The sequence below is a fragment of the Enterobacter sp. SES19 genome (assembly GCF_011765665.1).
Classification (GTDB): domain Bacteria; phylum Pseudomonadota; class Gammaproteobacteria; order Enterobacterales; family Enterobacteriaceae; genus Enterobacter; species Enterobacter pseudoroggenkampii.
In genome coordinates this window covers 3,083,627-3,314,312 of sequence record NZ_CP050320.1, presented here as the reverse complement: position 1 = coordinate 3,314,312, position 230,686 = coordinate 3,083,627, and the positions used below count along the sequence as shown (strand labels likewise).

Genomic DNA, 230,686 nt, shown 5'->3' with positions numbered 1-230,686 from the left:
GCGACAGGCGTTTGTCACCGTAGCCACCCGCGCTGATTTTTTCCAGCAGACGAGAGACGCTCTCAGGCGTGAACTTCTTGCCTTTCTGTAGCGCAGCAAGCGCTTTTGGCAGATCGGTCGGTGCGCCCTGTTTCAGCACAATCCCTTCGATGTCCAGATCCAGGACCGCGCTCAGGATCGCCGGGTTGTTGTTCATGGTCAGAACAATGATCGAGATATCCGGGAAGTGACGTTTAATATATTTGATGAGCGTGATTCCATCACCGTACTTGTCTCCAGGCATGGAGAGATCGGTAATGAGCACGTGTGCATCAAGCTTTGGGAGGTTATTGATCAGTGCTGTAGAGTCTTCAAATTCACCGACTACATTCACCCACTCGATCTGTTCAAGTGATTTGCGAATACCGAACAGTACAATCGGATGGTCATCGGCAATAATTACGTTCATATTGTTCATGTATAAGGCTACCTTGCTACAGCAAGCTTTTGACGTAGGCGTCAATGTCGCTGATGTATTTTTCAATGCCAGAGGCATCTTTCTCACGAATTAGATGTTCCAGCGTTTCACATAACTGCTTGCCGGGAACCAGATTAAGCATGGCAAACACCCCTTTAAGCCGGTGTGCTGTCTGTGCCAGCGCTGCAAAATCATTCGCAGCGGACTCAGTATACAACCGCTTAACATCATCTGGTACTGTATCAACAAAGAGTGAATAGTATCCGCTGGCGTGAAGCTCGGCATTTTCATTGCCGCCTAACGGGGATTCCGCTATCTCTTCCTGCGCCAGCTGCTCTTCTATTAGTTGTAGTACAGCTTCCTGCATCGCATTGCTTATATTAAAGTTGACGCGCAGTTGGCCAGGGCCGATTTTCCGCACGCCTGACTCATCATCGCTTAAAAGCAAGCCGGAGGCAGTAAGATTAGACGGATTATCAGTTAAAAACAGATCAAATTCTTGACTTGCAAGTCTTTCATCCGGCGTGATGCAGGCCGCACCCCAGTTTTCTAACTGGCGAACGACAATATTGCGGATCTCGTTCGAGGTCACATCAACCATCACCACGACATCATCCAGCAGACGTTCTTCATCTTCTTCCTGCGGATTGGCCGCCATTTTCACGTGCAGAGAATAACGGGTGCCGAGGGATTCACGGGCTTTGATATTCAGATGGCCGCCGAGCTTACGCGCCAGCTGATCGCACAGCCAGAAGGTCAGGGCATTGGCCTTGCCGTAGCGATCGCTTTGCGTGTCATTCAGGAACGGGAAGTGCAGATTATCAATTTCACTCGTGGTGACGCCTTCCCCGGTGTCCAGGATGCGGAACGTCAGGCGGTCTTCTGCTGACTCCTCAGTGCCAACTTCGAGGGTGATCTTGCCAATCTGCGTGGTGGTCACAGCGTACTGAATAATCATCAGCAGAATACGCCGCAGCGCTTCACGATCGCCGTGGCGTTCGTCATTCGCAGGGAGATTGTTATTGATCAGCAGCTGCAACCCTTTGCGCTTAATGACGGGCAGCACTTCCGGCACCACTTCATCGATCAGTTCCTGAATGGAGAAGAGGGTTGGGGTTCCCTTCCAGAAATCATTCTCCAGCATGTTCGCCAGCTGGATCTCATCAACCATTCTGACCAGCGAATCGGCCTGGCAGGCAAGCTGGTGGCTTTCAGCGGTGTTTAACGCCGCCGCCTGGGTCGCCAGCGTTTTTAACGGCTGCTTGAAGGCATCGCCAATGTTCTGCATGAATGCGGCGCGCCCCTGCTGGTTTTTCTCATACAGTCTTTGTGCCTGCTTGAGCTTTTTATTGACCAGCACTTCGCGATCCTGGTCGCGAATAATGAAGATTTGCGTGCGGGGAGCCACCTGGCTGCGGAACTGACGGATTTCGTACAGTTCATTGTTGATGGTGGCCTGAATCACTCCCTGATGCTGATCCGCCATGGTGGTGATGTTCTGCAGGTTAAGATGCGGCAGCAGATGGTCGGCAATTTTGTTGCTCATCACCGTACGATTCGCCTCCTGGTCGTGAACTAAGACCCCAAGCGGCAGCACGGAAACAATCTCTTCATTCAGTGCACGCAATACGCGCAGCTCATTGCTGGTGCCGGCCGGAACCGCAGAGGCGTCGCTCTGACGACCCGACTGGAAACGGAAGGTGCTGTAGCCAAACAGCGCCAGCGCCAGCAGACCGATATTTAACAGCAGAGGCAGCAGGATATTTTGCAGGGTATCGAGCAACAGCGTGCCAAACGGCACCTGCCACACCAGACGCATACCGGTTGAATTCAATGATGAGGCAATTTCGATTTTCGAGCCGTTAAAGGAGATCGATACGCTCTCTGCGGCCTCTTTGTCAGACGCCGCCCGCATGTTCTGGGTGCTGCTGTCGGGCTCCAGACGGAAGCTGTCGAGCGGCATGTCCGGCGGGATTAAATCATTAATCGGTAAATCGAAGGCCACCACCGTCGCCAGGTGTCCTGGCTGGTTGAACGTGGTGCGCAGGGTAAAATAATGACCGTTTTGCCAGGCCAGACGACGCAGGGAAGAGAAGCTCTCACGTTCATCAAGGGCATTCGCCTGCTGCAGCATCTCTGCCCGGCGGGAATCGACGATGCTGCCCACGGTGGTCTCTTTAAACCCGGAAGAGAGATCTTTTAATGGCAGCGTGGAGATCAGGATCATGCTGTTGTCCTGACCGTTCAGATAGTACATCGACCATGGCACCGTTTCGGCACCCCAGAGAGTATCCAGATAGGTCGAAATACGCTGCGTCATCTCAAGCGTCGCGCTGTCGTGAGAGCCAAAAATAAGCGCCTCGGTCTTACGCTGCGGTTTTTCGAGATAGTAGACATCCTGCTTAAGCCGTGTCTCCTGAAGTCCATCTCCGGACGAGGAGGCCGGGGCGGCCGCGATATTGTCGTAAATCTGCCAGGTGGCGTAGCGCCAGGTATCGATGCGCTTATGCACGGCATGGGTGATATCGACGACCTGATAGCTCTTATCCTTCAGCCAGGCGTTAACCGCGCTTTGTACCATCACCCCCATGGTCACTAACAGCACAACGATCAGAAGAAGAAAGAAACGGGTGATGCTCCCGGGAAGGAGGGAAAATTTGCTCGGGGCGGTAGTTTCAGTCTGACTCATTGATATCTTTAACCCGTCATGGTCATGCTCTGTGGCGATAGGGCAGTATAAAGGGTAATAACTGAATTTCCAGCGCCACTGCCCGGGAAGAGTCGACTTTTTCAACGGACAATATCGGCGGCAGGTGGCGCACTAAACATGTACAAACACGCCGTGCGCGTACAAATAATAAGTGCGCTTAGCCAGCAAATAGCACGAATTAACAAGAAATTAAGTTTTACATCAATATTTCGCCAGCGAAGGATAGCGGTGAGGATTTAGTTAATAGTCGTTACAGTTTCGGTGCGGTAGCACAAAAAATCAGAAGTTACGTAAAGAAAGGTAAAAAAAAACCGAATGCGAAGCATTCGGCTCAATTAGGGATAAACAGACATTCAAAACTGAATGACGGTAATAAATAAAGTTAATGATGATAGCGAGAGATATTTTAGAGATTAGGCGCGATCTTGTTTTGTCATTCAGTGCTGTAACGATTTTTATTATAACTAGTTGATTTTTATGTGTGTTATTTTTCTTTTGATTATAAGTGCTAAATTTCTAAGCTATTTGTGCTTTGTAAAAGTTCCTTGATATTTACATTTTGAAACATGTTCATAGATAAATGAAACATCTTCAAAGTTTTCGTATCATATTCGCATTGGATTATTCTGTGATTTTGCGGAGAATGAAATTGCCGACTGGTTAATGAGGGTTAACCAGTAAGCAGTGGCAATTATAAGGCATATAACAGAGGGTTAATAAAATGAAAGTTAAAGTACTGTCCCTCCTGGTACCAGCACTCCTGGTGGCAGGCGCAGCAAATGCGGCCGAAATTTATAACAAAGATGGCAACAAATTAGATCTGTACGGTAAAGTTGATGGTCTGCACTATTTCTCTGACGACAAGGGTAACGACGGCGACAAGACCTATATGCGTCTTGGCTTCAAAGGCGAAACTCAGGTTAACGATCAGCTGACCGGTTACGGCCAGTGGGAATACCAGATTCAGGGCAACACCACTGAAGGTGACAATCAGTCCTGGACGCGTGTGGCGTTCGCGGGTCTGAAATTCGCTGAGGCGGGTTCTTTCGATTACGGTCGTAACTACGGCGTAATCTACGACGTAACTTCCTGGACTGACGTTCTGCCAGAATTTGGCGGCGATACCTACGGCGCTGACAACTTCCTGCAGCAACGTGCTAACGGCGTCGCGACCTACCGTAACCAGGACTTCTTTGGTCTGGTGGACGGCCTGAACTTTGCTCTGCAGTATCAGGGCAAAAACGGCAGCGTAGAGGGTGAAAACACTAACGGTCGCAGCCTGCTGAACCAGAACGGCGACGGCTACGGTGCATCCGTGACCTATAACCTGGGCGAAGGCTTCAGCGTGGGTGGTGCGATGTCCTCCTCCAAACGTACCGCCGACCAGAATGCAGCTGGCGTATACGGTAATGGCGATCACGCAGAAGTCTATTCTGGTGGCCTGAAATACGATGCCAACAACATCTATCTGGCAGCGCAGTACTCTCAGACCTACAACGCAACCCGTTTCGGTACTTCTAACGGCAGCAACCCGACTACCGCTTACGGCTTCGCTAACAAAGCGCAGAACTTCGAAGTGGTTGCTCAGTACCAGTTCGACTTCGGTCTGCGTCCATCCATCGCTTACCTGCAGTCTAAAGGCAAAGACATCGAAGGTTACGGCGATCAGGATCTGCTGAAATATGTTGATGTGGGTGCGACTTACTACTTCAACAAAAACATGTCCACCTATGTTGATTACAAAATCAACCTGGTTGATGAAAATGAATTTACCCGTCAGGCGGGTATCGGTACTGACGATATCGTCGCGCTGGGCCTGGTTTACCAGTTCTAATCGCGTCATCGTGTGACGTAAGGGGCCTGATGGCCCCTTTTTTGTGCCTCTCTGATTCTCACAACTCACCCGTTTTGGTGTACTCTTGCCGCCCTGGCATGAGGATAATAATGAATGGACATGACTTTTTTACGCGCCAGCTTTCTGGCTATGCTTTTTTTCCTGACCGCGTGTAACGATCCCACACCCGTGGCGAAAACCGACGCACCCGCCGCGACGGTGCTCGAAGGCAAAACGATGGGGACCTTCTGGCGCGTCAGCGTGATGAACCTCGATAAAACACGCACAGACGAACTTCGCGGCAAAATCCAGTCGCAGCTGGACGCCGACGATCAGCTGCTGTCGACCTATAAAAATGACTCGGCGCTGATGCGCTTTAACCTCTCAACCAGCACCTCCCTGTGGCCAGTGAGCGAGGCGATGGCCGATATCGTGACCGAGGCAATGCGCGTGGGTTACAAAACCAACGGGGCGATGGATGTGACCGTCGGACCGCTGGTAAACCTCTGGGGATTTGGTCCGAATAAACAGCCGGTGAAGACGCCCGAACAGGCTGCCATTGATGACGCCCGCGCCCGAACAGGGCTACAGCATCTGACGGTGATCAACCAGTACGGTCAGCAGTACCTGCAAAAAGATATCCCCGATCTGTTTGTCGATCTGTCGACGGTCGGGGAAGGCTATGCGGCGGATCATCTTGCTGCGCTGATGGCCCAGGAAGGAATTTCCCGTTATCTGGTCTCGGTGGGCGGCGCGTTGGTCAGCCGGGGTATGAACGCCAGCGATAAGCCGTGGCGCGTAGCGATTCAAAAACCAACCGATCGGCAAAATGCCGTGCAGGCGATAGTGGATATCAACGGACATGGCATCAGCACCTCCGGAAGCTATCGTAACTATTACGAGCTTGAGGGGAAGCGTATTTCGCACGTTATCGATCCGCAGACCGGGCGCCCCATCACGCATAACCTGGTCTCGGTGACGGTCATTGCCCCCACCGCGCTGGAAGCGGATGCCTGGGATACCGGATTAATGGTTCTCGGCCCGGAAAAAGCCAAAGAGGTGGTTCGTCAGGAAGGGCTGGCGGTTTATATGATCACCAAAGAGGGCGACGGGTTCAAAACCTGGAGCTCGCCGCAGTTCAACAGTTTCCTGGTCAGCGACAAAAATTAAAAAGCAAGGTTGCGGGTTTTTTATCAGTGGCGCTCAGGCACGCTCTATGTATGCTTGTAAGAGGAGCCGATAATGAGAAACTCAACCTTTATTACCGATGAGGATCGCTGGCAGGCCGTGCTGGCCCGCGATCCGATCGCTGACGATCAGTTTGTCTTCGCCGTGCAGACCACGGGTATTTTCTGCCGCCCGTCATGCCGTGCCCGCCACGCGCTGCGTAAAAATGTCCGCTTTTATCCTGATGCCCATCATGCCGTACAGGCAGGCTTTCGTCCGTGCAAGCGCTGCATGCCGGACAAACTCGATCCGCAGGCGCAGAAGCTGGCGAAAGTGGAACAGGCCTGCCGTCTTCTGGAGCAGGATCCTGCGCTAACCCTGGAGGGGTTGGCGCAGAAGGTTGCCATGAGTCCTTTCCATTTCCACCGTCTGTTTAAGGCCGTGACCGGCATGACGCCAAAAGCCTGGCAGCAGGCGGCGCGGGGCCAACGCCTGCGCGCCGCGCTTGCGCAGGGAGACAAAATTACCGACGCCGTGCTGGCGGCGGGGTTTCCCGACAGCAGCAGCTATTATCGTAAAGCCAACGATGCGCTGGGCATGACGGCGAAGCAGTACCGTAAAGGAGAGGTGGCCGTGCGGTATGCCATCGATGACTGTTCGTTAGGACGCTGTCTGGTCGCCGAAAGCGAGCGGGGGATCTGCGCGATTCTGCTGGGTGACACCGATGCGGAAGTCACCGCAGAGCTTGCCACGCAATTTCCAAAAGCTACGCACGCGCCGCTGGACGACGCCTTTGTGCAGCGGATCCACCAGGTGATTGCCAGTATTGATAACCGCGATATACCGCTTGCACTGCCGCTGGATATTCGCGGAACCACGTTCCAGCAGCGCGTCTGGCAGGCCCTTCGCAACATTCCCAGCGGCGAAACGGCAAGTTACCAGCAGGTGGCGCAGGCGATTGGCCAGCCCAGTGCGGTACGCGCCGTAGCAGGCGCCTGTGCGGCAAACACGCTGGCGATTGTGATCCCCTGTCATCGGGTGGTTCGTAATGACGGTGCGCTGTCGGGCTACCGCTGGGGGACGGCGCGAAAAGCGCTATTACTGAAACGTGAGGCGAAACGCCAGGAGGGATAATGCTCGATCTTTTTGCGGATGCTGAACCCTGGCAGGAGCCGCTTGCGCCGGGGGCAGCGATCCTGCGCCGCTTTGCACTCTCCCGTGCGGCGGCGCTGCTTGCCGGTATCGACGAGGTGACGGCGGTTTCGCCGTTTCGCCATATGGTGACGCCGGGCGGCTACACCATGTCGGTGGCCATGGCCAACTGCGGGGAACTGGGCTGGGCGACGAACGAGCGGGGCTATCTGTATGCCCCGCACGACCCCACGACCGGCCAGCCGTGGCCCCCGATGCCTGCCGTTTTTCAGGCTCTCTGCCACGAGGCTGCCGTGGCGGCGGATTATCCTGACTTTCGCCCTGATGCCTGTCTGATTAACCGCTACGCCGTCGGTGCGAAGCTCTCGCTGCATCAGGACAAGGATGAGCCCGATCTGCGCGCGCCTATCGTCTCTGTATCGTTAGGTCTGCCCGCCGTCTTCCAGTTCGGGGGATTACGCCGCAACGATCCGCTCAAACGCATCATGCTGGAACATGGCGATGTGGTGGTGTGGGGCAGGGAATCTCGGCTTTATTATCACGGCATTCAGCCGCTGAAACCCGGGATCCACCCCCTCACGGGCGAGTACCGTTATAACCTGACCTTCCGTCAGGCGGGGATGCGTAAACAAAAATAAGAATTATTCTTGATGTACGCGCCTGGCAGTTTACACTGCTGGCTGATTTTTATTGTCCGGATTGCCTGCATGCAACTACTTCTCCTTGTCTGGCGTCAGTATCGCTGGCCCTTCATTGCCGTAATGGCATTAAGCCTTGCCAGCGCCGCGCTGGGTATTGGCCTGATCGCGTTCATTAACGTGCGGTTGATTGAAATGGTCGACACCTCGCTCTCCGTATTGCCGGAGTTTCTCGGTCTGCTGCTCCTGTTGATGGCGGTTACGCTCGGTTCCCAGCTTGCGCTGACCGCGCTTGGGCACCATTTCGTTTTCCGTTTGCGCAGTGAGTTTATCAAGCGGATCCTGGACACCCAGATAGAGCGCGTTGAGCAGCTCGGGAGCGCTTCCCTGCTGGCGGGGCTGACCAGCGACGTGCGCGCCATTACCATCGCGTTCGTTCGTCTGCCGGAGCTGGTGCAGGGGATCATTCTGACCTTTGGATCGGCCGCTTATCTCGCCTGGCTCTCCAGCAAAATGCTGGCGGTGACCGCGCTGTGGATTGCCATCACCATCTGGGGCGGCTTTGTGCTGGTGTCGCGCGTCTACAAACACATGGCGGTGCTGCGTGAAACCGAAGATAAGCTCTATAACGATTACCAGACGGTACTGGAAGGGCGCAAAGAGCTCACCCTGAACCGCGAGCGCGCCGAGTATATCTTTAACCATCTCTATATCCCGGACGCGCGCGAATATCGTCATCATATTATTCGCGCCGATACCTTCCACCTGAGTGCGGTGAACTGGTCAAACATCATGATGCTGGGTGCCATTGGCCTGGTATTCTGGATGGCGAACAGCCTGGGCTGGGCGGACACCAACGTCGCGGCAACCTACTCGCTGACGCTGCTGTTTTTGCGCACGCCGCTGCTCTCGGCGGTCGGCGCGTTGCCCACCTTGCTGAGTGCGCAGGTGGCCTTTAATAAGCTCAAAAAATTCGATCTCGCGCCGTTTAAGGCCGAATTTCCGCGCCCGCAGGCCTTCCCGAACTGGCAGACGCTGGAGCTGCGTAACGTCACGTTCCGCTATCAGGACAGCGCCTTCTCCGTGGGGCCAGTCAACCTGACAATCCGTCGCGGCGAGCTGCTGTTCCTGATCGGCGGCAACGGCAGCGGTAAATCGACGCTGGCGATGCTGCTTACCGGGCTTTATCAGCCGCAGTCGGGCGAGATTTTGCTGGATGGCAGAGCGTTGAGCGCGGAGAAACCCGAGGATTACCGCAAGCTTTTCTCGGCGGTGTTCACCGACGTCTGGCTGTTCGATCGGCTGCTGGGTCCGGAAGGGCAGCAGGCCAATCCTGCGCTGGTGGAAAAATGGCTGGCGCAGCTGCAGATGTCGCACAAGCTGGAGTTACAGGACGGGAAGATCCTCAATCTGAAGCTTTCCAAAGGGCAGAAAAAGCGCGTGGCGCTGCTGCTGGCGCTGGCGGAAGAGCGTGACATCATTCTGCTGGATGAGTGGGCGGCGGATCAGGACCCGCACTTCCGCCGCGAGTTTTATCAGGTGCTGCTGCCGCTGATGCAGGAGATGGGCAAAACCATTTTCGCCATCAGCCATGACGATCACTACTTCATTCATGCTGACCGCCTGCTGGAGATGCGCGACGGCAGGCTCAGCGAGCTGACCGGTGAAGAGCGCGATGCAGCCTCGCGTGACGCGGTGGCGCGTACGGCCTGAAGCCCTCACCCTAACCCTCTCCCTGTAGGAGAGGGGATAGATCGTAGCCGTAATGCCGATTTTTTCTCCATCCCGCCCCGTTGTTTATTCTTATTTACATATCCTCGCGCTATGCTTAATACCAACTTATTTCATGGATTTATGATTGATGTCGGTATTAAAGAAAAACAGCGCCAGACAGCGTGACCAGGAACGTGCGCGACTGATCTGGCTTCTCACGACCGATAAAGCGGTCACCTCTACGCTATTAGGCAAACTGACCCTGGCTGAGCAATATGATGTCGGCACTTTAGCCGACGATATTGCTGAGGTAGGTGCGCTGGTTGCTCACTTACCCCCGCCGGATCTGGCGGATACCCTGGAAGCGCTTCCCTCGGAAGAACGTCACGCCCTGTGGCGGCTGGTGCAGGATCACGAGCGCGGACAGGTGCTGCTTGAGGCCTCAGAAAACGTCTGGGACGACCTGATCGACGAGATGAGCGACCGGGATATTCTCGACGCTCTGCAAACCCTGGATATCGACGAGCAGATTTACCTGGTTCAGCACCTGCCGCGAAACCTGACCGGCCGTCTGCTGGCGTCACTGCCTGCCGATGAACGCGCGCGCGTGCGTCAGGTGATGCACTACGAGAAAAACAGCGTCGGCGCGATTATGGAGTTCGGCGTGATCACGGTGCGTCCGGACGTGACGCTCGGCACCGTGCAGCGCTATCTGCGTCGCCTGGGCAAAATGCCGGATAACACCGATAAGCTGTTTGTCACCTCCCGGGATAAAACCCTGCTCGGCGAGCTGGAGCTGAAAACCATCCTGCTCAACAGCACCCAGCGGAAGGTGAGCGAGGTGATGGAAAACGAGCCGATGGTCTTCTCCCCGGAGGACGATGCGGAGAAAGCGGCGCGTACCTTCGAACGTGACGACCTCGTGAGTGCCGCCGTCGTGGACTCCGTCGGCAAACTGATGGGGCGTCTGACCATCGACGAGATCGTTGACGTCGTTTATGAAGAAACCGACAACGACCTGCGTGCGCTGGGGGGGATCAGTGCGGGAGATGACGTCCATGCCTCCGTCGGCAAGGCGGTGAAAACGCGCTGGGCGTGGCTGGCCATTAACCTGTGTACCGCGTTTATCGCCTCCCGCGTGATTGACGGTTTCGAACACACCATTTCGCAGCTGGTGGCGCTGGCCTCGCTGATGCCGATTGTGGCCGGAATAGGCGGGAATACTGGCAATCAGACTATCACGATGATCGTTCGCGCGCTGGCGCTGGAGAATATTCAGCCCGGCAACTTCGCCTTTCTGATCTTCAGAGAGATGGGGGTGGCGCTGATCAACGGCCTGGTCTGGGGCGGGATTATGGGGGGCATCACCTGGTGGTTGTATGACGATATGGCGCTGGGTGGGGTGATGATGCTGGCGATGGTGCTGAACCTGCTGGTGGCATCGATGATGGGCGTTATTATCCCGTTGACCATGACCAAACTGGGTCGCGACCCCGCGGTGGGGTCGAGCGTGATGATCACCGCCATCACCGATACCGGCGGTTTCTTTATTTTTCTTGGGCTGGCGACGATTTTTCTGCTTTAAGCCGACGCTTAATGCGGGCGGGAAGCAGCACCATGACGATAATCCCGCCCAGCACGCCAATCGCCAGATTGCCGGTTGATACCGTGGCGGCAACGGTCACCAGCATGACGACCGTTTCTGCAATCGGAGCCGTTTTCAGCGTGGCCGGCTGAAGGCTGTGCCAGCTGAAGGTTTTGACGGCGACGATCGCCATAATGCCCGCCAGCACCGCCATCGGGATGTTGGCCATCACGTCGCTGAGCGCCGTCACCAGGATCAGCAGCACGATGCCCGCAGCGAAGGTTGAAATGCGGCTTCGGCCTTTTCCCATCTCCACGTTAACGATGGTTTGTCCGATCATCGCGCAGCCCGCAATACCACCGTAAAATCCGGCCAGGATATTGCCGACGCCTAATCCAATGCTTTCGCGGCGTTTACTTGACGGCGTCGCGGTCAGCTCATCCACCAGCTTTGCGGTCAGCAGGGATTCCAGCAGGCCGACAAACGCGATGCTCAACGCGCACGGCCAGATTATGCTCAGCGTCTGGAGATTGAGAGGGACCAGAAGTTCACTAAGACCCGGCAAGCCGCCGCTCATGGCGCCTTCATCGCCCACGGTCGGCAGGCTTTGCCCGGTTGAAACGGTAAACAAGGTTAACAGCACAATCGCAATCAGTGGGGAAGGGATGCTTTTGATATAGCGCGGCACCCACAGCACGATCAGTACCGTCAGCACGAACAGGCCCACAATCAGCGGGCTTCGGCTCCAGAAATGGGGAACCTGCGCAAAGAAAATCAATATCCCGAGGGCGTTAACAAACCCGGTCATGACCGACTGGGGAATAAAGCGCATCAGCCTTGCCATGCCCAGCACGCCAAACAGAATCTGAATCACGCCAGCCATGAGCACGGCGGGAAGAATGTACTGTACGCCGTGCTGATGCACCATGGGCCCAATAACCAGCGCCACGGAACCGGCCGCGGCCGTGACCATCGCCGGGCGACCGCCCAGTACGGACAGGGCAAGACAGAGCACCACGGAAGCGATCAGGCTGACCTTCGGGTCAACGCCCGCCACCACGGAAAATGAGATGACCTCGGGGATCAGCGCCAGGGCGGTAATCACGCCCGCCAGCGTTTCACGCGTCAGCTGCTTAGGGGAACGCAGCACGCTGGCGACACGGTTTTCGGGAGATAAAGGAGAATGGGGTAGGGACATAACGTTTCGCTGGTTAGGGCAGGCTTCCGTGCGCGCGATCACAAAACGCAACATACTAGCCCGTTAAACCGCCCTTTACCAGACGCTTCGATAATTCCTCACAAACAATCCATCATTAAATTTCACAATTACAATAATTTCGTAACCTTTAAACAATATTTAAAAGTTGTTACCGTGCCCCCGCAGCTTTTTTCACCTGCAATTTCCACGCATCAAGCACTTTTACACTAAGGCATAAATTATGAAAAAAATGACTGCCATGCTCTTTTCTCTGGCCGTGGGGCTTAACACCGTCTCCATGGCGGCGAAAGCTGACGCACCAAAAGAGCAGGAAACGGACGTCCTTTTAATCGGTGGCGGTATCATGAGCGCCACGCTGGGAACCTATCTGCAAGAACTGCAGCCGGACTGGTCAATGACCATGGTCGAGCGCCTTGATGGCGTGGCGCAGGAGAGTTCGAACGGCTGGAACAACGCCGGTACCGGCCATTCGGCACTCATGGAACTGAACTATACGCCGCAGAAAAAGGACGGTTCCATTAGTATCGAGAAAGCGGTAGAGATCAACGAGGCGTTCCAGGTTTCTCGTCAGTTCTGGTCTCACCAGGTCAACAGCGGCGTGCTGCACGACCCGCACTCCTTTATCAATACCGTACCGCACATGAGCTTTGTGTGGGGCGAGCAGAACGTCAACTTCCTGCGCGCGCGCTACGCCGCACTGCAGCAGAGCACGCTGTTCCGCGGGATGAAATACTCTGAAGATCACGCGCAGATTAAAGAGTGGGCTCCGCTGGTCATGGAAGGTCGTGACCCGAACCAGAAAGTGGCGGCGACCCGTACCGAAATTGGTACCGACGTCAACTACGGTGAAATTACCCGTCAGCTGGTGACGTCTCTGAAGAAAAAAGAGAACTTCAACCTGCAGCTCAGCACCGAAGTGCGCGGTTTCAAGCGCAACGCGGATAACAGCTGGAGCGTGACCGTTGCCGATCTGAAAAACAACGAAGCCGAGCACGTCATCAAGGCGAAGTTTGTCTTTATCGGTGCGGGCGGCGCGGCGCTGAAGCTGCTGCAGGAGTCCGGTATTCCGGAAGCTGACGACTACGCGGGCTTCCCGGTGGGCGGTCAGTTCCTGGTGTCCGATAACCCGGAAGTGGTGAACCGTCATCTGGCAAAAGTGTACGGTCAGGCCTCTGTTGGCGCACCGCCGATGTCTGTTCCGCACATCGACACCCGTATGCTTGACGGCAAACGCGTGGTGCTGTTTGGGCCGTTCGCGACCTTCTCCACGAAGTTCCTGAAAAATGGTTCCCTGTGGGACCTGCTCAGCGCAACCACCACCTCTAACGTCAAGCCGATGATGGACGTGGGTCTGGATAACTTCGACCTGGTGAAATACCTGATTAGCCAGGTGATGCTCTCTGACGACGATCGTTTCGAGGCGCTGAAAGAGTACTATCCGCAGGCGAAGAAAGAAGACTGGCGTCTGTGGCAGGCGGGTCAGCGCGTACAGATCATCAAGCGCGATCCGAAAGAGGGTGGCGTGCTGCGTCTGGGCACCGAAGTGGTAAGCGATAAGGACGGCACCATCGCCGCGCTGCTGGGTGCGTCACCGGGTGCGTCTACCGCTGCGCCAATCATGCTGCACCTGATGGAAAAAGTGTTTAAAGATAAAGTCGCCAGCCCGGAATGGCAGGCGAAGCTGAAAACCATTATTCCATCCTATGGCACGAAGCTGAACGGCAACGTGAGCGCGACGGAGCAGGAGCTGGAATACACCAGCCGCGTACTGCAGCTGCAGTACATCAAACCGCAGGCTGCGGATGCTGCGCCAAAAGCGGAGCTGAAGCCTCAGCCGGAAAACAAACCGGTTGCGGATATCGCGCTGTAAGGTAAAAAAGCCGGGTGGCGCTGACGCCTACCCGGCCTATGTTCGGTGTTGTTTTATAGGTCGGGTTAGGCGAAGCCGCCACCCGACTTTTAACGTACTACCGCTTGTCCGACAGTCTCTTCTGCCTTCCACACGCGATACTTCACTTCCACGTTTTCAGGCGTATAGACCACGATCGGCAACTTGCTGTTGTAGCGCAGCAGGCTATTGTCGCCCAGATACGCTGTCACAAATTTCTTCTCTTTCTTGCCATCCGGGCAGGCCATCATGGTGGAGACCGGCGAGGTGACTTTATCAAAGACGTAGTAGTCGTAACCCCAGCCTTCCAGGGTTTTGCTTTCCAGCTGACCGCCCAGGCGATGCTGGTTGCAGTCCACTTCCAGCGTCTTGCCAATTAACAGCTCCACTTTGAAATTCGCTTCATCCTGCTGTGCCGGCAGCTGAATCACCTGACGCTTCATCCCTTTATCCGCTTTCGGATACGGGGCGACTTTTTCCAGCGGCTGCTCTTTAGGTGTTTCGCTGGCGAAAGCACTGGTGCTGACACACGCGGCGGCGATGAGTGCGATGGCAAATTTAGGTGCGTTTTTCATTGTCATTCCTTTATGTCAAAACGATCCTGCACAGGTTAACATATCAATTATGAATGATTGGTGTTATTTACTTACATTTTCAATATGAATAGCGTAATAAACCACATATTTGCCATTTAGGTAGATGTTTGTCCTGGCGTGGAGTCCGGCAGGCGTTTGTGTTATTTTAGATCCTCTATAATGTTATTCATCTGTAAAAGGGAAGAGAGATGGTTCGAGCAAAACTGAAAACGCCTGAAGGCCGCAAGTTCCTCCTGGCGCTGCTGGTCGTGTTTATGATTGCTGCCGCATGCGTGGGGCGGGCCACCATTGTTGGCGTCATCGAACAGTACAACATTCCTCTCTCTGCCTGGACAACCAGCATGTATGTCCTGCAATCGGCGATGATCTTCGTCTACAGTCTGGTGTTCACCGTTCTGCTGGCCATCCCGCTGGGCATTTTCTTCCTGGGCGGACGTGAGAAGCACTAAGCCTTCACCTCAGATAATGAAGCCAGCCTGCGGGCTGGCTTTTTTTATATCAGATGATTTTTATTCGCATTTCCAGGATATTCTGTTTCGAACAAGACTGTTCGACATAAAGCAGGAGATGCGCAATGTTATCCCGGTTTGCAACGCTCAGCCGGATCCCGAAAGGAGTCTGGGTTGTGGGCGGCGTCAGTATGCTGATGGATATCTCTTCGGAGATCATTCATAGCCTGCTGCCGTTGTTTATGGTTACGACGCTGGGAGCCAGCGTGATTTTCATTGGTTTGATTGAAGGCCTGGCTGAGGCCACGGCGCTGTTTATCAAGGTGTTTTCCGGCGCCATCAGTGACTATCTGGGCAAGCGTAAAGGGCTGGCTGTTCTGGGCTACGGTCTTGGCGCGTTGAGTAAACCGCTGTTTGCTATTGCCTCTTCCTCCGGCATGATCCTTGGGGCTCGCTTAATCGACCGGGTGGGGAAGGGGATCCGGGGAGCGCCGCGCGATGCGCTGGTCGCTGACGTTACGCCGCCGGAACTCCGCGGCGCGGCCTTTGGTTTGCGTCAGTCGATGGACACCATTGGCGCATTTCTCGGGCCGTTGCTGGCCGTAGGCTTAATGCTGCTGTGGGACGATGATTTTCGTACCATTTTCTGGATCGCGGTGATCCCCGGCGTGCTCGCCGTGGCGCTGCTTTTCTTCGGCCTGCATGAGCCTAAAACCCCTGTCGAGCATAAACGAACGAACCCTATCAAAAAAGAGAACCTCAGGCGCCTCGGGAAAGGCTGCTGGTGGGTTATTGGTCTGGGGGCCATCTTCACGCTCGCACGTTTCAGTGAAGCATTTCTTGTGCTTCGCGCTCAGCAGTCGGGTGTGCCGCTGGCGCTGATCCCGCTGGTGATGGTGGCCATGAATCTGCTCTATTTCCTCTCTGCCTATCCGTTTGGCAAGTTATCTGACGGGATGTGCCACACCCGATTACTGCAGTTTGGGCTGGTGATGCTGATTGGAGCAGATGTTGTGTTGGCGCTGAGCACCCACTGGGCTGGAATGCTTCTGGGCGTTGCGCTTTGGGGAGTGCATATGGGGATGACGCAGGGGCTGCTGGCGGCAATGATTGCGAAAACTGCGCCTGCGGATTTGCGCGGTACCGCCTACGGCATTTTTAGTCTGGTCAGCGGCGTGGGATTGTTAGTCGCCAGCCTGGGGGCAGGAGCCATCTGGGAGACGTTTGGCGCAGAATATACGTTCTATGCCGGAGCGGTGATTTGTTTGGTTACGCTGGTGTACCTGCGCAAAACCCCGGACGAGGCGAAATAAAAAAACCAGCCATAAGAGGCTGGTTTTCAATGTGATTTTGGTCGGCACGAGAGGATTTGAACCTCCGACCCCCGACACCCCATGACGGTGCGCTACCAGGCTGCGCTACGTGCCGACGCATGAAAAGAATACTACTCGATTCCGTTTTGAATGCAAGGGAATCCGTCGCTAACTGGTTTATTATTAATCAGTTAGCGATGAAGCGCTTCTCATCCGTCAGAACCTGCAGCAGCAGGCTCAGCTGCGGCTTCTGGTCTTTCAGTCGTTCACCCTGCAGGTTATACGTCTGATAATTCCCGTTGTTGTTCAGCACCAGCGTCAGCTTCGGCGTAGTCACCACCAGCGTATTATTACCCGCAGCCGTGACCCAGTTATGGCGGCGCGCGGCGCTGAAGAGATCCTGGCCCTGCGAATACTCGTTTGCTGGCGTGCTGACGTGCAGCAGGCGTTGCATCAGGGTGGTCATCACATCTTTATGCTCGGTAAGCATATTGATGCGCTGCGCCGGGGTGCCCGGCCAGTGGATCACCAGCGGAACCTGCAGGTTCGGGCGTGACCAGCTCATACTCTTCGTCTCGTCACCTAACGGGACGCCATGGCCTGCGGTCACGATCACCACGGTGTTATCAAGCTTGCCGGACTCACGTAGCGCGTCAAGCACGCGACCAATCTGCGCATCAACATCACCCGCCGCGCGGCCGTAGCGGCGCGCAAAATCACTCTTATTGCTGTTTGCAAGCGTTGTGCCGTTAAAGGCAACCCATGAGAACCAGCGGTTATCTTCCTGGGCGTAGCGCTGCAGCCAGTTTATCCATTGGCTGGCGGTCTGCGCATCAGACTGATTTTGTGCCGTCGGCAGTGAGAAATCAGACAGCAGCGCCTGGCGGTAGAGCGGGCTGTTAAAGCCATCGGATGAGAACAACCCTAACTGATAGCCCTGCTGATTCAGCCCGGTGATCAGCGCCGCAGGTGTGCGGGTAGACAGTACGCCGTCCATATAGCCGGCTGAAATGCCATAGAAGAGGCCAAAGATGCCCGCGTCGGTTGTGTTACCGGAGCTCATATGCTGAGTAAACGAGACGTTTTGACTCGCGAAATTGGCCAGCGCAGGCATCTGCTTCTCGTAACGGGAATAGTTCAGTCCATCGACGGTGATAAGCAGGACGTTTTGGCCTCGTCCCATATCGCGGTAGCTCAGGTCGCTCAGAGGATACTGCACGCTGACGGCTTCCGGGTTACCCTGCTCGATAAGACGGCGCTGATATTCCTGCGCATCAAGCAGGCCATGTTTTTCGAGGAAGCGACGGGCCGTCATCGGATATGAGAGCGGCAGGTTCGCGCGCTGCATGGTAATAGGGCGATAGAAGTTCGCATCCGCCCAGATATACATGATGTGCGAACTGATAAAGGAGACGAAGAAGAGCGCGGCGACGGGCTTCGCGTAGTGGCGTCGCCGGGTCAGGCTACGCAGTTTTTGCCAGCTCCAGGTGGCAAACAGCATCTCAATCAACAGGATCACCGGGACGCTGATAAACATCAGTTGCCAGTCACGGGCCGTTTCGTTCTGGTCGGGGTTAATCACCAGTTCCCAGACGATGGGGTTGAGATGCAGGTGGAAGCGGGTGAACACTTCACTGTCGATAAGCAGCAGCGTCATCCCCACCGTCGCAAGGATGGCGGACAAGAATCGCATCAGACGCTGCGACATGACGATAAACGTCAGGGGGAACAGGATCAGCAGATAGGTGGCGAAAACCAAAAAGCTAAAGTGACCGACAACGCTTATCCAGGAGTAGATACGCCCGGTGAGCGTTGTTGGCCAGTCTGCGACAAACAGATAACGACAGCCAATGACCGTCGCCAGCAGAATGTTGAACAGGGCAAACCAGTGCCCCCAGCTGACCATCTGGGAGACTTTTTCACGGTAGCGCTGACGATTCGTCACCATAAACTGTTGTTCGTATCCCTTAATGGGCCGGGTCGTTGCTGACGGACGACTGTAAAGCCTGGGCGAAAGATTTTGCGATCGCCTGACGCTGAGCCGGAGCAACGCTGGTGTTAATCAGGTTGGTGACCATATTTCCCAAAACCATCAGGGAGAGATCGGTCGGCGTTTTATGTTTTTCCAGTACGTTGACCAGCTCACTGAGCAGTTGTTCAACGTGTTCATCACTGTAGCGGGAATGTTGTGGCATAAATCAAAATCAGTTTGTTGATGAAAGGGCAACATATTACCGTAGCAACAGCTTTTTTTCCCCTTTTTTATCTGTTGTTGCACACATGTCCTGGTGGTGGTTGAATACCGCCCGGTCTAAAAGGAGAGTTTATCATGAGTCTGGAAATCAACCAGATTGCCTTGCACCAGCTTATCAAGCGTGATGAGCAAACCCTTGAAGTGGTGCTGCGCGATTCGTTACTGGAACCCACTGCGACCGTTGTGGAGATGATGGCAGAGCTGCATCGCGTCTACAGCGCCAAAAATAAAGCCTATGGGCTGTTCAGCGAAGAGAGTGAACTGGCCGATAGCCTGCGCCTGCAGCGCCAGGGTGAAGAGGATTTTCTGGCCTTTAGCCGCGCCGCAACCGGGCGTCTGCGCGACGAGCTGGCGAAATATCCGTTCGCCGACGGCGGGATCGTGCTGTTCTGCCACTACCGCTATCTGGCGGTCGAGTATTTGCTGGTTACCGTACTGAATAACTTAAGCAGCATGCGCGTGAATGAGCAGCTGGACATCAGCTCGACGCATTATCTGGATATCAACCATGCGGATATCGTGGCGCGTATTGATTTGACCGAATGGGAAACCAACCCGGAGTCGACCCGCTACCTGACATTCCTGAAGGGGCGCGTGGGCCGCAAAGTGGCGGATTTCTTTATGGACTTCCTCGGTGCCAGTGAAGGGCTTAACGCCAAAGCGCAGAACAAAGGGCTGCTCCAGGCGGTTGACGATTTCACAGCAGAAGCGCAGCTCGATAAATCCGAGCGCCAGACGGTGCGCCAGCAGGTTTACAGCTACTGCAACGAACAGCTGCAGGCAGGGGAAGAGATTGAGCTGGAGTCGCTGTCAAAAGAGCTGGCAGGCGTCAGCGAAGTCAGCTTCCAGGAATTTACCGCAGAAAAGGGCTATGAGCTTGAAGAGAGCTTCCCGGCGGATCGCAGCACGCTGCGCCAGTTAACCAAGTTTGCCGGCAGCGGCGGCGGGTTAACCATCAACTTTGATGCGATGCTGCTGGGGGAACGTATCTTCTGGGATCCGGCCACCGATACGCTGACCATTAAGGGGACGCCGCCGAATCTGCGCGATCAGCTTCAGCGCCGCACCTCGGGCGGTAAATAGCAGGCACAAAAAACCCCGCAGAAGCGGGGTTTTTTTCGACAGGTTTGCGATTACGCGCGAACGAAGTCGATGTGAGTCAGTTTTGGCTTGAACGCGTGACGCTGAACAGCCTGAACTTTCACTTTTTCTTCTTTACCGCCAACAACGATGGTCAGAACTTCGCTGTAGAATTCAGCTTTGGTCTGCAGGTTCCACAGTTTGTCGTGATCCAGTTCGATTGCAACTGGAGCAGCTTCGCCACCGTAAACGATAGCCGGGAACTTGTTAGCGGTACGCAGGCGGCGGCTCGCACCCTTACCCTGCACGTTACGTACTTCTGCTTCGATAGTAAACATTGATTTCTCTCTGTATTTAAAACCCTACTACAGGCGACCCAGCAGCAGGTGAGTGTTCTGCCTCACGGATGTGAAGCGGGCGGCATTTTATACTCAAATGCCCTTCACATCAATGAAAAGTCCCGTTACCCGCGCAATTCGTTGGCGCGACGGAAGCGACCTTCGTAGTCAAAGAGTTTCTCGCGCACCTGCCAGAACTGGCCTTTCTTACGGGCGACCACAAAATCCGGATGGCGCAACAGCACCTGCTGGCGCACGATATCGGCCACGGTGATCCAGCGCAGGGGCACGCCCGGGGTGCGGGTGTGCGGGCGGATAAACAGCTGTTCGAAGGCCGTTCGCTGAGCAGGCGTCTGGACCCGGAAGCGCTCGCTGACGTCCGCCCCGTCTTCGTCGTAATAGGTGATTTTCAACCATTCGCCTTTTTCATCGGCGCCGGGCTGCAACGCCATGCCGGAACAGCGCAGTACCAGCGCATCTTTCAGCTTTAATGCTGCTTTCAGCATGTCGTCCGGGTCAACCAGCACCGTGTCACATTCCCGACAGCGGCGAGCGGCAATGTCGTTTTCGGCGTTGCACTGCGGGCAGTTTTTAAAGCGGAAACGAAAATCGCACTGCTCGCGATGCCCGTCATCATCTTCAAACCAGCCCTGACAGCGGCGGCCAAAATGTTCGATCAGCGTGCCGTCGGCGGTGGTTTTGCCCCAGAAGGTGTTGGCAAACCCGCAGGCAGGGCAAAAGACCTGCACGGGCACGTTGTCGCTTTTTCCTTTTGGCGAGCCGACCTCAGGCGTATAGAGATCGTGCGGGTTACCGGCATAATCCAGAATCAGGCAGTCGGTTTTCCCCGGGGCCAGACGCAGGCCGCGGCCAACAATTTGCTGATACAGACTCACCGATTCGGTCGGGCGTAAAATGGCGATCAGGTCGACGTGCGGGGCGTCAAAGCCGGTGGTCAATACCGACACGTTAACCAGATAGCGGAACCGCTGGGCCTTAAACGCGTCGATCAGGCTGTCGCGCTCCGGGCCGGGCGTCTCGCCGGTGATGAGCGCCGCGTCGCCGGAGGGCAGTAACCCGGTGATTTCCCGCGCGTGCTCAACGGTGGCGGCAAAGATCATCACCCCTTTGCGCGTCTGCGCAAACTCCTCTATCTGGCTGATGATGTGCGGCGTAATACGTTTCTGCTTTTTCAGCTCCTGATTAAGATCCGCTTCGCTGAATAACCCGTTGCTCTGCGCCTGCAGACGGCTGAAATCGTACTGCACCACCGGCATATCCAGCCGTTCAGGCGGCGTCAGGTAGCCATGTTTAATCATGTAGCGCAGCGGAAGCTCGTAAATGCAGTCGCTAAACAGGGCCTTGTCATCGCCGCGCACCATGCCGTGATAATGGTAGCGATAGATCCAGCCTTTCCCCAGGCGAAACGGGGTCGCCGTCAGGCCCAGCAGGCGCAGGTGAGGGTTCACCGCTTTCAGGTGTGACAGGATTTGCTGATACTGGCTGTCGTCGTCATCGCTGATGCGGTGACATTCGTCGACAATCAGCAGCGAAAATTCGCTGCGAAACAGATCCAGATTGCGGGCCACCGACTGCACGCTGCCAAACACCACTTTGCCGTGGCTCTCTTTACGCTTTAGCCCGGCGGCGAAAATGTCGGCTTCCAGCCCAAGTGCACAATACTTGGCATGGTTTTGCGCGACGAGCTCTTTAACGTGCGCCAGTACCAGCACGCGACCGCGGGCCAGACGCGCCAGCTCGGCAATGACCAGGCTTTTGCCTGCGCCGGTCGGGAGCACAATCACCGCCGGCTCGCGATGTTTACGGAACCAGGCGAGGGTGGCGTCAACGGCTTCCTGCTGATAGGGACGAAGTGTAAAAGTCATGGGGTCTCGGTTTCGTTATTCCGCACATAGTATGCCACGAAACTTTTTCCCTTGAGTGGCGCAACCAGACCATTATACTGAACCGTTCCAGACTGCTTCTTTTTTCGGACCTGTTGTCCGACTTCCTGCACCATTAAGGCTAAAAAGATTTCATGCGACTTGATAAGTTTATCGCTCAGCAACTCGGCGTAAGCCGCGCTATTGCCGGGCGCGAAATTCGCGCCAGCCGCGTTACCGTGGATGGCGACATTGTGAGAGACAGCGCGTTCAAACTGCAACCTGACCATCAGGTGGAGTATGACGGCAATCCGCTGACCCAGCAGCACGGTCCGCGCTACTTCATGCTCAATAAGCCGGAAGGCTACGTCTGCTCAACGGACGATCCGGATCACCCGACGGTGCTCTATTTCCTCGACGAACCGGTGGCGCACAAGCTGCATGCCGCAGGCCGCCTCGATATCGACACCACCGGTCTGGTGCTGATGACCGACGACGGGCAGTGGTCGCACCGCATCACCTCTCCACGACACCACTGCGAGAAAACCTACCTCGTGACGCTGGAGTCTCCGGTGTCGGATGACACGGCAGAGCACTTCGCGAAAGGCGTTCAGCTGCATAATGAAAAAGATCTGACCAAACCCGCCGTGCTTGAGGTGATCACGCCGACCGAAGTCCGTCTGACCATCAGCGAGGGGCGCTACCATCAGGTGAAACGTATGTTTGCCGCGGTGGGGAACCACGTTGTTGGCCTGCATCGTGAGCGGATTGGTGCGATCGAACTCGATCCCGAGCTGGCGCCAGGCGAATATCGCCCGTTAACGGAAGAAGAGATCGCCAGCGTCGGTCTGCCTTCGCACTAATTTCAGGAGAACTCTGTGACCACCAGGCCACACTCGTCGTTCAAAATCGTCTTCATTCTTGGCCTGCTGGCCATGCTGATGCCGCTGTCTATTGATATGTACCTGCCTGCGCTGCCGGTGATTTCTGCACAGTTTGGCGTCCCGGCGGGCAGCGCGCAGATGACGCTCAGCACCTATATTCTCGGCTTTGCCCTCGGCCAGCTGTTTTATGGCCCGATGGCGGACAGCCTTGGACGCAAGCCCGTCATTCTGGGCGGGACGCTGGTCTTTGCGGCCGCTGCGGTTGCCTGTGCGCTGGCGCAGACCATCGATCATCTGATTGTCATGCGCTTCTTCCACGGTCTGGCGGCGGCAGCGGCAAGCGTGGTGATTAACGCCCTGATGCGCGATATCTACCCGAAGGAAGAGTTCTCCCGCATGATGTCCTTCGTGATGCTGGTGACGACGATTGCGCCGCTGGTGGCACCCATGGCCGGTGGTGCGGTGCTGGTGTGGTTTAGCTGGCATGTGATTTTCTGGATCCTGGCCCTGGCCGCGCTGCTGGCCTCCGCGATGATTTTCTTCTTTATTGATGAAACGCTTCCCGTCGAGCGCCGGCAGAAATTCCACATCCGAACCACCATCGGCAACTTTGCCTCGCTGTTTCGCCACAAGCGCGTGCTCAGCTATATGCTGGCAAGCGGGTTCAGCTTCGCCGGGATGTTCTCCTTCCTGAGCGCCGGGCCGTTTGTCTACATCGAGCTGAACCACGTTTCCCCGCAGCACTTCGGCTATTACTTTGCCCTGAACATTGTCTTCCTGTTCATCATGACCATCATCAACAGCCGCTTTGTCCGGCGGGTGGGGGCGCTGAACATGTTCCGCGCCGGGCTGTGGATACAGTTTGTGATGGCGATCTGGCTGGTGGTGAGCGCGTTTCTGGGCGTGGGCTTCTGGGCGCTGGTGGTCGGCGTGGCGGCTTTTGTCGGCTGCGTGTCGATGGTGTCATCCAATGCGATGGCGGTGATCCTGGATGAGTTCCCGCACATGGCGGGGACCGCATCATCTCTGGCAGGGACGTTCCGCTTCGGCATCGGCGCTATCGTTGGCGCGTTGCTTTCGATGGCCACCTTTACGACGGCATGGCCCATGCTGTGGGCGATGGCTTTTTGCGCAACCAGCTCGATACTCTTCTATCTTTACGCCAGTCGACCGCGAAAAGCGGCCCACTAAAACACAGAGAAGGCCCGGCAGGGCCTTTTTTGTTGATGCATATCAACCAAACCCTCGTTCGTTTATTCCGTGTTTGTTTATTTTATGTAAAATCTATTTGTGTAAAAAGTCACATCATTGTATTCAAAAAGGTTGAGTTAGATCGCAGAAACGGGTACATATAGCGCCGACGCGAGCCTGGAAACGGATAAAAAAGCGCTGAATAGTGCAGGCTGGCGATGATGTGTTACTATAAATGTAAATAAATTGTGAAGTAAATTTTGCTTCCGGGGAACGAACGTGAATACATTACAACTCTCCATTGTCCATCGCTTGCCCCAGAGCTATCGCTGGTCGGCGGGTTTTGCAGGTTCGAAAGTTGAACCGATTCCGCAAAACGTCGCGGGCTCCGAAAATTGTCTGGTGGCACTCAAGCTGTTGAGCCCGAGCGACGAAAATGCATGGCGGGTGATGGAGCGTCTCAGTCAGGCCCTGACGGATATCGAAGTGGACAGCTCCGTCCTGGAGTGTGAAGGTGAGCCATGCCTGTTTGTGAAAAGCCAGGACGAGTTTGCCGCCACCTGCCGTCTGAAGAATTTTGGCGTTGCCATTGCTGAACCTTTCTCCGGCCAGTACCCGTTCTGACCGCTAGTCTGCCGACAACAGCTGGCGCGTGTAGCGCTGCGTTGGCGCGCTAAATACGCGCTGGCACTCACCCTGCTCGACCACTTCTCCCTGTCGCAACACTATCACCTGATGACATAGCGCCCGCACCACCTGTAGATCGTGGCTGATAAAGATATAGGCCAGCCGGTGCTTTTCCTGAAGCCCTTTCAGCAGGGCCAGGATCTGCGCCTGAACGGTTCTGTCCAGCGACGACGTCGGTTCATCCAGAATAATCAGCTCCGGTTTCAGGATCAGCGCGCGGGCAATGGCGATACGCTGGCGCTGCCCACCGGAAAATTCCGCAGGGTAGCGGTGGCGCGTCTCGGGATCTAGACCCACTTCAGCCATGACCCGCATGACCTCCTGCTCGCGCTGCTGCGCGCTCAGGCCGGGCTGATGCACGCGCAGACCCTCTTCGATAATCTGTAACACGCTGAGCCGCGGGTTAAGCGAGGAGTTAGGATCCTGAAACACCACCTGCATGCGGGGCCGCACGGGCAGCATCTGACGGCGGTTCCAGCGGTGCAGCGGCATATCGTCAAACAGGATCTCGCCCTGGGAGGCGATCAGGCGCAGCAGCGCCAGACCGGTGGTGCTTTTACCCGAGCCGGATTCGCCCACCAGCCCCAGGGATTCTCCCGGGCGCAGCGAGAAGCGGATGTTTTTCAGCACCGGGTTGCGATCGACAATGCGTCGCAGAATACCTTTACGGATCGGGAACGAGACGGACAGATCCTCAACGCGCAGCAGCGGCGTGCTGTCCGCATCGAGAGGAACCGGGTCGCCGGAGGGTTCGCTGTCGAGCAACCGCTGCGTATAGGGGTGCTGCGGTGCGCTCAGCAGCGTTGACGCGGTATTCTGTTCAACACAGCGTCCGTTTTGCATCACCGCGACGCTGTCGGCCAGCTTTCTCACAATGCTCAGGTTATGCGTAATAAACAGCAGGCTCATGTTCAGCTCGTCACGCAGTTCCCGCAGCAGCGTCAGTATTTGCGCCTGTACCGTTACGTCCAGCGCCGTTGTGGGCTCGTCGGCAATCAACAGTTCGGGGCGCGTGAGCAGGGCCATGGCGATCATCACGCGCTGGCGTTCGCCGCCGGAGAGCTGGTGCGGAAAATCATTCAGCCGTTTGGCCGCGTTGCGTATGCCTGTTCGCTCCAGACAGTCCAGAATTTCTCCGCGTGCGGCCTCTTTGCGCATCCCCCGGTGCAGGGAGAGCACTTCATAGAGCTGTTTCTCCAGGCTGTGCAGCGGGTTGAGGGAAACCATCGGCTCCTGGAAGATCATGGCGATTTTGTTGCCGCGAATGCCGCGCAGGGTCTGTTCATCGGCGTGCAGCAGCGAACGGCCGTGAAACAGAATATCCCCATGCGGATAGCTCACCGGCGGAGAAGGCAGCAGCCGCAGGATGGAGAGCGCCGAAACGCTCTTGCAAGAACCTGACTCGCCCACCAGGGCCAGCGTTTCCCCGGGCTGGATCTGCAGCGACAGGTCGGTGACCACGGTGCGCGTCTCGCCCTGCGTTGAAAAAGCAATCGACAGGTTATCAATACTCAGAAGAGGCTGGGTCATTTTATACCGCCTTGTTCGGATCGAAGGCATCGCGCACGGCTTCGCCAATGAAAATCAGCAGCGACAGCAGCACGGCCACGGAAAGAAAGGCGGCGATGCCTAACCACGGTGCCTGCAGGTTGTTTTTACCCTGCAGCAGCAGTTCGCCGAGCGACGGGGAACCCAGCGGTAGCCCGAAACCAAGAAAATCCAGCGAGGTGAGGGTGGTGATGGAGCTGCACAGAATAAACGGCAGGAAGGTGAGCGTTGCTACCACCGCGTTGGGCAGCATATGGCGGAAGATGATCCCGCGGTCGCTCACGCCAAGCGCCTGCGCGGCGCGAATATAGTCGAAATTGCGGGTGCGCAGAAACTCGGCCCTTACCACACCGACCAGCGCCATCCAGCCGAACAGGACGGTGATGCCTAATAGCCACCAGAAGTTGGGCTGTACGACGCTGGAAAGCAGGATGATCAGAAACAGCGTCGGCATGCCTGACCAGACTTCAATAATCCGCTGGCCCCACAGGTCAATTTTCCCGCCGTAGTAGCCCTGAACGGCACCCGCCACGACGCCCATGACGCTTGAGAAGATCGTCAGCATCAGCCCAAAGAGAAGCGAGATTCGCGTGCCGTACAGGATGCGGGCCAGCACGTCGCCGCCGTTCGCATCGGTTCCCAGCCAGTTTTGCGCGGAGGGCGGGGAAGGGAAGGGGGTCGTGGTGGCGAAGTTAATGCTGTTTGCGCCAAAGCGCACCGGTGCCCAGAGCGCCCAGCCGTGCCTGTCGATTTGATCGCGAAGCCACGGATCCTGATATTCAGCCGGGGTCGCAAACGGGCCGCCAAAGTCGCTTTCGGTGTAGCTGGCGATAACCGGCACATACCAGCGGTCGTTAAAATGCACCAGCAGCGGTTTGTCGTTGGCGATCAGTTCCGAACACATGCTTAAGGCAAACAGCACGGCAAAAATCCACAGCGACCAGTAGCCGCGGCGGTTGTGGCGAAAACGGGCCCAGCGGGCCTGATTGACGGGGCTTAAACGCGGCATCAGCGGCCCTCAAAATCGATTCGGGGATCGACCAGCGTATAGCTGATATCACTGATGATATTCAGCAGCAGGCCAATCAGGGTGAAAATATAGAGTGTGCCAAACATCACCGGATAATCGCGCGACACGGTAGCCTCATAGCCCAGCAGTCCCAGGCCGTTGAGCGAAAACATCACCTCTATCAGCAGCGAGCCGGTAAAAAACATGCCGATGAACGTGGCCGGAAATCCGGCGATCACCAGCAGCATGGCGTTGCGAAACACGTGTTTCCACATGATCTGCTTCTCGCTCACGCCCTTGGCGCGGGCCGTGACGACGTACTGTTTACGAATTTCATCGAGAAAGGCGTTTTTGGTCAACATGGTCAGGGCCGCAAACCCGCCGATGACCGTGGCCAGCACCGGGAGCGTGATATGCCAGAGGTAGTCGGTGATTTTCTGATACCACGGCAGGGAGCTGAAATCGGCGGAGACCAGCCCCCGCAGCGGGAAGAGGTCGAAATAGCTTCCCCCGGCAAAAAAGACGATCAGCAGGACGGCAAACAGAAACGCCGGGATGGCATAGCCGATGATAATGAACGTGCTGCTCCAGATATCGAACCGGCTGCCGTTGTACACCGCTTTGCGGATCCCGAGCGGAATAGAGACCAGATAGATAATCAGCGTTCCCCACAGCCCCAGCGTGATCGAAACCGGCAGGCTTTGCTTGATCAGCGTCAGCACTGACGCACTGCGAAACAGGCTATCGCCAAAATCGAAGCGGATGTAATCCCAGAGCATTTTGAAATAGCGCTCGTGAATCGGTTTGTCAAAGCCGTAGCGGTGGGTGATCTCGGCGATCACTTCCGGATCCAGCCCGCGTCCGCCGCGGTAGTGGCTTTCACTGATATTCCCTACGCCGGTTCGCGCATGGCTGGCGCCCATCCCTTCACCGCCGCTGCCGGGCATGCCGCCGCTGTTACCAAATTCAATGGCGGCAATGGCCTGATCGACCGGCCCACCGGGGGCGATTTGCACGATAAAAAAGTTAATCGTGATGATGGCCCACAGGGTGGGGATGACCAGCAGCAGACGGCGGAGAAGATAGGCACCCATGATAATTCCTTATCGCCGCTCAGCGGGAAGTCTGGCGGCTTTGTTAACGTCATACCACCAGGTATCAAAGCCCAGGGAGTAGACAGGGCGCACGGCAGGCACGGAGAACTTATCCCAGCGCGCAAGGCGATCTTCGCCCATATACCACATCGGCAGCATGTAGTAGTTCCAGGTTAAGACCCTGTCGAGGGCGCGTCCGAGCGGCAGGAGCTTTTCTTTATCCCCCTGCGCCGCCACGATTTTCGCAATCAGCGCGTCAATCGCCGGGCTTTTTACCCCCGGCGCGTTGTACGAGGAGTCGATGTAGCTGGAGGCCCAGGAGATTTGCAGGTCCGAGCTGGGCCACGGCTGGGCGGGCCACAGGCGCTGCATCATGTCGTAATCACGGCTGCGCATGCGGCTGGTGATCTGCGCGTTATCCACCTGGCGAATGTTCATGGTCACGCCCAGCCGCTCAAGATTGTGCTTAAACGGCAGCACCCACTGATCGTTGCCTCCGGACGAGAGCAGCAGCTCAAAGCTGAGCGGCTTACCCGTTTTGGCATCCACACGCTTTTGATTTTTCAGGTGCCAGCCCGCGTCATCCAGCAGCTTGCTGGCCTTCAGCAGGTTGTCACGGTCGTAGCCGTCACCCTTCGACGCGGGCGGCTGAAACACGGTGGTGAACACCTGCGGCGGAACCTCCGCTTTTAGCGGTGCCAGCAGAACCAGCTCGTCGGCTTTCGGGTAATCGCGCGCGGCGTACTCGGTATTCTGAAAATAGCTGTTGGCGCGACTGTAGGCACCGTAAAACAGCGCTTTGTTCATCCACTCAAAATCAAAGGCCAGGGAGATGGCTTCCCGCACCCGGCGGTCATTAAATACCGGACGCTGAATATTAAACGCCAGCCAGCGGGTGTCCTGGGCAGACTCATTTTTGTGCTCGTCTTTGACGATATAGCCTTTTGCGAAATTTTTGCCGATATAGCGGGTCGCCCAGTTTTTGGCGCTGCTCTCGACGCGCAAATCGAAGGCCCCGGCTTTGAACGCTTCAAACGCCACGTTATCGTCGAGGTAGTAATCATAGCGAAGGGTGTCGAAGTTCCAGCGTCCGCGGTTTACCGGTAGATTGGCCGCCCAGTAGTCTTTGACGCGGGAATAGACGACATATTGCCCCATGCGCCAGTCGGTAATGCGGTAAGGGCCGCCAGCCAGTGGGGGAGTCGAAAGGGGATCGCTCAGCTTATGACTTTTCCAGAACGATTCAGGCATTACCGGCAGCGAGAAGAGGCTCAGCATGTTCTCTTTGTTGGGTTCGCTCAGCTCGATGCGCACGGTGAGCGGCGCAATGGCTCTGACGGACGCGCCCTTATATACGATGCGGAACTGGGGCACGCCTTCGGTCATGAATTTATGGAAGGTGAACGCAACGTCGCTGGCTTTAACCGGTGTGCCATCGTGAAAACGTGCCCGCGGGTTCAGCGAGATTTCCGCCCAGGCGAAGTTATCGGCGTAACGCACGTTCTCGGCAATCAGCGGATAGTAGCTGCCGGGTTCATCGTCAGACGTGACAAAGAGCGTATCGTAAAGCGATTCCGTCCGCGCCGCCGCCACGCCGCGCAGGGCGAAGCGGTTGAAGTTGTCGAAGGTTCCCGTGGCGGAAAGCGTCACCTTACCGCCCTTCGGCGCGGCAGGGTTGACGTAATCGAAGTGCGTAAAATTGACTGCGTATTTTGGCTCGCCAATCACCGCGAAGGCGATATTTTCTTTGATGGCTTGCGCCTGGCTGGACAGGCTGGTGAATGCCAACATCAGCAACATAAAGCGCATAAGCATCTCGCGGCGGCTCCCTCTTTTACAGACCGGCTCGGTTAAGCTGAATAATAAGTGACGTCGCGGACAATGTGAAATTAATCGCCCTCGGGCGAAATATCAGGACGCCATTCGCGGAACTGCGCCAGCGGCATCGGACGGCTAATCCAGTATCCCTGCAGGAAGTTAACGCCATGTTCGCGCAGCCAGGCCGCCTGTTCCGGCGTCTCTACCCCTTCGGCGACGGTCGACATATTCAGTCGTCTTGCCAGCGTCAGAACGGCATCCAGCACCGGCGACGTCACGGTCTCAGTACCGATCGCATTAACAAAACCACGGTCTATTTTGAGGTAGTCCATGGTGAAATGCTCAAGGTAAATCAGCGCGCTGTGGCCGGTTCCAAAATCATCAATGGCGATTTCAAACCCTTCGTTATGCAGCCATTCGAAGAGGCTGTTGGCTTCCCGATGATTCAGCATGTCGCGTTCGGTAATTTCCAGCACGATCTGGAAATAATCCGGCGGCAGTAGCGCTTTGAAGGTGCGCATATCGTCCTTGAAGCTTTCCGCATGCAGATGCCCCGGCGCAATGTTAATGCCCACCTTGGCACCCGGGGGTAACAGCGTTTGTAACACGGGTGCATCGTGAATGATAAGGTCAAAGAGATGCAGCGTCAGTGGGACAATCAGCTTCTGCGCTTCGGCAAAATTGATAAACGCGTCAGGCGGAATTTCCCCCATTGTCGGGTGCTTCCAGCGCATCAGCACTTCAAGCCCGGTCATTTTGAGCGATTTGGCATCAACGACGGGTTGATAAACCACGTAAAACTGGCCGCGCTTAATGGCGCTTAAAATCTCTTTACCCGGGTTGAGCCGAATGCTGAGGATGTAGTAGTTAAGCGAACCGGCACAAATGCCGCATACCAGCCCGAAGAACACGGCGTAGAGAATTTCATCGCTGGTCCATGCGTCCGCATACAGGTTGATGGTCAGGGGGACGTCTTTCAGCGTCGCCGTGCGGACCGGGATGTCATGTAATTCGTGCGCATGAACCAGGGTACTGGACTGGGTCGACAATGCGTTATCGCCGATGATGATGGCTATACCCGCGAACTCGTCCTGGCGCTCCGTGTAGAGCAGGTAAGGCGTCAGATTAATATTCACTGAGGTGAACACTCCGCCGCCCTTTACTAATGGGTTGCGGTACCAGATCGCAATTGCAGGTTCATCAGGCAGCATGGGGGTACCCGGGAGCAGCGCCATATCGATCGGTTTATCGATATTCAGCTCAGGTATCAGCGTCTCCATCGGGACATTCATCGGGCCTGTGGCGGAAGAGCAGAACGCCATTTTGTCCCTGACCAGCAGGAAGGCGCGAACGTTAATGCTGAAGGCTGCGCGAGAGGTGAGTTCCTGATTAACGTCGTGGCACGTGTTCAGCGTGAGGGGCTGGAGAACATTGACCGCTTTTTTTAAATCGTCGAAATAGCTCCCCATATAGGCGCTTACATCATTCACCAGAGTGTCGAATTTGACTTCCCGCTTGTGGTAACTCCAGGAAAATTGCAGGGAACCCAGGAGCAGGGCGGTGATGAGACCCGTGATAATACTGAGGATCAGTATCTTACGATTACTGGAGAAGTAGCGGGTGAGCATAGACGTCGTGATTCCTGAAATGCCGCTGGATGTATTCAGTGTAATGGGCAAAAAAAAACACTGCCGAAGCAGTGCTTTTTTTCATCATATCGTCAGCCAAGGGATAACCAACGATACAATAGTCATATTAACTGCGGGTCAGTACGCGGCGTGCTTCGTTGTAGCGCTTCTTCCAGTACGGTTCATTCATGCTGGAAATGGTCACACCGCTGCTGGTGGAGGCATGTACGAACTGGTCGTTACCAATGTAGATGCCAACATGTCGACCTGTAGAACCGGCACGGAACAGGACTAGATCACCAGTGCGCAGTTTGGTACGTGAAATCGACTTGCCCATCTCCTGCTGTTCATAGGTTGAACGCGGAAGATCTAACCCAAATTGCTCACGGAACGTACGCTGTACAAAACCGGAACAATCAATACCTGTTTTCGTGCTGCCGCCAAGACGATAACGCACGCCTTTCCAGTCAGCATACTGGTCCATAATGCGGGACTTCACGTCCAGATTACGTACCATATTTTCAAATTCATCCTGAGAGGCTTGCAGTGAAGAGGAATCTTCCATTCCCACAACACGCGTCTCAGGATGCATATTCTTTGCGGTGTTCGATGTACTACATGCAGATAACAGTACCGCGACTGCTATCGCCGGGATCCCCCGTAAGATATATCTCAGAAACGGTTGAGATTTGACCATTTTGTTTATTATCCCTTGAAGTCCTTAACGACAAATATCGTTATAAAAATGCCAAACGTGACGAGACTAATTATCTGTTCACATTGAGACAATTCTTTCTGGTCACATTTGTGGCGTAGCGCACAAAATTATTCACCATCGAAATAATTATCCCTATGGGGCAAAACGAGTTCGAGATTAACCGATTGCCAGGGGTATTGCGAGTAAAAAAAGCCTTTTTTTTATAAGAAAATGTGATACAGAAAGTAAAAATCCGTAATTGCTTAAAATGCGGTCAGATCCGAGGCTTTATCGCGCAATTGCTTCATTTTTATCATGAATGTGATGACAAGAATATGACACTGGGAAAAGATCGTGGCGGGAAGGCTATCAGGGATCATGTCGATCCCTGATAGCTCACGTTAATTTAGGTTAGTTATTTGTTCAATTATTGTTGCGTTTTACCGGGAAGGTAACGATCGAACAGCGCTATTATCCTGTCGCTCAGTGGGGTCATCAAACACCACGGCAGCGCAATCAGCGCCACGGAGAGCGAACCGACGGCAATATCGGTGAACCAGTGAGCGCCAATCATTACGCGCGGGAAGGCAAAAACCACAAAAATAATCAGGGCTATGGCAAACGCTTTTCTGCCGAAATAGCGAAGCATAATTGCGGAAAAAATAAGCAGCATCATGCCGTGATCGCCGGGGAAACTGTCCTTCGACGCATCTTTTGTTGGAATATGCAGCAGTTCACTCACGCGATAAATATCGGTGAAAAATAGCGTTGGGCTGGAGCGCTTAACCGGAATAATCGCGGTGGCCAGCTGGTTAATGACGACGGCAAATAGCAGCATCACCAGACCGATAATCAGAATACGCCGACGCCCGGCTTTGTCCTCTTTCAGCCAGAAAGAGAGCATCAGGCAGCCCATCGCCAGCAGCGAGAAGCCGTCGAAGGCGCGGTTGTTGGTAATTGCTACCAGCCACAGGAACGCGTTGCTCTTCACCAGCTCCTGGTTGAAGAAGTGGAAAATGGCAGAATCCAGCGGGAACCAGAAACCATGATCCGCCGGGATATACCAGGAGAAGAAAAGCGCCAGACCGGCGACATTAAGCAGTAATATCAGGGGAAATCGAGTTGTCATAACGTTCTGTATAGTGTGAAAACAGGGGCAACGTTAGCCGCCTGAACTTAAACGAATCCTCAACAGGCTGGACTGGAGGGCATTCCAGTCGGCGTTAACCGCACTAATTAACTCTATACGGCTGTCAGGCGGCGCCACATTTTGCGTTTCAATAAAGAAATCGTCGCCCTGACGGTTGATTCGCACCAGCCCGTCTGGCGTGCGCATGATCCCTTTCACGCGATCGACGGGCGCAAGTCGGGCCCACTCGAGGATCCCGATGGTGTCGAAAACGGTTTCAGCATCAAAAATCCACCCGCAGGCCTGATATCCCTGACCGCTGTTCAGGTTACGGCGCCAGCGCTGGTGCTCCGGCAGACTCAGGGCTGCCAGACCCTGCTTAACCGGATGACTGTGCGCATGCTCCGCGCTGGCGGGCAACGCGGTGAGGTTCAGACGTGGAAGGTCAAGCAGGGCGCTATCAATATTTCCCTGGGTGGCCTGCACCCGTGTGCGATTGCCGCCGAAATGCTGCCACCACGACTCCAGCGCGGCCTGGCTTTCAGCCGTGGCGCGATCGGCTTTATTCGCGACAATAACGTCAGCCGAGGCGAGCTGATCGCGGAAGTTCTCATTGGCCAGCGACTTGTCATCCAGAAGCTGACGCGGATCGAGCAGGCACAGGGTGGCGCGCAGATCGATCCACGGCTCGTAAACCGGGGCGGTCAGTAAATCGAGGATCTGCTTCGGGTGACCCAGCCCGGTGGGTTCAATCAGCAGGCGATCAGGTTTGCCCTGACGCAGCAGGGTATTGAGCCCGACCTGCATCGGCAGGCCATTGACGCAGCACATGCACCCGCCGGGGATCTCTTTAATCATTGCGCCGCTGGATGACAGCAGCGCGCCGTCAATACCCACCTCGCCAAATTCATTGACCAGCACGGCCCATTTCTCGGCCGGATCTTTATTTGCCAGCAGGTGGAGAATTGAGGTGGTTTTACCGCTGCCGAGAAAACCGGTAATGAGGTTGGTTTTGGTCACGTGCGCTCCGGATGAGAATGGTGATGCTATAACACTATTCTCTATCCTGGCGAAAAACGGGCCCTGTGAGAAGGGGAAGGGCGAACGGAGGCCTCATCCGTTCGCATTAAGCGCAATAATCGTTAAAGATTTAACGTTTCGATAACAGCCTGACGTGCGCCGTGGCGGGTTATGCGCTCATAGGCCTGGCTGACAGCCTCCACAAAAACGCGATTATGCGCAAGATCGTGACCGAAGACCTCACTCAGCCCCAGCAGCGCGTGGACGCGGTTGGCGTCGCTGCTGGCATTGACCATCGTGCGAATCTTATCGTTGAGGGGATCGCGCACGTCAATCGCGTTGCCATGATCGTCGGTGCCGCTGACGTAGCGTATCCAGCCAGCCACGCCCAGGGCCAGCAGCGACCACGGCGTATTTCGCTCAAGATGAACGCGGATCCCGTCCAGCATTCTCTGGGGCAGCTTCTGGCTACCGTCCATCGCGATTTGCCAGGTCCGATGCTGGAGGGCCGGGTTGGCAAAGCGTTCGATCAGGCTATCGGCGTATGCCGTGAGGTCGACATCCTTGATGCGCAACGTGGGGGCCTGCTCGTCCAGCATCAGCCGACGGGCTGCTTCACGGAACGCAGCGTCCTCCATGCATTCATTTATATGGGCGTAGCCCGCGAGGTACCCCAGATACGCCAGGAAAGAGTGGCTGCCGTTGAGCATGCGTAATTTCATCTGCTCCCACGGCAGCACATCCTGCACCATCTGGACACCCGCCACTTCCCACTCGGGACGCCCGGCGACAAAATTATCTTCTACGACCCACTGAATGAACGGCTCGCAGCTGATGGCGCACGGATCTTCCACGCCGAGCGCGTCGGTGATTTCCGCCAGCGAGGCCTCCGTTGCGGCGGGCACAATCCTGTCGACCATCGTCCCCGGGAAACTCACGTGGCTATCAATCCATTCAGATAACCCTGCGGAACGTTTTTGCGCCATGCCCAGCACCGCGTTTTTCACCACGTGCCCGTTGTCAGGGATATTGTCGCAGGACAGCACGGTAAACGCAGGCAAGCCGCGCTCGCGGCGGCGGTGGAGGGCTTCGACCAGGATCCCTGGGGCCGAATGTGGCCCGGAGGGGTTTTCAAGGTCGTGGACGATCCGGGGGTTATTCAGATCGAGTTTTCCGGTCGCGGGATCGATGCAATAGCCTTTTTCCGTGATGGTGAGCGAGACAATCGCAACCTGAGGCTCGCAAAATTTCTCAATAATGGCGGGCAGGGAGTCCAGCTTTGCGTTCAGGCATTCATGGACGGCACCGACGATAATGGCCTCATTTCCTTCAGCCCCTTTTTCCAGCACGGTGAACAGATGATCCTGCGCGCGCAGCTGGCTCATCAGCACATCGCCGCTGAAAAGGCTAATCTCACAAATTCCCCAGTCGCCACCTTTTTCATTCAGCACCCGATTTGTTAACAATGCCTGGTGCGCACGGTGAAACGCACCAAAGCCAAAGTGAACGATGCGGGAGCGTAATTGCGTGCGATCGTAGCGGGGTTGCTGCACCCGGGCAGGAAGGGCAGTGGAGGCAATTGTCTTCATGAGGTACACACCTGATTAACCATTAATTAACAATGCCAGTGTAAAGTTATATGACAGCAAATAAAATTGGTGAGCCGTAAATATCCCCGTTCTGTGAGTTTGATCAATCAATGTGTGGCGGTGTATTGACCCTTCACGGCAAACATGTATGGTAGTCGTCATTGCAGTAGCACATATTGGTATAACAACTTAAGAGGGTGAGGCAATGGAACAAACCTGGCGTTGGTACGGGCCGAACGATCCGGTTTCTCTTGATGATGTGCGTCAGGCTGGCGCAATGGGTGTCGTCACGGCGCTGCATCATATTCCTAACGGTCAGGTCTGGCCGGTAGAGGAAATACAGACGCGTCAGGCGCTGCTGGCGGAGAAGGGATTAACCTGGTCTGTGGTAGAAAGCATTCCGGTTCATGAAGATATCAAAACCCATTCAGGGGAGTACCAGACCTGGATTGCTAACTACCAGCAGAGTATTCGCAACCTGGCGACCTGCGGCATTGATACGGTCTGCTATAACTTCATGCCTATCCTCGACTGGACGCGAACCGACCTTGAATATCAGATGCCGGACGGCTCGAAAGCGCTGCGTTTCGATCAGATTGCCTTTGCGGCATTCGAACTGCACATTCTGAAACGCCCTGGCGCCGAAGCGGATTACACTGCGGAAGAGCAGCAGCAGGCGCGCGCGTGGTTTAACGCCGCCAGCGATGCAGACATCGAAAAGCTGACCCGTAATATTATTGCGGGCCTGCCCGGGGCTGAAGAAGGGTATACGCTGGATCAGTTCCGCGCGCGCCTGGCGGAATACGGCGATATTGATAAGCAGCAGCTGCGTGAAAACATGGCGTATTTCCTGCGCGCTATCGTGCCGGTTGCGGAAGAAGTAGGGGTTCGCCTGGCCGTGCATCCGGACGATCCACCGCGTCCTATCCTCGGCCTGCCGCGTATCGTGTCTACGATTGAAGATATGCAGTGGCTGAAAGAGACGGTAAACAGCATTTACAACGGCTTTACCATGTGTACCGGCTCCTACGGCGTGCGTGCGGATAACGACCTGGTGCGGATGATTGAAACCTTCGGCGATCGTATCCACTTCACGCATCTGCGTGCGACCTGCCGCGAAGAGAATCCAAAAACCTTCCACGAGGCGGCGCACCTGGGCGGCGATGTGAATATGGTGGCGGTGGTAGACGCCATTCTGGCGGAAGAGGCGCGTCGTAAGCAGGCGGGCGATGTGCGTCCTATCCCGTTCCGTCCGGATCACGGTCACCAGATGCTGGACGATCTGCGTAAGAAAACCAACCCGGGCTATTCGGCGATTGGCCGTCTTAAAGGCATGGCGGAAGTGCGCGGCGTTGAGCTGGCGCTGAAGATGACGAAGTATCCGGAACTTCTGTAACCGGAGTTGCCGGGTGGCGGCTTCGCCTTACCCGGCCTACAAAAACACAAAAACCGGCTTCAGGGCCGGTTTTTTTCGTGGGTCGGGTAAGCGTAGCGCCACCCGACAAACGCCGCAATCAGTCAGCGCGACCCATATAGCGTTTTTCTTCGATATGGATGCGGATCTTCTCGCCAGCAGAGAGGTATTCCGGTACCTGCACAACCAGGCCGGTCGTCAGGGTAGCCGGTTTGTTGCGCGCACTTGCGGACGCGCCTTTGATGCCAGGCGCCGTTTCAACGATTTCCAGATCGACGGTCTGAGGCAGTTCCAGCGCCAGCAGCACGCCGTCCCAGGTCAGAACCTGCATGTCAGGCATGCCGCCTTCAGGGATAAACAGCAGCTCTTCTTCAATCTGATCTTTGGTGAAGATGTACGGGGTGTAATCTTCTTTATCCATGAACACATATTCGTTGCCGTCGATGTAGGAGAAATCAACATAGCGACGGGTCAGGGTCACGGTATCGACGATATCGTCACCTTTAAAGCGCTCTTCCACTTTCAGGCCGGTACGCACATCGGCGAAACGCATTTTGTACAGCGTTGCTGCACCACGGGCGCTCGGGGCCTGAATGTCGATATCTTTCACAATCAGCAGTTTGCCGTTGTAATTCAGCACCATACCTTTCTTAATTTCGTTCGCTCTTGGCATTGCAGTAATCCTGTTTACGGGAGGTAAAAAATATCGCGCCAAATTACTCGCGCACGGCCTTTCAGGCAAGAGGAATTCGTGGCTTTTGCTATCAATACGCAAAAGGTGTTACTGTGCGCGCGATGCCCGACTCGCGGGCGATCGTCAGCGAAAGAGAGCATTTATGGATTGCCGTCCCGATTGTGGCGCGTGCTGTACTGCACCGTCCATTTCAAGCCCCATTCCAGGAATGCCCGAGGGCAAGCCTGCCAATACCCGCTGCGTTCAGCTCTCGGAAACCAACCTGTGCATGATCTTTGGCTCACCGTTGCGCCCGAAAGTCTGCTCCGGGCTTCAGCCCGCTGCCGAAATGTGCGGCAGCACGCGAGAGCAGGCGATGACGTACCTTCTTGAACTTGAAACGCTCACTGCGCCTTAAACATCTTTAATTCTCGCCAGGCAGGCCATCGTCAGCGTACACATCACCAGCGCAATCCAGAACACCTTGTGATAGTTCCAGATTTCGGCCACGACGCCGGCCATTGAGCCCGCGATAATCCAGCCCACGCGGGTGGTATTAGTATAAAGGGTGGTGGCTGAGCCTGCCTGACCCGGCATCAGATCCTGGAAATAGAGCATGCCTATCCCGGCGAGAATGCCAATATAGATGGCGTTCAGCAGCTGTAACGCCAGCAACAGCCCAGGCGTATGTACCGTCAGCATACCGATATAAAACAGCAGACCGGCGACAGCGGCGATGCGCATTAAAAACCGCTTTCCGAAGCGCTTAGCGTAATAGCCCGCGATGAGCATCGTCGGGATCTCAAGCCCGGCCGCGGTGCCCATCATGATGCCCGCCAGCTTCTCCGACAGGTGCAGTTCATTAATAATAAACAGCGGCATATTGATGATATACAGGCTGTTGGTGCCCCACATCATAGTGCAGATAACAAACAGGAGCAGGGCATCGCGGCGGTTACGGCGCGGCGCTTCCACTACGCCCGTTGCCACTTTGGGCTCTTTGCGCATGGACGGCAGGAAGAACCACACCAGCGCGCCGCACGCCACAAACGCAACGGCCGCACTCAGGTACATCACCGTAAAACCAAAACCCATCGCCAGCGCGTAGGCCAGCGGCGGACCAATCACCCATGCCAGCGATACCTGCGCACGCAGGACAGAGCTGAACATCACCGCTTCACGTCCGGTATGGTCCGCGTGTTCGCGGGCAAGGGCGAACAGCTGAGGGTTTGCCGTTGAGCCAAAGCTGCTCAGAAATACCCCGACGAAGAGCAGAATGAAATAGTTGCGGTTCCAGGCAAACAGAACGCAGGCCATGACCCCCAGCAGGCAGCAGAAAACGATCAGGCTTTTACGATCGCCTTTTCTGTCGGATCGCCCCGCCAGAAACTGGCTGACCAGGATGCCGATGATGGCGCTTCCGGTAAAAAAGAAGCCGACCATTGCCGGGCGGACGTGAACCTCGTTTGTCAGGAATAAGCTCAATGTCGGCGTCTGTAACGCGCCGGCAATGCCCGTGAAGAAGGCAACAACGAGGAATGCCGCAGAGGTCAAATCAAAGGGCTTCGGCGAGACCGCCGCAGGGGTGTTATGCATGTTTTATAATTAGCGAGTAGCAGAGAGGGGCGGAGTTTACGCCGTCAGCTAAAAAATAAACAGTGGGTGCGGTCAATGATGCCACGAAAAATCAAAATGGCATTTCAACTTACCTCTCACCCGGCTGACCTTAGCTGAAACTGGCTTGCTGAACTTCAGCAAAATTCAGCTGAACGAAGAAGAAATGTGCTGTATCTCTAAATTCTGAGATCGGAAATACGAGTTTACTTGCAAGACATTGCAGAAAGCGCAAGACTTTTTGAAACGTTTCAGCGCTATCTTGTTTTAACAAACGGAGCAGGCTAGCGCATTTTTTCTCATTAAAGCTGAAACGATTCAAGTTCAGCAGGAGTGGAGAACCATGTTCCAGTTATCTGTTCAGGATATCCACCCGGGCGCTCAGGCCGGGGATAAAGAAGAGGCTATTCGCCAGGTTGCCGCTGCGCTTGTGCAGGCGGGTAACGTCGCGGACGGTTATGTCAACGGCATGCTGGCGCGCGAGCAGCAGACCTCAACCTTCCTCGGCAATGGCATTGCCATTCCGCACGGCACAACCGATACCCGCGATCAGGTGTTGAAAACCGGCGTTAAGGTTTATCAATTCCCGCAGGGCGTGCTCTGGGGCGACGGTCAGGTGGCCTATGTGGCTATCGGTATCGCGGCCAGCAGCGACGAACACCTAGGCTTGCTGCGTCAGCTGACGCATGTCCTGAGCGATGACGATGTGGCTGAACAGCTTAAGTCCGCAACCACAGCTGAAGAGCTGCGTGCGTTGCTGATGGGCGAAAAACAGAGCGAAGCGCTGAAACTGGATAATGAAACGCTGACGCTGGATGTGGTTGCCTCCGATCTGGTGACGCTGCAGGCGCTGAACGCGGGCCGTCTGAAAGAAGCCGGCGCGGCGGATGCCACGTTTGTGACGCGCGTGATTAACGATAAGCCGTTGAATCTGGGTCAGGGTATCTGGCTGAACGACAGTGCTGAAGGCAACCTGCGCAGCGCTATCGCCGTGAGCCGCGCGGCCAATGCGTTTGACGTAGAAGGCGAGCCTGCAGCCATGCTGGTGACCGTGGCGATGAACGATGAACAGCCGGTTTCCGTGCTGAAGCGTCTGGGCGAACTGCTGCTGAACAACAAAGCTGAAAAACTGCTGAACGCTGATGCCTCCACCGTGCTGGCACTGCTGACCAGTGATGATGCGCCGACTGAAGACGTGCAGACCGCTGAGTTCGTGGTACGTAACGAGCACGGCCTGCATGCCCGTCCGGGCACCATGCTGGTGAATACCATTAAACAATTCGAGAGTGAGATCACCGTGGCGAATCTTGATGGCACGGGCAAACCGGCCAACGGCCGTAGTCTGATGAAAGTTGTCGCGCTGGGCGTGAAGAAAGGGCACCGTCTGCGTTTCACCGCACAGGGTGCTGATGCTGAACAGGCGCTGAAAGCGATTGGCGATGCCATCGCGGCGGGTCTGGGGGAGGGCGCATAATGAGCAGACGTGTTGCGACTATTACGCTGAACCCGGCTTATGACCTGGTAGGATTTTGCCCGGAAATTGAGCGCGGCGAAGTCAACCTCGTGCGTACCACTGGCCTGCATGCTGCGGGTAAAGGGATTAACGTCGCGAAAGTGCTCAAGGATCTCGGTATCGACGTCACCGTAGGTGGATTCCTCGGTAAAGATAACCAGGATGGTTTCCAGCAGCTGTTCAGCGAGCTGGGCATTGCCAACCGTTTTCAGGTTGTTCAGGGCCGTACCCGTATCAACGTTAAGCTGACGGAGAAAGACGGTGAAGTGACTGACCTGAACTTCTCTGGCTTCGAAGTGACGCCGTCAGACTGGGAGCGTTTTGTGAACGATTCTCTGACCTGGCTCGGTCAGTTTGACATGGTCTGCGTCAGCGGCAGCCTGCCGTCCGGCGTGAGCCCGGAAGCGTTTACCGACTGGATGACGCGCCTGCGCAGCCAGTGCCCGTGCATCATTTTTGACAGCAGCCGCGATGCGCTGGTTGCGGGCCTGAAAGCCTCGCCGTGGCTGGTGAAGCCGAATCGCCGCGAGCTGGAGATCTGGGCGGGTCGTAAGCTGCCAGAATTAAAAGATGTGATTGACGCTGCCCATGCGCTGCGCGAGCAGGGTATCGCTCACGTAGTGATCTCGCTTGGTGCAGAAGGCGCGTTGTGGGTTAACGCGTCTGGCGAATGGATCGCCAAACCGCCGTCAATGGAAGTTGTGAGTACCGTTGGCGCAGGGGATTCCATGGTTGGCGGCCTGATTTATGGTCTGCTGATGCGTGAATCCAGTGAACATACTTTACGTCTTGCCACTGCCGTTGCTGCCCTGGCCGTCAGCCAGAGCAATGTCGGTATTACCGATCGTACCCAGTTAGCCGCGATGATGGCGCGCGTTGACTTAAAACCTTTTAACTAACAGCAGGAGAGGAATAATGAAAACGCTGCTGATCATTGACTCCGGTCTCGGACAGGCTCGCGCCTATATGGCGAAGACCTTGCTGGGCGCGGCGGCACAAAAAGCACATCTGGAGATTATCGATAATCCAGGCGATGCAGAACTGGCCATTGTACTGGGCGACAAAATCCCGGCTGACAGTGCGCTGAACGGCAAAAAAGTGTGGCTGGGCGATATTAATCGCGCGGTGGCACACCCGGAACTCTTCCTTAGCGAAGCGAAAGGTCACGCGTCTGTCTACAGCGCGCCTGTCGCAGCGGCACCGGCTGCGGCCACGGGTCCGAAACGCATTGTTGCGGTGACGGCCTGCCCGACGGGGGTGGCTCACACCTTTATGGCGGCTGAAGCCATTGAAACCGAAGCGAAAAAACGCGGCTGGTGGGTAAAAGTTGAAACGCGTGGCTCCGTCGGTGCCGGCAACGCTATCACCCCAGAAGAAGTGGCTGAGGCCGATCTGGTGATCGTGGCGGCGGATATCGAAGTGGACCTGGCGAAATTTGCCGGTAAGCCAATGTACCGTACATCTACCGGCCTGGCGCTGAAAAAGACCGCGCAGGAGTTTGATAAAGCGCTGGTAGAAGCGAAGCCGTATCAGGCAACCGGCGTGCGTCAAACCGCGACAGAAGGTAAGAAAGAGTCTGCGGGCGCCTATCGCCATCTGTTGACCGGCGTGTCTTACATGCTGCCGATGGTGGTGGCGGGTGGTCTGTGTATCGCTCTCTCGTTCGCGTTTGGTATCACCGCGTTTAAAGAGCAAGGCACGCTGGCCGCTGCGCTGATGCAGATCGGCGGTGGCTCAGCCTTTGCTCTGATGGTGCCGGTACTGGCGGGCTTTATTGCCTTCTCCATCGCTGACCGTCCTGGCCTGACGCCGGGCCTTATCGGCGGTATGCTGGCCGTGAGCACGGGTTCCGGCTTTATCGGCGGGATTATCGCGGGCTTCCTGGCCGGTTACGTCGCGAAGCTCATCAGCTCGAAGCTCAAGCTGCCGCAGAGTATGGAAGCGCTGAAACCGATCCTGATCATCCCGCTGATTTCCAGCCTGGTGGTCGGTCTGGCGATGATTTACCTGATTGGTAAGCCGGTTGCGGGCATCCTGGCGGGTCTGACCCACTGGCTGCAAACCATGGGTACCGCAAACGCGGTTCTGCTGGGTGCAATCCTCGGCGGCATGATGTGTACCGACATGGGTGGTCCGGTGAACAAAGCGGCGTACGCCTTTGGTGTTGGCCTGCTGAGTACCCAGACCTACGCGCCAATGGCAGCCATCATGGCGGCAGGTATGGTGCCTCCTCTGGCGCTCGGCCTGGCGACGATTATTGCCCGTCGTAAGTTCGATAAAGCGCAGCAGGAAGGCGGCAAAGCGGCGCTGGTGCTGGGTCTGTGCTTCATCACCGAAGGGGCAATTCCGTTCGCGGCCCGTGACCCAATGCGTGTACTGCCTTGCTGTATCGCGGGTGGCGCGGTAACGGGGGCAATCTCCATGGCGATTGGTGCGAAGCTGATGGCACCACACGGCGGTCTGTTCGTGCTGCTGATCCCTGGCGCTATCACGCCGGTGCTGGGCTACCTGCTGGCGATTGTTGCCGGTACGCTGGTGGCGGGTCTCTCTTACGCAGTGCTGAAACGTCCGGAAGCGGAAGTCGTGGCAAAAGCAGCGTAAGCGATAAACAACAAAAAAGCCGGGTTGCATTACGCACCCGGCTTTTTTTATGCCGCCTGTTCAGCGGTTTGCTGTGCCTTCAGCCAGGCAATCTCTTCTGCCCAGATATCCGGATTGATGGTTTCCAGCACCATCGGAATACCGTCGAAGCGGGCGTCCTGCATAATAAAGCGAAACGCATCGTGGCCGATGTTGCCTTCGCCGAGGCTGTGGTGGCGGTCAACGCGGCTGCCAAAGGCGCTTTTCGCATCGTTTAAGTGCATGCCGCGCAGGTACTTAAAGCCCACAATGCGCTCGAACTCATCAAACGTGTTTTTCGTTGCCTCGGTTGTGCGCAGGTCATAGCCGGCGGCGAACGCGTGGCAGGTATCAATGCACACGCCAACGCGGGATTTATCCTCCACGCCGTCGATAATCGCCGCCAGATGTTCGAACCTGAAGCCGAGGTTGCTGCCCTGACCGGCGGTATTCTCAATCACCGCGGTGACGCCTTTGGTCTTGTCCAGGGTGATGTTGATGGACTCGGCAATGCGCGCCAGGCAGGCATCTTCGTCGATCTGCATCAGATGGCTGCCCGGATGGAAGTTCAGCAGCGTCAGCCCCAGCTGTTCGCAGCGCTGTACTTCATCAAGAAACGCCTCGCGGGATTTTTCCAGCGCCTCTTCAACCGGGTGACCGAGGTTGATCAGGTAGCTGTCGTGGGGAAGGATTTGGCCTGGCCCGTAGTGGTACTTCTCACAGGCAGCTTTGAAATCATCAATCACTTCAGCGGTGAGCGCTGCGGCGCGCCACTGGCGCTGGTTTTTGGTGAACAGGGCGAAAGCGGTCGCCTCGATTTCGGCGGCGCGAATGGCGGCATTCGCAAGGCCACCTGCAGCGCTGACGTGCGCTCCAACATATTTCATATAAAAACTCCTGCTAACCCGAAACGCTTATGATAGCGGGTTAGCAGGAGAAGGACGAGATGGTTTATGCCATCAGGCTGTGCACCGCGAGGTTAATGGCACCGCCGCCGACAATCAGCCAGATGAAGAGCACCAGCGCCATCAGCAGCGGTTTCGCGCCGGCTTTTTTCAGCGCGCTGACGTGTGTGGTGACGCCCAGCGCCGCCATCGCCATCGCCAGCAGGACCGTATCCAGCGTCACCAGCATATCCACCATCGCTTTTGGCAGCAGGTGGAAAGAGTTGAAGACAGCGACCACGATGAACAGGATCGCAAACCACGGAATGGTGATTTTGCTTTTCTCGCTGCCGCCTGCCGGAGCAAGCTGTTTAACCCTCGCCGCGAGGAAAAGCAGGAACGGGGCCAGCATCATCACGCGCAGCATTTTGGCGATGACCGCCGCGTTTTCCGCTTCCGGGTTAATGGCATGTCCTGCCGCCACCACCTGGGCCACTTCGTGCATGGTCGAACCGATATAGATGCCGTAGGTTTCCGGGCTAAACCAGTGCGCCACCAGCGGATACATGGCCGGATAGAGGAAGATCGCCAGCGTACCGAAGATCACCACTGTCGCCACCGCCACGGTTACCTTGCTGGCTTCGGCTTTAACGACGGGCTCCGTTGCCAGCACCGCCGCGGCTCCACAGATACTGCTCCCGGCACCGATCAGCCAGCTGGTTTGCTTATCCAGGCCAAAGACTTTCTGGCCGATAAAGCAGGCCAGCAAAAAGGTGCTGGTCAGGGTCAGGACGTCGATGGCGATTCCGCTCACGCCCACATCCGCAATCTGCGAAAAGGTGAGGCGGAAGCCGTAAAGGATGATCCCGAGACGCAGCAGGTGCTGTTTGGCAAAGATCACGCCGCCGTCGCAGGATTTCCAGATATGTGGGTAAACGGTGTTACCCACGACCATGCCGAGCAAAATGGCGAGCGTCAGCGCGCTGAATCCTGCGCCTGCGATAGCCGGGATGCTGCCGCCCCAAAGCGCGACGGCGGTCACTGCGGCGCTGAGCGCAAGACCCGGCACGAAGTGCCACACTGTACGATGATGTTGTAAGGTGATTTCTGACATAACCTTCTCCTTTGTCTGGCTAAAGGTTACGGCGCTCTGGCTTAAAAATAAAATTGATTATATACTTATAATCAATCTATATAAGTGGTAAGCAACCATGCACATTACATTGCGTCAGCTGGAAGTGTTTGCCGAGGTGCTGAAAAGCGGCTCGACGACCCAGGCGTCACAAATGCTGGCGCTCTCGCAGTCTGCGGTCAGCGCGGCGTTGACCGATCTTGAAGGACAGCTGGGCGTTCAGCTTTTCGACAGGGTAGGGAAGCGGCTTGTGGTGAACGAGCACGGCCGTCTTCTTTATCCGCGCGCGCTGGCGCTGCTGGAGCAGGCTATCGAAATCGAGCAGCTGTTCCGCGAAGACAACGGTGCGATCCGCGTCTATGCCAGCAGCACCATCGGGAACTACATCCTGCCGGAAGTGATTGCCCGCTACCGCCGGGATTTCCCCACCCTGCCGCTGGAGATGAGCGTGGGCAATAGCCAGGACGTCATCAACGCGGTGATCGATTTCCGCGTGGATATTGGTCTCATCGAAGGACCCTGCCATAACGTCGATATCATTGCCGAGCCCTGGCTGGAAGATGAGCTGGTGGTGTTTGCGTCCCCGGCCTCGTCGTTATTGCAGGGCGAGGTGACGCTGGAGCGCCTGGCGCAGGCGCAGTGGATCCTGCGCGAACAGGGCTCCGGCACGCGTGAAATTGTCGATTATCTGCTGCTTTCCCATCTGCCGCATTTCCAGTTAGGGATGGAGCTGGGGAACTCTGAGGCCATCAAGCACGCGGTGCGTCATGGCCTGGGGATCAGCTGTCTTTCCCGGCGCGTCATTGCCGAACAGCTTGAAACGGGGTCGCTGGTTGAAATCCCGGTTCCATTGCCGAAGCTGGTGCGTACGCTGTGGTGCATTCATCATCGTCAGAAACACCTTTCCAGCTCGCTGCAGCGTTTTCTGCGCTATTGCGAGATGTAATCTTCCCCTCATCCTGCCCTCTCCCCAAAGGGGAGAGGGAAAAATTATGCTTTACTTATAATCCTGGCCGAGTCATGAAGCTCTCTTATAACTGAGTATTTCTGCCGGAAGGAACGCGGATCGTCTGCTACAATCGCGCCTCATTTATTAAATGGACAGCATTTTCATATGGTTTCAGAAATTAAAACCACAGAAGCGCCCACGCTACGTCGTGAACTCAAGGCGCGTCACCTGACGATGATCGCCATTGGAGGCTCAATCGGTACAGGTCTTTTCGTTGCCTCTGGCGCAACGATTTCGGCAGCCGGCCCGGGTGGGGCACTTTTCTCTTATATCCTGATTGGCCTGATGGTGTACTTCCTGATGACCAGTCTCGGCGAACTGGCCGCGTACATGCCGGTATCCGGTTCGTTTTCGACCTACGGTCAAAAATACGTTGAAGAAGGCTTTGGCTTCGCGCTGGGCTGGAACTACTGGTACAACTGGGCGGTCACTATCGCCGTTGACCTCGTCGCCGCGCAACTGGTAATGAACTGGTGGTTCCCGGATACGCCGGGCTGGATCTGGAGCGCCCTGTTCCTGGCCGTCATCTTCCTGCTGAACTACATCTCCGTGCGCGGTTTTGGCGAAGCGGAATACTGGTTCTCTTTGATCAAAGTGGCAACCGTCATCATCTTTATCGTCGTCGGTGTGGCGATGATCGTTGGTATTTTCAAAGGCGCAGAACCTGCGGGCTGGAGTAACTGGACAACAGGCGATGCGCCGTTTGCCGGTGGACTGTCGGCGATGATTGGCGTGGCGATGATTGTCGGTTTCTCCTTCCAGGGGACCGAGCTGATTGGTATCGCTGCCGGTGAGTCAGAGAACCCTGAGAAAAATATTCCGCGCGCGGTTCGTCAGGTCTTCTGGCGTATCCTGCTGTTCTACGTGTTCGCGATCCTCATTATCAGCCTGATCATTCCGTACACCGATCCAAGCCTGCTGCGTAATGACGTTAAAGATATTAGCGTCAGTCCGTTCACGCTGGTCTTCCAGCACGCCGGTCTGCTTTCTGCTGCGGCAGTGATGAACGCCGTTATCCTGACCGCTGTGCTTTCAGCCGGTAACTCCGGGATGTACGCGTCCACCCGTATGCTCTACACGCTGGCATGCGACGGTAAAGCCCCGCGTATCTTCGCGAAGCTGTCCCGTGGCGGGGTACCGCGTAACGCGCTGTATGCCACCACGGTGATTGCCGGTCTGTGCTTCCTGACCTCTATGTTTGGCAACCAGACGGTGTACCTGTGGCTGCTTAACACGTCCGGAATGACGGGCTTTATTGCCTGGCTGGGGATTGCCATTAGCCACTACCGTTTCCGCCGTGGCTTCGTCAAACAGGGTCACGATATTAACTCGCTGCCGTATCGCTCCGGCTTCTTCCCGCTGGGTCCCATTTTCGCCTTCATTCTGTGCCTGATCATTACGCTTGGACAGAACTATGAAGCGTTCCTGGCGGACACCATTGACTGGGGCGCTGTCACGGCGACCTACATTGGTATTCCGCTGTTCCTCGTCATCTGGTTTGGTTACAAGCTGACGAAAGGAACAAAATTCGTTCGCTACAGTGAAATGGAATTCCCGGAACGATTTAAACAATAACCGCACTTCCTCTCTATTAGCCCGCTCGTTTGAGCGGGCTTTTTTATTGCCGCATCCTGAAACAAAGATATATTTCTTAACAATTCAATTGATAATAATTATCGTTTGCTTTATCGTTATCAAAAATAAGCGTGCTACCGACCCACCGGAGATGTGGGCGGCAGGGAAGACGCTGTGAGCAATGATGATTTGATTGAGTTGTATTTACCTCATGGAGATATGGAATGTTTAGGTTGAATCCCTTCGTCAGGGGAGGACTTTGCGCGTCCGCAATGTCCCTGGCCCTGCCTGTTATCGCAGCGGAATCCGGCGACACAATGGTTGTCACGGCCTCCGCGACCGAGCAAAACCTGAAAGACGCACCGGCAAGCATCAGCGTCATCACCCAGGAAGATTTGCAGCGCAAACCCGTTCAGAATCTGAAAGATGTGTTACGGGAGGTGCCGGGCGTGCAGCTCACGAGCGAAGGGGACAACCGTAAAGGGGTAAGTATTCGTGGACTGGACAGCAGCTATACGCTGATCCTGATCGACGGCAAGCGCGTCAATTCCCGTAACGCAGTGTTCCGCCATAATGATTTCGACCTCAACTGGGTGCCGGTTGACGCCATCGAACGCATCGAAGTGGTGCGCGGACCGATGTCTTCTCTTTACGGCTCCGATGCGCTGGGCGGCGTGGTGAACATTATCACCAAGAAAATCGGTCAGAAATGGACGGGTACACTGAGCGCCGATTCCACGGTTCAGGAACATCGCGACCGTGGAGATACCTATAACGGTCAGTTCTATACCAGCGGGCCGCTGGTGGACGGCCTGCTGGGGCTGAAAGCCTACGGTAGCCTCGCGAAGCGTGAGAAAGACGGTCAGCAGAAGTCCTCTACCACGGCGAGCGGTGAAACGCCGCGCATTGAGGGCTTCACCAGCCGCGATGCGAATGTGGAGTTCGCCTGGACGCCGTCTGAAAATCATGACTTTACGGCGGGCTACGGTTTCGACCGTCAGGACCGTGACTCGGATTCCCTCGACAAAAACCGCCTTGAACGTCAGAACTACTCTCTCAGCCACAACGGCCGCTGGGGCGTCGGCAACAGCGAGCTGAAGGTTTACGGCGAAAAGGTAGATAACAAAAACCCGGGCAACAGCAATCCGATCACCTCCGAGAGCAACGCGGTGGACGGAAAATACGTGCTGCCGCTGGGCGAAATCAACCAGATGATGACCTTCGGCGGCGAATGGCGTCACGATAAGCTGAAGGATCCGGTCAACCTGACGGGCGGTTCCAGCAGCAGTACGTCGACAAGCCAGTATGCCCTGTTCCTTGAAGATGAGTGGCGTCTCTTTGAACCTCTGGCGCTGACCACCGGTATCCGTATGGACGACCATGATACCTACGGCGACCACTGGAGCCCGCGCGCCTATCTGGTCTACAACGCGACCGATACCGTAACGGTGAAAGGGGGCTGGGCGACCGCGTTTAAAGCGCCGTCTCTGCTGCAGCTGAGCCCGGACTGGGTCACCGGCTCGTGTCGCGGTGCCTGTGAGATTGTCGGTAACCCGGATCTGAAACCGGAGACCAGCGAGAGCTTCGAGTTCGGTCTGTACTACAGCGGGGAAGAGGGCTGGTTAGAGGGCGTGCAGGCCAGCGTGACCACCTTCCAGAATAATGTCGATGACCGCATCAGCATCAGCCGTACGGCCAATGCGAAGCAGGCGCAGAGCTACCCTAACTACGTTGGCCTGAATGCGGACGGTGAACCGATATTCCGCTACTACAACGTCAACAAGGCGCGCATCCGCGGGGTGGAGACCGAGCTGAAATTCCCGCTGGCGGACGACTGGAAAGTGACGCTGAACTACACCTACAACGACGGTCGTGATATCAGCAACGGCGGCAACAAGCCGTTGTCCGATCTGCCGTTCCACACCGCCAACGGGACCGTTGACTGGAAGGCGACGCAGGACTGGTCGTTCTATGTTCAGGGCAACTACACCGGTGAGAAACGCGCCCTGACCAGCAGTGACCCAACGCCGGGTGGCTATGTTATCTGGAATACCGGCGCCGCGTGGCAGGCGACGAAAAGCGTGAAGCTGCGTGCGGGCGTGCAGAACCTGCTGGACAAAGATCTGAGCCGCGACGATTACAGCTACACGGAAGATGGCCGTCGCTACTTTGTCGGTGTGGATTATAAGTTCTGATGGGGTAATGTGCCGGGTGGCGGCTGCGCCTTACCCGGCCTACATAAGGGCACAGGCCTGTAGGCCCGGTAAGCGAAGCGCCACCGGGCAAAACAGGCAGCGCTTATGCAAATAAATGCTCCGCATGGAAGCGGAGATGATCCTCAATAAAGGACGCAATGAAGTAATAGCTGTGATCGTATCCCGGCTGAATGCGCAGCGTCAGCGGCCAGTCCTTCTGGCGTGCCGCTTCTGCCAGCACCGCAGGCTGTAGCTGTCCGGCGAGGAACTGGTCCGCATCACCCTGATCGATAAGGGTGGGAATCGCCGCTTCCGCTTTGCTGGCCAGCATTAGCGCACAGCTGTCCCATTCCTGCCAATTCGCTTCATCTTCCCCCAGATAGTTCGCGAAGGCTTTCTGCCCCCACGGCACCTGAGTAGGGTTCACAATTGGCGCAAATGCCGACACGCTGACGTATTTTCCTGGATTTTTCAGCGCCATGATGAGCGCGCCGTGTCCGCCCATTGAGTGGCCGCTGATGGCGCAGCGGTCGCTTACCGCAAACCCGGATTGAATCAGGGCGGGCAGCTCATCGCGAAGGTAATCATACATGCGGTAGTGGCGCGCCCAGGGCTGCTCGGTCGCATTGAGATAAAACCCGGCGCCTTTGCCCAGGTCGTATCCGGCATCGTCGGCCACATCATCGCCACGCGGGCTGGTGTCTGGCATCACCAGCGCAATGCCCAGCTCGGCGGCAATACGCTGCGCGCCCGCTTTGGTGGTGAAGTTTTCGTCATTGCAGGTCAGACCTGACAGCCAGAACAGAACCGGCGGATTTTCCGTCGGGGGCAGGAAAATGCTGAACGTCATCGCACAGTTCAGGACGGTGGAGTCATGCCGCCAGCGCTGCTGTCGACCTTCAAAACAACGGTGCTCTTCGAGCAGTTCCATGCAGGGCTCCTTAATGAGAATGCGTATTCATAAAAACCATAATACAGCCTTTTCATTGGCCTGTGAGTAACTTTCACTTTCGCCAGAGGGCGAGATGCTGCATCATAAATTTACTTTTCTTTAACAATTGGAGCGGTCATGGCGCTGCGTATTGCGCTCAGTGGGTTTGTCGTGCTGGTGGTGGCGATGGGGATAGGGCGCTTTGCCTTTACGCCCCAGGTGCCGCTGATGATTGCTGCCGGACAGCTTACGCTGACCAGCGCGGGTCTGGTGGCGGCGATGAATTATCTGGGCTATCTGGTGGGCGCGTGGGATGCGATGCGTGCGCACCGCTTCGTTGAAACGCGCCTCTGGCTTGGCATCACCGGCGCGGTGGCGCTGACGCTGCTCTCCGCGGCGGCGGATAATGCCGTCGTGCACGGCCTGCTGCGTTTTGTCATCGGCTGCATGAGCGGCTGGTCTATGGTACTCATTGCCGCCTGGACCAACGAACGGCTGGGGCAGCTCGGTAAACCGGGCCTGAGCGCTGCGGTGTTTGCCGGACCGGGGGCGGGCATCGCCCTGAGCGGGCTGCTCGCCGTCTATATCCAGGCGAAATCCCTGTCGGCCGGGGCGGCATGGCAAATCTACGGCGTGCTGGCGCTGGTGCTGATTGCCCTGGTGGCGCGCTACCTGCCGCGATCCGGGCAGCTCCATCGACCCGGCACCGCGCCGGAGCCGCTGCTGCTGACGGCGGATTTAAAGCGCCTGGTCTGGAGCTACAGCCTGGCCGGGTTTGGCTATATCCTCCCGGCGACCTTCCTGTCGCAAATGGCGGCGGTGCGTTTTCCCGGCAGCATGTTTGCCCAGTTTGTCTGGCCGATTTTTGGTCTCGCCGCCGTGGTGGGCATTGCGCTAAGTATTCTTTTACGCCACACCTCAACGGCTAACCGCAGGCTGGCTATCGTGCTGTGGTTACAGGGGGCGGGCGTGCTGGCGGCCTGGCTGCTGCCGGGGATTGGCGGTTTGCTGACGGGCGGGCTGCTGGTGGGAGGCGGCTTTTTGTGTGCCGTGCAGCTCTCTCTTTTATACGGTCGCGAGCTGGCGCCAAACCACACGCGCTATATGGCCGGCCTGCTCACCACCGGGTATGCGATAGGGCAATTGATTGGCCCGATGACCTCGGCGTTATCAACCTGGCTTACCCACCGGCTGGAGCCCGCGCTGGGGCTGGCGGGCGTGGCGCTGTTCGTCGGCGGAGTCCTGGTCTGGAATCGTCACGCTGAAAGGCAACAGCAATTGCAATAATTATCGTCGTGAATACTGGATTATGTGCGCCGCCTCACGCACAATGAACGCATACTTTTGCCACAACGAGGGCAAAAGACGCCACACCTGCAGGAGAACAAAATGTCATCACTCAGTAAAGAAGCTGCCCTGGTCCACGAAGCCCTGGTTGCGCGCGGTCTTGAAACGCCACTGCGTCCGCCCGTACAGGATTTGGACAATGAAACCCGCAAGCGTCTGATTGCCGGTCATATGACCGATATCATGGAGCTGCTGAATCTCGATCTGAGTGACGACAGTCTGATGGAGACGCCGCACCGCATCGCGAAAATGTACGTCGACGAAATTTTCTCGGGTCTGGATTACGCCAACTTCCCGAAAATCACCGTCATTGAAAACAAGATGAAAGTGGATGAGATGGTGACGGTCCGCGATATCACGCTGACCAGCACCTGCGAACACCATTTCGTGACCATCGACGGTAAAGCGACCGTGGCGTATATCCCCAAAGATACGGTGATTGGCCTGTCGAAGATCAACCGCATCGTGCAGTTCTTTGCTCAGCGTCCGCAGGTGCAGGAGCGCCTGACCCAGCAGATCCTGACCGCGCTGCAAACGCTGCTCGGCACCAATAACGTGGCCGTCTCTATCGACGCGGTTCACTACTGCGTGAAGGCGCGTGGCGTGCGCGATGCCACCAGTGCGACCACCACAACCTCGCTGGGCGGTCTGTTTAAATCGAGCCAGAATACCCGCCAGGAGTTCCTGCGCGCCGTACGTCACCACAACTAAGTCTTACAGGGCAGGGACCATGGAGCGAAACGTCACGCTCGATTTTGTTCGCGGCGTCGCCATTCTCGGTATCCTGCTGCTTAATATCACCGCCTTCGGTTTGCCGAAGGCGGCTTATCTCAATCCTGCATGGTATGGCGACATCACCCGCAGTGATGCCTGGACGTGGGCGATCCTCGATCTCTTTGCGCAGGTCAAATTCCTCACGCTCTTTGCCCTGCTGTTTGGCGCAGGCCTGCAGCTTCTCCTCAAACGCGGTACGCGCTGGATCCAGTCGCGCCTGACGCTGCTGGTTATCCTCGGCTTTATTCACGGCCTGTTCTTCTGGGACGGCGATATTCTTCTCGCGTATGGGTTAGTCGGGCTCATCTGCTGGCGTCTGATTCGCGATGCGCACAGCGTTAAAAGCCTGTTTAACACCGGCGTGATGCTCTATGTCATGGGGCTTGCTGTACTACTGCTGCTGGGGATGATCTCCGGAGAGGCGACTAACCGTGCCTGGATCCCGGATGCCGCTAACCTGCAGTACGAGCAGTTCTGGAAGCTGAAAGGCGGTACGGAAGCAATAAGCAACCGCGCGGATATGCTGGGGGACAACCTCCTTGCGCTGGGGGCGCAATACGGCTGGCAGCTGGCGGGCATGATGCTGATGGGCGCGTCACTGATGCGCACCGGCTGGCTGAAAGGCGAATTCAGCCTGCGTCACTATCGGCGAACGGGTGTGGGGCTGGTGCTGCTGGGCGTGCTGATTAACCTCCCGGCGGTCATTACGCAGTGGCACATCCACTGGGATTACCGCTGGTGCGCGTTCCTGCTCCAGGTGCCGCGCGAACTGAGCGCACCGTTCCAGACCATCGGCTACGCGGCGCTGATCTATGGCTTCTGGCCAACGCTTTCCCGCCTGTGGATCGTCAGCGCTATCGCCTGCGTGGGCCGTATGGCGTTGAGCAACTACCTACTGCAAACGCTTCTCTGCACCACGCTTTTCTATCGCTTTGGCCTGTTTATGAAATTCGACCGCCTCACGCTGCTGGCGTTTGTTATCCCGGTCTGGGTGGTTAACCTGGCGTTTTCTGTTCTCTGGCTACGTTATTTCCGCCAGGGACCGCTGGAGTGGGTGTGGCGTCAGTTAACCGCACATGCTTCAGGGGTATCATTGAAAAACACATCCAGATAACGATCTGGATCACAATCATTAACAAAACGGATGTAAGCGTTTTCATGAGTGTGAGCTTCTTCACGTAGTCCCCTTTCTCTCGCTGCCAAAATAGCCACCTTGCTAAACACAGGGGGTGTCTGTGAGTTGCTGCAATCCTTTGAAGGATGGTGAATATGATCACCATTCGTGACGTCGCCCGTCAGGCGGGCGTTTCTGTGGCTACCGTCTCGCGCGTGCTGAACAACAGCGCGCTGGTCAGCCCTGAAACCCGTGAAACCGTAATGAAAGCCGTGACCCAGCTCGGGTACCGGCCAAATGCCAATGCGCAGGCGCTTGCGACGCAGGTCAGCGACACCATCGGCGTGGTGGTGATGGATGTATCAGATGCCTTTTTCGGCGCGCTGGTGAAAGCGGTCGACGTGGTCGCCCAGCAGCATCAGAAATACGTCCTGATCGGCAACAGCTATCATGAGGCGGAAAAAGAGCGCCATGCCATCGAAGTGCTGATTCGCCAGCGCTGTAACGCCTTGATTGTCCACTCAAAAGCCTTGAGCGATGAAGAGCTAACCGGCTTTATGGATCAGATCCCGGGCATGGTGCTGATTAACCGTATCGTCCCCGGCTATGCCCATCGCTGCGTCGGGCTGGATAACGTCAGCGGTGCCATGATGGCCACGAAAATGCTCATTAACAACGGGCATCAGCGGATCGGTTATCTGGCCTCCAGTCATCAGATTGAAGATGACGACCTGCGGCGCGAAGGGTGGCAAAACGCCCTGAAAGAGCACGGCATTATGCCATCCGAAAGCTGGGTGGGAACCGGTACGCCGGACATGCAGGGCGGTGAAGCGGCGATGGTGGAGCTGCTGGGCCGCAACCTGCAGCTGTCTGCGGTGTTTGCCTATAACGACAGCATGGCGGCAGGGGCCCTGACTGCGCTGAAGGATAACGGCATTGCGGTGCCACAGCATTTATCACTCATTGGCTTTGATGATATTCCGATTGCCCGTTACACCGACCCGCAGCTGACAACGGTGCGCTACCCCATTGCCTCTATGGCGAAACTGGCGACTGAGCTGGCGTTACAGGGGGCGGCAGGGCTGCTGGATCCGGGCGCAACGCACTGTTTCATGCCGACTTTAGTGCGCCGCCACTCCGTCGCGGCCAGGCAAACTGTGGTTCCGATCACTAACTGATTACATGAGGTGATGTAACCGTTTTCAATCTGTGAGTAAATTCACAGTATCTTAACAAGGCGCTGACTATGATGTCAGCGTTTTAGGAGCTGAAACGCTATGTAACGGTGATTATTCACTTTCACTATAGCCAACGTGCCGCAAACAACGAATAAAACGCATTTCTGGAGCGTTACCGAACACGGAAGATAGAAATTTTATAAGTGAACTTCGGCTGTCAGTAACGTTTTATTAACACCTGCCCGCCGATCGTTATTCACAAGAACTACCCTGCATAAAAAAACCGGAGATACCATGAATAAGAAGGTGTTGACCCTGTCTGCTGTAATGGCAAGCATGCTTTTTGGTGCAGCAGCGCACGCTGCGGATACCCGTATTGGTGTGACCATCTATAAATACGACGACAACTTCATGTCTGTTGTGCGTAAAGCGATTGAGAAAGATGCGAAAGCAGCGCCAGACGTTCAGCTGCTGATGAACGACTCCCAGAACGACCAGTCCAAACAGAACGATCAGATCGACGTTCTGCTGGCGAAAGGCGTGAAAGCCCTGGCCATCAACCTGGTTGACCCGGCTGCAGCAGGCACGGTTATTGAAAAAGCGCGCGGCCAGAACGTGCCGATCGTCTTCTTCAACAAAGAACCTTCCCGTAAGGCGCTGGATAGCTACGATAAAGCGTATTACGTCGGTACCGACTCCAAAGAGTCCGGTATTATTCAGGGCGATCTGATCGCCAAACACTGGGCGGCGAACCCGAACTGGGACCTGAACAAAGACGGTCAGATTCAGTTCGTGCTGCTGAAAGGCGAACCAGGCCACCCGGATGCTGAAGCGCGTACCACCTACGTTATCAAAGAGCTGAACGACAAGGGCCTGAAAACCCAGCAGCTGGCGTTAGATACCGCGATGTGGGATACCGCTCAGGCGAAAGATAAGATGGACGCGTGGCTGTCCGGCCCTAACGCGAACAAAATCGAAGTGGTTATCGCCAACAACGATGCGATGGCAATGGGTGCGGTTGAAGCGCTGAAAGCGCACAACAAATCGTCCATCCCGGTATTCGGTGTGGATGCGCTGCCAGAAGCGCTGGCGCTGGTTAAATCCGGTGCGATGGCCGGTACCGTGCTGAACGATGCCAACAACCAGGCGAAAGCGACCTTCGATCTGGCGAAAAACCTGGCCGATGGCAAAGGTGCGGCAGACGGCACCAACTGGAAAATTGACAACAAAATCGTTCGCGTACCTTACGTGGGCGTAGACCAGTCCAACCTGGCTGAGTTTATCGGTAAATAAGTAAGCGGTACTGTCTCCACTGGGCGCAATTCGTTGCGCCCTTTTATAACGCGATATGCGAGGCCAACAAGGTATAATTATGGTCAGCACAACAACTCAGTCATCCGGTGAATACCTGTTGGAAATGAGCGGTATCAACAAGTCATTTCCCGGCGTTAAGGCACTCGATAATGTTAATTTAAAAGTGCGTCCTCACTCTATTCATGCCTTAATGGGGGAGAACGGTGCGGGTAAATCAACATTATTAAAATGTCTTTTTGGGATCTATCAAAAAGATTCTGGCAGCATTCTTTTTCAGGGGAAAGAGATCGATTTCCATTCAGCGAAAGAAGCACTGGAAAACGGTATCTCGATGGTTCACCAGGAATTAAACTTGGTGCTGCAGCGTTCAGTCATGGATAACATGTGGTTGGGGCGTTATCCCACCAAAGGTGTCTTTGTCGATCAGGACAAAATGTATCGCGACACCAAAGCGATTTTCGACGAGCTGGATATTGATATCGATCCGCGCGCCCGCGTGGGAACATTATCCGTCTCCCAGATGCAGATGATCGAAATCGCCAAAGCGTTCTCCTATGATGCGAAAATCGTCATCATGGACGAACCGACATCGTCATTAACGGAAAAAGAGGTTAATCACCTTTTTACCATTATTCGCAAGCTGAAAGAGCGCGGCTGCGGCATTGTGTATATCTCCCACAAAATGGAAGAGATCTTCCAGCTGTGCGATGAGATCACCATCCTGCGCGACGGCCAGTGGATTGCCACGCAGCCGCTGGAAGGGCTGGACATGGACAAGATCATCGCCATGATGGTCGGCCGTTCCCTGAACCAGCGCTTCCCGGACAAAGAAAACAAGCCGGGTGAAGTGATTCTGGAAGTGCGCAATCTGACCTCGTTACGTCAGCCGTCTATCCGCGATGTCTCCTTCGACCTGCACAAGGGAGAGATCCTGGGGATTGCCGGGCTGGTGGGGGCAAAGCGTACCGATATCGTGGAAACCCTGTTTGGCATTCGTGAGAAAGCCGAAGGCACCATTACGCTGCACGGTAAGAAAATCAATAACCACAACGCCAACGAAGCCATTAATAATGGTTTTGCGCTGGTGACGGAAGAGCGTCGTTCGACCGGTATTTATGCCTATCTGGATATTAACTTTAACTCGTTAATTTCTAACATTCGCAATTACAAAAACAAAGTCGGGCTGCTGGATAACTCCCGCATGAAGAGCGATACCCAATGGGTGATTGACTCCATGCGCGTGAAAACGCCAGGCCACCGCACCCAAATTGGTTCGCTGTCAGGCGGTAACCAGCAGAAAGTTATTATCGGCCGCTGGTTATTAACTCAGCCAGAAATTCTAATGCTGGATGAACCGACCCGCGGTATTGACGTCGGCGCGAAGTTTGAAATTTATCAGCTGATTGCCGAGCTGGCGAAAAAGAATAAAGGGATCATTATTATTTCTTCCGAAATGCCGGAATTGTTAGGGATCACGGACCGTATTCTGGTTATGAGCAATGGTCTCGTCGCCGGTATTGTTGACACCAAAACGACAACGCAAAACGAAATTTTGCGTCTTGCGTCTTTGCACCTTTAAGATCAGGGGCTCCTCATGAGTGCGTTAAATAAAAAAAGTTTTCTCACTTACCTGAAAGAAGGCGGTATTTACGTTGTTCTTTTAGTACTGCTGGCTATCATTATTTTCCAGGACCCTACGTTCTTAAGCCTGCTGAACCTGAGTAACATTCTGACCCAGTCCTCCGTGCGTATTATCATTGCGCTGGGCGTAGCGGGCCTGATCGTGACCCAGGGGACGGACCTTTCTGCCGGTCGTCAGGTGGGTCTGGCGGCGGTTATCGCGGCAACCCTGCTGCAGTCGATGGAAAACGCCAACAAGGTCTTCCCGGAAATGGCCACTATGCCGATTTTCGTGGTGATCCTGATTGTCTGCGCCATCGGCGCGGTGATTGGTCTGATCAACGGTATCATCATCGCCTACCTGAACGTGACGCCATTTATCACCACCCTGGGTACGATGATCATCGTTTACGGTATCAACTCCCTGTATTACGACTTTGTCGGTGCTTCACCCATCTCGGGCTTTGACAGCGGCTTCTCGACCTTTACGCAAGGGTTTATTGCGCTGGGCAGCTTCCGCCTGTCGTATATCACCTTCTATGCGCTGATTGCGGTGGCCTTCGTCTGGATCCTGTGGAACAAAACGCGCTTTGGCAAAAACATCTTCGCTATCGGCGGTAACCCGGAAGCGGCGAAAGTGTCCGGCGTAAACGTTGCCCTGAACCTGCTCATCATCTATGCCCTGTCCGGGGTGTTCTATGCCTTCGGCGGGATGCTGGAAGCCGGCCGTATCGGCTCTGCAACCAACAACCTTGGCTTCATGTACGAGCTGGATGCGATTGCAGCCTGCGTGGTGGGCGGCGTCTCCTTCAGCGGCGGTGTGGGTACCGTACTGGGCGTGGTGACCGGTGTGATCATCTTCACCGTCATCAACTACGGGTTGACCTATATCGGCGTGAACCCGTACTGGCAGTACATCATCAAAGGCGCCATCATTATCTTCGCGGTTGCGCTGGATTCACTGAAGTACGCGCGTAAGAAATAATCGTCTCTCGCGATACCCGGCCCGCTCACCGAGCGGGCTTTTTTTATGCCTTATGCCAGCTGTGACTCCTCTCGGGTCACAATGCGTTCAAACCAGTCGAGTTCAGAGAGCTTGCAGGCGATCCACTGTTCGGAAAAGGCGTCGCCCAGGCTGTCGGTGAGGTACTGACAGCGGGCAAAAGTCTCAATCGCCTCCTGCTGAAACAGCGGCAGTTCAGGTTGATCGTGCTGCGGTTCGGGCAACTCCTCCTCGTCGATATTTTCCAGCCCGTACAGCATGCCGGTCAGAATAGTAGCAGCCACCAGATACGGATTGGCGTCAGCCCCGGCCAGCCGGTACTCGATACGACGGTTGTGGTCTTCCGAGCAGGGAATACGCAAAGCGGCGGAGCGGGTGTTATAGCCCCAGGAGTTAAATACGGGTTCCGTCAGGTTTTTACGCAGGCGACGAAACGCGTTGACGCCTGGCGCAAGAATGGCGATAGAGGCGGGCATCAGCGCCAGCTGGCCCGCGATGCACAAACGCACCATGCTGTTCAGCGCGTTAACCGGGGAAGCAAAGACGTTTTCGCCGCGGCTGTCGTTGAGGCTGAAATGGAAGTGCAAGCCGCTGCCGGAAAGTTCGCTGAAGGGCTTGGCCATAAAGTTGGCCTGCAGGCCGTGCTTTTCGGCAACGTATCGGGTCAGGCGACGCAGCGCCAGCACGTTATCGCAGACCTCAACGACGCGATGGCTGTGCTTCAGGTTTAATTCGTACTGACCGGACTCGGCTTCCGCTACGACCCCTGACAGCGGGATGTGCTGCAGGTGCGCCAGCTGTTCCAGTTCGTCAAACAGCGCGGCATGCGCCGACGAGGTATCCATATGAAAACAGCCCTGATTTTGCGGATCCCGATCGTCATGCCCCGTCAGATAGAACTCGATTTCCGGGGCAATCACCGGGAAAAGGCCGTGCCGGTGGAAGCGGGCCAGTACGTTCTGCAGTATCACGCGCGGCTCAAGCGGGCAGGGACTATCGTCGCTGTCTTTCATCGTCAGCAGGATCTGCGCGTTGTGCTGCGGATCTTGTGGACAGGGACGCAGGGAGCCGGCGACCGGAACGCAGAGTCGGTCCGGTTCATCATGAAGCGGGGCGGCGATTTTTCCCTTCTGATCCATCGAGTAGACCGAAAGGGGAAAGTAACAGCCTTTTTCCAGACTCAGCATGCTCTCCACCGACAGACGCTTGCCACGCATCGTGCCGTTGATATCGTTCAGGTAAACGTCTACATGTTTCGTCTGCGGGTAACGTTCCAGGTAATCGGCTACTTCCACTGAAATGTTGTGCTGCAGGGCGTCAATTTTTTCATCAAGCCAGAGACCGGAATTGAGTGCGCCAGGAAGTGATAAACCGGGAAGGTTAAAATACGGACGGAGACTTTTGAGGAAAAACGCATTCATTATCGAGTTCATAGTCATTCTTCAATGAAGCCGTAGCGGCAGTGAACTCAGCTTAAAAGAGCCGACGTAAAGGGGAGATAAAAAGCGCCAGGCCCGGCGTAAAGAAAGTATAAAGGGGTGCTGTTATTTCTCTTTTTTCTGCATATCGAGCAGCTGCTCGGGCGTGACGGCCGGGTAACCCTGGGCGTCTTCCGGCACTTCGTGCATCGCCGGAATCGGCACCAGCGGGCCTAAAAAGCGCGGTTCGCGTTTGAAGATATACAGATCGGCCAGGGCACCAAAGCGGGCACCGAACTCGCGGACGCGCACGCTCAGCATATCTTTTGGCGACGGCACCGCATAGCACTGTGCCTGAATGCCCATGTGCAGCGCGATAAACAGTGCGCGTTCGCAGTGGAAGCGCTGGGTGATGATGATGAAGTCGTTGGTGTCGAAGACTTTGCGCGTGCGCACGATGGAGTCCAGGGTGCGGAACCCGGCGTAGTCGAGCACGATATCGGCAGGATCCACGCCTGCGGCAATCAGGTCCTTACGCATCGTCACCGGTTCATTGTAGCTTTGCAGCGCGTTATCCCCGCTCAGCAGCAGGTAGTTCACCTTGCCGCTGTTGTAGGCGTTCAGCGCGCCCTGAATGCGGTAACGGTAATACTGGTTGATGACGCCGGTGCGGTAATACTTGGCGGTACCGAGCACCACGCCAACCTGACGATAGGGCAGGTCCTGCAGGTCGTCAAAGATGTAGGGGGCGGTTTTCCAGCTCATCCAGCGGTCGAGACCGAGCACGATCAACAGCAGTATGCCGACCAGGACAGACAGGCTGTAAAAAACGCGCTTTAACATGCAGATGGCTCGTGCGTGGATGAAATTTAACTCAGGCTACTTTACCCGCCTGGTTAGCGCAAGAAACAGCGACTCAACTGAGGGGTTTTTCAGCAAACTGGCGGGCATTTCTGCCCGCCGGAAGGATTACGCCAGCAGTACGCGGTCAATTGTCGTACAGCCTAACGCTTTGAGCGTTGCGGCGGTGGCATCCCACTGGATCAGCGGCGCATCGGCAATCTCGGCCAGAATGGCGCGCTGAATGTCCGGATAGTCATAGCCGTTCAGGCTCAGCAGGTTAAGTGCGCCCTGCAGCGGCGGCAGCGTTGGGTTAAACGCGGCGTTTTCCGCATAGCTGCCGGTGAAGATTCGGCCATCGCGGCACTGCAGCGCCACGCCGCTCGGGGACTTGCTGTACGGCGTGTGGCTCTTGTTGGCGGCGGTAATCGCCGCCTGGCTCAGGTCATCGCCGGACAGGGCGAAACCGTGGTTCTGCTCGTCCATCAGCAGGGTTTTGATCTCCAGATCTTTCGGGCCAAACGCGTCAGGCAGATAATCCCCCAGCGTGTGCGGCGCGCGGCCTGGCAGATTGATGCGCAGCTGCAGCCCGCTGTTCAGCTCGTTCATAAACTGACGGCAGTGGCCGCAGGGGGTGTAGTTAACGGTAATGGCGCTCAGGGCTTTTTCACCGCGCAGCCAGGCGTGGCTGATAGCGCTCTGCTCGGCGTGAACGGTCTGCTGCATGGTTGCGCCCAGGAACTCCATGTTGCCGCCGAAGTACCAGGTGCCGCTGACGCCGCGCGCAATGGCCCCGACGTTAAAGTGGGAGAGATCGGCCCGCGCGCAGGCAGCAGCCAGAGGAAGCAGTGCGAAAGCCAGCGCGTCTTCGTCCAGTCCCGTTGCCTGTTTCAGCATCGTGACCTGCTCCGCGGTCAGCAGGGCGGGGAAGTGCGCATCTGCCAGAACGGGAGCAAGGGCTGACTGCAAATTCTCTGCAAGCTGGGCGAAAGCAGCTTGAAAACGTGGGTGCATGGCGTTTGCCTCATAAAGGTTAATGGATCGGTAGTTTACGGAGCCGTCAGGGCTTTATATGTGATCCACTTCTCATTATGTATGCAACTTATGAAATCAAAATGAAATTTGCGCGACGCATCGCAAATTTTAGCCCATCACTGCCAGAATAAGCGGGAAAATGAACGGGGCCAGCAGAGAGGTAATAATCCCGCAGATCACCAGCGCTAGGGAGCTAAATGCCCCTTCCTGATAATCCAGCTCCGCGCAGCGGGCCGTGCCCAGCGCGTGCGAGGCGGTGCCCATCGACAGCCCCCGAGCCGCCTTAGTATGAATACGCATCGCGTTTAGCAGAGTGTGGCCAAACACCGCGCCGAGAATACCGACGAAAATGACGCACATCGCGCTGATGGCCGGAATACCGCCGAGGCTGCCCCCAACCGCCATCGCGATAGGCGTGGTCACCGATTTAGGTAGGATTGACGCCGCAATCTGTGGGGAAGCGCCCATCAGCAGCGCCACCGACGTGCCGGTGATCATCGCCACCAGGCTACCCACAAAACAGATGGTAATGATGGATTTCCAGCGGGCGCGGATCTGGTGCAGCTGCTCATATAAAGGAAACGCCAGCGCCACGACGGCGGGTTGCAGCAGGTCGTTTAAGATTTTGCTGCCGGCAAAGTAGCGTTCGTAAGGAATGCCGGTGAGCAGCAGGAACGGGATAATCACCACCATCGCCACCAGCAGGGGGTTCAGCAAGGGCATTTTGAAACGCGCGGCAAGCTTACGTGCGGCGAAAAAGACTGCAAGGGTGAGCGGCAGGGACCACCAGATATTGTCCATCATTTTTTTGTTTTCTCCCCAATCACGTTACGTTCGCCATGCACCAGATGTGAACTCCAGCTCACCACCAGGAAAACCACCAGCGTACTGACCGCGCAGGAGACCACAATCGGGCCGAACTGGGCTTTGAGCAAATCAAAATACTGCATGACCCCGACGCCGATAGGCACGAAAAGCAGCGCCATATAGCGAATGAGGACGAAGCAGCCGGGGTTGACCCACTTTGCGGGCAGGATTTGCAGCGCCAGCAACACGAAGAGGATCAGCATGCCGATAATGCTGCCGGGGATGGTGATGGGCAGCAGCGACGCGATGAAAATCCCGGCATACAGGCAGGCGTAAATCAGGGCGAATGCGCGCAGATATTGCCAGATAATGTTCAATGATTTGCTCATGGTGATAGTCCTTGCTGAAACGCATTCATCATACAATTAAACCTAAAAATGTGCCATGGATCACATCATGAATTTTGAGCATACCAGACATTCCGGAATGGAACGTCCGGTATCACCATAACGGTGCAGGCTACAGTTTAGAGGAAAGGGATTGCGCTGGCGAAACGGCGTGCCAGAGAAGGTATCAGCGACAGGCTGTCAGTTTATCGAGAAAAGAAAACAGCACCTGATTCATTTCGCGATAATCATGCGAGCGGAGTTTTTCCGCCGTTTCGACAAAACGGAATTCACCCGCGCGGCGGAGGTCACTCTGCGAATGCTCAATCAGCAACTCTACCACCTCCGGCGTCAGCTCCATATGGCACTGGAAACCGTAAACCCGTTCGCTGTATTGCACGATCTGGCGGGGACAGCCCTCGCTGTAAGCCAGAACCTTAGCCTGCGGCGTCAACCCAGGCATATCGTTATGCCAGTGACCGACGTTCAGCACGCTGCCAAAGTCCTCAAACAGCGGGTTCGCCTTGCCTGCATCTGTGAGCCTGACGGGAAATTTGCCGATCTCTTTTTCCGGGCTATGACAAAACGCTGCACCCAGCGCTTCACCGATAAGCTGCGAGCCCAGACAAACGCCTATCACCGTTTTACCTGCCTCTATCGCGCGGCTGATGAGTGCCTTTTCCGCCTGCGCATCAAACCAGGGGCATTCCTCACGCGTGGTGGCGGGTGACTGCGGGCCTCCCATGATGATAAGCAGGTCTGTGTTCCCCAGTTCTTCAGGTAACGAATCGCCCTGATACACTCTGGTGTAGCTCAGACTGCAGCCGCGACTTTTCCCCCAGATTTCATAGGCGCCTGGTGCCTCGAAATGTTCATGAATAATAAAATGGATGTGCATTGCGTCTCTCTCTGGTTACGTGTACAAGCAGCATCATAAGAGGAAGGGGAGAATGTGAAATGCCAACCGTTATCGATAAAACGCCAATTCACGACGATGCTATCGGATGGTCAAGAGGGGCAATTCGCTATACGCGCGGCGAAGTCGATCCGCCTCACCAGCATTCGCAGGGGCAACTTTTGTTTGCCATCAAAGGGGTCATGCTGGTCGAAACCGGCAGCAAACGCTGGGTCATACCGCCACAGCGCGCGCTGTGGATCCCTCCCTTTCAGGAGCATACCTACAGCGTGTTATCCACAACGGAGCTGCGCGCGGTCTGGTTTAGCCCGGCGCTGATAGCGCAATGTGAGCCTTTTATGCGGAAAGACGAGGTTCATGTGATTATGGCAACAGCGTTGTTCAAAGAACTGATTGCCGGGCTGTTCAGCGCGGAATACCGGCCAGCCAGTCAGCGCAGCATGGCCGTTTTGCTGCTCGATATCCTCAGTGAAGCTCAGCAAATCTCAGCCGAATTACCGATGCCCGTGGATGAGCGCTTACATCGCATTGCCTGTGACATCATTGCCAACAATCTCTGGGATCTTTCTCTGGAAAGGCTGGCGGAACGGGCCACGATGTCTGAACGCACGTTTTCACGCGCGTTTATCAACGATACCGGCTTTAGCTTCCGGGCCTGGCGACAGCGTGCCAGGATTTGTGCCTCGCTGGACCTGCTCGCAAACGGATACCCGGTTAAGCAGGTGGCCTGGATGCTGGGGTTTTCCGGCCCGGCGGCATTTGCGGCGGCGTTTCGCGCCATTGTTGGGGCAACGCCGGGTGACTTTCTGCCTGAACAGAAGCGCTTCCCAGCGATATAGAGAGCGGCTACTATAGCGCGTCTTTTTTCACAGGTACTGCTATGCGTGTTTTACTGGCCCCAATGGAAGGCGTGCTCGACTCCCTCGTGCGCGAGCTTCTGACCGAGGTGAACGATTACGATCTCTGCGTGACGGAGTTTCTGCGCGTGGTCGATATGCTGTTGCCGGTAAAATCCTTCTTCCGACTGTGTCCCGAGCTGCACAACCAGAGCCGAACCTCTTCCGGCACGCTGGTGCGTATTCAGCTGCTCGGCCAGTATCCGGAATGGCTGGCGGAAAACGCCGCCCGCGCGGTTGAGCTGGGCTCTTACGGGGTGGATCTCAACTGCGGCTGCCCGTCGAAGCTGGTCAACGGCAGCGGCGGCGGGGCGACCTTGCTGAAAGATCCTGAGCTGATTTACCGCGGCGCGAAAGCCATGCGCGAGGCCGTGCCTTCGCATTTGCCGGTGACGGTTAAGGTGCGCCTTGGGTGGGACAGCGACGCGCGGCAGTTTGAAATCGCCGATGCGGTGCAGCAGGCCGGGGCCACCGAGCTGGTGGTGCATGGCCGTACCAAAGAAGATGGCTACAAAGCCGATCGCATTAACTGGCAGGCGATCGGTGAGATCCGCAAACGCCTCACCATTCCGGTGATCGCCAACGGCGAAATCTGGGACTACGAGAGCGCGCAGGCCTGTCTGCATGCCACCGGCTGCGATGCGGTCATGATTGGCCGCGGCGCACTGAATGTGCCGAACCTCAGCCGGGTGGTGAAATATAACGAACCGCGTATGCCCTGGGCAGACGTCGTCACGCTGCTGCAAAAATACAGTCGTCTGGAAAAGCAGGGGGACACCGGTTTGTATCACGTCGCGCGAATTAAGCAGTGGCTGAGTTATTTACGTAAAGAGTACGATGAAGCGCTGGGGTTATTTCAGGAGATTCGTACATTACAGACGTCCTCTGATATTGCACGGGTTATTCAGTCAAAGTAATTTATTCATTTGGTGAATAATTTTCTGATTATGTAAATGTATAACAATTTACGGATTGCCACGCATTACTAAAAAAATAAATAGTATCAAGCGTATTTTTCGCCTTTATTTTTTGAGTATATGGCGTAATGAAACGTTCTCTTATTTTATCTCTGAGTGTCCCCTTTGCATTAATTCTGGCAGCCTGCGCACCTGAACATTCCACCGTCTCTCCGCTAAATACACAACCGGCCGCCAAGTCTGTGAATACCTCATTGCATTATACCGACTGGCCGAAAAATGCGTGGTGGAAGGCGTATAACGATCCCCAGCTTAACGGGCTTATTGCAAAAGCATTAAGCGATGCGCCGGATATGCAGATTGCCCGTCAGCGGATTACGCTTGCCGAAGCTCAGGCCAAAGCGGCTATGGCTGCCGACGGTCCGCAAATTGATTTTTCCGCCGAGGCTGAACGTCAGAAAATGTCCGCCGAAGGGCTGATGGGGCCCTTTGCCATTACCGACCCGGCGGCAGGGACCACCGGGCCGTGGTACACCAACGGCACCTTTGGCCTGACCGCAGGCTGGGATCTCGATCTGTGGGGTAAAAATCGCGCGCAGGTCGAAGCCCGGATTGGCAAAGTGAATGCGCAAAAAGCGGAGCTGGAGCAGACCCGACAGCTGCTGGCCGGCAGCGTGGCGCGGCTCTACTGGGAGTGGCAAACTCAGGCCGCCGCGGGGGAGGTTCTCGCGCAGATCAAACATGAGCAGGACAATATTATCGGTGCCGATCGCGAGCTGTACCAGCACGGCATCACCTCCTCGGTGGAGGGTGTCGAAACGGATATCAACGCCAGCAAAACCGAAGAGCAGCTGGCCGAGGTCAACGGGAAGATGAAAGCCATAGAGGCGCGTCTGGTCGCGTTGACGAACTCCTCCTCCGTGAAGCTTACGCGGCACGCCTTGCCGACGGTGGAAGCCTCGTTACCGTCGACGCTCGGATATGAACTGCTGGCACGCCGTCCGGATCTTCAGGAGGCGCACTGGTATATCGAAGCCTCCATGAGCGAGGTAGAGGCCGCCAGAGCGGCGTTCTATCCTGACGTGAACCTGATGGCGTTCTTACAGCAGGATGCCCTCCACCTGAGCGATCTGTTCCGTTCATCCGCGCAGCAGATGGGCGTCACCGCCGGGCTGACGCTGCCAATTTTTGACAGCGGCAGGCTGAACGCCAGCCTGGATATCGCTCAGGCGCAGAACAACCTTTCGGTAGCCAACTACAACAAAGCGGTGGTGGAGGCCGTCAATCAGGTGGCACGCACCGCCAGCGAAGTCGAAACGCTGATGGCGAAGAACGGCCAACAGCAGCAGGTTGAAAAAGATGCGGCACGGGTTGTGGCGCTGGCACAGGCGCGTTTCAGCGCGGGGATTATTGCGGGCTCCCGTGTCAGTGAAGCCAGAATACCGGCCCTCAAAGAGCACCTCGAAGGCGTGCTGCTGAAGGGGCAATATGTCGACGCTACCCTGCAGCTGACCTCGGCGCTGGGCGGTGGCTATCATCATGGCTAAAAAAGGCCATTATCTATACTTACCTCTTTGCAGTTTTTCAGGAGGTGAGTATGACCAGAGTAGCGATTGTTACCGCATCGGATTCCGGGATTGGGAAAACCGCGGCCCTGATGCTGGCTGAGCGCGGGTTTGATATTGGCGTCACCTGGCACTCGGATGAGAAAGGGGCGCTGGAAACCTGCCGCGAAGTCGAAGCGCAGGGGCAGCGCGCGGAGGCTATCCATCTTGATTTAAGCACGCTGCCGGAAGGCGCTGAGGCTATTGAAACGCTGATTGCGCGTTTTGGTCGGCTGGACGTGCTGGTCAATAATGCCGGGGCGATGACCAAAGCGCCGTTCCTCGAGATGCCGTTTGACGACTGGCGGAATATTTTCACCGTCGACGTGGACGGCGCGTTTCTCTGTTCACAAATTGCCGCAAGGCAGATGGTGAAGCAGGGGAAAGGGGGGCGGATTGTGAACATCACCTCGGTGCATGAGCACACTCCGCTTCCGGAGGCCAGCGCCTATACGGCGGCGAAACACGCGCTCGGCGGGTTAACCAAATCCATGGCGATGGAGCTGGTTAAGCACAATATTCTGGTGAACGCCGTCGCACCGGGTGCCATTGCCACGCCGATGAATGACATGGACGACAGCGAAGTGAAGGACGGTTCAATGCCGGAAATCCCGCTGGCAAGGCCGGGCCATACCAAAGAGATTGCCAGCCTGGTCGCGTGGCTGTGCGACAGCGACGCCAGCTACACGACGGGGCAATCGTTTATCGTCGACGGGGGCTTTATGCTGGCGAACCCGCAGTTTAAGCCGGAGGGGTAGGTTCCCCTCTCCCTGTGAGAGAGGGTGTTTTTAGTTCCCTCTCCCTGTGGGAGAGGGTTAGGGTGAGGGCATCAGGCCGCACTCACTCCTCATCCCGCCTCTTTTCCCGTTGCTTCAGCCACAGTCGAACCCCAATCACCGCCACGACCACCAGAATCAGCCACGCCCAGTGCTTGAGGTGCTGGTCGAGATTATGCAGCCAGGGCGCAATCACTTCGCCCCCCACATAACCGAGCGTCGTAAAGATCAGCGCCCAGGCAATCGCACCCACAATATTGAGCGGCAGGAAAATTTTTGGTGGCAGATGGCTGGCACCAATGAGTATCGGCCCGATAATGCGAAAGCCATACATAAAGCGCGTGCCAATGACGAACAGATAGGGGTGGCGTTGAATGAGCCGCTGAGCGCGGCGAATTTTCTTCTGATGCTTTGTGAAACGCTTAAGCAGCGTTGGCCCGAAGCGCAGCCCGAGAAAGTAGAGCAGCTGATCGCCAATCATCCCCCCCAGCGCAACCGCGGCGACGACCAGCGGGAATTTCAGCAATCCCTGATGCGCGGCGACGCCGCCTAACAGGGTGATGGTTTCGCCTTCTGCCACGCTACCGATGACCAGCGCGGCATAGCCATATTGTTCAATGAGTGCGTTAATATCCATTACGTAACTGTTATCTCCCTCTGTGTACCTCGTTTAATCATATACCCCATGAATCAACAGCGGGGAAATCAACGGAAATTTCCCACTGTACATAAAATAATCTAAAGCCTGCATTATACTTAAGGTATCGCTGACGGGCCGACAACAAGGGGGCGCTATGAACCATGTCTGGGGACTTTTCTCCCATCCCGATCGTGAAATGCATGTCATTAAAAGTGAGAACGAAACGGTCTCGCATCATTACACGCATCACGTGCTGCTGATGGCTGCGGTGCCGGTAATATGCGCTTTTATCGGAACGACACAAATCGGCTGGAACTTCGGTGATGGCACCGTGGTTCAGCTTTCCTGGTTTACCGGACTCTATCTGGCCATCGTCTTTTATGGTCTGATGCTGGCGGGTGTGGCGGTCATGGGGCGAGTCATTCACTGGATGGCGCGTAACTACCCGCAACGTCCATCGCTGGCGCACTGTATGGTCTTTGCCGGATATGTCGCGACCCCGCTGTTCTTAAGCGGTATTGTTGCGCTCTATCCACTGGTCTGGCTGTGCGCGCTGATCGGTACCATTGCCCTCTTTTACACCGGGTATCTGCTGTATCTGGGGGTTCCAACCTTCCTGAATATCAATAAAGAAGAAGGCCTGAGTTTTTCCAGTTCAACACTCGCTATCGGGGTGCTGGTGCTGGAGGCGTTACTGGCGCTGACGGTGATCCTTTGGGGTTATGGATACCGTCTCTTCTGAGTTCACTGCATTGCTGGCGTAAATGCCAGCAATGCAGCATCTGTTCACGATTATCCTCTGGCGACAACGCCCGCTGACGGCTATGATGCCGAAGCCAGCCTGTGTTTATCCGTTGATACAGGCGGTGTACGTCATGACGTGCGTGAATAATTATCAGAAGTCTCACCATGCTGAAATTCCGAGTCTCTTTACTTAGCCTGGCGCTGTTGCTGGGTGCGTCCGCTGCCGTGCCGGCCGTCGCCAAAACGCCCGCGGTGACCGCTGCCGCTGCCCAACCGCAAATTGCTTCAGGCAGCGCGATGATTGTCGATCTCAACACCAATAAGGTGATCTACGCCAGCCATCCGGACCTGGTGCGCCCGATCGCCTCGATTACCAAATTAATGACCGCGATGGTGGTGCTTGATGCCCATCTGCCGCTGGACGAAAAGCTCAAAGTGGATATCAGCCACACGCCGGAGATGAAAGGGATCTACTCCCGCGTGCGGCTGAACAGTGAAATCAGCCGTAAAAATATGCTGCTGCTGGCGCTGATGTCGTCAGAAAACCGCGCGGCGGCGAGCCTGGCGCACCACTATCCGGGCGGCTACGACGCGTTTATCCGCGCGATGAACGCCAAAGCCAAATCGCTGGGGATGAACAATACGCATTATGTTGAACCGACGGGTCTGTCGATCAGCAATGTCTCCACGGCCCGCGATCTGACGAAACTGCTGATTGCCAGCAAACAGTACCCGCTGATTGGTCAGCTCAGTACCACCCGTGAAGAGATGGCGACCTTTGCGAACCCGGCCTATACGCTGCCGTTCCGCAATACTAACCATCTGGTTTACCGCGATAACTGGAATATTCAGTTAACGAAAACCGGTTTTACCAATGCGGCAGGGCACTGTCTGGTGATGCGCACGGTGTTTAACGGTAAGCCGGTGGCGCTGGTGGTGATGGATGCCTTCGGCAAATACACGCACTTTGCGGATGCGAGCCGCCTGCGTACCTGGATTGAAACAGGAAAAGTGCAGCCCGTTCCGGCCGCCGCATTGACGTATAAAAAGCAGAAAGCGGAGCAGATGGCGACGGCGCAGAACGACTGAGCCGTCTGTCAGCGCCGGGGGGCGGCTTCGCCTTACCCGGCCTACAAAGCCTGCGCGCGCTGATGCCCTCATCCCGACCCTTTCCCACAGGGAGAGGGAGTAAACACTAAAAACGGTAACCCAGGTTACCGTTTTGCGTTTATTCCGGCAGCGTCCAGTCACCGTCGTTGAGCGGGCGCTGCATAATTACCGTATCCCGCCAGTCGCCTTTCTTATAGCCCACGCTGCGCAGCTGACCGACAATCACGAAGCCGTGCTTTTTATGCAGGCGTAACGAACCGGCATTATTATTGCCATCTCCCACCACGGCAATCATCTGCCGCCACGGACCTTGTTCGCAGCGTTCAATTAGCGCAGACATTAACGCCGTGCCAAAACCGCGCCCGGTGATGCTGGCATCCACGTAAATCGACTCTTCCAGGGTATAGCGGTAGGCGTGTCGCGGACGGTAAGGCGTGGCGTAGCAGTAGCCCACCACGATGCCGCGATACAGCGCGATAAGCCACGGTAAACCATTCTCAGCCACGCTTTTCATTCGATGACGCATTTCGTCGATAGTGGGGGGGACTTCTTCAAATGACGCGCGCCCGTGAAGCACATGCCAGGCATAGATCGCGGCGATGGCATGCACATCATCGGGAAGGGCATCGCGCACTTCCAGTTCGGTCTCGGATAAAACATCAATAGCCGACATGATGAGCCTGCTCCTCGTTATAGAAAGCCGGAGAAACGTTTCTCCGGCGTCAGACAGTTACTCTATTACGATTAAGGAGCGCTTAACAATCTCTCAAATTTGGCTGTAGGAATTAATCAGACGCTTGCGTTATGCGCTGCTCCGCGTCCGCGCTTTCTTTCCAGTATTTCTTCCGCGTTGTTTTACCGATGCCGGGATTCATGCTGTTTGTAGGGTCATTCTCGCGATAAAACTGCTTAAGTGCGTCGGGGGCTTTATAAAGATGTCCGACGTTATGTTCCGCAGGATATTGTGCGCCACGTTCACGCAGAAGGGCGAGCATCTGCTCCTTCAGTTCGTGTGCATCGACCCCTTTTTTGACGATGTAATCCTGATGGAAGACATAACACATAAAGTGGCCGTAATAGAGCTTATGCACCAGCTTGCTGTCGATTTCCGGCGGCAGGTGTTCAAACCACTCGGTATCGTTACGCCGCAGAGCGATATCCAGCGCCAGAATATCTTCCACCTCTTCGGAATGCACCGCCTGGTAACGGATGGCGGCACCCGCAGCAGCGAAGCGGTGCAGGAAGGCTTTGCTGCCTTCTTCCGGCGTGCATGCAAAGAAATCACCCTCAGCGGTTTTGAAAAATTCAGTCAGCCAGGACTGCGCTTCGGCGATCCCGTCTCCGGCCATTTTCAGCAGCAGGTGGTGTTCGTACCTGTCGCGCCAGGTTTTCATTCGCTCCGGTAAATGCGCCGGGAAAACGTTGCCCAGCTTCTGCATAAAGCGGTCGGTGAAGTGGGGTTTGAACAGCGACACTTTCTCCAGCATCGCGTCGGTGCGGCCCTTCATGGTGAAGAAGAACGGCATTTTGTCGGTGCCCAGCTTGTCGATCATCAGGAACGTGTCTTTGCCGTAACGCTCGGCGATGTCGTAAATGTCCCGGTGCATGTACTCGCCCGCCACCGGCAGGTGGGTGAATTCACCCAGAATATGACGGCGGATCTCGGTCAGAACCTCAGGCTGATTGGTACCAATGTAAAATACCTGCTGCTTTTTCTCTGCCGGGAAGGTATCCAGGCGCACGGCAAAAACGGCAAGCTTCCCGGCGCAGCCGGAGGATTCAAACAGGCGGTCCGGGTCGGCGTTGTAGCGCGCTGGTGTATCGGCGTCGATATCCCGCACGCGGGTCACGTAGTCGTGATCGTGCGCGTGGCGGCCGTCGTGCTGCACGTCTTCGTCCTTCACGCGATCGTCGTCGAGCTTGCTGAGGATCTGTTCCGGCGTCACGCCGAGATCGATCCCCAGATGGTTGACCAGCGTCAGCTTGCCGTTTTCGTCAATACGGGCAAACAGCGACATCTCGGTATAGGCCGGGCCGCGCTGCACCAGCGAGCCGCCGGAGTTGTTGCAGATCCCACCGACCACCGAGGCGCCAATACAGGAGGAGCCAATCACCGAGTGCGGCTCACGACCCAGCGGCTTAAGCGCTTTTTCCAGGGAATAGAGCGTGGTGCCGGGGAACGCGAGCACCTGCTCGCCTTTGTCCAGCAGGTGCAGCTTGTCGAGGCGCAGGGTGCTGATAATCACGATGTCGCGATCGTAATCGTTGCCGTTCGGCGTGGAGCCTTCGGTCAGGCCGGTATTGGCGGCCTGCATTAAAATGATCTTGTCGGCGGCGACGCAGGCGCTCAGCACGCGCCACAGCTCCAGCAGCGTGCCGGGGAAGACAACCGCCAGCGCCTCGCCCTGGCCGGAGCGGAAACCCTTACGGTAGCGGGCGGTTTTGGCCGGGTCGGTAAGCAGGTGAGAGGAGCCAACCAGGCGCGACAGTTCGTTAATAAAAGCCGTGTTATCGTTTGTTCGAACAGAAGACATCTTCCACTCCTTGTGGTGGGGCAAATTTCTCGCTGTAAAGCATAGCGCGATTAACTGTTAAGCGGTCGAGTATTCACGAGAAAAATCAGAGAATAACCCTGCAACGTTCTGAGGGTTTGTGGCACACTGCGCTTTTCGCACGGTATGGCCGAGATCGTCCGGCGGTTATTGATGAGAGAGTAAAACGACATGAAATGGCTATGTTCTGTAGGTGTCGCCGTAAGCCTGGCGCTGCAACCTGCGCTGGCAGAGGATTTGTTTGGCAATCACCCGCTCACGCCTGAAGCACGGGATGCGTTTGTCACGGAATTGCTCAAGAAAATGACGGTCGATGAGAAAATCGGCCAGCTGCGTCTTATCAGCGTCGGCCCGGATAACCCGAAAGAGGCCATCCGGGCGATGATCAAAGACGGGCAGGTAGGGGCCATCTTTAATACCGTCACCCGCCAGGATATCCGCAAGATGCAGGACCAGGTGATGGATCTCAGCCGCCTGAAAATTCCTCTGTTCTTTGCCTATGACGTGGTGCACGGCCAGCGTACCGTCTTCCCGATTAGCCTCGGCTTAGCGTCTTCCTTTAACCTCGACGCGGTGAAAACCGTCGGGCGCGTGTCGGCTTATGAAGCGGCGGACGACGGCCTGAACATGACCTGGGCACCTATGGTGGACGTCTCGCGCGATCCGCGCTGGGGCCGCGGCTCGGAAGGCTTTGGTGAAGATACGTATTTAACCTCCACGATGGGCAAAACCATGGTGGAAGCGATGCAGGGCAAAAGCCCGGCGGACCGCTACTCGGTGATGACCAGCGTCAAACACTTCGCAGCCTATGGCGCAGTGGAAGGCGGTAAAGAGTACAACACCGTCGACATGAGCCCGCAGCGCCTGTTTAACGACTATATGCCGCCGTACAAGGCAGGGCTGGATGCGGGCAGCGGCGCGGTGATGGTGGCGCTGAACTCCCTGAACGGCACGCCGGCGACGTCCGATTCCTGGCTGCTGAAAGACGTGCTGCGCGACCAGTGGGGCTTTAAAGGCATCACCGTTTCTGACCACGGCGCGATTAAAGAGCTGATCAAGCACGGTACCGCTTCCGACCCGGAAGACGCGGTGCGCGTGGCGCTCAAGTCCGGCATCAACATGAGCATGAGCGATGAGTATTACAGCAAATACCTGCCGGGGCTGGTGAAGAGCGGCAAGGTCACGATGGCGGAGCTGGACGATGCCGCGCGCCACGTGCTGAACGTGAAATACGACATGGGGCTGTTTAACGATCCGTACAGTCACCTGGGCCCGAAAGAGTCTGATCCGGCAGATACCAACGCCGAAAGCCGTCTGCACCGTAAAGAAGCGCGTGACGTGGCGCGCGAAAGCCTGGTGCTGCTGAAAAACCGCCTCGACACGCTGCCGCTGAAAAAATCCGGCACCATTGCCGTGGTGGGCCCGCTGGCCGACAGCAAGCGCGACGTGATGGGCAGCTGGTCTGCCGCAGGCGTGGCTGACCAGTCGGTGACCGTGCTGACCGGTATCAAGAGTGCCGTGGGTGATAACGCCAAGGTGATGTACGCCAAAGGGGCGAACGTCACCAACGATAAAGACATCGTGACCTTCCTCAACCAGTATGAGGAAGCTGTGAAGGTCGATCCGCGCACGCCGAAGGAGATGATTGACGAGGCGGTGAACGCCGCGAAGCAGTCTGACGTCGTTGTCGCGGTCGTGGGGGAAGCGCAGGGTATGGCGCACGAAGCCTCCAGCCGGACCGATATCACCATTCCGCAGAGCCAGCGCGATCTGATCGCCGCCCTGAAAGCCACCGGCAAGCCGCTGGTGCTGGTGCTGATGAACGGTCGTCCGCTGGCGCTGGTGAAAGAAGACCAGCAGGCTGACGCCATTCTGGAAACCTGGTTCGCCGGTACCGAAGGCGGTAACGCCATCGCCGACGTTCTGTTTGGCGATTACAACCCGTCGGGCAAGCTGCCGATGTCCTTCCCGCGCTCCGTCGGGCAAATCCCGGTCTACTACAGCCACCTGAACACCGGTCGCCCGTACAACGCCGACAAGCCGAACAAGTACACCTCTCGTTACTTCGACGAAGCTAACGGCCCGCTGTATCCGTTTGGTTACGGCCTGAGCTACACCACCTTCAAGGTTTCTGACGTGAAAATGTCAGCGCCTACGATGAAGCGTGACGGCAAAGTCACCGCCAGCGTTGAGGTGACCAACACCGGCAAGCGCGAAGGGGCAACGGTGATTCAGATGTACGTTCAGGATGTCACCGCGTCGATGAGCCGTCCCGTGAAGCAGCTGCGCGGCTTTGAGAAGGTCAACCTGAAGCCAGGCGAAACCCAAACTATCAGCTTCCCGATCGACGTGGATGCGCTGAAGTTCTGGAACCAGCAGATGAAATATGACGCGGAACCGGGCAAGTTTAACGTCTTTATCGGCGTGGACTCCGCCCGCGTGAATAAAGGTGAGTTCGAACTGCTGTAACCTGTCCCTCCTTTGCCTCCCCCCGTCCTGCGGGGGAGGCGTCTTACCTTATGCTAAAAAGGCATTTTGACGGTTAATTCTGCCGTTTTAAGCTACGCTTTTCTCTCAAGCCTCTGAAAAAGGCAGCAAAATAAATGAGGATAGTAGAATGACGATTGCAAAGGGGATGTTGGGATCTGCGGTGCTGCTGGCGGCGCTAAGTCTGCCGCTACAGGCGGCGGAGCCGGTAAAAGTGGGCTCAAAGATCGATACCGAAGGGGCGCTGCTCGGCAATATTATTTTGCAGGTGCTGGACAGCCACGGCGTGAAAACCGTCAATAAAGTTCAGCTCGGCACCACGCCCGTCGTGCGCGGCGCGATCACCTCCGGCGAGCTGGATATCTACCCGGAATACACCGGCAACGGCGCGTTCTTCTTCAAACAAGAAAACGATCCGGCATGGAAAAACGCTAACGCCGGGTATGAGAAAGTCAAAAAGCTCGACGCGGAACAGAACAAACTGGTCTGGCTGACCCCAGCCCCGGCCAACAACACCTGGACTATCGCCGTGCGCAAGGACGTGGCGGAGAAAGGCAAGCTCACCTCGCTTGCGGATCTCAGCCGCTACCTGAAAGAGAAGGGCGATTTCAAGCTCGCGGCCTCTGCGGAGTTTATCGAGCGTCCTGATGCGCTCCCGGCGTTCGAAAAAGCCTACGACTTCAAGCTCGACCAGGCGCAGCTGCTCTCTCTGGCGGGCGGGGATACCGCGGTGACCATCAAAGCGGCGGCGCAGCAAACCTCTGGCGTTAACGCGGCCATGGCCTACGGCACCGACGGCCCGGTGGCGGCGCTCGGCCTGCAAACCCTGACCGATCCTAAAGGCGTACAGCCGATTTACGCCCCGACCCCGGTCGTGCGTGAGGCGGTGCTGAAAGCCTATCCGGAGATTGCCGACTGGCTCAAACCGGTCTTCGAAAAACTGGATGAAAAAACGCTGCAACAGCTGAATGCCAGCATTGCCGTCGAGGGGCTGGATGCCAAAAAAGTGGCCGCCGACTTCCTGAAACAACAAGGGCTTGTGAAGTAACGGGAAAGGGCTGTGCCAATAAAATGTCATAACCGCGTCCTGCTGCTGCTGGCCTGCGTGGCCATCGCGGCGGTCGCGCTGCCGTTTGTCAACGTAGCCCCAAACCGTCTGATGTCGGGGGAGGGCAAAGCACTCTGGCAGGTCTGGTCTTTCACGCCGGGGTGGCTGGCGGCGGCGCTGGCCGCGTGGGTTGCGCTATCGTTCTGGCAAGGGCGCACGGCGCAGTGGCTGACGCTGCTCCTCGCTGAAGGGCTGTTTATCATTCTGTTCTGGAGTGGCGGGCTGGCGGCGACGCACATGGCGTCGGCAGAAAGTCCGCTGGCGAGAACCACGGTGGGTAGCGGCCTCTGGCTGTGGCTGGCGCTCTGTCTGCTGGTCAGCAGCGATGCCATTCGTCGACTCATCTCCAGCGCCGTCTGGCGCTGGGTGCTCAACGCGCAGATATGGTGCATTCCCTTGTTCCTGCTGTTCAGCGGGGAACTGAACAATCTCTCGCTGTTAAAAGAGTACGCCAACCGCCAGGAGGTGTTTGATGATGCCCTGGCACAACACCTGACGATCCTCTTCGGCACGCTCTTTCCGGCGCTGCTGCTCGGGATCCCCCTGGGCATGTGGTGTTACCGCCATCCTTCACGCCAGGGCGGGGTCTTTGCCGTGCTCAACGTGATCCAGACCATTCCTTCCGTTGCGCTGTTTGGCCTGCTGATTGCGCCGCTGGCCGGGCTGGTGAAGTCATTTCCGGTGCTGGGAACGCTCGGCATAGCCGGAACGGGGTTAACGCCCGCCCTTATCGCGCTGGTGCTGTACGCCCTGCTGCCGCTGGTGCGCGGCGTGGTCGCGGGCCTGGGCCAGGTCGCACCTGACGTGCTGGAAAGCGCCCATGCGATGGGCATGAGCGCGCGGCAGTGTTTCTGGAAAATTCAGCTCCCGCTGGCGCTGCCCCTGCTGCTGCGCAGCCTGCGGGTGGTAACGGTACAGACCGTCGGCATGGCGGTGATTGCGGCGCTGATTGGTGCGGGCGGCTTTGGCGCCCTGGTGTTCCAGGGGCTGCTAAGCAGTGCGCTCGATCTGGTGTTATTGGGCGTGGTTCCGACGATTGCGCTGGCGGTTGTCGTCGACGCGCTGTTTGCCTTATGGCTCGCGCTGCTCAGGAGAAGAGCCAATGATTGAATTTCACGATGTCAGTAAAACGTTTGCCGGTCGCCCGGCGGCGAGCCACCTGAACCTGAACTTTGCCGAGGGGGCGTTTTCCGTGCTGATTGGCACCTCAGGCTCGGGAAAATCCACCACCCTGAAGATGATCAACCGTCTGGTTGAGCACGACAGCGGGCTGATCCGCTTTGCCGGAGAAGAGATCCGCAGCCTGCCGGTGCTGGAGCTGCGCCGTCGGATGGGCTATGCCATTCAGTCTATCGGCCTGTTTCCACACTGGACGGTGGCGCAGAACATCGCCACCGTGCTGCAGCTGGAAAAATGGTCGCGGGCAAAAATTGCCGATCGGGTGGATGAGCTGATGTCTTTGCTGGGGCTCGAGCCCGCGCTGCGCGACCGCTATCCGCACCAGCTTTCCGGAGGCCAGCAGCAGCGCGTGGGCGTGGCGCGCGCGCTGGCGGCCAACCCGCAGGTGCTGCTGATGGATGAACCCTTTGGCGCGCTGGATCCGGTCACGCGCGGGGCGCTGCAGGCGGAGATGACCCGCATTCACCGCATTCTCGGACGCACGATCGTTCTCGTGACGCACGATATTGATGAAGCCCTGCGCCTGGCTGACCATCTGGTGCTGATGGATCATGGCGAAGTGGTGCAGCAGGGCTCGCCGCTTGAGCTATTAACCTGGCCGAAGAACGACTTTGTGCGCGAGTTTTTTGGCCGCAGCGAACTGGGCGTCAGGCTGCTCTCCCTGCGAACGGTCAGCGACTATATGCGTCGGGATGCGGTGTCGGTGAGCGGCGAACCGCTGCAGGCGCAGATGAGCCTGCGGGATGCCCTGTCCGCGTTTGTCGCGCGCCAGTGCGAGGTATTGCCCGTCTCGGACGCTCGCGGGACGCCGTGCGGAACCTTACATTTTCGCGATCTGCTGGCCGGGGAGGTGACGCGTGAAGGCACTGCGTGATCCGCTCCTCTGGCTGGTAGCGCTCTTTGTCGCCTTGCTGTTTCTGATGCCTCACAGCGCGGCGCTGTTTAACGCCCTTTTTCCCGGGCTGCCGCGGCCGGTCTATCAGCAGGAGAGCTTTATTAATCTCGCCCTTGCGCATCTCTGGCTGGTGGCGCTCTCAAGCGCCATCGCGGTTGTGCTGGGGGTAGGGGCAGGCATCGCGGTCACGCGTCCTGCGGGCCGGGAGTTTCGTCCGCTGGTAGAGACGATAGCGGCCATTGGACAGACGTTTCCGCCGGTGGCGGTGCTTGCGATAGCGGTTCCGGTGATGGGCTTTGGCCAGCAGCCTGCCATTATTGCGCTGATTTTATATGGCGTACTGCCGGTTCTGCAGGGCACGCTGGCGGGCCTCGCGGCGGTACCGGCGTCGGTGCAGAGCGTGGCTGAAGGGATGGGGATGAGTCGCGGCCAGCGGCTGCGTAAGGTTGAACTGCCGCTTGCGGCACCGGTTATCATTGCCGGGATCCGCACGTCGGTCATCATTAACATTGGGACGGCGACCATTGCGTCTACGGTTGGTGCCAATACGCTGGGAACGCCGATTATTATCGGCCTGAGCGGGTTTAATACGGCTTATATAGTGCAGGGAGCGGTGCTGGTCGCGCTGGCGGCAATCGTCGTCGATCGCCTTTTTGAGCGGCTCGCGCTATACCTCAGCCGACACCGCCGCGAACAATAAACGAGTATCCTGCCAGCATCACGCCGCCGATACCGCTTACGGCCATCAGGACAAAAAGGGTAATAATGGCCAGTTTGGTTGCCTTCATCATGTGCTCCTGTTGTTAACGGAACAATTATACGGTGAAGCGCAGCTGTTAATGAACCATTAAATGCCGTTATGGCTCATCCGGACCAAGGGAATAAACCGGGTAACCATTCTCACGCCATTCCGTCAGCAGCTGTTGCTGCGTGGCGGACGGCACTTCGCCACACCAGACCAGCAGGGTCTGGCCCTCAAAAAACTCAGGCTTAAGCTGCGCCAGCGAATGCGCCAGGACATCTACGCGCCAGCCCTTCTGGGTGGCAATCCACGCTTCCAGCCACAGGCGGGTGGTATCGTGCACGTTCCAGCCGACCACCAGCGCATCTTTTCCGGCTTTGTTCTTCGCCGAGGCAAGGCAGACGGCGATGTAGTTGATCAGCACCCCGTCGAGCATGCTGAGCAGCGCCTGCAGGGTGGACTGCTGGCACTGCAGGCGTCGACGGAGCGGAATGAAAAGATGGTTGATCAGCGTCTGTGCCGGATAATCGCGGCCTTGCTCTTTTATCCATGCGCGCAGGCGCTGCAGGTTGCCCGCCTGCAGGAGTCGCAGCAGGGTTTCCTGTTGTTCGCGCCAGAGGTGCTGCGTGTCCGGGTCGTCGTGGCTCAGCAGGGACTTCACCTTGCCGACCTGCACCCCGTTGTCGATCCAGCTTTTAATTTCGCGAATGCGGTCGATATCGGCTTCATTGAAAAGGCGATGCCCACCGTCGGTCCTCTGCGGTTTGAGTAATCCATACCGTCGCTGCCACGCCCGTAGGGTAACGGGATTGATATCACAAAGGAGTGCCACTTCACCTATTGTGTAAAGCGCCATATTCGCCCCCTGGCTTACGCGTCCCCAGCTTAACTGTAGACTCACTTTGGCGAACCAGGAAAGATTGATTGATTTTTGAACAAACAATGCGAAGCATGCGCGATATTCAGAAAAAGGTGTGATAACGGACACGATTTTGCGCTTTTTTGGAATGCTTCAAAGAAAGTAAACCCGCATCAGTGTATGTTACGCGTTTTTAGCGTGTGCGGTTTTGAGTATGTACGAGTTTAATCTGGTGCTGCTGTTGCTTCAGCAGATGTGCGTGTTTCTTGTCATTGCCTGGCTGATGAGCAAAACGCGCCTGTTTATCCCGCTGATGCAGGTCACCGTACGTCTGCCGCATAAGCTGCTCTGCTACGTCACCTTCTCTATTTTCTGCATCATGGGGACTTATTTTGGTCTCCATATCGAAGACTCTATTGCCAATACGCGCGCTATCGGCGCGGTGATGGGCGGGCTGCTGGGCGGTCCCGTCGTCGGTGGCCTTGTCGGTTTAACCGGGGGGCTGCATCGCTATTCCATGGGCGGGATGACGGCGCTCAGCTGCATGATCTCCACGATCGTGGAAGGTCTGCTCGGCGGGCTGGTGCATAGTTACATGATCAAACGCGGCCGCCCGGATAAAGTCTTCAGCCCGCTCACCGCCGGTGCCATTACCTTTGTAGCCGAAATGGCGCAGATGGCGATCATTCTGCTCATTGCCCGTCCGTTTGAGGATGCGCTGCACCTGGTCAGCAGCATTGCCGCTCCGATGATGGTGACCAATACCGTGGGCGCGGCGCTGTTTATGCGCATTCTGCTCGACAAGCGCGCCATGTTTGAGAAGTACACCTCGGCCTTTTCCGCGACGGCGCTGAAGGTCGCCGCCTCGACCGAAGGGATCCTGCGCCAGGGCTTTAACGAAGAGAACAGCATGAAGGTCGCCCAGGTGCTCTACAAGGAGCTGGATATCGGCGCGGTGGCTATCACCGATCGCGAGCGGCTGCTGGCCTTTACCGGCACCGGGGACGATCACCATCTGCCGGGTAAACCCATCTCCTCAGCCTACACGCTGCGCGCCATTGAAACCGGTGAGGTGGTGTACGCCGACGGTAACGAGGTGCCTTATCGCTGTTCGCTGCATCCGCAGTGCAAGCTGGGCTCCACGCTGGTGATTCCGCTGCGCGGCGAGAATCAGCGGGTGATGGGCACCATCAAGCTGTATGAGGCGAAAAACCGTCTGTTCAGCTCCATCAACCGCACGCTGGGGGAGGGGATCGCCCAGCTGCTGTCCGCGCAAATTCTGGCCGGGCAGTATGAACGGCAGAAAGCGCTGCTGACGCAGTCCGAAATTAAGCTGCTGCATGCCCAGGTCAATCCGCATTTCCTGTTCAACGCCCTCAACACGCTCAAAGCGGTGATCCGCCGCGACAGCGATCAGGCCGCGCAGCTGGTGCAGTTTCTGTCGACCTTCTTCCGCAAGAACCTGAAACGGCCGTCTGAGATTGTGACCCTCGCCGATGAGATTGAGCACGTGAATGCCTATCTGCAGATTGAGCAGGCGCGTTTCCAGTCGCGCCTGCAGGTGTCGCTCTCCGTGCCGGATGAGCTGGCGTATCAGCATCTTCCGGCCTTTACCCTGCAGCCGATTGTGGAAAACGCCATTAAGCACGGCACGTCGCAGCTGCTGGGAACGGGGGAGATAACCATTACCGCCAGCCGTTTTAATCACCATCTGGTGCTGGATATTGAAGACAATGCCGGGCTTTACCAGCCTTCCGCCTCCGGCGGTCTGGGGATGAGCCTGGTGGATAAACGCCTGCGCGCCCATTTTGGCGACGACTGTGGCATTACCGTCGCCTGTGAGCCAGACCGATTTACCCGTATTACCGTACGACTGCCGCTGGAGGAAAACGCATGTTAAGAGTGCTGATTGTGGATGACGAGCCGCTGGCACGGGAAAACCTGCGCGTTCTGCTGCAGGAGCAACCGGATATTGAGATTGTGGGGGAGTGCGCGAACGCCATTGAGGCCATCGGCGCGGTGCACAAACTGCGCCCGGACGTGCTGTTCCTCGATATTCAGATGCCCCGCATCAGCGGACTGGAGATGGTCGGCATGCTCGACCCGGAACATCGTCCCTACATCGTGTTTCTGACGGCGTTTGATGAATATGCCGTTAAGGCTTTTGAGGAGCACGCGTTTGACTATCTGCTCAAGCCGATTGAAGAGAAGCGGCTGGAAAAAACGCTCACCCGTTTACGTCAGGAGCGCATCGTACAGGACGTCACGCTGCTGCCGGAAAACCAGCAGCCGCTGAAGTTCATCCCCTGCACCGGGCACAGCCGGATCTATCTTCTTCAGATGGATGATGTGGCCTTTGTCAGCAGCCGCCTGAGCGGGGTGTTTGTCACCAGCGCGGAAGGGAATGAAGGGTTTACCGAGCTGACCCTGCGCACGCTGGAGAGCCGCACGCCGCTGATTCGCTGCCACCGCCAGTATCTGGTGAACATGGCGCACCTGAAGGAGATCCGCCTGGAAGATAACGGCCAGGCCGAGCTGGTGCTGCGTGCCGGGCAAACGGTGCCCGTCAGCCGTCGCTACCTGAAGAGTTTGAAAGAGGCGATTGGGCTGTAAAGCTGGTACACTGCGCGCCATTGCATCATCGACATTCGAAGGCTCTATGCTAAGTAACGATATTCTTCGTAGCCTGCGCTACACCCTGAAAGCGAACAATAACGACATGGTGCGCATTCTTGCGCTGTCCGACATGGAATCCACGTCTGCGAGTTTTGACACGTGGATGACCAAAGAAGACGAAGAGGGATTTGTCCGCTGCCCTGACATCATTCTGTCGGGTTTCCTGAACGGCCTGATTTACGATAAGCGTGGCAAAGATCCGGCCGCGCCAGAGCTGGCGCTTGAGCGTCGCGTGAACAATAACACGGTGCTGAAAAAGCTGCGCATCGCCTTCTCGCTGAAAACGGACGATATCGTGGCGATCATGACTGAGCAAAAATTCCGCGTATCCGTGCCGGAAGTCACCGCCATGATGCGCGCGCCGGATCATAAAAACTACCGCGAGTGCGGCGATCAGTTTCTGCGTAATTTCCTGCGCGGGTTAACTCACCGGGTGCATCACCCGAAGGCGTGATTGCAGAATGGGTGTGGCCTGATGCCCTCACCCCGACCCTCTCCCACAGGGAGAGGGAGAAAACAAAATGCCATAAAAAAGCCGGAGATAATCTCCGGCTTTTTTGTTATTTCACCTGCTGACCCGGCTTCGCGCCTTCGTCTGGGCTTAACAGGAAGATATCTTTCCCGCCAGGGCCTGCGGCCATCACCATCCCCTCAGAGATGCCGAAGCGCATTTTGCGCGGCGCCAGGTTCGCCACCATCACGGTCTGACGACCGATCAGCACCTGCGGGTCCGGATAGGCAGAACGGATGCCGGAGAAGACGTTGCGCTTCTCGCCGCCGAGATCCAGCGTCAGGCGCAGCAGCTTGTCAGAGCCGTCCACGAATTCCGCGTTCTCGATCAGCGCCACGCGCAGGTCGACTTTGGCGAAATCATCAAAGGTAATGGTTTCCTGAATCGGATCGTCCGCCAGCGGGCCGGTAACCGGTGCCGCAGCCGCCTTCACCTCTTCTTTAGACGCTTCTACCAGGGCTTCAACCTGCTTCATCTCGATGCGGTTGTACAGCGCCTTGAAGGTGTTGACCTTGTGGCCGAGCAGCGGCTGCTGGATTGCATCCCAGGTCAGTTCGGTGTTCAGGAACGCTTCAGCACGGGCTGCCAGCTGCGGCAGAACCGGCTTCAGCCAGGTCATCAGCACGCGGAACATGTTCAGACCCATGGTGCAGATCGCCTGCAGGTCAGCGTCGCGGCCTTCCTGTTTCGCGACCACCCACGGGGCCTGCTCGTCCACATATCGGTTGGCAACATCGGCCAGCGCCATGATTTCACGAATCGCTTTACCGAATTCACGGCTTTCCCAGGCTTCACCAACCGCAGCGGCGGCATCGGTGAAGGTTTTATACAGCTCAGGATCGGCCAGTTCAGCAGAAAGCACGCCGTCAAAACGCTTCGCGATAAAGCCCGCGTTACGGGACGCCAGGTTGACGACCTTGTTGACGATGTCCGCGTTCACGCGCTGCACGAAATCTTCCAGGTTCAGGTCGATATCGTCGATGCGGGAAGAGAGCTTCGCGGTGTAGTAGTAGCGCAGGCTGTCCGCGTCGAAGTGGTTCAGCCAGGTGCTGGCCTTGATGAACGTCCCGCGGGACTTGGACATCTTCGCGCCGTTCACCGTTACGTAGCCGTGTACGAACAGGTTGGTTGGCTTGCGGAAGTTGCTGCCTTCCAGCATCGCCGGCCAGAACAGGCTGTGGAAGTAAACGATGTCTTTACCGATGAAGTGGTACAGCTCGGCAGTGGAATCTTTCTTCCAGTATTCGTCGAAGCTGACGGTATCGCCACGCTTGTCGCACAGGTTCTTGAAGGAGCCCATGTAGCCGATTGGCGCGTCCAGCCAGACGTAGAAGTATTTGCCCGGCGCGTTCGGGATTTCAAATCCGAAGTACGGCGCATCGCGGGAGATATCCCACTGCTGCAGGCCGGATTCGAACCACTCCTGCATTTTATTCGCCACCTGCTCCTGCAGCGCGCCGCTGCGGGTCCACGCCTGCAGCATTTCGCTGAAGGACGGCAGATCGAAGAAGAAGTGCTCGGAGTCACGCATCACCGGCGTGGCGCCGGATACCACGGATTTCGGCTCGATAAGCTCGGTCGGGCTGTAGGTCGCGCCGCACACTTCGCAGTTATCGCCGTACTGGTCCGGGGATTTACATTTCGGACAGGTGCCTTTGACGAAACGGTCCGGCAGGAACATGCCTTTTTCCGGATCGTACAGCTGAGAGATGGTGCGGTTTTTAATAAAACCGTTCTCTTTCAGACGGGTGTAGATCAGCTCCGACAGCTCGCGGTTTTCGTCGCTGTGCGTGGAGTGATAGTTGTCATAGCTGATGTCAAAGCCAGCAAAATCAGTCTGATGCTCCTGACTCATTTCGGCAATCATCTGCTCCGGGGAAATCCCCAGCTGCTGCGCTTTCAGCATGATCGGCGTGCCGTGGGCATCGTCCGCACAGATGAAGTTAACCTCGTGGCCGCGCATTCGCTGGTAACGGACCCAGACATCAGCCTGGATATGCTCCAGCATGTGGCCGAGGTGGATTGAGCCGTTGGCGTACGGCAGTGCGCACGTTACCAGAATTTTCTTCGCGACTTGAGTCATAGTAGGCATTACTTCTTTTAACTGTGAAAAGGGTTTTTGATATTACCAAAAGGGGCATTATTAAGTAAGCACAAACCACGGCCTTTCAGGTAAACTTGTTCATCTAAGGTCTTATTCACAAGAACAAAGGAGTCGGGATGAGTTCTCAATCCCAGGCCAAATCACCGGAAGCCTTACGAGCAATGGTCGCCGGGACGCTGGCTAACTTTCAGCATCCAACCCTGAAGCACAATCTCACTACGCTGAAAGCGTTACACCACGTCGCCTGGCTGGACGACACGCTGCACATTGAGCTGCAGATGCCGTTCGTCTGGACCAGCGCCTTTGACGCGCTGAAAGAGCAGACCAGCTCTGAGCTGCTGCGCATGACCGGCGCGAAGGCGATCGACTGGAAGCTGAGCCACAGCATCGCCACGCTGAAGCGCGTGAAAAACCAGCCTGGCGTGAACGGCGTGAAAAACATCATTGCCGTCAGCTCGGGCAAGGGCGGGGTGGGGAAATCTTCTACCGCCGTTAACCTGGCGCTCGCGCTGGCAGCGGAAGGGGCAAAGGTCGGTATTCTGGATGCCGACATCTACGGTCCGTCTATTCCGAACATGCTGGGCGCGGAAAACCAGCGCCCAACCTCGCCGGACGGCACCCACATGGCGCCAATCATGGCCCACGGTCTGGCGACCAACTCCATCGGTTACCTGGTGACTGACGATAACGCCATGGTCTGGCGCGGCCCGATGGCCAGCAAGGCGCTGCTGCAGATGCTGCAGGAGACGATGTGGCCGGATCTGGATTATCTGGTGCTGGACATGCCGCCGGGCACCGGTGACATTCAGCTGACGCTGGCGCAGAACATTCCGGTGACGGGAGCCGTTGTGGTGACCACGCCGCAGGATATTGCGCTGATCGACGCCAAAAAAGGCATCGTGATGTTCGAGAAGGTGGAAGTGCCGGTGCTCGGTATCGTCGAGAACATGAGCATGCACATCTGCAGCAACTGCGGCCACCACGAACCTATCTTCGGCACGGGTGGCGCAGAAAAACTGGCCGCGAAGTATCACACCCAACTGCTGGGACAGATGCCGCTTCACATTACCCTGCGCGAAGATCTGGATAGCGGCAAGCCGACGGTGGTCAGCCGTCCGGACAGCGAATTTGCAGAAATGTATCGCCAGCTGGCGGGACGCGTTGCGGCGCAGCTTTACTGGCAGGGCGAAGTCATCCCAGGGGAAATCGCGTTCCGCGCGGTGTAATTCCTCTTCGCTTAGTGCCGGGTGGCGGCTTCGCCTTACCCGGCCTACGAAATACGGTTTTGTAGGTCAGGTAAGCGAAGCGCCACCTGACTTTACCCAAGCCGATAATGCATCAGATAGTATTCTCCCTCCGGAGAATCCCCCGTCGCCTCAATGTGCCAGCCGTGCCGCTGGTAAAACGCGACAGCCCGCGCATTCTTCACCAGACACTTAAGCGAACCCGTACTGGTAAACGTCTTCTGAACCTGTTCCAGGAGCATACGCCCGACCCCATGGCTTTGATACTGCGGGTCGACAAACAGGTTGTGCAGGAAATTATCGTTCGTCCAGACGGAGGCAAAACCCAGGCGACGGCCGTTCTGCGTGGCAACCCAAATCACTTCGTCACGGGTGGCCGCGTCAAAGTCTTCAAGCTGCCAGTCTGAACTGTCCAGCCATGGCCAGGCCTCACGCCGGGCGTGGAGGAAGAGCGTGCGCAGGAAAGGGCGATCGCTTTCCTGCCAGGGGCGGATCAGGATGGTATTAGCGGTGATAGAAAATATCTCCGTTATAGGCTTTGTAGATTTTGCCATCCGCATCGCCAATCAGCACGTAGTTCTCGCCCATGTAGGTCCAGTGGGTTCCGGCATCCGGAGCCGGCAGGTTACGCAACTGGTACTGTTTGATGGTGTACTCCGGCGTTTGATACTGAGCCGGCGCCGTGTCGCCAATCTTGAATTTCGTGAAGTCAGCGATGAACTCTTGTTCTTCGTAAGCGCTGATGCCTGATGCTGCTGGTGCTGCGTTAGCCACGCTTGCCAGGGTCATCACGACACCCAGAAGCAGCCATTTACACTTAGCCATTTTTTCTCCAGTTAACCTGTTTTTACTTTTTGCTTTTGCACGTCAACAATACGGCAACCTGACTATTTTATGTATCAGACTATGGCTTGTTCCAGGAAAAATGTAACAAAACTGAACATAACCCGGGGATCGTTTTCCGCTAGGAGCACGACACTTCTTTACAGCATGACGCAAACTCGCCCGCTATGATGACCTCCGGTTAAATTGAGAGGTCACAATGGATAACCGCAAAATCAGTCGACTGCGCCGCTGGGCGCGGGAAGGGATCATACTCGTTCTGCTGACGCTGGCCGTGGTATGGGGTGTTGATCAGTACCGAAAACCGACGCTCCCCGCCAGTTTTAGTGCAACGCCGATGCAGAGCATCGACGGCAACGTTCACGATATTGCGGCGCTCAGCCAGGATCGTCCGCTGCTGATCTACGTCTGGGCCACCTGGTGCAGCATATGCCGTTACACGACGCCTGCGGTTAATCAACTGGCAGAAGAGGGCGGGAACGTGGTGAGTATCGCCATGCGTTCTGGTGACAACGCAAAGCTTGAGCGCTGGGTTGATAAGAAACAGCTAAAAATGCCGGTGATTAACGATGCAAACGGTGCTTTGTCGCAGCAGTGGCAGGTGAGCGTCACGCCAACGCTGGTGGTTGTGTCGAAGGGGAACGTGGTCAGTACCACGACGGGCTGGACGAGCTACTGGGGATTAAAATTAAGGATGTGGTGGGCAGGCGTATAAAAATAACCCCTCTCCCGGCGGAAGAGGGGTGTTGTATTACTTAGCCAGAACTTCCTGCGCGGTGCGCTCAACCAGAGACAGCAGGATTTTAATATCTTCCAGCGTCACGGTTGGGTTCAGCAGCGTCAGCTTCAGGCAGGTCACGCCGTTATGCTCGGTCACACCGACGTTTGCACGGCCGGATTCCAGCAGCGCGTCACCAATTTTCTGGTTCAGCAGGGCGATACCCGCTTCATCCGTCTGCACCTGTCCGCGGAAGCGGAACAGAACGCTTGCCAGCTGCGGCTGCATAACCAGCTCCAGCGCAGGCTGCGCTTTCACGTAGGCCGCAACCTGCTGTGCCAGGGTCACGCCGTGATCGATGATCGCCGCGTATTGCTCCTGACCCAGCGCTTCCAGGCTCATCCACAGCTTCAGCGCGTCAAAACGACGGGTGGTTTGCAGAGATTTGGAAACCAGATTAGGCACGCCGGCTTCTTCGTCGAACTCAGAGTTCAGGTAAGCCGCCTGATAGCGCATCAGCTCATAGTGGCGTGCTTCTTTCAGCAGGAACGCGCCGCAGCTGATGGTCTGGAAGAACTGCTTGTGGAAGTCCAGGGTGACGGAATCCACCAGCTCGATGCCGTCCAGGTAGTGACGATACTGCTCAGACATCAGCAGCGCGCCGCCCCAGGCCGCATCAACGTGTACCCAGATGTTCTGCTTCGCCGCCAGCTCTGCAATCGCACGCAGCGGGTCGATAGCACCGGCATCGGTGGTACCTGCCGTCGCGACGATGGCCAGAATCTGCTCGCCGTTCGCATTGCACTGTTCGATTTTCGCCGCCAGATCGGTCAGATCCATGCGGGAGAATTCGTCCGTTTTCACCTGCACCACGGACTGGTAGCCCAGGCCCATCAGCGCCATGTTTTTCTGCACGGAGAAGTGCGCGTTTTCGGAGCACAGCACGCGAATTTTGCGCAGATCGCCAACCAGACCGTCCTGCTGAACGGAATGACCCTGACGCGCGAAGAACGCATCGCGCGCCAGCATCAGGCCCATCAGGTTGCTCTGAGTCCCGCCGCTGGTGAAAACACCTGCGTCGCCGGCCTGATAACCCACGCGGGTACGCAGCCACTCGATCAGTTTGATCTCAATGATGGTTGCGGACGGGCTTTGATCCCAGGAGTCCATACTCTGGTTAGTGGCGTTGATCAGCACTTCCGCCGCCTGGCTTACGACCAGGCTTGGGCAGTGCAGGTGCGCCACACACTGCGGGTGATGAACGGACAGGCTGTCTTTCAGGAAGAACTCCACGGCGCGTTCAATCGCCGCTTCGTTGCCCAGCCCTTTCGGGTTGAAATCCAGCTTAATACGGTCGCGCAGTTCCGCGACCGTTTTGCCCTGGTACATCTCAGGCTGTTTTAGCCACTGCATCACAGCCTGAGTGCTTTGTTCAATCGCCTGCTGGTAAGCTTCAATGCTCTGCGCAGAGGAGAACAAAATTGGGTTTGAATCAGACATCGTAATCAACAACTCCGGTTACGCCGGGCGAACGCCCGCAGCAAGCAGTGCCTGCTCAAATTTATCCAGGAAGATTTTCAGCTCTTCGTCACTGATCAGCAGAGACGGCAGCAGACGCAGAACGATACCGTTACGGCCACCGCGCTCCAGAATCAGACCGGCTTCGAAGCACTTCTTCTGAATCAGTGCAGACAGCTCGCCGTCGCCCGGGAAGCAGCCCATGTGATCAGCGGCTTCGTTAGGCTTAACGATCTCAATACCGATCATCATGCCCAGACCGCGCACGTGGCCGATGACCGGATAGCGTTTCGCCATCTCTTTCAGCTGGCCTTTCAGCCATTCGCCCTGTGCAGCCACTTTGCCTGCGATGTTCTGGTCTTTCAGGATTTTCAGCGTCGTCAGACCGGTTGCCATCGCCAGCTGGTTGCCGCGGAAGGTACCGGTGTGGTGACCTGGCGCCCACGCATCGAACTGCTTTTTGATACCGAGTACGGCCAGCGGCAGACCGCCACCCACTGCTTTAGACATCACGATGATGTCTGGCTCAATGCCAGCGTGTTCGAAGGCGAAGAATTTACCGGTACGGGCAAAGCCAGCCTGAACTTCGTCGAGGATCAGCAGAATGCCGTGTTCCTGAGTCACTTTACGGATGCGCTGCAGCCACTCAGCCGGAGCCGGGTTCACGCCGCCTTCGCCCTGAACCGCTTCCAGGATCACCGCAGCAGGCTTACGCACGCCGCTTTCAACGTCGTTGATCAGGTTATCGAAGTAGTACGTCAGCGCTTTCACGCCCGCTTCACCACCGATACCCAGCGGGCAACGGTATTCGTGCGGGTAAGGCATGAACTGCACTTCTGGCATCATACCGTCAACCGCTTCTTTCGGAGACAGGTTGCCGGTCACGGACAGCGCGCCGTGGGTCATACCGTGGTAACCACCAGAGAAGCTGATGATACCGCTACGACCGGTCACTTTTTTCGCGAGCTTCAGCGCCGCTTCAACGGCGTCAGCACCGGATGGACCGGTGAACTGCAGGCAGTACTCTTTGCCCTGACCAGGCAGCAGAGAGAGCAGGTATTCAGAAAACGCGTCTTTCAGAGGCGTCGTCAGATCCAGTGTATGTAACGGCAAGCCGCTGGTAATGACATTTTGGATGCTTTTCAGCACATCAGGATGGTTATGGCCAAGCGCAAGGGTCCCTGCGCCTGCTAAACAGTCAAGGTATTCTTTATTATCTGCATCGGTGATCCACACGCCTTCTGCTTTAGTGATGGCTAAAGGCAGTTTGCGCGGATAACTCCTGACGTTAGATTCAAACTCGGCCTGACGGGCCAGATAGGTTTCGTTGCTTTTGTGGGCATCTACGGTGTCAATACGGACTTTATCCGTCATCATATCACTCCTACAACCGCCGCTTCGTTATGAGCCACGATTGAATAAAAAGTTAAAAAACAGATGGGGGCCTGAAAAAAACGCCGCCAATATAGAGCCTTTTGCCACGGGGCTCAATGGTTAATTTGTTTACTGTTTTGTGACACGGGGCTGTAACGAGGAAATATCCCCATTTTTAAAATGAAAATTGCATTTTATGCCAAATAAAAACAGCGCGTTACAGGCCGTTTACCCGGTGTGTAAAGTCACAGAAAAGAGTGTGACAAATCGTGCCATCGAACGGCATAAAAGGAGGGGGACGCTTCCTGTTTCTGAGTCTTGGGCAAAAAACGGCGGTTACGTTGCATGCGCAACGGAATCACGCGGTAAAAAAGGACTTTCTACGCGCGTGGTTTCCTGATGTTCTTCACCATTAATAATATGCAGGGCGCTCAGGCGACCAATTTCATAGTGTGGCAGTTGAACCGTCGTGAGAGGAGGCAGGAACAGCTCCCCAATGCCCACCATATTGTCATAGCCGATAACGGCGATATCTTCCGGTATGCGAAGCCCTTGCCCCAGTAGCGTCTGATAGACCATAAACGCGATACGATCGTTGCCGCAGATAACCGCGTCGAACCGGGGAATGCCATTCTGCATGTGCGCCAGCAATACTGACGGAATGTCGCGATAGTGCTCATCGCCGAGTGCCATATAGCTGTGCGCCAGGCCGTCCGGATCGAGCCCCACTTCACGGCATGCACGTTCCAGCCCCTGACGACGTCGGGTTGTGGCCAGATGCCCCTTAGGCAAATGCAGGCAGAGAGGGCGTCGATAACCCTCCGCGAGTAACGCCCGCACGGCGGTATATTGCCCCTGTTCATCATCGGGAATATAGCTGGCGACCTTTTCGCCGTCACTTTCGCAGTTGGCCAGCACGCAGGGAAGGGTGAGGAGTTTGGCCGGGAGAGGAACCTGACGTAACCCCATGGTGGTGTAGATAATTCCGTCAGGCCGATGAGAAAGGAGAAGGTCGACAATGGCGTCCGGGTTGTCATCGGTAAACATATTCATCACGAAGCTGTTCCAGCCGTGCATTCTGGCCGTCTCTTCAATCGACAGCGTGATCTCCACCGAGAAAGGCGTCGTCACCGTATCGAGCGCCAGTACGCCTATGGTTTTCGGCGAGGCATGCGCGCCGCGAATTTTCTTGGCGGAAAGATCGGGCACGTAGCTGGTCTGCTCGATAGCCAGTTGAACGCGCGCCAGCGTTTCCGGCTTAAGGCGCTCCGGGCTGTTCAGCGCACGTGAGACCGTCATCAGCGATACGTTAGCCAGCTTTGCGACGTCCTTCAGGGAAGCCATTTTCTTACTCCGTTAATGCTCTGTGTGAAAGGGTATACAACTAAGTCGCTGATGTAAAAGGAAGGCTGATGCACATGCCTGGTCAGGCTTACCTCCGTGATGAATGTTTGATCGCGATCTCATTCTCTTAATGTTAACGTTAACTTTCGTGATTAACATCTTAAATCTTCACCAAACAGCATGAGAAAGAAATTATGTTAACGTTACCATTGCGTCATTACTCCAACATGAGAATGTCATGATGAAAACGCATCACTCTCACAGCTACCCTTTATTAAGCGCACTACTCTTTTTCTTTTTTGTCACCTGGTCATCTTCCGGCTCGCTACTCTCCATCTGGCTTCATCAGGAAGTGGGCCTAAAAGCGGGGGATACCGGCATTATCTATGCCGTGCTGTCCGTCTCCGCGCTGTGCGCGCAAATCTGCTACGGCTTCATTCAGGACAAGCTCGGCCTGCGAAAAAACCTGCTCTGGTTTCTGACCTGTCTGCTCATTCTTTCCGGTCCGGCCTTCCTGCTGTTTGGTTATCTGCTGCAAATTAACGTGTTACTCGGCAGTATTTTCGGCGGGGTTTATATCGGGCTGACGTTTAACGGCGGAATAGGGGTCCTGGAGTCCTATACCGAGCGCGTGGCTCGCCAGAGCCAGTTTGAGTTTGGCAAGGCGAGGATGTGGGGATCGCTGGGCTGGGCAGTGGCAACTTTTTTTGCAGGACTCCTGTTCAACATTAATCCGAAGCTGAACTTCGCGGTGGCGAGCTGCGCCGGGCTGGTGTTTTTTGTGTTGCTGGCACGCCTCCGGGTCTCTTCCGCGCCGCACGCCATGCAGGAGGCGGTGTCCGGCGGTAAGGTCACGCTGGAGGATGCATTGCGCCTGCTGACGCTGCCGCGCTTCTGGGCGCTGGTATTTTTTGTTATCGGCACCTGTATTTATGGCGTCTATGACCAGCAGTTCCCGGTCTATTTCTCCTCACAGTTCCCGACGCTGCAGGAAGGAAACGCAATGTATGGCTATCTCAACTCCTTCCAGGTCTTCCTGGAGGCGGCGGGCATGTTTTGCGCCCCGTGGCTGGTGAATCGCCTCGGTGCGAAAAACGGCCTGATTTTCGCCGGAATGGTGATGGCGATGCGTATGGTGGCATCGGGTCTGGTTGAGGGGCCGGTATTGATCTCCATTACCAAGCTATTGCACGCGGTTGAGCTGCCCGTTTTGCTGGTCTCCATCTTCAAATACAACAGCCTGCATTTTGATAAACGACTCTCTTCCACCCTCTATCTGGTGGGCTTTGCCTGTACAAGCTCGGTGATTGCCTCGGTGCTGTCGCCGCTGGCAGGTTACAGCTATGAGAAATACGGCTTTGCCCAGTCCTATCTCATCATGGGGCTACTGGTCTTCAGCACCACGTTTATCTCCATCTTCCTGTTGCGCTCGGGTAAGTCCTCTTCTGACCCGCTTATGCCGCAACCTTCCACCATCTGATCAAAGAGTAGAGAAATGACGTATTCCATTACGAAAGCAGAACAGGAAATTCAGTCCAGACGCGAAGGGCTCAACCTGCGCTGGTATCCCCGTTACCACCTCGCTGCGCGTGCTGGCTGGATGAACGACCCGAATGGCCTGGTCTGGTTTGATGGCTGGTATCACGCCTTTTATCAGCACCATCCGTATTCGACCCAATGGGGTCCGATGCACTGGGGCCATGCGCGCAGCAAAGATTTAGTTCACTGGGAGCATCTCCCGGTTGCGCTGGCTCCGGAAGGACCAGACGACAAGGACGGCTGTTTTTCTGGCTCAGCCGTGGTGGATGGCGACACGCTGGCGCTGATCTACACCGGCCACAAATTCCACGGCGATCCCGGCGATGAGGCTAATCTCTACCAGGTTCAGTGCCTGGCAACCAGCCGTGACGGCATCCACTTTGTGCGGCACGGGACCGTCATTGACACACCGCCTGGACTGCATCACTTCCGCGATCCGAAAGTATGGCGTGAAGGGGAGTGGTGGTACATGGTCGTTGGCGCGCGAGAGGGTGATACGGGCCAGGTGCGTGCGTACCTGTCTGCCGATCTGCGAGAGTGGCAGGACAGGGGCGTGCTCGCGGTGGCTGAAAAAGAGATGGGTTATATGTGGGAATGTCCGGACTTTTTCACCCTTAATGGTAAACGCGTGCTGATGTTCTCTCCTCAGGGGCTGGCGGCGGACGGATTCAAAAACCGTAATCTTTTCCAGAGCGGGTATCTGGTAGGTGAATGGCAGCCCGGCCAGCCCTTTGTGCGTGAAGGTGAATTTGTAGAGATGGATTACGGGCATGATTTCTATGCGCCGCAAAGTTTCCTGACGCCCGACGGCCGCCGCATTGTTATCGGCTGGCTGGACATGTGGGAATCACCTCTGCCGGAACAGGAGGATGGCTGGGCAGGCATGCTCTCCTTACCTCGCGAGCTGACGCTGAGTGCGGATAATCATCTGCAAATGCATCCAGCCAGAGAAGTTGAAACCCTGCGCGGGGCGTGGTTCCCCTGGCCGATAACTACGCTTAATAACCAGCAGATGACGCTGGTGGAACACTGCGATGCGATGGAGGTCACTCTGCAATGGGATTGCGCGAACAGCAGCGCGGAGCAATACGGCATTCGTCTCGGCGACGGGCTACGCATCTATGTTGATGTCCAGATGCAGCGCCTGGTGCTGGAGCGTCACTATCCGCAGTATGGCCTGTGCGGTACCCGAAGCGTCGCGCTTAACCTGAACGACATGCTGAACCTGCGCCTTTTCTTTGATAGCTCGTCTGTGGAGGTGTTTATTAATGAGGGGGAAGCGTGCCTCAGCAGCCGTATTTATCCTGATGCAGACGGCCGCGAGCTGGCGTTGTTTGCCTGGGCGGGGGGAGCGTCGCTTATTCATGGCGGGGCATGGCAATTAGAATAAAAGGGCTTATGACATTTCTGACCCTTTGCATGGAGTGAGACCGGCAAATAAAAAAGGCGACCGCAGTCGCCTGATTTATTTTAGCGAACCCTTCTTTTACTGCTTCATTTGCATCAATCATCATATAATCCTCAAGAATAATTGAAAAAAACGCCCATCTGTTAAGGGCGGCTTTAGCAATACACTAAAGACTGACAATCACGAATCAAATATAATTTGTTGTTTAGCCCCTTTTAAGTCAGGGGAATCTCATTTTTTAAGCTGCGAATTAACGATTTTTTCATTTTCAACAGTCAGCAAAAGCGTATAGCCTTGTTTCTTCCATACCCCATTATTAGGCTTCCAGCCATTAGCAAGAAGATATTCAGCACTATCAGAGATAGGTTTATTCATTACATGATCAGCTTCCTTAGTGATGTTATTCACTTTAGGTGCTTTTGTATTGCATTGCCCCGCAGCATCCATCACTTGTGTACAGCCTTTAGGTAAACCATGCGCAGATTGTGCTTTCTGTACTGGATAGAGCGCTTGCGCATTTTCCATTGCTTGCTTTTCAGCTGAAGCGTTTATCGTTGCCTGCCTGTTTTGTTCTGCAATGTAACAAGCATCACGGCTAATACCTTGAGCTTCACAATCTGCCATGCGTTGAGCCTGTGAAGTACAACCCGCTAACGCAGAAACAGACAAAGCTACTATCATCAACTTGTTCATATGTCCTACACCGTTATTTAAATAAAGAGAATCGTTAAGCGTGTATCTATAAGAATAGCTTCTTTCATAATCTCACCCATTCAACATACATTAGCCCCATAAAGAAACCTGTGGCCACTAATGCTAATGCCACTATAGTGGAGAATAAAATATATTTTGTCATGTTCGCTATCATCAGAATAATCAAATTAAGCCAGTTAGCCATAAGTCATAGGGTGAGTTTGTAGTGATATCGTTGGTTAACTGGCTTGTTATTTAAAACTCTTAATAAAAGCCTCTAACGAAGAGGCGTGGGTTAAAAACTTTATTTAGAAACCGAAAGCTACACCAGCCCCGTAAGTAGCGCCGCCGAAGGAACCCGCACCAACAGAAGCTTTAGTTACGATGTGATCGGTAACACGAGCAGAGATTCCTATAGCAACAGCACCTTGAGAGTCATAACCGCCAGCACCAGCACCGATAGCGAAAGTCTGAGAGTCTGTTACCTGCGGGATGTTGCTCATAGCGGCCACAGAAGCAACACCAACAGCAGCACGTTTACGGTTGTTATCTACATCATCCTTAAGGTTCTGGAAGTTGTTATTACTTTCATTTTCTAACGCTGTAATACGTTCTTCATGGTTCTTCAGTTGTGCGCTGTGATTCTGAATAGTGGTTTCTTGTGCTTGTTGACGCGACTGAACGTTAGCGACAGCAGCTTTATTAGCAGCGGCTACTGTTTGTGCATCAACAGCTAAAGATTGCGCATAAGCGCCCGTATTTATTGCCTGAGTCGCTTTGTCAGAAGCATCTTGCAGGGCTTGATCTTGTCTATCCTGATCTGCTTTGAATGTATTTGAATCTACTTTAGTAGTAAGTGCGTTTGTGTTTGCATCAGCTTTAGCGTTTGCATTAATCGCAGAGGTTAAAGATGTGTTAGCCGTATTTGGAGCAGGAATTGTTGTAGCTACCGGAGTTTGGCTATCTACTACAGTGATTGTTAATTTCTGAACCCCGCCCTGAACCCCGATAGGATCATTACGGCTAATTATCTGTTGTACAGGAGCCTGAATAATAGCTTTTGGCGGTATAGTTGGAGTGTACATTAAGTTAGTTTGTACTGTTGGGATTTTGCTCGGAACATTGTAAGGCTGTGCAACTGGTATAGGTTGTTTGTTAGGAATCTGCTGAATAGGGAGACTTATTTTAGGTGGCACATTATAAGGTTGAATTGTTGGTTGTTTAACCGGAACGTTGTAAGCCTGTGGCTGTGGTGGAACAACCGGAGTTTTCTGTACTGGTAAAATAGCTTGAGGGGCTACCAAAGGAGTAGGAGTGTTATTTACCAACATTTTGGGTGGTACGTTATATGGTAATGGCGTAGGCTCTTTAACGGGGATGTTATTAGCTAACGGTACAGGGGCTTTCGTCGGAACGTTGTAAGCCATAGGGACAGGAATTTTATTAGGGGTGCTATTGGTCAACAAAGGAGGTACTTTGTTAGGTATGCTATGTGGTAATGGAGAAGGTACACCCTGATTAATAGGTGTAGGAATTTGTTGTTTAACTATAGGAATAGCAACAGGCGTAGCTACAGGAACCTTCTGAACCAAAGGAGGAGTTTTAATTATTGGCTTTGGTGGTTCAACAATCAAAGACTGCTTAGTTGGAGTAGTTATAATACTGTTAGCATTTGTAGTGTTAGCTGGTGCTGCAATCAAACCAGGCTCATTTAAAGTTGTTTTAGTATTAGTTACAGCAGTGTTACCAGAAACTACTACGGGTATATTAGCAGCTAAATTTACTTGTGCAGGTTTAGAAGGGGTTAACGTGCTCATAGATACAGGTGGAGTGATCCCTCCAATCTGTGTTACATAGATTAATTTACCTTGCGCCTGATCATAATAGCTATTGCTTACGAGTGTGTTATTAGCATCATTCAATGTGTTGCTTGCTATTACATTGTCACGAATCCACGGGGCATATTTTACAATGTCTGGATGTGAATTAAAGTAAGAGTTGGCAGCAGCAAGATCAGCACCAGTTAAAGAAGCTTCAGCTACACCAGTAGACACAACACTAAACATAAAAACAGCGATAGCTGATTTATTTAAAGACTTCATTTGAAAGCTCTCATCAATGCAAGAAAAAATTAAAGTAAGGGTGCTATCCGGGCAGGAAGATATAACCTCCTGTTATATCTGGATTAAACCTTGGTGAGTCTCAAAATTTAAGTTTGATAACTTATTTCGCAACGTGCAGTAACTATCTATGAATGTGTAATTTTGATTATTGATCTAGATCATGGATAGCATTTATCGCTAAACAGGTCTGCTGTAATATGAAAGGTATTATCTTAATAAATACAATTAGATAAGATTTATGACGTTCTGGATCTCAGAACATGAGAAAATTTCAATGCATAAGGTATGCTTAAGCATTTAACTATAAAATCATGCTAAATGTGTAAAACAGTTAATTCAAATTTATAGATTTTCCTACATTCTTTGCTTTTGAATCCTTTTTGTGTTTTGAATGAAAGTGGGTATTCAACTAAAGATTTTCTCTGTAGTTACTCACTAAAAATAAATGTGTTGAAAACTTATACGAAGTTGTATCTTGCTTGAATTGCTATATCTAAGTAAGAAGGTTGTTATACGAAATGGAGAGTTTAGAAGAGGGGGCATGATAGCCCCATATTTAGAGTGGGTTATGCTAAGCTTGTCTCTTTTCATTCCAGGCATCGGAATGCAAGATATTGCCATCTTTATAAAGGTGAGTGATCTTTTCATAAGCTAAAGACACATCTTCCATATGGCCTGTACCCGTAGCCGTTCGGGTATCATGCATCACAGGGCTAAAGCTAACTACTTTCACATTTTCTAGTGTAATGGTGTAGTAAATTTCCTCTTGCCCGCTGTAGTTGATACGATAGAAATTAAACTCAGCGCTTTTAAGAGTTTGCCCCGTTGCAACTGCTTTAAACAGATAGGGTGATGAACTATCAATCTCTTTAGTGAAATTGAATGAGCAATGTTGTCGGCTTCCTGTCACTTTACCTGTTAAATTGTCTGTAGGAATGATCACGCTATGCTGTAAGCTACGTAGTTCTATGCTTCCATCACGTCCATGAACGTCACAAGACCCCATGATCTGAGATCCACCATCATCTTTTAAAATCAAATGTACTGGTACAGCCATTTTTAACGCTCCTTGCTGTTAGTCGTATAACCATCTTCCTGCTTTAGCCGATTCTGCAAACATCCTTACAGTAAGAGGTTTTGAGATTTGCTTTACTGGTTTATCAGTAAACCATCTTCTAAAGAACCACGTTCTAAACCACGGATAATATTTCTGATAATTCATTGCTGACATGTCAACATTAAAAAATCTGTCGTATTTATTAATGCAATAAATTAAATCATCATCGTCTGCATAATCTTGAAGAATATCATCAAGCTCTAACGGTATCAGCTTTCCTGTGAATGTACCTGACACAGGTAACTCTTTACGGAATAGCTCTAAAACTTCCTGATCTGTTACCATATGCGATCTTTCTCGTGTGCGATTGTGTTGTAGTCACGAACGGTTTTATAAACGATTTGACTAATATCGCTCGCTACTATAGCCCAACCAACAACAGGTAATCCACGCCCCACAAAAGCGCCCAGGTTAGTAACATATTTAGGCTTAAGTGTTGTTATGCTCGCTTCTGTAAGAGTTGGAAGTCTTACAGGTAATTCAGTGTTAAGAAGGTGGCGAAGGTATTTTGATGCTATTGACGTACCCGCTGTGGTTCCGTAAGGTTTACCTCTTGTTTTTAATAATGGCAGACCCAGAATAATACAGCTCATTGAAATAACATCTTTAATTCCGCCAAATTGATCATTAACTCTATCCAGTAAAATCCAAAAAAATAACTCTCCTGCAGTGATATTGCATACGCCACGATAGAAATATGTTCCATTTAATTCTTCAACTGTATCCATCAGTAACCCTTTAGTTTCAGGTAACATGTTGATTAATCGTACTGCGTGCAAGTACAAAGGGGAAGCTGTTTTTATGAAAAAGCACTTAAAATCAAAGTGCTGTTGGCTAAATGATAAAGGTTATGTGTGCAGGCTATACATTGAGACAGTCGGATACCAGTGAATTATATAAGGGAAAGAGAAGGGAATTCATTAGCTACTGCTCAATACCATCTATTAAAATGTTAATTATTTTCTTTTCTGTGAAGGATCTTTTAGTCGTTTAATTAAAAAGACAGAGAGTAATTGGGTGTCGTTGTTCTTTCTGAGTATTCGAAGTCTTTCGCTCCTGCCTTGCGTGAAGAATCATTATCCGAAAGAGTGTGCTTGCTTGAGCAAGCAACTTCCCCTAATCTGGCAAAAAGTAAGCTAATGCTTACCAAATGACTCGGGGTGCCCTTCTTCGTTGAAGGCTGAGAAATACCCGTATTACCTGATCTGGATAATGCCAGCGTAGGGAAGTCAGATGCCTTCCCGGTATCGCTTCTTCACGCAAGGCAGGAGCGAACCCATGCAGCCTGACCTGCTCGATTTACACGTTTTACACCACTTCCGAACCCGTTCTCCACTGACCCATTGTATGACCAACGATGTTGTACAGACCTTTACGGCCAACGTTTTGCTGGCGCTTGGCGCATCACCGGCGATGGTGATCGAGGCCGAAGAGGCCGAGCAGTTTGCCGCGATAGCCGATGCGCTGCTGGTTAACGTTGGCACGCTGACCGCGCCGCGCGCCCAGTCGATGCGTCGGGCAATAGAAAGCGCGGTGGCGGCAGGCAAACCCTGGACGCTGGACCCGGTTGCCGTTGGCGCGATCGCGTTCCGCACCCGTTTTTGCCATCAAATTCTTGCCCTGAAACCGGCGGCCATTCGCGGCAATGCCTCTGAAATCCTTGCTCTTGCCGGGATTAGCGCCGGCGGGCGCGGCGTCGATACGACCGATACCGCCGCCAGCGCGGTGCCTGCTGCCCAGGCGCTGGCCCGGCAGATCAATACGATTGTGGTGGTCACCGGCGAGGTGGACTACATCACGGACGGGCAACGTACCCGAACGGTTACGGGCGGTGACCCGCTGATGACGCGCGTGGTGGGCACCGGGTGCGCGCTTTCTGCCGTTGTGGCGGCGAGCTGCTCGCTGCCGGGTGACCGGCTGGATAACATCGCTGCCGCCTGCGGATGGATGAAACGAGCCGGAACGGTCGCGGTTGTGCAGTCGCGTGGCCCGGGCAGTTTTGCCAGCGCGTTCCTGGATGCGCTCTACACGCTGGAGGAACAGGCATGAAGCGAATTAACGCCCTGACCATTGCCGGCACCGATCCCAGCGGCGGCGCGGGTATCCAGGCTGACCTGAAAACTTTCTCAGCCCTTGGCGCGTACGGCTGCTCGGTCATCACCGCGCTGGTGGCGCAAAACACGCGCGGCGTGCAGTCGGTCTACCGTATCGAGCCGGATTTTGTTGCCGCGCAGCTGGATTCAGTGTTCAGCGACGTGCGCATCGATACCACCAAAATCGGCATGCTGGCCGAAACGGATATCGTTGAAGCGGTGGCCGAGCGGCTTAAACGCTATCAGGTACAAAACGTGGTGCTGGATACGGTGATGCTGGCGAAAAGCGGCGATCCGCTGCTCTCCGCCTCTGCCGTGGAAACGCTGCGCAAAAAGCTGCTGCCACAGGTGGCGCTCATCACGCCCAATCTGCCGGAAGCCGCCGCGCTGTTGGGCACATCGCACGCGCAAACGGAACGCGAGATGAAAGCGCAGGGGAACGCGCTGCTGGCGATGGGCTGCGGGGCGGTGCTGATGAAGGGTGGGCATCTGGATGACGCGGAAAGCCCGGACTGGCTCTTCACCCGCGACGGCGAAGTGCGCTTTACCGCGCCGCGCGTGCACACCAAAAATACCCACGGCACAGGCTGTACGCTCTCGGCCGCGCTGGCGGCGCTGCGTCCCCGGCATGAAGGCTGGGCCGAAACGGTGCGCGAAGCGAAATCCTGGCTATCGGCGGCGCTGGCAAAAGCCGATACTCTGGAAGTCGGTCACGGTATTGGGCCGGTTCATCATTTTCATGCATGGTGGTAAGCCAGTATACTGGCAGAAAACACCACGCCTGAGAAAACAGAGATGGAACAAGCGCATACCCGGTTAATCGCTCAACTGAATGAACGGATCGCCGCGCCCGATAACACGCCGCTGTACCTGAAGTTTGCCGAAACGGTAAAAAACGCGGTGCGCAGCGGCATGCTGGAGCACGGGAATATTTTGCCCGGCGAGCGCGATCTGAGCCAGTTAACCGGGGTGTCGCGCATTACCGTGCGAAAAGCGATGCAGGCGCTGGAGGAAGAGGGCGTGGTGACGCGTTCCCGTGGCTATGGCACGCAAATCAACAACATCTTTGAATATTCGCTTAAAGAGGCGCGCGGCTTTTCCCAGCAGGTGGTGCTTCGCGGTCAAAAGCCCAATACGCTATGGGTCAACAAGCGGGTGGTGAAGTGCCCGGAAGAGGTGGCAAACCACCTGTCGATTCTTCCGGACAGCGAGGTCTTTTTGCTCAAGCGCATTCGCTATGTGGATGACGATGCGGTGTCGATTGAAGAGTCCTGGGTGCCGGTTGGGCTCATTCCCGATCCGGATGCGATTGGTATTTCGCTGTACGACTACTTCCGCAGTCAGAATATTTTCCCGCAGCGCACCCGTTCACGGGTCAGCGCCCGTATGCCGGACAGCGAGTTTCAGGCGCACATTAAGATGGACGAAAAAATACCGGTGCTGGTGATCAAGCAGGTCGCGCTTGACCAGCAGCACCGGCCGATTGAGTACAGCATCAGCTACTGTCGCAGCGATCTATACGTCTTTGTGTGCGAGGAGTAATTCGTCGCGAGTCGGGGCGCAGTCTCCGCCTCGGTGGCTGACTACCCAGGACGCCACGGCATTCCCCAGCAGAACGGCGTCTGCCAGCGACCATCCCGCCGCCAGCCCGGCAAGCGTGCCGCCCGCGTGGCTGTCGCCAGCGCCAATGGTGTCCACAACCGTCGCCGGGAACGCCGGAACAACGCCCGAGGTCTTACCGTCATACCACGCGGCGCCGTCTTTATCATGCCGCACAATCAGCGCGGCACCGAAACGCAGCGGCCACTCCGCACCCAGATCTTCAGCCGCGACACCCAGTCGCTCGGCTGCGATCTCCGCTTCCTGACGATTAAGCGACACAATCGGCCTGCAGGCCATAATCCGCGCCATCAGCGCGTCGGGAATATCCGCGATGCGGGGACCGAAATCGATAAAGACCGTCACGTCCGGTAACCCCTCCAGCCAGCGTGTCAGCAGCTCGCCGCTGGGCGAGGCCAGCTGATAGCCGGACAAATAGACCAGGCTGTTCGACGGGATATTAAGCACATCAAGCCAGCGCTGCTGCCACTGGTTCTCCACGCCGCTAAAGGACATAAAGGTGCGCTCGCCGTCTGGCTCCACCAGCGCGAGGCACCAGCCGTTATCGCCGGTTTCGGCCTCAATGGCGCTGTGCAGATCCTGCTTCGCCATGGCGTTGCGAATGATGTCCGCCCACACGCCGTGGCCGACGGGCAGGGCGTTTTGCGCCGTAATGCCGAGCCGTTTCAGGGCGATGGCAATGTTCAGCGCGCAGCCGCCGATATTCACCCCCTGCTGTTTGAGCTCGATATCGCACCCGCGCCAGGGCAGGGCGTAGGCGTCGGCGATGACGTCAATCACCGCTGCGCCCAGCACCGTCACCGGGCGCGTGGCGTGCAGATTGTCGAGACGTTGGGCAAATGCATTCATACGCCCTCCCTTTGCTCCCTGAAGTGCAGCAGTTTCTCGCAATAGTGGCCGAAATCGAGCCGGTTGGCGGCGTCGAGTTCGGCTTTGAGCGCCGGGTCAATCGCCTGCACGCCGTGGAGCGCACCGCAGATGGCCGTCGCCATCGCGCCAATGGTGTCGGTATCGCCGCCCAGATTGGCGCATAAAATGGCGCAGCGGTTTGGGTCGGTTCCCGCCAGTTCGACCATCGCAATAGCTGCCGGAACGGACTCAATGGTGCTGGTTCCGGCCCCCACGAGCTGGTACACCTGCTCGCTGGCGGACTCAATACCGTTGGCTTCCCGCACGGTCTTAAGGGCCAGCTCAATACGCGCCGCCAGCGACGCGCTGAAGGTGGTGGTTTTCGCCTCCTGCGCATAGCGGGCAATACCCGGCAGGGCATCGACGATGTTCTGCCAGCTTTCGCCGTCGATGGCACGGGAAACCGCCCAGGCAATCACCACCGCGCCGGCAATGGCGAGATCGGATTTATGGGTCGGGCTGGAGGCCTGCGCCACCTGCTCAACAAAGTGTTCCAGACGCGTGGCCGGAAGCAGGCAGCCCAGCGGGGAGGCGCGCATCGCCGCCCCGTTGGTCACGCCGTTGTTTTCCAGTTCGCTAACCGGTTTCCCGTCGCGAATCGCGTTAAGCGCGATTTTGGAGGTCGGGCCGAGCACGTTCTTATTGAACGCGTCGAAGTCGAGCGCCCAGCGCAGAATATGCTTGCCGATAACGTCCGGGTTAATCTCCCCGTCGCACTCGACGATCGCGTCCGCCAGGCACAGCGCCATTGAGGTATCGTCGGTGAACTCTGCCTGTTTGAAATAGCAGGCCGCATTATTCTCTGCCGGGCCGGGTAAAAAGCGGTCGATCCAGCCAAAGTGGGCCTTGACGCGCTTTCTCGGCCACAGCTCCGACGGCATGCCCATCGCATCCCCTAACGCCTGCCCGTAAAGGGCCCCGAGAACACGTTCTTGTTTCATTTAACTTCCCCTTGTGTCAGCGCGGCATCGCCATCAACCACCTCAATTGCGGTGATCTCTTTATCCGATTCGCGGAAAAACAGCATAAACAGCACGGCAATCACGGCAATCATGATTGCACCAAACGCCCACATTCCGGCCTAGTTGAAGGTCAGCCCATTCACCGGCTCTTTGTATGCGAACATTTTTTCCATCATCACGCCTCCCAGGCGGTAACCCAGCAGGCTACCAAAGCCCTGGCAGCACAGCGTAATCAGGCCCTGTGCGGCGGTTCGCATGTGCACCGGCGCTTTTTTATCCACGTAGATATACGCGGTAACGTAGTAGAAGTCGTAGCTCACGCCGTGCAGCAGAATGCCGAGGAACAGCAGGGCGTAGGTAAAGTACTGTTCCGCACCGCCGTAAACGAAGAATCCGTAGCGGATAGCGGCCGTGATCAGACCCAGTAGTAAGACCTTCTTAATACCAAAGCGTTTGGTAAAGAACGGCAGCGCCAGCATAAAGAAGATTTCGGAGAACTGGCCGAGCGTCATCCAGCCGGTGGCGTTTTTCATCCCCACTTCGGTGAGATAGCCGTTAGCGAAGATGTAGTAGAAGGCCAGCGGCATGGCGAACAGGAACGAGCAGAAGAAGAACACCAGGAAGTTTTTGTCGCGCAGCAGGATCAGCGCGTCCAGCCCCAGCATCACCTTGAAGTCCAGCTTGCCGGTGCTCTTCGGCGGGGTGTTCGGCAGGAACAGGGCAAACACGCCGAGCAGGGCTGAGCTGGCTGCGGTCATCAGCAGCGGAATATTGGTATCGGAAATATCGCTGTAGCCCAGCATCTGCGGCAGGAATCCGCACGCCAGCCCGGAGGCGATCCAGCCGATGGTGCCCATCACGCGGATGCGCGGGAAATCGGCCTCGACGTCATCCACGTTGGCGAAGGCAATGCTGTTGGTCAGCGCGATGGTCGGCATATAGGTCAGGGAGTAAACCAGCAGCAGCGGGAAGAAGGTGCTGAACTGGGTTTGCTGTGCGGCGAAGTACATCAGAATGGCGCCGGCGAACATCAGCACCGCCAGCACTTTCTGTGCGGCGAAGAAGCGGTCCGTCAGCGAGCCGACCAGAATCGGTGAGAGGATAGCGGCAATGGCGGTACAGGCGTAAGACCAGCCAATTTCCCCGGCGGTAAAACCGCTTTTGCTCAGCCACAGCCACAGCGGCACAAACCACGCGCCCCAGATAAACCATTCAACAAACATCATGAATGACAGTTGGACTTTCGTTTTCATTTTTTAATCCTGCATGTCAGAGAGGGTACGCCTTTAACATACCACTTAATAATACCTTTTAAATACCTTTGCGGCGATTGTTTGATCAATGTAACAGTTTTGTTGTACACGAATCGAGCCAGCAGATTGTGCTGAAAAAAAATGCAAAGGGTGGAAAATCTGTTAAGTCGGTACCAGGCTTAGTCTGCCCATAAAAGATGGGACTGGATAAACACACACCGACACGACGTCGGACTTACGGGAGTATCACATGACTGATATTGCGCAGTTGCTTGGCAAAGACGCCGACAGCCTTTTACAGCATCGTTGTATGACCATTCCAGCCGACCAGCTGTATCTGCCTGGTCATGACTACGTTGATCGCGTGATGATCGATAACAACCGTCCGCCTTCGGTCCTGCGAAATATGCAGACGCTCTACAACACCGGACGGCTCGGCGGCACCGGCTATCTCTCTATTCTGCCGGTAGACCAGGGCGTTGAGCACTCGGCGGGTGCCTCTTTCGCGGCGAATCCGCTCTACTTCGATCCGAAGAACATTGTTGAGCTGGCGATTGAAGCGGGCTGTAACTGTGTAGCCTCCACCTACGGCGTGCTGGCTTCGGTTTCGCGTCGCTATGCCCACCGCATTCCGTTCCTTGTGAAGCTCAACCACAACGAAACTCTGAGCTACCCTACCGAATATGACCAGACCCTCTACGCCAGCGTCGAGCAGGCGTTCAATATGGGGGCGGTGGCGGTAGGGGCGACCATCTATTTCGGTTCTGAGCAGTCTCGTCGTCAGATTGAAGAGATCTCCGCGGCGTTTGAACGCGCGCACGAGTTGGGCATGGTCACCGTACTGTGGGCGTATCTGCGCAACAATGCGTTCAAGAAAGACGGCGTGGATTACCACGTGTCGGCCGACCTGACCGGGCAGGCGAACCACCTGGCGGCGACCATCGGCGCAGATATTGTGAAGCAGAAAATGGCCGAGAATAACGGCGGCTATAAAGCGGTGAACTTTGGCTATACCGATGACCGCGTATACAGCAAGCTGACCAGCGATAACCCGATCGATCTGGTGCGCTACCAGCTGGCGAACTGCTACATGGGCCGTGCGGGGCTGATTAACTCCGGCGGCGCGGCGGGCGGTGATACCGACCTGTCAGACGCGGTGCGTACGGCGGTTATCAACAAACGCGCGGGCGGCATGGGGCTGATCCTTGGCCGTAAGGCGTTTAAGAAATCGATGGCCGACGGCGTGAAGCTGATCAATGCGGTGCAGGACGTCTATCTGGATAGCAAAGTCACGATTGCCTGACGCCTCCATCTCCCTCTCCCTGTGGGAGAGGGTTGGGGTGAGGGCATCACCGCGCATCGTGTGAAACATCAGCGCAAAAGCACACAGTCCGGCGGCAGCCGACACTGCAGCGCGCCGGGCAACACCTCAATGCGGAACTGTTTTCCGCTCAGCGGCTCTCCATCGAGGTTAAACGTCATCCCGTGCGGCGCATTCACCTCAAACCATGCGGATTTACCGTCAATGATATTCGGACTCTCTTCCGGCTGCGTCAGCGTGGTAAACAGCGCGGGCAGCAGACCGTCGCCCGTAAAAATACGCAGCTGTAGCTGGCCGTCATTGATCAGCGCCTCCGGGCAGAGCTGCTGCCCGCCGCCTGCCTGGCGACCATTGCCAATGCCAATCACCAGCGCGTCACCCTGCCACTGAAAATCCTCGCCGCGAATTTCGCAGCGGTCAGGCTTGAGGGTGTCCATGCGCATCAGGCCGTGGATGAGATACGACACGCCGCCCAGCGCCGCCTTCAGCTTTTCCGGCGTTTCGCTGGTGATGCGCGTGCCAAACCCGCCGGTCGCCATATTGATAAAGCAGGTTTTATCATTCACCTGCGCAATATCCACAGCGGTGGCCTTGCCGAGGATCGCCAGCTGGAGCGCCTTCTCTAACTCCTCGGGGATCCCTGCGCTGGTGGCAAAATCATTGGCGGTGCCGAGCGGTAAAATGCCCATCACTGGGCGGTTTGCCGGGGGCAGGTCGATCAGCGCTGACGCGATCTCATTGATGGTGCCATCGCCGCCGCCGGAAATGATGGTGTTGACGCCAAGCCCGAGGGCTTCATTGATATAGCGTGCCGCGTCGCCTTTTTCCCAGGTTACCCTTACGTGGATGCGCGCGCCGTCGTCACGCAAACCCTGAATTGCCTGACGCAGCAGATCGTTGCCCGCACTTTTGCCATTGAGAATCAATAAACTGTCTTGATAGGTTGCCATCCGCGCTGCTCCCTTTTTTAGCGTTAGTAAGAGTGTATAGCAGAGAGGAAAAAAGCGGGTAAGAACAGGATGAAAGGAAAAAAATAAGGCTGCGGAAAGGGGATTTATCCCCCTTCGTGGCGTTTACCTTTTATACGCTGGTCCCTCAATTGACGCTTGCTGTCAACGTTTGAGCCCTGCCATTTGCCTGTTCTCAATTTTCAACTGTTTACGCCACACCCGATTATGTAGCGTTAGCGCAATTGAACGGTAAAAGACTGACGTATTCATCCACACGATATTCAGGCCGAAAAATCCCAGTCCTAATAGTGAGGTTATTTGCGGTGTGTAATTCTCTACAGAGCCAAATAAAAGCGAAATCCACGTCCAGATAAAATAAACGATGCTCATCAAGCCAGTCAGTGTAATGATAGAAATATGCAGTTTATATCCCGTTAAGGAACCTCTGGCCGTTAAAAACATCGTGCTCATTACAATCATGCAATACACCACTGCTGCAAGGAATACTCCCATCATTACCTTAAATTCAGGTAAGTCGAGCAGGCGAAATAGCAACATCCAGACAGAAACTTGTAGCATAGCGTAGCAAAAAATAGTGAGTAAGGTACTTATTGCTAAGGGAATACCTGTCATATGTACACCCACAGGAACACCGAACTGACCTTTTAAGCGATCTTTCAATGATTCAAGCCGTTGGCAATCGTTAGTCGCCATTTCACCTGTTATCACAGTACTTAATGCAAGGCTCTTTTTGATGTAATTTATCATGTCCGGGTCAATAACTTCCTGTAAACGAAAAAGACTGAATCAAACCAAAAACGTATTTACCAGATTGTGTAATATTCTGAGGATTCCGGATTGTACCCGAGACAGCACTGCCAACAAATGCTGAGGAGTTTGAAATAGCATTCAACAGCTCTCGCTGTAAGAGCAGCTGCAGCGCTTCCGAGGGGTAACGTTTAGGGTAAATGCCAGCTTTCATCGCTGCTTTAACCCCTGAATTAGAGATCCCGGGATTTCGGATACGAATGATTTCCTCAGTTAACCGCGTGCGGTCTGCCCGGCTCATTTTTTGTAATAACGAGAGTAAACTTTCAGACGTTGAGCGATTAAGTAGGCGGTAGGTTAATACAGCGCTTTTTAGACCCGCAGCAGCCCCGGCAAGTGAAATCGCATCAAGAGCAGTATTGGTTGCGGTATACCACTCCTGGGAATCCATCCACGCAACATAGTCATTATGATTCATGGCAATAAGTGACAAGCGGCCAAGCCCGTTTGCACACTGAATTCCTGTTGCTACACCACCAGCGACAATCACAGCGGCAACAGCGCCGGAAGAACCTGCGGTGAGAGGAATGGCCATACCTGCGCCTGCAGCAAGTACGACAGTGAGAATGGCAGCTCCGCAAGAAATCGCCGTAGAACCTATTTCAGTCGCTAATGAAGGTGACTGAATCGTCGTCGTCGTTGCCTGGAGAGGATTACTTGATGAGGCGTTTACTTTAGTGATGACGACATGACTCACCGAGCTTTCGTTTGGCGTCGCAATCCGTCTTGAGGGTCTCACTAACCACTGACGCGCACCGTCTGAGTAGATGATCCCAACCTGGCTAAAGTTACGGCTACAGTCCAGCTGATTGGCAAGGGCGGTGAAATTAATATCGCCCCCGGAGGCTAGACCCAGACTGCGGGCGAGTTCGTAATCCGGAATATCCTTTGAAATCTGACCAGGAAACGTCATGTTGTCTCTCCGTCCATGTGAAATCGTATAACGCTGAGAAATAAAGAGTAAAGGGCATGTAATGGAGGGGAGTTAGGAATGATCCGAATAACACGCCATCCTGCCAGAACCAATGAAAATTGTGATGGATATCTTATACCCGCCCGATTTTCGTAAAAGATATTCCAGCAGACGCTGCTGCGAATCAACACCCTTCATTTGGTGGGGCGGGGCAATTTCATTCTGACTAAGTGGACTGAATTGTACAAAAAATAAGCCCGCGTAAGGGAGATTACGCAGGCTAAGGAGGTGGTTCCTGGTACAGCTAGCATTTATGGGTTATGTTTTTCAGCGGAGGGATAATACCCGTATTGAACGAAGCGGTATGTGATCCGATTCTAAGAATTATCCCAGCGCGAAAAAATTTCCCTGATTGACTATTTGCCGTGTGGGTTTCGGGTGCTTTCACCGTTGAAGTTACGCATCAGCAGGGCGAACTTCAGCTCCACCTCTTCCGGAACCGGAAGCCAGACGGTATGACCGTCGCCCGGTGCCACCTCAATCATTTCACCTTTACCGTTTTCCAGATGCTCCAGCGTGAAGTTCATGTTGCCCTGCGGGGTCATCAGCTCCAGGCTGTCGCCTTTGGTAAACTTGTTTTTTACCGCGACGGCCGCCAGCGCGCCTTTGCGCTCGCCGGTGAAGTCACCGACAAACTGCTGGCGCTCGGATACGGAGTAGCCATGCTCGTAGTTCTGGTAGTCGTCGTGAGTATGACGGCGCAGGAAGCCTTCGGTATAGCCGCGATGCGCCAGGCCTTCCAGGGTTTCCAGCAGGCTGGAATCGAACGGTTTACCGGCCGCCGCATCGTCGATGGCTTTGCGGTATACCTGCGCGGTACGCGCGCAGTAGTAATAGGATTTGGTGCGGCCTTCAATCTTCAGGGAGTGCACGCCCATCTGGGTCAGACGCTCGACGTGGGCGATGGCGCGCAGATCTTTCGAGTTCATGATGTAGGTGCCGTGCTCGTCTTCAAAGGCGGTCATGTACTCGCCCGGACGTTTGGCTTCTTCAATCATAAACACGCTGTCGGTTGGCGCGCCGATGCCCAGCGTTGGCTCGACGTTAGTCACCGGGATCGGCTCGTGCTTGTGAACGATGTTGCCGATGTCATCTTCTTTGCCTTCCTGGACGTTGTATTCCCAGCGGCAGGCGTTGGTGCAGGTGCCCTGGTTCGGGTCGCGCTTGTTGATATACCCGGAGAGCAGGCAGCGGCCAGAGTAGGCCATGCACAGCGCACCGTGGACGAAGATTTCGATTTCCATATCCGGCACCTGGGTGCGGATCTCTTCGATCTCTTCAAGGGACAATTCGCGAGACAGAATGACGCGGGTCAGCCCCATCTGCTTCCAGAACTTGACCGTCGCCCAGTTGACGGCATTAGCCTGTACGGAGAGGTGAATATCCATCTCCGGGAAATTCTCCCGAACCAGCATGATTAAACCCGGGTCCGACATGATCAGCGCGTCCGGCCCCATATCCACAACGGGCTTCAGGTCGCGAATGAACGTTTTCAGCTTGGCGTTGTGCGGCGCGATGTTGACCACCACGTAGAATTTCTTGCCCAGGGCATGCGCTTCGTTGATGCCGAGCTGCAGGTTCTCGTGGTTGAATTCGTTGTTACGTACGCGCAGCGAATAGCGAGGCTGGCCCGCGTAGACAGCATCGGCCCCATAGGCGAAAGCGTAACGCATATTTTGCAGCGTTCCCGCCGGGGAAAGGAGTTCCGGTTTAAACATGTTTGTTCTCGTTCTGATGACAGGTCAGATCCGCGGCACCTGGTGCAGCGGTAAGGGGAGATCCCCCACTTTAAGGGCGGGCATTGTAGCGCTGCGGGGCGGGGAGGTAAAGCGCCGGGTCGCGTCACCGCTCTCCCGGCGCGCGTCGTGCTGTCAGGTGTTGTCTTTTACCGTCTGAGTAGACCCGTTAGTTTTGACCGAGGCGATACCCTTATCACGCGACTGTTCCGTTGCATAAAGCTGGCTGCTGCCAATCACCTGATGATTGCCTGCCTTGAGATTGAAATGGAACTTACCGTTAGAGGCCGTTTTCTTCTCATAGCGCTCGTCCAGGGGGCTGTTCGTGCGTACGGAGGCAATGCCGTTTTCGGCGGCACTTTTACTGGTGTAAAGCTCGCTGGTAAGAACGATCTCTCCGTTTCCAGCCTTCAACACAAACCTGAACTGACCATCACTGCTTTTACTTAATTCGAACCAACCAGACATAGGAACTCCTTGATCGAAAGTAAAATGAGAGGCACCAGTTATCAGTAAGCGAACCGGTAAAAAGAGTATGGTTGATTCCTGAATTGATTCCAGAAAAGAAAAACCCGCCTTAGGGCGGGTTTCAGCGTCGAAAGGTCACGCAATCCTGCACGCATCCGCTTCCCAGCGATACCCCACGCCATACACCGCGCGGATAAAAGACTGCTCGGCGTCCAGCGCCTCCAGCTTGCGGCGCAGGTTTTTGATATGGCTGTCGATGGTGCGGTCGGTCACCACGCGGTAATCGTCATACAGGTGGTTCAGCAGCTGTTCGCGGGAGAAGACTTTTCCCGGCTCGTGGGAGAGGGTTTTCAGCAGGCGGAACTCCGCAGGCGTCAGGTCCAGCAGCTTGCTGCGCCAGCTCGCCTGGAAGCGGCTTTCGTCGACAATCAGCGGGCTTTCGGCGTCCAGCACCTGAAGCTCGCGCTGCGGCCTGCAGCGGCGCAGAATGGTTTTTACGCGGGCGACCACCTCGCGCGGGCTGTAGGGCTTGCAGATGTAGTCGTCCGCGCCGATTTCGAGCCCCAGCAGGCGGTCAATCTCTTCAATTTTGGCGGTGACCATGACGATCGGCACGTCGGAGAAGCGACGAATTTCCCGGCACAGGGTCAGTCCGTCAACGCCCGGCAGCATTAAATCCAGAAGGATCAGATCCGGCGGGGTCTGGCGCACGTATGGCAGCACCTGGTCGCCGTGGCCGATCAGCGACGGGGCGTAGCTGGCCGCGCGTAAATAGTCGATCAGCAGCTGTCCCAGCTTGGGTTCGTCTTCCACAATCAAAATGCGCGGCGTGTTTTCGTCAATCGGTAACTCGGTCATACTTCTCTCGATAAATCCCGTTCCAGAGGTAACTCTACTGTAATGCTAACCCCGCCAAAAGGCGAATGGGCGGCGCGGATTGTGCCATTATGCGCCTCGACGATGTTAACGCAAATCGCCAGCCCCAGACCCGAACCGCCGCTGGCGCGGTTGCGGGAACTTTCGGTACGGTAGAAACGTTCAAACAGTTTTTCCAGCTGCGCGTCCTGCACGCCCGGGGCGGAATCGGCGAAGGTGAGGGCAAAACGCCCGTTTTCCTGCCTGCCGGAGATATGCAGCCCCCCGCCGCTGTCGGTGTAGCGCAGACTGTTTTCCAGCAGATTGTTGAACAGCTGCATCAGCCGGTCCTTGTCGCCAAACACCACCGCGCTGTCCGGCAGGGAGAGGTCAATCTTCAGGTCGCGGCTGGCAAACCGCTCGCGGAAGGCGCCGCTGATCACTTCCAGAATGTTAATCACATCCACCGGCGCTTTCTGGTAGGCCAGCGCGCCTTCGTCGGACATGGAGAGCTGGTGGAGGTCATCCACCAGCTTGGTGAGCGTGCCCACCTCTGCCTGCAGAGAGGCCACCGATTCGGGCGTAAACTGGCGCACGCCGTCCTGAATGGCCTCCAGCTCGCCGCGCAGCACCGCCAGTGGCGTGCGCAGCTCGTGGGAAATATCGGCCATAAAGTCGCGGCGCATCTGCTGGTTCTTCTCCAGCGTGCTGGCGAGCTGGTTAAAGTCCTGTGCCAGCTTGCCCAGTTCGTCCTGGCTGCGGGTATCGACTCGGGTGGTGAAATCCCCGGCGGCCAGCTTGTGCGTGCCTTCCACCAGGCGTTTCACCGGGGCGAGCAGACCGCGCGCCAGCGGGAAGGTGGCGAGCGCGGCGAGCAGGGTGGAGAGGGCGACAATCAGCCAGCTTGTGCGACGCTGCTGGCGATCAAAGTTGATGTCGGTGTTGCGCGTCAGGCGCTCCACCGGGGAGGCGATCACCCAGCCAACGGTGGCGTTATTCACTTTAATCGCACGACGGGTGCCGTCCGGCGGTATCGGCGCACGCGGCCCAACCAGGGGGCGCATATCCTGGTCAATCACCCAGAACTGGGTGCGCCAGCCGTGCGGCGGCATGCCCGGACCCGGACGATCGTCGCCGGTATCGTGCTCCAGCGAGCGCAGGATCTGGAAAATAAAGCGGTCGTTATTGCGCAGAAAACGCCAGTTGCCGTGCTGGGCGTACTGTTCACTCAGCGCATCGCTTAAGCCCTGCAAACGCTGCTCATTGCCATGCTTAATGTAATCAATAAAGCCGCGCTCGAAGCTGACCCGCACCGCCCAGTGCATGGTGATCAGCAGGACGATACAGGTGGCAAATATCGCCACAAAGAGCTTGCCGGTAATGCCCGGACGCCAGAATTTCATGAGCCACTCCTTTTGCCGCGCCTGATGACGACGTTCTTGCTGGTATCATCCGGCACGCGGGCGAAGATGAAAGCGGGCAGGGCGATGATGACCGCCATGCTGAGATAGGTATACAAAAAGACCTGATGCGCCACCGGCGTGTCGACGCTGAGGTGGTGCTGGCCGTACATGCCGAGCAGTAACCCCGCGATAGTCACGCCCACGCTCATGGAGAGCTGCATGATCATCGACAGCAGGCTGTTGCCGCTGCTCGCCAGATCGTCCGGCAGGTCTTTCAGCGTCAGGGTATTCATCGACGAGAAGCGCATGGAGTTGACGATCCCCTGGCAGAACAGCACCAGCGGCAGGACGTAGTACCAGCCCATCAGCGCCACGGACATAAACAGCAGGCTGACCAGCGCCAGCCCCAGCGTGGCGGTTACCAGCACGTGACGGTAGCCAAAGCGGTTCACCACCTGTACCACGATGCGCTTCATTCCCATGCTGCCGAGCACCATCGGGATCATCATCAGGCCAGCGTGGAACGGCGAAAATCCCATCCCGATTTGCAGGAAAACGGGCGTCATAAACGGCAGCATGCCGCTGCCGACGCGCCCGGCGAAGCTGCCGAACAGGCCAAGGCGATAGGTAGGGTTTTTAAACAAGTTCAGGCTGAACAGCGCCTTATCGTTACCTCTGGCATGCCACAGGTACCACAGTATGGCGGTAACGCCGAGCGCGATCAGGAGCCCGAGCGTCAGGGGCGAAATGCCCAGACCTTTTTGCCCGTCCAGCGCCAGGGTAAGCGTGGCCATGCCCGCCGCCAGCAGGATAAAGCCAAAGAAATCAAAGCGCCGCGTCTGCATTTTGTAGTTCGGCATCAGCGTCAGGGTGGCGATGGCGCCGATGATGCCAACAGGAAGATTGATTAAGAAGATCCAGTGCCAGGAGGCGTACTCCACCAGAATGCCGCCGAGCGCCGGGCCCAGCAGCGGCCCCACCTGGCCGGGCAGAGTGACAAAGGTCATCGCGGCCATGTACTGCTCACGCGGCACAATCTTCATCACCGTTAACCGCCCGACGGGCACCATCATCGCCCCGCCGATGCCCTGCAGCACGCGCGCCATGACCAGCTGGTCGAGGGTATTGGCCTGGGCGCAAAACAGCGAGCCGGTGGTAAACAGCACGATGGCGGTAAAGAAGATATTCCGCACGCCGACCTTATCGGCCAGCCAGCCGCTGGCGGGCAGCATCACGGCAACCGTCAGCACGTAGGAGACAATCACCATGTGCATATGCAGCGGACTCTCCCCCAGGCTTTTCGCCATGGAGGGGAGGGCGGTGTTGACGATGGTCGTATCCAGCGACTGCATAAAGAAGCCGAAGGCGACTATCCATAATTGCCAGCGAACGTTGCTGGGAAGCTCAGTCATTTACCCGTTTACCGTTTCTCTGTTTTTACGCGAAAAGCGCAGCCGCAGGCGGTCGAAGAACAGATAGACCACCGGCGTGGTGTACAGCGTCAGCAGCTGGCTCATGACCAGGCCGCCGACAATGGTGATCCCCAGCGGCTGGCGCAGCTCCGAGCCGTCGCCGCCCGAGATCACCAGCGGCAGCGCGCCAAACAGCGCCGCCAGAGTGGTCATCATAATCGGACGAAAGCGCAGCAGGCAGGCCTGGAAGATGGCCTCTTCCGGCGAGAGATTGCCGTTGCGCTGGGCATCCAGCGCGAAGTCCACCATCATGATGGCGTTTTTCTTCACGATGCCGATTAATAGCATGATCCCGATGAGCGCGATAAGGCTGAACGGCGCGCCGAACAGCTCCAGCGCCAGCAGCGCCCCCACGCCCGCCGACGGCAGCGTCGAAAGGATGGTTAGCGGGTGCACGTAGCTCTCATACAGCACGCCCAGCACAATATAAACCGTAGCGATGGCGGCCAGAATCAAAATCACCTGCGAGTTCATCGTCTCCTGGAACACCTGCGCGGTCCCGGCAAAGCTGCCGCGCACGGTGGACGGCACGCCAAGCTGGGTCATCGCGCGGTTGATCGCGTCGCTGGCCTCCGAAAGTGATGAGCCAACTGGCAGGTTAAACGAGATGGTCGACGCCGCCGACAGCCCCTGATGGTTCACCGACAGCGGCGCGTTGGCAGGCTGCCAGCTGGCGAAATAGGAGAGCGGAATCGCCTTGCCGTCGTTGTTAATCACAAACATCTTGTCCAGGGCGCTGATGTCCTGGGTATAGCGAGGGTCAACTTCCATCACAACCTTGTACTGGTTCATCGGCTGGTAGATGGTGGAGATCTCGCGCTGGCCGAAGGCGTTGTTCAGCAGGCTGTTGGCGGCTTCAACGTTGATGCCCAGCCGCGACATGGTTTCACGGTCGTAGGTCAGGGCCATCTCGGCGCCGTTGTCCTGCTGATCGGAGTTGACGTCCGCCAGCTCCGGCAGGGCGGCCAGCGCCTTGCGGATCTTCGGCTCCCACTCGCGCAGGGCGGCTAAATCGTCCGAGAGCAACGTGTACTGATAGCTGGCGTTCGCCTGACGGCCGCCGACGCGGATATCCTGAACGGCCATCAAAAACAGGTTGGCCCCCGGCTCTTTGGCGAGCTTCACCCGCAGGCGGTCAATCACCTGCTGGGCGGTTTCGTTGCGCTCGCCGCGCGGTTTCAGGGTAATAAACATCATCCCGCTGTTAACGCGTGACCCGCCGGTAAAGCCGGTCACGTTATCCACGGCTTTGTCTTCACGAATGATCTTCATAAAGTCCTGCAGCTTGCCGCGCATGGCCTGGAACGAAATGCTCTGGTCCGCCTGAATCCCGCCCATCAGCACGCCGGTGTCCTGCTCCGGGAAGAAGGTTTTCGGGATGGTGATGTACATCCAGACGTTGAGCACGATGGTGCCGATCAGCACCAGACCTACCAGCCGCGTATGGTTCAGCACCCACTTCAGCGATTTGCCGTAGCCTTCCTGCATCGCCATCAGGAAACGTCCAAAGCCTTTGCGGCGCGGCTGCGAGTGCGGTTTGCTGCGCTTGAGCATCCAGCCGCACATCATTGGCGTCAGCGTTAAGGAGATAACCAGCGAAATGCCGATGGCGACGGAGAGGGTGACGGCAAACTCGCGCAGCAGCCGGCCCGGCAGCCCGCCCATCAGCAGCAGCGGCAGGAATACCGCCACCAGAGACAGGCTCATGGAGAGCACCGTAAAGCCCACCTCGCGCGTGCCCTGCAGGGCAGCCTGCAGCGGCTTCACGCCCGCTTCCAGATGGCGGGAAATGTTCTCCAGCACCACGATGGCGTCATCCACTACGAAGCCCGTCGCAATCGTCAGGGCCATCAGCGACAGGTTGTTAAGGCTAAAGCCGCACAGGTACATGGCGGCAAAGGTACCGATCAGCGATACCGGCACGGCCACCGCCGGGATCAGCGTCGCGCGGCCGGATCGCAGGAACAGGAAGACCACCAGGATCACCAGCGCGACGGAGATCACCAGCGTTTGCTCCACCTCTTCCAGCGAGGCGCGAATGGTCGGGGAGCGATCCTGGGCAATTTGCAGATCGATTGCTGCCGGGATGGTCTGCTGCAGGTCCGGAAGACGGGCGCGAATGCTGTTCACTGTCTCGATAATGTTCGCTTCCGGCAGCTTGCGGATCATCAGCAGAATCGCCGGCTTGGCGTTGGTCATCCCGGCGTTGCGCACGTCCTGCACCGAGTCGGTGACGCTGGCCACGTCGCTTAAGCGCACCGCGGCGCCGTTGTTATAGTGGATGATGAGCGGCTGGTATTCCGCGGCGGTTTTCAGCTCGTCGTTAGTGTGGATCTGCCAGCGGTGGCTGTTGTCCTCAATCGCCCCCTGCGGTTTACGCACGTTGGCGTTGCTGATGGCGGAGCGCACGTCGTCCAGCGACACGCCCTGGTTGAATAACGCCTGCGGGTTTAACCCTACGCGCACGGCGGGCAGGGAGCTCCCGCCGACGCTCACGTCACCGACGCCGTTAATTTGTGAGATTGTCTGCGCCAGCTGGGTAGACGCAAAGTCATACAGCTGCCCCTGCGAGTACGTATCCGAGGTCAGCGTCAGGATCATGATCGGCGCGTCGGACGGGTTGGCCTTGCGGTAGGTTGGGCGGCTCGGCATCCCGCTCGGCAGCAGGCTCTGTGCGGCGTTAATGGCCGCCTGCACGTCGCGCGCCGCGCCGTTGATATCCCGGTCGAAGCTGAACTCCAGAATAATGCGCGTGCTGCCCAGCGAGCTGCTGGAGGTCATCTCGTTGACCCCCGCAATCCGCCCGAGCGAACGCTCCAGCGGCGTGGCAACGGACGAGGCCATGGTTTCCGGCGAGGCGCCCGGCAGCGAGGCGCTGACCATGATCACCGGGAAATCCACCTGAGGCAGCGGCGCCACCGGCAGCAGCCGGAAGCCCAGAACGCCGCAGAGGGTAATGGCGAGCGAGATGAGAATCGTCGCCACCGGGCGATAAATGAAGAGGGCGAAAAACTTCACTTATGCCTCCTCTTCACGTTTCGGGAAGCGGCTTTTGGTCCACAGCGCCAGGCGGTCAAACAGCAGGTAGATCACCGGCGTAGTAAAGAGCGTCAGCACCTGGCTCACCAGCAGACCGCCGACCATGCCGATACCCAGCGGACGGCGCAGCTCCGCGCCGACGCCGGTGCTGAGCATCAGCGGCAGCGCGCCGAGCAGGGCGGCCAGCGTGGTCATCAGGATAGGGCGAAAACGCAGCAGGCAGGCCTGGAAAATCGCATCACGCGGCGACATGCCCTGCTCGCGCTCGGCGGCCAGGGCAAAGTCGATCATCATGATGGCGTTTTTCTTCACGATCCCGATAAGCAGGATGATGCCGATGATGGCAATCACGTCCAGCTCGCTGCCCGCCAGCATTAATGCCAGCAGCGCCCCCACGCCCGCCGTCGGCAGGGTAGAGAGGATGGTGATCGGATGGATAAAGCTTTCGTACAGCACGCCGAGCACGATGTACATCGCCACGACCGCCGCGACGATCAGCCAGATGGTGTTGCCCAGCGCAGCCTGGAACGCCAGGGTGCTGCCCTGGAACTGGGTCTGAATGTCGGACGGGAAGCTGAGCTCTTTTTCAGCCGCCTGAATGGCCTCCACCGCTTCGCCGAGAGAGTAATTGTCCGGCACGTTGAAGGAGATGGTGGTGGACGGGAACTGATCCAGATGGTTGATCGACAGCGGGGTATAGCGCTCTTCCACCGTGGCGATAGCGCTCAGCGGCACAATGCCGCCGTCTTTGCTGGTCAGGCGCACCGAGTCCAGCCCCGCCAGGCCGGGCGTGTTCTCCGTATTGTGCTCCAGCACCACGCGGTACTGGTTGGCCTGGGTGTAGATGGTGGAGATCAGGCGCTGACCGAAGGCGTTGTACAGGGCGTTGTCCACGTCTGCCATGGTAATACCGAGGCGGCTGGCGGTATCGCGGTTGACGTTCACGTACGCCGCCAGCCCTTTGTCCTGCCAGTCGCTGCTGACGTCGGAGAGCTGTGGCAGGGTGTTAAGCTTGTTCACCAGCTGCGGTACCCAGGTGCTGAGGGCATCCAGCGTGGTGGCCTGCAGCGTGAACTGGTACTGCGTGCGGCTGACCTGGGTATCGATGGTCAAATCCTGAATCGGCTGCAGGTAAAGCTCAACGCCCGGCACGCGGGCCACGGCGCTTTGCAGCCGCTCAATGACGGCGTTGACGCGATCGTCGCGCTCATCCAGCGGCTTAAGGTTGATCTGCAGACGCGCGCTGTTGAGAGACGGGTTAGTACCGTCGACGCCGACGTAGGAGGTCAGGCTCTCTACCGCCGGATCTTTCATAACAATCTCAGACACCTGCTGCTGGCGCTGCGCCATATTGGCGAAGGAGACCGACTGCGGGGCCTGAAGCGTGCCCTGAATAATGCCGTTGTCCTGGATCGGGAAGAAGCCTTTCGGGATAAAAATCCACAGCATCACGCTGAGCGCCAGCGTGCCGAGCGCCACGCCGAGCGTCGCCCACGGATGGTTAAGGACTTTCGCCAGCACGCGACCGTAGGCGGCAATAATGCGCTCGAACATGCGCTCGGAGGCGCGAGAGAAGCGGTTTTGCTTGCGCAGGGACTCGTGGCTCAGCATGCGGGCGCACATCATCGGCGTCAGGGTCAGCGACACCACGGCGGAGATCAAAATGGCGACCGCCAGCGTCACGGCAAATTCGCGGAACAGCCGCCCGACGATATCGCCCATAAACAGCAGCGGGATCAGCACCGCAATCAGCGAGAAGGTCAGCGAGATAATGGTAAAGCCGATTTCGCCCGCGCCCTTCAGCGCGGCGGCCAGCGGTTTTTCGCCTTTCTCGATATAGCGCGAGATGTTCTCGATGACCACGATAGCGTCATCCACGACGAACCCGGTGGCGATGGTGAGCGCCATCAGCGTCAGGTTGTTGATCGAAAAATCGAGGAACACCATCACCGCAAAGGTGCCGACCAGCGAGAGCGGCACGGCGACGGCGGGAATAATGGTTGCCGGAACGTTGCGCAGGAACAGATAAATGATCATCACCACCAGCGCAATCGCCAGCATCAGCTCAAACTGGGTGTCGGTGACCGACGCACGAATGTTGGTGGTGCGGTCGGAAAGCACCTTCACGCTGACCGATTTCGGCAGGCTTTCGATCAGCTGCGGCAGCATGGTGTGGATGCTGTCGGCGGTTTCGATAATGTTCGCCCCCGGCTGGCGCTGCACGTTCATCACGATCGCCTGCTGTTTGTTGGCCCAGGCGCCGAGCCAGCTGTTTTCGGCACCTTGTTCTACAGTGGCGATGTCTCCCAGACGAACCGGCGCACCGTTCTGGTAGGCGATAATCAGCTGACGATATTCGTCGGCGGACTGCATCTGATCGTTGGCAGAGAGCGTCACGGCGCGGGTTGGGCCGTCCAGCGAGCCCTTCGCCGAGTTGACGTTCGCGTTGCTGATGGCGCTGCGGATGGTTTCGCTGGTGAGCCCCAGCGCGGCGATGGCCTGTGCGTTCAGCTTGACGCGCACTGCCGGGCGCTGGCCGCCCGCCAGGGTGACGAGGCCGACGCCGGAGACCTGTGAAATCTTCTGCGCCACGCGCGTTTCGACCATATCTTCGACCTGGGTCATCGGCATGGCGGAGGAGGTGACGGCAAGCGTCATGATCGGCGGATCCGCCGGGTTCACCTTGCTGTAGACCGGCGGGTTAGGCAGGTCCGACGGCAGCAGGTTGGTGGCGGCGTTGATGGCGGCCTGTACCTCCTGCTCAGCGACGTCCAGCGACAGCGTCAGCTGGAACTGCAGCGTCACGACGGACGCCCCGCCTGAACTCTGGGAGGACATCTGTTTTAGCCCCGACATTTGGCCGAACTGGCGCTCCAGCGGGGCGGTAATGGCGGACGTCACCACGTCCGGGCTGGCGCCTGGATACAGCGTCACCACCTGAATGGTGGGGTAATCAACTTCCGGCAGCGCCGACACGGGCAGGAAGCGATAGCCGATAATCCCGGCGAGCAGGATCGCCACCATCAGCAGCGTGGTGGCGACTGGACGGAGGATAAACAGGCGTGACGGCCCGCCTGTAGAGCCTGGGGGCATAACCTGCATCAGGATTTCTCTCCCTGTTTCGCAGGTTCAACCACTTCCACTTTGGCCCCTTCGGTCAGACGGTCAATGCCGTCGGTAACCACGCGGTCGCCTGCGGAAAGGCCAGCGCTGATAACCACCGTCTGGCTGTCCTGAATACCGGTTTTCACCAGGTGTTTGCTGACCTTATTGTCGCTGTTAAGCACCCAGACGAAGTTGCCTTCGTTACCCATCTGCAGCGCAGCGGTGGGGATCACCACCGCGTTTTCTTCGGTGGCGACCAGCATGCGCGCGTTGACAAACTGGTTCGGGAAGAGGGCATCGTCCTGGTTATTAAAGCGCGCCTTCAGCTTGATGGTGCCGGTGGTGGTGTCGATCTGGTTATCCAGACTGAGCAGAGAGCCTTCGCTCAGCTTCTGCTTGTTGGTGCGGTCCCAGGCTTCCACCACCAGGCCTTTACCGGCTTTTTGCGCCTGCACCACCGTCGCAATGTCGCTTTCCGGCAGGGTAAAGACTAAATCAATCGGGTGGGTCTGGGTGATCACCACGATGCCCGTGGTGTCGCCGCTGGAGATTTGGTTGCCGATATCGACCTGTTTCAGGCCCACGCGTCCGTCAATCGGCGCGGTGATGCGGCTCCAGTCCAGTTGCAGCTGGGCGCTGGCTACCGCGGCTTCGTCGGCTTTGATGGTGCCCTGCGTTTCGCTGACCAGCGACTGCTGGGTATCCAGCTCCTGACGAGACACGAGGTTGGTTTTCACCAGCTGCTGGTAGCGGGCCAGATCGCGACGGGCGTTGGCGAGGGTCGCGTTGTCTTTCGCGAGCTGCCCCTGCGCCTGGGCGAGGGCGACCTTAAACTGGCTCGGGTCGATTTCGGCCAGCAGATCGCCCGCTTTAACCTGCTGTCCTTCCTGGAAGTGAATAGCCATCAGTTGGCCGTCGACGCGGCTGCGCACCGTGGCGGTGTTGGCGGCGGTAATGGTCCCGAGACCTGTGAGATAGCGAGGAACGGCTTTATTCACCGCCGTCGCCGCCTGGACCGGCGCCAGCGCGCCGCCGCGCATGCCGTGGCGCCCTCCGCCTGTTGGGCGCTGAGCCTGGCTGGTGGCACCAGCGGGTGCGGCGGAATTCGCGGATTGACTGTGCCAGTACCAGGCGGCGGCAAGGACCACCACAATGATGCCAGCGGCGATTGCCCAGCGGGATTTATTACTGCCTTTCATCGTTATACGTTCTCATCCTGAAGACTTCGGGGAATGATACTAGTTTAGTCAGGCAACACAGCGGAAAAATGGAGGAAATATGGAAGACTGTCAGGAATGGTCTGAATGGAGGTAAACGCAAAACGGCAACATCCGTTGCCGTTTTGGGTGTTTTCTCCCTCTCCCTGTGGGAGAGGGCCGGGGTGAGGGCACCAGACCGCACCGCAACAACGCTAGCTAAACATCACCTGCGCCCAGCGTGCCAGCCCTGCGGTAACGGAGCCAAAGTCATCTCCACCCGCAATCGGAATACCCGGCAGCTGTTCCGCCAGCGCTTTTTTAATCAGCGGCGAACGGGCGCTACCCCCGGTCAGGTAGATAACGTCCGGCTTCTCTTTGCCGTTTTCCAGCGCCAGCTGCACCTGTTCCAGAATGCGCTGCAGCGGCTGCGCGAGCGCCGCCTCCAGCCCGTCCTGCGAAATGGCGGTTGCCAGTTCGTCGCTGATAAACGGCAGGGAGACCGCATGTTCAGCGCGATCGGACAGGGCGATTTTGCTCTCTTCCGCGGTACGCACCACGCGGTAGCTCAGACGCTGGCGCCACACTTTATAGAGCAGGGCGACTTTTTCACCGTCCTGCGCATCACGCACCAGATCGTTCAGGAAGCGGCCGTTGGCGGTGCTGTAAAAATCACTTTGCGCAGGCACATCGTTGATGGCAATCGCGTTCCACCACGGCAGGATCGGCAGGGCGATGCCTTTTTCCGTTTGGCCGCCCATGCCGAGCAGCGGCATCAGGCTCTTAAATGCCAGCGCGATATCAAGATCGTTACCGCCTACGCGGCAGCCGCTATGCCCGAGCAGGCTGTTTTCACGATCGCGACGGTTATGCCACTGCGGGCCCATTAGCAGCAGCGAGCAGTCCGTCGTGCCCCCGCCGATGTCCACGACTAATACGCGTTTTTCTTCAGTCAGTGTGGCTTCAAAGTCCAGCCCCGCGGCAACCGGCTCATACTGAAACACCACGTCGCGGAAGCCCGCGCGGTGCGCCGCACGCTCAAGGATCCCCTGCGCCTGCTGGTTGGCCTCGTCGCCGCCCAGCCCCTGGAAGTTGATCGGACGGCCAATCACCGCCTGGGTAATCGCATTGGAGACCTGCGTCTGCGCCTGATGACGAATATGCAGCATCATCGCGCACACCAGGTCTTCGAACAGCGCGACCTGCTGCGGCTTCAGGCCGCTGGCACCGAGGAAGGATTTTGGTGACTTAACGAAGTAGACCTCTTCCGGGTCTTCAATGTAATGCCCGAGCGAAGAGAGACCGAACTGCACGCTGGACGGCGTAACGTCGATGTCTTCCTCGCGGTTAAAGCTGACCGCCCGGCGCAGCAGCGCCTGGGTCTCCGCCGCCGTGGCCGGAACCTGATGGTGACGAAACAGCCATTCGCTCACCGCTTCACGCGTCGGTGCGCAGAGCATAGACGGCAGCAGCGGGCTCTCTTTTTCCATTTTCAGGAGCCGTGGCTGCCCGTTTTGCATAATCGCAACCGAGCAGTTTGCCGTACCGTAGTCAAATCCAATAAACACGATGAATCCCCATGCCGGTGAGAAGGGGCGAGACTTTAACGAAATGTCTGCATGGCGACAACAGGAATATGAAAGCAAGGCAATACAGTGTCTTTCCGTTTATGCTGATAACACTAAAAAAGGAGTAACGATGTATACCCTCACCTGGCTTCCCCCTTATGACTGGCAGTGGATGTTTGGCTTTCTTGGCGCGCGTGCGGTAACGGGCATTGAAACCGTCACACACGACTACTACGAGCGCAGTTTTGCCTGCGAAGGACATCAGGGGATATTTCGCGTGACGCCGGATATCGCAACACACACGCTGACCGTGACCCTCAGCCCGGGGTTAATTCCGGTTGCGCAGACGTGCCTTGAACGCATCGAACGCCTGTTCGATCTTGCCTGCAATCCGCAGCACATCACGGATACGCTGGGCGATCTCGGTGCTGCCCGGCCGGGCTTACGTTTGCCGGGAGCGATGGATGCGTACGAGCAGGGCGTCCGGGCGATTCTCGGACAGCTGGTGAGCGTTGCGATGGCGGCGAAGCTGGCGTCGCGCGTGGTGGCGTTATGCGGCGAACCCGTGGCCGATTGCCCGGGCTATCTCTGCTTCCCCACGCCGCAGGCGCTGGCGGCAGCGGATCCGCTGGCGCTGAAAGCGTTAGGTATGCCGGTAAAGCGTGCGGAGTCGCTGATTCATCTGGCGCAGTCGGTCATCGACGGGACGTTTCCGCTTTTCCCACCCGCGAACATAGAGGAGGGGATGAAGGCGCTACAGCAGCGGCCGGGTATAGGGCGCTGGACGGCAAATTATCTGGCCCTGCGCGGCTGGCAGGCGAAAGATGTATTTCTTCCGGATGATTACCTGATTAAACAACGCTTTGCCGGGATGACGCCCGCGCAAATTCGTCGTTATGCCGAGCGCTGGCAGCCGTGGCGCTCTTACGCGCTGCTGCACATCTGGTACACCGACGGCTGGGCGCCGTCAGTTGATGGCGAAATAGCTGGTGTTGAGCAGTAGATCCAGCGGCTGCGGCTCGGCGATGGTGTCACCAAAGATAAAATCAATGCCGATGCCGGAGAGCGTATCCATCATGATGGGCTGGTTGCAGGGGCCCGCGATGGTTTTCATTCCCAGACGCTGGGCGTGGCCCTGCACAATGGTCACCATCATCTCATCCATTAGATTGCCATACACGTTGCTTACCACCTCAGCGTCCAGCATCAGATAGTCGGCCATATTCGCGGTCAGGTGGGTAAAGACGTTCATGTCGCGTCCCACCTGGCTGAAGATCACGCGGCAGCCCGCCTGGCGAAGCTTTTGCAGACTCCGCTGCAGGTTCTTATCCGGGCTGCACACCACATCGGCAGAGATAACCAGATGTAGCAGACGACCCGGCATGGGGCTTTTATCCAGCAGGTCTAGAAGCTCATCGACCAGCGTCACGCTGGCTAAACCGGCCTCAGAAAGCGGCAGTGCCACACCCATGCCTTTACTGGCGATCTGGGCGGCATAGGTGCGGAAAAACTCGCTAAAAATACGTCTGTCGAGGGCGTGCAAAAGCTCAGGTTCCGCCAGGCCCGAGCGGAAAGCATGCTCTTCCTGGACTTCGCCCTGACTGGTCCACAGGCGTAACGACAGCAGCCAGAAATTACTGCTTTCCGGGATGCGCGGGGAGGCGACGCTGCGGGCAATTATCATCAGGTGATTGTCTTTAATCATGTGCCACTGTTCATCAAGCGACATCATGCTGCGCGTGTGGTGATCCCGCTCCTGCTGGGGTTCGTAAACCGTCACCATGCCGCGCCCGCTGTTTTTTGAGGCATAACAGGCAATATCCGCCTGCGACATGATCTCCGACGCCTGATGGTTATTTTCATCAATCAGCGTGATGCCGGCGCTGGCGCCGATCCGGTGCAGGCGGCCTTCCCACATAAAGTGATAGTCATTGATCGTGTGGATCAGGCGACCGGCAATATAGCGCGCGCTTTCAATATTGCAGTCCGGTAACAGTAAGCCGAACTCGTCCCCGCCCAGACGCGCCAGCACGTCGCTGGAGCGGAGCATGGTCAACATCAGGGAAGAGAGTTCCCGCAGCAGGGCATCGCCCGCCGCGTGGCCTGCCGTATCGTTGACGGCTTTGAAGCGATCGAGATCGATAAAGACCAGGGCATGACGCTGGCGCGTTTCGCGAACGGTCTGCAGGAGGCGTTTGAGATGATTTTCGAAGCTGACCCGGTTTGCCAGATGGGTCAGGGCATCGTGGGAGGCGCTATAGCTGAGCTGGCGCAGCATTTTGCGCGACTCGGTCACGTCCTGAATCACGATAACCGAGCCAATATTCTGCCCATCCAGCGTGCTGAGCGGCGTAATGCTGTAATGAATATCGAAATTTCCACCGGTACGGCAGTTCAGCACCACGTCCTGATCGATATCGGAACGGGACATATCGCCGCTGTGAATATTCTCCATCAGCGGCCCTTTTTCACCAAAGGTGATGTGCAACACCTTCAGGATCGGCTGGCCGATAGCCTCGGTCTGCAGCCAGCCGCTCATTTTCTCTGCCACCGGGTTCATAAAGGTGACGTTCATGTTGATATCGGTACACAGTACCGCTTCACCGATGGAATCGAGGGTGATGTGCAGACGCTCTTTTTCCTGGAAGAGGGCTTCGTTGAGCTGCTTAACCTCGGTCATGTCCATGTTGATGCCGAGCAGCCGTTCGACCTCACCCTGCTTATTAAGCACCCGGTTCGCCAGGGAGCGAATATGGCGCACGCCTTCCTTCACGCGGATGCGAAATTCCAGCTTAAACGGCAGACGGGAAATCAGAGAGTCCCGCAGCACCTTCTCTGCGTGGGCGCGATCTTCCGGCAGCATCGTGTCATGCCAGAGCTGCCAGGTGGGCTTGATGTGCGGCGGGATTTCATACAGCTCAAACATCCGCTTGTCCCAGCTGATAATGTCTGGCTCCAGATCCCACTCCCAGATGCCGATGCCGCCCGCTTCGTTAGCAAGCGTAATGCGCTCCATCAGGCGCTTATTGACCCATTCGGTCTGCTTCAGGTCGTTAATGTCTTCAATCTGGGCGATAAAATAGAGCGGCGAGCCGTCGGCATGACGCACGACGGAGACGGCAAGCAGCGCCCAGACCACTTCCCCGTCGCGGGTGTAATAGCGCTTCTCGAGTGTATAGGTATTGATGTCGCCGTTGACCAGCTGTTCAAGCTGTTCCAGGTCGGTGTGCAGATCTTCCGGCCAGGTGAGCTGCTGGAAGGTCAGCGACTGGAGCTCAGTCTGGCTGTAGCCGAGGAAATTGCACAGCGCCTTGTTAGCCTGAAGCCATTTGCCCTCAATGCTGACCAGCGCCATACCGATGGCCGAATACTCCATCGCATTGCGGAAGCGCTCCTCGCTTTCGGTGATGTGTTTGCGCTCGGCGCGGAAGGCGTACATCACCATGGTCATCACGTTAGCGGGCAGGAGCAGCATCAGGAACGGCAGCCAGGGGGCGTTCAGCATCGGCCCGGCGTGCTGCGTGGTCAGCGCCAGAGGGTTACGGGCAATCATCAGCGACACAACCATTACGGTGACCAGAAACACCATGAACGCTTCCATCCGTGGCAGGCGCACGGCGCTCCACATCAGCAGAACAATCACGCAAGTGAAAGGCCACGGCAGCCAGGTGATGGCTGCCCAACTGAGGGCTAACGTTACGGCCAGCGTGGTCAGCGTTTCCAGCAGCAATCTCGGGTCACGGTGGCGCAGCAGATAATGGGGTTTAAACAGCAGGCCCAGCGGCACCAGCGCCAGCGCGCCAATGGCTTCTGACAACACCCAGACGAAGAAATTGCGCAGGGGTTCAGGGCCGGGTGCCAGCAGAGACACCAGAATACCGCCCACCAGCGGCGGAACCAGCGCGCTGCCGATGGCCACGCGGATCCAGTCGTTCAGATTCTGCAGCGGGTTGTACCACGGGAGCCATTTGCGCAGAAACAGCGCGCCGATAGCGGCCTCAATGACGTTGATAGAAGGGTAGATGAAGCTGACCGACCCCCATGAAAACAGCATCCACGAGGCCAGAACATTGCCGAACGAACAGGCCAGGGCGATTCCCGGCCACATTTTTCCCGCATGGCGGTAAAACGCCACCATCATAATGGCGGTGGGGAACCAGAGCGGGGCCAGCAGGGTACCGAAGCGGGTGAGCTCCAGCGAAAATAAGGTAAAGATAAAGGTGACCAGGCCCAGACAGACAAGTCGTATTAGAGGATGTGGGGTGGTAACCAAAACCCGCTGGTATTGTTTATTCATTACCGCTTTATCCAGAGACGCCATGCCGTCAGGGAAGATGTCCGAACGCGTGAATTTGATAATTTGGTTTATGCTAGTACAAACAATTTACAATTCATATGGTGACCGCTCAGAATTTGACACCATAGACTTATTAAATACTTACTCCGTTAAAAAAAACGATTAAACGCTGAAAAAACGTTCATTTAAATTTCACTCAGGGAATAAAACGTCACTTTTCGGCCAGTCTCGCAGAACCTGTGCATTCGACTGGTATCACGCCCGCGAAATCCCTATAATTGCCGCGTTTGACGCTCCGGCGTCGTCCTTCCTTAACATCCAGGTTAATCAGGTCGCTAAATTTATGACTGATAAGTCTCATCAGTGCGTCATTATAGGCATCGCCGGCGCATCGGCTTCAGGTAAAAGTCTAATTGCCAGTACGCTTTATCGCGAACTGCGTGAACAAGTAGGTGATGAGCATATCGGCGTCATTCCCGAAGACAGCTATTACAAAGATCAATCCCATCTGTCGATGGAAGAACGCGTCAAAACCAACTATGACCACCCCAATGCGATGGATCACAGCCTGCTGTTCCAGCATTTAGAAGCGCTTAAGAGCGGCCAGGCGATTGAGCTGCCCGTTTACAGCTACGTAGAACACACCCGCACTCAGGAAACCATCCGCATTGAGCCGAAAAAGGTCATTATCCTTGAAGGCATCCTGCTGCTGACCGACGCCCGCCTGCGTGAATCCATGAACTTCTCGATTTTCGTTGATACCCCGCTGGATATCTGCCTGATGCGCCGCATCAAGCGCGACGTGAATGAACGTGGGCGTTCGATGGACTCCGTTATGGCGCAATACCAGAAAACGGTCCGCCCGATGTTCCTGCAGTTTATTGAGCCATCCAAACAATACGCCGATATCATCGTGCCGCGCGGGGGTAAAAACCGCATTGCTATTGATATCTTAAAAGCGAAAATCAGCCAGTTTTTTGAATAAGCCGCGTGAATTGTGTACCGTTCAGAGATAACCTGGTTTTACCCTGAGCGCTTACCGCTTCAGGGTACGATGCATGAAAGGAGAAAGTGCCATGCGTCTTTGTGATCGCGATATAGAAGCCTGGCTGGATGAAGGCCGTTTGTCTATTACCCCACGTCCACCAGTTGAGCGTATCAATGGCGTGACCGTTGATGTACGGTTAGGTAATAAATTCCGCACCTTTAGCGGCCATACCGCACCGTTCATTGACCTTAGCGGGCCGAAGGACGAAGTCAGCGCCGCGCTCGATCGCGTGATGAGTGACGAAATCGTTATCGACGAGGGCGAAGCCTTTTATCTGCACCCAGGTGAACTGGCCCTGGCGGTGACGTTTGAATCCGTCACCCTGCCTCCTGACCTGGTCGGCTGGCTTGATGGCCGTTCTTCGCTGGCACGACTGGGACTGATGGTCCACGTGACCGCGCACCGTATCGATCCAGGCTGGTCGGGGCGTATCGTACTGGAGTTCTTCAACGCCGGTAAATTGCCGCTGGCGCTGCGCCCGGGGATGATGATCGGCGCGTTGAGCTTTGAACCGCTGTCAGGCCCGGCAGATCGTCCTTATAACCGTCGGCAGGACGCAAAATATCGCGACCAGCAGGGCGCGGTTGCCAGCCGTATTGATAAAGACTGATCGTTAGCCCATTGAGGATGCCATGAGAAGAGTTCTGACAACGCTGATGATTTTGCTGGTGGTGCTGGTGGCCGGCCTTTCGGCGTTGGTTCTGCTGGTTAACCCCAACGATTTCCGCGCTTACATGGTGCGGCAGGTCGAGGCACGCAGTGGTTATCAACTGAAGCTTGACGGGCCGCTGCGCTGGCACGTCTGGCCGCAGCTCAGCATTCTCTCTGGCCGCATGTCGCTTACGGCACCGGGGGCGTCCCAGCCGCTGGTCTCTGCAGACAACATGCGCCTTGATGTGGCGCTGTTCCCGCTCATTTCCCATCAGCTGCAGGTTAAACAGGTGATGCTGAAAGGCGCGGTGATTCAGCTCACCCCGCAATCCGAAGCCGTGCGCGATGCAAATGCGCCGGTTGCGCCGCGCGAAAATACCCTGCCTGATGAGCCGTCTGATACAGGCTGGTCCTTTGATATCGGCAAGCTGAAAGTGGCCGATAGCGTGTTGGTTTTCCAGCATGAGCACCAGGAGCAGGTGACCGTTCGCAACATTAACCTGCAGATGGAACAGGACGATCACCATCTTGCGTCGGTGGCGTTTAGCGGGCGCGTGAATCGCGATCAGCGTGATTTGACCCTGTCGCTGAATGCCAGCGTCAATGCCTCAGACTATCCGCACCAGCTCACCGCTGACATTCAGCAACTGGACTGGCAGCTGACGGGGGCCGATCTTCCCACTCAGGGGATCACCGGGCAGGGAACGCTGCAGGCCGTCTGGCGCGAAGAACAAAAGCAGCTGGAGCTGGATAATCTCAACCTGCAGGCAAATGACAGTAGCCTGAAGGGGCAGGCGAGCGTTACGCTCGAAGAGAAGCCGAAGTGGGTGCTGAATCTGCAGTTTGACAAGCTCAATCTGGAAAACCTGCTGCCGCCGCTGCCAGCCAGCGCCACCGACAGCGATGCCACGCAGACGGGGCAAAGCCAGGCACCGGTATCGCGTCCGGTTATCTCGTCTAATCTTGATCAACCTGACTATAACGCCCTGCGCGGATTCACGGCGGATATTCTGCTGAAAGCCAATAGCCTGCGCTGGCGCGGTATTGATTTTACCGACGTGAGCAGCCAGATGTTTAACCATAACGGTTTGCTGGTGATCTCCGAACTGAGCGGTAAGATGGGCGCAGGGAACCTCTCGCTGCCCGGCACGCTGGATGTCCGTAAAGACGTTGCCAGCGCGGAATTCCAGCCGCGTCTCGACAACGTTGAGATAGGTACCATCCTGAAAGCGTTTAACTACCCGATATCCCTGACGGGTCAGTTGACGCTAGCGGGTGACTTCTCAGGCACGAAAATTGATGCCGATGCTTTCCGCCGCGAGTGGCAGGGGCAGGCGCATCTTGATCTGAAAAACTCCCGTATGGAAGGGCTTAACTTCCAGCAGCTGGTGCAGCAGGCGGTTGAGCGCAGCAGCGATGTGAAAGCGCAGGATAACTATGACAGCGCCACGCGCTTCGACAGCTTCACCGCGGACCTGACGCTGGACAACGGACAACTTTCTCTCGACGGAATGCAGGGCACCTCTTCACTGTTATCAATGACGGGTGACGGTAAGCTGGATCTGGTGAAAGAGACGGCGGACACGCGCTTTAACGTGCGGGTACTTTCCGGCTGGCAGGGTGAGAGCAAGCTCATCGACTTCCTGAAAGAGACGCCGGTCCCGCTGACCGTATATGGCAAATGGCAGGCCCTGAATTACAGCCTGCAGGTGGATCAGATCCTGCGTAAGCATCTGCAGGATGAAGCGAAACGTCGGCTTAGCGGCTGGGCGGATCGTAATAAAGATTCGCAGGACGGCAAGGATGTGAAGAAACTGCTGGATAAGCTGTGATGCCTGTTGCGCCGGGTGGCGGCTTCGCCTTACCCGGCCTACAAAAAACGAACATCGTAGGCCGGGTAAGCGGAGCGCCACCCGGCTTTTTTATACCTCAAAATCCAGTTCTTCCTCATCCCGCAGCGGAATGAGCTGAACCTTCTGCACGCGATGGTTTTCAATCTGCAGGGTTTTCAGCAGATAGTCGCCCACCTGAACCTCTTCCCCCGGCTGCGGGATACGCTGCAAATACTCCATCAGCAGACCGGCAATGGTGTGATATTCCCGCTTTTCATCCAGCGGCAGCGGGACATATTGCACCAGATCTTCCAGCGGCATATGGCCGTTAGCCGTCCACGAACCGTCTGCGTTTTTCTGAATGTCGTGGCGGGCATCAATCTCATCCACCTCGTTTGGCAGATTACCGGCGATGGTTTCCATTACGTCGCTGAGCGTGACCAGTCCTTCCACCGAACCAAACTCATCCACCACAAAGGCAAAGTGCGTGCGCGCGTTACGGAATTGCTCAAGGGCGGAGAGCAGCGGTAGCCCCTCCGGGAAGACCAGCGGCTGGCGTACCAGGATGCGGAGATTGAGCGGCTCGCCGTGCAGCTGCTGCTGGAGCAGGTCAATAACGTGCACCACGCCCAGCAGCTCCTCTTCCTCTTCACCGCCGGTCACCACCACGCGGGTGTGCTGGTTTTTATCCAGCAGGGCGCGAATGTGCTCTTCCGGTGCCGTCAGGTCGATATGTTCAATGTCATGTCGTGAGGTCATGATGCTGCTGACCGTCCGCTGGTTCAGATTGAGCACCCGCTCGATCATCCGCCGTTCCTGCGGATCAAAGATCAGCCCGTCGCTGTGGTCGGCCAGCATGGCTGAGGATTCGGCGTCCAGCTCCGCATCCTCTTTCTTACCGCTTAACAGGCGCATAACCGTGTCTGCCGTACGCTGGCGCAGGGTCTGATTCGCGGACAGGAAGCGGCGGCGGTTAAATATCGCCAGCTGGTTAAGCGCTTCAATCATGACGGAGAACCCGATGGCGGCATACAGGTAGCCTTTCGGAATATGGAAGCCAAAACCGTCGGCCACCAGGCTAAAGCCAATCATCAGCAGGAAGCTCAGACAGAGGATGACGATTGTCGGGTGACTGTTCACAAACCGTGTGAGCGCCTTGCTGGCCATCACCATCAGGGTGATGGCGATAATCACCGCGGCCATCATCACCGCAAGGTGGTCCACCATCCCGACGGCGGTGATCACCGAGTCCAGGGAGAAGACCGCATCCAGCACCACGATCTGCGCTACCACCGGCCAGAATTTCGCCCCGCGGCGCTGGGTTGGGTTCTCGCTGTCTTTGCCTTCCAGCCGCTCGTTGAGTTCCACGGTGGCTTTGAACAGCAGGAACAACCCGCCGAAGAGCATGATGAGATCGCGTGCGCTAAAACTCAGACCGTGAATGGAGAACAGTGGCTGAGTGAGCGTGACCAGCCAGGAGATAGAGGCCAGCAGCAGCAACCGCATCACCATCGCCAGCAGCAGACCCGTCACGCGCGCGCGGTCGCGCTGGGAAGGGGGCAGTTTTTCAGCGAGGATGGCGATAAAGACCAGATTATCAATCCCGAGCACTAACTCGATGACGACCAGCGTAACCAGCCCGGCCCAGATTGAGGGATCGGCAATCCATTCCATAGTAATAGTAATACCTTCTGTTATATGACGAATGTCACACTTCGATCATGGATAAAGCTGGGGGAAATTGCAATGCCGGGCTGAGATTTCTCTTAATACGAGGGGTAAAAAAGAGAGCATTCTCAACAGGGTGTAAATAAGCGAAATACGTATATTTAATTACAAAGAAAGCATTTTAGGATATATCGCAGATAATGGTTTTTAGTCTCTTTTTGTCAATATAAAGAAATTCCTAAAAGGTCAAAAATTTGCTCTTAATATTAATCTTAAAAACTGATATTAGGACAGTTGTCTCCTTGCCTGCTATTAGGTTAGCTGCAACAATTCTCCCAGCATCAAATGTTAAATCTCGGTGTTGCTATTAATGTTCGGTCTTCAGGGGTGGTTATTCATTATCCGTCTGGTTTCTCAAGCGGCTGATATATTTCCAGAAGACCTTGCTCAAGAGGGTGTCTATCCATAACACATTGTTTAGTCAGTGGATTGGTAACTGAAAGCCAAGGGCGGTAGCGTGCCTGAAAGCGTGTGAATCAGCCCCGATTATTCTGTCAATAGCCAATGGATGAATAAGCTTTTTTTAGGACTGATGCCAGTTATATTTCTATTTGATTAACTGCATGCTGAAACCCAATACGACTCGAGCTTATTTAAATTGCACAGGGTAATTACTCTGCCAAAGTGATAAATAATCAATGATGAAATCCAAAATGAAATTGATGCCATTATTGGTGTCTGTGACCTTGATGAGTGGTTGCACGGTCTTTCCCGGCAGCAATATGTCAACAATGGGTAAGGATGTGATCAAGCAACAGGATGCCGATTTTGATCTCGACAAAATGGTGAATGTTTATCCACTTACGCCTCGTCTGGTCGAACAATTACGTCCACGTCCGAATGTTGCCCAGCCGAATATGTCGCTGGACCAGGAAATTGCGTCCTACCAGTACCGCGTGGGGCCGGGTGACGTGATCAACGTGACCGTCTGGGACCACCCGGAACTGACCACGCCAGCGGGCCAGTACCGCAGCTCAAGCGACACCGGTAACTGGGTGCAGTCAGATGGCACCATGTTCTATCCCTACATTGGTAAAGTCCATGTTGCAGGGAAAACGCTTGCCGAGATCCGTAGTGATATTACCGGCCGCTTAGCGCAGTACATCGCCGATCCGCAGGTGGACGTTAATATCGCCGCATTCCGCTCGCAAAAAGCCTATATCTCCGGCCAGGTGAACAAATCCGGCCAGCAGGCCATCACCAACGTTCCCCTGACCGTACTGGATGCCATTAACGCCGCGGGCGGGTTAACCGACGGCGCCGACTGGCGCAACGTGGTGCTCACCCACAACGGGAAGGAGCAGCGCATTTCGCTGCAGGCGCTGATGCAAAACGGTGATCTGACCCAGAACCGTCTGCTCTATCCGGGCGACATTCTCTACGTGCCGCGCAATGACGATCTGAAAGTCTTCGTGATGGGTGAAGTGAAGAAACAGAGCACCCTCAAAATGGACTTCAGCGGTATGACCCTGACCGAAGCGCTGGGCAATGCTGAAGGTATCGATCTGACGACCTCTAACGCGACCGGTATCTTCGTGATCCGTCCGCTTAAAGGTGAGGGCAGTGCGAAAGGCAAGATTGCCAACATCTACCAGCTGGATATGTCCGATGCGACCTCTCTGGTGATGGCGACGGAGTTCCGTCTTCAGCCATACGATGTGGTGTACGTCACCACTGCGCCGGTTGCCCGCTGGAACCGTCTGATCAACCAGTTGCTGCCAACCATCAGTGGCGTTCGCTACATGACGGATACGGCGCGCGACATTCATACCTGGTAATCCGCGATGTTTAACAAAATTCTGGTGGTATGCGTGGGGAACATTTGCCGTTCCCCCACGGCTGAACGGCTGTTGAAACACTACCAGCCCGAACTGACCGTTGATTCGGCAGGGCTGGGTGCACTGGTCGGTAAAGGTGCCGATGAGCGCGCTACGAGCGTGGCGCGGGATCATCACCTCTCTCTCGACGGCCACGTGGCCCGCCAGGTCACTGGCCGCATGTGCCGGGAGTATGACCTGATCCTGACGATGGAAAAACGCCATATTCATGCGCTGTGCGAGATCGCTCCGGAGATGCGCGGCAAGGTGATGCTGTTTGGTCACTGGGACAATGAACGTGAAATCCCCGATCCGTATCGCAAAAGCCATGAGGCCTTTGAGGCGGTTTACACCTTACTTGACCAGTCTGCCCAACAGTGGGCGCAGGCACTGAAAGTTCAGCAGGGATAACAATGACAGAAAAAACAAGACCTTCTGCCGCCCCGATTTCGGGCAGTGATGAAATTGATATTGGGCGCCTGGTCGGCACTGTTGTAGAGGCAAAGTGGTGGGTGCTTGGCATTACCGCCGTATTTGCCGCGGCGGCCGTCGTCTACACGCTGTTCGCCACCCCTATCTACAGCGCCGACGCGCTGGTGCAGATCGAGCAGAATACCGGCAACTCGCTGGTGCAGGACATCGGTTCCGCGCTGGCGAACAAGCCGCCGGCATCCGACGCCGAAATTCAGCTCATCCAGTCACGTCTGGTGCTGGGTAAAACGGTTCACGACCTCGGGCTCGATATCTCCGTCACCAAAAATACCTTCCCGGTCTTTGGTGCCGGCTGGGATCGTCTGATGGGGCGAAGCAACGACACGGTGAAAGTGACTGACTTCGTGCTGCCGAAAGGGGCTGCCGATCAGACGTTTACCCTGACGGTGCTTGGTCCGAAACAGTACCAGCTAACCAGCGACGCAGGTTTTAGCGCGCGCGGTGAAGTAGGGCAGATGCTGACCAAAGACGGCGTCAGCATGATGGTCAGCGCGATCAACGCCCAGGAGGGCGGTGAATTCACCGTCACCAAATTCTCCACGCTGGGGATGATCAACAATCTGCAGAACAACCTGACCGTCACCGAAAACGGTAAGGACACCGGCGTGCTGAGCATGACCTTTACCGGTGAAGATAAGGATCAGATCCGCGACATCCTGAACAGCATTACCCGCAACTATCTTGAGCAGAACGTTGAGCGTAAATCGGCGGAAGCGGCGAAAAGCCTGGCCTTCCTTGCGAAACAGCTCCCGGAAGTACGCGGCCGTCTGGATGATGCCGAGAACAAGCTGAACGCCTACCGTCAGGATAAAGACTCCGTTGACCTGCCGCTGGAAGCGAAATCGGTCCTCGATTCGATGGTTAACATTGATGCGCAGCTCAACGAGCTGACCTTCAAAGAGGCGGAGATTTCCAAGCTTTATACCAAACGTCACCCGGCCTACCGCACGCTGCTGGAGAAACGCCGTACGCTGGAAGAAGAGAAAGCGAAGCTCAATGACCGCGTGACCGCGATGCCGAAAACGCAGCAGGAGATCGTGCGTCTGACCCGCGACGTGGAGTCCGGACAGCAGGTTTACATGCAGCTGCTGAACAAGCAGCAGGAGCTGAAAATCACCGAAGCCAGTACCGTGGGTGACGTGCGCATCGTCGACCCGGCTATTACCCAGCCTGGCGTACTGAAGCCGAAGAAAGCGCTGATCATTCTCGGCAGCATTATTCTCGGCCTGATGCTCTCCATCGTGGGCGTGCTGTTGCGTTCCCTGTTCAACCGCGGTATCGAAAGCCCGCAGGTGCTGGAAGAGAGCGGTATCAACGTCTATGCCAGCATTCCGCTGTCTGAGTGGCAAAAATCCCGTGACAGTGTCAAAACCATCAAGGGCGTTAAGCGTTACAAACAGAGCCAGCTGCTGGCGGTGGGTAACCCGACCGACCTCGCTATCGAAGCGATCCGTAGCCTGCGTACCAGTCTGCACTTCGCCATGATGCAGGCCAAAAACAACGTCCTGATGTTAACCGGCGTTAGCCCGTCAATCGGTAAAACCTTCGTCTGCGCCAACCTGGCGGCGGTGGTCAGCCAGACCAACAAGCGCGTGCTGCTGATCGACTGCGATATGCGCAAGGGCTATACCCACGAACTGCTGGGCACCAACAACGTTAACGGCCTGTCGGAAATCCTGCTCGGCAAAGGCGACATTAGCCAGAGCGCGAAACCAACAACGGTGCCGAAATTTGACCTGATCCCACGCGGTCAGGTGCCGCCTAACCCGTCCGAGCTGCTGATGAGCGAACGCTTCACCGAGCTGGTGGAGTGGGCGAGCAAAAACTACGACCTGGTGCTGATCGATACGCCGCCAATTCTGGCCGTGACCGACGCGGCCGTTGTTGGCCGCCATGCGGGTACCACGCTGATGGTAGCGCGTTACGCGGTGAACACCCTGAAAGAGGTGGAAACCAGCCTGAGCCGCTTCGAGCAGAACGGCATTGAGGTGAAAGGGGTGATCCTGAACTCCATCTTCCGCCGCGCGACCGGGTACCAGGATTACGGGTATTACGAGTACGAATATAAGTCTGACAGTAAATAAAAAAACACACCCCACACCCCTCACCCTAACCCTCTCCCCAAAGGGGAGAGGGGACTGTTCGGTGCTGGATTTGGGGGACGAACGTAATGATAACCACTGGCTGCCTTTCACCCTCTCCCCTTTGGGGAGAGGGCCGGGGTGAGGGGAAAAAATGACCACACAACGCCCTTTAGTTTCAATCTATATGCCGACATGGAATCGTCAGCAGCTGGCGATCCGCGCAATCAAGTCGGTGTTACGTCAGGATTACGATAACTGGGAGCTGATCATCGTTGATGACTGCTCTTCCTCGTATGAACAGCTGCAAAAGTTTGTGACTGACCTCAACGACCCGCGGGTGGTCTATACGCATAACGCCATTAACTCCGGCGCATGTGCGGTGCGTAATCAGGCGATTATGCAGGCCAAAGGGCAGTATCTGACCGGTATCGACGACGATGACGAATGGACGCCGAACCGTCTGTCTATCTTCCTGTCGCATAAAGAACAGCTGGTTACGCACGCTTTTCTGTATGCCAACGACTATGTCTGCCAGGGCGAAGTTTACTCGCAGCCCGCCAGCCTGCCGCTGTATCCGAAATCACCTTATTCTCGCCGCCTGTTCTACAAGCGCAACATTATTGGTAACCAGGTCTTCACCTGGGCGTGGCGTTTCAAAGAGTGCCTGTTCGATACCGAACTCAAGGCCGCGCAGGATTACGATATCTTCCTGCGCATGGTGGTGGAATACGGTGAACCGTGGAAAGTGGAAGAGGCCACGCAGATCCTGCACATCAACCACGGGGAGATGCAAATCACCTCCTCGCCGAAAAAGTTCTCCGGCTACTTCCATTTTTACCGCAAGCATAAGGACAAGTTTGACCGTGCCAGCCGCAAATATCAGCTCTTTACCCTCTATCAGATCCGCAATAAGCGCATGAACTGGCGCACGCTGCTGACGCTGCTTTCCGTGCGTAACGGCAAGCGCCTGGCTGACGGGCTTCGGGGGAAATAATGTTTCTGGAAGATTGCCGCGCTAACAGCTGGAGCCTGCGTCCGTGCTGCATGGTTCTGGCGTACCGCATCGCGCACTTTTGCTCGGTGTGGCGTAAGAAAAACGTCCTGAACAACATCTGGGCGGCACCCGTGCTGGTGCTGTATCGCATCATCACCGAATGCTTTTTTGGCTATGAAATCCAGGCCGCTGCCACCATTGGCCGCCGCTTTACCATCCACCACGGCTATGCGGTGGTGATCAACAAGTTCGTGGTCGCCGGGGATGATTTCACCATTCGTCATGCGGTCACCATTGGCAACCGTGGGCCTGACAGCCTGGCCTGCCCGGTCATCGGCAATAACGTCGAGCTGGGGGCGAACGTGGTGATCATCGGTGACATCACGATTGGTAATAACGTCACGATTGGTGCTGGCAGCGTGGTGCTGGACAGCATTCCGGATAACGCGCTGGTGGTGGGAGAAAAAGCCCGCGTGAAGGTGATTAAATGAACATTCTGCAATTTAACGTACGCCTCGCAGAAGGCGGAGCGGCAGGCGTGGCCCTGGATCTGCACCAGCGCGCGCTGCAAAAAGGACTTCAGTCGCGTTTTATTTATGGCTACGGCAAAGGCGGCAAGAAAAGCGTCAGCCACGATAACTTCCCGCAGGTGCACAAGCACACGCCGCGTCTGACCTCGATTGCCAACATCGCGCTGTTCCGCCTGTTTAACCGCGATCTGTTTGGCAACCTGAACAATCTTTACCGCACGGTGACCCGCACCACGGGCCCGGTTGTGCTGCATTTTCACGTGCTGCACAGCTACTGGCTGAATCTGGAAGAGGTGGTGGCGTTTTGTCAGAAGGTGCAGGCCCACAAGCCCGACACCCGCTTTGTCTGGACGCTGCACGATCACTGGAGCGTAACCGGGCGCTGCGCGTTTACCGACGGTTGCGAAGGCTGGAAAGATAACTGCCAGAAGTGCCCGACGTTAAGCAACTATCCGCCGGTGAAGGTGGATCGCGCGCATCAGCTGGTGGCCGGAAAGCGTCAGCTGTTCCGCGACATGCTCTCGCTCGGCTGTACGTTTATCTCTCCAAGCCAGCACGTGGCCGATGCCTTCAACAGCCTGTACGGGGCAGGGCGCTGTCAGATTATCAACAACGGCATCGACGTGGCGACGGAAGCCATTCTTGCGGAGCTGACCCCGGTGGCGGAAACCGCAGGCAAACCGAAAATCGCTATAGTAGCGCATGACCTGCGCTACGACGGTAAAACCAACCAGCAGCTGGTGCGCGACATGATGGCGCTGGGGGACAAGATAGAGCTTCATACCTTCGGCAAGTTTTCACCGTTCGAAGGGGCCAACGTGGTGAACCACGGGTTTGAGACCGACAAGCGCAAGCTGATGAGCGCGCTGAATGAAATGGACGCGCTGGTGTTCAGCTCCCGCGTGGATAACTACCCGCTGATCCTCTGCGAAGCGCTCTCAATCGGCGTGCCGGCGATTGCCACCCACAGCGATGCGGCGCGTGAAGTGCTGGAAAAATCCGGCGGGAAAACCTTCACGGAGCAGGAGGTCCTGCCCCTGGTACAGCTGCCGAAGGCGCAGATTGCTGAGATCGTTTTTGGCACTGACCTGGAATCGTTCCGCAACCGCAGCCGCAAGGCCTACAGTGGACAACAGATGCTGGAGGAGTATGTCTCGTTCTATCAGAGTCTGTAGTTATCTGCTGCTGCCGCTGATCTACCTGCTGGTCAACGTCAAAATTGCCCAGCTCGGCGAAAGCTTCCCGATAACCATCGTGACCTTCTTGCCCGTTCTGCTTCTGCTGTATGTCGATAAAATCAACCTGAAGAAGCTGATGATTGCCTTAGGGCTGGGCACGGGACTGACGCTGTTTAACTACATCTTTGGCCAGTCGCTGGATGCCAGTAAATACGTTACGTCAACCATGCTGTTTGTTTATATCGTCATTATTATCGGTATGGTCTGGAGTATTCGGTTTAAAACTATTTCTCCACACAATTATCGGAAAATCCTTAGGTTCTTTTATATTGCCGTTGCGTTAATTGTTATGCTTGCCGCACTGGAGATGGCGCAAATTATTCTGACCGGTGGCAGCAGCCTGATGGAGATAATTTCGAAATATCTCATTTACAGTAACAGCTATGTATTGAACTTCATCAAGTTTGGCGGGAAGCGTACTACAGCCCTCTATTTTGAACCGGCGTTTTTCGCTCTGGCGTTAATCTCAATTTGGCTCAGCATCAAACAGTTTGGTATCAAAACGCCTAAGACCGATGCTATGATTCTTGCAGGAATTGTTCTGTCTGGATCGTTCTCAGGGGTAATGACATTTATCCTGTTTTACCTGCTGGAGTGGGCGTTCCAGTACCTGAACAAAGATGCGATTAAGAAAAAACTGCCGCTGGCGATTATCTCTCTGACGGTATTTATGGTAGGCGTGATATTTGCCTTCCCGTACATCTCAGAACGTCTGGGTGATTTGGGAACGGAAGGGTCTTCGTCCTATTATCGCATCATTGGACCACTGGTGATGGTGGGTTATTCATTAACCCATATTGATGGGGTAGTAAGATTCGGCTCACTTTACGAATATGTTGCATCATTCGGAATCTTTAACGGTGCGGATGTCGGTAAAACCATAGACAATGGTCTGTATCTGTTAATTATTTATTTTTCGTGGTTCGCCGTACTGTTGACCCTGTGGTATCTGTTTAAAGTTTTCAAAATGATGATTAACGCGTTTGGTGATAACCAGAACTTTCGCGTTCAGCTTTATCTTTTTACTCCGGTGTCGCTGTTTTTTACCGGGTCAATATTTAGCCCGGAATATGCTTTCTTGATTGTCTGTCCGTTTATTCTGCGCAAGGCGCTTAATATTACGAACGTATGACGAAATGAGGTGATTTATGTTTCTTAGCGTCATTACTGTCGCTTTTCGTAATTACGAAGGGGTGGTAAAAACCTGGCGCTCGCTGCGCAACCTGGCGCGCGATCCAAGCCTCACCTTTGAGTGGATTGTGGTCGACGGCGGCTCGAACGATGGCACGGCGGAGTTTCTGGAAAAACTCAACGGTGAGTTTAACTTACGCTACATCAGCGAGAAAGATAAAGGCATCTACGATGCGATGAATAAAGGCATCAACATGGCACAAGGCCGTTATGCCATCTTCCTGAATTCGGGTGACATTTTCCATGATGACGTGGCGCTGTTTGCCCGTCAGCTGGCGCGCCAGAAAGAGGATGCCATGTATATTGGCGATGCACTGCTCGATTTTGGCGACGGACATAAAGTGTGCCGTAGCGCGAAGCCAGGCTGGTATATCTATCACAGCTTACCGGCCAGCCATCAGGCTATTTTCTTCCCGGTAAAAGGTCTGAAAAAACAGCCTTACGATTTGCAGTATAAAGTGTCTTCCGATTATGCACTGGCTGCCAGCCTGTACAAATCAGGTTACCCGTTCCGTCGAATTAAAGGGCTGGTATCTGAATTCTCAATGGGCGGCGTGTCAACGTCTAATAATCTGGAATTGTGCCAGGATGCCAAAAACGTACAGCGTAAAATATTACGCGTGCCGGCATTCTGGGCGGAATTGTCTTATTTATTACGCGTGCGCACCACGGGTAAAACGAAAGCCTTATATAACAAAGCCTGAATATAAGGAAACGTAATGCAGGATCTGAAAGGTTTCTCCGTACCGAAAGGTTTTCGGGGCGCGGGCGGTATTAAAGTGCAGCTGTGGTGGGCCGTTCAGGCCACCTTATTTGCCTGGTCTCCACAAATACTGTACCGCTGGCGAGCATTTTTATTGCGCCTGTTTGGCGCAAAAATAGGAAAAAACGTAGTCATCAGACCTTCGGTAAAAATTACCTATCCGTGGAAATTAACGCTTGGGGATTACGCCTGGGTAGGGGATGACGCGGTGTTATATACCCTGGGCGAGATTACGATTGGCGCAAATTCGGTGGTTTCACAGAAATGTTATTTGTGCACCGGCAGTCACGATTTTATGAGTCAGCATTTTGATATTACCGCTTCGCCTATTGTGATTGGCGAAAAATGCTGGCTGGCAACGGATGTTTTTGTTGCACCGGGTGTTTCTGTTGGCGATGGCACGGTAGTCGGTGCCCGCAGCAGCGTTTTTAAATCGCTATCGGCAAATAAAGTTTGCCGTGGCAACCCCGCAGTGGTGATACGCGAACGCGTTGAAACTGATTAAATTCATAAGTAGAGGAATATAAACATGTCTAAAGTCGCTCTCATCACCGGCGTTACCGGGCAGGATGGTTCTTACCTGGCAGAGTTCCTGCTGGAAAAAGGTTATGAAGTGCACGGTATTAAACGTCGTGCGTCTTCTTTCAACACCGAACGTGTGGATCATATCTATCAGGATCCTCACGCGGCGAACCCGAAATTCCACCTGCACTACGGCGACCTGACCGATACCTCCAACCTGACCCGTATCCTGCAGGAAGTGCAGCCGGATGAAGTGTACAACCTGGGCGCGATGAGCCACGTAGCGGTCTCCTTCGAGTCCCCGGAATACACCGCTGACGTTGATGCCATGGGTACGCTGCGTCTGCTGGAAGCGATCCGCTTCCTCGGCCTTGAGAAGAAAACTCGCTTCTACCAGGCATCCACCTCTGAGCTGTACGGTCTGGTGCAGGAAATCCCACAGAAAGAGACCACGCCGTTCTACCCACGCTCTCCGTATGCGGTAGCAAAACTGTACGCCTACTGGATCACCGTGAACTACCGTGAATCCTACGGCATGTACGCCTGTAACGGCATCCTGTTCAACCACGAATCTCCACGTCGTGGCGAAACCTTCGTGACCCGCAAAATCACCCGCGCTATCGCCAACATCGCGCAGGGTCTGGAGTCTTGCCTGCACCTCGGCAACATGGATTCCCTGCGTGACTGGGGCCATGCCAAAGACTACGTGAAAATGCAGTGGATGATGCTGCAGCAGGAACAGCCAGAAGACTTCGTAATTGCGACCGGCGTGCAGTACTCCGTACGTCAGTTCGTTGAAATGGCCGCGGCACAGCTGGGCATCAAACTGCGCTTTGAAGGTACCGGCGTGGAAGAGAAAGGTATCGTTGTGTCCGTGACCGGCCACGACGCACCGGGCGTGAAGCCAGGCGACGTGATTGTGCAGGTTGACCCGCGCTACTTCCGTCCTGCTGAAGTAGAAACCCTGCTGGGCGACCCAACCAAAGCGCACGAGAAGCTGGGCTGGAAACCAGAAATCACTCTGCAGGAGATGGTTTCCGAGATGGTTGCCAAAGATCTTGAAGCAGCGAAAAAACACTCCCTGCTCAAGTCTCATGGCTACGAGGTTGCCATCGCGCTGGAGTCCTGAGAATGACAAAACAACGTATTTTTGTCGCCGGTCATCGCGGAATGGTGGGTTCCGCGATTGTGCGCCAGCTCGAGCAGCGCGGTGACGTAGAAGTGATTGTCCGCACCCGCGACGAGCTGAACCTGCTCGACAGCCGTGCGGTACAGGACTTCTTTGCTAACGAACGCATTGACCAGGTGTATCTGGCGGCGGCGAAGGTGGGCGGCATTGTTGCCAACAACACTTACCCGGCGGATTTCATCTACGAGAACATGATGATCGAGAGCAACATCATTCACGCGGCGCATCTGCACAACGTGAACAAGCTGCTGTTCCTCGGCTCATCCTGTATATACCCGAAAATGGCGAAGCAGCCGATCGCCGAAAGCGAGCTGCTGCAGGGCACGCTTGAAGCAACCAACGAGCCGTACGCGATTGCCAAGATTGCCGGGATCAAGCTGTGCGAGTCCTATAACCGTCAGTACAACCGCGACTATCGTTCGGTGATGCCGACCAACCTGTACGGACCGCACGACAATTTCCACCCGAGCAACTCGCACGTGATCCCGGCGCTGCTGCGCCGCTTCCACGAGGCGACCGCCGAGAACGCACCGGACGTGGTGGTGTGGGGCAGCGGTACGCCGATGCGTGAATTCCTGCACGTGGACGACATGGCTGCCGCCAGCATTCACGTGATGGAGCTGGATCGCGAGGTGTGGCAGGAGAATACCGAGCCGATGCTGTCGCATATCAACGTCGGTACCGGCGTGGACTGCACCATTCGCGAGCTGGCGCAAACCATCGCGCAGGTGGTGGGTTACAAAGGTCGCGTGGTGTTTGACGCCACCAAGCCGGACGGTACGCCGCGCAAGCTGCTGGACGTGACCCGTCTGCATCAGCTGGGCTGGTATCACGAGGTGTCACTGGAGCAGGGACTGGCCAGTACCTACCAGTGGTTCCTGGAAAACCAGCACCGCTTCCGGGGGTAACGATGTTTTTAAGTCAGGAAGATTTTGCCACGGTAGTGCGTTCCACTCCGCTCATCTCAATTGATTTGATCGTGGAGAACGAACGCGGCGAGTTCTTGCTGGGGAAACGAACCAACCGTCCTGCACAGGGCTTCTGGTTCGTGCCCGGCGGGCGCGTGCAGAAGGATGAGACGTTGAGCGATGCGTTTGAGCGTCTCACTCTGGCGGAACTGGGCCTGCAGTTGCCGATGGCGGCGGGCCAGTTTTACGGGGTCTGGCAGCACTTCTATGACGATAACTTTTCAGGCACCGGGTTCACCACGCACTACATCGTGCTGGGGTTCCGCCTGAAGGTGAGTGAGGCAGACCTGCGTCTGCCTGATTCTCAGCATGACGACTACCGCTGGCAGACGCCAGAGGCGCTGCTGGCCAGCGACAATGTGCACGACAACAGCCGTGCCTATTTCCTGGCCGATCGTCAGTCCGGAGTGCCGGGCTTATGAAAATTTTAGTGTACGGAATCAACTACTCGCCGGAGCTAACCGGCATCGGGAAATACACCGGCGAGATGGTCGAGTGGATGGCGAGCCAGGGACATGACGTGCGGGTCATTACCGCGCCGCCGTACTACCCGGAATGGAAAGTCGGGGAGCGCTACTCAAGCTGGCGCTACCGTCGCGAAGAGGGTGCAGCGACCGTCTGGCGCTGCCCGCTGTATGTGCCTAAGCAGCCCTCGACGCTGAAACGGTTGATTCATCTCGGCAGCTTTGCCCTGAGCAGTTTCTTCCCGCTGATGGCGCAGCGCCGCTGGAAGCCGGATCGCATCATCGGCGTGGTGCCAACGCTGTTTTGCACGCCGGGCATGCGCCTGCTGGGCAAACTCTCCGGCGCGCGCACCCTGCTGCACATTCAGGATTATGAAGTTGACGCCATGCTGGGCCTGGGGATGGCAGGCAAAAGCAAGGGCGGCAAGGTGGCTAAGCTCGCCAGCGCGTTTGAGCGCAGTGGCTTACACAACGTGGATTACGTCTCAACGATTTCGCGCTCGATGATGAACAAGGCGCAGGAGAAGGGCGTCCCGGCGGAAAAGGTGATCTTCTTCCCGAACTGGTCCGAAGTGGCGCGTTTTCGCGACGTGACTGAGCAAGACGCTCAGGCGCTGCGCGCGCAGCTTGGCTTGCCTGAAGATCAAAAAATCATTCTTTACTCAGGCAACATCGGCGAAAAGCAGGGGCTGGAGAGCGTGATTGAAGCGGCCCAACTGCTGAACCAACATCCGTGGACGTTTGTGATTGTCGGGCAGGGTGGTGGAAAAGCGCGGCTGGAAAAAATGGTCGGCGAACGCGGCCTGACCAACGTGAAATTTTTCCCGCTTCAGTCTTACGAGGCACTGCCTGCGCTGCTGAAGATGGGTGACTGCCATCTGGTGGTGCAAAAACGCGGTGCCGCGGATGCGGTGCTGCCGTCCAAGCTGACCAACATTCTGGCAGTGGGCGGCAACGCGGTGATTACGGCAGAAGCCGAAACAGAATTAGGCCAGCTGTGTGACAGCTATCCGGGCATTGCCGTGTGCGTGGAGCCGGAATCGGTCCCGGCGCTGGTCACCGGAATTGAGCAGGCACTTGCCATGCCAAAAGTGAACACGGTGGCACGTGAATATGCCGAACGCACGCTCGAGAAAGAGAACGTGCTGAGCCAATTTATTGCAGATATACGGGGATAAATCATGAGTCAAACCACTTTGTATCCGGTTGTGATGGCTGGTGGCTCTGGTAGCCGGTTGTGGCCGCTGTCCCGCGTGCTCTATCCAAAACAGTTCCTCTGTCTGAAAGGGGATCTCACCATGCTGCAGACGACGGTCAACCGTCTGCACGGCGTGGAGTGTGAAAGCCCGGTGGTAATTTGTAACGAACAGCACCGCTTTATTGTTGCCGAGCAGCTGCGCCAGCTGAACAAACTTACTGAAAACATCATCCTGGAGCCTGCCGGTCGTAACACCGCGCCTGCGATCGCCCTGGCGGCGCTGGCGGCAAAACGCAGCAGCCCGGACTGTGACCCGCTGATGCTGGTTCTGGCGGCAGACCACGTTATCCAACAGGAAGACGCATTCCGCGACGCGGTCCGTGCGGCCATTCCTTACGCCGAAAGCGGCAAACTGGTGACCTTCGGCATCGTGCCGGATCTGCCGGAAACCGGCTACGGCTACATCCGTCGCGGCAGCGTGGCGCCGGGTGAAGGCGACAGCGTGGCGTTTGACGTGGCGCAGTTTGTCGAAAAACCGAATCTGGAAACCGCGCAGGCCTACGTTGCCAGCGGTGAGTATTACTGGAACAGCGGGATGTTCCTGTTCCGCGCCGGACGCTATCTGGAAGAGCTGCGCAAATACCGCCCGGATATTCTGAACGCCTGCGAGAAAGCGATGGCGGTGGTGGACCCGGATCTCGACTTCATCCGCGTGGATGAAGAGGCGTTCCTCGCCTGCCCGGAAGAGTCCATTGACTACGCGGTGATGGAGCGCACGGCAGATGCAGTTGTGGTGCCGATGGATGCGGGCTGGAGCGATGTGGGCTCCTGGTCCTCCCTGTGGGAGATCAGCGCCCATACCCCGGAGGGTAACGTCCATCACGGCGATGTCATTAGCCACAAAACGGAAAATAGCTACGTCTACGCCGAGTCCGGCCTGGTCACCACGGTCGGGGTGAAAGATCTGGTGGTTGTCCAGACCAAAGACGCCGTGCTGATTGCCGACCGTAACGCCGTGCAGGACGTTAAAAAAGTGGTGGAGAAAATTAAGGCGGATGGTCGCCACGAGCACCATATTCACCGCGAAGTGTACCGTCCGTGGGGGAAATATGACTCCATTGATTCCGGTGACCGCTATCAGGTGAAACGCATCACCGTGAAGCCGGGCGAGGGGCTGTCGGTACAGATGCACCATCACCGCGCCGAGCACTGGGTGGTGGTGGCGGGTACCGCCAAAGTCACTATCGACGGTGAAGTCAAACTGCTGGGTGAAAACGAGTCCATTTATATTCCGCTGGGGGCGACGCACTGTCTGGAGAACCCGGGGAAAATTCCTCTCGACTTAATTGAGGTGCGTTCCGGCTCGTATCTGGAAGAGGACGATATCGTGCGCTTCCAGGACCGCTACGGGCGGGTGTAGCACTCTGCATTATGCCCGGTGGCGCTGCGCTTACCGGGCCTACGAATGACAAAAAAATTAATTTGGCCATTTAGTGGTCAGGGCCGACTGTTGCCTGAAAAAGGGGTCATCATGGAAAAATTAACCTGTTTTAAAGCCTACGATATTCGCGGCAAGCTGGGCGAAGAGCTGAATGAAGACATTGCGTGGCGCATTGGCCGCGCGTACGGCGAATACTTAAAACCGCAGACCATCGTGCTGGGCGGCGACGTGCGCCTGACCAGTGAATCCCTGAAGCTGGCCCTGGCGAAAGGGCTGCAGGACGCGGGCGTGGACGTGCTGGACATCGGTCTTTCCGGCACCGAAGAGATTTACTTTGCCACCTTCCACCTGGGCGTGGACGGCGGTATCGAAGTGACGGCCAGCCACAACCCGATGGACTATAACGGCATGAAGCTGGTGCGCAAGGGCGCACGCCCTATCAGCGGCGACACCGGCCTGCGCGACGTGCAGCGTCTGGCGGAAGCCAACGATTTCCCGCCGGTGAATGAGGCTAAGCGCGGCAGCTACAAAAAAATCAACCTGCAGAAAGAGTACATCGACCACCTGCTGGGCTACATCAACGTGGCGAACCTCAAGCCGCTGAAGCTGGTGATCAACTCCGGTAACGGCGCGGCCGGCCCGGTTGTCGATGCCCTTGAAGCGCGCTTTAAGGCGCTGAACGTGCCGGTGACCTTCGTCAAAGTGCACAACACCCCGGACGGCAACTTCCCGAACGGTATTCCTAACCCGCTGCTGCCGGAGTGCCGCGACGACACCCGCAACGCGGTGATTGAGCACGGTGCGGACATGGGTATCGCCTTTGACGGTGACTTCGACCGCTGCTTCCTGTTCGACGAGAAAGGGCAGTTCATCGAGGGCTACTACATTGTCGGCCTGCTGGCGGAAGCGTTCCTTGAGAAAAACCCGGGCGCGAAAATCATTCATGACCCGCGTCTGTCATGGAACACCGTCGACGTGGTGTCCGCGGCAGGCGGCACGCCGGTGATGTCCAAAACCGGCCACGCCTTCATCAAAGAGCGCATGCGCGAAGAAGACGCCATTTACGGCGGCGAGATGAGCGCCCACCACTACTTCCGTGATTTTGCCTACTGCGACAGCGGGATGATCCCGTGGCTGCTGGTCACCGAGCTGCTGTGCCTGAAGGGGCAGACGCTGGGCGAGCTGGTGCGTGACCGCATGGCGGCGTTCCCGGCGAGCGGGGAGATCAACAGCAAGCTGGCGGAGCCGGCCGAGGCCATTGCCCGCGTGGAGCAGCATTTTGCGCTTCACGCGCTGGAAATTGACCGTACGGACGGCATCAGCATGGCGTTCCCGCAGTGGCGCTTTAACCTGCGCTCGTCCAACACCGAGCCGGTGGTGCGCCTGAACGTGGAGTCCCGTGCTGACACCGCGCTGATGGAAGCCCGAACGAAGGACATTCTGGCGCTGTTGAATCAGTAATAATTGCCCCTCCCGGTGGGAGGGGGAACCGAATACAGGAACAACGATGACGAATCTAAAAAAACGCGAACGAGCGAGAACGAATGCATCGTTAATCTCTATGGTGCAGCGTTTTTCTGATATCACCATCATGGTCGGTGGATTGTGGGCGGTGTGTCGGATCAGCGGGCTGCCGTTCTTATATATGCATCTGCTGATGGCCCTGATTGCGCTGGTCGTGTTTCAAATGATCGGCGGAATGACCGATTTCTACCGCTCGTGGCGCGGCGTCAAAATGACTACCGAACTGATGCTGCTGCTGCAGAACTGGACCCTTAGCCTGATCTTCAGCGCAGGCCTGGTGGCGTTCAGCCATGATTTTGACAATCGCCTCGTCACCTATCTCTGCTGGTATCTGTTAACCAGCGTCGGCATGGTGGTGTGCCGCTCCCTGATCCGCTTTGGTGCGGGCTGGCTGCGTAACCGGGGTTATAACCGTCGCTTCGTTGCCGTGGCGGGCGATCTGCCGGTCGGGAAGGTACTGCTCGACAGCTTCCGCAAAGAGCCGTGGTTAGGTTTTGAAGTGGTGGGGATCTATCACGACGCGAAGCCGGGCGGCGTCCCTGCGGACTGGGCGGGTAATTACGACCAGCTTATTGAAGACGCGAAAGCCGGCAAAATTCACAACGTCTACATTGCCATGCAGATGAGAGACGAATCCCGCATTAAGCAACTGATGCGCGAGCTGGCGGACACCACCTGCTCCGTGATCCTGATCCCGGACGTGTTTACCTTCAACATTCTTCACTCCCGTATTGAAGAGGTGAACGGCGTGCCGGTGGTACCGCTATACGACACGCCGCTGTCGGGCATTAACCGCGTGCTGAAGCGCGTGGAAGATATCGTGCTCTCTTCACTGATCCTGCTGCTGATTTCGCCTGTTCTGTGCTGCATTGCCCTGGCGGTGAAGCTGAGCTCTCCCGGCCCAGTTATCTTCCGCCAGACTCGCTACGGTATGGATGGTAAGCCGATTATGGTGTGGAAATTCCGCTCCATGAAGGTGATGGAAAACGACAAGGTGGTGACCCAGGCAACGCAGAACGATCCGCGCGTCACCCGCGTGGGGAACTTCCTGCGCCGCACCTCGCTGGATGAACTGCCGCAGTTTATCAACGTCTTTACCGGCGGCATGTCGATTGTTGGCCCGCGTCCGCACGCGGTGGCGCACAACGAGCAGTATCGCTCGCTGATTGAGGGCTACATGCTGCGCCATAAGGTGAAGCCGGGCATCACCGGTTGGGCGCAGATCAATGGCTGGCGCGGCGAAACCGACACGCTGGAAAAAATGGAAAAACGTATCGAATTCGATCTGGAGTACATCCGTGAATGGAGTATCTGGTTCGATATCAAGATTGTTTTTCTGACCATCTTCAAAGGTTTCGTGAACAAAGCGGCGTACTAAGATGAGCTTACGTGAAAAAACCATCAGCGGGGCGAAGTGGTCAGCGATGGCGACCATCGTCATCATTGGCCTCGGTCTGGTGCAGATGACCGTGCTGGCGCGCATTATTGATAATCACCAGTTCGGCCTGCTGACCGTCTCGCTGGTGATTATCGCGCTGGCCGATACGCTGTCTGATTTTGGTATCGCCAACTCGATTATCCAGCGCAAAGAGATTAGCCATCTGGAGCTGACCACGCTCTACTGGCTGAACGTGGGGCTGGGGATTTTCGTGTTTGTGCTGGTGTTTCTGCTGAGCGATACCATCGCCAGCGTGCTGCACAACCCGGATCTCGCTCCGCTGATGCGCACGCTGTCGTTTGCTTTCGTGGTGATCCCGCACGGACAGCAGTTCCGCGCGCTGATGCAGAAAGAGCTGGAGTTCAACAAGATCGGCATGATCGAGACCAGCGCCGTTCTGGCGGGCTTTACCTTCACCGTGGTGAGCGCCCATTTCTGGCCGCTGGCGATGACCGCTATTCTGGGATACCTGGTTAACTCTGCCGTCCGTACGCTGCTGTTCGGCTACTTTGGCCGCAAGATCTACCGTCCGGGGCTGCATTTCTCGCTGGCGTCCGTCTCGTCCAACCTGCGCTTTGGCGCGTGGCTGACGGCGGACAGCATCATCAACTATGTGAATACCAACCTGTCGACGCTGGTGCTGGCGCGTATTCTTGGCGCGAGCGTGGCGGGGGGCTACAACCTGGCCTACAACGTCGCGGTGGTGCCGCCGATGAAGCTGAACCCGATTATCACCCGCGTCCTGTTCCCGGCGTTTGCCAAGATTCAGGACGACACAGAGAAGCTGCGCGTCAACTTCTACAAGCTGCTTTCCGTGGTGGGGATTATTAACTTCCCGGTGCTGCTGGGGCTGATGGTGGTGTCCAGCAACTTCGTGCCGCTGGTGTTTGGTGAAAAGTGGAACGGCATCATTCCGATCCTGCAGCTGCTGTGCGTGGTAGGGCTGCTGCGCTCCGTGGGGAATCCAATTGGGTCCCTGCTGATGGCAAAAGCGCGCGTGGACATCAGCTTTAAGTTCAACGTGTTCAAAACCTTCCTGTTTATTCCGGCGATTATCGTCGGCGGGCATATGGCGGGCGCCATCGGCGTGACGCTGGGCTTCCTGCTGGTGCAGATCGTCAATACCGTTCTGAGCTACTTCATCATGATCAAGCCGGTGCTGGGTTCCAGCTACCGTCAGTACATCCTGAGCCTGTGGCTGCCGTTCTATCTCTCATTGCCAACCCTGGCGGTGAGCTACGGCCTGGGCATCATCCTCAGCGGCCACTTGCCGCTGGCCGCGCTGCTGGCGGTGCAGGTTGCCGCGGGGGCGCTGGCCTTCGTCGTGATGATCGTACTTTCTCGCAATGCGCTGGTGGTAGAGATGAAGCGCCAGTTTTGCCGTAACGAAAAAATGAAAACGCTGCTTCGCGCAGGCTAGTTATTTAAGAGGCCATTATGAAATTATTAATTCTTGGCAACCACACCTGCGGCAACCGTGGCGACAGCGCCATCCTGCGCGGTTTACTGGATGCAATTAACACCCTTAAGCCTGAGACCGAAGTGGACGTGATGAGCCGTTATCCGGTCAGCTCATCCTGGTTACTGAACCGCCCGGTGATGGGCGACCCGCTCTACAGCCAGATGAAACAGCATAACAACGCCGCGGGCGTGATGGGCCGCGTGAAGAAAGTGCTGCGTCGTCGCTATCAGCACCAGGTGCTGCTTTCCCGTGTGACCGATACCGGCAAGCTGCGCAACATCGCTATCGCGCAGGGCTTTACCGACTTTGTTCGCCTGCTGTCCGGCTATGACGCCATTATCCAGGTTGGCGGTTCGTTCTTTGTCGATCTCTACGGCGTGCCGCAGTTTGAGCATGCGCTGTGCACGTTCATGGCGAAAAAACCGCTGTTTATGATTGGCCACAGCGTCGGGCCATTCCAGGATCCGCAGTTTAACCAGCTGGCGAACTATGTGTTTGGCCACTGCGATGCGTTGATCCTGCGCGAGTCGGTCAGCCTCGACATGATGAAGCGCAGCGAAATTGACACCTCAAAAGTTGAGCACGGCGTGGATACCGCCTGGCTGGTGGATCATCAGGACGACAGCTTCCAGCCGAGCTACGCGGTGCAGCACTGGCTCGACGTGGCGGCGAAACAGAAAACCGTCGCAATCACCCTGCGCGAGCTGGCGCCCTTTGATAAACGTTTAGGCACGACGCAGGCGGCGTATGAGAAAGCCTTCGCCGACGTGGTGAACCGCGTGCTGGACAGCGGTTACCAGGTGCTGGCGCTCTCAACCTGCACCGGTATCGACAGTTACAACAAAGACGACCGTATGGTGGCGCTGAACCTGCGCAATCTTGTGAACGATCCGTCCCGCTATCACGTGGTGATGGATGAACTGAACGACCTGGAGATGGGCAAGCTGCTCTCCGCCTGCGACCTGACGGTGGGCACCCGTCTGCACTCGGCCATTATCTCCATGAACTTCGGCACGCCGGCCATTGCCATTAACTATGAGCACAAGTCCGCCGGGATTATGCAGCAGCTCGGTATGCCGGAAATGGCGGTGGATATTCGTCATCTGCTGGACGGATCGCTCGGGGCGATGGTGGGGGACACGCTCGGCCAACTGCCTGCTATCAATGAACGTCTGGCGGTGGCGGTGAAAGCCGAGCGCGAGAAGGGCATTGGGATGGTGAAATCGGTACTCGATCGCGTACGGGAGGGGAAATGAAGGTTGGTTTCTTCTTACTGAAATTTCCGCTGTCGTCCGAAACGTTTGTTCTGAACCAAATCACCGCGTTTATCGATATGGGATATGACGTGGAGATTATCGCCCTGCAAAAGGGCGATACCCAAAACACCCATGCGGCGTATACCCAGTATGGGCTGGAGGCGAAAACCCGCTGGCTGCAGGATGAGCCGTCCGGGAAGCTGAGCAAGCTGCGCCGCCGGGCCAGCCAGACCTTACGCGGGATCCACCGCGCGTCGACGTGGCGGGCGCTGAATGTTTCCCGCTATGGGGCGGAGTCACGCAATCTGATCCTGTCGGCCATCTGCGGGCAAACGGCGCAGCCGTATCGTGCCGACGTGTTTATTGCCCACTTTGGCCCGGCGGGCGTCACCGCCGCGAAGCTGCGTGAACTGGGGGTGATTGACGGTAAAATTGCGACCATCTTCCACGGCATCGACATCTCCAGCCGCGAAGTGCTGAACCACTACACCCCGGAGTATCAGCAGCTTTTCCGACGCGGCGACATGATGCTGCCTATCAGCGACCTGTGGGCCGGACGGCTGAAAAACATGGGCTGTCCGGGAGAGAAAATTGCCGTTTCGCGTATGGGCGTGGATTTAACGCGCTTCACGCGTCGTCCTGTAAAGGTGCCGGGAACACCGCTGCAGATCATCTCCGTCGCACGTCTGACCGAGAAGAAAGGGCTGCATGTGGCGATTGAAGCCTGCCGCCAGCTGAAAGCGCGCGGGGTGGATTTCCACTACCGCATTCTCGGCATTGGGCCGTGGGAGCGTCGTCTGCGCACGCTTATCGAACAGTATCAGCTGGAAGATGTCGTAGAGATGCCCGGCTTCAAGCCGAGCCACGAGGTCAAGGCCATGCTCGAAGAGGCAGATGTGTTCCTGCTGCCCTCAGTGACAGGCGCCGATGGTGATATGGAAGGCATTCCGGTGGCGCTGATGGAGGCGATGGCCGTGGGTATACCGGTGGTATCGACCTTGCACAGCGGGATCCCGGAGCTAATTAAGTCGGACCATTCCGGTTGGCTGGTGCCGGAGAATAACGCGATAGCCCTTGCGGACCGATTAGCTGCCTTCAGCGACATCGACCAGCAGACGCTGGAGCCAGTGCTCCAGAATGCCCGACAAAAAGTTGAAACCGATTTTAACCAGCAGGTGATTAATCGCCAGTTAGCGAGCCTGCTGCAAACGTTGTAACGCCGAGGATGTATGCTGAAAAAGATTACCCGACGCACCTTTGTCTCTTCTCTGTCCGTTCTGGCGGCCACGCCGCTTCTGTCGTCACGCATTGCGCGAGCGGCTGCTGGAAAAACGGTCTCTGTTAATCAGTACAATAACAACGACTGGATCGCAGCCTTTAAGCAGGCGTTTACTGATGGCGACACGGTTGTGGTCCCTGCCGGGCTCACCTGCGAAAACATCAATACGGGCATTTTCATTCCCGACGGTAAAACGCTGCTTATCCGCGGGGCGTTAACCGGTAACGGGCGCGGCCGCTTTGTTCTGCAGGAAGGCAGCAAAGTGATAGGTGAAGGTGCGGGCCGCACGGAGAACATTACGCTCGACGTTCGCGGCTCTGACTGCGTTATTAAAGGGCTGGCCATGAGCGGGTTTGGCCCGGTGACGCAGATCTACATCGGCGGCAAGAAACCCAGCGTGATGCGCAATTTGCTGATTGATAACATCAGCGTGAGTCAGGCCAACTACGCCATCCTGCGCCAGGGTTTCCATAACCAGGTGGACGGAGCGCGCATCACCAACAGCAAATTTAGTCACCTGCAGGGCGATGCGATCGAGTGGAACGTCGCCATCAACGATCGCAATATCCTGATCTCCGATCATGTCATCGACAACATCAACTGCACCAACGGCAAGATCAACTGGGGCATCGGCATTGGCCTCGCCGGCAGCACCTACGATAATGATTATCCGGAGAAGCAAACCGTCAAGAACTTCGTGGTGGCCAACATTACCGGCAGCAACTGTCGCCAGCTGGTGCACGTGGAAAACGGGAAACACTTTGTTATCCGCAATATTAAGGCCAAAAATATTACTCCCGACTTCAGTAAAAAGGCGGGAATAGACAACGCCACGGTGGCCATTTATGGCTGTGATAATTTCATTATTGATAATGTCGACATGGTGAACAGTGCCGGAATGTTAATTGGCTATGGAGTGATAAAAGGCGATTATTTGTCCATCCCGCAGAACTTCAAGCTCAACAATATTCACCTCGATAACCGCCAGCTTGCCTATAAATTGCGAGGAATACAGATTTCATCCGGTAACGCGACCTCGTTTGTGGCGATAACCAACGTGGATATGCAGCGTGCTACGCTTGAATTACACAACAAGCCGCAACATCTTTTTTTACGCAACATCAATGTGATGCAGGAAGCTGCTGTGGGGCCCGCCCTGAAGATCAACTTCGACCTGCGCAAGGATGTGCGGGGTAAATTTATGGCGAAAGACGAGACGCTGCTGTCGCTGGCGAACATAAAAGCCGTTAATGAGAAGGGGCAAAGCTCGGTGGATATTGACCGTGTCGACCAGCAGGTGGTGAATGTGGAAAGGCTGAACTTTGCGCTTCCTTCCTTCAGGAAGTAAGTCTTGACATCATATCTCATTGAGTGCGCGGTAACCCCTAAAATTTGTTACTGAACTCAGCGATTTTAGAGTTTATAATCCGTGCCACATTTTCGTCAGTTCTGTCTTATCATTAGCGATACCTCAGGGAATGCAGAGATTACCGGAGGTTTGCCAAACACAAATGCACTGAGTGGTTTATGAACGATAAAGTTTTGTTTATTGGCGCGTCCGGCTTCGTTGGGACTCGTTTGATCGAGATTTCAAAGGCTGAGTTTGATGTCACCAACTTCGACAAACAGCAAAGCCATTTCTACCCTGAGATTACTGTTTCCGGAGATGTACGTAATCAGGAGCAACTCGATCAGGCGCTTGCCGGTTTCGACACGGTGGTATTGCTCGCCGCCGAGCATCGTGATGATGTCAGCCCAACGTCGCTCTACTATGATGTAAACGTTCAGGGTACACGTAATGTACTGGCAGCGATGGAAAAAAATAATGTTAAGAACATTATTTTTACCAGCTCAGTTGCTGTTTATGGTCTCAATAAAGTCAATCCTGACGAATCTCACCCGCACGATCCTTTTAACCACTATGGTAAAAGTAAGTGGCAGGCGGAAGAGGTGCTGCGTGAATGGTTCAACAAAGCTCCAGAAGAGCGATCTCTGACAATTGTTCGTCCAACGGTCATTTTTGGTGAACGCAATCGTGGCAATGTCTTCAATCTTCTTAAGCAAATTGCGGGTGGCAAATTCGCAATGGTGGGGGCCGGAACTAACTACAAGTCCATGGCTTATGTCGGCAATATTGTGGAGTTTATCAAATTCCGATTGAGCAACGTCAAACCTGGCTACGATGTATACAATTATGTTGATAAGCCCGATCTGAATATGAATCAGCTGGTTGCTGAGGTGGAAAAGAGCCTTAGCAAAAAAATCCCATCAGTTCATCTCCCTTATCCTTTAGGTATGCTTGGTGGCTTTTGCTTTGATATTCTTAGCAAAGTGACTGGTAAAAAGTATGCGATCAGTTCCGTTCGTGTCAAAAAATTCTGTGCCACCACTCAATTTGATGCCACGAAAGTACACACATCAGGTTTTAAAGCGCCTTATACCTTATCTCAAGGGCTGGACCGTACGTTGAAGTATGAGTTCGTTCATGAGAAGAAAGATGACATCACGTTCGTTTCTGAATAGCGGCTGCTGATCTGGGATTTGTCGGAAACAGACTCTACGGCTTCTTTATTGATAGGGTTTTTGACGATTCTGGGTCACACTTATAGCGTAATGAACTTAAGTAATCAGCGTTCTGAACTAAACGTGATTTGCATTCGACGCAGTAGACTTTCTTTATCAGGCATTTTTCCTGACACGGTTTATACTTCGTCAACCATTTTAAGGTGGAAGAGATAATGATCAATTTGAAAGCAGTCATTCCGGTAGCAGGTCTGGGCATGCATATGCTGCCAGCCACAAAAGCCATTCCAAAAGAGATGCTGCCGATCGTCGATAAGCCAATGATTCAGTACATTGTCGATGAGATTGTTGCTGCAGGGATCAAAGAAATCGTCCTGGTTACCCACTCGTCCAAGAACGCGGTTGAAAACCACTTCGACACCTCTTACGAACTCGAAGCGTTGCTGGAGCAGCGAGTCAAACGCCAGCTGCTGGCGGAAGTTCAGTCTATTTGTCCTCCAGGCGTGACCATTATGAACGTGCGCCAGGCGCAGCCGCTGGGTCTCGGCCACTCGATTTTGTGTGCCCGTCCAGTAGTGGGCGATAACCCGTTCATCGTTGTGCTGCCGGACATCATCATTGATAACGCTTCTGCCGATCCGCTACGTTACAACCTGGCGGCAATGGTGGCACGTTTCAATGAAACAGGGCGTAGCCAGGTCCTGGCTAAACGCATGAAAGGCGATCTCTCTGAGTACTCCGTAATTCAGACGAAAGAAGCGCTTGAGACGGAAGGGCAGGTGAGCCGCATCGTCGAGTTCATTGAAAAACCGGATCAGCCACAGACGCTTGATTCGGACCTGATGGCGGTTGGCCGTTATGTTCTGAACGCAGATATATGGGCGGAACTTGAAAAAACCGAGCCAGGCGCCTGGGACCGCATCCAACTGACCGACGCGATTGCTGAGTTAGCGAAGAAGCAGTCCGTGGACGCCATGCTGATGACCGGCGATAGCTATGACTGCGGTAAGAAAATGGGGTATATGCAGGCGTTTGTAAATTATGGGCTGCGTAACCTGAAAGAAGGGGCGAAGTTCAGAAGCCGTATTGAAAAGTTGCTGGCTAATAACGACTGATATTCCTGCCACGGCTTGAACCAGCGGCAGTCATCATTAAGGTGTGTTGAAGCATATCCATAATGATGACTGCCGTTTTTCGTTATTAATACTAATGATAACATTGAGTTATCTGATTCAAGCCTGAGCAGGTTTGTAGCGATTTGTGCTTGTTTCTAAGGTCGTTTAGGACGACAATTAACGCCAGTTTTTGTCTGTATCCAGACAAGAAAAATCATTTAATCAAACACCGCTCAGTACACTGGTAGCTGTTAAGCCAGGGGCGGTAGCGTGCTCAATTTCTGAAACCGTTTCTAAATGGTCAGGTTTCAGAGCGTCAGTATCCAGACATTTCCAACAGACGGAACAGATAACGTGAAAATTCTTGTGACGGGCGGTGCCGGCTTTATCGGCTCAGCAGTTGTACGACATATTATTAAAAATACCCAGGACGACGTCGTCAATGTGGATAAGCTGACCTATGCCGGTAATCTTGAGTCGCTTAGTGAAGTCAGCGAAAGCGACCGCTATGCCTTTGAACATGCAGATATTTGCGACAAAGACGCTATGGATCGCATTTTCGCAAAACACAAGCCTGATGCGGTGATGCACCTGGCAGCTGAAAGTCACGTCGATCGTTCAATTACCGGCCCGGCTGCGTTTATCGAAACCAATATCGTCGGCACCTATGTGCTTCTGGAAGCCGCTCGAGCGTACTGGTCTACGTTGGATGAGCAGGCGAAGAAAACGTTTCGTTTCCATCACATCTCTACCGACGAAGTGTATGGTGATTTACCCCATCCTGATGAACATCCGGAATCAACTGAGCTGCCACTCTTCACAGAAACCACCGCGTATGCACCAAGCAGCCCGTATTCAGCGTCGAAAGCCTCCAGTGACCATCTCGTGCGTGCCTGGCTTCGTACCTACGGTTTCCCGACTATCGTCACCAACTGTTCGAATAACTACGGCCCGTACCATTTCCCGGAAAAACTGATCCCGTTGGTTATTCTGAATGCGCTGGAAGGTAAAGCTCTGCCAATTTACGGTAAAGGCGATCAAATCCGTGACTGGCTGTATGTAGAAGATCATGCGCGTGCACTCTACACCGTTGTCACTCAAGGGAAACCGGGTGAAACATACAACATTGGCGGCCATAACGAGAAGCAGAACCTGGACGTGGTCCATACGATTTGCGATCTGTTGGATGAAATTGTACCTAAAGGGACATCTTACCGCAGTCAGATCCGTTATGTAGCTGATCGCCCAGGCCATGACAGAAGATATGCAATCGATGCGCACAAAATAGCTGAAGAATTAGGCTGGAAACCACAAGAGACTTTTTACAGTGGCATTCGTAAAACGGTTGAATGGTATCTCAATAATCAAGGGTGGATCAATAATGTGAAAAGTGGTGCTTACACATCTTGGTTATCAAAACAATATGGAGATAATGAATGAAGGGTATAATTCTCGCTGGTGGCTCTGGTACCAGGCTGTATCCTGTAACTTTGGGAGTATCTAAACAACTTCTTCCCGTTTATGATAAACCAATGATTTATTATCCCTTGTCCGTTTTAATGCTGGCAGGTATCAAAGATATACTTATAATAACAACACCTGAAGATCAGAGCGGTTTTGTAAGACTTTTGGGGGATGGCAGTCAATTTGGTATTAATTTGAGTTACGCTATTCAACCAAATCCTGATGGTTTGGCACAGGCCTTCATTATAGGTGAGAATTTTATTGGGCAAGAGCCAGTCTGTTTAGTATTAGGCGATAATATTTTCTTCGGACAAGGATTCACACCTAAATTACAGCTGGCGAGTAGTAGAATAAGTGGGGCAACAGTCTTCGGCTACCAAGTCATGGATCCACAGCGGTTCGGTGTGGTTGAATTTAATAGTGATTTCAAGGCAATAAGTATAGAGGAAAAACCAGCTCAGCCTAAGTCTAATTGGGCGGTGACGGGACTCTATTTTTATGACAATAACGTCATTGATATTGCAAAAAATATAAAACCGTCGGCAAGAGGCGAGTTAGAAATAACAACAGTCAATGAAATTTACCTTAACAATAATAATTTAAATGTCGAATTGTTAGGTCGCGGTTTTGCATGGCTTGATACCGGCACCCATGATAGTTTAATTGAGGCCGGAAGTTTTGTCGAAACAGTTCAAAAACGTCAGGGTATGATGGTCGCTTGTCCAGAAGAGATTGCCTGGCGAAATGGATGGTTAAATGATGAGACCCTTACGGCTATTGGTTCTAAATTAGCAAAAAACCATTATGGACAGTATTTATTAAAATTAGTAAAAGGGCATTAAAATACAATGAATTTGATTCAGCTAAACAAAAAAGGTGATGACAGGGGTGCATTGGTAGTTATTGAGCAAGAAAAAGACATACCGCTTGATATCAAGCGGGTCTACTACATGTTTGATACGACACCAGGCGTCAGAAGAGGCTTTCATGCCCATAAAAAACTAACGCAAATAGCTGTTCCTGTTAAGGGATCTTGTAAGTTCTTGCTTGATGATGGAAAACAAGTTGAGCATGTGCTTTTGGATTCACCGACGGTTGGATTAATAATCGAACCCATGGTTTGGCATGAAATGTATGATTTCAGCGACGATTGTGTCTTAATGGTTCTGGCCGATGATTATTATGATGAAAGTGATTATATTCGAGACTATGCTTCTTTCAAAGCGATCACTGACCTCAAAAATTAAAACGACTAGGGTTAGTGAAAAGCCAACATTAAAAAAAATTACTTTTTGATATACAGTACAAATTATAGGGTGTGTTATTAAATGATTAAATTTCTTGATCTTCAAAAAATAAATCAGGTTTATCATGCGGAGTTAATGAGTGCATTCGAATCTGTGTTAGATTCGGGATGGTATGTAATGGGAAATCATCTCCAAAAGTTTGAGTCTGAATTTGCTAATTACTGTGGTGTTAAACACTGTATTGGTGTAGCGAACGGCTTAGAAGCCCTGGTGTTGGTTTTACGCGCCTGGAAAGAAATGGGTAAATTGCAAGAAGGTGACGAGGTTATCGTACCATCTAATACATATATTGCTTCTATTCTTGCAATATCTGAAAATAATTTAACTCCAATACTTGTAGAACCTGATGTAAATACTTTTAACTTATCTCTAGAAAATATAAAAGCAGCTGTTACGACAAAAACAAAAGTGATCCTTCCTGTTCATCTTTACGGTCAGATTTCACCGATGAAAGAAATACAGGAATATGCTGCTGCAAACAATATATTAGTTCTTGAGGATTGTGCGCAATCACAAGGAGCTGAGCAGTTTAAAATCAAGGCAGGCAGTTGGGGGGATGCAGGTGCGTTTAGTTTCTACCCGGGGAAAAATTTAGGTGCTCTGGGTGATGCTGGTGCGATCACAACGAGTGATGATGGCTTAGCAGATACACTAAAAGCTCTTCGTAATTATGGCTCACATGTAAAATATCAAAATCTCTATAAAGGGGTAAATAGTCGACTGGATGAATTACAGGCAGCGCTTTTAAGCGTCAAATTACCAAATTTAGATAATGAAAATAAACGCAGAAGAGATATAGCTAAGAAATATCAAGAGAATATTACTAACGAAAATATTACTCTTCCAGTTCATCCTGACAATGATGTTTCACACGTATGGCATTTATATGTTATTAAAACAGTAAATAGGGATAGTCTTGTTAACTATTTGAATGATCAGGGAATACAAACCCTTGTACACTATCCGATACCTCCTCATCATCAAAAGGCTTACTCAGAAATTTCACATTTATCCTTACCTGTCTCAGAAATGTTGCATAATTCCGTACTCTCTTTGCCAATTTCGCCAGTTATGACCGATGATGAGGTCGACTTTGTCATTCAAAAAATAAATGGATGGCAAATTTGAATTTTGCAAAAGTAACTATTTTTAGCGGAATATTGACACTTCTGCGACTATTATGCGGTTTCGCGATATCAAAAGTTGTTGCAATATATACAGGTCCAGTGGGGATTGCGGGATTAGGGCAATTACAAAATCTGGTGACGTTCATAAATGGTTTTGTATCCTCTCAGGTTTCTCAGGGGATAAACAGATATTCCGCAGAAAATAAAAATGATTATGAAAGTGCAAAATACTACTGGAGAGCTGCCTTAAAGCTCTCTGTAGTAGCATGCCTGTTTATCATTTGCCTGGGATGCATTCTATCAAGTAATATATCAATGCTTTTATTTTCAACGAAAGCTTATTATTGGATAGTCATACTTGCTTTGATTGTTGTACCGCTAAATGTTATAAATAATATATTCTTGGGTGTGCTCAATGGTCTTGGAGACCATTATAGGTTTTTTGTTGCTAATGGATGTGCTGTTGTTTTTTCTGCCATCTCTATGATGTTATTGGTATATCTTTTTGGGTTAAAGGGAGCATTGATTGCTGCGGCATTGAATAATGCAATTGCAGGCCTATGGCTTGTATTTGTAGTCATGAAATGCGATTGGTTCAAATATCATTTCTGGGTTGGTAAAACCACCTCGTCTCATATATCTGAAATGAGAAATTATTTTTTCATGGGCATAATTGGCGCACTGACCGGCCCTGTATCTCTCATTCTAGTGAGGACTATTTTAACCAAAGATTTTTCAGCAGAATATGCTGGCTATTGGCAGTCTGTATCGAAGTTATCTGAAGCTTACCTGGCAGTCCTGACAACCGCACTAACTGTATATTATTTCCCCAAAACAGCAGCCGCCAAGACAGTTAAAGAACATATTTCTGTTTTAAAAACAGGCAGTCTCATTGTTATTCCCTTTGCCTGCATGTTTGCTATGAGTATATTTTGGGGTAAAGAATATATATTGAAGATATTATTCAGTTCGGAATTTATTGCAGCAAAACAATTGTTCTTATTTCAGAATTTGGGTGATGTTTTCAGAATAACAAGTTGGTTATTTGCAACAGTGTTATTAGCTAAGGGATATTTTAAGATTAATGCTATACTGGAGATCACATTTTCAATCTTATTTCCCTTATTAACGTGGGGGTTAACAAAGTATTTCTCATTTACTGGGGTAAGCATTGCATACTGTATAACCTATTTAGGTTATTTAATAGTTTCTATACTTATATATATTGCTCATATTAAGAGGCTACAAAAGGTTAGTGATATAGCATGAGTCAAGAATATCCATATAAATGTTCAGTCATAACACCAGTATATAATGAAGAGCGAAATATTAATGCTTTTCTAAACATGCTGTGTGAAATATATGACCCTCAAATACAGTTCGTACTCATTGATGATGGTTCTACTGATAAAACATTTGAGATCATCTCTAATGACTCTTTTATACGTAATAATAAAAATATCAGGGTTATTAGCAAAAAAAATGGAGGTGCTGCAGAGGCGCGCCTTGTAGGGATTAATAACTCCGAAAGTAATTTTATTGTTTTTTGTGATTGCGATGACAAACTTGATCAATTTTCTATAAAAAAAGCATTGGCCGAATTTGAGAACAATAAAGAAATTGATCTGGCTTTATTTGATTATTATGTGTGTTCTACTCAAAAGGAGCCCACACGTTTTAACTACACAATTCAAAATTGGCCGATTTCTGGATATACTGCATTCGAGAATACAATTTCGTTATGGGGTATTCATGCGTTTGGTATATATCGGAAAGAGACGATTCTGGCTGGCTATAATGCAATCAAAAATATTGCTGGAGGTTTAGCTAATAATGTCAATGATGATGAGTTAATAGCTCGGATGGCTATGTTAAATGCCCGAAAAATTACTCTATCTGAAGGGAAGTATTATTATGCAGAAAACACACTTTCAACAACCAGAAGAGTTAATAGAAATTTGTTTAAAATGGCATTTACAGCTCAACGATTAGCAGACATCATCACCGATACTCCATCATTAAGCTTGTTAATTCCTGCCGTTCATTTGTATATGATCAGAGTTGCTACTAATTTAACAATAAAAAGGTCCCTCTGGCGAAAAAAAATAAATAATAAAAGTGAATGGGACCTGGCGGTTTCCAGTTTAATTCAGAAAGTTAAGCTTAAAAATATAATAGAAATTACTAAGCATAATAAAAAATTACTAACTTGGTCTCTCTTCAAGTTTATGGTACTTAAGGCTATATATGGATTTCGAAATGTTAAACCATGAAGAAATGGTGTCTATCGTAATAGTGACATATAATTCTGCTGATTTTATTGAAGAAACGCTAGATAGTTGTTTAAAACAGACTTATTCTAACATTGAAATTATAGTTTCTGATGATAACTCGGCAGATAATACTGTCAATTGTTGTAAACAATGGAATGAAAAAAATAATTCACAAGTTAAATTTAAAGTGATCACTAGTGAACTACGAGCTGGGATACCTGCTAATTGTAATAGAGGTGCGATGGCTTCATCTGGTAGCTGGATTAAGTTTTTAGGTGCAGATGATCTGTTAGAAGCTACAGCAATTGAAGATCTAATGGCTTCAAGAAAAAGTAATACCGGTATTGTGTTTTCCCGATTTGAAACATTTGGAGAAAATGTTTCAACTGAAGTTTTCCCATATTCCTTTACATGGAATTTAATAAAGAATAAGTCGGAACAAAATTCTAAATACTCAGACTGGCTCTTCTTACTTGGTTTTTCAAATGTTGCTCCAGGGGTAATGATATCCAGAGAAACATTTGACAAGTATCATGGGTATGATGAAAGTTATTACTTGCTAGAAGATTTACCTCTTTGGTATAAATTATTTTCGAATAATGAATGTATTTCATATTGTTCAGTAATAACTGTAAAGTATCGTATTCATCAAAACCAGGTAACGTCTTCGGGCATCAGCGAGTTATTAAAAAAAGATTTATTAAAGTTTAATGTTTCAGTAAGAAAAAGATACAAAGCTCCTTATGTTCATAACTTAATTCAGATCATAGCTAATTCCAATAAAAGATTGAGGTTCTTGAAATATATTGATCTTTTTCAATGGTATATATCTTTATATAATAGGTTATGTAAATAATGTTTATTTTATCGCAATGTATGCCGCTTCTGTTCTTGTCATTACTTTGGCCAAACTTTAAGGCTTCTTTAAAAAGAATAGTCGCTTATTCTTTGGTTTTTTTATTGGGCGTGGTTTACACCGCTTTTTACCTTAATGGAGAAGATTGGGTAAATTATTATGTAAACTTTTTCACTCGTGAAGGAACTGCATGGTTTGAGCCTGGATTTTATTTATTGTATTCATGCTTGTCATTCTTGTCTCATTATAACTTTGGCATCACAACGCTCCTGTTTTTCCTGTTGTCATTTGCTATACTTACTAAGTTTGTCCTTGATAATAAAGACTGTAATTTACCATTTTTTTTACTATTGCTTATTATTTGTTTTGGTAATACATTAATTTTAGAGCAGTTAAGACAGTTTGTTTCCGCAATATTAGCACTATGTGCATTAACTACTAGATTAAATTTAAACAAAAAAAAGTCTAATTTCTATCTTTTGCTTGCAATAGCATTTCATGCATCAGCAGTTATTGTCGGATGTGCATTTCTTTTGGCGAGCATAAAGAATTCTAAAGCTTTTATATTTATTTCTCTCTCTATAGCCTCCTTTCTTTTGCTGTTGCTGACCAGTGACTCTCTGGTGAATATAGGTGTGCAGTTACTGCCTGTTATTTTTCTCAAGATTAAAGTTTATCGTGAAATCACAGATTTAACATTACATGTTGGGCCTTCTCTTATTTTCTCAATTATTTACTTATTATATCAATTTAAAAACATTGGAGAGCTAAAATATACTGGAGATTATTCAGTTGTATTCTTAAAAAGACAGCTTTTCTTTGGAGGCTTGGTCTTCTTGGTCGGTATTTTTATACCTTTCATGTCACGAATGTCGACTTTTTTTATTATATTTTTATTTTATGATGTCGCGATTAATAACTACTTTAAATATTTTCAGATAGGTAGGAAAGTTGTGTTGAAGTTTGTGTTGGTTTTGTTTTATAGCTTATTTAGTATGGCTTCATATTTCAAAAACGATATAGCTCCTATTTCCTTTGATAACTTAACATTTAATTTCATCCCGTTTGTATTAAATGATGTCAACTATGATTCATTAGTATATGAAACCTATTTCAAAAATGCTCTGGTGACAAGCGAGCTCATATCGGATAAGTAATGATACCTATGAAAATAGCAATGATATTACCTAGCCTTGCAAAAAGTGGTCCTGGGATTCAAGTGGAAGCTTTGTGCAAGCTGCTTACAGCACAGGGTTGTTATGTAGAAATATTTTATTTGCGTGAAAACACAAAGAACAAACTCAATTTTGTTGGGATAAAGAAAAATAGGGTGGATTTTTCTTTAGGTACCATTAATAAATTTCGTGGGTTCGATATTGTTCACAGCCATGGTTTTTTCCCTGATTTATTACTTGTATTGCTGCGCTGCTCTGGAGTTAGAGCAGCATTTGTAACAACAATGCATAACTTTCTTAAAGAGGATATATTTTCAAGATATAAACCAATGAAAGCAAGAATATCTGTCTTTTTATGGAAGCTTGTTCTCTCATTTATCCCTAATAAATTTGTATTCACATCGATAGCGAAAAATTATTACAGTTCTTTTTCAAATGGAGATGTTTATATTGTTAGCAGTGGAATCGATGTGTTAGCAGTTGAAAGTAAAATTGAGGAAAGCTCAGTTCTTGAAGATGAATATATTGAAGCCGCCGCCTCTTTAGTAAAACGAAATCTGAAAATTATTGGTTCAACTTCTATTATTACATCAGGGAAGCATCTGGATACCATCGTCCATGCCCTACCTTTTTTACCGAATCATGCCGCTATTTTTGTCGGCGGTGGTGCCAGGGAAAAAGAGTTAATAGATCTAGCCATTAGTTTGAAGGTTTATGATCGTTGCATATTTACTGGGTTTAGAGCAAACCCACTCCCTTATCTTAAGACATTTGATATTTATGCAATGCCAAGTTCAAGTGAATCCTTTGGGCTAAGTTTATTTGAAGCCATAATTGCTAAGCTTCCAATTATATGTCGTGATTTGCCAGTTTATAGAGAACTCCTGGAAAATGACAATATCTGTTTCTTTGATGGTACTGTTTCAGATTTCGTTAAAGTAGTTAACTCCATGGATACTTGCAATGAAGAATTGATTTCGTCTTTATATAATATGGTTAGTCAAAATTATGACATGTCAGTCGTTGCATCAAAATACCGTGCTTGCTATAGGGATTTAATAAAGAAATGATCGATTTTAGTGTTCTAATGTCCTTATATACTAAAGAGACCCCTGGTAATTTGGAGCAATGCTTTGAAAGTCTTTTTAATCAAACCTATCAAGCTAACGAAATTATTGTAGTGCTGGATGGGCCGATAAACGAACAATTACACTCCGTCATAAATAAGTGGGCGGAGATTTTACCACTACATATTGTTCCACTACCAAATAATGTTGGTTTAGGCAATGCGCTTAATATTGGAATGAAGAGTTGTAATCATGCTCTAATTGCGAGAATGGATACCGATGATATTTGTGTGCCAAATCGCTTTGAGCTTCAGATAAGAAAGTTTAGTGAATCCCCTGAACTTTGTATTTTAGGAGGGGCAATCAGCGAATTTGAAAACGACATTAATATTTCTACCGGCGTTCGAAAAGTACCTGAAACGCATGTGGATATTTTGAAATATGCAGTTTTAAAAAACCCCTTTAATCATATGACGGTTATGTTCAAAAAAGATGAAATTATGAGCGTTGGTGGTTATATGCATCACCATTTTATGGAGGACTATAATTTATGGCTAAGAGTTTTATCAAAAGGGAAAACTGTAGGTAATATAGCTGATATATTAGTCTACGCAAGAACTGGAAATGCTATGTTAAACCGTCGTCGTGGTTTGTCTTATATCCACAGCGAGTTAATACTGGCGAGACTTAAACATAAACTTGGTTTTCAAAATTTTTTATCCGCTTCGTGCATCTTGTTGTTGCGCTCTCTTCCAAGATTGTTGCCAATAACCCTATTTAGAAAAATATATTCAGTCATGCGGAAGCAATGAAAATTCATAGGTTATTTTTTAATGTTAAATAAACATATCTTTAGTTTAACATCACTACGTTTTTTTGCAGCAGTTGGCGTATTTCTGCATCATCTAGGCGTTCTTAATTCAGTTGACAATCCAATAATAAAATCTTTCGCAAGATATTTTTTTTCTGGCTATGCTGGAGTTACTTTTTTTTACATATTGTCCGGTTTTATAATATCGTATAGCTTCAGGAAACATAAAGCGGATGGGTATTTTGATTCTAAGGATTTTATTTTCTTTAGAGTCGTTAGGATATTTCCTGTCCATTGGTTAACATTGTTGTTTTCTTTTTTTGTTTTTAGCCATTTCTCTAATTTTGACTTTTTGCACATCATTGCTCTTATTTTTAACTTTTTTTTGCTGCATGCATTTATTCCATTGGAAGATGTTTATTTTTCATTTAATCCAGTGAGTTGGAGTCTTTCTTGCGAACTTTTCTTTTATTGTAGCTTTGTGTTTTTAGTAGTGTTAAAAACTCGTTTTTTACTAATTTTGTTAGCAATGATACTAGTGCTTCAATTTTATTTCTTGATTCACCCACAAGACCTAGTATCTGATCACTGGCTGTTCTACATAAACCCTTTCTTTAGAATTAATGGATTCATTATTGGTATGCTTTTATGTCGCATGCATGTTTCAAAAATGCCTGTATTGTCTGAAAGTATGTTTAGTTTCATGGAGATATTATCAGTTATTTTGTTAGGGTTGACGTTGTATCTTTCTACTAATTTTATTTCTGATATGAATTTACGCTATGATTTGCTATTTATACCCGCAATGGCATTTATGGTGTTTGTTTTTTCTTATGACGGCGGGGTCATTTCTAAATTATTATCGCATCGTTGTTTTGTTCTTTTAGGAGAGGCATCATTCTCTTTTTATATGATTCATTTAATTGTCATAAGGGTTATTTTTAAAATAACAAATGACAATCATGCTGATGATATCTTAGCTATAATGTTGACGGCTTTAACTGCATTTATTTTGTCTGTTTTAGGATCTGTTATTATATTTAAATTATTCGAGGTTCCTGTTAATAAAGCACTGCGAAATCGATGGTTAAAATTCAGATACAAAAAATAAGGGTTTAGTGTCATCGCTATACTTTGTTCCCAAACTCACATCTTAACTGTATAATCACCATATCTCATATTTAGAAATTACAACTATTCACACCTGACAGGAGTATGTAATGTCCAAGCAACAGATCGGCGTTGTCGGTATGGCAGTGATGGGGCGCAACCTGGCGCTCAACATCGAAAGCCGTGGTTATACCGTCTCCGTTTTCAACCGCTCCCGTGATAAGACCGAAGAAGTGATTGCCGAGAATCCAGGCAAGAAACTGGTTCCTTTCTATACGGTGAAAGAGTTCGTTGAGTCTCTGGAAACGCCTCGTCGTATCCTGTTAATGGTGAAAGCGGGCGCAGGTACCGATGCAGCGATTGACTCCCTGAAGCCTTACCTCGAAAAAGGTGACATCATCATTGATGGCGGTAACACCTTCTTCCAGGACACCATTCGTCGTAACCGTGAGCTGTCCGCAGAAGGCTTCAACTTCATCGGTACCGGTGTTTCCGGTGGTGAAGAGGGCGCGCTGAAAGGCCCATCCATCATGCCTGGCGGCCAGAAAGATGCATACGAACTGGTTGCACCTATCCTGACCAAAATCGCAGCCGTTGCTGAAGATGGTGAGCCTTGCGTAACCTATATCGGTGCAGACGGTGCAGGTCACTATGTGAAAATGGTGCACAACGGTATCGAATACGGCGACATGCAGCTGATCGCTGAAGCTTATTCCCTGCTGAAAGGCGGTCTGAACCTCTCTAACGAAGAGCTGGCTGAAACCTTTACCGAGTGGAACAAAGGCGAGCTTAACAGCTACCTGATTGACATCACCAAAGATATCTTCACGAAAAAAGATGAAGAGGGTAAATACCTGGTTGATGTGATTCTGGATGAAGCAGCGAACAAAGGTACCGGTAAATGGACCAGCCAGAGCTCTCTGGATCTGGGCGAACCGCTGTCTCTGATCACTGAGTCTGTTTTCGCGCGTTACATTTCTTCCCTGAAAGAGCAGCGCGTCGCGGCGTCTAAAGTGCTGTCTGGCCCACAGGCTAAACCAGCAGGTGATAAAGCCGAATTCGTTGAAAAAGTGCGTCGTGCACTTTACCTGGGTAAAATCGTTTCTTACGCGCAGGGCTTCTCTCAGCTGCGTGCGGCGTCAGACGAGAACAACTGGGATCTGAACTACGGTGAAATCGCGAAGATCTTCCGCGCGGGTTGCATCATTCGTGCGCAGTTCCTGCAGAAAATCACCGATGCCTATGCTGAAAACGCCGGTATCGCTAACCTGCTGCTGGCACCGTACTTCAAGAAGATTGCGGACGAATACCAGCAGGCGCTGCGTGACGTGGTTGCCTACGCTGTTCAGAACGGTATTCCGGTTCCAACCTTCTCTGCTGCAGTAGCCTACTACGACAGCTACCGTGCGGCCGTTCTGCCTGCTAACCTGATTCAGGCCCAGCGTGACTACTTCGGCGCGCATACCTACAAGCGCACTGATAAAGAAGGCGTATTCCATACCGAATGGATGGAATGAGTTAACGCACTCGCTGTCATCGCAACCCGGAGCTCGTCTCCGGGTTTTTTTATGCAAAAACTGCTGCCTTATATTCGAAGTAGTCTGAATCTCATCCCACTCGAAGTGATTACTCCTGGTTTGCCTTGACAGTTCTGTTTGCCAGGAGGTACAAAGCCCAACAGTTATGTTTATCGCGATGGTCAGGTGACCATCAGTACAGTTAACTCACAGAAGTCATTAGCGAATGAAAATAACAATTTCCGGAACAGGGTATGTCGGTCTCTCTAACGGCATTCTGATTGCTCAAAACCACGAAGTGGTTGCACTGGATATCGTGCAGGCCAAAGTGGACATGCTCAATCAGAAAAAATCGCCGATTGTCGATAAAGAAATCCAGGACTATCTCAGCAATAAGCCGCTGAATTTCCGCGCCACGACTGACAAAGAAGATGCATATCGCGATGCGGATTACGTCATCATTGCGACGCCTACTGACTACGATCCCAAAACCAACTACTTCAACACCTCAACCGTCGAAGCGGTGATCAAAGACGTTATCGCGATCAACCCTCGTGCGGTGATGGTCATTAAGTCAACGATTCCTGTTGGTTTCACTAAATCCATCAAAGAGAAGTTTGGGATTGATAACATCTTCTTCTCGCCGGAGTTCCTGCGCGAGGGGAGAGCACTTTACGATAACCTGCATCCTTCGCGTATTGTTATTGGCGAACGCTCTGAGCGTGCTGAGCGCTTTGCCGCGCTGCTTCAGGAAGGGGCGCTTAAGAAAGATATTCAGGTGTTGTTTACCGACTCCACTGAAGCTGAGGCGATTAAGCTCTTCGCGAATACCTATCTGGCAATGCGAGTGGCTTATTTCAATGAGCTCGACAGTTACGCAGAGAGTCTTGGACTGAACACCCGTCAGATTATTGAAGGGGTGTGTCTCGATCCGCGCATTGGTAATCACTACAACAACCCTTCATTTGGCTACGGTGGCTACTGTCTGCCAAAAGACACCAAGCAACTGCTGGCAAACTACCAGGCTGTGCCAAACAACCTGATATCGGCGATTGTTGATGCTAACCGTACACGTAAAGATTTTATCTCCGATTCCATCCTTGCGCGTCAACCGAAAGTCGTCGGCGTATACCGTCTGATCATGAAGAGTGGCTCCGATAACTTCCGCGCTTCTTCTATTCAGGGGATCATGAAGCGCATTAAGGCGAAAGGGGTTGAGGTTGTTATCTATGAGCCAGCCATGCCGGAGGATCAGTTCTTCAATTCACGGGTGATCCGCGATCTGGACGCATTTAAGAAAGAAGCCGATGTCATCATTTCAAACCGCATGGCGGAAGAGTTGGCTGACGTGGCGGATAAAGTGTATACCCGCGATCTGTTTGGTAGTGATTAATAAAAAATGTTCTTTAAAAGGACAGACCGTAATGGTCTGTCCTTTTTTATATTTGATGTTAATTGAGGAAAATGTCTTTTATTTAATTAAAATATGCTGAGGAAGGTATTTCTTAAATTTATTCATTGAGTCCTGAATACTGTCTTTCGAAATAGTGAAAAGAATATCATCTTCTGTTTCTTTTTGACGAACAGCACCGAAACGCTCGTGGAACCTAATGACAGAAAGATTACCTTTACGGACATCGAAGTGGGCGCGGGTAAAACCTAATTTCAACGCGTAGTAGTAGACTAAAAGCGCCGACTCAATTGCGAAATGTGAAGGTGCATCCTCATGAATGACCCATGATCCCCAGCAGAAAGAATCTTGTTGCTGATCATAAATTCTTACCGTACCAAAAGGTATATCTTCGAGATCGGTAATGATAAAGTAGGCTTGACCCTCATTTTTCAGATAACCTTCGATCCATTTTTCTTGTGCCTTAGTATCATCAGAGGTCGTGCTTATAAATCGACCCTTTTTCTCATTCGTTCTCAGCGCAACAATGAAAGCTGCGTCATCGATTTTTACATTTCGAAGTTTAACAGAGCGACCTACGATAAGATCTGTCTGGTGAATTACTGGAATAGACATAGCAGTTCCTTTTTGCGTAGACATATTGAATGTATTCAAATTTTATAGAAACGTTTGTACCAGTCTACAAAGTTCTTCACCCCATCTTTAACCGAGGTTTGCGGTTTAAATCCGATCGCGTCATAAAGTGGCTGGGTATCGGCGCTGGTTTCCAGAACATCCCCGGCCTGGAGTGGCATCATATTTTTTTCCGCTTTTTTACCCAGGGCCTCTTCCAGAGCGGTGATGTAGTCCATCAGCTCTACTGGTGAACTGTTGCCGATGTTATAAACCCGATAAGGCGCTGAGCTGGTCGCAGGTGAGCCGGCCTCAACGGTCCAGTTTGGGTCTGACCGAGGAATAACATCCTGAAGGCGAATAATGGCTTCAGCGATATCATCAATGTACGTGAAGTCGCGCTTCATCTTACCGTAGTTATAGACATCGATGCTTTTGCCTTCAATCATCGCCTTGGTAAACTTAAACAGTGCCATGTCAGGGCGTCCCCACGGACCGTATACGGTAAAGAAGCGCAGCCCAGTTGTCGGCAGGTTGTAGAGATGCGAATAGGTGTGCGACATCAGTTCATTGGCTTTTTTGGTCGCGGCATAAAGCGAAACCGGGTGATCCACGGAATCGTCAGTCGAGAAGGGCATCTTGCGGTTGAGGCCATATACGGAGCTGGATGAGGCATAAAGCAGATGCTGAACGTTGTTATGGCGGCAGCCTTCCAGCACGTTGAGATGACCAATAATGTTGGCATCAGCATACACATGTGGGTTTTCAAGGGAGTAGCGTACGCCAGCCTGCGCGGCAAGATGAATCACACGATCAAACTTCTCACTGGCGAAAAGCGTGACCATACCTTCCCGGTCAGCTAAGTCCAGCTTGTGAAAGGTGAAACTCTCAGATTTTAACAGTTCCAGGCGTGCCAGCTTCAGGTTGACATCGTAGTATTCATTAAGGTTATCAATACCGACAACCTGATGACCGGCCTCAAGGAGGCGTTTACTGACATTTGCACCGATAAAACCAGCTGCACCCGTTACCAGAAATTTCATCTCTTCCCTCATAGCCTATATTCTTACAGATGCCATAGCGCATCACATGGCCTCTATGATACCGCGAAGGGAGGTAAGTTACATAACCGATCTTTCCGATATTACTCATCGGATTCTTATAGAAAAATTGCCAGCAATAGATAAACTATGCGAACAACATTATGTTTGCCCTTTTTCATCTGTTAGGGATTGTATGACACAAAACAACAATAGCCAGGTCAGCCGAAGCAATGACCCTGAGCAAATTGATTTATTTGATTTAGTACTGCAACTGTGGCGTGGAAAGTGGACGATAGCAGTCTTTGTTGTTGTTTTTATTGCCCTTGCTATTGGTTTTTTATCTATTGTAAAGGAAAAATGGACGTCAAGTGCAATTATTGCACAACCTGATGCTGCTCAGATAGCAAGCTATTCTAATGCATTGAATATCCTCTACGGTACCGCAGCACCTTCAATGCTTGATAATCAAACACGTGCTATTGGTCGTTTTAACTCCTCATTCTCCGCGTTGTCGCAGGCGCTGGAAAATCAGTCAGTGCCTGAAAAACTTACCATTGAGCCCACGGTTAAAGGACAGCCGTTACCATTAAGCGTCTCCTATACCAGTACATCCGCAGAAGCCGCACAAAAGCAATTGGCGCAGTATATCCAGCAGGTCGATGAGCAAACGGCGAAAGAACTTGCCGTTGACCTTAAGGACAACATCAAGGAACAGATAAAAACCCTGAATGACTCCCTGCAAAACCAGGAGAAGGTTGCTCAGGAGCAAAAAGATCTGCGTATCAAACAGATTGCTGAGGCACTCAAGAACGCTGAAGCAGCGAAAATAACCTCGCCGCAGGTCCAGCAAACCCAAGAAGTGACTCAGGAAACATTGTTCCTGCTGGGTAGCGAGGGGCTGAAATCGATGATTGACAATGAGGCTTCTCGTCCGCTGGTCTTCCCAACGGCCTATTACCAGACCAAGCGAAATCTGTTGGACATCCAGAATCTGAATGTAAACCCTGACACGATCCACGTTTACCGGTATGTCATGAAGCCGGAACTCCCAGTACATCGTGACAGTCCGAAAAAAGCGGTTGTTCTGATTCTTGCCGTGCTGCTGGGTGGTATTATCGGTTCAGGTTTCGTGCTTGGCCGTAACGCCTTACGAAACTACAAACCAAAAGCCTGATTTGCAGATTAAAAAAAACCGGGGATATACCCCGGTTTTTTTATTTGTGACGCTTACGAAGGTTCTCTATCACCGCCGTCAAATCCAGCTCCTGATCCTGCAGCAGCACCAGCAGGTGATACATCAAATCAGACGCTTCATTCGTCAGTTCCTCGCGGTCATGCACGGTCGCGGCCAGTGCTGTCTCAACGCCTTCTTCTCCCACCTTCTGGGCGATACGCTTGGTCCCGCTGGCGTACAGCTTCGCAGTATAAGAACTCTCCGGATCCGCCGTTTTACGCTCTGCCAGCAGCTGTTCCAGTTGATACAGGAACAACCACTGGTGGCTCGTTTCACCGAAGCAGCTGCTGGTGCCCTTATGGCAGGTCGGTCCGATTGGGTTTGCCAGCACCAGCAGGGTATCGTTATCGCAGTCAGGCGTTATGCTGACCACGTTCAGGAAATGACCCGAGGTTTCCCCTTTGGTCCACAAACGTTGTTTCGTGCGCGAGAAAAACGTGACTTTGCCGCTGTCGATCGTTTTTGCCAGCGCGTCCTGGTTCATATACCCCAGCATCAGCACTTCGCCTGAGACGGCATGCTGGACAACTACCGGCAGTAATCCGTCCGTTTTTTTCCAGTCCAGCTGCGCCTGTTGTTGCTCTGTTAACATACCCTGATCTCCACGCCCTGGTCGGCCAGGTACGTTTTTAACTCACCAATATTAATAATCTGTTTGTGGAACACGGACGCGGCCAGCGCACCGTCCACGTTGGCATCGCGGAAGGCTTCGAGGAAGTGTTCCATGGTGCCCGCGCCGCCGGAGGCGATCAGCGGAACGTGGCAGACCGCACGGACTTTTTTCAACTGCCCGAGGTCATACCCGTTACGCACGCCATCCTGGTTCATCATGTTGAGGACAATCTCGCCCGCGCCACGCTTCTGCACTTCCTGCACCCAGTCGAGCGTTTTCCACTGCGTTACGCGCGTGCGGCTTTCGTCACCCGTATATTGATTGACGTGGTACTTGCCCGTTGCGGCGTCATACCAGGTGTCGATCCCAACCACAATACACTGCACGCCAAAACGGTCGGCCAGGCGGGTGATCAGCTCCGGGTCGGCCAGGGCAGGGGAGTTGATGGAAATCTTGTCGGCACCAAACGAGAGAATTTGGGCCGCATCGTCAGCGGATTTAATCCCGCCCGCCACGCAGAACGGAATATCGATCACTTCCGCCACGCGCGCCACCCAGCTTTTGTCGACCACGCGTCCATCGCTGGAGGCGGTGATATCATAAAAGACCAGCTCGTCTGCCCCTTCATCGGCATAGCGTTTTGCCAGCGGGACGATGTCGCCAATGATCTCGTGGTTGCGGAACTGCACGCCTTTCACGACCTGGCCGTCACGTACGTCCAGGCAAGGGATTATCCGTTTTGCCAGCATTGAATCGCCTCCGTCACCGTAAATTTACCTTCCAGCAGGGCTCGGCCCACAATCACGCCCTGTACGCCCGTTCCGCGCAGCGCGGCAATATCGTTTAAATCACCAATTCCGCCCGAAGACTGGAACGCCACCTGCGGATAACGCGCGCAGACCTCTTCATACAGCGAGACGTTGGAGCCCGCCAGCGTACCGTCGCGAGAGATGTCCGTGCATAACACGTGCTTCAGGCCGACGGGGAGATACATCTCGACCAGCGCTTCCAGCGTCACGCCGGAGTTTTCCTGCCAGCCGCTGACCGCCACCTGCTTATTACCCTGTTCATCAATACGAACATCCAGCGCCAGCACCAGCGCGTCGGCGCCAAAGCGGCGGAACCAGCCTTTTACGGTCTCTGGCTCTTTCACGGCGGTTGAACCGACCACCACGCGCGCTACGCCCGCGTCCAGCAGCGCCGCAACGTCATCTTCCGTACGCACGCCGCCGCCAACCTGTACCGGCACATCAACACCGGCGACCAGATTTTTCAGCAGGGGGATCTGGCGCTTCGCCGGATCTTTCGCGCCCGTCAAATCCACCAGATGCAGCACCTGCGCACCCTGGGCGGCATAATCCTGCAGACGCGGCAGCGGGTCGTTTCCGTAGTCTCGCTGCTGGCCGTAATCGCCCTGGTGGAGACGGACAACCGTGCCGTCAATTAAATCTAAAGCGGGAATAATCATCACATCTCCAGGAAGTTTTTCAGCAGCTGCGCGCCTGCGGCGCCAGAGCGCTCCGGGTGAAACTGCACGCCGAAGAAATTGTCTTTCTGTACGGCCGCGGTAAACGCCTCGCCGTAGGTGCACTGGGCGATCGTATTCACGTTCACCGGCATGGCGTAGCTGTGTACGAAGTAAAAATACGCGCCGTCTTCAATGCCGCGAAAAAGCCTGTCGCCCGCTTTGGCGTACACGCGGTTCCAGCCCATATGCGGCAGAGGCAGGCCGTGATCGGTCATTTTCGGCACGTCTTCGTCAATAATGCCCAGCAGGTCAACGCCGTTGCTCTCTTCGCTGCGGCGGCCCAGGATCTGCATGCCCAGGCAAATCCCCAGCACCGGCTGGGTACAGGCTTTGATTAGATCGACCAGCTCGCGTTCGCGAATCTGATCCATCGCGGCCTGTGCGGTTCCCACACCCGGTAAAAAGAGTTTGTCGGCACGCAGCACTACGTCCGGGTCACGGCTCACCACCGGCTCATAGCTGTGGCGAGCAATGGCCGATTTTACGGAGTTCAGGTTGGCGCATCCGGTATCCAGAATCACCACGTTCATTACAGGACTCCTTTTGATGAGGGCAGGGCGTCACCTTCCACGCGGATTGCCTGGCGCAGCGTTCGGCCGAAGGCCTTGAAGAGACTCTCTACGCGGTGGTGGTCGTTCTTGCCTTTGGTCTTCAGGTGTAGCGTCAGGCCCATGGTGTAGGACAATGAACGGAAGAAGTGCTCCACCATTTCGGTGCTCAGATCGCCCACGCGCTGGTAATTGAAGTCTGCTTTATATTCCAGGTGCGGACGACCTGAAATATCCATTGCACAGCGCGCCAGACACTCGTCCATCGGCAGGACAAAGCCAAAACGATTGATGCCGCGTTTATCACCAAGCGCCAGCTTGAGAGCTTCGCCCAGCGCCAGGCCGGTATCTTCCACGGTGTGGTGATCGTCAATATAAAGGTCGCCTTTTACCGTGATCTCCATGCGGAAACCGCCGTGGGTGGCAATCTGGTCCAGCATGTGGTCGAAGAAACCGACGCCGGTGTGGATCTTGCTGCCGCCTTCGCGGTCCAGCCAGACCTTCACATCAATCTGCGTCTCTTTGGTGTTGCGTTCAACGTGCGAGAAGCGGTCACGTTTTGTCAGCTGTTCGCCAATCATCGCCCAGTTAAGGTTGTTGCGGTCGTAGCGAAGCCCCGCGATGCCCATGTTTTCCGCGAGCGTAATATCGGTAATACGATCGCCGATGACATAGCTGTTGGCCTTATCCAGCACATCCGCCGCCAGATAGCGCTCGACCAGCTTCACCTTTGGCTTACGGCAGTCGCACTCGTCGGCCGGCATGTGAGGGCAAATCAGTACCTCATCAAAAACCACACCCTGAGAGGTCAGAACCTGCATCATCAGATTATGCGGGCCGTCAAAGTCTGCCTGCGGGAAGCTGTCGGTACCCAGACCGTCCTGGTTGGTGATCATCACCAGCTTGTATCCGGCTTTTTGCAGCTTGAGCAGCACCGGGATCACGTCAGCTTCAAACGCCAGCTTGTCGAATCGGTCGACCTGAAAATCAGCTGGTGGCTCCGAAATAAGGGTGCCGTCACGATCGATGAAAAGGATCTTCTGGGTCATACTTTCTCCGCTTTCAGGGCGTCAATCACGCGCTGGCTCTCTGCACGGGTGCCGACGGTAATGCGCAGGCATCCGCTCAGAGAAGGTTGTTTATTCTGGTCTCGTAAGATAATGCCCTGATCCCATAAAGATTTAAATACGGCGCTGGAAGCGGTAAAGCGCACCAGGATGTAGTTGGTTTCCGAGTCGAACACCTTCTCCACGCACGGGATATCTTTCAGGGCCGTCACCAGGTACTGACGCTCTTCCAGAATTTGCGCCACGCGTTCACGCATGGCGTTGATGCCCTGCGGCGCCAGCGCCTGTGCGGCAATGTCGGCAACCGGCGTGGAGAGGGGGTACGGAGCGATCACCTTCAGCAGCAGGTCGATGACCTCTTTATTGGCCAGCGTAAAGCCGCAGCGCAGGCCCGCGAGGGCGAAAGCCTTCGACAGCGTACGCAGCACCACCAGGTGCGGATACTCTTCAAGCCAGCCTGCCAGCGTCGCCTGCGGGCAGAACTCGATGTAGGCTTCGTCGGCCACCACCAGCGCTTTGCCTCGCGTCATCTCCAGCAGGGTTCGGATATCCTGCGGGTTGATAATCTGTCCGGTGGGGTTGTTTGGGCTACAGACAAACACGACCTTTACGCCGTCAAGATTGTCGGCAATGCCCTGCAGATCCAGCTGCCAGTTCTCCAGTGAGAGCACGTTGCGGCACGCCACCCCGAAGGTTTCCGCGCTGACGCTGTACATGCCGTAGGTCGGCTGGCAGTACATCACCGCATCTTTGCCCGGCTCGCAGAAGGCGCGGATCAGCAGTTCAATGCCTTCATCCGCGCCGCGGCTGACCAGCACCTGCTCCGGCTTCACGCCCGCGTACTGCGCGTAGTTTTCAATCACCGCTTTTGGCTGACACTCCGGATAGCGGTTCAGCGTTTGCTGCGACAGCTCAAACTGCACCGCTGTTGGATATTCGTTGGCGTTCAGCCAGACATCCCCTTTACCGCCCAGACGACGCGCAGACTGATAGGGCGTCAGGCGACGGACATTTTCGCGGGCTAATTCTTCAATGTTCATGCTTGCTCCTTCAGGGCTGCAACGCGCAGCGTAACGGCATTTTTGTGGGCGGTCAGGCGCTCGGCGGCGGCCAGGGTTTCAATAGTAGACGCCAGAGACGCAAACCCTTCGCGGGAGAGCTCCTGCACGGTCATGCGTTTCTGGAAATCCGCCAGGCCCAGGCTGGAACAGGTTGAGGTATAGCCATACGTTGGCAGCACGTGGTTGGTGCCGGAGGCGTAATCGCCCGCGGACTCCGGTGACCAGTCGCCGAGGAACACCGAGCCCGCGCTGGTAATACTGTCGACCAGGTCGCGCGCGTTGCGGGTCTGAATAATCAGGTGCTCCGGGCCGTACTGGTTAGAAATGGCAATGCACTGGTCCAGGTCGCGCGCCACAATCAGGCGGCTGGCCGCTAACGCCTGGCGTGCCGTGTCGGCGCGGGGCAGGTCGGCAAGCTGACGCTCCACGGCTTCGCCTACGCGTTTTGCCATATCGGCATCCGGCGTCAGCAGGATGACCTGCGAGTCCGGGCCGTGTTCCGCCTGGGAAAGCAGGTCGGACGCCACGAAGTCCGGCGTGGCGCCGCTGTCGGCAATCACCAGCACCTCAGACGGACCGGCGGGCATATCGATGGCCGCACCGTCCAGACGCTGGCTGACCTGACGCTTGGCTTCGGTCACATACGCATTGCCAGGGCCAAAGATTTTGTCGACCTTGGGAATGGATTCTGTGCCGAACGCCAGGGCGGAAATCGCCTGCGCGCCGCCCACTTTATAGACCGCCTGCACGCCGCACAGCTTCGCCGCGTACAGGATCTCGTCGGCAATCGGTGGCGGTGAGCAAAGCACCACTTTCTGACACCCGGCAATGCGTGCGGGAGTCGCCAGCATCAGTACGGTGGAGAAAAGCGGGGCAGAGCCGCCAGGAATATAGAGGCCGACGGACGCAACCGGGCGCGTGACCTGCTGGCAACGCACGCCGGGCAGGGTTTCGACATCTACGGTCTGCAGCTTTTGCGCGGTGTGGAAGGTATCAATATTTTTCACCGCTACGGCCATCGCCTGCTTGATGTCATCGCCCAGACGATTGCTGGCATCAATGATTTCCTGCTCGGTAACCCGTAATGCGCCGACTTCCGTCTTATCAAACTTTGCGCTGTATTCCCGCAGCGCGTCATCGCCGCGGGCTTTGACGTTATCCAGGATCTCCGCCACGGTGCGCGAGATGCTTTCAGAGGCGGAAATTGCCGGGCGCATCAGCAGCTCGCGCTGCTGTGCGTCGCTACAGGTATTCCAGTCGATGATTGTGTTAAAGCTCATGGCCATTACTCCATCATCTTCTCAATCGGCAGCACCAGGATGGAGCTTGCGCCCAGCGCCTTCAGTTTTTCCATGGTTTCCCAGAACAGGGTTTCGCTGCTCACCATGTGCATCGCCACGCGCTGCTGATCGCCCGCCAGCGGCAGGATGGTTGGACGCTCGGCGCCAGGCAGCAGGGCAATCACTTCATCCAGACGCTCGGTCGGGGCGTGCATCATGATGTACTTGGACTCACGCGCCTGAATTACGCCCTGAATACGGGTCAGCAGTTTGTCGATCAGCTGCTGCTTAGCGTCGGCCATCTCGCCGTCACGCTGAATCAGGCACGCTTTGGAGCGGTAGATCACTTCCACTTCGCGCAGACCGTTCGCTTCCAGCGTCGCGCCGGTAGAGACGAGGTCACAGATGGCGTCCGCCAGACCCGCACGCGGGGCCACTTCAACAGAGCCGTTCAGCAGACAGGATTTAAACTGCACGCCTTTCTGATCCAGATAACGCTTTAACAGGTGAGGGTAGGAGGTGGCGATACGTTTGCCGTTCAGCGCGGCCGGACCGTCCCAGGCTTCATCAACCGGCGTCGCCAGCGACAGGCGGCAGCCGCCGAAGTCCAGACGACGCAGGGTGAAGTAACGCGGGTCTTCGCCCTGCGCGCGGCGGGTCAGCAGCTCTTCTTCCAGCACGTTTTCCCCGATGATGCCGAGGTCAACGACGCCATCCATGACCAGGCCGGGAATATCGTCATCACGCACGCGCAGAATGTCGATGGGCATGTTTTCAGCCAGAGCAATCAGGCGCTGGGTGTGCAGGTTAATTTTAATCCCGCAGCGGGCCAGCAGTTCGCGTGAATCGTCACTTAAACGGCCTGATTTTTGAATAGCTATGCGTAAACGTGAGTTATCTAACATTCTTTATTCCTCGTTAACCTGTTTTAACCTGTCTGAATTCGGTCCAAAAAAAAGCCCCCGGAAGAAGATCTTCCGGGGGCTTTCTCATGCGTTCATGCACCACTGGAAGATCCAAACGTCTTCCAGCACACATCGCCTGAAAGACTAGTCAGGATGATGGTGATGATGGTGGTGTTTAAATTGAACGCGTGTCATATAAATTCTCGATGAATGCTTATTCATTTGATGTCTTTTAACGTAAACCAGTTGTACGACATATTGCAAGGGCTTTTTTTGATCATTAATTCATTTCATATTGATGCTATGAATTGTGTGTTCTGCCGGGCTGGCGTAGCCTTATAAAAGACGAGTGAGAGTCAGGAGAATTCGCATGAAAAAGGTCGCGATTGTCGGTTTAGGATGGCTGGGAATGCCGCTGGCGATGTCATTAGCCGCGAAAGGCTGGCAGGTGACCGGGAGCAAAACCACGGCGGATGGGGTAGAGGCAGCGCGCATGTGCGGTATTGATGGCGTTGAACTGCGTCTTGAACCGGAACTGGTGTGTGACGCTGACGACCTGGACACGCTGATGAACGTCGATGCGCTGGTGATCACTCTCCCCGCACGGCGCAGTGGCCCGGGCGAGTCGTTTTATCTGCAGGCGATGCAGGAGATTGTCGACAGCGCGCTGGCGCACCATGTTCCCCGCATCATTTTTACCAGCTCGACCTCGGTCTATGGTGAGGTTGAGGGCGTGGTGAAAGAAAGTTCCGAGCGCCGTCCCGTTACGGCCAGCGGTCAGGTTCTGAAAGAGCTGGAAGACTGGCTGCATAATCTTCCCGGCACGCAGGTTGATATCGTACGTCTGGCGGGGCTGGTGGGCCCTGGCCGTCATCCGGGACGCTTTTTCGCCGGGAAGTCTGCGCCAGATGGCCAGCATGTTGTCAATCTTGTGCATCTTGACGATGTTGTTGCCGCGATTGAGCTACTCTTACAGGCTCCGAAAGGTGGACACATCTATAATATATGTGCACCGTCTCATCCGGCGCGCAGCACGTTTTACCCGCTGATGGCGCGTCAGCTGGGCCTGGCGCCGCCGGTCTTTGGTGAGGCAAAGGATGACAGTAAAGGCAAAATTGTTGATGGCAATCGCATTTGTCATGAGCTGGGGTTTGAGTATCAGTATCCCGATCCGCTGGTGATGCCCATGGAATAAGTCCCGCAGCGGAGACGATCGCACACCAGAAGGGGGCGAGCATGAAACCGCTGCTGGATGTTCTTATTATTCTGGATGCACTGGAAAAAGAGGGGAGCTTTGCCGCTGCGTCGGCAAAGCTCTACAAAACCCCATCTGCGTTGAGCTATACCGTTCAAAAACTGGAAAGCGATCTCAATATCCAGATCCTCGATCGCTCTGGGCACCGCGCGCGGTTTACCCGTACCGGGCAAATGCTGCTGGAAAAGGGACGCGAAGTCCTCCATACCGTTCGTGAACTCGAAAAACAGGCCGTAAAACTCCACCAGGGCTGGGAAAACGAGCTGGTGATTGGCGTGGATGATACCTTTCCCTTTTCTCTCCTGACGCCGCTGATTGAAGCCTTTTATCAACACCACAGCGTGACCCGACTCATTTTTATAAACGGCGTGCTGGGAGGCTCCTGGGATGCCTTAACCCAGGGCAGGGCGGATATTTTTGTCGGTGCACTCCACGAGCCTCCCCAGTTGAGCGAGTTTGGTTTTGCGCGTCTGGGCGTGCTGGAGCAGGTGTTCGCCGTGGCGCCCCATCATCCGCTGGCTCAGGAGCCTGAGCCGCTTAACCGCCGCGTGATTAAAGGCTACCGCGCGATTGTGGTGGGGGACAGCTCTCGTCCGGAATGTGCGGTTTCCTCGCAGCTGCTTGACGAGCAGGAGGCTATCACCGTTTTCGACTTTAAAACCAAGCTGGAGCTGCAAATCAGCGGCCTGGGTTGCGGCTATTTACCCCGCTATCTGGCACAGCGGTACATTGACAGCGGTGCGCTTGTTGAAAAACAGGTACTTGCTCAAAACAGCCATGAATCGGTATGGGTGGGCTGGAATGAACAGACCTCCGGGCTGGCCAGCGCCTGGTGGCGGGACGAAATTTTAGCAAATAGTGCTATCGCCGCTGTATATGCTCAGGGCAGTGTCGAGAAATCAGCCAGTTAGGAAAAAGAAAATTACCCGCTGCGTTGCAAAGTATTGCCTTTTGTATCCGATGTGGGGCAAAATGCCGCCGCTGCAACCAAATGAATAATCGACGATATAAAAGGCGTCGGTTATTTTTTTTTGCATGTACGAAACGAAACTAAAAACCAAGAGGCCGGGCTTCGTACCGGATAGATATTTACTAAAATCCGACAGTTGTTGTCGCTGAGGAAGAAAGAAATGGGGCAATTTTTCGCTTACGTGGCGGTTATTACCGTAAAGGAGAATAACTATGTCGCATAACGCAACTCCAAACACCTCTCGCGTGGAATTACGTAAAACGCTTACGTTGATTCCGGTTGTTATGATGGGCCTGGCCTATATGCAACCAATGACGCTGTTCGATACATTCGGTATCGTATCGGGCCTCACCTACGGTCATGTGCCGACGGCTTATGGCTTCGCGCTGATTGCGATCCTCTTTACCGCGCTGAGCTACGGTAAGCTGGTGCGTCGCTATCCGTCTGCCGGTTCTGCCTACACCTATGCCCAGAAATCCATCAGCCCGACGGTTGGCTTTATGGTGGGCTGGTCTTCGCTGCTCGACTACCTGTTCGCGCCGATGATCAACATTCTGCTGGCAAAAATCTATTTTGAAGCGCTGGTGCCGTCGATTCCATCCTGGATGTTCGTCGTGGCGCTGGTGGCCTTTATGACGGCCTTTAACCTGCGCAGCATCAAGTCCGTTGCCAACTTTAACTCCGTTATCGTTGTGCTTCAGGTTGTCCTGATTGCCGTTATTCTTGGCATGGTGATCTATGGCGTGTTCCACGGTGAAGGCGCTGGCACGCTGGCGAGCAGCAAACCGTTCTGGTCTGGTGATGCGCATGTGATCCCGATGATTACCGGGGCAACCATTCTGTGCTTCTCCTTTACCGGTTTTGACGGGATCAGCAACCTGTCTGAAGAAACCAAAGATGCAGAGCGCGTGATCCCGCGCGCCATCTTCCTGACGGCGCTGATTGGCGGTCTGATCTTTATTTTCTCGACCTATTTCCTGCAGCTGTACTTCCCGGATATCTCTCGCTTCAAGGATCCGGATGCATCTCAGCCGGAAATCATGCTCTATGTGGCGGGTAAAGCGTTCCAGGTCGGCGCGCTGATCTTCTCCACCATCACCGTACTGGCGTCCGGTATGGCCGCGCATGCAGGCGTTGCGCGTCTGATGTACGTAATGGGCCGCGATGGCGTATTCCCGAAAAGCTTCTTCGGCTACGTGCATCCAACCTGGCGTACCCCGGCGATGAACATTATCCTGGTCGGTGCGATCGCGCTTCTGGCAATTAACTTTGACCTGGTGATGGCAACGGCGCTGATTAACTTCGGTGCGCTGGTGGCGTTTACCTTTGTTAACCTGTCGGTTATCTCTCAGTTCTGGATCCGTGAAAAGCGTAACAAGACGCTGAAAGATCACTTCCAGTATCTGTTCCTGCCGATGTGTGGTGCCCTGACCGTGGGCGCGCTGTGGGTTAACCTGGAAGAGAGCTCGATGGTGCTTGGCCTGATTTGGGCGGGTATCGGCCTGGTTTACCTGGCCTGCGTCACGAAGAGCTTCCGTAACCCGGTTCCTCAGTACGAAGACGTCGCGTAAGACTGTGTCGGGTGGCGGCTACGCCTTACCCGACCTACATACCCCGTAGGCCCGCGTAAGCGAAGCGCCACCGGGCAAAAAAAAAGCCGGAGACATCGCCTCCGGCTTTTTTATACCCATCGATCAAACTATCTCTTGCGCGTACTGGAACAGGGATTTCAGCAGCGCCTGTTTCTCTGCATTCCCTTCATATTGGCCATAAAGCATTTCCAGCTCCTGTGCGTAGCTGTGCAGATACTCTGGCGTAAACACGTTGCGACGGTGCTGCAGCCAGCGTTCCTGCTCTGCTTCATCCAGGGTTCCCGGGTAGTTACGCGCGCGGTAATTAAACATCAGCTTTTCAATGCGTTTATCGGCGAAGGTGATATCCAGGGCAGGCAAGTTACGCGGCTCGGTTTGCAGAACGATATTCATTGCAGCGCGATCGGCATCGCTGAAGAAACCATTATAGAGCTGGGCATCTACGTTTTCTGACGGTACGAACGGCTCCGCCTCGGCAAAGATGGCGACCACCTTCTCGCGCACCTGCGGGTTTTCGCGCAGCACTTTCAGGTTATCGAGGCAGTGCTGCCGGTTAATGCCCAGCCTGTCTGCATCTTCCGGGCGCAGCGTATTGGCCTGCGCCAGAACCGGACATTTATTGATATGCACCAGTTTGACTGGCACCGCAGGCAGATCGCCGAGTTCATTCTTCGGCGTGTACAGCCGTTCGCGCAGGGTATCGCTGTCGAGCTCCAGCAGCGGCGATATATCGCCGGCCAAATCCACCATAATCACCGCATTGCGGTTGTCCGGATGCCAGGCCAGCGGGGCGACCCAGCTGGTATTACCGCGCCAGGCGCCAAACATGCCGGAAATATGCACCAGCGGCTTCATCTGCGGCACATCAATCAGCGTGGTCAACTTCTGTTTACTGCGGTGGCTCAGCAGATACTCGAACAGTCGTGGCTGCGCGCTTTTCACCAGTTTCGCCATGGCAATGGTGGCATAGACGTCGGCCATCGCGTCGTGGGCATTGCTGTGCTCGATGCCGTTGGCGCGCGTCAGGTGTTCCAGCCGGAAGCTCGTCAGCCCTTCCTCATTTTCCGGCCAGTTAATGCCTTCGGGACGCAGGGCATAACAGGCGCGCATGATGTCGAGTAAATCCCAGCGCGAATTGCGGTTCTGCCAGCTCCAGGCGTAGGGATCGTAGAAGTTACGATAGAAGATATTGCGCGTCACTTCGTCATCGAAGCGGATGTTGTTGTAACCGACCACGCAGGTATTGGGGACGGTAAACAGGTCGTGGATGCGTCGGGCGAATTCTGCCTCGTTAACGCCTTTTTCCCGCGCTTCCTGAGGAGTGATCCCGGTGACCATCACCGCGCCGGGCTGCGGCAGATAGTCATCCGCAGGCTTGCAGTAAAAGACCTCGGGCTCGCCAATGATATTGAATTCGTCGTCGGTACGGATGGCGGCAAACTGCGCCGGTCGGTCCAGCGCCGGGTGAGTGCCAAAGGTTTCATAGTCATGAAATAAAAAAGTCGGGCGAGCGGCAGAGTCAGACACCAGTAATACCATCCTGTTAAAAAATGACGTCACTATGGTAAACGATCGTGCGGTCGAGACCGAATAAAAAGCACCTCCGCGTTGCAGATTTGCGCGCCAGCTTCAGAGAAAAATTTGCGTTCTGTCACATTTTTTTGCAATTAAGCCAGGTAACGACATCAGAACTCCCGTAAAAAGGTCATCGATTTTTAATGACCTGAGGATATACCGTTGAAACGCCGTCTGTTTATTGCTGTTTCTTTACTCGCTTCGAGTGTCTCATCTGCTTTTGCGGCCGAACCACTGGATTTTTCGCCGCAGCCTCCGGCCATTCAGGCTGGCTCCTGGGTGCTGATGGATTACACGACTGGTCAGATCTTAACGGCGGGCAACGAACATCAACAACGCAATCCGGCGAGCCTGACCAAGCTGATGACGGGGTATGTGGTTGATCGGGCCATTGATAGCCACCGCATTACCCCGGACGACATCGTCACCGTAGGGCGCGATGCCTGGGCAAAAGGGAACCCGGTGTTTGACGGTTCATCGCTGATGTTCCTGAAAGAAGGCGATCGCGTCTCCGTGCGCGACTTAAGCCGCGGCCTGATTGTCGACTCCGGCAACGACGCCTGCGTGGCGCTGGCCGATCACGTGGCGGGCGGTCAGCCGCAGTTTGTGAAGATGATGAACGACTACGTGCAGAAGCTGAACCTGCGCGATACGCATTTTGAAACCGTCCACGGGCTGGATGCGCCGGGCCAGCACAGCTCGGCCTATGACCTGGCCGTACTCTCCCGCGCCATCATCCACGGTGAGCCCGAGTTTTATCATATGTACAGCGAAAAGAGCCTGACCTGGAACGGGATCACCCAGCAAAACCGTAACGGCCTGCTGTGGGATAAAACCATGAACGTGGACGGGCTGAAAACAGGGCATACCTCGGGGGCGGGTTTTAACCTGATTGCGTCCGCCGTTGACGGCCAGCGCCGGTTAATCGCGGTAGTGATGGGGGCGGACAGTCCGAAAGGGCGCGAAGACCAGGCCCGGAAACTGCTGCACTGGGGGCAGCAGAATTTCGATACGGTGCAGATCCTGCATAGCGGTAAAAAAGTGGGGACAGAGCGGATCTGGTACGGCGATAAGGAGCAGGTGAAACTGGGTACCGACCAGGACTTCTGGCTGGCCCTGCCGAAAGCGGAAGTGCCCAACATCAAAGCCAAATACGTACTGGATAAAAAAGAGCTGGAAGCGCCGATCGCCGCGCACCAGCGGGTCGGGGAGATCCAGCTCTACGACCGCGACAAAGTGGTGGCGCACTGGCCGCTGGTGACGCTGGAAGCCGTTGATAAAGGCGGCCTGTTCTCTCGGCTGAGCGATTATCTGCACCACACGCTCTAACGGCAGATGAGCAGACTGGCAGGGTTGCGAGTCTGCTCACATAATAAACACTCCTCGTTTGCTGATAATAGTAATCCGGTTTTATAGTGTATAAATATACAGTAATAAGCGGAGGCAGCATGGACTACAGCATTAAGCAGCAACAGAAACGTAAGATTGCCGGTTTTCATTTGGTCGGACCGTGGGAGCAAACGGTAAAACAGGGCTTTGAACAGCTGGTGATGTGGGTCGACGGGTGTCACATTGATCCGCTGGAGTGGGTGGCGGTCTACTACGATAACCCGGATGAAGTCCCGCCAGAAAAACTGCGCTGTGATACGGCCGTTACGGTACCGGATGATTTCGTTATCCCGGAAAACAGCGAAGGCGTCATGATGACGGAAATCGCGGCCGGGGATTATGCCGTGGCGACGGCGCGCGTGGAAAACTACGACTTCGCCACGCCGTGGTATCAGTTCTTCAATTCCCTGCTGCAGGACAATAAGTACCAGATGGCGCTCAAACCCTGCTTCGAACGCTATCTCAATGACGGCAATGCGGACGGTTACTGGGATATCGAAATGTATATCGCGGTAGAGCATAAAACGGTTTAGGCCTGTTAAATGAAGGGTTTTTCAGCCGGGAGCGATCCACCCGGCTGAAAACACAGTACAATTGTGATTTGCCGTGTAGCTGGAGAGCGGGTGTGCGTCCCGACAAATCATTAACCCCTTTTGAAATTCGGTTGTACAAACACTACCGCGTGGTGCATGGGTGCCGCATCGCGCTGGCTTTCGTGCTGACGTTTGTACTGGTGCGTTTGCTGGATGTTCCGGAAGGGACGTGGCCGCTGATCACGCTGGTGGTGGTGATGGGGCCCATCTCGTTTTGGGGGAACGTTGTTCCGCGCGCTTTAGAGCGAATTGGTGGGACGGTTTTAGGCTCAGCCCTTGGGCTTATTGCTCTGAAGCTGGAGCTCATCTCATTTCCCGTCATGCTGGCGTGGTGCGGTGCCGCCATGTTCCTGTGCGGCTGGCTGGCGTTGGGCAAAAAACCTTATCAGGCGCTGCTGATCGGTATTACGCTCGCGGTGGTGGTCGGTGCGCCCGCCGGGGATATGACCACGGCGCTGTGGCGAAGCGGGGATGTCATCCTGGGTTCACTGCTGGCGATGCTCTTCACCGGTATCTGGCCGCAGCGTGCTTTTCTGCACTGGCGTATTCAGATGGCCAGCTACGTCACCGCGTTTAACCGCGTCTATCAGGCCGGTTTTTCCCCGAATCTGGTTGAGCGCCCGCGCCTGGAAAAGCACCTGCAGACCATCCTTAACGACGTGGTCAAAATGCGCGGCTTGATCACCCCCGCCAGCAAAGAAACCCATATTCAGAAATCAATTTTCGAAGCTATCCAGACGGTAAGCCGCAATCTGGTCTGCATGCTTGAGCTGCAAATCAACGCCCACTGGGCCACGCGCCCAAGTCATCTGTTGATGCTTAACGCGCAGACCCTCAAAGAGACCCAGCAGATGACGCAGCAAACACTGTTGACCATCGCTCATGCGCTCTATGAAGGGAACCCGCAGCCGATTCTGGCCAACAGCGAGCGACTGAACGAGATCGTCGCGGAGCTGAAGCAGTTAATCAATGAACGCCAGAGCGATAACGTGGCGGAAACGCCTATTCATGGCTACGTCTGGCTGAGCATGGAACTGGCGCGGCAGCTTGAGCTGTTATCGCACCTGATTTGCCGGGCGCTGCGCAAATAAAAGGCGTATGTGACGGCTGCTGCTTCGATTCAGCAGCAATTGGGGTTATGATAGCTTTAAACGATATACTCATTGTCATTCGCAGCCGCTGTCAGTAAGGTTATTGTTACAACGGTTGCCTTAACGAATCCGAATCTCACATTATCAGGGGTGTAAAAATGGAAACTACCAAGCCTTCGTTCCAGGATGTTCTGGAATTCGTCCGCCTGTTCCGCCGCAAAAACAAACTGCAGCGTGAAATCCAGGACGTTGAGAAGAAGATCCGTGACAACCAGAAACGTGTTCTGCTGCTCGACAACCTGAGCGACTACATCAAGCCAGGCATGAGCGTTGAAGCTATTCAGGGCATCATCGCCAGCATGAAGAGCGACTATGAAGACCGTGTTGATGACTACATCATCAAAAACGCTGAGCTGTCCAAAGAGCGTCGCGACATCTCCAAGAAGCTGAAAGTGATGGGCGAAATCAAAAACGGCGAAGCAAAAAGCGAGTAATCGCAGCGAATAGTGAAAAAGGCTCTCTGGTGACAGAGAGCCTTTTTTTATGACGCAGAATGGGGCTGTAGCTGATAAATCCAGGCCTGGACCTGCTTGCCTTCAGCAGTGGTCACCGTGACCTCAACCCGATCGTAGCCGTCTTCAAACTCATCCAGCATTGGCCAGTGTGCGGCAAGGCTATCAGAGATAAACAAATAGCCTTCGACGCGGGGTCCGTTAGGGTGGAGCACGATCCCCGGAAAGTCCGCCGCAGCGCCCCAGCCGCGTTCGTAAAACGTACCGGATACGGAACCGGCCAGCCATTCGCCGCCAATCTTTTCAAGAATATGCGCATTTGAGTGGCCCGGGCGCAGCGTGCCGTAGACAAACAGAGCGTTCATTTTCCCTCATCCGCAAAGCAAAAAGCCTGCTTTAAAAGCAGGCTTTTTAAATTTGGCTCCTCTGACTGGACTCGAACCAGTGACATACGGATTAACAGTCCGCCGTTCTACCGACTGAACTACAGAGGAATCGTTGTGGAGGCTTATCTTAGCGGCGAAAAAAGTTTTGTCAAACCTGATCTTAGGGAAAATCGACTGATTGCTGATTCTGTCGTCAGTTTGTTGTAAATCCACACATCTTTTTCCGGAAAATACTTTGCAGGATGAGCATTTCTCCCCCATCATTTGAAATGGAGTTTCAACTTTTCTCGCTAAGGTCCATTTTGAACGTTACTGCCTCCTTACGCCAGGCGATCGTGCGCACGCCATGGTATGCAAAACGTAAAAGCTATCGGGTTCTCTTCTGGCGTGAAATCACCCCTCTTGCCGTGCCTATCTTCCTGGAAAATACCTGCGTTTTGCTGATGGGAGTCCTGAGTACCTTCCTGGTGAGCTGGCTGGGGAAAGAGGCGATGGCCGGGGTGGGGCTGGCGGACAGCTTTAACATGGTGGTGATTTCGTTCTTTGCCGCCATTGACCTTGGGACGACGGTGGTGGTGGCCTTTAGCCTCGGCAAGCTGGACCCCAAACGTGCACGCGAGGCGGCCCGCCAGTCGCTGATGATCATGACCATTTTTTCAATTGTTCTGGCGGCGGTGATCCACTATTTCGGCAAAGAGATTATCGACTTTGTCGCCGGGGAGGCCACGAATGAGGTTAAAGACCTGGCGCTGACCTACCTGGAAATGACCGTCATCAGCTATCCGGCGGCGGCCATTGCGCTGATTGGTAGCGGTGCGCTGCGCGGGGCGGGCAACACCAAAATTCCGCTGCTGATCAACGGCGGAATGAATATCCTGAATATCATTATCAGCAGCGTGCTGATTTACGGTGTGTTCTCGTGGGACGGGCTGGGTTTCGTCGGCGCCGGACTGGGGCTGACCATTTCACGCTATATCGGTGCGGCTGCCATCATCGGGGTGCTGATGGCGGGGATCACTCCCTCGCTACGTCTGACGCTGAAAAGTTATTTTCGCCCCTTTAATTTCGCCATTATCTGGGAAGTGATGGGGATCGGCATTCCTGCAAGCATTGAGTCGGTGTTGTTTAACGGCGGGAAATTGCTGACGCAGATGTTTGTCGCCGGCATGGGCACCGACGTGATCGCCGGTAACTTCATCGCCTTCTCCATCGCCTCGCTGATTAACCTGCCGGGTAACGCGCTGGGCTCTGCATCAACCATCATCACCGGGAAACGGCTCGGGAAAGGGCAGATAGGCCAGGCGGAGCGGCAGCTGCGGCACGTCTTCTGGCTGTCGACCATTGGACTGACCGTGATTGCCTGGGGAACCGCCCCGTTTGCCGGGCTGATGGCCTCGTTTTATACCCACGAAGACGACGTTAAAGAGGTCGTTAAGATCCTCATCTGGCTCAATGCGGCCTTTATGCCCATCTGGGCGGCCTCATGGGTATTGCCCGCCGGGCTAAAGGGCGCGCGCGATGCCCGCTTTGCGATGTGGGTGTCGATGCTAGGCATGTGGGGATGTCGCGTCGTGGCGGGGTATACGCTCGGGGTGATGCTCGGATGGGGAGTGGTCGGCGTATGGCTGGGGATGTTCCTCGACTGGGCCGTGCGGGGCGCGCTGTTCTACTGGCGGATGGTCAGCGGGCGCTGGCTGTGGAAATATCCGCGAAAAAATGCCTGACAATTGCGCGAAGTGGAGAATAATTCGGCAAACGATCGGAAATATGCATTCTGCCTTTGACATCCCGGGGAGGCATCGATAATATGCGCCCCGTTCACACGATTCCTCTGTAGTTCAGTCGGTAGAACGGCGGACTGTTAATCCGTATGTCACTGGTTCGAGTCCAGTCAGAGGAGCCAAATTTGAAAAGCCTGCTTTTAAAGCAGGCTTTTTGCTTTTCTGCGCAAGGTAAATGCAAAACGGCAACCTTGTTGCCGTTTTTAGTGTGTGCACCCTCTCCCGTGGGAGAGGGTTGGGGTGAGGGCACCAGACCGCACGAAATTACAAACTAATCGGCGCCGTCGCCTCAATCAGCCACGGACGCGCATCGCTGTTTACCAGCGGTGACAGCGCCTCGCGTACCTGCTGGTGATACGCATCCAGCCACTGCTTTTCCTGCTCGCTCAGCAAATGCAGCTCAACCTGACTTAAGTCGATCGGGATCAGCGTCAGCGAGGCAAATCTACAGAACCCCGGACGGCTCTCCACGATCTCCACCTGGTTTTCAATACGAATACCGTGGCTGTCGCCCAGATAGTAGCCCGGTTCAATCGTCATGATATTGCCCGCCACCAGCGGCCACGGGTTGACCTTTTTGGCGATGCGATGTGGGTTCTCATGGATAAGAAGCTGATGACCGACGCCATGTCCCGTGCCGTGATCGTAATCCAGCCCCATCTCCCACAGCGGGCGACGCGCAAACGCATCCAGCTGATGCCCCTGAGTCCCGGAAGGGAACTGCAGGGTAATCAGCGACAGGAAGCCTCTCAGCACGGCGGTGTAGTGCAGTCGCTGCTGCGGATCGACCTTACCCCATGCCAGCGTGCGCGTGGCGTCGGTGGTGCCATTCACATACTGGCCGCCAGAATCGTTCAGGTAAAAATGGTTATGGCCGATGGGCTTATTGCTGGCCTCGCTCGAATGGTAATGACACATCGCCGCATTGCTCGAAGAGGCGGAGATGGTTGCAAAACTCTGCTCGATGAACCCAGGCTGCTGTTGACGGAACGCAAGCTGCTGCGCCTGAACCTCCAGCTCTGTTAGCGGATTCCCTGCCGCCTCGCGCAGCGGCACTTCACGGCTCAGCCAGGCCAGGAAGTTGACCCAGGCGGCACCGTCCTGGTGATGACACTCGCGATAACCTGCGAGCTCAACCGGGTTTTTGGTGGCCTTTATCAGGGTGATGGGGTCAGTCCGCCAGACAATTTCTCCCCGTGGCTCAATGGCGAAGCGCAGAGCCACCGGCGCGGAATCGGCATCAATCATCACCCGTTTGCCCGCAGCAATCTGCTGACAGCGTTCGATAAAAGCGTCCTGCGGCGCAATGGTAAACGCATTGCGCACCTCTTCAGGCAGGGCGCTGAGCTTATTGTCGTTAACAAACCACTCAACGTGACCGTCACGGCCCAGAAGAGCAAAGGAGAGCGGTACCGGGCTGTAAGGGATATCCGCGCCACGCACGTTCAGCAGCCAGGCAATGTTATCCGGCAGCGTAACGGCGAGATAATCAGCATTGTTTGCGGCCAGCACGGCGGCGACGCGCAGACGTTTGTCCGCGCTGCGTTCGCCGCTGTGTTCAACCGGCATTTCCCGGATAAGCCCCGCCGGTGCGGCAGGGCGGTCAACCCATAGGGCGTCAAACGGCGAGGCCTTCAGAGGAACCAGCTCGCACGGCGTGGCAGACAGTTGCTCAAACTCCGAGTTGGTCATCAGCAGCGGATCAAAACCGATGCGCGTCCCGGCCTCCACGTTTTCCGCCAGCCATTCTGCCAGCGGCTCGTTGTGCAGGTGGTGGATCTCAACCTCATCCGTATTGACCTGAACGCGAGCCTGAACCTGATAGCGCCCGTCGACGAACAGCAGCGCTTTGTTTTTCAGCACCAGCGCCATGCCGGCCGAACCGTCAAAGCCCGTCAGCCAGGCCAGCTTTTCGTCGTATGGCGCGCAGTATTCGCTCTGCCAGGCATCCGCACGCGGGACGATCATCCCGTCGAGATGGCTGGCCTCGAGCCAGTGGCGCAGGGCAGAGAGCGGAGATGTGCTGGACATTGTTTTTCCTTATCGTTATTAGCGGAACGGCGGCTCGTTGAAGGTGCGCAGCTTGCGGGAATGGAGCCTGTCACCTTCCGCCCGCAGCAGGTCAATGGCGCGAATACCAATCTGCAGATGCTCTGAGATAGCCCCCTCATAGAAGCGGTTGGCCTGCCCCGGCAGCTTAATTTCGCCGTGCAGCGGCTTATCGGAGACGCACAGCAGGGTGCCGTAGGGAACGCGGAAGCGATACCCCTGTGCGGCGATGGTGGCGCTCTCCATATCAATGGCCACCGCGCGGCTCAGGTTGAACCGCAGCGCGGAGGCGGAGTAACGCAGCTCCCAGTTCCGGTCATCCGTCGTGACGACCGTACCGGTGCGCAGGCGCTGCTTAACTTCTTCACCCGGCATGCCGCTGACCTCTTTGGTCGCGTCATACAGCGCACGCTGTACCTCCGCGATGCTCGGGATTGGGATATCCGGCGGCAGCACCGCATCCAGCACGTGGTCATCACGCAGATAGGCGTGGGCGAGCACGTAGTCGCCAATCAGCTGGCTTTCACGCAGGCCGCCGCAGTGGCCGATCATCAGCCACACGTCCGGACGCAGCACCGCCAGATGGTCGCAGATGGTTTTGGCATTTGACGGGCCCACGCCGATGTTAATCAGCGTAATGCCCTGGCCGTCGGCGGTGATCAGGTGCCAGGCGGGCATCTGGTGCTTTTTCCACGCCAGGTCGGAGATAGCCTGCTCGGGCGCTTCGGTCTCCGCGGTGATCCAGATCCCGCCCGCGCAGGACAGCGCGATATACGGGCTTTCCGGGTCGAGGATCTGGCTGCAGCCCCAGCGGACAAACTCGTCAACGTAGCGGGTGTAGTTGGTAAAGAGGACGAACGGCTGGAAATGTTCGACGGGCGTGCCGGTGTAGTGGCGCAGTCGCGCCAGGGAGAAATCGACCCGGCGGGCATCAAAGTGCGACAGGGGAGAAAATTCTGCCGGGTGATAGATCCCATCGGCCGTCTCATCGCCAATCTGTGAAAGCTCCGTCGTCGGGAAGTGGCGGGTCAGCCCCGCGCTCATTGAGCGATCCAGCGTTAGCGCCGAGCCGTCTATCACGTACGGATAAGGGATTTCATGCTGCGAGGGCTCAACGTGAATGTGCGCGCCGTAATCCTGATACAGCAGCGTCAGCTGTTCTTCAAGATACGGGCGGAAAAGTGCCGGGCGGGTAACGGTGGTACTGTAGCAGCCGGAGTGGGTAAAACGGGCGTAGGCGCGGGTTTTCGGTGTCGTGCTGGCGCTGCCGTCCCAGGTCACAGAGAGCGATGGATAAACAAAAAGGCCCTCGGTTCTGGCCTTTTCGTCGGGAAGTTTCCCTGTTTCGATATATTCGCTGATGGCGCCGCGTAGCGCGTTGACGGACTGTTCGTACAGCGCGTCGAGTTTTTCCAGCGCCTGAGCCGGGGTCAGGCTGGAGCCCTTATTATTCATCTCTGTCTCCTTGTTCCACAGGTATGCGACTCTACCCGATAGTATGTCACACGCCTGTGAAACAAAAGTGAGATCAGCGGTGGCTCGTCTCTTTCATCAGTAGCGCCGTTGCCGCCGACAGCAGGCAACCGGCCAGCAGATAAATCGCCACGCTGTGCCAGTTTCCGCCGGAGAAGGTCACCAGCGCGGCGGCAATAAACGGCGTAAACCCGCCGCCGACCACGCTTGCGACCTGGTAACCCACGCCCGCGCCGCTGTAGCGGTAGCTGGCGCCGAACAGTTCGGTAAACATCGGCTGCTGTACGCAGACCACCATATCGTGAGCGATGTTCGCGAGCATGATGGCAAAGAAGACAATCCAGAAGATCGACTGCGCCTCCAGCGCCATAAAGAATGGCCAGGCGCTGAGGCTCCCAATCAGCGCGCCGGTGATGTAGACGCGACGGCGGCCAAACCGGTCCGCCAGCCAGGCGAAGCAGGGTATCGTCAGGCAGCTGATCCCGCCGACCAGCAGGCCGATATTCAGGAACAGCTCGCGCGGCAGGCCGAGATTCTGCGTCGAGTAGTTCAGCGCAAAGGCGGTGACGATATACATCGTCAGCAGCTCGCACAGGCGCAGGGCGATAATTTTCAGAAAAGCGCCAGGGTGCCGAATCAGGGCTTCCATCACCGGCAGCCGCTTTTTGACGGCCGGTTTTTCCTGCTGCTTTTCGAACTCAGCCGACTCTTCCATCCCGTTACGGATCCACAGCGCGGCGATGACCAGCACGATGCTGAAGATGAACGGAATGCGCCAGCCCCAGCTCAGGAACTGCTCGTCGGTGGTGAGCTGGCTGATTAACGACACCAGCCCTGTAGAAAGTAACAGCCCTACGCCGTACCCGACCTGCACGCCGCTGCTGTAAAACGCTTTCTTATTTTTTGGCGCGCTCTCAACGGATAACAGCGCCGCACCGCCCCATTCGCCGCCTACCGCGAAGCCCTGAATGGCGCGTAATGTCACCAGCAACACTGGGGCCCACCAGCCAATGGCGGAAAACGACGGGAGAATGCCAATCAATGCGGTGGCGATCCCCATCATCCAGACGGTGAGCATCAGCATGCGCTTGCGGCCAAGACGGTCGCCGAAGTGGCCGAAGATCACCCCGCCCAGCGGGCGAAACAGAAAGCCGACGCCGAAGGTGGCAAACGCGGCGAGCGTGCCCATCGCGGGGCTGACCTGGGGAAAAAACTCGCGGTTGAACACCAGCGCGGCGGTAATACCGTAAAGCAGAAAATCATACCAGTCGACGACGGCACCCGCGAAGCTGCCGAGTGCGGCGCGGCGGGCACGATTGAGCGAAGGGGTCTCCTCGTTGGGACGATCGGAGATGAGGGTGGAGTCCATAGTTGTCCTGTCTGCACTTATTTTTAATTATTGGTATAAGAAAAGGTCACTCACATTGCGCCCGTCATATAAACGGAACCTATGAGACTACCGCGACAGGGGGCCTGTGCAAACTGATTTTATTTCCTGATGGGTAATGCAAAACGGCTACGCTATGCTTAATAAAGAGCGAAGCGACTGAGGAAGGGAAGATGTGTCGTAAAGAGGCGTTGGGCTGTCTTGCTGCATTACTTATCAGCCAGAGCGTGCAGGCGGTGAGCTATCCTTTACCGCCGGCGGGCAGCCGTCTGGTAGGGAGTTCGCAGGTCATTATCGTGCCGGATCATAATACATTACCGCTTGAGGCCTTTGCCGCGCAGTACGGGCAGGGGCTAAGCAATATGCTGGAAGCGAACCCGGGGGTGGATCCTTTTTTACCCAAATCCGGCACCCGGCTGGTGATCCCCCAGCAGCTCATTTTGCCCGACACCGTTCGCGAGGGGATTGTCGTTAACGTGGCGGAAATGCGCCTCTACTATTATCCACCCGGCAGCAATACCGTTGAAGTGCTGCCCATCGGCATCGGTCAGGCCGGGCGTGAAACCCCGCGTAACTGGGTGACGGCCGTTGAGCGTAAGCAGGTGGGGCCAACCTGGTCTCCGACGCCGAATACGCGCCGTGCCTATGCGGCAGAAGGGAAAACGCTTCCGGCATTCGTGCCCGCCGGGCCGGATAACCCGATGGGGCTGTATGCCATCTATATCGGCAGGCTCTATGCCATTCACGGCACAAACTCGAATTTTGGCATCGGGCTGCGGGTGAGCCAGGGCTGTATTCGTCTGCGTAATAACGACATCAAATACCTTTTCGATAACGTTCCCGTCGGAACTCGCGTGCAGCTTATCGATCGGCCCGTTAAAGTCACCACGGAGCCGGACGGCAGCCGCTGGGTGGAAGTTCACGAGCCATTATCGCGTAACCGCGCGGAGTTTGAATCGACCCGGAAAGTGCCTCTGCCAATGTCAGCTGCGCAGCGGACGCAGTTGATAAACGAGGGGGCGGGAGCCGAACTGGAACGGCGGTCAGGGATGCCGGTTAAGGTAGGCATGTAAGGGGATTGTGCTGGCTGGTGCCCTCACCCCGGCCCTCTCCCACGGGAGAGGGGGCACACACTAAAAACGGCAACAAGGTTGCCGTTTTGCATTTACCTTGTGCAGAAAAGCAAAAGCCTGCTTTAAAAGCAGGCTTTTCAAATTTGGCTCCTCTGACTGGACTCGAACCAGTGACATACGGATTAACAGTCCGCCGTTCTACCGACTGAACTACAGAGGAATCGTGTGAACGGGGCGCATATTATCGACCTGCGTTCACCTTGTCAAAGGGTGGATCGCCGCCTTTCGATCGTTTGCTGACAAAATCGGCAAAGTGATGTTTTTGGCAGCGGAATGCACCGTCATGGTGCGGGTATACCCCTAATGGGGCAGATCATAAACTGCTGTTTCGGTAATTAAATCCCCCTCTGTAATTAGGATTCCTTATTTTCAGACGCTTAGCGAACAATTCAGACCGCCTGGTAAAAGTGGCATTCATATTGCAAAACCTGTTCAACAACGACAGCCGGTTCCGGCACAGCATTTCGAACAGGGGGCAAAATGAACTTAAGACGACTGAAATACTTCGTAAAAATCGTCGATATCGGCAGCCTGACTCAAGCGGCAGAAGTGCTGCATATCGCGCAGCCTGCGCTGAGCCAGCAGGTGGCTACTCTGGAAGGCGAGATGGATCAGCAATTGTTGATCCGCACCAAACGCGGCGTCACGCCAACGGAAGCCGGTAAGATCCTGTATACCCATGCGCGCACCATTCTTCGCCAGTGTGAACAGGCGCAGCTGGCGGTGAATAACGTGGGCCAGACCCTGAGCGGGCACGTTTCTATCGGTCTGGCGCCGGGAACGGCCGCGTCCTCAATTACCATGCCGTTGCTGCAGGCCGTTCGCGCTGAGCTGCCTGAAGTGCTGGTATACCTGCATGAAAACAGCGGTTCCGTACTGAATGACAAACTGCTCAGCGGCCAGCTGGATATGGCGGTCCTTTACGATCGCTCCCCGGTCGCCGGCATCACCAGCCAGCCGCTGCTGAAAGAAGATCTCTACCTCGTGGGCACCCGCGACTGCCCGGGCCAGAGCGTCGATCTTGCCGCCGTGGCAGAGATGAACCTCTATCTGCCGCGCGACTACAGCGCCGTGCGCGTGCGCGTGGACGAAGCGTTCTCCCTGCGCCGCCTGACGGCCAAAATCATCGGCGAAATCGACTCGATCTCCACGCTGACCGCAGCTATTGCCAGCGGCATGGGGGTGACCGTTCTGCCAGAATCTGCAGCCCGCTCGCTGTGCAGTGCGGCAAACGGCTGGATGGCGCGGATCACCACGCCTTCCATGAGCCTGCCGCTGTCGCTGAACATGTCCGCACGCGGTTCGCTGTCGCCACAGGCGCAGGCGGTAAAAGAGATTTTGATGTCGCTGGTCAGCAAGCCATCGCTTGAGAACCGTGAACTCCAGCTCGTGAGCTGATATTCCATAAAAGAATAAGATGCTGGTTTTTATTATTTGTTCTGCAGCTCGGCTGACTCTAACAATAGAGCTATGTCAGATGCGCCGGAGTGAATCGTGAATTTCCAGCAACTTAAAATTATCCGTGAGGCGGCCAGGCGGGACTACAACCTGACCGAGGTCGCCAATATGCTTTATACCTCTCAGTCCGGCGTCAGCCGCCATATCCGCGAGCTGGAAGAGGAACTGGGCATAGAGATCTTTATCCGTCGCGGCAAGCGGCTGCTCGGCATGACGGAGCCGGGTAAGGCTTTGCTCACCATTGCAGAGCGGATCCTCAACGAGGCCAGCAACGTGCGTCGTCTGGCGGATCTCTTCACCAATGACGCCTCGGGCGTACTCACCATCGCCACCACCCACACCCAGGCGCGCTACAGCCTGCCGCCGGTGATTAAAGCGTTCCGCGAACTTTTCCCTGACGTCCGTCTGGAGCTTATCCAGGGCACGCCGCAGGAAATTGAAGTGCTGCTGCAAAACGGTGGGGCGGATATTGGCATCGCCAGCGAACGCCTGAGCAACGACCCGCTGCTGGTGGCGTTCCCCTGGTTCCGCTGGTACCACAGCTTATTACTTCCGGTCGATCATCCGCTGAATCAGGTCTCTCCCCTGACGCTGGAAGACGTTGCCAAATGGCCGTTGATCACATACCGCCAAGGGATCACCGGACGTTCACGCATTGATGAAGCCTTCAACCGCAAAGGGCTAACGCCGGACGTGGTGCTGAGCGCGCAGGATTCTGATGTGATTAAAACCTACGTCGAGCTGGGTCTGGGCATTGGCCTGGTGGCGGAACAGTCCAGCGGAGAACGCGAGGACGGGAACCTGGTACGTCTTGATACGCGTCATTTGTTTGACGCCAATACCGTATGGCTTGGCCTGAAGCGCGGGCAGCTGCAGCGCAACTATGTGTGGCGCTTTATCGAGTTGTGCAATGCCGGGCTGTCGGTGGATGAGATTAAACGCCAGGTGATGGAGCCGGAAGAAGTGGCGATTGATTATCAGATTTAAGTGTTGGCTTGCCCGGTGGCGAGTGCTTACCGGGCTCATCACTTAGCTGAAAGGGTATTTTCTGAAGACCGCCTGTGATTCGAATGATTCGGCAAACGCCTGAATCTCTCTAAAATCCGCTGCGTTAACAACGTGCGGGATCATCGACTGAATAAACGTCCAGACAACCGTGCTCGTGACGGCAACCTGATCGGGAGTTGCGGTCGCCGGACGCGTCTCCAGTAAGGCATTCCATTCCCTGCAGGCCGCCAGCAGCTGAATTGTAATGCGTTCGACCCATAAAGCGTGCTGCTTTTCCGCCGGACGCTGGTTGTGTTCATACACATTTTGCACCGCTTTTTCAGCGGCGGCGAGGATAAAGCCCAGCGTCTGAAGATCCTTTGTCAGCGCATCCGGCGCGACGGGCAGGAGTTTCCGCTCGGGGGCAGCCTGAGCCTCAAAATAATTCAGTATCAGCGAGGAGTCCATCAGCCGTATTCCGTTATCCAGAACCAGCGTCGGGGCTTTTACCGCGGGGTTGATCCGGGAGAACGCGTCGAAGGTGCTAAAGACTGACAGCGGCTGGCTTTCAAACTCAACGCCATAAAGCTCAAGGGAGATCGCCACGCGCCGTACATAAGGTGAATCCATCATGCCAACAAGCTTAATCATCGTTCCCGTTTTCCTGTCTCTGTGAAATAACGCGTCATTGAAGAGGATGACCAGACATTACAATACAATTTGCATGGCGAATATCTTCAGTATCTTACCGTAAAGGTTAGTATTACTGACATATGGTCAGGTTGCCGCTGTATATCCAGCGCAGATAAGGAAGTGCTTTCATGTCGGATTTTCCACCCATTGCCAGTTTGCGAAGCTTTGAAGCCGTCGCCCGTCTCGGCAGCGTGACGCTGGCGGCGAAAGAACTCCACGTAACCCATTCCGCTATCAGTCAGCAGATCAAAGTGCTGGAGGAGATGGTGGGCGTAAAGCTGTTTATCCGTCAGGGGCGAGGAGTGCAGATCAACGAAGAAGGGCGGCTCTATGCCTTACAGGTACGCGAGGCGTTGAACCATATTGCGGATGCCACCCGACTCGTACAGGTGAAGCCGAGAAAGCAGGAGCTGACGCTGGCGATGGTGCCGTCATTTGGATGCCACTGGTTATTACCGCGTCTGGCTCGTTTTCGGGCGAAATATCCGCTTATCACCCTGCGGATCCAGGCCAGCCTGACGGTCACCAGCCTGCTGCAGGAAGGGATAGACATCGCGATACGGATGGGGCAGGGGAACTGGGAAGGGAGTGAAAGCCATTACCTTTTTTCCGATGAGCTTATTGTGGTGGCCGCACCGGGCTTTAACGGGGGCGTGCTGCCCGCTACGCCAGCGGAGATTGCAAAGAGTCATATTATTTTCTCTATGGAGTCGTGGAAAACGTGGTGCATGAATGCGGGTCTTGAGAAAGAGATCGTGCCTGACGGTTTATGCATTAACGACTCCAATATCATTATCGAAGCCGTTCGACTCGGGAAAGGTATCGCGCTGGAGCGTCGCTCTCTGGTTCAGGATGCCATCACCCGAGGTGAACTGGTCCAGCTAACCTCCATCACCGCACCATATCCCTGGCCTTACTGGTTGGTAACGGCGCAGTCTACGGAGGTGAAGCCGGAGGTGACACTCTTTAAGGCATGGCTGGAGGAGGAAGTGGCGGCCTGGCGGCGAGTGCTGTGGAAAGTAACCAACCCTAATGAGCGAATCAGGGGCTGGGAGGGAGTGACTTATTATTGGAATTAGGGACATGCTGCTGCATCAATTCAACGATCCAATCAATAAAAACGCGCTGTCTGGCGTTGACATGGCGGTTCGGCGGAAACGCCAGGTACAGGGGCATTGGCTTAATCCGCCATTGTTCAAATAGCGGAATCAAGGAGCCACAAGCCTGATGTGCTGCCGCCATATAGGCGGGTAGCGCAATCACGCCTAACCCGGCTAATCCAGCTTCGAGGTAAGCATTGCCATCATCCACGGCAAGTACATAGTTACCCGTGATTTCAATATGTTCACTCTCACCATGCAGTACCAGAGAATCAACCTTACCGGTGCGTGAGGACAAGAATCCCACTATGCGATGGTCGGTGTTTTCCAGCTCTCGCGGGTGCGCAGGGGCGCCGAGGCGTTCCACATAACTAGGGGCGACGTAAACACCGATTTGCAAATCGCCGACATGGCGTGCGATCAGGGACTGGTCGTTGATTTCGCCACCGCGCAGGACGCAATCCACATTGTCACCGATCAGATCCACCACCCGGTCGCTCACGCCCATGTCGAACTGGATATCAGGGTAGCGTGCATGAAAAGCCGGTAGCGCGGGCACCAGAACAAAGCGGGCAAGAGGAGTGGGCACATCTATCCGCAGGCGTCCCCTGGGGGTCATCGTCGCACTGGACAGGCTGTTTTCAGCATCCTCCATGTCCGCCAGCAGGCGGATGACGCGCTCGTAGTAGACCGCGCCATCAGGAGTCACACCGAGCCTGCGGGTAGTGCGATGGAGCAGCCTGACGCGCAGGCGCGCTTCCAGCTGCTGAATAAGCTGCGTCACCGTGGTTTTGCTCATATGAAGCGTTTGGGCAGCCTTTGTGAAACTGCCTGCTTCCACCACGCGAGCAAAGGCGCGCATCGCATCGAAACGATCCATCCCTTGTCCTCTCTTTTCACCGATTGTTTGGATATTACAAACAATGATGGACAAAGTCGCTTGTTTATCCGTCCGATGTGGCGCCTGTAAAGTGTCTTTATATTCACCGGGCAGATTTCGCCCCATTGCAAAGGTACAGACATGACAACACGCGAAGCCGTTTTTCCCTTCGGACGCCAGGCGCTTTATGAGCGCAATCGGTATTCACCCGCCATTAAATCTAACGGCTTCCTGTTTGTTTCGGGGCAGGTGGGTAGCCGGGAGGATGGTTCGCCTGAAGAGGATCTCAACGCGCAGGTCCGGCTGGCATTCGAAAACCTTAATGCTGTTCTGACGGCTGCGGGCTGCACGTTCAGTGACGTGGTTGACGTGACCCTCTTTGTCGTCGATCCCGAGTCAAACCTCGACGCTATCTGGAGTATCCTGCCAGAATATTGGGGGGAAGCGCCTTACCCGACGTTGACGGGGATCGGCGTGACGTGGCTGTACGGATTCCAGTTTGAGATTAAGGTGATTGCCCGGCTGCCCACGAGTCATGATAAGACAGAGGTAAATTGATGAAAGCAGCGGTTTATGACGTGGAAGGCGCTCCCAGCGTCCTGCGATATATCGATGTCCCGGATCCGGTCGCAGGGCCTGACGATGTCCTGATTTCTGTCGAGGCTATCTCGATTGAAGGGGGAGATTTGATCAACCGCCGCTCAACTCCGCCGCCTGGCCCTTCATGGGTCGTCGGCTACGCGGCCGCGGGCACAGTGGTTGCTGTCGGATCGAAAGTCCGTAGCCGTAAGGTTGGAGACAGAGTGGCTGCTTTTAGCATGCAGGGATCGCATGCGGAACGTTGGGCTGTGCCGGCGGAACGTACCTGGCTTATACCGGATGGGGTGGATGCAGCAGACGCGGCGGTGGTACCGATCTCTTTTGGAACCGCGCATCATTGCCTTTTCACACGAGGGATGCTCCGGCATGGAGAAACCGTCCTAATTCAGGCAGCGGCGGGGGGCCTGGGGCTCGCCGCCGTTCAGCTTGCCTCACAGGCAGGCGCGACGGTCATCGCCGTGGCAAGCGGAACGCAGCGAATAAACCGGCTGCTGGAACTTGGCGCCGATCACGTCGTGGATCGTGCAAAGAATAACGTTGTGGACAGTGTCCGACAGTTCACCCATGGCACCGGTGTTAACCTCGTCATCGATCCGGTAGGGACGACGTTGCCAGCTTCGCTTTCTGCACTCGCTCCGGAAGGACGTCTCGTCTTCGTCGGTAATGCGGGCGGCGGTAGCCTGACCGTCGACCTGTGGCCGCCAATGCAGTCTAACCAGACGCTCATGGGGGTATTTATGGGGCCTCTTTTTGAAAGGCCTGGCGTTCGGACAAGCGTGGACGACATGTTGCAGGCTGTGGCTGCAGGGCACATCAGGGTTGTCATTGACCGTGTCTTCCCCCTGGCTAACGCCGCCGCGGCCCATGAATACGCTGAGACAGCGAAACCGCTTGGTCGTATCGTTATGAAGCCATGAACGGGGGACCTCATCATGACTTCGTAATTCTTCTGATGTGGGGGAGAAAAATAAAAAAGCCTGCTTCAAAAGCAGGCTTTTCAAATTTGTCTCATCAGACTGGGAGCATTCAATGAGTCTGTTATTCCAGCCGCAACCTCTCCCTAAGCTCCCTCACCAGCGATGCATCATCCAGCTCTGCACTGATCTCATGACGAATCGCATTAGTGAACTGTTTACTGCGCTCGCAGCTATGGTGATAACCATGAGATAGCCAGTTCCAACTCCCGAGAACAATGTAGCGGCCATCGATCATCATTACCTTTTCATGTGTCCCTTCCGTCAACCGGATAATATTCTCTTTTCCTAGTTGTTCGCGGTACTCGGCAACCAGAGTCTCATCATTATCTTCCGCACGATCCATGCACTGGTGATAGTAGCCGTAATAAACTTTAACCCTGACACCACGCCGCTGCGTGGCTACCAACTGCGCCAGCTCCGGCCTCTGATAATTCTTACCTCCTCGACGGATCCACGGAGCGATGATAACCAGCTCCTGTTCACACTGGCTGGCCAGAGCGCTAAATGCGGCAATATGTTCGCAGTCGCGATAATAACGCTGTAGACGGGGAGTCTGGCTTAGACTGGCAAAATTCGGATGCTGGCTACCCTGTTCAAGCAGGAAGCTTTCGGCAACGCTATCTGCAAGGACTTTCAGGTATCCACCTGCTTGCCGCAATCGATGATGGTTACCTACGACGATAAATTGCTGCTTTGCGCGTGAAACCACGACATTCAGCATATTTGGTGCGTCGTTTTGAAAATTCGGATTATCAAGAGGATGAAAAATAACCGGACTATAAATGATGACCTCAAAGCCTACGCCCTGAAACTGATGCACTGTACCAATGCAGTTTTTCTGCCAGTGATTCATTCGTTGCGCAAGACGTTTAATCAACAATGACTTCTGATTGCTATAGGGAGTGACGATACCAACATCGGCAGTCAGATCGTAACCAGCTTCTTCCAGCTTATCCAGCAATAGCTCGATAGCATCAACTTCATCCAGATTAGTGTTAACCGTATCGCCTTTCTGGCCTTCTACGCTGTAGAACATCAAATGATGCCCGCCTGATTTCTCAAACGCGCTGGCAATACGGCTGGAAGGGGGGGCAGTTTCCACGCTGACGCCATGGTAGTTCGCCAGTCGGATGAAAAGGTCGGCAATAGGTTGCTGGCACCGGCGATGCTCATCGAGAATGATGCCATTACCCGTATCGTCTACCTTGCCGGAAAGCGTACCAGCAGCACGGTGCCAGCCCGTGACGCTTGCAGGTGAAACACGCTCATACAACGTATTGTTGCTGGCGAAATGACGCTCACGCAACTGTGTTTGCATGTTTTCTGACAGGTTTCTAATGGGTTCAATTTGCAGAGGATCGCCAACAATCATCGCTTTCTCACTGCGACTCAAAAGGGGCACAAGGGATTCAAGCGAAATCATGCCCGCTTCGTCGCACAGTGCCAGGTGCCATGGTTTATGCCCCTTGAGTTCATCGAGCTTACGATAACCAGCAACCTTCCACGCGGAAACCAGCGTGGTCGCCATTACCGGATATACAAGAGACAGTGCGCGATAGAAATCATCTAGCTTATCCAGCCAGCGATAGTAGCCCGCACTGCGACGCTTACTCATCAGGGCCCGCCAGTGGGTCAGCACCTCTTCAAGCTCAATTTTCCGTTTCAGTTGTTCCTGCCAGAGGTAACCGATAGCGGCTTCGAACATTTCCCGGTGTTGCCTGATAAAGCGTTTACGCAAAATGTCGCACCAGTTACCTTCCGGATAACGCTGTTGATACTGTGCCGTTAGCTGTTGCGCCCGGATAACCTGACGCCATTGTGCCTGCAATTCTTCTACTTCAGTATTAAGAATCAGCAGGTCAACTTCCTGTTGAGCTTCGGGTTCCGCATGCAGGAGCAGCGCCAGTAGCGCCAGGCTATCTACCTGCTGTGAAAGCATTTCCCCAGCATCAGCCAGAGCAGCCAGCTGACGATGGGGAAGGGAAGAAAGCCTGAATTTGAGAAAGTCCTCCGGTGCAGCCAGGCTCATCTGTTGCAACCTTGCTGGATATTTCCTCTCGAAAAAACGAGCCAGATAACGCTTTATCCCTCTACGCGGGTAGTCGCGGTAATGCAGCTCCAGGGCTGGGCGTAGCGGTGAATCCATCCAGCTAAGTATCTGCTCCAGACTATGCTGCTGCGGCCATGTCGCCTGCAACGTCTGGTAAATTCTGCTGGCCTGTAGACGCTGCGTTTTTATCTCCCTAATTTCCTGCAGGCGCTGTTCTAACTGACAGGCTAAGGTATCCAGGTCGTCGGGGTGATGAAGCGAAACATCAATGCCGAGTACCTGTGCATGAGCGGCGAGCGAGGGAATTTTTTCCATGAAACGAGCTGGTAGCTCTTTTGCTAGTTGGGTGTCCAGACCACAATCCACAACAGATTGTATCGCGACTGCCTTTTCATTCAGATACGCCCGGTAACAAGCGTTCATCTCGTCACGATGCTTGAGTAAAACCGCTAAAAAATCGTGCTGCTGCTGTTGGTCATAGCTTTCCTGTCGCCAACGACCAATCAGTTTCTCAAGCCGGGTAAGCTCATGCTGAACCTGTTCGTTCGAGCCGCTATGAAACCATAACCAGTCTAGATCCTCAGTTGCAGGGTCACTGCGCAGATCGTCAATGATATTCTCCACCGCTTTTATTGCCGTGGACGTGACCAGCATGCCGAAATTCTGGTCCTTTCCATCAGCAATCGCCAGTGCTCTGGCAACCAGTTGTTGTGCGATGAGTGACTTGAATAGCGTGGTTTTACCCGTACCAGGCGCACCTTGTACAGCAACCAGGCGCTCATCCTGATTAATCGCCTGTATTGCCGCCATCTGCCCATGGCCCAGAGGATATTGTGTTTCAAACAAACCGCCAGTCACCACTTCGTGAATATGTGGGGCCTTCTCGTCACTATGGATATGGCTGAGATACTGCTCCAGTAACGGGAAATCACCAACTGCGTTATTACACAGCCAGGTGAAATCTTCCGCATCACGCTTGAGGTTGTAATCCTCATTATGCAGCGGAGCCACCAGGGCATTAAACGCAGTTTCCAGCCCCTGATATTTACTGTTTGATTGCTGAGTGACCCATTTCTGAAGAGCCTTAAACGCCTCAAGGAACGTGTCATATTTACATCCCGTGAGCGCGCTAACGATACTCATCATATGACGATTTTCACCGAGCTCATCCAGCTGAATACCAAACATTTCGCGAAAAGCGAAGGGGAATGCGCTAACAAGTTGTCCATCTTTGACGGGGACTAGCAGGGTGTTTTCGTTCTGTTCAAAAAATGATTTGGGGAGGGGGAAAGAGAACAGCGGAAGGTATTTTACATTGGCCTTACCTCGCTCGTTTTCGATACAGCGCAGTACCGGAAAAAGCAGGTTAACAGGCTCAATATGGGTAATTCTACCCTTTTCGTCATATTCGACGAAACGCTGGCGCCAGTGGTTGCGCATTTCAGGCGTAACATGGAGTATTACCCCGCTCTGGTTTTCTTCACAGTTATTTATACCGAGCATGAGTTGTTGGTGCTCATGCACCTTGCTGGCCGGTATTTTACTCTTTTCTGCGCCACTGAATTTCACATAATCATGCCACGCAGAAAGGATATCCTTAGACGAGTGTTGCATCATGCTAAAAGAGCCTTAACCTGAGTATCTCCCTGAAATTAATGGTTAGAGAATAACACAGAGGCAGATATTTTAACCCTACCAAAGGGGGCATCTTTGTATGGAAATACAATATGAGTAACAGCGGCTAATATGTTTTCCAGTTTTACTGAGAGGAATTAGCGTTCAAACAACTGGAACGCATTCTTATGGTGCTGCAAATGAAGGGCCTGCCTGACGAGAAGCTATCTTGAGCTAGCGTGGGAATAATGAAAAGCAAAAAGCCTGCTTTAAAAGCAGGCTTTTCAAATTTGGCTCCTCTGACTGGACTCGAACCAGTGACATACGGATTAACAGTCCGCCGTTCTACCGACTGAACTACAGAGGAATCGTGTGAACGAGGCGCATAGTAGCGACCTCGGTACGCCTTGTCAAAGGGTGAAAACGCACTTTTCGTTCGTTTGCCGACAATTTCAGCAAATCGCTGATTTTATAGTAAATTTGCTTCGAAATTACACAACAAAATGCGCCGCCCGCAGGCGGCGCGCTGGATCAGAACAGTACCGAGTAGTTCAGACCAAAGGTACGTCCACGGCCTTTGTAGGTGTACAGACCCGGTGCGCCGTAGGTTGGGCTATACAGCCCCGGCGCGCGCTGGCCCCAGGCGGTGGTGTAGTCTTTGTCCAGCAGGTTTTCCACGCTGAAGCTGACTTTACCCACCGGCAGGGCGTAGCTGCCCAGGAAGTCGACCGTGTTATAGCCATCGATCTTCTTGCCGTCGGAGTCTGACACGTCAAAGGTCTGCGTGCTCTGCACGCGCAGGGTCCAGTCGCCCGGCGCCCAGTTGACCCACGCGCTGGCTTTCGACGGGCTGGCGCTGTCGACCGTCAGCTTCTCCCATTTCCCGTTTTCGCGGGTTTCAGACTTGATGGCATTAAAGTTCGCCCCGGTGCTCCAGTCGCTGTCGGTGAAGAAATAGTCCACCTGACCTTCCACCCCGTAGATACGACGCTTGTCGTCTTCCAGGTTGATGGTCATGTCCGTCTTGTTGATGGTGATGGTTTTATCCGAGAGCGAGTAATACGCCGCAACCTGCGTGCGCAGGTTATCCCCGGTGTAGCGCCAGCCCAGCTCATAAGCGTTGACCTTGATACCGTCCAGCTTCGAGTCGTTCACGTTGACGCTGTTCAGCAGGCGATAGTGACCGTTGCTGAGCTGATAGGTCCCGGAGCCGTAGTACTTCGCCAGGTCCGGAATTTCGAAGCCCTGGGAGAAGTTAAACCATACCTGCTGCTGTTCGGTCAGGCGACCGAGGATCCCGGCGTTAAACAGGAAGTTGTTGTAATCGGTTTTCCCGCCCGGCACCGCGTCGGCGGAGGTCGCTTTCCCGGTGGCGATGGCCTGCTGCTGGGTGTAACCGACAAAGTCGTCCACCTTGTTCTCGGTGTACTGGTAGCGCACGCCGCCGCTCAGGGTGATGGCGTCAATATCGTAGCTGGCCTGCAGGAACGGGGCGAGGTTGGTGATGCTGTAGCCCGGGTAGCGGCCCACGTTGTAGGCGTTATCCAGCTCCATGCCGCCGCTCGCCGCGGCTTTGCTCAGGTTAAAGAACTGCTGGTTGGCGTCGAAGGTTTCGTGGTCGGCATCCATACCCCAGGTCAGCGTTAAATCGTCCACGGGCTTGCTGTTTAGCGTCAGCTTGCCGCCGTAGAAATCTGTTTTCTGCTGCGACGCGCCGATGCTGCTCACTACGCCTTTGGTCAGGGTCGGAAACGGATAGTAGGTCAGGCTCTCGTCGCGATAGTAAATCTGCGCGACCAGATCCTGGCCCCAGAAGTCGGTGTTGGAATACTGCAGGTTAATCAGATGGCGCTCGGTACCCGGCACGCGGTCAGAATCGAGGTTACCTTTGTTGTAGGCGGTCGCATCCCCCGTTACCGCCGAGAAGTTCTTCCCGAGATACAGCCCATGCTTGCCGTCGGACTCGCTCTTGTAGTACTGGGTCGTCAGCTGCAGCTGCTGGTGCTCGTCAATATTGATGGTGCCTGTTCCCATCACATCAATACGGTCGGAATACTGGAGGCCGGTCTGGGTGTTATCAATGATTACCTCGTCGCCGTTGCCGTCATACCAGCCGCCGTAGCGCTGATACGACACCGACAGACGACCGGAAGCGTTATCGTTGCCGCCGCTGACCGCTGCCGACACGTTCTCATCGTGGTCGTTGTGGCTGTTAAATCCGCTCTTTGTCCCGGTCTGGAACTCAACTTCGGTTTCCGGCTGGCCTTTTTTGGTGACGATGTTCACCAGGCCGCCGGTGCTGCCGCCGCCGTAGAGTGAGGTGGCACCGGAGATGACTTCGATACGGTCAATGTTGAACGGATCGATAGAGTCGAGCTGGCGGCTGTCGCTGCGGGACGAGTTCAGGCGCACGCCGTCCACCATCACCATCATGGAGCGGCCGCGCAGGTTCATGCCGTAGTTGGTACGTCCCTGGCTGCTGACGTCCATGCCCGGGATCAGCTGCGCCAGCACTTCTTTAATCTCTTTCCCGCCCTGAACCTGCTGCTCAATTTCAGCCCGCTCAATGACCCAGGTGGTCTGCGCCATCTCCGCCACGCTGCGGTGCGCGCGGCTGGCGGAGACAACGATATTTTCTTCCTTTTGTTCTTCCGCCCACGCAGAGGTAGAAAGCATTGCAAGCAAACAAGGATTTAAAACCCAAAGATGAGAACGTTTCATGGTTATATTGACCCTGATTGTGTGTGTCAGTACTCGGTGGTTTTTGCTAATGATTTAAAAACCTGACTGTTCTCCGGGCTGGTGGTGCTTCGCCAGTGGATAACGCCAGGGGTGGTAGCCAGCTCAAACGGCTCGTCGGCATGCGCGCGATTCAGAATGCGCGCCGCGCGCCAGGCCATCAGGCTGAGCTGGGGTTCGGCAATGCCGAGACGGTGCATCCCGGCATTCACGGCGAACAGGCGGTTGCTCTGCGGACCGTCCCATTCGAGGGTGAAATCGTTGTTGATGCAGAAGGCTTCGTCCGTATCCAGATGCAGGCGGTGAGACAGCGGCGCCAGGAACGCAGGCTGCACGGCGCGATAGCCGGTGGCAAAGATCGTCACGTCGCTCTCCAGCTGCTCGCGGCCGCCGTCAAGGTGATGCTGTATGCTCAGGCGCTGGCCGTTTTCCAGGCGCGTCAGGGCTGTCACCGAGCGGGACGGCATCAGGTGCGCCCAGGGTTTTTCACGCAGCACTTCGAAGCGGTGGTACATGGCGCGGTAAATCGCCAGCAGGGACTCGGTGGTGATGCCGTCGGAGGTCATTTTCTGCTCGTGCAGCATCTGACGACGGGCCTCTTCCCCCAGCGTGGAGAAGCTGTCCACGTACTCCGGCGTGAAATACTCGTTAGCAAAGGCGGCTTCATCCAGCGCGTTGTAGTTGTTGCGGCGCGATACCCAGTTCAGGCTCAGCGGCTGGCCCCATTCGCCGCGGAAGATATTCAAAAACAGGTCGGCGCCGCTCTGGCCGCCGCCGACGACGGTGACGCGCTTGCCCGCAAGATCCGGCGTGCGCAGCATCATCTCGCTGGCGTGGAAGCAGGTGTCGTCCTGCAGGGTGACGCAGTCAGGCAGGTTGATCTGTTTGCCAATCCCCACGCAGACGTGGCGCGCCAGGAAGCGGTCGCGCTGGGTCGCCACCTCAAACAGGCCGCTTTTTTCATCAAAGCTCACCTGCTGCACCTGCTGGCTAAAGGACAGGTTGGTAAGGTTTTCCGCCGCCCAGCAGAGGTAGTCCGCAAACTCCTCGCGGGAGACGGTGCGCTGCTCGGTGGTCAGAAAGCGGTAGAACTTTTTGCGCTGCACCAGGTAGTTCAGGAAGCTGTGACGGTTGGTGGGCTCCACGGCGCTGACCAGATCCTTCAGGAAGCTGGTCTGCATGTGGCAGTCCGGCACCATCATGCCGGGGTGCCAGGAGAAGTGCGGCTTGCGCTCAAGGAACAGCGAGCTAAAGCCGTCCAGCCCTTCCGCCAGCGCGGCGATGCTGAGGTTAAACGGGCCAATACCAATGCCGATGAAATCATAGGTTTTCATTGCGCTGACTCCCGGGAGGCCAGAAAAAGAGGGTTATCAAGGTCGGTGACGTAGTTCGGCAGCATGCGGCTGCCGCCGTCGTGTTCGGAGAAGGTCAGTTTGACCGGGTTAAGGATCACGCGAATAATCTGCGGCTTAAACAGGTCGAACTTCGCGAAGCGCTCAGCAAGCTCGGGGTGCGCGGCCATATAGCGGTGCAGCACTCCGGCGAGGATCTGATAGAAACGCGTTTCGCTGACGCCGCTTTGCAGGGTGAGGCGTGAGATAAAACGCAGCACCGTCACAAAGTTGCCGGTTTGCAGGTCGTGAATAATGTAATCCGCGCTCAGGCGCGCCGTGACGGCCTTCACCTGCTCCGGCAGGCTCTGCGCCTGCGGGAAATCCTCATCCACCAGGCGCATATCGCCCTGGAAATCTTTCAGCAGGATGCGCTGCGGGACGTAGTCCTTCATCACCAGCGTCACGTTCTGGCCGTGGGCGATCAGCGCCACGCCGTAGCGGCATAGCAGGTGATAGAACGGGATGACCGATGCCTCAAACAGTTTTTCCAGCCATGCGTCGGCGCTTAACCCGGAACGGCTGATCCACGCGTCGATCAGCGCACACCCGTCGTTATCGGTTTCCATCAGCGCCGCCAGCAGCACCGCCTGTTCGCCGTCCTGCAGATAGCAGGACGGGTTCTCGCGCCAGATCACCCCCAGCATCTCCTGGTAGCGGTAGGGCGCTTTCGGCAGCGCCGCATAGCCCGGATGCGACAGGTATCCGGCGGCGGGTTCGCCAAGCACCTGCGCGCCAGAGCGGACAAGCGTGGCGTCGCTGGCGAACTGCTGCTGTAGCCAGCGCGAGGCCAGCGGTCCGGCGGCAATGTACTTGCCCGGAATGCCGCGATAGCAGGATGTGTTGTAGATGGTCAGCGGGAGCTTGATGTCAAACGGCGCGCGACGGCTGGCGTTGGTGAGCGTGCGCAGAGACTGCTGCGCCAGGTACTCATCGCCAAACTCGCCCAGCTCAACCATCTCACCGCGCGCCAGCTGCGCCAGGAAATGAATGGCGATCTTCTGCTGCCACTGCCACGGGTGCAGCGGCACGGGCAGCCAGCTGTCGTCGAGACCCAGCGCCTGCCAGCGGGCGTCAAAGCGGGCGCGCTCGGCCTCGTCCATGGCGCTAGCCAGCAGGGTGCTGATATCGCAATCGCCGTCGCTGCTCCAGACCAGATGCTTCCGCTGAACGGCAACCCAGTGCAGACGAAAACGTCCGCGATACTCAGGCGCGTACTGACGCAGCGCGTCCAGACCCCAGCCGCGGCGGCCTTTGTTGAAAATAAACTTCGGGTGACCGCGCATCAGGCACTGTAATTCGTCCGGGTCTAGGTGGATCAGCTCGTCCGCGTCCAGCGCTTCACGCGCCTGCAGCAGCTGCATGTCGCCGCGCAGCGTGGCGTAGAGATCTTCCATGTGCTCTGCCGTTTGCGCGTCGCTCATCTCCAGCACCGCAGCCAGCTGCAGCAGCGCGCTTTCCGCTTCGATGGCATCGCCGCTGGCGGTGGTCAGGCTGTCCGGGTCGATATGCAGCCAGCCCCAGATCCCGCGCGTGGCGCGAAACTGCCAGGACTCGTTGCCCATAGTGATGCGCCAGGCGTCAGACTCAAGCGGCTCGGCGCGCAGGGTGCGTTCATACTCCAGCTCGGCGAGGATCTTCGCCACCATCTCGCGGTTCACTTTTTCCCAGAGCGCGTTCACAGGCCCACCTCGCTGAAGAAGCGGTGACGCTGGCTCATGATGAGGCGCGAGCGTTTATGCGGGAAGTCGAACTCCTTCACCGTGTCGAAACCGGCGGAGGCCAGATGGCGGAACAGGCGCTGGTTGTCGAAGCGCGGCTCGGCGACGATGCGCGTGGTGCGCGGTTCATCGAGATACAGATAGTGGCTTAACCCGCGCAGCCAGCTGCGAATGTACTGCGCGCCGCGCCAGTTCTCTTCGCCCACCAGCATGTGCAGGCCGCGGTCAAACGGCTGCCAGCGGTAGTGGCGGCCAATGCGGTCTTCCGCGGCCCAGTAGAGCTCAAAATAGCCGAACGGCTGGTCGTCGAAGCAGCCGATAACCGGGTAACAGTAGGTCGAGTCAAGCTGACGACGCAGGTAGCTTTCCTGCTCGGCCTGCGGGCCCGCCATCTCCCAGAAGGCGTTCACGCGCGGGTTGTTCATCCAGCGGGTAAAGCGCTCGCCGTCCAGCGCCACGTCGGCGACGCGGAAGCTGAGGGTGCGCTTAATTTGCGGATCGTAACGGCGGTACACTTCGCCCTGCGGGCGGTGAGGGCGCAGCGGGAAGTACAGCTGACGGCTCTCGTCAAACTGCATGCCGCCGCTCGCCTGATGCCGTTCGCCTTTCAGCCACAGCGGCAACTGCCAGAAGGCGTCACGCGCCAGATAATCCCCATGGGACAGGCCAAACAGCGCCTGCGTCTGGGGTTCATCCTGCCAGTCCGCCCAGGGTAACGTAATGCCGGTCAGCGCGGGGGCGGCCACAAACAGCTGATCCAGGGCTTCCACCAGCCAGCCGTCCGGGATCCCCTTCAGACGCTCCAGCACCGCGCTGCCGTCGAGACCCAACGCCAGCGGCAGGGTGCGATCCGTGGCGGTGCAGTGAAAGCCGTAGCCGGAATGGACGATATTCGCGATAGCCATCACGCCTTCTCCTTGTAGAACGGGTTGCTAAAGTCGAAATAGATCACCGCCGGATCGGCGATGGTGTTTTCATTGCGATCGTGCAGGTAGCAGAAGAAGTTGCCTTTGCAGTTCCAGGTCGGGCTGTCTAGCACGTAGTCGAGGCAGCGGGTCTGCTTCGCCGTGCGGCGCAGTTCCGCCAGCGCGTCGCGCACCCGGGACATCAGGCTCTCCTCGCTGTCAAAACCGGCGGCAGCAAGGGCGGCGGTAACGGCAAGGGTAGAGTTCAGCAGCAGGTAGTAAGGGAAGTAGCGCAGCAGCTGGCTCTCGCCAAAGCGGTTTTCCACCTCCGTTTCGCCAGCCTCTTTCAGCCACGCGTCGGCGCTTTCGGTCCACGCGCTGCCCTGGCAGTCGCGATAGATCAGCCCGACCGGGAAATCCTGCTGCATCTCAACGAGGATATTTTGCTGGTGCGCCAGCAGGACCAGACCGTAGTCCGCTTCGGCGCTGAACAGCGGAAGCAATACGCGGTCGCAGTAGGCGTCCAGCCAGCAGCGGGCGGCCTGGGCGAGCGGTAAATCAAGACGCTGACTCAGACGGCGCACCGCCGCGGCGAGCAGGCTGTCACCGCCGTCCGGCGCGGCCTGCGTCAGGCTCACCAGCACGTTGGTCTGGGTGTCTGGCGTATCGAACAGCAGATTAACGCGCAGTGCCATCAGGCTCTCTTCCTGAATGACGCCGCTGTCATCGCGCAGTCCCGCCCAGCCGTCTTCCTGCATCACGCGCATGGTCGGGTAGCGCGCCTGTAAATCCTGCCAGCGTTCCGTTTTCGCAAGGCGCGCCAGGCGCATGCCGCGCTTAACTTCCTTCACCGACAGCGTGCGCACGGAGTTGGTCAGACGCACGCTAAGGGAGAACTTAATCATGTCGCTGTTGGTCTCGCTGTACAGCGAGCGTGACGAGCTGGTGGGCAGCCACTGTGCGCCCGCTTCACCCAGGTCCTGCAGTAAACCGTTTTCCGCCAGACGCTGGCACCAGTCCTGCTCCAGCAGATAGTCGGCCTGCCACGGATGCATCGGCAGCAGCCAGCGGGTGTCCGTGAAGTGGCCGAGCAGCTCGGGCGCGCTCTCGGCCGCGAAGCGCAGCAGACGCTCACGCAGGGAGACGTTCAGGCTGTCGCCGGCAACGAGCGTGCTCTCAACGGCAAACCAGCGCAGCGGGAAGCGGGAGGCGAAATCGGGCAGATAGCGACGCGCCTCGGTTTCGTTGAACGGCTCGTGCGACTTCGGTGCCGGGTGAAACGCATGGCCGACCAGCAGCGCCTGTTCCGCTTCGGCAAACGTCAGCGGCCTATCGCGCAGGGTTGCCCAGCCGTGGCGCAGATCGATCGCCTGCCAGGTGTGCACATGGCTTTCGAGAACGCGCTGCTTAAAACGCGCCAGCGTATTGGCATCCAGCGAGCCTTTTACGGACGGTTTTTCAAGAATTAAATCAACCAGTTGACCGAATGTGACGGCGTCACCGTTATCACTGTTGTTCTGAATAAGCGTTGCCGGGAAATGGTACTGATGATGCTGGGTAGGAGAGAAATAGCGTACCGGCACCCGAAGCGCCTGGGTTTGGGAAAGCGGGATATGAATCTCAGATAGCGCATCCGCAGCGGTAGCGGAGAGATAGCGCCAGTCCTTCGTTTCGCGCAACAGGGCGTTTAAAAAACACTGGGCTGCAACGTCTGTACCGGCGGCGCGGAGCAGAGCACGCATAGATGTACCTCATTCCATGATTGATAATGATTCTCGTTATGATATTCATTCTGTTTACAGTCGCAACCATTTTTGCAATATTTGTTTTCATAAACTTCATAATTTCCACACATTTATTGACACTATGTTCACATTCTCATGCGCACTGACTCTGAAATATTGACCGAAAACGTCACCTCAAAAGCTAACTGGCCCCTGGCGCTATCTGCGGGTTTACTGGGCATCGGTCAAAACGGCCTGCTGGTGATGCTCCCGCAGCTGGTCACCCAGACCGGGCTGTCGCTCTCGGTCTGGGCCGGACTGTTGATGTTTGGATCCATGCTCTTTTTACCGGCATCGCCCTGGTGGGGACGCCAGAGCGAGCGGCGGGGGTGTAAGGCCGTCATGGTGGCCTCACTGAGCGGCTATCTGGCCAGTTTTGTCGTGATGGCGCTGGTGGTCTGGGCGATGGCGGCCGGAAGGCTGGATACGGTCTGGGGGCTGGCGGGGCTTATTTTCTCGCGCCTGCTCTACGGACTGACGGTCTCGGGGCTGGTGCCTGCGGCCCAGACGTGGGCGATTCAGCGTGCGGGACTGGAGAAAAGAATGGCGGCACTGGCGACGATAAGCTCCGGCCTCAGCTGCGGGCGTTTGCTCGGCCCACCGCTGGCAGCGCTGATGCTCAGCGTTAATCCGGTGGCGCCGCTCTGGCTGATGGCGGTTGCGCCGCTTATCGCTCTGCTGCTGGTGCTTCGCGAAGTCGCGGACCCGCCGCTGCCGCCGGTAGCCCACCAGGCAACCCGCCTGCAGGCCTCCATGCTGCCGTTCCTGCTGCTGGCGCTGCTGCTGGCGGCGCTGGTGAGCCTGATGCAGATTGGCCTGTCACCGCATCTTAGCCCGTTGCTGGACGGTAACGCCCGGGAGATCAGCCATCATGTCGCGCTCCTGCTGAGCCTGGCCGCGCTGGCCACGCTCGCGGCGCAGTTTCTGGTGGTCCGCCCGCAGCATTTCACTCCGGTGACGTTGCTCTGCATCGCGGCGGTGCTGATGGTGGCCGGGCTTGGGCTGATGTCTGTCGCCGGTTTAGCGTTGTTCTACGTAGGGATTGTTATCACGTCACTCGGGGCGGCGATGGCCACGCCGGGCTACCAGCTGCTGCTGAACGACAGGCTGACCACCGGGAAAGGGGCGGGCGTCATCGCCACCAGCCACACGTTAGGTTACGGCGTCAGCGCGCTGCTGGTGCCTGTGGTGACGCGCTTTTACGGGGAGCAGGCTTTAATGGTAACCGCATGGGGAATGGCGGTGTTGTTTTTAGCCCTGAGCATAGGGGTACGGTCAACCGAGCGGACCCCTGTTGAAAAACCTTAATGGATCTGGCGGGAGGAATGTCCGCCAGACTCCTCATGTTGCCGCAGACGCTGCAGAGGATCCTGCTGATAAAACTGGCAGAAACGCTGCCACAGCGCCGGGAAGCGGGGCGCGAAAAGCTCGGGCGCGCTGAAGAAATACTCCGAGAGCACCGCGAAGCATTCGGCCGGGTCGGTTGCCGCATAGGCGTCAATGCTGGCCGCGCTTTCGCCGACCAGGTCTATTTCATCCTGGATGTTATCCATCGCCGCGTGCAGGTCGTGCTCCCAGCCCGCCACCTCGCGAAGCGGGATCAGCGGCACTCCGCTGGCGCGATCGCCGTTGCGGGTATCCAGCTTGTGCGCCACCTCATGGATAACCAGATTAAAACCGGACGCGTCGAACGAGTCCTGAATGTCGAGCCAGTTGAGGATTATCGGCCCTTGCTGCCAGCTTTGTCCGGATTGCACCACGCGCTGGTTATGCACCAGCCCGATGTCGTCCTGCCATTCGTCATCCACCACGAACGGCGCGGGATAGATAAGCACTTCGTGGAAACCGTCCAGCCACTCAATGCCGAGTGCAAGCACCGGCAGACAGAAAAGCAGGGCGATGCGGGCGTTTTTCAGGGGATCGAGTTCAAACCCCTGCAGTGGCACCAGGCGTTTTTGCTGCAAAAAACGATCCGCCAGTTGAACCAGTTTCGATTGTTCATCCGGGTTTAGATTAGCCAGAACAGGGATCGTCAGCGCGTCATCCCATGGCAGCGCCACATCCCGGCCAGCCTCATTCGTTTTCCAGGGCCACTTTATCATCGCTTTGCTCGCAAACTCGTCACTTGAACAAAAATGGGAAAGTCAGGTTCGGTTAAGATGCCAGAAAATCGCTCACTGCGACAAATCCAGCCTGAATAAACTATCATTTCGTACGTAGCGGTGGGTAGCGGTTTGCGGGCATCACCTTCATTTTGTGAAGTCTGTCGTGGCCTTTATCCGCAGGTGGGGTGAATTAATCAGTGCGGTATTGAAAAGATGAGCGATTTCAAAGGTAACAAGCAGGACCTGCCCAGTCGACTGTGTGTGCACTGCCAGCGGCCCATGACGTGGCGCAAGAAATGGGCGAAATGCTGGAATGAGGTTAAATACTGTTCTGAGCGTTGCCGCAGGAGCCACCGTTGACCGAGCTGCGTCTGATCCTGGGCGATCAGCTTAATCCGCATCACAGCTGGTTTGATACCTCCAGTCCGAACATCATTTACGTGATGCTGGAACTCCGGGCCGAAACCGCCTATGTGCTTCATCACGCCCAGAAAGTTATCGCTATCTTCGCCGCCATGCGCGCGTTTGCCTCTGCATTAAAGGAGAAGGGGCATCGGGTGAGGTATGTCCGACTTTCTGACAGCTCAAACCGCGGCGCGCTGGAAGACAATCTCAACGCGCTTGTCGCGCATTACGGCGCTGGCAGAGTGACATGGCAGGAGCCCGACGAATGGCGTCTTGATACGCAGCTGCAGGCGTGGGCGAAAACGGTCTCCGTTGAAACGGCCTGCGTCAGCAGCGAGCATTTTTTCACCACTCGGGAACAGGTCAGCGCGTTCTTTGCGTCACGCAAAAGCTGGCGAATGGAGTACTTTTACCGGGAAATGCGTCGTCAGCACGGCGTACTGCTGACCTCAGCAGGCGAGCCGGAAGGGGGGAAATGGAATTTCGATGCTGAAAACCGCAAGCGCTGGTCCGGCGAGCCTCCCGCGCCGGTGGACGCGCGTCCCTGCCACGATCGTTCCGCCTTATGGGCTGAGATCCAACGCTGCGGCGTAAAGACCTTCGGCGAACCGCAGGCCGACAATTTTCGCTGGCCGCTCAACCGTGCGGAAGCCAAAGCCAGGCTGGATGATTTTATCGCGCACGTGCTCCCGCAGTTTGGAAACTGGCAGGACGCGATGCACGTGGAGAAACCTTTTCTTTTCCACTCGTTAATTTCATTTGCGCTGAACGCTAAAATGCTGAATCCGCGGGAAGTGGTCGCGGCCGCCCAGCAGGCGTGGCGTTCGGGCCACGCGCCGCTGCCTGCCGTTGAAGGGTTTATCCGACAAATTCTCGGCTGGCGGGAGTATGTGCGCGGGATCTACTGGTCGCAGATGCCGGGCTATCGGGAGCTGAATGCCTTAGACCAGCATGCCCCGCTGCCGGACTGGTTCTGGACGGGCAAGACGCAGATGCGCTGCCTGGCGCATGCCGTTGGGCAGTCGCTCACCGAGGCTTACGCCCACCATATCCAGCGCCTGATGGTCATTGGCAACTTTAGCCTGCTCAGCGGCCTGTCGCCGCAGGCGGTCCATGAATGGTATCTGGGAGTCTATATTGATGCCTTTGAGTGGGTGGAGCTGCCCAACACCCTCGGCATGAGCCAGTTTGGCGATGGCGGGTTACTGGCGAGTAAACCCTACGTGTCGAGCGCGTCATATATTCATAAGATGAGTAATTACTGTCAGGGGTGCCGGTATCAACACAACCAGCGTACCGGAGAGCAGGCCTGCCCCTTCAATGCCCTTTACTGGGACTTCTTTGCGCGCAATAAGGCGCGTCTCGGTAACAATCCCCGCCTGGGCATTGTCTTTAAACAGCTAGCGGACATGACGGAAGAGGATCGGCAGGCCATTGCAGACCGCGCCGGGTACGTCCGCCTGCATCTCAACGACCTCTGAGCGGTATTTCAACGCCTGGGCGGTTGCGGCAGGTCAATAAGACGCTATTATTTTTGACTTTGTTGCGTATTCCCTGACAGGACATCCAGACGCTATGCCCGTGAATTTTGACCTTAACGATCTTTATGCTTTCAGAGCGTTAGTGGAATACGGTAACTTCCGTGTCGCCGCTGAATCTATCTGTTTATCCCAGTCGGCGCTGAGCCGCAGGATTGAAAAGCTGGAAGCCGCGCTGGGAAACAGGCTGTTCGATCGCACCACCCGCCGCGTGGCGCTGACGCTTTACGGACAAAACTTTGCCGAGCGCTCCGCACAGTTGCTCGACAGCGTTGAGTCAATGCTCGCGGATGTCGATAAGGCCAGTGAAGAGCGGACGGGGCTGATCACGGTTGCCGCGGTACCTTCCGCGGCCTGTTACTTTATGCCTGACGTGATCCGGCGTTTTCAGTCTCGCTATCCGCGCGTTCGCATTAAGCTCATCGACAGCAGCGCGGGCAATGTGATTGACGCCGTGGCCCGCAGCCAGGCGGATTTTGGTATCTGCTTTGCAGGAAACCTGCCGTCTGAAATCGAATTTTTCCCGCTGGTGGAGGATGTCTACGTCGCGGCGTGCAGAAAGGATCATCCCCTGGCGCAGAAGAGTCACCTGACCTGGAAGACGTTTTACCAGCAGGATTATATCTCCCTCGATAAAACGTCAGGCAACCGCAATCTGCTCGACCGGATGCTGGGGGATATCGTTCCCGAGCGGCCCAGCGTCTGCGAAACACGTCACGTTACCACGATGCTCGGTATGGTTGAGGCGGGGATCGGCATCGCTGCCGTTCCCGCCATGTCAATGCCGACCTCAGAGCACACGCTGCTGACGCATCTGCCGCTGATGGCGCCGGAAGTGAAACGCACCGTGGGGCTTATCCGGCGCCGGGGGCGCATCCAGTCTTACATTGCGGCTGAACTGGAAAAGCAGATCACCGAGCAGTATCACCGGACGTAACGGGGATCATCCCCGTCTCCGTGATGACGGCCCTTGAGGGCGGTGAGGCGAGATAGGTCAACAGCGCTTTCCCCTCCGCAGGATGTTCTGCATGGCGGGTGACCGCACCCGCGAAGCGCGTGATGTATTGCACATTGTCAGGGATTTTCCCGACAAAGGTGACGCCCTGAACCGGCAGCAGCTCGCTGACCTGCTGGAAACCGATGGTGTATTTTCCTTTGGCCACTTCTGAGGCAACCGGAATACGCTCGACCTTTGTCGCTTTACCTGCCACCTCTTTTTCTATTCCCAGCTTTTTGAACAACGCCTGGCTGACGTACCTGCCGCTGGCGCTGTCAGAGTAGGCGATGGAGCGGGCCTGCAGCAGCGTTTCACGCAGTTTCGCATCGCTGCTGATATCCGGTATATCCGCCCCTTTTTTTACTACCATGCCAACGGGAGAATCCGCGAGTTCCGTTCGCGAACCCGGCTGGGTCTGGCCGGCCTTTTCGAGCTTCTCCAGCGCATCGCCCACCATAATCACCACGTCTGCCTTCTCGCCGCGCGCCAGTCGGTTTGGGATCGCCTGCGGCGTATTGCCCATTGAGGGGCCGGGGATGATCACAATTTTATCCCCGGTCCGGTGTTCATATTCCGGGGCCAGCTTTTCAAGGGCGGCTTTGAAGCCGCCTGAAATCATGACCTTCACGTCCTGGGCAAAGGCATTGACGCTCAGGAACGTCAGCACCAGCGCGCTGGCGGTATAGCGATAAGTGCGTTTCATACTGCCCCCTCTGACTTGACGGTGTTTTGCAGCGATACCGCGCGGCGGCGGTAGAGGTAGAGCGTTGCCAGCAGGGCACACACCGCGGCGAAGCTCATCCAGTAGCCCGGCGAGGCTTTGTCACCGGTGTATTCAATCAGCGCGGTGGACATCACCGGGGTAAAGCCGCCAAAGACCGCCGTTGCCAGGCTGTAAGCCAGCGAGAAGCCCGCCACGCGCACTTCAGCCGGCATAATCTCCGTCAGGGCCGGGATCATCGCGCCGTTATAGAGGCCGTAGAGGAAGGAGAGCCACAGCAGCACGCTCAGCATCATCGAGAAGCTGGGTGCGCTCGCCAGCAGCGTCAGGGCCGGGTAGCTGGTCGCCAGCGCCAGCAGGGTCATGGCAATCAGCACCGGCTTGCGCCCGAAACGGTCCGACAGGGCACCGCCCACCGGCAGCCAGATGAAGTTAGAGATCGCCACCAGCAGCGTGACCAGCAGGCTGTCCGAGGCGCTCAGCATCAGCACCTTTTTGCCAAAGGTGGGTGCGTAGACGGTGATCAGATAGAACGCGGTGGTGGTCATTGCCACCATCAGCATGCCCGCGACCACCACCTGCCAGTTGCCAAGCAGCGTTTTAAAGACCTGACGCATCTCCAGATGATGGCGGCGCGCGCTGAACTCTTCCGTTTCCTCCAGCTTGCGGCGCAGGAAAAAGATAAACGGCACGATTAAACAGCCGAACAGGAACGGGATGCGCCAGCCCCATTCGCGAATAGCGCTCTCCTCCATCAGGGCATTCAGGGCAAAGCCCATCGCCGCGGCGACCATAATGGCGACCTGCTGGCTACCGGACTGCCAGCTGGTGTAAAACCCTTTGCGGCCCGGCGTGGCGATTTCGGCCAGATAGACTGAGACGCCTCCAAGCTCGGCACCGGCGGAAAAGCCCTGCAGCAGACGCCCCGTCAGCACCAGCAGCGGCGCCCACAGGCCGATGCTTTGATAAGACGGAATAAGCACAATCAGGAATGTCCCCGCCGCCATGATGGACAGCGTGACGATCAGCCCCTTTCTGCGCCCCACTTTGTCGATATACGCGCCAAGCACGATTGCACCGATTGGACGCATTAAAAAGCCCGCGCCGAAGACGGCGAAGGTCATCATCAGCGACGCAAATTCACTGCTCGCCGGGAAGAACGTGTGGGCGATGTAGGTGGCATAGAAGCCGAACAGAAAGAAATCGAATTGCTCAAGAAAGTTGCCGGACGTGACGCGAAGTATCGCGCCCGCCTTCGACCGTACGGTTGCAGGTGAGGTTGAGGAAAACATGGTTAGCTCCAGTTTATTGTTGACGTTTTACGCGTCTGTTTCTGAAAACTGGATCAGGATGAGGAAATATATAAGCGCAAATGTCGCATCGGCTGATGCATTTTTTGCATGAATATTATTCGCCGGACAAATACAATTAATGGCAACAATAACTTAACAACTAATTGATTTTTTATTCACCTAATGTGGCTAAGTGACTGATATCTCGGTTTTGTGACATAACGCAGACGCAGCGTAACCAGTTACCGCCGGGCAGCGTTGCGCCGCCCGGCATCTCATACTCAGCGCTGTGAACAGCCTTTACACTGCTGGTTCTGGATCTGCTGGAAGAAATCGTTGCCTTTGTCATCCACCAGGATAAACGCCGGGAAGTTCTCGACTTCAATTTTCCAGATGGCCTCCATTCCCAGCTCAGGATACGCGACGCACTCCAGGCTCTTAATGCTGTTTTGCGCCAGCACCGCCGCCGGGCCGCCGATGCTGCCCAGGTAGAAGCCGCCGTGCTTATGGCAGGCGTCCGTCACCTGCTGGCTGCGGTTGCCTTTCGCCAGCATGATCATGCTCGCGCCGTGGGACTGCAGTAAGTCCACATACGAGTCCATACGTCCCGCCGTGGTCGGGCCGAGTGAGCCAGACGCGTAGCCTTCCGGCGTTTTGGCCGGGCCAGCGTAGTAGATCGGATGATCTTTGACGTACTGCGGCAGTTCCTCACCGTTATCCAGCAACTCTTTCAGCTTCGCGTGGGCGATGTCGCGCGCCACGATGATGGTACCGTTCAGCGACAGGCGGGTAGAGACCGGGTGAGCGGAGAGCTGCGCCAGGATCTCATTCATCGGCTTGTCCAGATTGATGCTCACCACGTCGCCTTCACCCTGCTGGCGCAGTGATTCAGGAATGTACTGGCCCGGGTTGTGCTCCAGTTTTTCAATCCAGATCCCATCGCGGTTGATTTTCGCTTTGATGTTGCGGTCCGCGGAGCAGGAGACGCCCATGCCGATCGGACAGGAGGCGCCGTGGCGCGGCAGGCGGATCACGCGGATATCGTGGGCGAAGTATTTACCGCCAAACTGCGCGCCGAGGCCGAGGTTCTGCGCTTCCTGGAGCAGCTCTTGTTCGAGCTGAACGTCGCGGAACGCC

Annotated in this window: 197 protein-coding genes, 5 tRNA genes, 1 pseudogene, 1 riboswitch and 1 other annotated feature (2 of these 205 cut by a window edge); of the genes and pseudogenes, 110 read left to right on the top strand and 93 right to left on the bottom strand. The window is 55.0% G+C overall.

What is annotated here, in order from left to right; translation table 11 throughout:
- A protein-coding gene (rcsB, locus tag GXP72_RS15775) for a response regulator transcription factor RcsB (RefSeq protein WP_003859405.1) crosses the window boundary here: on the bottom strand, window positions 1-457 show its 5' portion. 194 nt of this gene lie to the left of the window's left edge; 457 of the gene's 651 nt are visible here — the first part of the coding sequence; its start codon is at window positions 455-457; the stop codon falls past the left edge of the window.
- Window positions 458-473: 16 nt separating this feature from the next.
- A complete protein-coding gene (rcsD, locus tag GXP72_RS15770; RefSeq protein WP_090419925.1) occupies window positions 474-3,146 on the bottom strand; it encodes a phosphotransferase RcsD in 2,673 nt (890 codons plus the stop codon).
- Between the two features lie 742 nt (window positions 3,147-3,888).
- On the opposite strand from rcsD, the gene GXP72_RS15765 reads away from it, so the two are divergent.
- The 6 genes from GXP72_RS15765 (at window position 3,889) to mgtE (ending at window position 11,256) form a co-directional block, all read left to right on the top strand.
- Window positions 3,889-5,001, top strand: coding sequence for a porin OmpC (locus GXP72_RS15765; RefSeq protein ID WP_208763102.1), 1,113 nt, complete (start codon window positions 3,889-3,891; stop codon window positions 4,999-5,001).
- 114 nt (window positions 5,002-5,115) lie between these two features.
- Window positions 5,116-6,171, top strand: a complete 1,056-nt coding sequence (apbE, locus tag GXP72_RS15760; RefSeq protein ID WP_032646590.1) for an FAD:protein FMN transferase ApbE — start codon at window positions 5,116-5,118, stop codon at window positions 6,169-6,171.
- A 72-nt stretch (window positions 6,172-6,243) separates the two neighbouring features.
- On the top strand, window positions 6,244-7,302 hold the full coding sequence (gene ada / locus GXP72_RS15755) for a bifunctional DNA-binding transcriptional regulator/O6-methylguanine-DNA methyltransferase Ada (protein WP_090419922.1): 1,059 nt from the start codon (window positions 6,244-6,246) through the stop codon (window positions 7,300-7,302).
- Complete coding sequence (gene alkB / locus GXP72_RS15750; RefSeq protein ID WP_090419919.1) at window positions 7,302-7,958, top strand: DNA oxidative demethylase AlkB; 657 nt, start codon at window positions 7,302-7,304, stop codon at window positions 7,956-7,958. The genes ada and alkB overlap by 1 nt, the downstream gene beginning before the upstream one ends.
- Before the next feature lie 69 nt (window positions 7,959-8,027).
- Window positions 8,028-9,671: a multidrug ABC transporter permease/ATP-binding protein gene (locus GXP72_RS15745; protein WP_090420248.1), complete on the top strand. Its 1,644-nt coding sequence runs from the start codon at window positions 8,028-8,030 to the stop codon at window positions 9,669-9,671.
- Window positions 9,672-9,819: 148 nt separating this feature from the next.
- Entirely contained in the window at window positions 9,820-11,256 is a 1,437-nt protein-coding gene (gene mgtE / locus GXP72_RS15740; RefSeq protein WP_045414667.1) for a magnesium transporter, read from the top strand.
- Here mgtE and GXP72_RS15735 read toward each other — a convergent pair.
- Complete coding sequence (locus tag GXP72_RS15735; RefSeq protein WP_196351919.1) at window positions 11,219-12,508, bottom strand: SulP family inorganic anion transporter; 1,290 nt, start codon at window positions 12,506-12,508, stop codon at window positions 11,219-11,221. The two genes, mgtE and GXP72_RS15735, sit on opposite strands and share 38 nt — an antisense overlap.
- Before the next feature lie 187 nt (window positions 12,509-12,695).
- Here GXP72_RS15735 and mqo point away from each other — a divergent pair, with 187 nt between their 5' ends.
- Window positions 12,696-14,345, top strand: a complete 1,650-nt coding sequence (gene mqo / locus GXP72_RS15730) for a malate dehydrogenase (quinone) (RefSeq protein ID WP_023344564.1) — start codon at window positions 12,696-12,698, stop codon at window positions 14,343-14,345.
- 89 nt (window positions 14,346-14,434) lie between these two features.
- Here mqo and eco read toward each other — a convergent pair whose 3' ends face one another.
- Entirely contained in the window at window positions 14,435-14,938 is a 504-nt protein-coding gene (eco, locus tag GXP72_RS15725) for a serine protease inhibitor ecotin (protein WP_048991686.1), read from the bottom strand.
- Between the two features lie 209 nt (window positions 14,939-15,147).
- Between eco and GXP72_RS15720 the strand changes: the two genes are divergently transcribed.
- Both GXP72_RS15720 and GXP72_RS15715 read left to right on the top strand, forming a co-directional pair.
- Window positions 15,148-15,408 (top strand): DUF2534 family protein, encoded by a 261-nt coding sequence (locus GXP72_RS15720; protein WP_008500962.1) that lies wholly within the window; start codon window positions 15,148-15,150, stop codon window positions 15,406-15,408.
- A gap of 125 nt (window positions 15,409-15,533) precedes the next feature.
- A complete protein-coding gene (locus GXP72_RS15715; protein WP_208763101.1) occupies window positions 15,534-16,721 on the top strand; it encodes an MFS transporter in 1,188 nt (395 codons plus the stop codon).
- A gap of 38 nt (window positions 16,722-16,759) precedes the next feature.
- Here the strand turns inward: GXP72_RS15715 and GXP72_RS15710 are convergent.
- The 3 genes from GXP72_RS15710 to GXP72_RS15700 all read right to left on the bottom strand — a co-directional run bounded on the left by GXP72_RS15710 (window position 16,760) and on the right by GXP72_RS15700 (window position 18,916).
- Window positions 16,760-16,836: transfer RNA gene (locus GXP72_RS15710), tRNA-Pro, on the bottom strand.
- 72 nt (window positions 16,837-16,908) lie between these two features.
- Window positions 16,909-18,669, bottom strand: a complete 1,761-nt coding sequence (yejM, locus tag GXP72_RS15705; protein WP_208763100.1) for an LPS biosynthesis-modulating metalloenzyme YejM — start codon at window positions 18,667-18,669, stop codon at window positions 16,909-16,911.
- Window positions 18,670-18,688: 19 nt separating this feature from the next.
- Entirely contained in the window at window positions 18,689-18,916 is a 228-nt protein-coding gene (locus tag GXP72_RS15700) for a YejL family protein (RefSeq protein WP_008500958.1), read from the bottom strand.
- A 134-nt stretch (window positions 18,917-19,050) separates the two neighbouring features.
- Between GXP72_RS15700 and yejK the strand changes: the two genes are divergently transcribed.
- The gene (yejK, locus tag GXP72_RS15695) at window positions 19,051-20,058 is read left to right on the top strand and encodes a nucleoid-associated protein YejK (RefSeq protein ID WP_008500957.1); all 1,008 of its coding nucleotides are present in this window, start codon (window positions 19,051-19,053) and stop codon (window positions 20,056-20,058) included.
- Window positions 20,059-20,108: 50 nt separating this feature from the next.
- On the opposite strand, the gene rplY is transcribed toward yejK, so the two are convergent.
- The gene (gene rplY / locus GXP72_RS15690; RefSeq protein ID WP_008500956.1) at window positions 20,109-20,393 is read right to left on the bottom strand and encodes a 50S ribosomal protein L25; all 285 of its coding nucleotides are present in this window, start codon (window positions 20,391-20,393) and stop codon (window positions 20,109-20,111) included.
- Between the two features lie 125 nt (window positions 20,394-20,518).
- Complete coding sequence (locus tag GXP72_RS15685) at window positions 20,519-22,279, bottom strand: DEAD/DEAH box helicase (protein ID WP_208763099.1); 1,761 nt, start codon at window positions 22,277-22,279, stop codon at window positions 20,519-20,521.
- Between the two features lie 152 nt (window positions 22,280-22,431).
- On the opposite strand from GXP72_RS15685, the gene rsuA reads away from it, so the two are divergent.
- From rsuA to GXP72_RS15670, 3 genes are all read left to right on the top strand, one after another.
- Window positions 22,432-23,139 (top strand): 16S rRNA pseudouridine(516) synthase RsuA, encoded by a 708-nt coding sequence (gene rsuA / locus GXP72_RS15680; protein ID WP_208763098.1) that lies wholly within the window; start codon window positions 22,432-22,434, stop codon window positions 23,137-23,139.
- A gap of 15 nt (window positions 23,140-23,154) precedes the next feature.
- On the top strand, window positions 23,155-24,351 hold the full coding sequence (locus tag GXP72_RS15675; RefSeq protein ID WP_045402783.1) for a Bcr/CflA family multidrug efflux MFS transporter: 1,197 nt from the start codon (window positions 23,155-23,157) through the stop codon (window positions 24,349-24,351).
- Between the two features lie 279 nt (window positions 24,352-24,630).
- Window positions 24,631-24,975 carry a YejG family protein gene (locus GXP72_RS15670; RefSeq protein ID WP_024908185.1) on the top strand — a complete coding sequence of 115 codons (345 nt, stop codon included), beginning with the start codon at window positions 24,631-24,633 and terminating at the stop codon, window positions 24,973-24,975.
- 3 nt (window positions 24,976-24,978) lie between these two features.
- Here the strand turns inward: GXP72_RS15670 and yejF are convergent, their stop codons facing one another.
- The 9 genes from yejF to GXP72_RS15625 all read right to left on the bottom strand — a co-directional run bounded on the left by yejF (window position 24,979) and on the right by GXP72_RS15625 (window position 36,570).
- On the bottom strand, window positions 24,979-26,568 hold the full coding sequence (yejF, locus tag GXP72_RS15665; protein ID WP_208763097.1) for a microcin C ABC transporter ATP-binding protein YejF: 1,590 nt from the start codon (window positions 26,566-26,568) through the stop codon (window positions 24,979-24,981).
- A gap of 1 nt (window position 26,569) precedes the next feature.
- On the bottom strand, window positions 26,570-27,595 hold the full coding sequence (locus GXP72_RS15660) for an ABC transporter permease (protein WP_024908183.1): 1,026 nt from the start codon (window positions 27,593-27,595) through the stop codon (window positions 26,570-26,572).
- Window positions 27,595-28,689, bottom strand: coding sequence for a microcin C ABC transporter permease YejB (locus GXP72_RS15655; protein ID WP_208763096.1), 1,095 nt, complete (start codon window positions 28,687-28,689; stop codon window positions 27,595-27,597). The genes GXP72_RS15660 and GXP72_RS15655 overlap by 1 nt, the downstream gene beginning before the upstream one ends.
- Before the next feature lie 9 nt (window positions 28,690-28,698).
- Window positions 28,699-30,504 carry an extracellular solute-binding protein gene (locus GXP72_RS15650; RefSeq protein WP_148769120.1) on the bottom strand — a complete coding sequence of 602 codons (1,806 nt, stop codon included), beginning with the start codon at window positions 30,502-30,504 and terminating at the stop codon, window positions 28,699-28,701.
- A 74-nt stretch (window positions 30,505-30,578) separates the two neighbouring features.
- Entirely contained in the window at window positions 30,579-32,135 is a 1,557-nt protein-coding gene (locus tag GXP72_RS15645; RefSeq protein ID WP_024908180.1) for a cyclic di-GMP phosphodiesterase, read from the bottom strand.
- 127 nt (window positions 32,136-32,262) lie between these two features.
- Entirely contained in the window at window positions 32,263-32,832 is a 570-nt protein-coding gene (gene mepS / locus GXP72_RS15640) for a bifunctional murein DD-endopeptidase/murein LD-carboxypeptidase (RefSeq protein ID WP_008500946.1), read from the bottom strand.
- 427 nt (window positions 32,833-33,259) lie between these two features.
- The gene (locus GXP72_RS15635) at window positions 33,260-33,961 is read right to left on the bottom strand and encodes a phosphatase PAP2 family protein (RefSeq protein WP_032645294.1); all 702 of its coding nucleotides are present in this window, start codon (window positions 33,959-33,961) and stop codon (window positions 33,260-33,262) included.
- Window positions 33,962-33,994: 33 nt separating this feature from the next.
- Complete coding sequence (locus GXP72_RS15630; protein ID WP_024908179.1) at window positions 33,995-34,981, bottom strand: GTP-binding protein; 987 nt, start codon at window positions 34,979-34,981, stop codon at window positions 33,995-33,997.
- Between the two features lie 122 nt (window positions 34,982-35,103).
- Window positions 35,104-36,570 carry a fructuronate reductase gene (locus GXP72_RS15625; protein WP_208763095.1) on the bottom strand — a complete coding sequence of 489 codons (1,467 nt, stop codon included), beginning with the start codon at window positions 36,568-36,570 and terminating at the stop codon, window positions 35,104-35,106.
- 205 nt (window positions 36,571-36,775) lie between these two features.
- Here GXP72_RS15625 and uxuA point away from each other — a divergent pair, with 205 nt between their 5' ends.
- Window positions 36,776-37,966: a mannonate dehydratase gene (gene uxuA, locus GXP72_RS15620; RefSeq protein ID WP_208763094.1), complete on the top strand. Its 1,191-nt coding sequence runs from the start codon at window positions 36,776-36,778 to the stop codon at window positions 37,964-37,966.
- Between the two features lie 118 nt (window positions 37,967-38,084).
- On the opposite strand, the gene yeiP is transcribed toward uxuA, so the two are convergent.
- Window positions 38,085-38,657, bottom strand: coding sequence for an elongation factor P-like protein YeiP (gene yeiP / locus GXP72_RS15615; protein WP_008500940.1), 573 nt, complete (start codon window positions 38,655-38,657; stop codon window positions 38,085-38,087).
- Between the two features lie 163 nt (window positions 38,658-38,820).
- Between yeiP and GXP72_RS15610 the strand changes: the two genes are divergently transcribed.
- Window positions 38,821-39,075, top strand: a complete 255-nt coding sequence (locus GXP72_RS15610; protein WP_032645293.1) for a YkgJ family cysteine cluster protein — start codon at window positions 38,821-38,823, stop codon at window positions 39,073-39,075.
- On the opposite strand, the gene setB is transcribed toward GXP72_RS15610, so the two are convergent.
- Window positions 39,072-40,253, bottom strand: a complete 1,182-nt coding sequence (setB, locus tag GXP72_RS15605; protein WP_208763093.1) for a sugar efflux transporter SetB — start codon at window positions 40,251-40,253, stop codon at window positions 39,072-39,074. The genes GXP72_RS15610 and setB overlap by 4 nt on opposite strands.
- Window positions 40,254-40,614: 361 nt before the next feature.
- Between setB and fruB the strand changes: the two genes are divergently transcribed.
- The 3 genes from fruB to fruA are packed head-to-tail and all read left to right on the top strand — an operon-like array spanning window position 40,615 to window position 44,385.
- On the top strand, window positions 40,615-41,745 hold the full coding sequence (gene fruB, locus GXP72_RS15600) for a fused PTS fructose transporter subunit IIA/HPr protein (protein ID WP_208763092.1): 1,131 nt from the start codon (window positions 40,615-40,617) through the stop codon (window positions 41,743-41,745).
- Window positions 41,745-42,683, top strand: coding sequence for a 1-phosphofructokinase (gene fruK / locus GXP72_RS15595; protein ID WP_008500936.1), 939 nt, complete (start codon window positions 41,745-41,747; stop codon window positions 42,681-42,683). The genes fruB and fruK overlap by 1 nt, the downstream gene beginning before the upstream one ends.
- A 16-nt stretch (window positions 42,684-42,699) precedes the next feature.
- Entirely contained in the window at window positions 42,700-44,385 is a 1,686-nt protein-coding gene (fruA, locus tag GXP72_RS15590) for a PTS fructose transporter subunit IIBC (protein ID WP_208763091.1), read from the top strand.
- 47 nt (window positions 44,386-44,432) lie between these two features.
- On the opposite strand, the gene nfo is transcribed toward fruA, so the two are convergent.
- Window positions 44,433-45,290 (bottom strand): deoxyribonuclease IV, encoded by an 858-nt coding sequence (nfo, locus tag GXP72_RS15585; RefSeq protein ID WP_024908173.1) that lies wholly within the window; start codon window positions 45,288-45,290, stop codon window positions 44,433-44,435.
- Between the two features lie 64 nt (window positions 45,291-45,354).
- Window positions 45,355-46,401, bottom strand: a complete 1,047-nt coding sequence (locus tag GXP72_RS15580) for a YeiH family protein (protein WP_090419485.1) — start codon at window positions 46,399-46,401, stop codon at window positions 45,355-45,357.
- Window positions 46,402-46,498: 97 nt separating this feature from the next.
- On the opposite strand from GXP72_RS15580, the gene yieE reads away from it, so the two are divergent.
- The 3 genes from yieE (at window position 46,499) to cirA (ending at window position 51,198) form a co-directional block, all read left to right on the top strand.
- Window positions 46,499-47,365 (top strand): DNA-binding transcriptional regulator YeiE, encoded by an 867-nt coding sequence (gene yieE / locus GXP72_RS15575; RefSeq protein WP_024908171.1) that lies wholly within the window; start codon window positions 46,499-46,501, stop codon window positions 47,363-47,365.
- Window positions 47,366-47,533: 168 nt separating this feature from the next.
- Window positions 47,534-49,003 carry an amino acid permease gene (locus GXP72_RS15570; RefSeq protein ID WP_024908170.1) on the top strand — a complete coding sequence of 490 codons (1,470 nt, stop codon included), beginning with the start codon at window positions 47,534-47,536 and terminating at the stop codon, window positions 49,001-49,003.
- A 224-nt stretch (window positions 49,004-49,227) separates the two neighbouring features.
- A complete protein-coding gene (gene cirA, locus GXP72_RS15565; protein WP_208763090.1) occupies window positions 49,228-51,198 on the top strand; it encodes a catecholate siderophore receptor CirA in 1,971 nt (656 codons plus the stop codon).
- Window positions 51,199-51,301: 103 nt separating this feature from the next.
- Here the strand turns inward: cirA and fghA are convergent, their stop codons facing one another.
- Window positions 51,302-52,129: an S-formylglutathione hydrolase gene (gene fghA, locus GXP72_RS15560; protein WP_208763089.1), complete on the bottom strand. Its 828-nt coding sequence runs from the start codon at window positions 52,127-52,129 to the stop codon at window positions 51,302-51,304.
- Between the two features lie 138 nt (window positions 52,130-52,267).
- Between fghA and GXP72_RS15555 the strand changes: the two genes are divergently transcribed.
- The 7 genes from GXP72_RS15555 to mglC all read left to right on the top strand — a co-directional run bounded on the left by GXP72_RS15555 (window position 52,268) and on the right by mglC (window position 60,461).
- Entirely contained in the window at window positions 52,268-53,416 is a 1,149-nt protein-coding gene (locus GXP72_RS15555) for a YbfB/YjiJ family MFS transporter (RefSeq protein ID WP_208763088.1), read from the top strand.
- Window positions 53,417-53,518: 102 nt separating this feature from the next.
- Window positions 53,519-54,187 carry a GTP cyclohydrolase I FolE gene (gene folE, locus GXP72_RS15550; RefSeq protein ID WP_008500927.1) on the top strand — a complete coding sequence of 223 codons (669 nt, stop codon included), beginning with the start codon at window positions 53,519-53,521 and terminating at the stop codon, window positions 54,185-54,187.
- Between the two features lie 19 nt (window positions 54,188-54,206).
- Window positions 54,207-55,364 carry a DUF418 domain-containing protein YeiB gene (yeiB, locus tag GXP72_RS15545; RefSeq protein ID WP_048992530.1) on the top strand — a complete coding sequence of 386 codons (1,158 nt, stop codon included), beginning with the start codon at window positions 54,207-54,209 and terminating at the stop codon, window positions 55,362-55,364.
- 155 nt (window positions 55,365-55,519) lie between these two features.
- A complete protein-coding gene (gene galS / locus GXP72_RS15540) occupies window positions 55,520-56,542 on the top strand; it encodes an HTH-type transcriptional regulator GalS (RefSeq protein WP_024908165.1) in 1,023 nt (340 codons plus the stop codon).
- Between the two features lie 294 nt (window positions 56,543-56,836).
- The gene (gene mglB / locus GXP72_RS15535; protein WP_008500923.1) at window positions 56,837-57,835 is read left to right on the top strand and encodes a galactose/glucose ABC transporter substrate-binding protein MglB; all 999 of its coding nucleotides are present in this window, start codon (window positions 56,837-56,839) and stop codon (window positions 57,833-57,835) included.
- A gap of 79 nt (window positions 57,836-57,914) precedes the next feature.
- On the top strand, window positions 57,915-59,435 hold the full coding sequence (mglA, locus tag GXP72_RS15530; protein ID WP_032646557.1) for a galactose/methyl galactoside ABC transporter ATP-binding protein MglA: 1,521 nt from the start codon (window positions 57,915-57,917) through the stop codon (window positions 59,433-59,435).
- A gap of 15 nt (window positions 59,436-59,450) precedes the next feature.
- Window positions 59,451-60,461 (top strand): galactose/methyl galactoside ABC transporter permease MglC, encoded by a 1,011-nt coding sequence (mglC, locus tag GXP72_RS15525; protein WP_008500921.1) that lies wholly within the window; start codon window positions 59,451-59,453, stop codon window positions 60,459-60,461.
- Between the two features lie 50 nt (window positions 60,462-60,511).
- Here mglC and GXP72_RS15520 read toward each other — a convergent pair whose 3' ends face one another.
- The 6 genes from GXP72_RS15520 to GXP72_RS15495 form a co-directional block, all read right to left on the bottom strand.
- The gene (locus GXP72_RS15520) at window positions 60,512-61,900 is read right to left on the bottom strand and encodes a glutamine synthetase family protein (protein ID WP_090419504.1); all 1,389 of its coding nucleotides are present in this window, start codon (window positions 61,898-61,900) and stop codon (window positions 60,512-60,514) included.
- Window positions 61,901-62,023: 123 nt separating this feature from the next.
- Window positions 62,024-62,740, bottom strand: a complete 717-nt coding sequence (sanA, locus tag GXP72_RS15515) for an outer membrane permeability protein SanA (protein ID WP_008500918.1) — start codon at window positions 62,738-62,740, stop codon at window positions 62,024-62,026.
- Window positions 62,741-62,866: 126 nt separating this feature from the next.
- A complete protein-coding gene (gene cdd, locus GXP72_RS15510; protein WP_048992527.1) occupies window positions 62,867-63,751 on the bottom strand; it encodes a cytidine deaminase in 885 nt (294 codons plus the stop codon).
- A 129-nt stretch (window positions 63,752-63,880) separates the two neighbouring features.
- Window positions 63,881-64,576 (bottom strand): CidB/LrgB family autolysis modulator, encoded by a 696-nt coding sequence (locus GXP72_RS15505; RefSeq protein ID WP_008500916.1) that lies wholly within the window; start codon window positions 64,574-64,576, stop codon window positions 63,881-63,883.
- Window positions 64,573-64,968 carry a CidA/LrgA family protein gene (locus GXP72_RS15500; protein ID WP_045908676.1) on the bottom strand — a complete coding sequence of 132 codons (396 nt, stop codon included), beginning with the start codon at window positions 64,966-64,968 and terminating at the stop codon, window positions 64,573-64,575. Before GXP72_RS15500 ends, GXP72_RS15505 begins: the two co-directional genes overlap by 4 nt.
- A 184-nt stretch (window positions 64,969-65,152) precedes the next feature.
- Window positions 65,153-65,863, bottom strand: a complete 711-nt coding sequence (locus tag GXP72_RS15495; protein WP_090419507.1) for a type 1 glutamine amidotransferase — start codon at window positions 65,861-65,863, stop codon at window positions 65,153-65,155.
- Between the two features lie 59 nt (window positions 65,864-65,922).
- Here GXP72_RS15495 and GXP72_RS15490 point away from each other — a divergent pair, with 59 nt between their 5' ends.
- From GXP72_RS15490 to GXP72_RS15475, 4 genes are all read left to right on the top strand, one after another.
- Window positions 65,923-66,720: a helix-turn-helix transcriptional regulator gene (locus GXP72_RS15490; protein ID WP_090419510.1), complete on the top strand. Its 798-nt coding sequence runs from the start codon at window positions 65,923-65,925 to the stop codon at window positions 66,718-66,720.
- 41 nt (window positions 66,721-66,761) lie between these two features.
- Window positions 66,762-67,694: a tRNA dihydrouridine(16) synthase DusC gene (dusC, locus tag GXP72_RS15485; protein ID WP_090419533.1), complete on the top strand. Its 933-nt coding sequence runs from the start codon at window positions 66,762-66,764 to the stop codon at window positions 67,692-67,694.
- Window positions 67,695-67,822: 128 nt separating this feature from the next.
- On the top strand, window positions 67,823-69,241 hold the full coding sequence (gene mdtQ / locus GXP72_RS15480) for a multidrug resistance outer membrane protein MdtQ (RefSeq protein WP_090419536.1): 1,419 nt from the start codon (window positions 67,823-67,825) through the stop codon (window positions 69,239-69,241).
- A gap of 50 nt (window positions 69,242-69,291) precedes the next feature.
- A complete protein-coding gene (locus GXP72_RS15475) occupies window positions 69,292-70,056 on the top strand; it encodes an SDR family oxidoreductase (protein ID WP_090419539.1) in 765 nt (254 codons plus the stop codon).
- 82 nt (window positions 70,057-70,138) lie between these two features.
- Here GXP72_RS15475 and GXP72_RS15470 read toward each other — a convergent pair whose 3' ends face one another.
- Window positions 70,139-70,711 (bottom strand): DedA family protein, encoded by a 573-nt coding sequence (locus GXP72_RS15470; protein WP_032646544.1) that lies wholly within the window; start codon window positions 70,709-70,711, stop codon window positions 70,139-70,141.
- Between the two features lie 157 nt (window positions 70,712-70,868).
- Here GXP72_RS15470 and GXP72_RS15465 point away from each other — a divergent pair, with 157 nt between their 5' ends.
- The gene (locus tag GXP72_RS15465; RefSeq protein WP_023312454.1) at window positions 70,869-71,456 is read left to right on the top strand and encodes a Yip1 family protein; all 588 of its coding nucleotides are present in this window, start codon (window positions 70,869-70,871) and stop codon (window positions 71,454-71,456) included.
- Window positions 71,457-71,623: 167 nt separating this feature from the next.
- On the top strand, window positions 71,624-72,547 hold the full coding sequence (gene pbpG, locus GXP72_RS15460) for a D-alanyl-D-alanine endopeptidase (protein WP_024908154.1): 924 nt from the start codon (window positions 71,624-71,626) through the stop codon (window positions 72,545-72,547).
- A 139-nt stretch (window positions 72,548-72,686) separates the two neighbouring features.
- On the opposite strand, the gene GXP72_RS15455 is transcribed toward pbpG, so the two are convergent.
- Together GXP72_RS15455 and dld are read right to left on the bottom strand one after the other, a co-directional pair.
- Entirely contained in the window at window positions 72,687-73,241 is a 555-nt protein-coding gene (locus GXP72_RS15455) for a GNAT family N-acetyltransferase (protein ID WP_024908153.1), read from the bottom strand.
- 112 nt (window positions 73,242-73,353) lie between these two features.
- Complete coding sequence (gene dld, locus GXP72_RS15450; protein WP_024908152.1) at window positions 73,354-75,102, bottom strand: D-lactate dehydrogenase; 1,749 nt, start codon at window positions 75,100-75,102, stop codon at window positions 73,354-73,356.
- Between the two features lie 189 nt (window positions 75,103-75,291).
- Here dld and bglX point away from each other — a divergent pair, with 189 nt between their 5' ends.
- The 5 genes from bglX (at window position 75,292) to GXP72_RS15425 (ending at window position 81,489) form a co-directional block, all read left to right on the top strand.
- Window positions 75,292-77,589 carry a beta-glucosidase BglX gene (bglX, locus tag GXP72_RS15445; RefSeq protein WP_208763087.1) on the top strand — a complete coding sequence of 766 codons (2,298 nt, stop codon included), beginning with the start codon at window positions 75,292-75,294 and terminating at the stop codon, window positions 77,587-77,589.
- Between the two features lie 148 nt (window positions 77,590-77,737).
- Entirely contained in the window at window positions 77,738-78,655 is a 918-nt protein-coding gene (locus GXP72_RS15440) for an ABC transporter substrate-binding protein (protein ID WP_024908150.1), read from the top strand.
- A gap of 12 nt (window positions 78,656-78,667) precedes the next feature.
- Entirely contained in the window at window positions 78,668-79,825 is a 1,158-nt protein-coding gene (locus tag GXP72_RS15435; protein WP_208763086.1) for an ABC transporter permease, read from the top strand.
- The gene (locus GXP72_RS15430) at window positions 79,818-80,768 is read left to right on the top strand and encodes an ABC transporter ATP-binding protein (RefSeq protein WP_208763085.1); all 951 of its coding nucleotides are present in this window, start codon (window positions 79,818-79,820) and stop codon (window positions 80,766-80,768) included. Before GXP72_RS15435 ends, GXP72_RS15430 begins: the two co-directional genes overlap by 8 nt.
- Window positions 80,752-81,489 carry an ABC transporter permease gene (locus GXP72_RS15425; RefSeq protein ID WP_208763084.1) on the top strand — a complete coding sequence of 246 codons (738 nt, stop codon included), beginning with the start codon at window positions 80,752-80,754 and terminating at the stop codon, window positions 81,487-81,489. Before GXP72_RS15430 ends, GXP72_RS15425 begins: the two co-directional genes overlap by 17 nt.
- Here the strand turns inward: GXP72_RS15425 and GXP72_RS15420 are convergent.
- Window positions 81,464-81,577, bottom strand: a complete 114-nt coding sequence (locus GXP72_RS15420) for a protein YohO (RefSeq protein ID WP_008500895.1) — start codon at window positions 81,575-81,577, stop codon at window positions 81,464-81,466. The genes GXP72_RS15425 and GXP72_RS15420 overlap by 26 nt on opposite strands.
- Window positions 81,578-81,646: 69 nt before the next feature.
- Complete coding sequence (gene mlrA / locus GXP72_RS15415; protein ID WP_024908146.1) at window positions 81,647-82,387, bottom strand: HTH-type transcriptional regulator MlrA; 741 nt, start codon at window positions 82,385-82,387, stop codon at window positions 81,647-81,649.
- A gap of 217 nt (window positions 82,388-82,604) precedes the next feature.
- Between mlrA and GXP72_RS15410 the strand changes: the two genes are divergently transcribed.
- Genes GXP72_RS15410 through GXP72_RS15400 form a run of 3 tightly spaced genes read left to right on the top strand, consistent with a single transcriptional unit; the run spans window position 82,605 to window position 85,520 of the window.
- Window positions 82,605-84,290 carry a sensor histidine kinase gene (locus tag GXP72_RS15410; protein ID WP_208763083.1) on the top strand — a complete coding sequence of 562 codons (1,686 nt, stop codon included), beginning with the start codon at window positions 82,605-82,607 and terminating at the stop codon, window positions 84,288-84,290.
- A complete protein-coding gene (gene btsR / locus GXP72_RS15405; RefSeq protein ID WP_061714769.1) occupies window positions 84,284-85,003 on the top strand; it encodes a two-component system response regulator BtsR in 720 nt (239 codons plus the stop codon). The genes GXP72_RS15410 and btsR overlap by 7 nt, the downstream gene beginning before the upstream one ends.
- Before the next feature lie 46 nt (window positions 85,004-85,049).
- Entirely contained in the window at window positions 85,050-85,520 is a 471-nt protein-coding gene (locus GXP72_RS15400; protein ID WP_008500891.1) for a DUF1456 family protein, read from the top strand.
- A gap of 106 nt (window positions 85,521-85,626) precedes the next feature.
- Here the strand turns inward: GXP72_RS15400 and metG are convergent, their stop codons facing one another.
- Entirely contained in the window at window positions 85,627-87,660 is a 2,034-nt protein-coding gene (gene metG, locus GXP72_RS15395) for a methionine--tRNA ligase (protein ID WP_032663202.1), read from the bottom strand.
- A 137-nt stretch (window positions 87,661-87,797) separates the two neighbouring features.
- On the opposite strand from metG, the gene apbC reads away from it, so the two are divergent.
- Window positions 87,798-88,907 carry an iron-sulfur cluster carrier protein ApbC gene (gene apbC, locus GXP72_RS15390; protein ID WP_045908656.1) on the top strand — a complete coding sequence of 370 codons (1,110 nt, stop codon included), beginning with the start codon at window positions 87,798-87,800 and terminating at the stop codon, window positions 88,905-88,907.
- A gap of 92 nt (window positions 88,908-88,999) precedes the next feature.
- On the opposite strand, the gene GXP72_RS15385 is transcribed toward apbC, so the two are convergent.
- Complete coding sequence (locus tag GXP72_RS15385) at window positions 89,000-89,479, bottom strand: GNAT family N-acetyltransferase (RefSeq protein WP_208763082.1); 480 nt, start codon at window positions 89,477-89,479, stop codon at window positions 89,000-89,002.
- The gene (locus GXP72_RS15380; protein ID WP_024908140.1) at window positions 89,430-89,750 is read right to left on the bottom strand and encodes an RcnB family protein; all 321 of its coding nucleotides are present in this window, start codon (window positions 89,748-89,750) and stop codon (window positions 89,430-89,432) included. Before GXP72_RS15380 ends, GXP72_RS15385 begins: the two co-directional genes overlap by 50 nt.
- Window positions 89,751-89,967: 217 nt before the next feature.
- On the opposite strand from GXP72_RS15380, the gene GXP72_RS15375 reads away from it, so the two are divergent.
- Window positions 89,968-90,483: a protein disulfide oxidoreductase gene (locus GXP72_RS15375; RefSeq protein WP_032645288.1), complete on the top strand. Its 516-nt coding sequence runs from the start codon at window positions 89,968-89,970 to the stop codon at window positions 90,481-90,483.
- 36 nt (window positions 90,484-90,519) lie between these two features.
- Here GXP72_RS15375 and GXP72_RS15370 read toward each other — a convergent pair whose 3' ends face one another.
- The 3 genes from GXP72_RS15370 to GXP72_RS15360 all read right to left on the bottom strand — a co-directional run bounded on the left by GXP72_RS15370 (window position 90,520) and on the right by GXP72_RS15360 (window position 94,722).
- The gene (locus GXP72_RS15370; protein WP_024908138.1) at window positions 90,520-91,986 is read right to left on the bottom strand and encodes an aspartate aminotransferase family protein; all 1,467 of its coding nucleotides are present in this window, start codon (window positions 91,984-91,986) and stop codon (window positions 90,520-90,522) included.
- 18 nt (window positions 91,987-92,004) lie between these two features.
- Window positions 92,005-93,381: a diaminobutyrate--2-oxoglutarate transaminase gene (locus tag GXP72_RS15365; protein ID WP_024908137.1), complete on the bottom strand. Its 1,377-nt coding sequence runs from the start codon at window positions 93,379-93,381 to the stop codon at window positions 92,005-92,007.
- Between the two features lie 333 nt (window positions 93,382-93,714).
- Window positions 93,715-94,722, bottom strand: coding sequence for a LacI family DNA-binding transcriptional regulator (locus GXP72_RS15360; RefSeq protein WP_208763081.1), 1,008 nt, complete (start codon window positions 94,720-94,722; stop codon window positions 93,715-93,717).
- A 238-nt stretch (window positions 94,723-94,960) separates the two neighbouring features.
- Between GXP72_RS15360 and GXP72_RS15355 the strand changes: the two genes are divergently transcribed.
- Window positions 94,961-96,202 carry an MFS transporter gene (locus GXP72_RS15355; RefSeq protein ID WP_208763080.1) on the top strand — a complete coding sequence of 414 codons (1,242 nt, stop codon included), beginning with the start codon at window positions 94,961-94,963 and terminating at the stop codon, window positions 96,200-96,202.
- A gap of 15 nt (window positions 96,203-96,217) precedes the next feature.
- Complete coding sequence (locus tag GXP72_RS15350; protein WP_208763079.1) at window positions 96,218-97,651, top strand: glycoside hydrolase family 32 protein; 1,434 nt, start codon at window positions 96,218-96,220, stop codon at window positions 97,649-97,651.
- A gap of 249 nt (window positions 97,652-97,900) precedes the next feature.
- On the opposite strand, the gene GXP72_RS22730 is transcribed toward GXP72_RS15350, so the two are convergent.
- From GXP72_RS22730 to GXP72_RS15325, 5 genes are all read right to left on the bottom strand, one after another.
- Window positions 97,901-98,362, bottom strand: a complete 462-nt coding sequence (locus GXP72_RS22730) for a hypothetical protein (RefSeq protein ID WP_244319925.1) — start codon at window positions 98,360-98,362, stop codon at window positions 97,901-97,903.
- Window positions 98,363-98,670: 308 nt separating this feature from the next.
- Complete coding sequence (locus tag GXP72_RS15340; RefSeq protein ID WP_208763078.1) at window positions 98,671-100,464, bottom strand: YadA C-terminal domain-containing protein; 1,794 nt, start codon at window positions 100,462-100,464, stop codon at window positions 98,671-98,673.
- A gap of 592 nt (window positions 100,465-101,056) precedes the next feature.
- Complete coding sequence (gene tssD / locus GXP72_RS15335; RefSeq protein ID WP_032641704.1) at window positions 101,057-101,542, bottom strand: type VI secretion system tube protein TssD; 486 nt, start codon at window positions 101,540-101,542, stop codon at window positions 101,057-101,059.
- An 18-nt stretch (window positions 101,543-101,560) separates the two neighbouring features.
- Window positions 101,561-101,887, bottom strand: coding sequence for a DUF1493 family protein (locus tag GXP72_RS15330; protein WP_032646524.1), 327 nt, complete (start codon window positions 101,885-101,887; stop codon window positions 101,561-101,563).
- Window positions 101,881-102,330 (bottom strand): STM2901 family protein, encoded by a 450-nt coding sequence (locus GXP72_RS15325; protein ID WP_208763077.1) that lies wholly within the window; start codon window positions 102,328-102,330, stop codon window positions 101,881-101,883. Before GXP72_RS15325 ends, GXP72_RS15330 begins: the two co-directional genes overlap by 7 nt.
- A gap of 418 nt (window positions 102,331-102,748) precedes the next feature.
- A riboswitch (TPP riboswitch) is annotated at window positions 102,749-102,846 on the top strand.
- A 34-nt stretch (window positions 102,847-102,880) separates the two neighbouring features.
- Here GXP72_RS15325 and thiM point away from each other — a divergent pair.
- The 3 genes from thiM to GXP72_RS15310 are packed head-to-tail and all read left to right on the top strand — an operon-like array spanning window position 102,881 to window position 105,237.
- Window positions 102,881-103,651, top strand: coding sequence for a hydroxyethylthiazole kinase (gene thiM, locus GXP72_RS15320; protein ID WP_208763076.1), 771 nt, complete (start codon window positions 102,881-102,883; stop codon window positions 103,649-103,651).
- Complete coding sequence (gene thiD / locus GXP72_RS15315; protein WP_208763075.1) at window positions 103,648-104,448, top strand: bifunctional hydroxymethylpyrimidine kinase/phosphomethylpyrimidine kinase; 801 nt, start codon at window positions 103,648-103,650, stop codon at window positions 104,446-104,448. Before thiM ends, thiD begins: the two co-directional genes overlap by 4 nt.
- Before the next feature lie 42 nt (window positions 104,449-104,490).
- Window positions 104,491-105,237: a GntR family transcriptional regulator gene (locus GXP72_RS15310; protein WP_208763074.1), complete on the top strand. Its 747-nt coding sequence runs from the start codon at window positions 104,491-104,493 to the stop codon at window positions 105,235-105,237.
- Here GXP72_RS15310 and GXP72_RS15305 read toward each other — a convergent pair.
- The 3 genes and pseudogenes from GXP72_RS15305 to GXP72_RS15295 all read right to left on the bottom strand — a co-directional run bounded on the left by GXP72_RS15305 (window position 105,211) and on the right by GXP72_RS15295 (window position 108,439).
- Window positions 105,211-106,164, bottom strand: a complete 954-nt coding sequence (locus GXP72_RS15305; RefSeq protein WP_048992472.1) for a PfkB family carbohydrate kinase — start codon at window positions 106,162-106,164, stop codon at window positions 105,211-105,213. The genes GXP72_RS15310 and GXP72_RS15305 overlap by 27 nt on opposite strands.
- On the bottom strand, window positions 106,161-107,165 hold the full coding sequence (locus GXP72_RS15300) for an ADP-ribosylglycohydrolase family protein (RefSeq protein WP_208763073.1): 1,005 nt from the start codon (window positions 107,163-107,165) through the stop codon (window positions 106,161-106,163). Before GXP72_RS15300 ends, GXP72_RS15305 begins: the two co-directional genes overlap by 4 nt.
- Window positions 107,162-108,439 (bottom strand): annotated as a pseudogene (locus GXP72_RS15295) (nucleoside permease). The gene GXP72_RS15300 and the pseudogene GXP72_RS15295 overlap by 4 nt, the downstream one beginning before the upstream one ends.
- A 250-nt stretch (window positions 108,440-108,689) precedes the next feature.
- On the opposite strand from GXP72_RS15295, the gene fbaB reads away from it, so the two are divergent.
- Window positions 108,690-109,742 carry a class I fructose-bisphosphate aldolase gene (fbaB, locus tag GXP72_RS15290; protein WP_024908125.1) on the top strand — a complete coding sequence of 351 codons (1,053 nt, stop codon included), beginning with the start codon at window positions 108,690-108,692 and terminating at the stop codon, window positions 109,740-109,742.
- A gap of 68 nt (window positions 109,743-109,810) precedes the next feature.
- On the opposite strand, the gene yegS is transcribed toward fbaB, so the two are convergent.
- The 12 genes from yegS to yegD all read right to left on the bottom strand — a co-directional run bounded on the left by yegS (window position 109,811) and on the right by yegD (window position 127,353).
- Window positions 109,811-110,710: a lipid kinase YegS gene (gene yegS / locus GXP72_RS15285; protein ID WP_208763072.1), complete on the bottom strand. Its 900-nt coding sequence runs from the start codon at window positions 110,708-110,710 to the stop codon at window positions 109,811-109,813.
- A gap of 162 nt (window positions 110,711-110,872) precedes the next feature.
- Window positions 110,873-111,424: a hypothetical protein gene (locus tag GXP72_RS15280; protein WP_244319924.1), complete on the bottom strand. Its 552-nt coding sequence runs from the start codon at window positions 111,422-111,424 to the stop codon at window positions 110,873-110,875.
- Window positions 111,425-111,485: 61 nt separating this feature from the next.
- Entirely contained in the window at window positions 111,486-112,451 is a 966-nt protein-coding gene (locus GXP72_RS15275) for a hypothetical protein (RefSeq protein ID WP_048991159.1), read from the bottom strand.
- Between the two features lie 416 nt (window positions 112,452-112,867).
- Window positions 112,868-114,229 (bottom strand): tRNA 5-hydroxyuridine modification protein YegQ, encoded by a 1,362-nt coding sequence (gene yegQ / locus GXP72_RS15270; RefSeq protein ID WP_208763070.1) that lies wholly within the window; start codon window positions 114,227-114,229, stop codon window positions 112,868-112,870.
- Between the two features lie 153 nt (window positions 114,230-114,382).
- Complete coding sequence (locus GXP72_RS15265; protein WP_090419592.1) at window positions 114,383-114,715, bottom strand: YegP family protein; 333 nt, start codon at window positions 114,713-114,715, stop codon at window positions 114,383-114,385.
- A gap of 135 nt (window positions 114,716-114,850) precedes the next feature.
- A complete protein-coding gene (gene baeR, locus GXP72_RS15260) occupies window positions 114,851-115,573 on the bottom strand; it encodes a two-component system response regulator BaeR (protein ID WP_044597928.1) in 723 nt (240 codons plus the stop codon).
- Window positions 115,570-116,973, bottom strand: a complete 1,404-nt coding sequence (gene baeS / locus GXP72_RS15255; RefSeq protein ID WP_208763069.1) for a two-component system sensor histidine kinase BaeS — start codon at window positions 116,971-116,973, stop codon at window positions 115,570-115,572. The genes baeR and baeS overlap by 4 nt, the downstream gene beginning before the upstream one ends.
- A complete protein-coding gene (locus tag GXP72_RS15250) occupies window positions 116,970-118,385 on the bottom strand; it encodes an MFS transporter (RefSeq protein ID WP_157189448.1) in 1,416 nt (471 codons plus the stop codon). Before GXP72_RS15250 ends, baeS begins: the two co-directional genes overlap by 4 nt.
- The gene (gene mdtC / locus GXP72_RS15245; RefSeq protein ID WP_208763068.1) at window positions 118,386-121,463 is read right to left on the bottom strand and encodes a multidrug efflux RND transporter permease subunit MdtC; all 3,078 of its coding nucleotides are present in this window, start codon (window positions 121,461-121,463) and stop codon (window positions 118,386-118,388) included.
- Window positions 121,464-124,586, bottom strand: a complete 3,123-nt coding sequence (locus GXP72_RS15240; protein WP_208763067.1) for an MdtB/MuxB family multidrug efflux RND transporter permease subunit — start codon at window positions 124,584-124,586, stop codon at window positions 121,464-121,466. It lies immediately after the preceding gene.
- Window positions 124,586-125,788, bottom strand: a complete 1,203-nt coding sequence (locus GXP72_RS15235; protein WP_090419606.1) for an MdtA/MuxA family multidrug efflux RND transporter periplasmic adaptor subunit — start codon at window positions 125,786-125,788, stop codon at window positions 124,586-124,588. Before GXP72_RS15235 ends, GXP72_RS15240 begins: the two co-directional genes overlap by 1 nt.
- Before the next feature lie 212 nt (window positions 125,789-126,000).
- Complete coding sequence (yegD, locus tag GXP72_RS15230; RefSeq protein WP_208763066.1) at window positions 126,001-127,353, bottom strand: molecular chaperone; 1,353 nt, start codon at window positions 127,351-127,353, stop codon at window positions 126,001-126,003.
- A 130-nt stretch (window positions 127,354-127,483) separates the two neighbouring features.
- Between yegD and alkA the strand changes: the two genes are divergently transcribed.
- Entirely contained in the window at window positions 127,484-128,356 is an 873-nt protein-coding gene (gene alkA / locus GXP72_RS15225; RefSeq protein ID WP_148769848.1) for a DNA-3-methyladenine glycosylase 2, read from the top strand.
- On the opposite strand, the gene GXP72_RS15220 is transcribed toward alkA, so the two are convergent.
- Window positions 128,321-131,650: a diguanylate cyclase gene (locus GXP72_RS15220; protein WP_048992960.1), complete on the bottom strand. Its 3,330-nt coding sequence runs from the start codon at window positions 131,648-131,650 to the stop codon at window positions 128,321-128,323. The two genes, alkA and GXP72_RS15220, sit on opposite strands and share 36 nt — an antisense overlap.
- A gap of 343 nt (window positions 131,651-131,993) precedes the next feature.
- Between GXP72_RS15220 and udk the strand changes: the two genes are divergently transcribed.
- The 3 genes from udk to asmA all read left to right on the top strand — a co-directional run bounded on the left by udk (window position 131,994) and on the right by asmA (window position 135,181).
- Entirely contained in the window at window positions 131,994-132,635 is a 642-nt protein-coding gene (gene udk, locus GXP72_RS15215) for a uridine kinase (protein ID WP_008500855.1), read from the top strand.
- A 91-nt stretch (window positions 132,636-132,726) separates the two neighbouring features.
- The gene (gene dcd, locus GXP72_RS15210; RefSeq protein WP_023312408.1) at window positions 132,727-133,308 is read left to right on the top strand and encodes a dCTP deaminase; all 582 of its coding nucleotides are present in this window, start codon (window positions 132,727-132,729) and stop codon (window positions 133,306-133,308) included.
- 22 nt (window positions 133,309-133,330) lie between these two features.
- Window positions 133,331-135,181, top strand: coding sequence for an outer membrane assembly protein AsmA (gene asmA / locus GXP72_RS15205; RefSeq protein ID WP_208763065.1), 1,851 nt, complete (start codon window positions 133,331-133,333; stop codon window positions 135,179-135,181).
- A 90-nt stretch (window positions 135,182-135,271) separates the two neighbouring features.
- Here asmA and GXP72_RS15200 read toward each other — a convergent pair whose 3' ends face one another.
- Window positions 135,272-136,855 carry a TerC family protein gene (locus GXP72_RS15200; RefSeq protein ID WP_061714793.1) on the bottom strand — a complete coding sequence of 528 codons (1,584 nt, stop codon included), beginning with the start codon at window positions 136,853-136,855 and terminating at the stop codon, window positions 135,272-135,274.
- A 692-nt stretch (window positions 136,856-137,547) separates the two neighbouring features.
- Here GXP72_RS15200 and GXP72_RS15195 point away from each other — a divergent pair.
- From GXP72_RS15195 to ugd, 35 genes are all read left to right on the top strand, one after another.
- On the top strand, window positions 137,548-138,687 hold the full coding sequence (locus GXP72_RS15195; RefSeq protein WP_014170829.1) for a polysaccharide export protein: 1,140 nt from the start codon (window positions 137,548-137,550) through the stop codon (window positions 138,685-138,687).
- Window positions 138,688-138,693: 6 nt separating this feature from the next.
- On the top strand, window positions 138,694-139,137 hold the full coding sequence (gene wzb / locus GXP72_RS15190) for a low molecular weight protein-tyrosine-phosphatase Wzb (RefSeq protein WP_024908109.1): 444 nt from the start codon (window positions 138,694-138,696) through the stop codon (window positions 139,135-139,137).
- Between the two features lie 2 nt (window positions 139,138-139,139).
- Window positions 139,140-141,302, top strand: a complete 2,163-nt coding sequence (wzc, locus tag GXP72_RS15185) for a tyrosine-protein kinase Wzc (protein ID WP_024908108.1) — start codon at window positions 139,140-139,142, stop codon at window positions 141,300-141,302.
- Window positions 141,303-141,453: 151 nt separating this feature from the next.
- A complete protein-coding gene (gene wcaA, locus GXP72_RS15180) occupies window positions 141,454-142,296 on the top strand; it encodes a colanic acid biosynthesis glycosyltransferase WcaA (protein ID WP_023312403.1) in 843 nt (280 codons plus the stop codon).
- Window positions 142,296-142,787 (top strand): colanic acid biosynthesis acetyltransferase WcaB, encoded by a 492-nt coding sequence (gene wcaB, locus GXP72_RS15175; protein ID WP_023312402.1) that lies wholly within the window; start codon window positions 142,296-142,298, stop codon window positions 142,785-142,787. The genes wcaA and wcaB overlap by 1 nt, the downstream gene beginning before the upstream one ends.
- Window positions 142,784-144,001, top strand: coding sequence for a colanic acid biosynthesis glycosyltransferase WcaC (gene wcaC / locus GXP72_RS15170; protein ID WP_208763064.1), 1,218 nt, complete (start codon window positions 142,784-142,786; stop codon window positions 143,999-144,001). The genes wcaB and wcaC overlap by 4 nt, the downstream gene beginning before the upstream one ends.
- Window positions 143,976-145,196: a colanic acid polymerase WcaD gene (wcaD, locus tag GXP72_RS15165; RefSeq protein WP_024908105.1), complete on the top strand. Its 1,221-nt coding sequence runs from the start codon at window positions 143,976-143,978 to the stop codon at window positions 145,194-145,196. Before wcaC ends, wcaD begins: the two co-directional genes overlap by 26 nt.
- A gap of 16 nt (window positions 145,197-145,212) precedes the next feature.
- Window positions 145,213-145,959 (top strand): colanic acid biosynthesis glycosyltransferase WcaE, encoded by a 747-nt coding sequence (wcaE, locus tag GXP72_RS15160; protein ID WP_024908104.1) that lies wholly within the window; start codon window positions 145,213-145,215, stop codon window positions 145,957-145,959.
- A 15-nt stretch (window positions 145,960-145,974) separates the two neighbouring features.
- The gene (wcaF, locus tag GXP72_RS15155) at window positions 145,975-146,523 is read left to right on the top strand and encodes a colanic acid biosynthesis acetyltransferase WcaF (RefSeq protein WP_024908103.1); all 549 of its coding nucleotides are present in this window, start codon (window positions 145,975-145,977) and stop codon (window positions 146,521-146,523) included.
- 24 nt (window positions 146,524-146,547) lie between these two features.
- Window positions 146,548-147,669 (top strand): GDP-mannose 4,6-dehydratase, encoded by a 1,122-nt coding sequence (gene gmd / locus GXP72_RS15150; RefSeq protein WP_014884502.1) that lies wholly within the window; start codon window positions 146,548-146,550, stop codon window positions 147,667-147,669.
- 2 nt (window positions 147,670-147,671) lie between these two features.
- Window positions 147,672-148,637, top strand: coding sequence for a GDP-L-fucose synthase (locus GXP72_RS15145; protein ID WP_024908102.1), 966 nt, complete (start codon window positions 147,672-147,674; stop codon window positions 148,635-148,637).
- Between the two features lie 2 nt (window positions 148,638-148,639).
- Window positions 148,640-149,119, top strand: a complete 480-nt coding sequence (locus tag GXP72_RS15140; protein WP_024908101.1) for a GDP-mannose mannosyl hydrolase — start codon at window positions 148,640-148,642, stop codon at window positions 149,117-149,119.
- Entirely contained in the window at window positions 149,116-150,339 is a 1,224-nt protein-coding gene (gene wcaI / locus GXP72_RS15135) for a colanic acid biosynthesis fucosyltransferase WcaI (RefSeq protein ID WP_024908100.1), read from the top strand. Before GXP72_RS15140 ends, wcaI begins: the two co-directional genes overlap by 4 nt.
- 3 nt (window positions 150,340-150,342) lie before the next feature.
- Window positions 150,343-151,779, top strand: coding sequence for a mannose-1-phosphate guanyltransferase (cpsB, locus tag GXP72_RS15130; RefSeq protein WP_024908099.1), 1,437 nt, complete (start codon window positions 150,343-150,345; stop codon window positions 151,777-151,779).
- A gap of 111 nt (window positions 151,780-151,890) precedes the next feature.
- Window positions 151,891-153,261 carry a colanic acid biosynthesis phosphomannomutase CpsG gene (cpsG, locus tag GXP72_RS15125; RefSeq protein ID WP_061714795.1) on the top strand — a complete coding sequence of 457 codons (1,371 nt, stop codon included), beginning with the start codon at window positions 151,891-151,893 and terminating at the stop codon, window positions 153,259-153,261.
- Between the two features lie 46 nt (window positions 153,262-153,307).
- Entirely contained in the window at window positions 153,308-154,702 is a 1,395-nt protein-coding gene (gene wcaJ / locus GXP72_RS15120) for an undecaprenyl-phosphate glucose phosphotransferase (RefSeq protein ID WP_032646472.1), read from the top strand.
- 1 nt (window position 154,703) lies between these two features.
- The gene (gene wzxC / locus GXP72_RS15115) at window positions 154,704-156,182 is read left to right on the top strand and encodes a colanic acid undecaprenyl disphosphate flippase WzxC (RefSeq protein WP_024908096.1); all 1,479 of its coding nucleotides are present in this window, start codon (window positions 154,704-154,706) and stop codon (window positions 156,180-156,182) included.
- Between the two features lie 17 nt (window positions 156,183-156,199).
- Entirely contained in the window at window positions 156,200-157,480 is a 1,281-nt protein-coding gene (wcaK, locus tag GXP72_RS15110; protein ID WP_032658813.1) for a colanic acid biosynthesis pyruvyl transferase WcaK, read from the top strand.
- On the top strand, window positions 157,477-158,697 hold the full coding sequence (gene wcaL / locus GXP72_RS15105; protein ID WP_208763063.1) for a colanic acid biosynthesis glycosyltransferase WcaL: 1,221 nt from the start codon (window positions 157,477-157,479) through the stop codon (window positions 158,695-158,697). Before wcaK ends, wcaL begins: the two co-directional genes overlap by 4 nt.
- Before the next feature lie 12 nt (window positions 158,698-158,709).
- A complete protein-coding gene (gene wcaM, locus GXP72_RS15100; protein WP_061714798.1) occupies window positions 158,710-160,107 on the top strand; it encodes a colanic acid biosynthesis protein WcaM in 1,398 nt (465 codons plus the stop codon).
- Between the two features lie 179 nt (window positions 160,108-160,286).
- Window positions 160,287-161,282: an NAD-dependent epimerase/dehydratase family protein gene (locus tag GXP72_RS15095; RefSeq protein WP_061714799.1), complete on the top strand. Its 996-nt coding sequence runs from the start codon at window positions 160,287-160,289 to the stop codon at window positions 161,280-161,282.
- 215 nt (window positions 161,283-161,497) lie between these two features.
- Window positions 161,498-162,397 carry a GalU regulator GalF gene (gene galF, locus GXP72_RS15090; RefSeq protein ID WP_046092891.1) on the top strand — a complete coding sequence of 300 codons (900 nt, stop codon included), beginning with the start codon at window positions 161,498-161,500 and terminating at the stop codon, window positions 162,395-162,397.
- Window positions 162,398-162,751: 354 nt separating this feature from the next.
- Complete coding sequence (rfbB, locus tag GXP72_RS15085; protein WP_061714800.1) at window positions 162,752-163,837, top strand: dTDP-glucose 4,6-dehydratase; 1,086 nt, start codon at window positions 162,752-162,754, stop codon at window positions 163,835-163,837.
- Window positions 163,834-164,703, top strand: a complete 870-nt coding sequence (gene rfbA, locus GXP72_RS15080) for a glucose-1-phosphate thymidylyltransferase RfbA (protein ID WP_061714801.1) — start codon at window positions 163,834-163,836, stop codon at window positions 164,701-164,703. Before rfbB ends, rfbA begins: the two co-directional genes overlap by 4 nt.
- Window positions 164,704-164,709: 6 nt before the next feature.
- On the top strand, window positions 164,710-165,108 hold the full coding sequence (locus GXP72_RS15075) for an FdtA/QdtA family cupin domain-containing protein (protein WP_061714802.1): 399 nt from the start codon (window positions 164,710-164,712) through the stop codon (window positions 165,106-165,108).
- Between the two features lie 81 nt (window positions 165,109-165,189).
- Window positions 165,190-166,296, top strand: coding sequence for a DegT/DnrJ/EryC1/StrS family aminotransferase (locus tag GXP72_RS15070; RefSeq protein WP_100121833.1), 1,107 nt, complete (start codon window positions 165,190-165,192; stop codon window positions 166,294-166,296).
- Window positions 166,284-167,564, top strand: coding sequence for an O-antigen translocase (locus GXP72_RS15065; protein ID WP_073961496.1), 1,281 nt, complete (start codon window positions 166,284-166,286; stop codon window positions 167,562-167,564). Before GXP72_RS15070 ends, GXP72_RS15065 begins: the two co-directional genes overlap by 13 nt.
- Window positions 167,561-168,568: a glycosyltransferase family 2 protein gene (locus GXP72_RS15060; protein WP_090419629.1), complete on the top strand. Its 1,008-nt coding sequence runs from the start codon at window positions 167,561-167,563 to the stop codon at window positions 168,566-168,568. Before GXP72_RS15065 ends, GXP72_RS15060 begins: the two co-directional genes overlap by 4 nt.
- Window positions 168,555-169,424, top strand: a complete 870-nt coding sequence (locus GXP72_RS15055; RefSeq protein WP_073961498.1) for a glycosyltransferase — start codon at window positions 168,555-168,557, stop codon at window positions 169,422-169,424. Before GXP72_RS15060 ends, GXP72_RS15055 begins: the two co-directional genes overlap by 14 nt.
- Window positions 169,424-170,581 carry an EpsG family protein gene (locus tag GXP72_RS15050; RefSeq protein ID WP_208763062.1) on the top strand — a complete coding sequence of 386 codons (1,158 nt, stop codon included), beginning with the start codon at window positions 169,424-169,426 and terminating at the stop codon, window positions 170,579-170,581. Before GXP72_RS15055 ends, GXP72_RS15050 begins: the two co-directional genes overlap by 1 nt.
- A gap of 8 nt (window positions 170,582-170,589) precedes the next feature.
- Window positions 170,590-171,669 (top strand): glycosyltransferase family 4 protein, encoded by a 1,080-nt coding sequence (locus GXP72_RS15045; RefSeq protein WP_196761049.1) that lies wholly within the window; start codon window positions 170,590-170,592, stop codon window positions 171,667-171,669.
- Window positions 171,666-172,478, top strand: a complete 813-nt coding sequence (locus tag GXP72_RS15040; RefSeq protein ID WP_061714807.1) for a glycosyltransferase — start codon at window positions 171,666-171,668, stop codon at window positions 172,476-172,478. The genes GXP72_RS15045 and GXP72_RS15040 overlap by 4 nt, the downstream gene beginning before the upstream one ends.
- Before the next feature lie 21 nt (window positions 172,479-172,499).
- Window positions 172,500-173,588, top strand: a complete 1,089-nt coding sequence (locus GXP72_RS15035) for an acyltransferase (RefSeq protein WP_061714808.1) — start codon at window positions 172,500-172,502, stop codon at window positions 173,586-173,588.
- 109 nt (window positions 173,589-173,697) lie between these two features.
- Window positions 173,698-175,104: an NADP-dependent phosphogluconate dehydrogenase gene (gndA, locus tag GXP72_RS15030; RefSeq protein WP_024908082.1), complete on the top strand. Its 1,407-nt coding sequence runs from the start codon at window positions 173,698-173,700 to the stop codon at window positions 175,102-175,104.
- Window positions 175,105-175,330: 226 nt separating this feature from the next.
- Window positions 175,331-176,497, top strand: a complete 1,167-nt coding sequence (ugd, locus tag GXP72_RS15025; protein ID WP_061714809.1) for a UDP-glucose 6-dehydrogenase — start codon at window positions 175,331-175,333, stop codon at window positions 176,495-176,497.
- A 78-nt stretch (window positions 176,498-176,575) separates the two neighbouring features.
- On the opposite strand, the gene GXP72_RS15020 is transcribed toward ugd, so the two are convergent.
- Both GXP72_RS15020 and GXP72_RS15015 read right to left on the bottom strand, forming a co-directional pair.
- Window positions 176,576-177,130, bottom strand: a complete 555-nt coding sequence (locus tag GXP72_RS15020; protein WP_208763061.1) for a GNAT family N-acetyltransferase — start codon at window positions 177,128-177,130, stop codon at window positions 176,576-176,578.
- 35 nt (window positions 177,131-177,165) lie between these two features.
- Entirely contained in the window at window positions 177,166-178,170 is a 1,005-nt protein-coding gene (locus GXP72_RS15015) for an NAD-dependent epimerase (RefSeq protein WP_090419638.1), read from the bottom strand.
- 193 nt (window positions 178,171-178,363) lie between these two features.
- Here GXP72_RS15015 and wzzB point away from each other — a divergent pair, with 193 nt between their 5' ends.
- Complete coding sequence (wzzB, locus tag GXP72_RS15010; protein ID WP_061714812.1) at window positions 178,364-179,344, top strand: LPS O-antigen chain length determinant protein WzzB; 981 nt, start codon at window positions 178,364-178,366, stop codon at window positions 179,342-179,344.
- Window positions 179,345-179,384: 40 nt separating this feature from the next.
- On the opposite strand, the gene hisIE is transcribed toward wzzB, so the two are convergent.
- The 9 genes from hisIE to hisL form a co-directional block, all read right to left on the bottom strand.
- Window positions 179,385-179,996: a bifunctional phosphoribosyl-AMP cyclohydrolase/phosphoribosyl-ATP diphosphatase HisIE gene (gene hisIE, locus GXP72_RS15005; protein WP_208763060.1), complete on the bottom strand. Its 612-nt coding sequence runs from the start codon at window positions 179,994-179,996 to the stop codon at window positions 179,385-179,387.
- A complete protein-coding gene (gene hisF / locus GXP72_RS15000) occupies window positions 179,990-180,766 on the bottom strand; it encodes an imidazole glycerol phosphate synthase subunit HisF (RefSeq protein ID WP_208763059.1) in 777 nt (258 codons plus the stop codon). Before hisF ends, hisIE begins: the two co-directional genes overlap by 7 nt.
- Window positions 180,748-181,485, bottom strand: coding sequence for a 1-(5-phosphoribosyl)-5-[(5-phosphoribosylamino)methylideneamino]imidazole-4-carboxamide isomerase (hisA, locus tag GXP72_RS14995; protein ID WP_148769857.1), 738 nt, complete (start codon window positions 181,483-181,485; stop codon window positions 180,748-180,750). Before hisA ends, hisF begins: the two co-directional genes overlap by 19 nt.
- Window positions 181,485-182,075 carry an imidazole glycerol phosphate synthase subunit HisH gene (gene hisH / locus GXP72_RS14990; protein ID WP_208763058.1) on the bottom strand — a complete coding sequence of 197 codons (591 nt, stop codon included), beginning with the start codon at window positions 182,073-182,075 and terminating at the stop codon, window positions 181,485-181,487. Before hisH ends, hisA begins: the two co-directional genes overlap by 1 nt.
- Window positions 182,075-183,142, bottom strand: a complete 1,068-nt coding sequence (gene hisB, locus GXP72_RS14985) for a bifunctional histidinol-phosphatase/imidazoleglycerol-phosphate dehydratase HisB (protein ID WP_208763057.1) — start codon at window positions 183,140-183,142, stop codon at window positions 182,075-182,077. The genes hisH and hisB overlap by 1 nt, the downstream gene beginning before the upstream one ends.
- Window positions 183,139-184,200: a histidinol-phosphate transaminase gene (gene hisC / locus GXP72_RS14980; RefSeq protein WP_157189423.1), complete on the bottom strand. Its 1,062-nt coding sequence runs from the start codon at window positions 184,198-184,200 to the stop codon at window positions 183,139-183,141. Before hisC ends, hisB begins: the two co-directional genes overlap by 4 nt.
- On the bottom strand, window positions 184,197-185,501 hold the full coding sequence (hisD, locus tag GXP72_RS14975) for a histidinol dehydrogenase (protein ID WP_047061175.1): 1,305 nt from the start codon (window positions 185,499-185,501) through the stop codon (window positions 184,197-184,199). The genes hisC and hisD overlap by 4 nt, the downstream gene beginning before the upstream one ends.
- Window positions 185,502-185,506: 5 nt before the next feature.
- The gene (gene hisG, locus GXP72_RS14970; protein ID WP_000886595.1) at window positions 185,507-186,406 is read right to left on the bottom strand and encodes an ATP phosphoribosyltransferase; all 900 of its coding nucleotides are present in this window, start codon (window positions 186,404-186,406) and stop codon (window positions 185,507-185,509) included.
- A 45-nt stretch (window positions 186,407-186,451) separates the two neighbouring features.
- Window positions 186,452-186,575, bottom strand: a sequence feature (His leader region).
- The gene (hisL, locus tag GXP72_RS14965; RefSeq protein WP_001364200.1) at window positions 186,551-186,601 is read right to left on the bottom strand and encodes a his operon leader peptide; all 51 of its coding nucleotides are present in this window, start codon (window positions 186,599-186,601) and stop codon (window positions 186,551-186,553) included. Its footprint overlaps the feature before it by 25 nt.
- A 175-nt stretch (window positions 186,602-186,776) precedes the next feature.
- Between hisL and GXP72_RS14960 the strand changes: the two genes are divergently transcribed.
- The 4 genes from GXP72_RS14960 (at window position 186,777) to plaP (ending at window position 190,202) form a co-directional block, all read left to right on the top strand.
- Complete coding sequence (locus GXP72_RS14960) at window positions 186,777-187,601, top strand: SDR family oxidoreductase (RefSeq protein WP_024908072.1); 825 nt, start codon at window positions 186,777-186,779, stop codon at window positions 187,599-187,601.
- A gap of 41 nt (window positions 187,602-187,642) precedes the next feature.
- The gene (locus GXP72_RS14955) at window positions 187,643-188,572 is read left to right on the top strand and encodes a LysR substrate-binding domain-containing protein (protein ID WP_024908071.1); all 930 of its coding nucleotides are present in this window, start codon (window positions 187,643-187,645) and stop codon (window positions 188,570-188,572) included.
- A gap of 219 nt (window positions 188,573-188,791) precedes the next feature.
- Entirely contained in the window at window positions 188,792-188,854 is a 63-nt protein-coding gene (yoeI, locus tag GXP72_RS14950) for a membrane protein YoeI (RefSeq protein ID WP_099458931.1), read from the top strand.
- Complete coding sequence (plaP, locus tag GXP72_RS14945; protein WP_208763056.1) at window positions 188,844-190,202, top strand: putrescine/proton symporter PlaP; 1,359 nt, start codon at window positions 188,844-188,846, stop codon at window positions 190,200-190,202. The genes yoeI and plaP overlap by 11 nt, the downstream gene beginning before the upstream one ends.
- Window positions 190,203-190,325: 123 nt before the next feature.
- Here the strand turns inward: plaP and sbcB are convergent, their stop codons facing one another.
- Window positions 190,326-191,753 (bottom strand): exodeoxyribonuclease I, encoded by a 1,428-nt coding sequence (gene sbcB / locus GXP72_RS14940; RefSeq protein ID WP_193745659.1) that lies wholly within the window; start codon window positions 191,751-191,753, stop codon window positions 190,326-190,328.
- A gap of 207 nt (window positions 191,754-191,960) precedes the next feature.
- Between sbcB and dacD the strand changes: the two genes are divergently transcribed.
- The 4 genes from dacD to GXP72_RS14920 all read left to right on the top strand — a co-directional run bounded on the left by dacD (window position 191,961) and on the right by GXP72_RS14920 (window position 195,365).
- Window positions 191,961-193,127, top strand: coding sequence for a serine-type D-Ala-D-Ala carboxypeptidase DacD (gene dacD, locus GXP72_RS14935; protein ID WP_032646438.1), 1,167 nt, complete (start codon window positions 191,961-191,963; stop codon window positions 193,125-193,127).
- Window positions 193,128-193,246: 119 nt separating this feature from the next.
- Window positions 193,247-193,720, top strand: a complete 474-nt coding sequence (gene sbmC, locus GXP72_RS14930) for a DNA gyrase inhibitor SbmC (protein WP_208763055.1) — start codon at window positions 193,247-193,249, stop codon at window positions 193,718-193,720.
- Between the two features lie 92 nt (window positions 193,721-193,812).
- On the top strand, window positions 193,813-194,871 hold the full coding sequence (locus GXP72_RS14925) for an FUSC family protein (protein WP_024908067.1): 1,059 nt from the start codon (window positions 193,813-193,815) through the stop codon (window positions 194,869-194,871).
- A gap of 158 nt (window positions 194,872-195,029) precedes the next feature.
- Complete coding sequence (locus GXP72_RS14920; RefSeq protein ID WP_008499467.1) at window positions 195,030-195,365, top strand: DUF496 family protein; 336 nt, start codon at window positions 195,030-195,032, stop codon at window positions 195,363-195,365.
- Between the two features lie 47 nt (window positions 195,366-195,412).
- Here the strand turns inward: GXP72_RS14920 and GXP72_RS14915 are convergent, their stop codons facing one another.
- Window positions 195,413-195,748, bottom strand: a complete 336-nt coding sequence (locus GXP72_RS14915) for a gamma-glutamylcyclotransferase family protein (protein ID WP_024908066.1) — start codon at window positions 195,746-195,748, stop codon at window positions 195,413-195,415.
- Between the two features lie 53 nt (window positions 195,749-195,801).
- A tRNA-Asn gene (locus GXP72_RS14910) sits at window positions 195,802-195,877 on the bottom strand.
- 161 nt (window positions 195,878-196,038) lie between these two features.
- Between GXP72_RS14910 and emmdR the strand changes: the two genes are divergently transcribed.
- Together emmdR and GXP72_RS14900 are read left to right on the top strand one after the other, a co-directional pair.
- Window positions 196,039-197,493, top strand: coding sequence for a multidrug efflux MATE transporter EmmdR (gene emmdR / locus GXP72_RS14905; protein ID WP_139210916.1), 1,455 nt, complete (start codon window positions 196,039-196,041; stop codon window positions 197,491-197,493).
- Window positions 197,494-197,596: 103 nt separating this feature from the next.
- A tRNA-Asn gene (locus GXP72_RS14900) sits at window positions 197,597-197,672 on the top strand.
- Between the two features lie 142 nt (window positions 197,673-197,814).
- Here the strand turns inward: GXP72_RS14900 and GXP72_RS14895 are convergent.
- The 3 genes from GXP72_RS14895 to shiA form a co-directional block, all read right to left on the bottom strand.
- Window positions 197,815-199,581, bottom strand: coding sequence for an aminopeptidase P family protein (locus tag GXP72_RS14895; RefSeq protein ID WP_208763054.1), 1,767 nt, complete (start codon window positions 199,579-199,581; stop codon window positions 197,815-197,817).
- A gap of 18 nt (window positions 199,582-199,599) precedes the next feature.
- The gene (locus GXP72_RS14890) at window positions 199,600-201,054 is read right to left on the bottom strand and encodes an AMP nucleosidase (protein ID WP_157189415.1); all 1,455 of its coding nucleotides are present in this window, start codon (window positions 201,052-201,054) and stop codon (window positions 199,600-199,602) included.
- 73 nt (window positions 201,055-201,127) lie between these two features.
- Window positions 201,128-202,441, bottom strand: a complete 1,314-nt coding sequence (gene shiA, locus GXP72_RS14885) for a shikimate transporter (protein WP_048992409.1) — start codon at window positions 202,439-202,441, stop codon at window positions 201,128-201,130.
- A 191-nt stretch (window positions 202,442-202,632) separates the two neighbouring features.
- Here shiA and ldtA point away from each other — a divergent pair, with 191 nt between their 5' ends.
- Window positions 202,633-203,532, top strand: a complete 900-nt coding sequence (gene ldtA / locus GXP72_RS14880) for a L,D-transpeptidase (RefSeq protein WP_208763053.1) — start codon at window positions 202,633-202,635, stop codon at window positions 203,530-203,532.
- 144 nt (window positions 203,533-203,676) lie between these two features.
- Here the strand turns inward: ldtA and GXP72_RS14875 are convergent.
- A tRNA-Asn gene (locus GXP72_RS14875) sits at window positions 203,677-203,752 on the bottom strand.
- Window positions 203,753-204,072: 320 nt separating this feature from the next.
- Here GXP72_RS14875 and nac point away from each other — a divergent pair.
- Window positions 204,073-204,990, top strand: coding sequence for a nitrogen assimilation transcriptional regulator NAC (nac, locus tag GXP72_RS14870; RefSeq protein ID WP_024908060.1), 918 nt, complete (start codon window positions 204,073-204,075; stop codon window positions 204,988-204,990).
- 96 nt (window positions 204,991-205,086) lie between these two features.
- Window positions 205,087-206,037 carry an HTH-type transcriptional regulator Cbl gene (gene cbl / locus GXP72_RS14865; RefSeq protein ID WP_023336219.1) on the top strand — a complete coding sequence of 317 codons (951 nt, stop codon included), beginning with the start codon at window positions 205,087-205,089 and terminating at the stop codon, window positions 206,035-206,037.
- A gap of 42 nt (window positions 206,038-206,079) precedes the next feature.
- Here cbl and GXP72_RS14860 read toward each other — a convergent pair whose 3' ends face one another.
- Window positions 206,080-206,688 (bottom strand): glutathione S-transferase family protein, encoded by a 609-nt coding sequence (locus GXP72_RS14860; protein WP_208763052.1) that lies wholly within the window; start codon window positions 206,686-206,688, stop codon window positions 206,080-206,082.
- A gap of 170 nt (window positions 206,689-206,858) precedes the next feature.
- Here GXP72_RS14860 and gcvA point away from each other — a divergent pair, with 170 nt between their 5' ends.
- Window positions 206,859-207,809 (top strand): transcriptional regulator GcvA, encoded by a 951-nt coding sequence (gcvA, locus tag GXP72_RS14855; protein ID WP_244319923.1) that lies wholly within the window; start codon window positions 206,859-206,861, stop codon window positions 207,807-207,809.
- On the opposite strand, the gene GXP72_RS14850 is transcribed toward gcvA, so the two are convergent.
- The gene (locus tag GXP72_RS14850; protein WP_208763051.1) at window positions 207,772-208,710 is read right to left on the bottom strand and encodes a LysR family transcriptional regulator; all 939 of its coding nucleotides are present in this window, start codon (window positions 208,708-208,710) and stop codon (window positions 207,772-207,774) included. The two genes, gcvA and GXP72_RS14850, sit on opposite strands and share 38 nt — an antisense overlap.
- A gap of 141 nt (window positions 208,711-208,851) precedes the next feature.
- On the opposite strand from GXP72_RS14850, the gene GXP72_RS14845 reads away from it, so the two are divergent.
- On the top strand, window positions 208,852-209,268 hold the full coding sequence (locus tag GXP72_RS14845; RefSeq protein ID WP_090419673.1) for a RidA family protein: 417 nt from the start codon (window positions 208,852-208,854) through the stop codon (window positions 209,266-209,268).
- The gene (locus tag GXP72_RS14840; RefSeq protein WP_090419675.1) at window positions 209,268-210,227 is read left to right on the top strand and encodes a zinc-binding alcohol dehydrogenase family protein; all 960 of its coding nucleotides are present in this window, start codon (window positions 209,268-209,270) and stop codon (window positions 210,225-210,227) included. The genes GXP72_RS14845 and GXP72_RS14840 overlap by 1 nt, the downstream gene beginning before the upstream one ends.
- 121 nt (window positions 210,228-210,348) lie before the next feature.
- Here GXP72_RS14840 and GXP72_RS14835 read toward each other — a convergent pair whose 3' ends face one another.
- The 7 genes from GXP72_RS14835 to GXP72_RS14805 all read right to left on the bottom strand — a co-directional run bounded on the left by GXP72_RS14835 (window position 210,349) and on the right by GXP72_RS14805 (window position 222,449).
- A complete protein-coding gene (locus GXP72_RS14835) occupies window positions 210,349-213,954 on the bottom strand; it encodes an AAA domain-containing protein (RefSeq protein WP_244319922.1) in 3,606 nt (1,201 codons plus the stop codon).
- 288 nt (window positions 213,955-214,242) lie between these two features.
- Window positions 214,243-214,318: transfer RNA gene (locus GXP72_RS14830), tRNA-Asn, on the bottom strand.
- Between the two features lie 164 nt (window positions 214,319-214,482).
- On the bottom strand, window positions 214,483-216,672 hold the full coding sequence (locus GXP72_RS14825; protein ID WP_208763050.1) for a TonB-dependent siderophore receptor: 2,190 nt from the start codon (window positions 216,670-216,672) through the stop codon (window positions 214,483-214,485).
- A gap of 26 nt (window positions 216,673-216,698) precedes the next feature.
- Window positions 216,699-218,024, bottom strand: a complete 1,326-nt coding sequence (locus GXP72_RS14820) for a SidA/IucD/PvdA family monooxygenase (RefSeq protein ID WP_208763049.1) — start codon at window positions 218,022-218,024, stop codon at window positions 216,699-216,701.
- Window positions 218,021-219,763, bottom strand: a complete 1,743-nt coding sequence (iucC, locus tag GXP72_RS14815) for an aerobactin synthase IucC (RefSeq protein WP_280115397.1) — start codon at window positions 219,761-219,763, stop codon at window positions 218,021-218,023. Before iucC ends, GXP72_RS14820 begins: the two co-directional genes overlap by 4 nt.
- Window positions 219,760-220,707, bottom strand: a complete 948-nt coding sequence (locus tag GXP72_RS14810; protein ID WP_208763048.1) for a GNAT family N-acetyltransferase — start codon at window positions 220,705-220,707, stop codon at window positions 219,760-219,762. The genes iucC and GXP72_RS14810 overlap by 4 nt, the downstream gene beginning before the upstream one ends.
- Entirely contained in the window at window positions 220,707-222,449 is a 1,743-nt protein-coding gene (locus tag GXP72_RS14805; protein WP_208763047.1) for an IucA/IucC family protein, read from the bottom strand. Before GXP72_RS14805 ends, GXP72_RS14810 begins: the two co-directional genes overlap by 1 nt.
- 138 nt (window positions 222,450-222,587) lie before the next feature.
- Between GXP72_RS14805 and GXP72_RS14800 the strand changes: the two genes are divergently transcribed.
- Entirely contained in the window at window positions 222,588-223,799 is a 1,212-nt protein-coding gene (locus GXP72_RS14800) for an MFS transporter (RefSeq protein WP_208763046.1), read from the top strand.
- Here the strand turns inward: GXP72_RS14800 and mtfA are convergent.
- On the bottom strand, window positions 223,796-224,593 hold the full coding sequence (gene mtfA, locus GXP72_RS14795; protein ID WP_208763045.1) for a DgsA anti-repressor MtfA: 798 nt from the start codon (window positions 224,591-224,593) through the stop codon (window positions 223,796-223,798). The two genes, GXP72_RS14800 and mtfA, sit on opposite strands and share 4 nt — an antisense overlap.
- 216 nt (window positions 224,594-224,809) lie before the next feature.
- Between mtfA and GXP72_RS14790 the strand changes: the two genes are divergently transcribed.
- The 3 genes from GXP72_RS14790 (at window position 224,810) to GXP72_RS14780 (ending at window position 227,476) form a co-directional block, all read left to right on the top strand.
- Window positions 224,810-224,956, top strand: a complete 147-nt coding sequence (locus GXP72_RS14790; RefSeq protein WP_071530926.1) for a DUF2256 domain-containing protein — start codon at window positions 224,810-224,812, stop codon at window positions 224,954-224,956.
- Window positions 224,953-226,482 carry a cryptochrome/photolyase family protein gene (locus GXP72_RS14785; protein ID WP_208763044.1) on the top strand — a complete coding sequence of 510 codons (1,530 nt, stop codon included), beginning with the start codon at window positions 224,953-224,955 and terminating at the stop codon, window positions 226,480-226,482. The genes GXP72_RS14790 and GXP72_RS14785 overlap by 4 nt, the downstream gene beginning before the upstream one ends.
- 94 nt (window positions 226,483-226,576) lie before the next feature.
- On the top strand, window positions 226,577-227,476 hold the full coding sequence (locus tag GXP72_RS14780) for a LysR family transcriptional regulator (protein WP_208763043.1): 900 nt from the start codon (window positions 226,577-226,579) through the stop codon (window positions 227,474-227,476).
- Here GXP72_RS14780 and GXP72_RS14775 read toward each other — a convergent pair.
- The 3 genes from GXP72_RS14775 to fumA form a co-directional block, all read right to left on the bottom strand.
- Entirely contained in the window at window positions 227,451-228,239 is a 789-nt protein-coding gene (locus GXP72_RS14775) for a substrate-binding domain-containing protein (protein ID WP_208763042.1), read from the bottom strand. The two genes, GXP72_RS14780 and GXP72_RS14775, sit on opposite strands and share 26 nt — an antisense overlap.
- Entirely contained in the window at window positions 228,236-229,549 is a 1,314-nt protein-coding gene (locus GXP72_RS14770; protein WP_048990635.1) for an MFS transporter, read from the bottom strand. Before GXP72_RS14770 ends, GXP72_RS14775 begins: the two co-directional genes overlap by 4 nt.
- A 281-nt stretch (window positions 229,550-229,830) precedes the next feature.
- A protein-coding gene (gene fumA, locus GXP72_RS14765) for a class I fumarate hydratase FumA (protein ID WP_208763041.1) crosses the window boundary here: on the bottom strand, window positions 229,831-230,686 show its 3' portion. The gene runs 794 nt beyond the window's last position; only the last 856 of its 1,650 coding nucleotides appear in the window; its start codon lies off the right edge, out of view — the gene reads right to left on this strand; its stop codon occupies window positions 229,831-229,833.

What these genes read in the sequence shown, in the direction of transcription:
- ugd (WP_061714809.1), top strand. Translation starts at nt 175,331, where the DNA reads ATGAAAATAACAATTTCCGGAACAGGGTATGTCGGTCTCTCTAACGGC.
- wcaC (WP_208763064.1), top strand. Translation starts at nt 142,784, where the DNA reads ATGAACATTCTGCAATTTAACGTACGCCTCGCAGAAGGCGGAGCGGCA.
- cpsB (WP_024908099.1), top strand. Translation starts at nt 150,343, where the DNA reads ATGAGTCAAACCACTTTGTATCCGGTTGTGATGGCTGGTGGCTCTGGT.
- GXP72_RS15610 (WP_032645293.1), top strand. Translation starts at nt 38,821, where the DNA reads ATGGATTGCCGTCCCGATTGTGGCGCGTGCTGTACTGCACCGTCCATT.
- wzzB (WP_061714812.1), top strand. Translation starts at nt 178,364, where the DNA reads ATGACACAAAACAACAATAGCCAGGTCAGCCGAAGCAATGACCCTGAG.
- GXP72_RS15055 (WP_073961498.1), top strand. Translation starts at nt 168,555, where the DNA reads ATGTTAAACCATGAAGAAATGGTGTCTATCGTAATAGTGACATATAAT.
- GXP72_RS15520 (WP_090419504.1), bottom strand. Translation starts at nt 61,900, where the DNA reads ATGAATGCGTTTTTCCTCAAAAGTCTCCGTCCGTATTTTAACCTTCCC.
- hisIE (WP_208763060.1), bottom strand. Translation starts at nt 179,996, where the DNA reads ATGTTAACAGAGCAACAACAGGCGCAGCTGGACTGGAAAAAAACGGAC.
- GXP72_RS15645 (WP_024908180.1), bottom strand. Translation starts at nt 32,135, where the DNA reads ATGCTCACCCGCTACTTCTCCAGTAATCGTAAGATACTGATCCTCAGT.
- GXP72_RS15380 (WP_024908140.1), bottom strand. Translation starts at nt 89,750, where the DNA reads ATGGCTAAGTGTAAATGGCTGCTTCTGGGTGTCGTGATGACCCTGGCA.
- gmd (WP_014884502.1), top strand. Translation starts at nt 146,548, where the DNA reads ATGTCTAAAGTCGCTCTCATCACCGGCGTTACCGGGCAGGATGGTTCT.
- yegQ (WP_208763070.1), bottom strand. Translation starts at nt 114,229, where the DNA reads ATGTTTAAACCGGAACTCCTTTCCCCGGCGGGAACGCTGCAAAATATG.
- btsR (WP_061714769.1), top strand. Translation starts at nt 84,284, where the DNA reads ATGTTAAGAGTGCTGATTGTGGATGACGAGCCGCTGGCACGGGAAAAC.
- GXP72_RS15660 (WP_024908183.1), bottom strand. Translation starts at nt 27,595, where the DNA reads ATGCCGCGTTTAAGCCCCGTCAATCAGGCCCGCTGGGCCCGTTTTCGC.
- GXP72_RS15300 (WP_208763073.1), bottom strand. Translation starts at nt 107,165, where the DNA reads ATGAAACAAGAACGTGTTCTCGGGGCCCTTTACGGGCAGGCGTTAGGG.
- apbC (WP_045908656.1), top strand. Translation starts at nt 87,798, where the DNA reads ATGAGTTCTCAATCCCAGGCCAAATCACCGGAAGCCTTACGAGCAATG.
- sanA (WP_008500918.1), bottom strand. Translation starts at nt 62,740, where the DNA reads ATGTTAAAGCGCGTTTTTTACAGCCTGTCTGTCCTGGTCGGCATACTG.
- wcaI (WP_024908100.1), top strand. Translation starts at nt 149,116, where the DNA reads ATGAAAATTTTAGTGTACGGAATCAACTACTCGCCGGAGCTAACCGGC.
- GXP72_RS14775 (WP_208763042.1), bottom strand. Translation starts at nt 228,239, where the DNA reads ATGAAACGCACTTATCGCTATACCGCCAGCGCGCTGGTGCTGACGTTC.
- GXP72_RS14835 (WP_244319922.1), bottom strand. Translation starts at nt 213,954, where the DNA reads ATGATGCAACACTCGTCTAAGGATATCCTTTCTGCGTGGCATGATTAT.
- alkB (WP_090419919.1), top strand. Translation starts at nt 7,302, where the DNA reads ATGCTCGATCTTTTTGCGGATGCTGAACCCTGGCAGGAGCCGCTTGCG.
- wcaK (WP_032658813.1), top strand. Translation starts at nt 156,200, where the DNA reads ATGAAATTATTAATTCTTGGCAACCACACCTGCGGCAACCGTGGCGAC.
- alkA (WP_148769848.1), top strand. Translation starts at nt 127,484, where the DNA reads ATGTATACCCTCACCTGGCTTCCCCCTTATGACTGGCAGTGGATGTTT.
- GXP72_RS15400 (WP_008500891.1), top strand. Translation starts at nt 85,050, where the DNA reads ATGCTAAGTAACGATATTCTTCGTAGCCTGCGCTACACCCTGAAAGCG.
- GXP72_RS14850 (WP_208763051.1), bottom strand. Translation starts at nt 208,710, where the DNA reads ATGGATCGTTTCGATGCGATGCGCGCCTTTGCTCGCGTGGTGGAAGCA.
- GXP72_RS15075 (WP_061714802.1), top strand. Translation starts at nt 164,710, where the DNA reads ATGAATTTGATTCAGCTAAACAAAAAAGGTGATGACAGGGGTGCATTG.
- hisG (WP_000886595.1), bottom strand. Translation starts at nt 186,406, where the DNA reads ATGTTAGATAACTCACGTTTACGCATAGCTATTCAAAAATCAGGCCGT.
- GXP72_RS15280 (WP_244319924.1), bottom strand. Translation starts at nt 111,424, where the DNA reads ATGGCGACTAACGATTGCCAACGGCTTGAATCATTGAAAGATCGCTTA.
- bglX (WP_208763087.1), top strand. Translation starts at nt 75,292, where the DNA reads ATGAAATGGCTATGTTCTGTAGGTGTCGCCGTAAGCCTGGCGCTGCAA.
- rsuA (WP_208763098.1), top strand. Translation starts at nt 22,432, where the DNA reads ATGCGACTTGATAAGTTTATCGCTCAGCAACTCGGCGTAAGCCGCGCT.
- GXP72_RS14890 (WP_157189415.1), bottom strand. Translation starts at nt 201,054, where the DNA reads ATGAATAATAAGGGCTCCAGCCTGACCCCGGCTCAGGCGCTGGAAAAA.
- mtfA (WP_208763045.1), bottom strand. Translation starts at nt 224,593, where the DNA reads ATGATAAAGTGGCCCTGGAAAACGAATGAGGCTGGCCGGGATGTGGCG.
- mglB (WP_008500923.1), top strand. Translation starts at nt 56,837, where the DNA reads ATGAATAAGAAGGTGTTGACCCTGTCTGCTGTAATGGCAAGCATGCTT.
- hisB (WP_208763057.1), bottom strand. Translation starts at nt 183,142, where the DNA reads ATGACCCAGAAGATCCTTTTCATCGATCGTGACGGCACCCTTATTTCG.
- GXP72_RS15200 (WP_061714793.1), bottom strand. Translation starts at nt 136,855, where the DNA reads ATGGAATGGATTGCCGATCCCTCAATCTGGGCCGGGCTGGTTACGCTG.
- GXP72_RS15040 (WP_061714807.1), top strand. Translation starts at nt 171,666, where the DNA reads ATGATCGATTTTAGTGTTCTAATGTCCTTATATACTAAAGAGACCCCT.
- plaP (WP_208763056.1), top strand. Translation starts at nt 188,844, where the DNA reads ATGTCGCATAACGCAACTCCAAACACCTCTCGCGTGGAATTACGTAAA.
- GXP72_RS14810 (WP_208763048.1), bottom strand. Translation starts at nt 220,707, where the DNA reads ATGGCTATCGCGAATATCGTCCATTCCGGCTACGGCTTTCACTGCACC.
- yejK (WP_008500957.1), top strand. Translation starts at nt 19,051, where the DNA reads ATGAGTCTGGAAATCAACCAGATTGCCTTGCACCAGCTTATCAAGCGT.
- wcaL (WP_208763063.1), top strand. Translation starts at nt 157,477, where the DNA reads ATGAAGGTTGGTTTCTTCTTACTGAAATTTCCGCTGTCGTCCGAAACG.
- gndA (WP_024908082.1), top strand. Translation starts at nt 173,698, where the DNA reads ATGTCCAAGCAACAGATCGGCGTTGTCGGTATGGCAGTGATGGGGCGC.
- yieE (WP_024908171.1), top strand. Translation starts at nt 46,499, where the DNA reads ATGCACATTACATTGCGTCAGCTGGAAGTGTTTGCCGAGGTGCTGAAA.
- fghA (WP_208763089.1), bottom strand. Translation starts at nt 52,129, where the DNA reads ATGGAACTGCTCGAAGAGCACCGTTGTTTTGAAGGTCGACAGCAGCGC.
- GXP72_RS15365 (WP_024908137.1), bottom strand. Translation starts at nt 93,381, where the DNA reads ATGATGACGGATAAAGTCCGTATTGACACCGTAGATGCCCACAAAAGC.
- hisF (WP_208763059.1), bottom strand. Translation starts at nt 180,766, where the DNA reads ATGCTGGCAAAACGGATAATCCCTTGCCTGGACGTACGTGACGGCCAG.
- hisC (WP_157189423.1), bottom strand. Translation starts at nt 184,200, where the DNA reads ATGAACATTGAAGAATTAGCCCGCGAAAATGTCCGTCGCCTGACGCCC.
- GXP72_RS14770 (WP_048990635.1), bottom strand. Translation starts at nt 229,549, where the DNA reads ATGTTTTCCTCAACCTCACCTGCAACCGTACGGTCGAAGGCGGGCGCG.
- GXP72_RS14845 (WP_090419673.1), top strand. Translation starts at nt 208,852, where the DNA reads ATGACAACACGCGAAGCCGTTTTTCCCTTCGGACGCCAGGCGCTTTAT.
- wzc (WP_024908108.1), top strand. Translation starts at nt 139,140, where the DNA reads ATGACAGAAAAAACAAGACCTTCTGCCGCCCCGATTTCGGGCAGTGAT.
- GXP72_RS15625 (WP_208763095.1), bottom strand. Translation starts at nt 36,570, where the DNA reads ATGAAGACAATTGCCTCCACTGCCCTTCCTGCCCGGGTGCAGCAACCC.
- GXP72_RS15250 (WP_157189448.1), bottom strand. Translation starts at nt 118,385, where the DNA reads ATGACTGAGCTTCCCAGCAACGTTCGCTGGCAATTATGGATAGTCGCC.
- uxuA (WP_208763094.1), top strand. Translation starts at nt 36,776, where the DNA reads ATGGAACAAACCTGGCGTTGGTACGGGCCGAACGATCCGGTTTCTCTT.
- GXP72_RS14955 (WP_024908071.1), top strand. Translation starts at nt 187,643, where the DNA reads ATGAAACCGCTGCTGGATGTTCTTATTATTCTGGATGCACTGGAAAAA.
- cirA (WP_208763090.1), top strand. Translation starts at nt 49,228, where the DNA reads ATGTTTAGGTTGAATCCCTTCGTCAGGGGAGGACTTTGCGCGTCCGCA.
- GXP72_RS15655 (WP_208763096.1), bottom strand. Translation starts at nt 28,689, where the DNA reads ATGGGTGCCTATCTTCTCCGCCGTCTGCTGCTGGTCATCCCCACCCTG.
- gcvA (WP_244319923.1), top strand. Translation starts at nt 206,859, where the DNA reads ATGTCGGATTTTCCACCCATTGCCAGTTTGCGAAGCTTTGAAGCCGTC.
- GXP72_RS15430 (WP_208763085.1), top strand. Translation starts at nt 79,818, where the DNA reads ATGATTGAATTTCACGATGTCAGTAAAACGTTTGCCGGTCGCCCGGCG.
- wzb (WP_024908109.1), top strand. Translation starts at nt 138,694, where the DNA reads ATGTTTAACAAAATTCTGGTGGTATGCGTGGGGAACATTTGCCGTTCC.
- tssD (WP_032641704.1), bottom strand. Translation starts at nt 101,542, where the DNA reads ATGGCTGTACCAGTACATTTGATTTTAAAAGATGATGGTGGATCTCAG.
- GXP72_RS15685 (WP_208763099.1), bottom strand. Translation starts at nt 22,279, where the DNA reads ATGACTTTTACACTTCGTCCCTATCAGCAGGAAGCCGTTGACGCCACC.
- eco (WP_048991686.1), bottom strand. Translation starts at nt 14,938, where the DNA reads ATGAAAAACGCACCTAAATTTGCCATCGCACTCATCGCCGCCGCGTGT.
- fruK (WP_008500936.1), top strand. Translation starts at nt 41,745, where the DNA reads ATGAGCAGACGTGTTGCGACTATTACGCTGAACCCGGCTTATGACCTG.
- emmdR (WP_139210916.1), top strand. Translation starts at nt 196,039, where the DNA reads ATGGAGTTTCAACTTTTCTCGCTAAGGTCCATTTTGAACGTTACTGCC.
- hisH (WP_208763058.1), bottom strand. Translation starts at nt 182,075, where the DNA reads ATGAACGTGGTGATTCTGGATACCGGATGCGCCAACCTGAACTCCGTA.
- GXP72_RS15240 (WP_208763067.1), bottom strand. Translation starts at nt 124,586, where the DNA reads ATGCAGGTTATGCCCCCAGGCTCTACAGGCGGGCCGTCACGCCTGTTT.
- GXP72_RS15475 (WP_090419539.1), top strand. Translation starts at nt 69,292, where the DNA reads ATGACCAGAGTAGCGATTGTTACCGCATCGGATTCCGGGATTGGGAAA.
- GXP72_RS15410 (WP_208763083.1), top strand. Translation starts at nt 82,605, where the DNA reads ATGTACGAGTTTAATCTGGTGCTGCTGTTGCTTCAGCAGATGTGCGTG.
- fbaB (WP_024908125.1), top strand. Translation starts at nt 108,690, where the DNA reads ATGACTGATATTGCGCAGTTGCTTGGCAAAGACGCCGACAGCCTTTTA.
- GXP72_RS15505 (WP_008500916.1), bottom strand. Translation starts at nt 64,576, where the DNA reads ATGATGGACAATATCTGGTGGTCCCTGCCGCTCACCCTTGCAGTCTTT.
- GXP72_RS15650 (WP_148769120.1), bottom strand. Translation starts at nt 30,504, where the DNA reads ATGCTTATGCGCTTTATGTTGCTGATGTTGGCATTCACCAGCCTGTCC.
- GXP72_RS14920 (WP_008499467.1), top strand. Translation starts at nt 195,030, where the DNA reads ATGGAAACTACCAAGCCTTCGTTCCAGGATGTTCTGGAATTCGTCCGC.
- GXP72_RS15235 (WP_090419606.1), bottom strand. Translation starts at nt 125,788, where the DNA reads ATGAAAGGCAGTAATAAATCCCGCTGGGCAATCGCCGCTGGCATCATT.
- rfbA (WP_061714801.1), top strand. Translation starts at nt 163,834, where the DNA reads ATGAAGGGTATAATTCTCGCTGGTGGCTCTGGTACCAGGCTGTATCCT.
- GXP72_RS15020 (WP_208763061.1), bottom strand. Translation starts at nt 177,130, where the DNA reads ATGTCTATTCCAGTAATTCACCAGACAGATCTTATCGTAGGTCGCTCT.
- fruB (WP_208763092.1), top strand. Translation starts at nt 40,615, where the DNA reads ATGTTCCAGTTATCTGTTCAGGATATCCACCCGGGCGCTCAGGCCGGG.
- pbpG (WP_024908154.1), top strand. Translation starts at nt 71,624, where the DNA reads ATGCTGAAATTCCGAGTCTCTTTACTTAGCCTGGCGCTGTTGCTGGGT.
- setB (WP_208763093.1), bottom strand. Translation starts at nt 40,253, where the DNA reads ATGCATAACACCCCTGCGGCGGTCTCGCCGAAGCCCTTTGATTTGACC.
- GXP72_RS15060 (WP_090419629.1), top strand. Translation starts at nt 167,561, where the DNA reads ATGAGTCAAGAATATCCATATAAATGTTCAGTCATAACACCAGTATAT.
- GXP72_RS14960 (WP_024908072.1), top strand. Translation starts at nt 186,777, where the DNA reads ATGAAAAAGGTCGCGATTGTCGGTTTAGGATGGCTGGGAATGCCGCTG.
- mqo (WP_023344564.1), top strand. Translation starts at nt 12,696, where the DNA reads ATGAAAAAAATGACTGCCATGCTCTTTTCTCTGGCCGTGGGGCTTAAC.
- GXP72_RS14860 (WP_208763052.1), bottom strand. Translation starts at nt 206,688, where the DNA reads ATGATTAAGCTTGTTGGCATGATGGATTCACCTTATGTACGGCGCGTG.
- GXP72_RS15440 (WP_024908150.1), top strand. Translation starts at nt 77,738, where the DNA reads ATGACGATTGCAAAGGGGATGTTGGGATCTGCGGTGCTGCTGGCGGCG.
- GXP72_RS15420 (WP_008500895.1), bottom strand. Translation starts at nt 81,577, where the DNA reads ATGAAGGCAACCAAACTGGCCATTATTACCCTTTTTGTCCTGATGGCC.
- GXP72_RS15745 (WP_090420248.1), top strand. Translation starts at nt 8,028, where the DNA reads ATGCAACTACTTCTCCTTGTCTGGCGTCAGTATCGCTGGCCCTTCATT.
- GXP72_RS14840 (WP_090419675.1), top strand. Translation starts at nt 209,268, where the DNA reads ATGAAAGCAGCGGTTTATGACGTGGAAGGCGCTCCCAGCGTCCTGCGA.
- fruA (WP_208763091.1), top strand. Translation starts at nt 42,700, where the DNA reads ATGAAAACGCTGCTGATCATTGACTCCGGTCTCGGACAGGCTCGCGCC.
- GXP72_RS14820 (WP_208763049.1), bottom strand. Translation starts at nt 218,024, where the DNA reads ATGAAAACCTATGATTTCATCGGCATTGGTATTGGCCCGTTTAACCTC.
- GXP72_RS15145 (WP_024908102.1), top strand. Translation starts at nt 147,672, where the DNA reads ATGACAAAACAACGTATTTTTGTCGCCGGTCATCGCGGAATGGTGGGT.
- GXP72_RS15095 (WP_061714799.1), top strand. Translation starts at nt 160,287, where the DNA reads ATGAACGATAAAGTTTTGTTTATTGGCGCGTCCGGCTTCGTTGGGACT.
- GXP72_RS15275 (WP_048991159.1), bottom strand. Translation starts at nt 112,451, where the DNA reads ATGACGTTTCCTGGTCAGATTTCAAAGGATATTCCGGATTACGAACTC.
- GXP72_RS15265 (WP_090419592.1), bottom strand. Translation starts at nt 114,715, where the DNA reads ATGTCTGGTTGGTTCGAATTAAGTAAAAGCAGTGATGGTCAGTTCAGG.
- wcaD (WP_024908105.1), top strand. Translation starts at nt 143,976, where the DNA reads ATGTCTCGTTCTATCAGAGTCTGTAGTTATCTGCTGCTGCCGCTGATC.
- GXP72_RS15490 (WP_090419510.1), top strand. Translation starts at nt 65,923, where the DNA reads ATGCCAACCGTTATCGATAAAACGCCAATTCACGACGATGCTATCGGA.
- nfo (WP_024908173.1), bottom strand. Translation starts at nt 45,290, where the DNA reads ATGAAATATGTTGGAGCGCACGTCAGCGCTGCAGGTGGCCTTGCGAAT.
- GXP72_RS15720 (WP_008500962.1), top strand. Translation starts at nt 15,148, where the DNA reads ATGGTTCGAGCAAAACTGAAAACGCCTGAAGGCCGCAAGTTCCTCCTG.
- sbmC (WP_208763055.1), top strand. Translation starts at nt 193,247, where the DNA reads ATGGACTACAGCATTAAGCAGCAACAGAAACGTAAGATTGCCGGTTTT.
- GXP72_RS15220 (WP_048992960.1), bottom strand. Translation starts at nt 131,650, where the DNA reads ATGAATAAACAATACCAGCGGGTTTTGGTTACCACCCCACATCCTCTA.
- GXP72_RS14800 (WP_208763046.1), top strand. Translation starts at nt 222,588, where the DNA reads ATGCGCACTGACTCTGAAATATTGACCGAAAACGTCACCTCAAAAGCT.
- hisA (WP_148769857.1), bottom strand. Translation starts at nt 181,485, where the DNA reads ATGATTATTCCCGCTTTAGATTTAATTGACGGCACGGTTGTCCGTCTC.
- mglC (WP_008500921.1), top strand. Translation starts at nt 59,451, where the DNA reads ATGAGTGCGTTAAATAAAAAAAGTTTTCTCACTTACCTGAAAGAAGGC.
- GXP72_RS15070 (WP_100121833.1), top strand. Translation starts at nt 165,190, where the DNA reads ATGATTAAATTTCTTGATCTTCAAAAAATAAATCAGGTTTATCATGCG.
- GXP72_RS14895 (WP_208763054.1), bottom strand. Translation starts at nt 199,581, where the DNA reads ATGTCCAGCACATCTCCGCTCTCTGCCCTGCGCCACTGGCTCGAGGCC.
- GXP72_RS15350 (WP_208763079.1), top strand. Translation starts at nt 96,218, where the DNA reads ATGACGTATTCCATTACGAAAGCAGAACAGGAAATTCAGTCCAGACGC.
- GXP72_RS14790 (WP_071530926.1), top strand. Translation starts at nt 224,810, where the DNA reads ATGAGCGATTTCAAAGGTAACAAGCAGGACCTGCCCAGTCGACTGTGT.
- thiD (WP_208763075.1), top strand. Translation starts at nt 103,648, where the DNA reads ATGAAGCGAATTAACGCCCTGACCATTGCCGGCACCGATCCCAGCGGC.
- GXP72_RS14825 (WP_208763050.1), bottom strand. Translation starts at nt 216,672, where the DNA reads ATGAAACGTTCTCATCTTTGGGTTTTAAATCCTTGTTTGCTTGCAATG.
- metG (WP_032663202.1), bottom strand. Translation starts at nt 87,660, where the DNA reads ATGACTCAAGTCGCGAAGAAAATTCTGGTAACGTGCGCACTGCCGTAC.
- wcaM (WP_061714798.1), top strand. Translation starts at nt 158,710, where the DNA reads ATGCTGAAAAAGATTACCCGACGCACCTTTGTCTCTTCTCTGTCCGTT.
- GXP72_RS15715 (WP_208763101.1), top strand. Translation starts at nt 15,534, where the DNA reads ATGTTATCCCGGTTTGCAACGCTCAGCCGGATCCCGAAAGGAGTCTGG.
- yegS (WP_208763072.1), bottom strand. Translation starts at nt 110,710, where the DNA reads ATGGCAACCTATCAAGACAGTTTATTGATTCTCAATGGCAAAAGTGCG.
- wcaB (WP_023312402.1), top strand. Translation starts at nt 142,296, where the DNA reads ATGTTTCTGGAAGATTGCCGCGCTAACAGCTGGAGCCTGCGTCCGTGC.
- wcaE (WP_024908104.1), top strand. Translation starts at nt 145,213, where the DNA reads ATGTTTCTTAGCGTCATTACTGTCGCTTTTCGTAATTACGAAGGGGTG.
- mepS (WP_008500946.1), bottom strand. Translation starts at nt 32,832, where the DNA reads ATGGTCAAATCTCAACCGTTTCTGAGATATATCTTACGGGGGATCCCG.
- wcaA (WP_023312403.1), top strand. Translation starts at nt 141,454, where the DNA reads ATGACCACACAACGCCCTTTAGTTTCAATCTATATGCCGACATGGAAT.
- GXP72_RS15470 (WP_032646544.1), bottom strand. Translation starts at nt 70,711, where the DNA reads ATGGATATTAACGCACTCATTGAACAATATGGCTATGCCGCGCTGGTC.
- GXP72_RS14915 (WP_024908066.1), bottom strand. Translation starts at nt 195,748, where the DNA reads ATGAACGCTCTGTTTGTCTACGGCACGCTGCGCCCGGGCCACTCAAAT.
- rcsD (WP_090419925.1), bottom strand. Translation starts at nt 3,146, where the DNA reads ATGAGTCAGACTGAAACTACCGCCCCGAGCAAATTTTCCCTCCTTCCC.
- dld (WP_024908152.1), bottom strand. Translation starts at nt 75,102, where the DNA reads ATGTCTTCTGTTCGAACAAACGATAACACGGCTTTTATTAACGAACTG.
- nac (WP_024908060.1), top strand. Translation starts at nt 204,073, where the DNA reads ATGAACTTAAGACGACTGAAATACTTCGTAAAAATCGTCGATATCGGC.
- ldtA (WP_208763053.1), top strand. Translation starts at nt 202,633, where the DNA reads ATGTGTCGTAAAGAGGCGTTGGGCTGTCTTGCTGCATTACTTATCAGC.
- GXP72_RS15465 (WP_023312454.1), top strand. Translation starts at nt 70,869, where the DNA reads ATGAACCATGTCTGGGGACTTTTCTCCCATCCCGATCGTGAAATGCAT.
- mglA (WP_032646557.1), top strand. Translation starts at nt 57,915, where the DNA reads ATGGTCAGCACAACAACTCAGTCATCCGGTGAATACCTGTTGGAAATG.
- GXP72_RS15340 (WP_208763078.1), bottom strand. Translation starts at nt 100,464, where the DNA reads ATGAAGTCTTTAAATAAATCAGCTATCGCTGTTTTTATGTTTAGTGTT.
- GXP72_RS15310 (WP_208763074.1), top strand. Translation starts at nt 104,491, where the DNA reads ATGGAACAAGCGCATACCCGGTTAATCGCTCAACTGAATGAACGGATC.
- asmA (WP_208763065.1), top strand. Translation starts at nt 133,331, where the DNA reads ATGAGAAGAGTTCTGACAACGCTGATGATTTTGCTGGTGGTGCTGGTG.
- GXP72_RS15360 (WP_208763081.1), bottom strand. Translation starts at nt 94,722, where the DNA reads ATGGCTTCCCTGAAGGACGTCGCAAAGCTGGCTAACGTATCGCTGATG.
- GXP72_RS15325 (WP_208763077.1), bottom strand. Translation starts at nt 102,330, where the DNA reads ATGGATACAGTTGAAGAATTAAATGGAACATATTTCTATCGTGGCGTA.
- dcd (WP_023312408.1), top strand. Translation starts at nt 132,727, where the DNA reads ATGCGTCTTTGTGATCGCGATATAGAAGCCTGGCTGGATGAAGGCCGT.
- GXP72_RS15500 (WP_045908676.1), bottom strand. Translation starts at nt 64,968, where the DNA reads ATGAGCAAATCATTGAACATTATCTGGCAATATCTGCGCGCATTCGCC.
- rplY (WP_008500956.1), bottom strand. Translation starts at nt 20,393, where the DNA reads ATGTTTACTATCGAAGCAGAAGTACGTAACGTGCAGGGTAAGGGTGCG.
- shiA (WP_048992409.1), bottom strand. Translation starts at nt 202,441, where the DNA reads ATGGACTCCACCCTCATCTCCGATCGTCCCAACGAGGAGACCCCTTCG.
- baeR (WP_044597928.1), bottom strand. Translation starts at nt 115,573, where the DNA reads ATGACCGAGTTACCGATTGACGAAAACACGCCGCGCATTTTGATTGTG.
- yejM (WP_208763100.1), bottom strand. Translation starts at nt 18,669, where the DNA reads ATGGTGACGAATCGTCAGCGCTACCGTGAAAAAGTCTCCCAGATGGTC.
- dusC (WP_090419533.1), top strand. Translation starts at nt 66,762, where the DNA reads ATGCGTGTTTTACTGGCCCCAATGGAAGGCGTGCTCGACTCCCTCGTG.
- GXP72_RS15305 (WP_048992472.1), bottom strand. Translation starts at nt 106,164, where the DNA reads ATGAATGCATTTGCCCAACGTCTCGACAATCTGCACGCCACGCGCCCG.
- GXP72_RS15495 (WP_090419507.1), bottom strand. Translation starts at nt 65,863, where the DNA reads ATGCACATCCATTTTATTATTCATGAACATTTCGAGGCACCAGGCGCC.
- GXP72_RS15735 (WP_196351919.1), bottom strand. Translation starts at nt 12,508, where the DNA reads ATGTTGCGTTTTGTGATCGCGCGCACGGAAGCCTGCCCTAACCAGCGA.
- GXP72_RS15555 (WP_208763088.1), top strand. Translation starts at nt 52,268, where the DNA reads ATGGCGCTGCGTATTGCGCTCAGTGGGTTTGTCGTGCTGGTGGTGGCG.
- GXP72_RS15050 (WP_208763062.1), top strand. Translation starts at nt 169,424, where the DNA reads ATGTTTATTTTATCGCAATGTATGCCGCTTCTGTTCTTGTCATTACTT.
- GXP72_RS22730 (WP_244319925.1), bottom strand. Translation starts at nt 98,362, where the DNA reads ATGAACAAGTTGATGATAGTAGCTTTGTCTGTTTCTGCGTTAGCGGGT.
- yeiP (WP_008500940.1), bottom strand. Translation starts at nt 38,657, where the DNA reads ATGCCAAGAGCGAACGAAATTAAGAAAGGTATGGTGCTGAATTACAAC.
- GXP72_RS15455 (WP_024908153.1), bottom strand. Translation starts at nt 73,241, where the DNA reads ATGTCGGCTATTGATGTTTTATCCGAGACCGAACTGGAAGTGCGCGAT.
- yejF (WP_208763097.1), bottom strand. Translation starts at nt 26,568, where the DNA reads ATGACCCAGCCTCTTCTGAGTATTGATAACCTGTCGATTGCTTTTTCA.
- GXP72_RS15375 (WP_032645288.1), top strand. Translation starts at nt 89,968, where the DNA reads ATGGATAACCGCAAAATCAGTCGACTGCGCCGCTGGGCGCGGGAAGGG.
- folE (WP_008500927.1), top strand. Translation starts at nt 53,519, where the DNA reads ATGTCATCACTCAGTAAAGAAGCTGCCCTGGTCCACGAAGCCCTGGTT.
- GXP72_RS15015 (WP_090419638.1), bottom strand. Translation starts at nt 178,170, where the DNA reads ATGAAATTTCTGGTAACGGGTGCAGCTGGTTTTATCGGTGCAAATGTC.
- udk (WP_008500855.1), top strand. Translation starts at nt 131,994, where the DNA reads ATGACTGATAAGTCTCATCAGTGCGTCATTATAGGCATCGCCGGCGCA.
- ada (WP_090419922.1), top strand. Translation starts at nt 6,244, where the DNA reads ATGAGAAACTCAACCTTTATTACCGATGAGGATCGCTGGCAGGCCGTG.
- GXP72_RS15355 (WP_208763080.1), top strand. Translation starts at nt 94,961, where the DNA reads ATGATGAAAACGCATCACTCTCACAGCTACCCTTTATTAAGCGCACTA.
- GXP72_RS15570 (WP_024908170.1), top strand. Translation starts at nt 47,534, where the DNA reads ATGGTTTCAGAAATTAAAACCACAGAAGCGCCCACGCTACGTCGTGAA.
- wzxC (WP_024908096.1), top strand. Translation starts at nt 154,704, where the DNA reads ATGAGCTTACGTGAAAAAACCATCAGCGGGGCGAAGTGGTCAGCGATG.
- cdd (WP_048992527.1), bottom strand. Translation starts at nt 63,751, where the DNA reads ATGCACCCACGTTTTCAAGCTGCTTTCGCCCAGCTTGCAGAGAATTTG.
- cpsG (WP_061714795.1), top strand. Translation starts at nt 151,891, where the DNA reads ATGGAAAAATTAACCTGTTTTAAAGCCTACGATATTCGCGGCAAGCTG.
- GXP72_RS15700 (WP_008500958.1), bottom strand. Translation starts at nt 18,916, where the DNA reads ATGCCACAACATTCCCGCTACAGTGATGAACACGTTGAACAACTGCTC.
- mgtE (WP_045414667.1), top strand. Translation starts at nt 9,820, where the DNA reads ATGTCGGTATTAAAGAAAAACAGCGCCAGACAGCGTGACCAGGAACGT.
- GXP72_RS15140 (WP_024908101.1), top strand. Translation starts at nt 148,640, where the DNA reads ATGTTTTTAAGTCAGGAAGATTTTGCCACGGTAGTGCGTTCCACTCCG.
- thiM (WP_208763076.1), top strand. Translation starts at nt 102,881, where the DNA reads ATGCAGCCTGACCTGCTCGATTTACACGTTTTACACCACTTCCGAACC.
- yeiB (WP_048992530.1), top strand. Translation starts at nt 54,207, where the DNA reads ATGGAGCGAAACGTCACGCTCGATTTTGTTCGCGGCGTCGCCATTCTC.
- GXP72_RS15580 (WP_090419485.1), bottom strand. Translation starts at nt 46,401, where the DNA reads ATGTCAGAAATCACCTTACAACATCATCGTACAGTGTGGCACTTCGTG.
- apbE (WP_032646590.1), top strand. Translation starts at nt 5,116, where the DNA reads ATGGACATGACTTTTTTACGCGCCAGCTTTCTGGCTATGCTTTTTTTC.
- GXP72_RS15065 (WP_073961496.1), top strand. Translation starts at nt 166,284, where the DNA reads ATGGCAAATTTGAATTTTGCAAAAGTAACTATTTTTAGCGGAATATTG.
- GXP72_RS15045 (WP_196761049.1), top strand. Translation starts at nt 170,590, where the DNA reads ATGAAAATAGCAATGATATTACCTAGCCTTGCAAAAAGTGGTCCTGGG.
- galS (WP_024908165.1), top strand. Translation starts at nt 55,520, where the DNA reads ATGATCACCATTCGTGACGTCGCCCGTCAGGCGGGCGTTTCTGTGGCT.
- hisD (WP_047061175.1), bottom strand. Translation starts at nt 185,501, where the DNA reads ATGAGCTTTAACACAATCATCGACTGGAATACCTGTAGCGACGCACAG.
- GXP72_RS15330 (WP_032646524.1), bottom strand. Translation starts at nt 101,887, where the DNA reads ATGGTAACAGATCAGGAAGTTTTAGAGCTATTCCGTAAAGAGTTACCT.
- GXP72_RS15035 (WP_061714808.1), top strand. Translation starts at nt 172,500, where the DNA reads ATGTTAAATAAACATATCTTTAGTTTAACATCACTACGTTTTTTTGCA.
- baeS (WP_208763069.1), bottom strand. Translation starts at nt 116,973, where the DNA reads ATGAAATTCTGGCGTCCGGGCATTACCGGCAAGCTCTTTGTGGCGATA.
- GXP72_RS15635 (WP_032645294.1), bottom strand. Translation starts at nt 33,961, where the DNA reads ATGACAACTCGATTTCCCCTGATATTACTGCTTAATGTCGCCGGTCTG.
- GXP72_RS15385 (WP_208763082.1), bottom strand. Translation starts at nt 89,479, where the DNA reads ATGGCAAAATCTACAAAGCCTATAACGGAGATATTTTCTATCACCGCT.
- mlrA (WP_024908146.1), bottom strand. Translation starts at nt 82,387, where the DNA reads ATGGCGCTTTACACAATAGGTGAAGTGGCACTCCTTTGTGATATCAAT.
- mdtQ (WP_090419536.1), top strand. Translation starts at nt 67,823, where the DNA reads ATGAAACGTTCTCTTATTTTATCTCTGAGTGTCCCCTTTGCATTAATT.
- GXP72_RS15370 (WP_024908138.1), bottom strand. Translation starts at nt 91,986, where the DNA reads ATGTCTGATTCAAACCCAATTTTGTTCTCCTCTGCGCAGAGCATTGAA.
- wcaF (WP_024908103.1), top strand. Translation starts at nt 145,975, where the DNA reads ATGCAGGATCTGAAAGGTTTCTCCGTACCGAAAGGTTTTCGGGGCGCG.
- galF (WP_046092891.1), top strand. Translation starts at nt 161,498, where the DNA reads ATGATCAATTTGAAAGCAGTCATTCCGGTAGCAGGTCTGGGCATGCAT.
- GXP72_RS15195 (WP_014170829.1), top strand. Translation starts at nt 137,548, where the DNA reads ATGATGAAATCCAAAATGAAATTGATGCCATTATTGGTGTCTGTGACC.
- GXP72_RS15765 (WP_208763102.1), top strand. Translation starts at nt 3,889, where the DNA reads ATGAAAGTTAAAGTACTGTCCCTCCTGGTACCAGCACTCCTGGTGGCA.
- GXP72_RS14805 (WP_208763047.1), bottom strand. Translation starts at nt 222,449, where the DNA reads ATGCGTGCTCTGCTCCGCGCCGCCGGTACAGACGTTGCAGCCCAGTGT.
- wcaJ (WP_032646472.1), top strand. Translation starts at nt 153,308, where the DNA reads ATGACGAATCTAAAAAAACGCGAACGAGCGAGAACGAATGCATCGTTA.
- GXP72_RS14780 (WP_208763043.1), top strand. Translation starts at nt 226,577, where the DNA reads ATGCCCGTGAATTTTGACCTTAACGATCTTTATGCTTTCAGAGCGTTA.